Here is a 228,263-nt window from a genome sequence, read left to right as displayed (position 1 = left end):
ACGATCCGCCAGGGCCGGGCGCCCAGCGACGACGCCACTTCCAGCTGGGCCGTGTCGACCTGCGAGAACGCGGCGAGCAGGGGCCGCATCACGAACGGTGTGAAGTACGTGATCTCGGCGAGCAGGACGCCCCAGGGGGTGGCCAGGAACTGGAAGGGCCCGGTGGCGGCGCCGGTGACGTCCGTCCACAGCCCGTTGACCATGCCGACCTGCCCGTAGACGAAGAGCAGGGCGAGGGTGATGAGGAAGGACGGGAAGGAGAGGAAGACGTCGATGAACTTGGCGACGGCCTTCCCGCCGGGGAACGGCACGAACGCGATGATCAGCGCGAGGGTGAAGCCGAGCACGAGGCATCCGACGGTCGATCCGGCGGCGAGCCACACCGTCGTGCCGAGTGCCTCGCGGAACGCCTGGGAGGCGAACACGTCGCGGTACGGCTGGACGGACGTGCCGCCGCTGTCGGGCCGGAAGGACTGCTGGACGACGAGGAAGAGCGGGTAGAGGAAGACAAGCCCGAGTCCGGCGACGGGCGGCAGCGCCCACACCCAACCGCCCGTCCTGCGAGGCGACTTGGCCGGGCTCCGGACGGCTGTCGTGCCGATCGCGGCGCTAGCCATGGGCCACCGCCTCCGCCTCCGCTCCCACACCGGCGCCTATCAGCACGGCGTCCTCGGGTGCGAAGTGGACGGTGACGGTGTCGCCGGGCGCGGGCGGGGTGCGCAGTTCGCGCAGGTCGGCCTTGACCTGGTGGCCGTCGACGTCGACGAGGAGGCGGTGGGTGGAGCCGCGCCACTGGACCTCGGCGACCTCGCCGGTCAGGGCGTTGGGTCCGTCACCGAGTCCGACGAGGTGGGGCCGGACGCAGAGCGTGGCGGAGGTGCCAGCCGTGACGTCCGGGCCGGCGACCTTCAGTTCGGCGGCGCCGAAGGTGACGGCGGAGCCCGAACCGACCTGGACGGGAAGGAGGTTGGCGTTGCCGACGAAGGAGGCGGTGAACTCGGTGCGGGGCCGCCGGTAGAGGTCCTGGGGTGTGCCGACGTCCTGGAGCCGGGCGCGGTCCATGACGGCGATCCGGTCGGCGAGGGTGAGGGCCTCGACCTGATCGTGGGTGACGTAGAGGATCGACGCGTCGGGCAACTCGCGGTGCAGCCGGGCGAGTTCGGCAAGCATCCCGGAGCGGAGCTGGGCGTCGAGCGCGGAGAGCGGTTCGTCGAGGAGCAGCACGTCGGGGCGGATGGCGAGGGCGCGGGCGATGGCGACGCGCTGCTGCTGGCCGCCGGAGAGCTCGCGCGGGTGGCGTTCGGCGTAGGCGCCCATGCCGGTCATCTCGAGGGCCTCGGTGACCCGGCCGGGTATCTCGGCCTTGGGCACCTTCTGCGCGCGCATGCCGAAGGCGACGTTGTCCTTCACCTTCATGTGCGGGAACAGCGCGTACTGCTGCACGACCATGCCGATGCCGCGCCGGTGCGGCGGCAGGTCGGTGACGTCACGGCCGCCGATGAACACGCGTCCGGCGGCGGGCCGCACGAAGCCGGCGACGGCGCGCAGCGCGGTCGTCTTGCCGGAGCCGGAGGGCCCGAGGAGGGCCATGACCTCGCCCGGCTCGACGGTCAGGTCGAGGGAGTCGAGGACGGTGTTCCCGCCGTACGCGACGGACACCCGGTCGAACCGGATGCCACTGCGGGCGCCCGGAGGGTCGGTCAGCTTTTCCATCAGTCCCGCTCGTTCGCAGTCGGCTCGGTCGGCTCGATGACTCTCACGGCGGCTACGTTCGCGGGATCGGGTGTCCCGGACGGGTCCGGCCGGGAACGGGCCGGTGAACGACCCCCCAAGCTTGGACCAGACCCGTTATCTCCGCGTTACATGGGGAGTTGGGAGGGCGGGACCCGTCCGATCCCGTCGCTTACTGGCTTTCGGCGCCGAGCCGGGTCGTGAAGGAGAAGCGGTCGCCCCGGTAGAGGGTGCGGACGCGTTCGGTGGCGCGACCCGCGGGGTCGTAGGAGACGCGGTGGATGAGGAGCATCGGGAGGGCGGGCGGGGTGCCGATGAGGAGGGCCTCGCGGGGGGTGGCGAGGACGGTCTCGATGCGTTCGTCGGCCGAGCCGAAATCGATGCCGAGCCGTTCGTGGACGTAGGAGTAGAAGGACGAGTCGGGGTCGAACTCGGTGTCGAGGCGGGGCATGCGGGCCACGGCGACGTACGTGGACTCGAGGCCGACGCGTTCGTCGTCGGCGAGCAGGACGCGCTCCATGTGCCAGACGGGCTCGCCGCGTTCGAGGCCGGTCTCGTCGGCGAGCGCGGGCGGGCAGGGGAAGCGGTCGAGGCCGATGAGCGTACGGCCGGGGCGGCGGCCCTGGCGGCGGACGCCCTCGGTGTAGGAGGCGAGGGAGAGGGGCTGGGCCAGTTTGGGTCCGGCGGCGACGGTGCCGCGGCCCTGGCGGCGCAGGCGCCCCTCGAGGAGCAGTTCGCGCAGGGCCTGGCGCACGGTGTCGCGGGAGACGGCGTACCGGACGGCGAGATCGCGCTCGGTCGGCAGGGTCTCGCCCTCGGCCAAGTCGTTGACCAGCGCGGTCAGTTGGGCCTTGACCGCGTAGTACTTGGGGATGCGACCGTGCTCGGGCACGCCGCCGCGCACGGGGGCGCCGGGGTCCAGGTCGTTCGGGTAGTCCACGCGGGGATCGTCGCAGACGCGGGTGAACCGCTGGTGCGGGGTACCGGTCAGGGGCGTCGGGCGGCCGTGCGGCGCCGGAGCAGGAGGAGGGCGGCGGCGCCGCCGAGCAGGCAGAGGCCGGCCGTGGCGGCGAGGGTGGGGAGGGTGGTGCGGGGGCCGGTGCGGGCGAGTTCGCCGGCGAGGGCGGTTCCGCCGGGGCGGTCGGAGGTGGCGGTGTCCCCGCCCCCGTTCTCCGCGTCCGCCCGGGCCTCCCCCGCCGCTTCCTCTCCCTCTCCCTCGTCGTCGGTGACGATGTCGAAGGGGTAGTGGCCGGACTCCCCGACCCAGTCGCCGTCGTCGTCCCTGCGCTGGACGAGGGCGGCGTCGGCGACGACGTGGTCGGGGCGGGTGTCCTCGCTGAACGCGAGCCGTACCGGCACGGTGACCGTCTCGCCGGGCTCCACGGAGAAGCCGCCGGTGTCCGCGCCGATGACGCCCACGTTCTCGTCCTGGTCGGTGTGCTCGAAGGTGACGGGGTGCCAGCGGGCGCCGTCGCGGAACTCGAGCCGGATGCCGGTGGGGCGGAGCCGCCTGTTGTCGTCCACGAGGACGAGGACGGGGTGCAGGGCGGTGCAGCGGGTGGGGGTGTGGTTGGTGAGGGTGATCGACCAGGTGCGGGGGTCGGCGCCGGGGAGGTAGGTGTCGGGGCCGGCGTCGATGCGGGTGGTGATCGGGAAGCGGGCGGGGGCGCGGGCGGTTTCGCAGGCGCGGGGGGCGGCGGTCGCGGTGGGGTGCAGGGGGAGGGTGAGGGCGGCGGCGGTGAGGGCGAGGGCGGTCGGGCGGCGCAGTCGCATGCGGTTGCTTTGCCTTTGCTGGTCGCGGAGCCGGGTCGACCAGGCTGGCACCCTTGCGGTGCCTGTCCTCCCCGGCACGCCTGGGCTCCGCCCGGCTCCCCTCGATCGGACCAGTACGACTGTCGTTCCGGCGCGGGGGGCGGGGCGCCGCCGTAGGGGTGCCTGTTTGTTGCCGAGTGCCGCGCCGTCGTGGCTGGTCGCGCAGTTCCCCGCGCCCCTGGAAGGCACACTCCGTGCGCCCCAGGGGCATATGGGGCGCGCCCCGCGACGGAGTCGCCGATCGGGGGCAGGTGATCGCGCCCCGCGACGGATTCGCCAAGCGGGGACAGCCCCGCACCCCGGCGCCCGGAGGCGCAGGTCAGGCTCGGCGGGACGGTACCGCGCCTGTGCCTCGGCCGAAGAGGGGGGCCAGGATGAGTTGGGCGGCGCCCTCGACTACCAGGGTGGGGCCGCCCGGCGCCGAGCGCACCGGTATCGAACGGGCTCCGCCGCCGCGCCGGGCTCGCGTCTCGACGACGGCGCCCACTCCTCGTACGAAAATCTCCTCCGCCGCGCTCACCGTCCGGCCGCCCAGCAGCACCGCGTCGATGTCGAGCAGTCCGACCAGGTTCCCGGCGCCCTCGCCGAGGACCCGGGCCGCCTCCGGCACGTCTCCGGAGGCGACGGCAGCCAGGCAGATCGCCTCGATGCAGCCCCGGTTCCCGCACTCGCACTGCGGCCCGTCGAGTTGGATCACCTGGTGCCCGAACTCCCCGGCCCCGGTCCGCTCCCCCCGGTACAGCGCCCCGTCGAGCACGAGGCCCGCCCCGAGCCCCGTCCCCAGGTGCAGATACGCGAACGAACGCCCGCCCTCCCCCGCGGCCCCCACCAGCGCGAGCCCGAGCGCCGCCGCGTTCGTGTCCTTGTCGACGACGACCGGCAGCCCGAGCCGCTCGGCGAGCGCGTCGCGCAGCGGGAAGCCGTCCCACTGCGGAAACCCGGTCACCCGGTGCAGCACGCCCGCGGCGTGGTCGAGCGGCCCCGGCACGGCGACGCCGACGCCGAGCACCGAGTCGCCCCCGGCCGCCTCCCCCTCGGCGAGCAGCTGGTCGATCTCGCAGGCGGCGGTGGCGAGGACCGCGTCGGCTCCCGCCCCCAGGTCCAGCGGAGCGCGCCGCGCGGCGACGACGTCCCCGGCGAGGTCGGTCAGTACGGTCCGCAGCTCGTCCCGGTCCAGGTGCAGCCCGACGGCGTGTCCGGCCCCGGCGACGAGGCGCAGCACGGTGCGCGGCTTGCCGCCGGTCGAGGCGCGCCGGCCCGCCTCGACGACCAGGCCGTCGGCGCGCAGCCGGGCCGTGATCTTGCTGACGGCCTGCGGGGTCAGGCCGGTGCGCTCGGCGAGCTCCAGGCGGCTGATCCCGGGTCCGCCCGCGGTGCGGAGCAGGTCGAGGACGAGCGCGGCGTTGTGCCCGCGCAGGGCCGCGAGGTTCACCCCCGTGCTGGGGCCGACATGGGTGACGTGCGTGTTCACCTGGCCATTGTGCCTCCCGCTTGCACTTTGGCAACACCGTTGCTTAAGTGGAAGCATGACTGGCACGACTGACAGGACTGGCATGAATGGTGGAAGCGGGCCGCTCCGGGTGGGTCTCGTCGGCTACGGGCTGGCGGGTTCCGTCTTCCACGCCCCGCTGATCGCCGCGACCGAGGGCCTCGTCCTCGACACGGTCGTCACCTCGAACCCCGAGCGGCAGGAGCAGGCCCGCGCCGAGCACGGCGCCGGGCTGCGGTTCGCCGCGCGTCCCGAGGAGTTGTGGGCGCGGGCCGGCGAGCTCGACCTGATCGTCCTCGCGTCGCCGAACAAGACGCACGTACCGCTCGCCACGGCCGCCCTCGAGGCGGGCCTGCCGGTCGTCGTGGACAAGCCGATCGCGGGCACGGCCGCCGAGGCCCGGACGCTCGCCGCTCTCGCGGACGAGAAGGGCCTGTTCCTCTCCGTCTTCCAGAACCGCCGCTGGGACAACGACTTCCGCACGCTCCAGCGGCTCCTCGCCGACGGCACGCTCGGCGACGTGTGGCGTTTCGAGTCCCGTTTCGAGCGCTGGCGTCCGCGCCCCAAGGGCGGCTGGCGCGAGTCGGGGAACCCGGAGGAGATCGGCGGTCTCCTCTACGACCTCGGCAGCCACGTCGTCGACCAGGCCCTCGTACTGTTCGGCCCGGCCGTCTCCGTGTACGCGGAGTCGGACGTGCGCCGGGCGGGCGCGGAGGCGGACGACGACACGTTCCTCGCGATCACGCACGCGAACGGGGTCCGCTCGCACCTCTACGTCTCCGCGACCACCGCGCAGCTCGGCCCGCGCTTCCGCGTCCTCGGCTCGGAGGCGGGCTATGTGAAGTACGGCCTGGACCCGCAGGAGGCGGCGCTGCGCGAGGGTGAGCGGCCGCGGGCGGGGAAGCCGTGGGGTGTGGAGCCCGAGACGATGTGGGGCCGCGTCGGTTCCGGCGAGTCCCCGCTGACCGGCGGCGGCACCCCCGTCCCGACGGTCGACGGCGACTACCCGGCCTACTACGCCGCCGTCGCCGCGGCGCTGCGCGACGGCGCCCCGAACCCGGTGCCGGCCACGCAGGCCGCCGCCGCGCTCGACGTCCTGGAGGCGGCGCGGCGCTCCGCCCGCGACGGATCGGTGGTGACCCTGTGACCATGGACGTGAACGTGAAGGTGACGGTGGAGGAGCTGGAGGAGCAGGAACGCACCCTGATCCTCGACTCGTTCTCCTACGAGGACGCGTGGCGGCTCGGCACCCTGCTCGTGGAGCTGGCGCGCGGGCGGCAGGCGCCGGTCGCGATCGACATCACGCGGGGCGGCCAGCAGGTGTTCCACGCGGCGCTGCCCGGGTCGACGCCGGACAACGACGCGTGGATCGCCCGCAAGCGGCGCGTGGTCGAGCGCTATCACGCCTCGTCGCACCTGGTGGGGAGCCGGTTCCGCGCCAAGGGCACGACGTTCGAGGCGTCCTCCCGGCTCGACCCCGACGTGTACGCGGCCCACGGCGGCGCGTTCCCCCTCCGGGTACGTGACGCAGGCGTGATCGGCGTCCTCACGGTCTCAGGCCTCCCCCAACTGGAGGACCACGCCTTGGCGACGGAAGCGCTGGCCGCGTTCCTGGCGTGACCGGCGTGGCGGGACAGCGTGTCTACAGGTTCCGGTAGACGTCCCGACGGTTGGCAACGGCGAGCACCCACAGAACCAGTTCGCCGTCCTCGACGGTGTACACGGCGCGGTAGTCGCCAACACGCAGGCGCCAGCGGGCGTGGTGGCCTTGAAGGGCCTTGACATCGAAGGCCGAGGTGTCGCCGCCGTCCAACGCCTTCTGGAGTTCGGCGAGGCGGTGGAGAACGCGCAGGGCGTCGGGGCGAGGAATCTTCAGCAGGTCGCGCTGGGCATGCGGAGTGAACCGCGTGACGTGTCCCAAGGCGGTCAGGAGTGGTGGGTGCGGAGCAGGTCGGCCATCTCCTCCAGGGAGACCGCGCCCTCAGCACCCTCGACCTCGGCCTGATCGGCGAGCTGGTTGAGCCAGGCGTCCTCGCTCTGCTCGGCGAGGCGCTGCAGCCGCCGGTATTCGTCGATGTCCACTACGACGGCTTCTTCTTTGCCGCGACGGGTGATGACGGTGGGCGTGTCGTCGCGCCGGGCGCGGTCGATGACATCCGCGAGATGACTGCGCACTTCGGCCATGGATGCCACTACAGGCTCACTCATGCAATAAATGTAACAGATGTACATGAGGCTGGCCCTGGCCAGGATACGGCGCCCCGTGGCGAGGCTCCGGCAAAGGCGCCGGGCGCGCCCGGGGACGGCGCCCCCAGGCCCACCCGGCCCCCGGCGGAGGCTTACGCCGGCTTGAGTTCCTGGCGCTGGCGGCCGAGACCTTCGATCTCCAGCTCCACGACGTCCCCGGCGCGAAGGTACGGCTTGGGCTCGGGCTGTCCCATGGCCACGCCGGCCGGCGTCCCGGTGTTGATGACGTCCCCGGGGTACAGGGTCATGAACTGGCTGACGTACCGCACGACCTCGGCGACCGGGAAGATCTGGTCGGCCGTGCTGCCGTTCTGCTTGAGCTCGCCGTTCACCCAGAGCCGGAGGCCGAGCGCCTGCGGGTCGGCGACCTCGTCGGCGGTGACGAGCCACGGCCCGAGCGGGTTGAACGTCTCGCAGTTCTTGCCCTTGTCCCAGGTGCCGCCGCGCTCGATCTGGAACTCGCGCTCGGACACGTCGTGGGCGACCGCGTACCCCGCGACACAGGCGAGCGCGGCCTCGTGGGACTCGACGTAGCGGGCCGTACGTCCGATGACCACGGCCAGCTCCACCTCCCAGTCGGTCTTCTGCGAACCGCGCGGCACGAGCACCGTGTCGTGCGGCCCGACGACCGTGTCGGCCGCCTTGAAGAAGACGACGGGCTCGGCGGGCGGCTCGGCGCCGGTCTCGGCGGCGTGGTCGTGGTAGTTCAGGCCGATGCACACGACCTTGCCGATCCGGCCGACCGGCGCCCCGATCCGCAGTCCGGCGGCGTCCAGCGCGGGCAGCTCGCCGGAGGCCGCGGCGGCGCGGACCCGGTCGAGCGCGGCGTCGTCCGCGAGCAGCGCCCCGTCGATCTCGGGCACGATGCCCGAGAGGTCGCGCAGGGTGCCCCCGTCGTCGAGGAGCGCGGGACGCTCGGCTCCGGCGGGACCGACTCGCAGCAGCTTCATGGTGTAACTCCCTCTGTTCTAGGAGGAGCCCCCATGGCCAGGTGCGGGGTCAAGCCATCGGAGGTCTGGCCGATCCTCCAATCTCCCCGTCCAGTCCGCAAGACCCCGTTCACGGACTGGACCGAACCGGGCCGGAACCGCGCCTAGAGCGCGGGCGCGGCGACCCCCGCCCCGTACGGCATGTCCCGGTACAGGAAGGCCCGCTCGACGGCGCTCCACGTCGTGGACGTCACGATGTAGAGCGCGGCGGCCAGCGGCACGAACGCCACGGAGAAAAGGGTCATGAAGGACATCAGGGGCATGAGCCGGTTCATCGCCGCCATGCCCGGCACCTGCTGACCGCCCCCGTCACCGGTGGCCTCGGGCCGCGCCGAGAGCGCCATCTGCCGCTTGGTCCGCCGATAGTTGAACGTGGCCACGGTCGCGACGAGGGCGAACAGCGCCACGTACACGAGCCCCTGCTCCCCGAGGAGCCCGCCGTGCCCGAGCGCGTCCGCGAACCGGCCGCCGAGCGGGGCGCCGCCCAGGGTGTGTCCGAGGAGTTCGTTGGGGTCGCCGCCGATGCTGCGGCTGGAGAACAGGTGGTAGAGCAGGAAGAACGCCGGCATCTGGAACAGCATGGGCAGGCACCCGGACAGCGGCGAGACCTTCTCCTCCCGGTGCAGCTCCATGATCGCCTTCTGCAGCGCCTCGGGGTTCTTCTTGTGCTTCTTGCGCAGCTCGGCGATGCGCGGCTGCAGCTTCAGGCGTTCCCGCTGCCCGCGCGCCCCGGCCCGGGACAGCGGGTGGACGAGGAGGCGTACGAGCGCGGTGAACAGGACGATGGCCGCGGCCGTGGCGGCGCCGTGGAACAGCGGGTCGAGCAGGTCGGCGAGGCCCGCGACCAGGCTCGCGAAGACGGACATGAACGACGTCAGGATGGACGACATGAGTGGTGAGCCCTCCGGGGGTCTCGTCGTGCCGGGATCGAGAACGAACTGCGCGGCGTGACGGACTGCGAAGGGAAGGCCGGCCGGTCGGAGGAAGGGACCGGACCGGCCGGGTCAGCAGGCCGTCGGGACGAGACGTCCGGGTGCTCGGGGCCGGGTGCGGCCCCTGGCGTCGGGATCGCGCTGGGGCAGGAACGCGGTGCGCTGCTCCCGGTCGCGGATGGCCGTACGGACCCGGGTGCGCGGCACGGCGGGCGCGCTGCGCGCGGCGAGCACGGAGCAGACGGTGAGGGCGGAGCCCACGGCGGCGGTCGCGGCGAGGGCGACGGCCCCGGCGAGGCTGCCGGTGTCGACGACGACGGCCTCGACGAGCAGGAACAGCAGGAGCGCGAGGGGCCGCAGGGCGGCGCCCCAGGCGTTCTTCCTGTCCATGCGCTCCCCTCCGTTCCCTGTCGGCTACGAAATCCCTGCTGCGGATCCTGTCCCGCTCCGTCAGTTATACAGGCAGCCGGTCCTGCGGCGACGGGTCGATCGGGTCCCGGGCGAGGAGCTCGTGGTCCGGCCGCGGGTCGCGGTCCGCCGGAAGCACGTAGGTGATCAGGAGGGTGACGGCGAGGTTCGCGGCGAGGGCGACGATGCCGGCGTTCACCCCGAACACGGGATCGTGCTCGCTGAAGACGAGCCCGCACACGACGCCGACGCCGACCGCGAGCCCGCTCACCGCCGCGGCGAAGCTCAGCCGCCGCCACAGCAGCCCCACGAGCAGCATCGGCACGAGCTGCGCCATGCCCTCGTAGGAGATGAGGGAGAGCCGGACGAGGGTGTTGGGCGCGGCGTAGGTGAGGATCAGGGCGAGGCCGCCGGCGATGACGACCACGATCTGCGAGCCGGTCTTCTGAGCCCGTGACGAGTCCCGCCAGCGGGGCACGAGCGAGAGCACGCTGCTGCCCCACATCGTGCCGATGACCAGCATGAAGACGGCCATCGGCACGATCGAGGAGAGCGCGGCGGCGACCCCGATGATCCCGACGGTCCAGGCGGGCAGCGAGTCGACGACGAGCTTGAACAGGGCGAGGTTCGACTCGGCGCCGGTCAGTCCGGGCACGACGAACAGCGCGGCCATGCCGAGCAGCATCGGCACGAAGAGCAGGACGTTGTAGGCGGGCAGCCAGATCGCGTTGCGGCGCAGCGCGTCCGCGTTCCGCGCGCCGAGGTAGCCGGCGACGGTGGTCGGGAAGATGACGACGGTCAGCGCGTTGAGGACGGTCGTGGTCGCGAACCAGGCCTGCCCGTACGGGCTGCCCCCGGCCCCGGGCAGGGTCAGCCAGGCGCTCTTCTCGTCGACGAGCCGCCCGAGGAAGTCCCCGTAGCCGTCGAAGTAGTGCAGCGGCACGTACACGGCGAGGAAGGCGAGGGTGACGATGACGAGGAGGTCCTTCAGGACGGACACCCAGGCGCTGCCGCGCAGCCCGCTGACGACGACGAACGCGGTGGTGACGGCGAAGCCGACGAAGTAGGCCCAGTTCAGGCTGACGGCGCCGTAGGAGATCGTCGAGACGACGACGCCCATGCCCGTGATCTGCAGCTGGATGTACGGGAGCAGGAAGACGGTGACGAGGATCGCCACGGCGGCGCCGAGCCAGGGCCGGCCGTAGCGGTGGGCGATCATGTCGGTGATGCTGACCAGGCCGTGGGTGCGGGCGTACGACCACAGCATCGGTCCGACGACGTAGCCGACCGCGTAGCCGCAGGACATGTAGGCGACGACGTAGAGGACGGGCGCGCCGAAGTTGTAGCCCCAGCCGGCGGCGCCGAGGTAGCTGAAGCTGGTGTAGCCCTCGCCGGCCATGAGGACCCAGATGAAGACGGCCCCGAGGCTGCGGCCGCCGACGGACCACTCGGTGAGTCCTCCGCCGCGCCCCCTGCCGCGCACGGCGAGCAGTCCGAGGGCGACGGTGGCGACCATGAAGGCGCCGAACAGGGTCGTGGCCACGGCCGCGTCACTCATCGCCGGCCCCTTTCGGCATCCGCTTCCGCTTCCGTTTCCGTACGCAGCCGGTGGTCCCCGCGCCAGGTCAGCCATACGGCGACGGGCGTGAGCAGGGTCGCCGCGAACAGCCATACGAAGAGGAAGGGCACCCCGAGCAGGACCGGCTCGACCCGGTTCACGAACGGGAGCGCCCCGGCGTACAGCACGAAGGGCACGAGGAGCCAGAGCAGGTGGGGCCGTCGCTTGATCACGGACGACGACCTTACTCAGGCACGCGGCGGGTGAGTCAGCGCGGCCGCATGGACCGGAGCGTGCCCCACACCACGAGCCGGTACCGGGAGGTGAACTCGGGGGTGCAGGTGGTGAGCGTGATGTAGTACCCGGGCTGCGCGTATCCGGCGCCGCTCACGACGCTGCTGCGCGGCACGGGTTGGATGACGCCTCCGTCGCGGGCGGAGGTCTGCGGAAGGCCCTTGTCGACGACGTACGTGTAGGTGGCCTGCTTCGTCTCGACGGTGAGAGTGTCGCCGCGGCGCAGCCGGTTGATGTAGCGGAACGGTTCGCCGTGGGTGTTGCGGTGCCCGGCGAGCGCGAAGTTCCCGGCCTGGCCGGGCTGGGCGGTGCCCGGGTAGTGGCCGGCGTAGCCGTGGTTGAGCACGCTCGCCTTGCCGACGCCCTGGGCGACGGGCACGCGCAGGCCGAGGCGCGGGATGCCGAGGACGGCGTAGGCCTGGTCCCAGCGGGGGGCCTGGCGGGCGGTGCGGGTGCCGCTGCCGGTCCCGGTGCGGGTGCGCGGGGTGCTGTCGGCGGCGGGGTCGTCGTCCTGCGCGGGCTGCTCGGGTTGCCCGGCGGCGGCGTCCGGCGGCTGCCCGGCCTCACCGGCATCGGGCGTCGGGCCCCCGGGCCGCTCCCACTCCCGTTCCAGGGCCTGCACCTGCCGTTCGGCGCCCGCCTTCGCCTGCCGGTTGGTCCACCACAGCTGGTGCGCGACGAACAGCAGGAGCACGAGCCCGAGCGTCACGGCACCCTCGGCCCCGTTCCACAGGGCGCGGCGCATCCGGGACCGGCGGGGCGGTGCCCCCTGGGCCACGGTCCGGGGTCGGTCGTCCTCCGTACGCTGCAGCAGCACGCGCGCAGGGTAGACGGCGCGGCCTCAACTCACCAGAGCCGTGCGGGGCGCGGGGCGTCCTCACGTGTGTTGTGTCTGTCGTCGCAGGTGTCATAGGTGGACGATCGGCCCCTCCCCCGGCCCGCGGCAGTACCGTGTTCTGCATGCGCCCCGACACGCCTGCCACGCCCGCCGAGAACGACCACGCCGATCACGTCGCGGAAGCCGAGCGCCTGGAACGCACCGCGGCCCTGTACCCCGGGGACGCCGAGCCCCTGCTTCTGCAGGCCGCGGCCCACTACGAACTCGCCGAGTCCCGCGAGCGCGCCACCACCCTCTACGACGGCCTGCTGTCCTCCGAGGGCCTGCACAACAGCTCCCTGGTCCGAGCCCTGAAGGCCGCGAACCTGTGGGAGTACGGTCACGAGGCCGAGGCCCGCGCGATCATCACGGGCCTGCGGGCGACCGCTCCGCAGGACCCTGCGCCGTGGGTGATCATCGCGGAGTCCCTGGAGTCGCACGACGAGCTGGAGCAGGCGCACGAGACGTTCACGGAGGCCCTGACGCTGCTGGTGTCCGAGGCCGAGCGGGATGCCGGCGAGGTCCCGTACGCCCGGCATCCCCTGGTCCTGGGCCGGCACCGGGTCCGCCGGCTGCTCGGCGCGGACCACGACGTGTGGGACGCGCTCGCCGACCGCGTGAACCGCGCCTCCGTCTCCCTCGACGAACTCCACGACCCCAAACGCCTGTGGGCTCTCGGCTCGGACAACCCGGCCGACCTCCAGGCCGAGATCGCGCGCCTGCGCGCGGAGTTGGGCTCGTACCGCGAGGCCCTGTCCCGCCCGTTCCCCGTAGCGGTCCTGCACTGGCCCTCGACCGAGTACGCCGAACTCATCGCCGCGTACCCCGCGCTCTCCTCCGAATACCCGTCCTACGAGGCCCACTTGGCGTCGATAGAGGGTGCGCTGCGGGAGCTCGCCGCGTCCGGCACCCGGAACCTGGGCATCGTCACGGGCACGGTCCCCTCCTACGAGGCCTTCGCCGCGTCCGAGGCGTCCTCCCCCGCCGACGCGACCCTCCTCCCCCAGTACGCCACCACTCTCGCCGCCCGAGGCCGAGCCGTCCCGTGGCCCCCGGAGCCGGGTGCACCGTGCTGGTGCGGCTCGGGCTCGGCGTACGGGGTGTGTCACGGGGCGCCGGGGGCGGGGGCCTGAGGCCTCGACTCCTCGCCACGTCGCCGGCACCGCGGCGGTGCCGCCCAGCCCCATCGGCATCGCCGCGCCCTGCACGACCGACTCCTACCCATGAGGATTTACTCATGTACGGTGATTCCATGAGCGAGGAGACGATCTACCGCCACCTTCGCGAGTTCCGCGACACCTTTCGCGAAGGGTTCGGCAGCGACACCGAGGAAGTGCGCTGGCCCGAGATCAGCCAGGGCCAGATCCTCATGATGATGAGCCCCAAGGCTCGCCACCAACGCGTCGCTCATCGCCTGCGCACGCAACTGGAGCCTCAGCTCCCGGCCGACCTCGCCCTCTATGTCGAAACCGACCTGGAGGACCCGGCCCTGGGCATCCTGCGGGTCCCCGACCTGGTCGTGGTCAACGCGGACTTCGAGCCGACGGCCGCCGACGCGCTGCCCCCTCATGACTGCCACCTGATCATCGAGATCGTCTCCCGTTCCAACCCGGCGAACGACTACGAGGGCAAGCTCCGCGACTATCCGCTGATGGGCATCCCGGACTACCTGATCGTCGACCCGCGCGACGGCACGGCCGTCCACCACTGGGCCCCGACGAACCGAACGGGAACGGCCGCCTACGACAACACCCAGCACTTCGCGTTCGGGGACACGATCACCGTGCAGGGATGGAAGATCGCGACGGACAACCTCCCTCGCTACGACGAGAGCGAGGGGTCGTCCGCGTGACGGACACGGCGAGCCTCGTCCGCCGCTGGCGCCACGAACGCGGTCTCTCACAGGCCGAGTTGGCCCAGCTGATCGGGACGGGCCAGGCGGCGATATCCCGCATCGAGAACGGCCGGGACGTACCCACCCTTCCGCTCCTCACCAGGATCGCCGCGGCCCTGGAATGCAGGGTCTCCATCGCCTTCGAGTCCGTCGAGGGCGGCGCCCTTCACTCACGCAAGTAGCGATCAGCGAAATCCGCCCGCCACCGCCTGCGGGCCCTCCACGGTCACGACTCGGAGCCGGGAGGTCTCCAACTCCGCCGACGGGGATGGGCGTTGCATATCGTCGTGGTTCGAGGGTCTGACCGAGGCCATCGGCAGGGCCGATTTCACCTCGTTGTGCCGAGCAGCCGGCACTACGAGGACTCCTGGTTCCGCTCACTGCACCGGCACGCGGTGGTGGTGCCCACGATCGACCTGCCCCGCGAGGGGCTCGCGGCACACGGCGTCTATCTGTGCCCGCGCGACAGCAAGCACGTGGGGCTCGCCCGCCCCCGCCTCCTCGTGATGTACCGGCGAGGCCGCCCGGGCCTGGTCTTCGACGTCGACGCGGTGGACACCATCCATCAGAAAGTGCCGGGCACGCGCGACACACCCGCGGCGATCCTGGGGATCATCCGTGACGGATCGACGCTGGAGGAAACGCGCCGACCCTGGACCGTGTTCCATCTCAGCGAGATCGGCACGATCGGCAGCGTCGCATTGACGATCCAGCAGGGCCGATACCTGCCGGTCGACCACGCCTACAAGGCGCTGGAGTCCGGCCACCTCACCGTCCCCACGCTCGACCTTCAGGGCCACCTTCGACGATCCGGCGGCACTCCGGACGAGGGAAGTCAGTCCATTGACGGCTTCGGCGAGCGCCAGATTGCTACGCGCGAGGGCCAAGCTTGTCGCGCTCACGGCCTTCTCCTGGTCCTCCGGTGTCGCGCCCCTCTTCTCGGCCTCCTTGAACGCGTTCTCCGCTTTCGTCATGTAGTAACTCGGCTGCTGCACTACTCCCCCTGACTCGTCGACGCACGGCGTCCGCACAAGGTAGAACGCCTCGCCCGAACACCGGCAGATGACATCCCAGGGCACACGCGAGGCTCCATCCGGCGCAAGGGGGCGCGTGCGTCAGGCCGCCCTCATGGGCGCGGCAGACCTTGTGTTCCCCCTGCTCGGGGCGGCTCCACTCGCCAGTTCAGTGAGATAGGCGCTCAGCAGCTGCGGGCGCAGGGCAAGAGCCGATCGAGGGAGGCGACGAAGTGGCCGCCTGCCTGCTCAACCCACACGACCGTGCCCGGCAGGACACCGATGCCGCCCGCGAGCATGCCACTCCCTGCCCACGGTGCGGGGAGCGCAGCGCACGATGGTGGCGCGCTCGGCGGCTGTCCACCCCTCGGCGAATACAGAGGGCGTGGCCAACCGCGGAGTACCCGCGTGGGCACACCCTCGACGATCCGGTGCGAACCGGCGGGACGGACGGCTCGCGCGGGGCGTGCTCCAGCGGACGGCCGAGGGCCGGGATCGTACGCAGCTCGCCGGCGAGCGCGGACGTAAGGGTGCGCTCGCCGCCTCGTCGGTCCGGTCACGGAGCCGGGCCAGCCTCAAGTTCGGCAGACGCCAGTCACGAGGCTCTTCTGGACGGGCCGGTGAGGGTGCCGCCTATCCAGCCAAGCGGAGGTTGAGCACGGAACTTGCTCATCATTTCCTCAAATCGTTCCGATGCGACGCAAGCTTGCGTAACGATTCCCCCACCACTAGAACCGGGGGAATCATGAGCATCCTGAAAGGGCCTCTGTCGAGAATTGACTCTTCCACACCAGAGACCTGGGTCGCAATCGTCATAAAAGTCTCTTTCGTGTTTATTCTGTTCGCGACAGTCTGCGCCATCGCACAACTATTGACCCTGAAATTCTGGAGTTCAGTAAGCGTGCGCACAGAGAATCGCGCAGATGCATCCACCGCAGAAGCATGCGCTGCCAGGCTCGGATTCCAGCTCGATCGCCCCGGATGGCGGAAGGGTTTGCAAATATCATGGACCCGGCTGGAACGAAAAACCCCTGCACGAATCTTTTACTTCGCCATGGCCCGCCGTCTCGCCAGGCAGATCCCGGCGGACCAGTTCGGCGCCATGGCAAGAAGGAGGGGGCTCATAGAACGGTCTTCGCGCATACCCAAGAAATTTGTACGGCTCATTTCAAAGAAGTCCATGGCACTACTCTTCTCACTCGCCGTGGTCTACGACCAAGAGCGCCCTGGAAGAATTCTGGGAGACGTTCAGGTAATCACTGCCCAGATTCCGCCGATCGCAGAGCAACGCACTTGGATCCCAGTCCTAGTCTTGGCGGCAGGAGTTTTCACGTATGCGCGGAATGGAAACTTGATCGACAGAGTGCGGGCGAGAGACGAGGCAGCCAAAGACACGAACCGGTTACTGACCGAACTCATCGCCCCACTCTCCGAATTGGACGCGGCCCTGGCCAACGTGCATGGCCACATCAGCAGATACCGGTACGCCTATTTCGACGCCACGTGCGGCTCACTCACTCCAGGCCGGTCCTGGTCCCCGACCTCCGGCTTTCGCCCTGCCCCCAGACCAGCAATATTCGTTCACAGCAAGACGGAGCTGAAGGAACTACTGGAGGGTAGTGAGTTCCAGAGACTCGAGTCAGCTCTGAAAGTGGTCGCCAGCCATTTGAACACCATTCGCGACAAGGGATTATCGTCGGTCGCACTACGGATACTGACGCCAGTTTGGGAAGAATTGTACGAATGCGGAATTAGATACGACCTCTACCATTCCTCAGGCCATCTTTCTATCGGAATAGAAAATTCGACAATGAGCCTCGGATGGGTCCGCAGTCGCTCCGCAGGAGGGGAATCGGGATGCGTCCAACTCTCTGACGACGAAGCCGAACTGGACATTTACCTCACGAGAGAGGCATACCGATTCGACGACCTGATACTGGAAAGCAGGCTGGCCTATCATGGACTGCAGAGAATCAGAGCGTTCCTGATCAGGCGCCTGCACGGCACACCCCTGACCAAAGCAGCCAGTATGGTCGGCCAGAAATAATCCCCTGACTCGACCCATCAAATTCTATTGATCCGAAACTCGATCGGTTCTGTTCACCGCGTGGTCAGGTGTCGTGGGCTGACCACGCCCGTGCGTACCGGTGGACGACCGACGCCAGGTATTCCACTTGGGGTTTGCCGAGGGTGGCAAGCTCGGTCTCGGAGCGGACCAGTGCGATTTGATCCAGCACCGACATTCCCGTGTCCTCCGCGTGTGACCAGCCACAGGGCCCGGCCTCGGGCAGTGTGTCGAGACCTGCCAGCTGTCGCCGTCGACGGTGACACCCACCCCGCCGAGAGACGTCCGTCGTCCGTTGGCTGCGCGGACGGCGACGAACACGGAGGACGCCGAGGGGCCCCGGGGACGCGGCGCAGGGCGCGGTATCGGTGGGTTGCCCTCGCCCAAGAGAGGACCGCACTGCCTGGCGGCGCATCCCACTCCAGCCTGGTACGCGCAACCGCCGCGCCGCCTTCTGACTCCCGGAGGCGAGCGCGGCGTGCTGGTGCGGGCCGGCTTACGGGGCCGGCACGGGGGCCAGGCCTCCGGCGCGTTTCGACGCTCCGGGTCCTTCCCGGAAGCCGAGGCGACCATCGGCTTCGGCCCGCCGAGGGCGATGGTCGCCGGTGGAGAGGACGTGGCCCGTCAGTCGCGTCGGATCAGTTCCGGGTCGATGCGCCGGCCGACCAGGGGAAGCGTTCCGAGGGTCGCCGCCGCGAGGACGCCGAGCGCCGCCACCACGAGCAGGGGCAGGCCCGCGGTGTCCCAGAAGACCTCGCCGCCTCCCGTCACCAGGTACGCCGACTCGGCCAGCTTTCCGGTGATCAGAGCGAGGACCAGGCCGACGGCCAGGGGCAGGGTGACCTGGAGGCACTGGACGCGTCTGAGGAGGCGGGACCGGGCGCCGATGAGGGTGAGTGCCGTGACATGGGCGCGGCGTTCCACGGCCCGATCGGTGGCGGAGACCAGGAAGGCGGCGACGCCGATCACCAGCCCCATGATCATGCCGAGGGCCAGCAGGGTCTCGATCACGGTGATCTGTTGCAGCGCGTCAATGTTGATGCCGACGGGGTCGACGTCCGCCGTCGGTGCGATGGCTCCGATCCGGTCGAGGACGGTCCGTACGGTCCCGGGATCTGAGGCGCTCGCGAGGATCAGGCTGCCCGAGACCGGGACCGCGCCGGCGGGAATCCTGGACGGCGGATACAGCACCGGGGCGTCGACGGCCGTGACGTCGTAGCCCGAGAACACGACCTTGCGGTGCGGCACTTCGATCGTGACCGAGGTGTGCCGGTCCCCGTCCTTCACACGGGCGGTGGACGGCTTGACGGCCTCCTGCGGCATCGCGGGATCGACGAGGTGCAGCACGGTGCCGTCAACGCATCCCTCGGCGCGGCGCACCATCTTCTGCAGTTGCCCACAGGTGGCGACGAGCGCACGGGCAGGGATGGCCGGGCCCTCGTCCCCGGGATCGAACGGGGGGTCCATGGTCATCGCGTGCGCGCGCAGTTCCGGGATCTCGCGGAGCCGGTGCTGCTGCTGCGCGCTGAGTCCGGACAGCGACAGGGAGTACTCCTGGGACGGCGAGCTCGACCTGAGGATCTGGTCCTCCTCGACGAGGACGCCCTGCGCGAGGGAGGCCGAGAAGACGAGCAGGACGAGTCCGGTGACGACGCGCATGGCGCTGCCCGGCTCCACCTCGTTGCGGCGCATCGCCAGGTTGAGGGTGAGCGAGCCGGTGCGGGCGAGGCTCCGCGCGAGGGCGTACGACAGCAGGGGCATCGTGAGGACGAGGCCGAGTCCGGTGAGCAGGACGCCGAGCGGCACGAGCAGGGTGTTGACGCCGGTGTTCTGGGCGGGGGCGGCGGTGAGGCCGGTCGCGCAGTAGCCGGCGACGATGCCAAGCCCGGTGACGAGCAGCAGTCCGCCACGTCTGCGGGGGCGCCGGGGCACCGCGGTGCGGCGGGTGTTCAGGGGGTTCGCGGCGGCGGCGCGTGCGCCGGCCCGGCCGACGAACCAGGCGAGTGCGGGGCAGCCGAGCAGGCAGACGGCGAGGGTGACGGCGGAGAGTCCGCCGTCGTCCGCGTACCACTTCAGGCCGGGCAGACCGGTGTGCGCCATGGCCTGGTTGAGCAGCCAGAACTCGGCGAGGCCGAGCAGCGCGCCGCACACGGCGGCGACCACGGTCTCGGCGGCGTTCACCCGCTGGGTGCCCTTGGCGCTGAGTCCGAGCAGACGCAGGGCCGCGAGGCGCCGGTTGCGGCTGGCCGCGGAGAGTCTGGCGCAGACGGACAGGAAGACGGCGAGCGGCAGCAGCACCAGGGTGCCGAGCGTGAAGCGCAGGATGTCGAGCGTGGAGGGCTCGACAGTGGGGACGGCCGCGTATCCCTTGCCGAAGCCCTTGAGTGCCCGGGTGCCGCCGTACAGCGTGAGCTTGCCGGGTGTGACGCCGACGTACGCGTACAGCTCGTCCGGGTCGGTGAGTCCGGACGGGGAGATGATGCCCTTCTCGTGCCCGGGGAGCAGCCCCTTCAGGGCGGGCTCGCGGTCGAGCTGCGCCTTCAGGGCCGGCGAGACGAACACCTCGCCGGGGCCGGGAAGCCGGCCGAGTCCGGGCGGCGGCTCCAGGGTGCCCTTGCCGCCCCGGGCGATGAACACGCGGTGGAACGGGCGTGATCCGTGCGGGTCGGACCGTTCCAGGACCAGGGTGCGGCCCTGCTCGGGTTTGCCCGCGACGACCAGGGGCGCCCGGTCGGCGGACCGGCCGTCGCGGGCGTCGAGGATCGCCGGGATGGTGAGGACGAGGGCCAGGCAGCAGACCCCGAGCGACCCGCCGACCGTCATCAGGGCGAATCGGATCCGGGTGCCGCGCCCCGACCCGAGGAGCAGCCGGAGTCCGAGCAGGAACTCCTTCATACGGTGGCCCCCGTCGGCTGGAGGGTTCCGTCGGTCATGGAGTACGTACGGTCGGCCTGCGCGGCGACCGTCGCATCGTGAGTGACGAGAAGGACCGCAGTGCCCTGCGAACGCGCCAGATCGAGGAACTCCCGGAGAACGGCCGCCGCGTTGGCGCTGTCGAGCGAACCGGTGGGCTCGTCGGCGAAGACCACCGCGGGCCGGTGTACGAGGGCCCGTGCGACGGCGACGCGCTGGCTCTGCCCGCCGGACACCTGGGAGGGACGCCGGTCACCCAGGTCGGCGATGCCGAGCCGGTCCAGGACCTCCGCGGCGGCCTGGAGCGCGGGCTTCTTCTTCTGACCGGCCAGCCGCAGCGGCAGCGCGGTGTTCTCGGCGACGGTCAGCTCGGGGAGCAGCTCCCCGTACTGGAAGACGAACCCGAACCGCTCGCGGCGCAGCGTGCTGATCTCCTCGTCGTCGAGGTCCGCGTAGTCGCGCTCCTCGAACTCGATCCGCCCGCGCGTCACGGGCAGCACACCGGCCAGGCAGTACAGCAGCGAGGACTTCCCGGACCCGCTGGCCCCGGTGATAGCGGTGACCTCCCCCTTGGCGAGGCCGATGTGCGCGTCGCGCACGGCGTGTGTGGCGCCGTAGGAGAGGTCGACTCCCGCGGCAGCCAGGACGTGTGACGTACTCATTCCGTTGTTCCCCCATGGGCCCCCGCGGGCCCCGAGCACGGAACTCGGGGCCCGCGGGGAGGCTGTGGTCAGCGCTGGTAGTGCTTGGTCGGCGAGCAGTTGTCCGGGTGGAACGAGCCGCGGTCACGGCAGGCGCGTATCCGCGCGTCGTCCGTGTAGCGATCGGCCGGGGCCCACACGAGGTAGTCCTTCCAGACGGACTTCTTCTGCTTGCCGTTGAAGCGGTTCCAGTCGTGGCCCTCCGCCTTCACCTGGACGTAGACGTTGTGCCCGTCGCCCGAGCTGGTGTCCTTCAGCCAGCCCTTCCAGTGGAAGGCCCCGTGCTTGGCCCCGGGGGCCTCCCACTTGTACTGGCCCGAGTGGAACGAGACGCCACTGCTCTTGCGCGTGGAGATCTTGTGCCACGAGGCAGTCGCCTCGACGTCACCAGAACTTCCGGCTACCGCGGCCCCCACACCCGCGAAGAACAACCCGACTGTCAGCGCTCCGACTGCGAACGTGCGATTCACTTGCTTCCTCCCGTTTGGCCAAAACTCTCGGGACCTGGTCATGATCGCCGAGACGTCAGAAGTTAACAGCCGTTAAATTTGCGGGAGTTGAGGCGCGAACATCGGGGCTCGAAAACGTGCCGCATTGGCTGGATCCAACGGTCCGCCGCAGCAGGACCGGGCAGTCACCTAACTCCCCTCCGCATCAACCCACTTGGCGGCGCTGAGCACATCCCCGGCGATCTCGCCGACGGACCGCCCGTCGGTCGCCACCCGCACCGTGTCCGCGGGCACCCGCTCGTCCAGCATCCGCGCCTTGCGCGCGCTGCTCCTCAGCTCGTCCTCCAGCTCGGAGCCGATCTCCCGGCCCGCGAGGCGCGCCCGGGCCGTCTCGTCCGATGCGGTGAGCAGCACCCGTACGACCCTGACCTCGTCGCCCATCACACGCCGGAACATGGCCTCGCCCTCCGCGAGGACGCTCACGGTGTGCGTATAGACGAGGCGGCGGTACCCGAGCTCGGCGTAGTTCGCCCACAGGGCCGCGAGATTGCGCTCGGCGATCCGCCGGCGTCGCGGGTCCCCTTCGGGGGCGGGATGCACCTGCGCCATGAAGTCCCCCTCGATCACGCAGTGCGCCACGGAGGCCCCCCGCAGCAGTGCCGACACCTCCCACCCCACGGTCGTCTTCCCAACCCCGGCGCGACCGCCGATGAGCAACACCTCTGCCCGACCCATGTCCCACGTCCCTCCCTGTCGCCGCTCACCACCCGACCGCCATGGACCACCGCACGCCGGAGGCCCCCACGACCTTTACGGAAGCCTCGTCGTGCGTCTCGGCGACCTCGATCTGGTTGTACGCGCTCTGGACCCTGCCCTCCGTGCAGGCCAGCGGGAACTTCATCCCGATCGGCCGCACGGTCACTTTCAGCGCGCCCCTGCCCTGGCAGTTCACCATGATCGACAGAGGCCGCTTCCTCGACTTCCTTATCCCACCGTCCAGTTCGACGACCCGGCTCCCCCGCACCGAGGCGACCTGCGCGAGCACGTCCTGCCCCACCTCCAACTCCGGCGCCTCGGTCACCGTCCCCCCGGACCACCCTGCCCCGCACCAGCGTCAGCTTCGGCACCGTCCCGCTGGTGCGACGCCCGCCCCTCCGGCCGCCCCTCCTTCTCCACGCCCCCACCACCGGAACACCCCCCCCCACCAGCAGCCCGACGACAACAACCGCCACCCACACTCGCGCCTTCACATCGGCCCCCATCGCGATCGGTCACGCCCTGACCGATAGGAGGGGCAGGTAGCGCAGGTGGTTGCCGACCAGATCGCACTCTGTTCAACGAGCTGACTGACCGTCACCATGAAATCCGCGCGCCCAGCCTTGGCGCGCGGGCGCATCGCGAGGGGGACGGGATGAGCGAGTCAGGGAACGACACCGAGGGCACCGGCGTACTCATCGTGATCGGACTGACGATCGGGCTCTCCGTGGCCTGGGCGTACGTCGTGAAGGACCAGGGTGAGCTGATCACCTGGGGCGCCCTGGTGATCGCCGCGATCACCGGGGCGGCAGCGGGCAGCCAGAGCAAGGGCAGCCAGACGGTCGGCCTGACCTGCGCGATAGCCGTCCCGCTCGGCACGTACCTGGGCACGCTGCTCGGCATCAGCCTGATCGCCGTCACCCCGCTCGGCGGCGACTTCAGCGACGCCTGGACCCTCCTGACCGAGCACACCAGCGAGGCGGCGAAGGTCTTCAAACTGGAGGCGCAGGACCGGGACTGGGTCTTCCTGTTCCTGTCGGCCCCGGTCGGGTACGTGGCGACGACGGCGATGGACGACTGACGCGCCGCCCGACCTCTCGACGCCCACTCCCCAACCCTCAGCCCTCAGCCCTCAGCCCTCGGGACAGTCCATCCGCCCGCGCGCCGCCGGCACGCACTCCCGAATCTCCTGAGTGGTGAACTGGTACATCTGCGCGGGGTGCTCCGCGATGCCGTGCACGGAGAACGGCTTCCCGTTGTCGGTGATCTCCTGGGTGTGGGTCCCGTCGGCGTCCGCGTACGTGACCTCGAACGCCTTCCAGGTGCAGTCCTTCGTCCCGGACGTCACCTGCACGCGCAGCCCGCCGGGCGAGGCCCCGTTGCCGAGGTCGATCTTCTTGTGGGCGAAGTACGGCTTGCCGTAGTCGGGGCTCTCGCTGCCGGTGATCAGGGGAACGTCCGCCGAGCGCGTGAGGTCGAACAACATGCCCTCGTACCCCCCGTCGCCCTCACCTCGGGAGACGATGACAGTGTCGGCCTTGGCCGGCGTGCACTGCACGCCCTTCGCCCGCATGCCGTTGATGACGAGCGCGGCCTTGCGGTCGCTGATGATGTCCACCAACCACGCCTGGGAGTAGCCCCACCACGGCGAACGCATCAAGGGATGCCAGACGTCGGACAGGTACACCCCTCGGGCATGGTGCGCCTTGGCGAACGGCCTAAGGTCCTTGGGCGGCCCGACGACCTGCGCCTTCTCCGCATCCGTGAAAGGGGCATCGTAGAGCGACGCTTCGGTGTACTCCGTGTCCGCCTTGACGCTCGCGGTGAACGCGGGCCCGTCCCGGTCGACCTTGTCGTCGGCCTCACTGGCGACCTTGGCATCATGCTCCGAGAAGACCCAGTCGACCCCCTTGGTCACAAGGAACAGCACGACGGAACTGGCCACGAGCCAGCCCACCCGCAGGTATATCTTCCGGTTCCGCGTACTCCGATCGGCATCAGCGGCGTCGGGAGCGACGCTCTGCACGACCTCATCGACGAACGACCGCCGGCTCCTGCCGCCATCAGGTCGCTCCGACATAGTGCATCTCCATCAGCTCTAAGTAGCAATAACAGAACGACAGTTGATGCTACGTCACTGATCACGTTCGGACCTGGGCATATTTCCCCGCTCGCGGAGCAGGTCAGTTGTCCTGCCTCTCCTTCAGGCACAGGCGGGTGGACTTCGTCCCTTCGTCGTTCGTCTCGACCCTCATCTCGTAGGGGCAGAAGGTGGAACCCACGCCGACCACGTCGTACGCCTTGTCCCAGGGGATCGTGAATTCGCAGGGCTGCACGTAGGCGCTGCCGTTGCCGTCGTCCTCGATCCGGACGCAGTCACCGACCTTGGCGTCGACGATGTCCTGCGAGCAGTCCGTGAAGCAGATGACGAGCCCGCCGATGACGAGCGGGCCGAAACATGCGGCCGGATCGAGACGGAACGCGCACAGCTGCGCAGAGACCCTCATGGCAGGCGGGGTCAAGAGCCCGCACCGCCCTCAAGCCCCTCGCCCTCACCCCCAGCCCCGCCCCCGCCCTCCCGAAGCTCCGCCACCGTCACACCGAGCCGTTCCCTCAGCAGACGCGACAGATGCCCCGTGTCGCGGATACCCCAGCCCTTCGCGATGTCGACCGCCGATGTGGCTCGGTGGCCCGGGTCCCCGAGGTCCAGGCGGATCCGCTCGAGCCGCTCCGCCCGCAGCCACCCCGTGAACGTCTCCCCCTCCTCCTTGAAGACCTGCTGGAGCGAGCGCAGCGACATGTGGTGGGCCCGGGCCACAGCCGTGCCGCTCAGGCACTCGTCCCCGATATTGGCGACGGCGTACGCCTTGATGCGGTCGAGCATCGACAGCCCGGGCAGTTCGACCCGCTCGGGCGGCACCTCGGCGAGCGCGCTCACGAGCAGCCCCGTCAGGGAGTCGGTCATGGACAGGGCGGCGCGCGGCGCGGTGAGGGCCCCCATGTTGTCGCCCATCGCGGAGAGCACGGCCGCGCACAACGCCATCGCCCCCGCGTCCACGGCGATGGCGCACCCGCTGCGTATGGTCACCGCGCGGGCGTGCGGGCCGAAGAGACCGCGCGGCACGCTGAACACGACGACGTCGCACTGCTCGGGAAGCACCATGGTGTAGGCCCGGCTCGTGTCGAGGACCAGCAGTTCACCCGCGGCGACCGGCCGCTGCACACCGTCCTGCGTCACGAGCGCACCGCCCTGCCGGTGCAGCGTGACCTTGAACAGGTCCGGGTCGCTCGAGGACATGACCCGCTTCGCCCTGCACACGGTGTGCGGGGTCGACCGCACCAGGCCGGCGCGTACGAGACGCCCCTCGACCGCGTCGACCCGCGCCCGGAACGGCCGCCCCTCCTTGGCGGTCACCTGGAGGGGAAGCAGCAGTCTGGACGCCGCCGTCTGCAACTCCTCGACGCAGCCGATGACTCCGCGCCCCGACACCCCGCGCCGACGTTCCGGCGCATGCCCGAGCCCGTTCCCGTTTCCGTTCCCGTCGGCACCCTGGTGTCGTTCCACGCCTCGTCCCCCTGCCCAAGACTCACCCGATTCCAGTGAACCACCGTTCGCCCACGCCGGTCTGCGCGTACGGGCGACCTCCGTGCGCGTACAGGCGTGGGCGCGGCCCCCTCACGTCCCTACCGTCGGTGGAGCGGAAGCCCCTACGGGGGACACCACGGGGGACACCTCCGGCGCGCCCGCATCGGCAACGGCCGACACACGCACGGAGAGGGGGCTTCCGCGTCCGCTCGACGGTCGGCACATCACCGCACCACCCATGGCTCCGGCGCCCGCAGGCCGAGGAGTGCGACGAGAGGAATCAAGCGATGCAGCCTCGGGAGATCGCTTCGGCGGCGGTCCAGGTCATGTTCGGCGCGGTCACGGGGGCGCTCGCCGGGGACGGCGTGCTCGCCGGCACGGCTGCCGGTGTCTCGGAGCTCGTCAGAGACAGGCTCGGGCGCGCCGGCTCCACGGCCGAGAACCAGGCGTTGGCGCGATGCGAGAGCGAGCCGACCCCTGACCATCAGGCCGCGCTCCGCGTGGCGCTCACCGAGGCCGTCTCCGCCGACGAGGAATTCGCTCACCGCCTGGAAGAAAAGCTCCAGCCGATTCTCACCGTCTCGCATCAGGGCGACGAACGGACGGTGGGAGGCAAGCACTCGTTCACGAACGTCAAGGTCGGCGACATGCGCCGGAGTCACTTCTCCGTCGGCCCCATGACCATCAACAACACAAAGAAGGCCCGCTTCTCCCTAGGCGCCATCGCCCTGGCCGTACTTCTGCTTTCCGGGTACGGAGGCTACGCGCTGCTCGGGAAGGGTGAGCCGTCGGCGGCCGACGCGGATGACACCACCCCCGTACAGGGAGCGAAGGGAAGCAGCTCCACCGGGGCCCTCGCCATGCCGGTCGCCGCCACCGTCGACGACGCGGCGGCCCAGGTCAGAAGGCTGCTGGGATCGTGCGACCGCTTCATCCGCTTCGACGACCGGCCGATCGACAGCATCGACAAGTCGCAAGGGCTGAGAGGTACGGGTGTGTGCACAACGGACGTCGGACCCGTAGAAATCACCATGCTCGACGTCTCCCGGCACGAGGCGTTCAACAAGACGAACGACCTGGGCGGGGGCTCCCGATTCTACGGCCGTGGATACCTTCTCGAATTGAACGAAAGCGCCCCCGGAACGGACGAACGGAAGAAGTTCAACGACACCCTTCTGCGGGCCGGCTACCTCTACCTGAACTGCAACAAGGACTACAAGCCGTACGAGGGAGTCAAGGTCGTCAGGGCGAAGACGCAAGGGTGCCTGTACTCGGATTCCGTGTAGGGCGATCACACGCCAGGATCCACGTTCCACGCCTCCGGCAGCTCACCCCCGCAGAAGACGCAGACGAAGTCGTCCTCGCGCACGATGTTGTGCTCCTGGCAACCGGGACACCGACGGAACACCACCTCGTGGGTGAATCCTGCGGGCCCTACCAGCCCTACGTCGTCCAGGGCACGCGCGACGTCCGGCCAGGAGCCGACGTCGGGGCAGTACCCGGTCGACTGGTTGCTGACCTCGCCGACGACCCACCAGTCCGCCTCCCGTACGAATCCGATCTCACCGGCGCTCAACACCGCACCCCCACCGGCGCAGGCCACGTGCTCACTCCGGCGCGGCGCCAGCCGCAGCGCCCCGTCGACGCCGACTACGAAGGTGAACGGTTCGGCCAGCTCCTCCGCCGACCGACCGGCGATCCACGCACCGAACTCGACCGCGGAGCCGATCCGGCACCCGCCACCACCCGGCCGGACAGCAGCCTTCAGCTCGGCCGACCCGACGTACCGGTACCCTCTCCGCCCCCTCGCACTCACGTCGCCCAACCTACGGCAGGCGAACGAACCCATCAGTCCTCGGTCACCCGGATCCGCTGCCTCCTCGCGAACACCTGGACACAGGCCTCCAGTTGGGGAGCATCACCCAACGGCTGAGCCAGCGAGGGATCACCGCCGCGACGGCCTGAACCCGGGGCGGGCGCCGCACCAACGCCCCGCATCATGGCCGGAACCCCACACCCCCGCGCCCCGCCGGGAGCGTTTGGTACACCGTTAAAGCCCTTTGCAGTACCGTCGCACGTGCTGATCGAAGACCGTCGGGCCGCATTCCCCCCACGCAGGACCCGACCCTGTGTGCACGAGGAACTACATGGCGTACGAGACCGGGGCCGCCGGCGAGGCGTGGCAGTACGAGGTACCGACCACCGGATCCACCCACCTGCCGCCGGACGCCGGCTACGGCAAGGCGCTGACCAATCAGGGCTACGGGTTCGAGGTGGCCGTCGCCGACCTGATCGACAACTCGATCGACGCCGGGGCGGACAAGGTGGTCGTGCACTTCCTGCGCGACGCCGACCGCATCCTGACCCTGCTGATCATCGACAACGGCCGCGGCATGGACGACGCCGGGCTGGACGCCGCGATGACCGTCGGCCGCCGGCGGGACTACGGCGACGGCGCGCTCGGCATGTACGGCACCGGTCTGAAGGCAGCGTCCCTTTCCAACGCCTCGGCGCTGACCGTGATCAGCCGCACCAAGCGCAGCCGGGCCGCGGGGCGGAGGCTGACCGCCGAGGGCATCGAGGACTCGTTCCGCTGCGACACCGTCGACCAGCGGTACGCGCAGGACATGGTGGACCGCTACGACGGCGTCATCGAATGGCAGGGCACGGTCGTCCGCTGGGACGGGGTGCGCGCGTTCGAGACGGTCGCGCGCGGGCACAGCGAGGCGTTCCTGTCGAAGGCCATAGCGCGTCTGGAGACCCATCTCGGCCTGTATCTCCACCGGTTCCTGCAGCGCGGCCTGCAACTGGACATCGCCGTGTGGGACGTGACCGGCGCCGGCGCGGGATTCGGCGAGGAGGTCGACCACATCGCCGTCGAGCCGCTGAACCCGTTCGGCTACAAGGTGCCGGGCAGCAAGGGCTATCCGCGTACGTTCACGGCCCCCGTCCCCGGCGTCGGGGACCTCACGCTCACCGCGCACGTGTGGCCGGCCAAGTCGAAGCAGGCGGGATTCCGCCAGATCGGTTCGCTGGCCGAGCGGCAGGGCTTCTACTTCTACCGCAACGACCGGCTTGTCCAGGCGGGCGGCTGGAACAACCTGCGCAGCGCCGAGAGCCACCTCGTGCTGGCCCGCGTCGCCGTCGATCTGCCGCTGGTGACGAACAGCGTCTTCAGCCTCGACGTGAAGAAGGAGGGCGTCACCGTCACTCCCGCCTTCACCTCGGCCGTGGACAAGGCGGCGGACGGGCAGGGCGCCACCTTCCTGGAGTTCCTCACCGCCGCCGAGACCGCGTACCGCGACGGTTCGAAGCGCTCCGAGATCGTCCGCAAGGCGGTGACTCCGCCCGGCAAGGGCCTCGACCCGGCGATCAAGCGGGTCATCAAGGAGGAGCTGGCGGAGAAGCCGGGCGAGGACCCCATCGCGTTCACGTGGACGACGCTGGCCGACGACGTCTTCTTCGCCCTGGACCGGGAGTCCAACGCCGTTCTCCTCAACAAGACGTACCGCGAGGACTTCAACGACGGCCGCCGAGGCGGCTCGAACGACGCGCCGGTCACCAAGACCCTGCTCTACCTGCTCCTCGAGGACTGCTTCGGCCTCGGCCGCTGGGAGCGGGCCCGGCAGGACCGGATCGACTACTGGAACACCATCCTGCTGGCGTCGGTCCGAGCCCAGCGGGAACGGCGCATGCGACCGGACAGCTGACCGGCCGCCGCCGAGCGTGATCACCTTCCACCCCGCCGAGAGAGCCACAGCCACGATGACCACCGAAGACCCGCTCCTGCAGATCCACACGAACACGCTGGCCGGGATGGGGGACACGCCTCGTCACTTCGGCAAGTTCGCGGCGTTCGTCGCCGACGAGGAGCATCCTGACGAGGATCTCGGCGAGGACACCTTCCGGGCGCGTCTGGTCGGCGGGGACGACCAGCTCGCCGCCCTGTGGAGCCGCCACCTCAACGACTGGGACTTCGCCCAGGAAGCCGCGTGGGCGGACGGCCTCGCGCCCCGCACCCGGGCCCGCCGCGACGCGATGTACGACAGGCTCCACCTCGGCGCCGACCTGCGAAAGGTCCTGGACACGACGGCGCCGGTCTCCGAGGTGCCGGCGCCGACGGTGATCACCAAGGAGTTCGCCCCCTGGTACACCCCGGAGCGCGCCGCCGCACGCTCCTTCTACTGGCGCGCGTACGAGGAGAAGCTCCGCGCCAAGGGGTGGTCCGCGGAAGCGATCGCGAGCCTCGACGAGGCGAGCCGGGCCGTCGTGGAGCGGCTCTCGGACCCCGAGCAGGCCGCCGCACGCCAGGCGAAGGGCCTCGTCGTCGGCTACGTGCAGTCCGGCAAGACCGCCAACTTCACCGGTGTAACAGCGAAGGCGATCGACGCCGGCTACCGCCTGGTCATCGTCCTCGGCGGCACCCTCAACATGCTGCGCGCCCAGACCCAGCGCCGCATCGACATGGAACTGATCGGCCAGGAGAACATCCTGCGCGGCGCCGACCCTGACGACATGGATTCGCTCGTCGGCGTCGACTACGTGGGCGACGACGACCCGGACTGGCCGAAGTTCGTGTCGCACGGCGGCCGTCCCTCCCTGCGCGGCGCGTTCGACATCGAGCGCCTCACCACCCGAGACAACGACTACAAGTCCCTCGCTACGGGCATCCGGGCCCTGGAGTACGAGAAGAGCGACCCCGCCTTCCCGCTGAGCCATCCCGTGAACCTGCACCGTGCCGCGGCCCGCGTCATGGTCGTGAAGAAGAACAAGGCTGTGCTCAGCAAGCTGGTCAAGGACCTGAAGCAGATCAAGTCGCTGCTCGGCGAGATCCCGACGCTGATCATCGACGACGAGTCCGACCAGGCCTCGGTGAACACGTCGAACCCGAAGAAGTGGGAGGCCGGCAGCACGGAGCGCACTGCGATCAACTCCCAGATCTCACAGCTCCTCGCGCTGCTCCCGCGTGCCCAGTACGTCGGCTACACGGCGACGCCGTTCGCGAACGTCTTCGTGGACCCGGCCGACGGCGAGGACATCTTCCCCTCGGACTTCCTGATCTCACTCCCCCGCCCGGTCGGGTACATGGGCGTCCAGGACTTCCACGACCTGGACAACCCGGTCCCGCACGACGAGCGGGACGTCACCAACTCCAAGGAGAAGGCGCACGTACGGGGCATCTACGCGGAGTCCGACGGGGACGACCGCCTGCAGGAGGCGCTCGACGCGTTCCTCCTGACGGGCGCGCTGAAGCTGTACCGCGCCGACCACGGTGTCGCCTCCGGCCCGTTCCGCCACCACACGATGCTGGTGCACGAGTCGGTCAGGACGGACGACCACGCCGAGCTGGCGCTGCGCATCAACACGATGTGGCACGAGTCGGGCCACGCCTCCTCCGCCGGCCACGCACGTCTGGCAGCCCTGTACGAACGGGACTTCGCCCCCGTGTCGGCGGCACAGGCCCCCGGCCTGCCGACCCCGGGCACGTACGACGAGCTGCGCGAGTACCTGAGCGAGGCCCGCCGACGCATCGCCTCCGGAGGCCGCCCGGTGATCGTCGTCAACGGCGACTCCGACCGCTACTTCGACCAGCTCGACCTCGACTTCAACGGGCCTGCCCCGGTCTGGAAGATCCTCGTCGGCGGCACCAAGCTGTCCCGCGGGTTCACGGTCGAAGGGCTGACGGTCACGTACTACCGGCGCACGACCCGACAGGCCGACACCCTCATGCAGATGGGCCGCTGGTTCGGCTTCCGGCCCGGCTACCAGAACCTGGTCCGCCTGTACATCGGACGCGAGGAGACCTACGGGCGGGACCAGACGGCCGACCTGTACGAGGCGTTCGAGGCGATCTGCCGCGACGAGGAGCTCTTCCGTGAGCAGTTGTCCCGCTACGCCGAACTCGTCGATGGTAAGCCCCAGTTGACGCCGGCCCAGGTGCCGCCCCTGGTCTCGCAGCACCTGCCGTGGGTCCGACCGTCGGCGCCGAACAAGATGTTCAACGCGGAACTGGTGGAGGTTCGGACGCCGGGTGTCTGGGAGGAACCGACGGCGTACCCGGAGGAGCCCGTGGCCCTGCGCCACAACGCTCAGTGCTGGGCTCCGGTGCTCGGATCGCTCGCCGAGACCCCTGTGTCGCTGGGCCTGGACGGCGGCCCGCAGTACAGCGCACGGGTGGGCACCGTCTCACACGAACAGCTGCTGAACGTGCTGTGCGACCTGCGCTGGTCGGCGCCAGAACGATTCTCGCCCCATCTGGAGTTCCTGCTGGGCGCCACGCAGGGGGACGGCACGATCGACGACTGGTTCGTGGTCGCGCCGATGCAGACGTCCGCCCGACGGCGCGAGGCCCGGATCCTGGGCCACGGCCCCTTCTCCCTGGCCCGAAGGAACCGACGTCGCGGGGCCCTGTTCGGCGCTGTCCGCGAGCCGCGTCATGTGGCCGCCGCGATGCGGCTGGCGGGCGCCTCGCACCTGACAGGGAACGCGACGGTCGAGCAGAACGTCCGGCCGCGCCGGGGCGCGCTGGTGCTGTACCCGGTGGTGGAGTCGGAGCCTCGGATCGCGCCCGACGGCTCGATCGATCCGTCGGACCTCGTCATGGCGTTCGCCTTCGTCGCCCCGACCTCGACGGCGACCGGCGGGCGTCCTCTGGTGCGCTTCCGCGCCGTCGACTCGGGTCGGAGCGACGCGGCGATCATCGACCGCGACGACTCCCATGTGTGAGGCTCGACCGTCGTGACCGAGATGAAGCCCTCCTCACCCGACGTGTCAGCCCGTATGAAGAAGCAGGCCAGCAAGGACACCGAGGCCGAGCTGGCGGTGCGAAGGCTGCTGCACGCGACCGGACTGCGCTACCGGGTCGAGTACCCGGTGCCTGGGATGGCCCGGCGCCGGATGGACATCGCCTTCACCCGCGCCAAGGTCGCCGTGCTGATCGACGGATGTTTCTGGCACGGCTGCCCGCAGCATGCGACACAGCCCAAGGCCAACGCGGAATGGTGGCGGACGAAGCTGGACAGGAACATGGCGCGGGACCGGGAGACCACCGAGCACCTGACGGCAGCGGGGTGGACCGTGCTGCGGTTCTGGGAGCACGAGGACCCGGAGGACGTGGCGGCGCGGATCAGAGCCGTCGTGCAGCGGAGCGGCGATCGATGAGCAGGGGGACGGGGAACATGGGCGGGCTGACCTTCGTGGATGTCTGCGCGGGAGCGGGTGGTCTCGCGCTCGGCCTGGAGCAGGCCGGCTTCGAGCCCCGCCTTCTCCTCGACGACGACGAGCGCGCCGTAGAGACCCTCAGATCGAACCGTCCGCACTGGAACGTGCTGCTCAGTGATCTCCTGGACTTCGACCCGAGCGAGCACCCCGAGAGCTACGACGTGGATCTGCTCTCCGCGGGGCTCCCCCGCGTGAAGTCGAACGCGACGATCAGCCGCCCCGATTCCGTGGAGGAGGAACGGCTGCTGCGGGCCACCGTCCTTCTCACCCATGCGATCAAGCCCCGGGCGGTACTCATCGAGAATGTCCCCGGTCTTGCCCACGCGGACGACCACCAGCCGTTCCGGGACTTCGCTCGCGCCGAACTGGCGCACCTCGGTTACGAGTTCAGCTGGTTCGTCGTTGACGCCGTCGACTTCGGGGTCCCGCAGAACCGCAGGTCGGGAGTCCTGGTGGCGATCGAGCGCGGCTGCGCCGACGCGTTCCGCCCTCCGGCTCCCACGGTGGACGAACCGATGACGGTCGGCGCCGCGCTCGTGCATTCGATGAGCACTCGCGGATGGCCGGACGCCGCCCGCTGGGCCGCGCAGGCGGACCGGCCGGCGCCGACCCTCGTCGGCGGCTCCAAGAACCGCGGCGGAGCCGATCTGGGCCCGACCGGATCCAAGAACAAGTGGGCGACCATGGGTGTCAACGGTCACACCCTGGGCAACGAGGTGCCCGACGTGGACTTCGTCTGGGATCCCGAGCTCGGGCGGGACCACATGGTGAAGATCACGCCTGAGCAGGCGGCCATCCTCCAGGGCTTCCCCGAGTCGTGGACGATCAGCGGCCCCAAGACTCCGCGGTATCGCCAGATCGGGCACGCTCTGCCACCGCCCGTCGGGCGGGCCCTGGGCCGGGCCGTGGCGGATGCGCTCGAGGGGGATCCAGCATGCCTCCCGGCCGGCTAGAATTCGGCACCATGACCAGCACGGCGCCTCACAAGTCCATCCTTGACACGCCCTTCGTCTTGGACTTGTTCGCCGGCCCGGGCGGACTCGACGTCGCAGCGCACGCTCTCGACGTCCCGAGCCTCGGCATCGAATGGGACAAAAGCGCATGCTTGACCCGTTATGCCGCTGGTCTCGACACACTGCACGCCGATGTGAGCGCCGTGCGCAGGGAGCGATTCGAGTCGTTGCCGCCCGAGATCAACATCCTCGCCGGCGGTCCGCCGTGTCAGACGTACTCGGTGGCGGGCAGCGGTGCCGGTCGCGCAGCTCTGGACGAGGTGAAGGGCTATATCGACCGCCTGATGCACGGCGACTCGGACCAGGACATCGACAAGGCGCTGGGGAATCTCAGCGACCCCCGTACGGCCCTGGTCCTGGAGCCTCTCCGGTACGCCATCCAGGCCACCCGGAGCCCGAACCGTTCGCACCGGCCGTACGACGTCATCGTCCTGGAGCAGGTGCCGGCGGTCGTGGCCCTCTGGCAGCAGTACGCGAAGGTGCTGCAGGAGCAGGGCCTGCCTGACGGCACTCGTTACGAGGTCAGCGTCGGTGTCCTGGGCACTGAGCTCTACGGTGTGCCCCAGACACGCAAGCGCGCTGTGCTCATCGCCCGCCGCGTCGGGCTGGGCCGGCCTTCCCTGCCTGCTCCCACACACCGGGCGTACGAGCCCAAGAAGTGGAACCACGACTCGGCGCCGGAGGTCGAGGAAGCCGAGGTGGAGGTTCGGCAGGAGACGCTCGACGGCGACTCGGCTGCCCCCGCCAGGCTGCCGGCCTGGAGGTCGATGGGTGACGCGCTCGGCAAGTCTGCGGGGTCGCATCCCGGTCGCGCCACGCCGTTCCTCGTGCGCTCGAACTACGGAAGCTCCGGCCATCCGGGTCGCCGCGGCGTGCGCACCGACCGGCAGCCGGCGACCACCGTGACCGGCCGCATCTCTCGCTTCGTCGTCTTCCAGCACCTGGACGAGGACATCGTCTACGAGGGCGACCGCTTCAGCATGAACGAGACCGGCATGCTGCAGAGCTTCCCGCCCGACTATCCCTGGTCCGGCACCGCTCAGGCCCAGCAGGTGGGGAATGCCGTGCCGCCGCTGTTCGGTGCCCATCTGCTGAGCGCCGCCCTGGGACTGCCCACACCGAGCGCCGAGCTCATGGACAAGCCCTGGATCGCCGCCACGGAGGAACAGCGGGCCAAGCGGCGAAGCCACGGTTGCGGTGCGCCCGACGACTGCACCGAAAGGTGCCCTCGCTCCGACGACAAGGCGCCGTCCCGCTCGACCTGACCGAAGACCGGCAGGCCGAGCACGAGGGCGCCGGAGGCGGCACACGGAGTGGCGTTGCGGTACTGCCTTGTGAGCGTGCGGCAGCACGCTCAGCCGGCGTTCTGCCTGCCCCTGACCGGCGCGGTCTCGAACAGCTCCTCGAAGTACTTGGTGAGGACAGCCACGGACTCCTCGGGCGCGGGATCCTCGTCCGGTCCCTCCGGAAGCGTGTAGCGGCCGACCGGCGGCGCCGATTCGGCTTCGGCGATCCAACGGCGCAGACGCTCGGGATCGCGGGGCTCGTCCGGGGCGAAGGCGTCGTAGACGATCGTCGCCCCGGCCGCGTTGATCGCGACGCTCAGGCCGTCGATCTCCCGCCCCGTGGTGACGGTCCCGCTCTTCAGGAGCCGGACCAGCGCCTGGGCTGTCGGGCGATGGTCGATCAGCTCTTTCCGCAGAACGCTGTGGATGAGGTCCTGATTGCCGCAGGCCGTCTCGACGGGCGCGTAGTCGGGCCCGTTCCTGAAAAGTTCCGCCGCCCACCACAGGCGTGAGAAGCACTGCCGGTCCGGTGCGCCGAGGAAGCGCTCGGCCGCGACTCGCCGATCCCTCCTCTTCGCGGTCGCCCCCGGCAGATGCCGCCACACCACGTACTCGGGAGCCACTGCCACTGCCAGGTGGTTCCACAGACGCCTGTCGGCGGCTTCGCGGCGCGTCAGCCTCAGGGTGGCGTGGAGTCGCGGGGCGAGCCACGCGTCCGCACGGGCACGATCGGCGGCGAATTCGTGCATGGCATCTTCGAACAGACCGCGGACGGGCTCCACGGCCCACCTGGCATCGTCCTCGGCGAGTGCTTCCACCACCTTGGCGACGTCGATCCCGCCATGCACCTCCTCGCCCCTCAGCAGCCCCTCGGTGAGGAACGGGTCGGCGGCGGAGGTGTCGAGCAGCCCGAGACGATCGGGCACGTGGTTCGGCTTGTTGATCACGTCGCGCTCTCTCGGTTCATCTGTTCCAGCCGCCGGATGGCGTGGCTCAGTGCCTTCGTGGTGTCGGATCGGCGCACTGCTGCGTAGTGGATACGGGTCTGGAGTTCGGCCCAGCCCGAGTCGCCGGTGCGACGGCGGTGGACCTGACGCAGAGCGTCCTCGACGTGCAGGCCGGGGACCACGTCGGGAAGCATCTCCCGCAGCACCTCGCCCTTCCAGTCGGTGGGGAACACCGGGTCCCCCCCGTCGAGTTCAAGGTCTCCGAGGGCACTGTGGAAGACGGCGCTCCAGACATCGGTGGCCATCTGCGAGATCAGCAGGTCGCCTACCTTGCTCTCGACACCGGACCCGACGCTGTCCAGCAGACCCAGGAATCCGTCGACGTCCGTGTTCACGAAGACCGTGGGAAGGCGCGCCGAGGTGTCGACGATCCACGGCGCGTCGGCGTAGGCGCGCAGCCACTCCCGCGCACTCGTCCTGAACGGCGCTTTCTGCACGCTGAGTCGAAGCTCGCTGACCGGGTCGTCGGACAGCGTGTCGACGGTCCAGTTCTCGCTGGTCTCGGCGATCACACGGCCCGGCACAGCGTCGACGGTACCCACGGCGAAGGCCGACAGGGTTGCCCTCCCCGCGTGGTCGTCCCGGAGCAGGTCCACCGTGCCGGACCAGTCCCGACCGTCCTCCGTGTCACGCGTCAGCTCGGCACAGGTACGCACGTTGGTCTCGCCGTCGGTGAGCACGGCGAGGACGCGAAGGCCGGACCAGGGGGCGTCTTCCTCGTCGGCCCCCGGCGGCATTGTCGCGGAGACCCGGAGGCCGGCGCTCACCCAGCTGTCGTGACCGGCCGTACCGAGCGCGACCGCCCGTTGCGCGGTGGAGAAGGCGCTGGTCTCCAGCGGGTCCCGCGTACCGTCCGTGAGCTTGAGCGATACCGCCGTCACCCGCAGGGTGATCGGCCGGTTGAGTCGCTTGTACGGGTAGACCTTCACGCGCCCTCCCCCTTTCCGGTGCGGAGTTCGACGACCAGTCGGCTGAGCGCGGTCCGGACCGGGTGGCTGGTGACATCGGTGGCACCGCGGAACGTGGCTCGGCGGGCCCCGGGGGCGAAGCGCAGGGTGCCGTCGACCACCTCGCAGCCCTCGACCCCCTCCAGCTCGGCCCACCGCAGGTTGGGGCGGCCGCCGGACCGTACGTCGAGCTGAGCGATCGGGGCCATGGGCGTGATCTCGTCGCCGCGAGGAATGGTCACGTGGGCCGTGACCCTCCAGTCACCCCCGTCGCCGATCTCCGCCTCCAACGCTTCCAGTACGGGCACGACAGGTCCGCTCGGCGCCTTGGCCTTGGGCTTCGCCTTCACGGTCAGCGCCTTCCGCAGCGCCTCACCTCCCTCCGCGCTACCACGCTTGGGTCGTGCGACGAGATCTTTGACGGCCCGATTGACCTCGGCGGTGAGCGTGTTGATCCGTCTGTACGCAGCCGGTGACCACCTGAGGGTCAGCTCGTCGGTCTGTCCCCAGCCGTCGTGCTCGGGCGGCTCCGCGGCGCGCAGGAAGTCCTCGGCCTCGCGCGTGAAGCCGGCCTTCTCACCTGCGGCGTCTCCGAGCAGAAGCACTGCTTGGAAGGGGTTGACCCCGAGCGGCAGCCCCGGCACCCCGGACCGCTTGACGGTCATCCGGTTCCCGCGCAGGGAGTGGACCTGGTTCTTGCCGCCGTGGTCCTTCTCCTCCGCGTCGGTGAGCAGGAGGACGCCTTGGTGGGTGCCGAGCGATCCCCGGGCTCCGCCGGACAGCGGCAGCTTGAGCGGGATCTGCCGCATCGCGACCTGCCCCGCCTCGGTGAGCTTCTCCACGGTGGCGCCGTCGTAGTGCGCCTTCAACGCGCGGGTGCGTGCGGGCTGCTCGGCGGAGGGGTCGATCTGCTCCTCGGGCACGACGACCTCGCCGTTCCGCATGGTCCGTACGAAGACTTCGAGCAGGGGAAGCCTTCCCCCACCACCGGTCATCGCCGCCCAGAAGTCCCGGCCGAGAGCCTCCACCAGGCGGACGTGCATGCGCTCGATGTTGCGCGGGTCCGCACCCTCGTCGGCTTCGTCCACGTCGTCGTCGGTGCCGGAGGTCGACGCGTCGAGACTGGCGACGTCATGTGCGCCGACGACAAGGAACGACGTACCGGGCTCGTCGCTCTCACGCGTCAGGTGCAGACGCTCCACCTCGGCCTCGTCGGCCCACCAGGATCGAGCCACGGACGCGCCCGGGGTGTCCGGGTCGGGACGCCCCAGCCAGGCAGGTCCGGCATAAGGCGCGCCGTCGACCTCACGCCAGGGCAGCTCCAGGCGGCCGATCACCCGACGCTCGGTACGTCCCTCGTGAGCGACGGACAGGGTGGAGTTGATGAGCACGAGGCCGAGCGCGCTGGTGGCCCAGAGCGTCGCCTTGCCCAGACCGTACGAACCACCAGCCCCCGGGCCGGACTTGAGGCTCTCCAACTGTCGCCGCACCACGGCGGCGAACTTGCCGTCGCCGTAGTCGTCACCGGTGAGGCCGGATGCGTTGTAGTCGTCGATCCGCAGCAGGACCAGCCGCCCCTGCTCGTACATGTCCCGCACACCCGCGTCCACGACCCGGCCGACCTTCTGGTTCCCCGACGCGTCGGAGACGGCCGAGTAGTGCGGGAACAGGTCGTTCCAGAGGATGGCGTCACGGAAGTCGTCCAGCGCGTCACCGGTCAGTTCGTGCAGGGTGTAACGGACGCGAACCGGCCGACCGTTCTCACGCAGGCGCTCGTCGAGGCTGTTCTGACAGGTCTCGCGAGCGAGAACCTGCACGTCGGCATCGAAGGCGAACGCGGCCGCGTTGCCCAAGTCCCGGCCGCCGTCCGGGTATCCGGGCCGGTGGTACCAGGTGACGGGCAGGCCGGACTGCGTGTCGGTGGTGCGGGTGTGCACCGTACCGATGTCCGTGCCGAGCGCCCTGGCGATGTCCGTCATCACCGTCGGACGCGGGGTCGATCTGCCGGTGATCCAGGCGGAGACCGCAGCTCGTGTCAGCTTCAGCTCATCCGCCAGCTCCGCCTGCGACTTCCCCGCGATCCTGAGCTGACGAGCCAACCAGGGCCCGAACTCCTCGCCTGTCTCCACGCTCCGCCGCTCCTCGCTCGAGACCCCGGCCAGACCACAGTGACCGGATGATCCCGTAGCGTAATTTGACACAGCGACCAGCGTCAACCGTTGTTTGACCGGCCCTTTCTTGCAATCCCCCTTGAGAGGTCACCCTTCTTATCCAGATATGCCCCTTATCGCCAGATCCATCTGCTCGAAAGTCCGGAAGCATCGATTCCGCGCCACCCGCCTCAACTCACGGAACCTGCAAGCGAATTGACAGTTGCGTAGGTCCCCATCGCCCCGCTACCGTCGTTCACGATGCAGTGCATCTCGCTCGACCAAACCTCTGACAAGAGGCGACGGGCGGCATAGGGAGAGGTGTAACCACACACCGAAAGACCAGACGTCCGCAGAATCATTTCCCCGAATCGGCAGGCTCCACCGGCAGGCGACCGCCACCCCTGGTCGGCCTGGCGCCCGGTCGCCCCTCGGGCACAGTCACCGAGAAGTCCGTCCGTGGACGACTCATGCCTGAAATCACCTCACCGTCGCCCAGAAGAAAGAGGCGAAACGTTCCATGAACGATCCCAGTGACGACAATTTCATCTCCTCCTACCGGGAGCTCAGCTGCATCGAGCTGGACATCCTGACGGAGGGCACCAAGGCAGAGGTGAAGAAGGTCCTCGACCTCCACGAGCTTTCCGAGGCTTCCCTTCCGCACCACCACCCCGGCCTGGCACAGTCGATCCAGAGCCTCCCCGAGGACCTGCAGCCCCCTGACCGGGGGGACGAGGGCGGTTCGGAGGACTGGCCTGACGCGCCCTCCAGGGACATCTGACGCCGTTCCCCTGGAGGGCGCGTCAGTCGAGTCCTCCCCCGCTCCGGTGGGCCGGCCGCACACGTTTCGCCGGCCGGCCCACCTCCATCCCAGCCTTCAACGCATTTGACGCATCAGGAGCGCAGCAGCCGTGCAGCCTTCAGACCAGCGGGTCGTCCAGACCGTCCTCGAGCAGTCCTCACGCGTCCTTCAGACCTATTCCGTAGACCCCGGCCTCGTGGCCGAGCACGCGAACGGCGAGCGTCGAATCACTCAGGGTGGATACGGGGACAGGCAGCTCTTCGAACTCGTCCAGAACGCCGCTGATGAAATCTCCGCCGCACCTGGCGGAAAGATTCAGGTCGTTCTCACAGAAACACATCTTTACTGCGCCAATGAAGGGGAAGCCGTCACCCCCGAAGGCGCCGAGACAATTCTCCGAATGAGCATGTCCAGGAAACGAGGCGGCCAGATCGGCCGTTTCGGCGTGGGAGTGAAGTCCGTTCTGGTCGTGACCGACACGCCTGAATTCTTCAGCACCTCAGGAAGCTTCGGATTCGACCGGTCCTGGTCCTACGAGAAGATCAGCGCCGTGCCGGGCGTCACCGATCGGTACGGAGAGAATTTCGACGCCCCGGTGCTTCGCATGGCCCGCCCGCTCGACGTGCGGGCCCATCGAGAATCCGACCCCGTGCTGAACGAGCTGCTGACCTGGGCGACCACCGTGGTTCGCCTCCCGCTGCTCGCCGGCGCGGACGACCGGTTGGGCCGGGACATGCACGGGGGACGGGCCAAGAACCATGGCGAGATCCGTGATGAATTCCCCGTCGGCTTCCAGTTGTTCTCCCCGCACGTCGGTCGGGTGGTTCTGGAGGACCGAAGGCCGCGTCCGGTGTTGCGTCGGGTCCTGGCCTCGCACCGCGTGGGCAACCTGCACACCATCGATGAGGAGCGCACCGGAAAGGCCGTAGCCAAGACCTCCTGGCGTGTGTTCACCACTACGCACGAGCCCGGGTCGGCGGCGCGTGCGGACGCCGGTGAGCTCCACGATCGCGTCGCGCTGGACCTCTCCTGGGCCGTGCCGGCGCTCACCGAGGACCCGTCGACCGGCCTCTACACGGCCAACGCCCGTGGCCGCGGCCGGTTCTGGTCCTTCTTCCCGACCAAGTACGAGATGACGTTGAGCGGCGTTCTCAACGGTGCCTGGAAGACGAACGAGGACCGCCAGAACCTGTTGGACTCGTCTCCGTTCAACCAGGAGATGATCCGGGTGGCTGCACGACTCGTCGTCGACTCCCTGCCTTCGCTCGCACCGAAGGAGGACCCCGCCGCGTATCTGCCCCTGCTGCCCGGCCGCGTCAAGGAGTCGATCAGCTGGGCCGACGAGTTCCTCACGCGCGAGATCTGGCACCATGCCGCGAACAGTCCTTCCCTTCCGGACCAGGACGGGACTCTGCGCAGCCCTGTGGAACTGCAGGCCCCGCCCCGGTTCAAGGACGCGAAGGACAAGGCCGATTGGCTGCGTCTCTGGCACGAGTGCCCCGGTCGTCCGTCGCATTGGCTGCACCCGAGCGCCGACGCCGACGGGCTGCGCTCCGGAAAGGTCGAGCACATCCTCGGCGAGCGGCGCCAGGAACGCGCGGGCGTGCGCGAGTGGTTGGAGGCCCTGGTGCAGTGCGGCACCGCCGAGTCCTCTGCGGCGGCGATCAGAATCCTCGCCGCCCTGGTGGAGTCGAACCGCCCCGAAGCCCGCGAAGCGCGCACCGCACGCGTCATCCTCACCGAGGAGCACGGCTTCGTCGCACCCACGCACGGCAAGGTCTTCCGCCGCACCGAGCAGGGCGGACTGCGCGAGTCGCTCGTGTACGTGGTGGACGAGCTCGCCCGGGACCCGGAACTGGGCCACGCTCTCAATGTCCTGGGGGTCCGGGAGGCCGACGTCGAAGGTCGGTTCACCAGCGTCCTCGACCAGGGCTTCGACCATTACGGCGAAGCCGAATGGCAGCGCTTCTGGGAACTGTTCCGCCAGGCGGGCATCAGGCAGCAGACCTACAAGGTGCTGGAGCGGGTGCCCGAACCTCGCGACACGCTGCGGGTCCGGACCGGCGACGGCCGCTTCCGGCCGATCGCGGACTGCATGCTGCCCGGCCCCGTCGTCGACGTGAGCCGTGATCCCGAGATCGCGGTCGACGTCGTGTTCCACTCGGACGACCTTCCGTTCTTCGCCCAGGTCGGGCTGCGTCCGAACCCGTCGAGCGGCGTCCGCCCCGGCATGGACGAGAAGTGGTTCCAGGAGTACCGCGAAGCTGTCCACGCCTCGCATCTGCAGGGGCTGGACAGCCGCGCTCCTCGACCTGCGATCACCCGGCTCAAGCTGGAGGGCGCGCCGATCGGCGGACCTCTGCACCTCTTCCGCGCCATGTCCGAGGAGTCCCGGGCCAACTTCCTCAAGGCTCTCCCCGACGAGTCCGTGGTGGACAACTGGACCCGCCAGTTCGGTGCGCAGGCGAACACCCGGCAGACGGTTCCCTCTCCCATCCGGTGGATGCTGCGAAAGTACGGAATTGTCGCGACCACTCAGGGCCTCAGGCCGCTCAAGGAGGCCGTGGGACCGCAACTCGCTTCGTACCGCGACGTGTTGCCCGTTGCGGACATGTCGCCGGAGAAGGCGCGCAAGCTCCATATGCCCGTCACGGTCGACGAAGTGCCGCCCCAGCTCTGGCAATCACTGCTCGACGCGGTCGCCCGCAGCGAGGACGACGCCTTCGTGGGGGCCACGTACGTGATGCTCACCCGGTTCGAGGCCGACTTCCCCGAGGACTCCCTGACCCGGTGCCGCATCGGCGACACGTGGGGCACCCGCCCCGACGACGAGATCACGCTGGCCGTCGACACGGCCGAGTACCGCGCGCTGCGCGCCGAGCAGCTTCCCGCGCTCCTGGTCCCGTCCGCTGCCGACGCCGAGCTCATGGTCGAACGGTGGGGCATGCTCCGCTACGCCGATGTGATCAGCAGAGAGACGCGCGAGGTCCCCGACGGCGATCCGATGCTCCTCGTCGACCTCTACCCGGGGCTGCGCCAGCGTCTGAACAGTACGAACCGCTCCAGTTCCGTCCAGCGCTGCAGTGAGCTGGAGGAAGTGATCCGCACGCCGAACGGAACGCGCTCGGCCCCGCTCAAGGCCGTCCGTCAGGGCGACGTCGTAAAGGTACGGGTGCCGCTGGAGCGCGCACCCATGCTGGCCCTGATCGACACCGAGCTCGGACTCGGTCTCCGCGCCGAAGGCTGCCGTGCCGTGCTGGAGCTCGAAGAGCGCATGGCCCGGGACAGTGCGACGCAGGCCGCCGTGAAGGCTGTGCGCGAGGCACAGGACGTGGTCACCAAGATCGAGCTGCTGATCGGTGCGGACGCCCTGCGCACAGGCCTGCCCGAAGGGCTCGTCGAGGCTGAGATGCAGGAGGGGGACGGCGCCGAGCCGACCCCGCGCCGCATCGCGCAGATGGCGTTCAACGCGCACGGTGACGGCGTGCTCCAGCAGCACGCACGCGACGTCCAGGCGCGGTTCCCCAATGCCCCTGGCAGCTACACCGGGTCGTCCAACGCGATCGCGTTCGTCTCCGATCTCAGGCTGCCGGTGTCGTTCGCGGGATCGCGCACGCCTTCGCCTCCTCCCTTCGAGACGATCGACGGCCCCCGGGACTTCCCGAGCCTCCACGACTACCAGGAGGACCTGGTCCGCAACGTCACGACCATGCTCGACCGCCTCGCACCGCAGCGTGGCATGCTGTCGCTGCCCACGGGCGCGGGCAAGACGCGTGTGACGGCCGAGGCCGTGATCCGTTGGGTCAAGCGCGTCAGGGAGCTCACAGGTCCGCTGCTGTGGATCGCGCAGACCGAAGAGCTCTGCGAACAGGCCGTCCAGAGCTGGAAGTTCGTCTGGAGCAAGGTCGGGGCGGAGCGTCCTCTCGTCATCAGTCGACTGTGGGGCGGCAACGAGGTGGGCGACGTGGTCGACCACCCGCATCTCGTGGTCGCCACGGACGCCAAGCTGGAACGCTGCCTCGGCACGGACCAGTACGAGTGGCTGCGGCAGGCGGCCCTGGTGATCGTGGACGAGGCGCATACCGCCGTGTCCAAGCGCTACACGGAGATCCTCGGCCGGCTCGGGCTCACCCAGTACGAGACCGAGCGCCATCTCCTGGGTCTGACCGCGACGCCGTTCCGCAACAACAACGAGGAGGAGACGCGTCGCCTGGTCAACCGCTTCGGAAACCGCCGGCTCGACGAGGGCGTCTTCCCCTCCGGCGATCCGTATCGGGATCTCCAGAAATGGGAGATGCTCGCTCAGGTGGAACACCGCACTCTGGAGGGCGGCCGGATCGAGCTGACGCGCGACGAGAAGAGCCACGCCGACACCATGGCGATGCTCTCCCGGTCCGCCGAACAGAGGCTCGCGGACGACCACGCGCGCAGCCGGCGCATCGTCGACGCGGTGGCCGCGCTGCCCGGTGACTGGCCGACTCTGCTTTTCGCCACATCCGTCGACCACGCCAAGTACCTGGCTGCCATGCTGAACGACCGCGGTATCCGCTCCGCCGCTGTGGACTCGACCACCAGCACCCAGGACCGCCGCACCCGCATCGAGAACTTCCGGGACGGTCGCATCCGCGTGCTCACCAACTACGGCGTCCTCACCCAGGGCTTCGACGCCCCGGCCACCCGCGTCGTGGTCGTGGCCAGGCCCGTCTACAGCACGAACGTCTACCAGCAGATGATCGGGCGTGGCCTGCGCGGGCCCAAAAACGGCGGCAAGGACACCTGCCTGATCCTCAATGTGAGCGACAACATCACGAACTTCGACACCGACCTCGCCTTCACCGAGTTCGAACACCTCTGGAGCCGTCAGTGACCGACGCCTACCTCGACAGCCCGCCGCTCACGGCCGAGCAGCGGGCCGTGGTCGAGCAACCGTGGGACGCACGCGTCCTGGTCACCGCCGGAGCCGGGGCCGGCAAGACGCACACCCTCGTCCGACGGCTCGACGAACTGTGCGGCCACGAGGATCCGGAGCAGTCCCTGGAGGCGTCCGAGATCCTCGTGCTGACCTTCTCCCGGGCGGCCGCGCGTGAACTCCGCGAGCGGATCACCCGGCACGGTGAGCGGGCCCGGCGCGTGCGGGCGCAGACATTCGACGCCTGGGCGTACGGCATCGTCACGCAGGCGTACCCGGACCAGGACTGGAGCTCCGCGAGCTTCGACGAGCGGATCAGGGCGGCGGGGGACGCGATCGCCGCTGGAGCGCTGAAGGCGGGAGACGCCACGCCCCCCGCCCACGTCGTGGTCGACGAGGTGCAGGACCTCGTCGGCGAGCGCCGGGAGTTGGTGCAGACCCTGCTCGACGTCTACCAGGAGAGCTGCGGCTTCACCGTGGTCGGTGACGCGGCACAGTTCGTCTACGGCTTCCAGATCGAGGACCCGGCCGAGCGTGCGGGTGAGACCGGGCTCTTCCTCACGTGGTTGCGTGTCTCGTTCGCGGACGACCTCGTGGAACTGCGCCTGAGCGAGAATTTCCGGGCGATCACCCCGGAGGCCCGTGTCGCGCTCGCCCACGGCCCCCGGCTCCAGGAGATCGCGGACCACGACGAGGCCGTGGACCTGTACGAGGAGCTGCGCGAACTTCTCACCACACCGGTGAACAGAATGGCCGGCCTCACCGATCCGTTCTCCCTCGACAGCCTTCGTTCGTCCGCCGGTACCACCGCAGTGCTCACCCGTGACAACCGCCAGGCACTCGTCGTATCGGGCCTGCTGCACGCGAACGGCGTCGCGCACAGCCTGAGGCGCCCCCTGGAGGAGCGGCCCGTGCCGTACTGGGTGGCCGAGCTGCTGCGCAGGACCGAGGCGTCCGGTCTCCCGGAAGAGAGGTTCCGCTCGCTCCTCGCGTCGATCCCGCTGCCGTACGAGCCGAACCCGGACATCCTGTGGACCGTTCTGCGACGGGTCGCCCGCGGCCCTGGGCCCGGTGTGATCGACCTCGACCGGCTACGCCGTGCTGTCGCCGATCGGCGCTTCCCGGACGAGGCTGCCGAGCCGGAGACCGCGCGCCTCACCGTCTCCACGGCGCACCGTGCCAAGGGCCTGGAGTTCGACCGGGTGATCGTGCTGACCCCACCGACCGTCTCCGAGTTGCGCAAGCAGTTCGCGGACGGTCTGGACATGCCGGCCGAGGCCCGAGCGCTGTACGTGGCGATGACCCGCGCCCGCGAGGACCTGTACTTCATGGACAGCCCGAGACTGCCGATGGTGAAGCGCGCCGAGGGCCGGGGAACCGGCAGGCAGTATGTCCGCGGGTTCAAGGGGTGGCACCGGTTCGGCATCGTGGCCGGCGCCCGTGATGTCTGCCCGGACACGCCGGCCGGCGACGAGAGCACGGCCGCCGCGATCCAGGCCTACCTCCTCGAGAACGTCCGCCCCGGCGACGAGGTGGTTCTGCGTCGGCGTCACGATCTGCCGCTCGGCGAGTGGCAGAGCCCGCCCTACGCGCTGTTGCACGAGGGGCACGAGATCGGTGAGGCCTCGGAGAGGTTCCGCCAGGACCTCTTCAAGGTGCAGAAGGTGACCAGTCGTTGGGACCCGTGGTGGCCCGACGAGATCCGCGAACTACGGGTGGACACCCTGGAGACCGTGACCGGCAGCGCCGCCGCCGGTGCGAACGCCGGCCTCGGCGACCGCGGTGTGTGGGTCGCTCCCCGGATCACCGGCATCGGCAGGTACCACGGGTACGAGACGGACAAGCAGCAGGAGCAGCACGCATGACGCAGACGACAGGCCGGCACGCCGAGCACTACCGGGTCCGGGACGAGGAGATGCTCGTGGGCCTGCGCCGGGAGCTGCTCGGCCCCGACGGCACGTCCGCCGATCGGGACGAGGTGCTCACGCAGGAACCACCCATCGACCGGTATCTGTCCGGGGTTCTGTACCCGCAGTCGGCGAACGCTGCTGCCGAGGCGGCGATGGAGGACGACAGTGCGCAGGACGACGGGTCCGACGCGACTCCGCTGACCAGGCGGGCAGACGCTGAGGAGTCGTCCACCGCCCAGGAGCTCGGATCCGCGGGATCACGCAAACCGTCGTCGATGGGGCTGACCTTCGCGGTCTCCCCCGATGCCCTGGCCGAGGGCCTGATCGAGGTGCGGGCCCGTGCCGCCGTCTATGTACCGACGGACGCCCAGGGGCGACCGGTGCCCGCTCGTCGCGCCGAGGCCCGAACCGTGTCCGATCAGCAGGAGCAGTGGCACCGCAAGGAACTGACTCTGCGGCCCGTCCTGGTCGACGTCACCACGCCGAATCCGAACCTGCGGACCCAACTCGACACCGGGGTCACCCTGCGCGCGAACGTCCGGCGCCCGGACCCCGAGCACGGCACCGTGACGGTGACCGTCACCCTCGTCAACACGTATCGCATCGGTGAGCGGGAACTGCAGGACGCCTTCTCCCTGTTCCAATGCGGGCTGACGGTTCGCGCCGCGAACGCGGCGAGCGCCTTCGTCGAACGCAGGGCGCCGGCCAGAGCCCATGATCCCGAAGTCGCCACGAGCCGGCTGCTGCACCGGCATGCGCCGACGTTCGCGGTGGGACACGGATGCGCGGCCGAGTGGGACTGGACGCCTCAGCCCATCGGCATGAGCGACTCCGTGCCGCCCGCGGTCGAGGAGATCCGCAGTGAGTTCGTGCCATCGGTGGAGGTGCTGCTGACGGACTCCAACCCGGAGATCGACGCCTCAGCGCTCTCCATGGTCGGTCTTGCCGAGCGTCCTGGAGTGGAGGTTCTCGCCGCTCTGGGTGCCTTGGCCGACGGCTACGAGAGGTGGATCGAGAGCAAGGAGGTCGAGGCGGCCGCCCTGACCGACGAGACGCTCCTGCCGCCCGCCCAGGATCAGATCCGTGATTGCCGTGAGGCCCTGGACCGGATCCGTCAGGGGATCGAGCTCCTGGCGAGCAAGCCCGACCTGATGCGGGCGTTCCGGCTCGCCAACCGGGCCATGGCCGAGCAGCGGGCGCGCAGTGCCTGGGTGAAGGGCGGAAGGAAGGGGAGCCCGGATCCCGCGGCCGGGTACTGGCGCCCCTTCCAGATCGCGTTCGTTCTGCTGTGTCTGGCCGGCGTCGACGATCCCGAGCACCCCGACCGCGGCATCTCCGACCTGCTCTGGTTCCCCACCGGAGGCGGCAAGACCGAGGCGTACCTCGGGCTGATCGCCCTCACCGCGTTCCTGCGTCGTATTCGCCTCGGTGCCGACGGCGGCGGCGTCACGGTGCTCATGCGGTACACCCTGCGGCTGCTCACGCTGCAGCAGTTCGAGCGGGCAGCGATCCTGCTGTGCGCGATGGAGCACATGCGTCGCTCGGACCCGGCCACGCTGGGGTCCGAGGAGTTCTCCCTCGGTATGTGGGTCGGGCGGTCGGCCACGCCCAACACGCTCGACGAGGCCGGCAAGAAGCTGGCCGAGCTCCGGTCCGACCTGGACAAGCGGCTCGCGACGGAGAACCCGGTTCAGCTGCACGCCTGCCCGTGGTGCGGAACCCGCCTGGACGCCCGCGCCTACGAGGTGGACGAAGAGGCCAAGCGCATGTATGTCCGCTGCCCCGGACCGGGCTGCGCGTTCGCCGACGGTCTTCCGGTCCACATGGTCGACGAGGCGGTGTACGCGGCCCGGCCGACGCTGGTGATCGCGACCGTCGACAAGTTCGCCTCGATGCCCTGGCGCCCGGCCACCGCAGCCCTTTTCAACCGCGACAGGCCCGGTGACGCCACCCCACCGCCGGAGCTCATCGTTCAGGACGAACTCCATCTGATCTCAGGACCCTTGGGCACGCTGACCGGCCTGTACGAGACAGCCGTCGACGCCCTGTCCTCTCTCCCCGCCGACCCTGACAACCCCAGGGCCGGCCGACCCAAGGTGATCGCCTCCACGGCGACCATTCGACGCGCCGCCGAGCAGAGCAACAGCCTCTTCGACCGCGGGGTCCGCCAGTTCCCGCCCGCCGGCCTGGACTCGCGCGACTCGTGGTTCGCCGTCGAGACGCCGCGTGAGGAGAAGGCGAGCCGGCGCTACGTGGGCCTGCTGGCCCCCGGCACCAGTCAGGCCACCCTTCTGATCCGCACCTACGCCACGCTGCTGCACCGTGCGGCCCAGGCGAAGACGGACGACGAAGTACGCGACGCGTACTTCAGCCTCGTCGGGTACTTCAACAGCCTGCGTCTGTTGTCGGCCGCCGAACTCCAGGTGCACGACGACGTCGTGGCCTACCTGGGTGTGCTCGCCGACCGCGAGGGCGTCTCCCCCCGCACCGTGGCGAACTACTCGGAGCTGACGAGCCGCATCGATGCCAGCGAGATCCCGACCCGTCTGAAGGGCATCGAGAAGAAGCTCCCGGACGAGGACACCGTGGACGTCCTCCTGGCGACCAACATGATCGCGGTCGGTGTCGACGTGGACCGGCTCGGCCTGATGGCGGTGATGGGTCAGCCGCAGACGACGGCCGAGTACATCCAGGCCACCAGCCGGGTCGGCCGTGCACACCCGGGACTCGTGGCCGTGATGCTCAACGCGACACGCTCCAGGGACCGTTCGCACTACGAGAGTTTCCAGCACTTCCACTCCGCACTGTACCGCGAGGTCGAGTCCACCTCGGTCACCCCGTTCTCCGCACGCGCCCGCGAGCGCGGACTGCACGCCGTGGTCGTGGCCATGGCTCGAATCCTGATCCCGGCCGCACGGGACAACGACGCGGCGGGGAGCGTCGCAGCGTACGAGCATCGGGTCCGAGGAGAGATCAAGGACCTGATCCTCGCTCGTGTCGCCGCAGTGGCTCCGGAAGAGACCGAGACCGTGTCCGAGGACTTCGACGAGTTCGTCGACTGGTGGTGCGACGAAGCCGACACTCACGGAGGTCTGCTCTTCGAGCCGCGCAAGGGTACCCGCGCACCTTCCGTCCTGAAGGCTTACAACGACGAGATCGAGGACCGCGAGGCCTGGCCCACTCTGTGGAGCCTGCGCGACGTCGACGCCGAGTCCGTCCTGTTCATGGAGGCAACCCGATGACCCCGCCCCCCTCTCGTCGTCGCAGGACCGGCGTTGCCGCGCCCGCCCGCAACCTTCCGCGCCGCGGCAGTATCCGCAGGGCCCAGGCGATCACCACGTACGGCGTCGGATCTCTCGTCGCCGTCGACCACGAGTCGTTCATCGTCTCCGGCCTCGACGGCGCCGACGCCAACTGGAGCCTCGACGAGTCTCCCCACATCCACGAGCAACGCCTCGCGCGACTGCTCGACGTCGCCTATTTCCGACTCCCTCCCGCCTCGGACGACAGCAGCAGAGACGGCCTGCGCGTGCGGCGCTTCCCGCTGATGCACTCGTGCCCCGAATGCAAGGAACTGCGCCGGCACGCCGAGTTCAATCCGCCCCCGGGCCGGAGCGTGTGCGGCACCTGCGAGGTCGATCTGGTCCCCTCCCGTTTCGTCGTCGCCTGCGAGGCGGGGCACATCGACGAATTCCCGTACTGGCACTGGGTCCACCGCACCATGGAGCGAAGCTCCGGCGCTGCCACCGGCAGCTGCGGCGGCACGCTTCAGCTGCGCTCCACCGGACGGAGCTCGTCCCTGCGCTCCATCCTCGTCTCCTGCACCTGCGGGAAGGCGCCCGAGGTGTCGATGGAAGGTTCCTTCCGCCGGAACTCGCTCAAGGACCTGGGCCTGCGGTGCAGGGGCACCAAGCCCTGGCTCGGAACGTCCGTGCCCGCCGACCTCTGCACGCTGACCGCACGCACCATCCAGCGCGGTTCGTCAGCGGCCTGGCAAGGAGTCCTCAAGTCTGCGCTCTCCATCCCGCCGTGGAGCGACGGTCGGGCGGACCCGCTGGCCGAACACTGGTCGGCCCTACGTGAGCTGAACGGTCCCGCGGAGATCGCGATCTACCTCAAAGCGCTGCGCCTCGACGCCTCCATCACCGCGGACCAAGTGGTGGAACTCCTCGACGCCGAACGGGAGGAAGACCCAGAGGGCGACGAGACGCCTACGTTCGACCGCCGATACCAGGCCCTGCGCAACAAGGAGTACGAGCGGCTGAGGACGGGCAACCACGAGCGCGACAACTCTCGGAAGGAGCAGTTCATCTGCGAGCCCCCGCTGGGTGACACAAGGCTGCTGAACCCTCTCGGCATCACCGGACCCATGTTGGTGAAGAAGCTCCGAGAGGTGCGCGCTCTCAAGGCCTTCACCCGGCTCGCCGATCTCGACTCGACGAACGACACGCTCGAGGCCCCGCTGGCCTCCGTGCGCCCGAACTGGCTTCCCGCGATGGAGGTCCGCGGCGAAGGAGTCTTCCTGCGACTCGACGAGGAACGCCTTCGCGCCTGGGAGATCGACCCCGGCGTGGCCGCGCGGGCTCAGCAGATGCGCGACGCGCATCAGAGGGTGATGAAGGAGCGCGCCTCGGACCCGACGAGCGTCCCTCCGTCTCCGGCAACGCCGCGCATGGTCCTCCTCCACACCTTGGCCCACGTCCTCGTCAACGAGTGGAGCCTGGACGCCGGCTACCCCGCCGCGTCCCTGCGTGAACGCCTCTACTCGGGCACCGACATGGCCGGTCTGCTCATCTACACCGCCACGAGCGACTCCGAAGGAAGCCTCGGTGGCCTGGTCGCCCAGGGCGAGCCCGAGCGTCTCGTCGACTCGCTGAGCTCAGCGGTACGGCGCGCTGAATGGTGCTCGTCGGACCCGCTGTGTGTGGAGTCGGAGGCATCCGGCACCGGCGGCACCAACCTGGCCGCTTGCCACGCCTGCGTGATGCTCCCGGAGACCAGTTGCGAGCACAACAACATCCTGCTCGACCGTGCCCTCCTCGTAGGCACCCCGGAGAACCCGGAAATCGGCTTCTTCACCGACCTGCTTCAGGTCTGAGCCCGACATCTGGGGGGGAGCATGACTGGCCGTTTCTGAATCCGCTTGGTCAACCTTCGCCCGGCAGACCGTTTGATCACTTCGGCAGGAGCATCCGCATCACAGCTGCCACCAGCGCTTCTTGGGCGGGCGGCCCGAGAGCACCTGTTCCGTTGCGACCGTGGACGCCCCGCTCCGCTCAGGCACGCGATGATGCGTTTCACACTTGGAGAGCACCCACAGGCTGTCCTCCAGCTGTTCAAGGTCGAGGTAGGCAGCATCGAACCTTTCACAGGAGGCGCAGCGGACCCCCCAGTCGAACCTTTCCGAAAGGTGAAGAATGCCGTGACTCACCGCTTGAGTCTCGGCCGAGTGATAGGGCACCCAGCCGGTACGGAGTTCACCGCAGGTACACATCGCGCTGGCCTCCGGCCACCGAGGGGCGATGAACAGCTTCTCAGCCAGCCGCTCCACCGCCGGGCTGTCGCGTTGCACGTGCAGTTCATATCGGATACTCCCTGCGACACCAGGTCCACTCATGGTGTGCTCACCCCCTGCGGATCGTCGACCAGTTGAGCTCGCGTCAATCACGCCACCGTCATCGCCGTGACGGTTGACGCACCCTGAATTCTGCCGTGGGACACTGACCCCGCCATAGCGAACGAACACCAATGCGGTTGAGGCGGGTAGTCGATGAGCGTGCGTTTCGAGCAGGTTCCCCTTGTCGGAGCCGGCACCGGACCGGCGGAGGACGTGGATGCATGGTTGGCTTCGGCTGCCGTGCATGCGCTCGTCGAGGCATTTGCCGTCACGCCGGACGACCGGGCACTCCTGGATGCGCTGGCCACAGGCAAGGGGACGGCCGGTGAACGTCTTTCCGCACTGGACGGCTTCTCGGACCGCTGGGACACCCGCAAGGGCCTGGAGCGTAATCAGGCGCCCGAGTTGGAACTCAGCATCGAGCAGGAGGAGCTCGCCCTGGAAGCCGCCACCGCGCTCGGCCTGCGCGGTGGTGCCCGGCTGCGTTTCGACCACTACGACCACGTACTGGTCCTGGGCGGCCTGATCCGGGCCTGTCTGGTCCGGCCTGCGTACGCGGCACATCTGATCGGGACCGGGCGCATCGACGCGGGTTCGGTCACCGGACTGGGTGGCCACCGACCGTTCGTCGGTGACGAGTTCCAGCTCGCCGTCGAAGCCGGCGCACCTGAGCTCAAGGAAGAGTACGAGGCCATGGATTTCGGCATGCGCCGGGCGTTCGGCCTGTCCGAGCCGGAGTCGGTGGAAGGCGAGGTGTCCGAACTTCCGGGCGGCACTTGGGGTGTACGCCACTACCGCACCGGGGAGGGCGTCAAGGTCCACGTGGTCGCCGCACCCTCCTCCGAGCCCGGAACGCGCAGGGCCAACACGCCCGACTCGTACGACTTCTTCGCCCGACACGTAGCACAACTGTCGGCAGGTCAGCGGTTGTTGATGGTCACCACTCCGATCTACGTGCCGGCCCAGCACACGGCGGCGATCCGCATGCTGGCGCTCCCGTACGGGGTGGAGGTGGACACCGTGGGCAATGAACCGGGTGCCGTCCCCGGAGCTCCGGTCACCGACTTCAGCGCCACCAAGTACCTGCTCGAGGTGCGCTCCACGGTGCGCGCCCTGCGACAACTGACCGAGTCGTTCTAGTGACCTGAGTCAGAGATTCGTCGTTAGTCGGGTATGAATCGTCCGGGTCCGAAGATTCCGCCGTTGTCGGTCACTGATGCCCAGCGGGCGGTGTTGGAGGGTTGGTTGCGTCGCCGCACGACGGCTCAGGCTCTGGCTCAGCGGTCGCGGATCGTGCTGGAGTGTGCCGAGTGCCACTCGATCATGGAGGTGTCCCGCCGGCTGCGGATCACTCCGGACACGGTCCGCACCTGGCGGCGCCGCTTCATCGAGCGGGGCCTGGACGGCTTGTGCGACGATCCGCGGCCCGGTGTCCCACGGAAGATCACCGACGCCGACGTCGAACGGGTCATCGTCAAGACGCTCGAGGAGACGCCGAAGAACGCGACCCACTGGTCGACGAGGTCGATGGCCGCGGCCACGGGAATGTCGCAGTCGACGGTCTCGCGGATCTGGCGGGCCTTCGCGCTGGCGCCGCACCGGTCGCAGACGTTCAAGCTGTCCACCGACCCGCTGTTCATCGACAAGGTCCGCGACGTCGTTGGCCTCTACCTCGACCCGCCGGAGAAGGCGCTTGTGCTCTGCGTGGACGAGAAGTCGCAGATCCAGGCCCTGGACCGGTCCCAGCCGGTCCTGCCGATGGTGCCCGGTGTTCCCGAACTCCGCAGCCACGACTACGTCCGGGCCGGCACCACCACCCTCTTCGCTGCCCTCGAGGTCGCCAGTGGCAAGGTGATCGGATCCCTGCACCGTCGCCACCGGGCAGCGGAGTTCAAGAAGTTCCTCGCGAAGCTGGACAAGGAAGTCCCGGCCGATCTGCAGGTTCATCTGATCCTGGACAATTACGCGACCCACAAGACGCCCGACATCAAGCGTTGGCTGCTGGCGCATCCCCGGTTCCACCTGCACTTCACGCCGACCAGCGCGTCCTGGCTGAACCTGGTCGAGCGGTGGTTCGCCGAACTGACCCAGAAGAAGCTGAAGCGCGGCGTCCACCGCTCCGTCCAGGCCCTCGAACGTGACATCCGGGCCTGGCTCGCCGACTGGAACGAGCACCCCAGACCGTTCGTCTGGACGAAGACAGCCGACGAGATCCTCGACAAAGTCGCCGCCTACTGCCGACGAATCTCTGACTCAGATCACTAGCGTCTCCGTCCCTTCTCGCCGCACTCAGTCGGCGCTGTCACCGACGATCGCCGGTCCCGCGCGGCACGCCTCGAGTTCGCGTCGCGCGGAGGTCGTGCCCGGTCCGTTGCCTGTGGTGCTGTAGAAACTGAGGGCTTCATTCGCCTCGGTGACCGCTTCCTCGTATCGCCCCTGACCGCGCAGGGCTGCAGCCAGCAGGAGGTGGGCGCGTGCCTCGCCGAACCGTGCGCGCATGGGCCGATACAGCCGTACTGCTTCCTGGAGGGCCCGCTCGGCGGCGATGTGATCTCCTTGGCGGCTGCTGAGGTCCGCCGCCACAAGAAGGGCGTCCGGGTAGCCGTAGGGGCTGTACTTCTGAAAGCGCTCCAGGGCTTCATGGTGGAGGGCGACGGCGCGCTCCAGGTCTCCGTCCAGGGCCATGGCGGAGGCGAGGTTGTTCACGGCGTGGGCGATGCCCCGGTTGTCGTGGGCCGTACGGTAGAGATCGACCGCCCGCTTCAGGGTGCTGATCGCTCCGGTGTAGTCACCGTCGAGCCGCTGGATGACACCCATGAGGTTCAGGCAGCGGGCCTGACCGGCCGCGAAGTCGGCGTCCTCGTAAAGGGTGAGAGCGCGGCGCAGGTGAGCGAGGGCACGGGACCGCTCGCCGTCCATGCGGGCCGCCATGGCCAGGAGGTACTCCGCCTCGGCCGAACCGAAGCTGTCCCCCACCGATGCGTATTCCTCGATGGCCTGTACACAACTCGCGACGGACTGCTCCGGTCCTTCGACGGTGCGTTGCGGCGCGCTTGCCCGGGTCAGCATGTCGGCGGCGGAGACCGTGTCGCCCAGTTCGATGTAGAGAGCGCGGGCGGCGCGGAACTCGGCGAGGGACCGTTCCAGCTTCCCCTCGGTGCGGAGCGCGTCCCCGAACAGCCCGCGCAGATCTGCCACGGCACGGTGGTCCGATGCCGCTTCGGCGTCCTCGATCCCCTGCTCATAACAGGGAATGGCGTCCTTCGTGTGGGCCGAGAGTGACAGGTACATCCCCATGGCCCTGGGAATCCGCCAGACGTACGAGGTGTGTCGGTACCGAGCGGCGAGTCCGACGCATCCGAGCAGGTTCTGATGCTCGGCCTCGAACCACTGGAGCGACGCGGCCGGAGCGGAGACGTCAGGCAGCCGATGGTGCGCCGGCTCGGCCGCGTCATCCACCGGCCGGGCGGGCAGCTGCGCGGTACGGGCTGCCAGTGCCACCGCCAGGTAGTGGTCGACCAGCCGGCCGGCGGCCTGCCGCCGCTCCTCCCAAGGTTCCGTGGCCACAAGCTCGTCACGGGCTTGCTCTCTGAGCAGGTCGTGCAGACCGATGCGGGTCCTGCCGTGCTCGTTCACCAGGCTCTCCCGGATCAGAACACTGATCCCCTCCCGCGCTGCCGGCCCGCCACCCGCAAGCGCCTCGACAGCTCGGCGGTCCATTGTGTCCGGCGGGTGCAGCCCAAGGAGCCGAAAGAGCCTCTGATGCTCTTCCGCGAGTCGACGATAGGAGGTACGGAACGCCGTACGGACCGGTTGCGCCGTTCCTAATTTCAGCTGTTCGAGGCTCCCGTGCACCGAGGCGTCCTGCCGCGGGCCGGTCTCCGCTCGCTCCGCCTCCGCTCGTTCCGCCTCCGCTCGCTCGTTCTCCTCCGCCATCTCGTCCCGAATGTCGACGAGACTCCAGGTCGGCCGCCCCTTCGCGTAGGCGGCCTTCAAGCGGATTGCCAGCGGCAGGTGGCCACAGAGCCGGACCAGGTCCCGGACCGCGTCGGGTTCTGCCTCTGCTCGACGCCTTCCCACGATGCGGGTGAACAGTTCGACGGCAGCCTCCTCGTCGAACACGGCCAGTTGCTTCGGCACGCTTCCCTCCGCACCCAGTTCCTCCAGCCACCGGCGGCTGGTGACGAGTACGAGCACATGCCCGGCCCGCGGCAACAACTGCTCGATCTGGCCGAACGACTCGGCGTTGTCCAGCACGACCACCAACCGCCGGAGCCTCAAGGCGTCCTGCCACATCGAGGCCAGCTCGGTGAACGTACTGGCTTCCCTAGGTGGCCGCCCGAGGGCGGCGTGCAGAAGCGCGCGTAGAGCCTGTTCCTGGGTGAGCGGCTCGGCACCGGCGGTGTGTGCCTGCAGGTCGACGAAGTACTGGCCGTCCGGGTAACGGGTCGCGAATCGGTGAGCGAGACGGACGGCCAGCCTCGTCTTGCCCAGGCCCCCCATCCCGTAGACGGCCTGGACTACGGGGAGCCCGTCGGCGTACTCGATCTCCTCGCCCGCGTCGGCCAACTCGTCCTCGCGACCGGTGAAGTCTCGGATGTCGGCGGGAAGCGCACATGACGTACCCGGTACGACGGCAGACGTCTCGGGCACGTGCTGCCGGGGTTCGGGTACAGATTCAAGGGCTTCGGCGACCGCGCGGAGATGCCGGGCCAGAAGCCGGATCGGCAGCATCCAGGAAACTCGGGGGGCATCGGCGCCCGTACCGACGGTGGCGAGCGTGACGATGCCCGGGATCCGACCGTCGTCCTCCATGACCACGGCCGAGCCGCTGAAACCCGGCCGGATCTGCTCGCCGCGCATCCGACTGTCGTCCAGCTGGAACAAGCCCTGCGACAGGGTCTCGCCCATGATCTCCGCCCGCGCGTGCACCCCGTAGTTTCGATCCGAGGGGTATCCGAACGCTCTGACGACGGCACCTTCCGGGCATGCGCGGGTCAGCGGTGCAGCCGAAGCTTTCGGAGGGTGGGGCTCGTCGAGCCTGAGTACGGCCGCATCACCGCGCTGGGCGTCGTCGTACGGCCACCAGCCGTCCGGCTCGACACGTGCGGTGATCCACCCTGTCGACAGACCGGGGAAGTTGACGAGCACCGGCTCTCTGGGCCGGATGGTGACGTCGTCCGTCCCCACGGCGTCCCGGATCACATGGGCACACGTGAGGATGAGTCCTCCACCGAGATGCAGCCCACCGCCGCAGGCGACGCGGGCCTCACCCGCGATCCGTACCGACCACGACGCGAGATCAGTCATCCGAGGAGCCGGCTCCGGCCGTCCGGCCGCCAGGCCCCTGGAGCTCCGCCGCGGCGGCCCGGTCCCAGGTCATCTTCACCTTGAGGTGTCCCTCGGCCCCCGCCTCGGTGACCACTGCGCCGGTCTTCGCGTGGATGCGCACGCCGAACTCCACCTCCACAGCACTCGGGTTGACCGCCTGCAGGGTGCGCAGCGTGGTGGCAGCCGCGCGTGTGATGGGCTGCAGAGACTCGCGAAGCGTCCGGGCCGCCTCGACGACTCGATCGCCCACGTTCGACACCTGTTGAACACCGTTCGCATCGCGACTGAGCTCGACGACGAACGACCCCTCTTCGCCGTCCCCGATCGGCATGCGCAGCAGCTCAGTCATCCATCCCTCACCCGAGTCGTCCGGCAACATACGGTGAGTCATCATCCTGCTATGCCTCAACTTGCAGAAACAAGCGACAAGTTGGCCGTGCGACTGGACTGCTGGTCCAAGTGACGCAAAACCATTACCTCATTCCGGCCAAGCCACTGTCAGAGAACGGGGCCCCCTTCACTGCGGCCACACGATCCGCTGCCCGCCTGGGGATCCGGGCTCGGCCACTACCTCCAGGAAATGGACGCCACGCCTTCCGTCGTCCAGCCGGGGTTCCAGTGGGAAGTTCCACCCCGAAGTCCGTTCCCGGCCAGTCGAGTTCACGCAACGCTTCATAAAGAACACGCAGCGTGCGATACCGTCACGGAAAGCAAACGGCCCCCGCGACGGCTGCAACCGTCAGCGAGGGCCTGAACCACTAGTGGATGGACCTCCACCCGTGATCTACCGGCACAGTATCGCGCCCACGCGCGCCTTCACCCAGCTCTCCAACGAGCTCATCCGGCATCCCCGGCTCGATTCCGAGGCGTACCGGATCCTGACGTGGCAGCTCTCCCTGCCCGCCCACGCACCCGAGACCCTCTCCCGGACCGCCGAACGGACGAGGATCAAGGGCTGCGCCTTCACTCGCGCCAAGAAGCAGCTCCGGGACGAGGGCTATCTCCACGAGTGGCGCGTCCAGGGGGCCGGTGGACGTTGGACGACCCGGCAGTTCCTCTCCAGCGACCCGATGAGCCGGGAGCAGGCTCGCGCGATCATGAACGCCGGTCAGCCGCCCTCGGACGACGCCACCGCATCACCGCAGGTCGCACCGAGTCGTCAGCAACCGGCGGTCGGTCAGCCGGGTGGTCGGCCGACCGACGGTCATCCCTCCCATGGCGACAACACAGGGGAAACCACTTCCAACCATCCGGGGCCCGGCCTGCAGCAGCGTGCGCCTGAACCGATCTTGCACGTACGGATGTTGGCGGATTCGGGACAGCCCGAGTCGCAGGCGCCGGAGCCGGAGGAGCCCGAGTCGAAGGTGACGCCCGCGTCGATCGATGCCGCGCACGCTCTCGTCACCGGCTACCGCCTGCTCGACCCAGCCCTGCGCGGCATCCCCCGCGCCATGACCGCCGAGTTGACCGCGCTCACCGCCCGCTGGCTGGATGCCGGGCACACGGCCGCCGACCTCCGCACACACATCCTGCGCAGCCTGCCCTCCGACGGCACGCCCGTACGGCATCCAGGCGGGTTGCTGCGCTACCTGCTCGCCGACGTGCCACCCACACCTGAGCGGGGCCCTGTACGCGCCACCCGGCCACCTGTGGCCCCGGACCGCCCTCGCGTCTCCGCGCGGCTCAGCGCCTTACGGGAGTGCGAAGGTCCGCACCACACCCAGGCCCACCTGTTCCGGGCCGTAGCCGACGAGGATCTCTGTCCACGCTGCCGCGAAGCGGCCGACAGTCAGGCATGCGGTCCGGAGCTCTCGGCCGTCGACAGCTGGAGGGGATGACGACGGGCTAACGGCCGAGGAGTTCGAGTGCGGCCTTGACCGAGCCCAGGAGGGGTTCGCCGACGGTGCCGATGGTGGCGGCGATGGCCGCGAGGGCCATCAGGGAGCGGCGCCGTTCCGGCGGTGCCGTGGAGGCATCGGCGGCGGGGTCGCCCACGAGCGCGGGCAGCGCACCGTCGATGGAGGACCGGTCTTCGGCGGGTACGTCCCCGCGGAGCGCCTGCGCCAGTTGGACGACTTCCCTCAGCTGCTCCTCCAAGGTGCGCTGCGGCGCGTTGTGGTGGTGGACGATGCCCTGGTGGCCCTGGCCGCCGATGATGCTGACGCGGTCGCCGAACTGGAAGTCTCCGCTGGTCATTTGGCTACTCCCGTGTGGCCGGATCCGCCGTAGATGTTCACCGAGTCGCCGAACTGGTAGTTGCCGATGTTGCTGATCGACAGGGACTGGATCGTCGTCTGGAAGTTCGCGTCCGGCTTGTCGATCGTCTCGGCGATCTCGCCCACGAGAGCCTTGAGGCGGGTGGGCTCGCCGGAGACCAGGGCCGTGGACCGGCCGTTCGTCTCGATGGCGAGGACGTAGTGGCTGGAGGCGAAGACCACGGAGGCCATGTCGGCGATGAAGTAGAGCAGCAGTCCCACGGCCACCACCAGGAGGAGCTGCATCAGACCGCCGGGGCCCGAGTCGGAATCGGAATAGGAGGAGGACGAGCCTCCCGACGACAGGTCCGAGATCAGCGCCAGGACGAGGAGCGCGACCACGGTCACACCACCGCGCTTCAGGAACCGCAGAAACGCCTCGACGCGCCGCGGGGTCAGCAAGAAGGTGTAGACGCGGGTGATGTTCTCCAACGGATAGGCGGCGCCGTTCACCCAGAGCAGCCGCTTGCTGATGACCAGTTGGCCGCCCTGCGGGACCGAGGACGCCGAGGACGACGCCGAGGAAGCCGCCGCCAGAGCGCGCGACGGGTCCTGCCAGGGTCGGGGCGGCTGTCGGGGCGGCTGCTGTGACGATTGCTGAGGCGGTTGCTGAGGCGGTTGCTGGGGTGGTGGTGTCGAAGGCGTTCCCATGATGTCCCCCGTGGTGAAACGGCAGTGAAGGGCGCGCGATATGCGATATGGCATGTGCGCGTCATTCATTAGCCCTCTGGACACCCCGGCATACAAGGAGAGTTCAGGACCGTGGGGGCCCGGATCGCGCCACCGTCCCCGGCGGCGGGGCTAGCCGATCGCCTCCGCCGCCGCCCGCGCGAAGCCCGCCAGATTGTGCGGGCAGCGCCACACCGGCTCCGGGTCGGCGGCGGCGCCCGTCGCCTCGGTCAGGTCGTCCCACGTGTAGTCGTCGGACAGGCCGATCAGGAGCGTCAGGAGGGGTTCGAAGGCCTCCAGGTGGGTGTCCAGGTCGTCGTCGCACGGGTGGGCCCCGTGCGCGCACGGGGAGTCGGTGCGAGCGAGGGCCGAGAGCGCGGTCGTGACCTGGCGGGCCAGCTCGGGGTCCGGGTCACCGAACGCCGCGTAGCCGTACGTCCAGACGAGGCCGAAGGCGTAGAAGGCCGCGGCCGCCGGGTCGTACGGCTGGGCGGAGCGTGCTCGGGCGAGGCCGTTCAGGGTGTCGCGGAGGAGCTCGTCGGGGTCGCCCGGGAAGTAGCCCTGGTAGACCGACTCCCAGTCGCTGATCAGTTCGTCCGCGTTGTTGATGATCACGATGGGTAGGGACGTGTGGGCACCGGGGGTAGTTCCAGTTCCCTCAGACCTTGCCGCTGCGCTTGGGCTCCGAACGAAATGACGTGCTGTCGGGCTGAGTTGGCGGGTCAGCGCACGCCCGGTGCAGCGGGGAAGTCAGGGTTGACTGTTGTCTCGCCCAGGCTGAGGCTGATTCTCCGGAGTACTGCGCTGGGTCGGTTACGGGGCAATGGGGCCATGCTGTGAATCGTGACGCACGGGTCGAGCGGCCAGTTCTCGACATTGTCGGGATGGGTGCGCTCAACGTGGACTGGATCGCCGGGGCCACGCGCTTGTCCGACCGGATGGCCGACCAGGTGTCGGAGTCGACGGCACGCTTCGAGTGGAACACGGAAGGGGCGGTCGACGAGGAGACGATCGGCCATGTCATCGAGCGGCTGGGGCTTTCCTCCCTGGCCGCCTCGCTGGGCGGTTCCGCCTGGTTGACGATCTTCACGCTGGCACAGATGAATCTCGGTCTGCGGATGGGCTACGTCGGCGCACTGGGACGCGTCGAGGCGGCGGGGCTGTCCTTCGCCCGGCAGATGGACCAGTTGGGCATCGACCGCCGGTGGGTGGCGCGCTTCCCCCAACGGCGTTGCGGCGTATGCCTGTCGTACCTGGAGGACGCCGAGCGGGTCATGATGACGCACCCCGGTGCCAACCTCCTGATGGCCGACCACCTTCGCGAGAACGCGGAGGAGATCGCCCAGTACCTCGCCCGGGCGCGCCTGGTGCACGTCACCTCGTTCCTCGACGACACCACGCCGCCACTGATGCTGGAAGTACTGCGGCAGGCGCGCGGGATCAACCCCGACCTGTCGATCAGCTTCGACCCCGGGTACGACTGGGCCGCACACCGTACGGAAGCCATCGACGGCATTCTCGCCCTCAGCGATCTCGTGTTCCTGAACCATCGCGAGTTCAAGGCCCTCGGCGGATACGCGCCGGGCGAATCGGCTGACGTGCTTTCGCGCAGAGTGTTGGCCGGCTGCCCACGCGGAAGCACCCTGTTCGTCACCAAGCGTTACGACATGGTCGTAGCATTTCGGGAGACGGACAGCGGTGTGACCGGGCGGCGCTTCCAGTTGCGCCGGCCGCTGCGCGAAACGGACCTCGAAGACGCGACCGGGGCGGGTGACGTGTTCTCCGCATGCGTGCTGGCAGCCCAGGCCTCCAGGAAACTGCAGGTGGAACTGGGTTCCTTCCTGGGGCTGAGCCTGGCCCGCCAGCGGGCGGCACAGCGCCCCCACACCCGCAGAGCGGTCCAGGGAATGAATCCGGACGGCTTCCTGCAGTCGCCGGAGCTGTTGACCCGGGGGTCTCCACTCCACCAGGGACGATCCGTGTTGCTGACGTACGACGGCGGCACGCAGTGGGAGGATCTGCACCGCTTCCTGCAGCGTGACTGCGGTCTCTCGGTCCACGTGCTGCGCGCGGACGCGAGAGACGGCGGGGTGGACATGGTGGCACTGCGACGGCAGGTGGCCCGGTGCAACTTCGCCGTCTGCGTACTGTCGGCGGGCCGTCTCATGAAAGGCGGACGGCATCGCGTGAACGAGGACATGGTTCACCGAGTCGGCATGTTCCAGGGCTACTACGGGTTCGGGCGCGTGGCGATCCTCGCCGAGGAAGGTTACGAACCGTGGTCCAACAATGCCGGGCTCATTCGCATGGACTTCACACCGGGCCGGATGGACAGCACCTTCATGGAGCTGGAAAGGATGCTGGTCCGGGAAGGTTTCCTGGGCCTGGGGAGGCGAAAGTGAACGGTACGCCGGACAGTGGACCGACAACGCCGCGCAGCGGTTTCGCTCTGGACGTGGTCGGGATCGGTGCTCTGAACCTCGACTACCTCATCCACTCCGACCATGACTCCTCCGGTGCCCCGGGGGGTGACCGCGCCCCCCTGAGCGCCAGGATCGGCGCTCTGCTGGAGGACGGCCGCGTCCTGCCCGAGTGGGGCACCGAGGCCGCCGTGGACGAGGCGACCGTCTATGCCGCCCTCGAAGCGGTCAATCCGTCCGCGCTGCAGACCTCCCTCGGCGGTTCGGCCTACAACGCCGTCAGCGCGCTCGCGCAGATGCAGCTCGACCTGCGGCTGGGCTATGTGGGGGTCGCCGGCCGGGTGCCCGGGCCCGGTCTTTCCGCTGTGCAGCAGTTGGATCTGCTCGGCGTGGACCACCAGTTCGTCTTCCGTGACGACGACCACCTGTGCGGTGTGTGCTTCGCCTTCACCGAGGAAGGCGAGCGCACTCTGTTGACGCATGCGGGCGCCAATGCCGCCATGGCGGACCACATCGAGGCATCGTTCGAGGACCTCGTCGCCTACCTGGCATCGGCTCGCGTCATCCACGTGACCTCGTTCCTGGACGAACGCACGCCGGGCCGGCTCCTTTCCGTCCTCGAGGAAGTGAAGCGGGTCAACCCGAATTCGCTGATCAGCTTCGACCCCGGTCATGTGTGGAGCCACCGCCCCACGTCCGACATCACGGCGATGGTCGCCCTTTCGGATTTCCTGTTGCTCAATCACAGGGAATTCAGGGAGCTCGGCTCCCGGTCGGAGGACGAGTCCGACGACATCACGGCCGCCCGGCTGCTGAGCCGGCTGAACAACGACCGAGGTGCGGTCATCGTCAAGCGGCGATCGGGCATCAGCGCCTGGCGCCGGCACGACGAGAAGGTGGTCAACGACTTCTATCCCCAAGTCGTCCTGTCCGAGGACGAGATCGAGGACGCCACGGGGGCCGGAGACGTGTTCGCCGCGGGCCTGCTCTCCGTGCTGACCGCCGATCGTCTGCAGATCGAGCTCGGTTCCCTCCTCGGCATGACGCTGGCCCGGGAGAAGCTCCGGTATGTCGGGAGTTACGGGCACCACCAACTCGCGGGCATCGCGCAGAACTTCATCCGCACCATGGACGCCTCGCGGCACAACGGCCCCATGGGAGTGTTCGTCGCCCATGGCAGGAGCCCTCAATGGCTCGCCGTGAAGTCCTTCGTCGAGGAGCGCTTCGGCGTTCCGGTCTACTCCTTCGAGTCCGATTCGTGGGGCAGCCGCCCGGTCACCGAGGCCCTGACCGAGTACATGGACCGTTGCAGCTTCGCGGTCTGTGTACTGACCGCGGAGGACGCGACCGGTGACGGTCAGCTGGTCGCGCGGCAGAACGTGGTGCACGAGATCGGACTCTTCCAGGGATACCGCGGGGTCGATCGCGTACTCGTGCTCGTCGAAGAGGGCTGTGACTCCGCTCCCGCGGCCGCGGCGGATTTCACGGTCACGTTCCCGCGCCATGCGATCGGCCAAGCCCTGTGGCCCTTGCAGCAGGCGCTGCAGAACAACGGGTTCGAGCATGTCTAGACACGCGTACCGCGGCATCCGGCCGCCTCGGGAACAGGGCCTGCCATGGTGAAGCTCGCGACCACCGGCCACATGGACGTGTCCGCGAACGGCATTCCGCTCGTTCGCCGGGCGCTCGACGGGCTGCTCTCCCACTACGACGGCCAGGAGCTGCTGGGTTTCTCCTGCGTCGCGCCGGGGGCCGACTCCGTCTTCGCCGATGCCCTCCTCCGCGCGGGCGGCCGCCTCGTGGCGGTGATCCCGTCCCGCGACTACCGCAGCACACAGGTGGGCGCGGAGCACGCGGCCACCTACGACCGGCTGCTGGCCGCCGCGGACGAGGTGGTCGTCATGCCCTACGAGTCGGCCGGCCGGGCCGCGTACGAGGCCGCCAATGCCGAGCTTCTGCGCAGGGCCGAGCGCCTCGTCGCGATCTGGGACGGTTCACCGCCGACCGGCAAGGGAGGCGGGACGGCGGACGTCGTCGCGAGCGCCCGGGCCGCCAGGATGCCGGTGGACGTGATCTGGCCCACCGGCACCACACGAGCGTCCGCGCTCCGCTGACCCCTGCCACTCACCGCAGCATGGTCACGAATCCCACGACGTACGCGGCGGCGAAGCCGACGGGCACCCACTGCTCGACGTAGGAGAGCTGAAGGTACTTGCGCCAGTCGCTGCCGCCGCCCAGCAGACCCCATTCCGCGCGCGAGTACGCGTAGGCGGGCAGTCGGTCCTCCAGGGCGCCGATCACGGCCCACTTCGCCGAATTGAGCTGCCGGTACGAGCGGATCAGCGCGAACCACGACACGCACATGAGGAGCAGCACGATCAGCCCGACGATGAGCGCTCCCACCGGAATATCCGACTCCGCGCCCGGCAGGACGGCCGCGAGGAGCGTCACGAGCAGGCTGTTGACGGTGAGGAAGAAGGTGTTCGCCGTGTTGCGCCGCGCGCTGACCCGGTCGGCCATCTCGACACACAGCTTGTACTGCTCGATCAGGGCGCTCTGGTAGGGCTCGGACGAGTCCGCGTACTGTGCCGGTCCCACCCGGGTGTTCCACAGTCGCTCACTCACACTCGGATCCCGCACGGGTGGAGGGGTGCGGGGCGGGTCGGGCACACCGTCACCGATCCGGAGGGCACACACGCCTCGCCACCGCCTTCCGCTCGTGCCGCGTCACCGCTGGAGCGCCGGGAGCGCCGCGTTCTGCCACGCCGTGACCCGCCTGACGATGACGATCAGAAGCAGGCCGGCCGCCACGATGAGCAGGGTGAGGACGGTGTCGAGTTGAGCGGCGGACAGCACGTCCTGCTCGCTCTCGATCTCCGATGCCACGTTGCGCTGGATCGGGCTGAGCAGCAGCGCGACGAGGTAGCAGGCCCACCAGCTGCCGAGCAGTGCGGCGGGGGCCTGGCGCCGTGGCGAGCTGGCCCGCCAGATGTCCGTCGTGACCTGGTACGGGATCCACAGGTTCGCCACCGGGGTCCACCAGCTGCCCACCGTCCAGCCGCGGGTCCTGCGATGCGCGGCGGCGCCGCTCATGAGCTCGGAGTTGATCCGGGCCCGCCAGAGCCAGACGAGAAAGGCGATGCCCGACGCTGCTCCGACCAGGATCCACCCCGCGGTCGACCCCACCTTCGCGATGAAGTCGGAGTCCGCCGCGAGCAGCTCCTCCGCTGTCGCCTTTCCCGCCAGGAAGTCGTGGATGAGGAAATAGAGGCGCCAGTTTCCGAACGTGACCAGGAGCTGCCAGGCCAGGTGCAACGCGATCAGGACCGTCGCGACGGTGGCCGCACCGGTCACCTGCCTGGGCTGGTCTGTCGCCGGCGCGCTCGGGCCCGCCGGCCTGCCGTGTCCCACGTTGTCCATGTTCCTCCCCCGAAGATCACCGGCCCGCGTCGTGTCACCTCAGGGCCGGATGCTGCAGAACGCCGCTTCTGTGGTGTCCCCGTATTCGCGTGCGGGCATGCGCGACGCCGAACACCGAACTGCTTTTATATTCCGGTGAGTTGGGCTGCGCGCCCGGCGAGCCAGCCCAGCAGCAGCAGAACTGTCACCAAGGTGAATCCGGTCCACAGAGCCGTCTGCGCGGCGAAGGTCGCCCGCCACGGCATGGTCCGCCTGCGGGGCCCTTCCTCGGCCAGCGCGTCCCGGGTGGCGCGGGCCAGGTGATGCGCCGGCGTGTGCATGATCGAAGCGGTCCAGAAGGTCCTCACGGCATCCACCCCGCGGCGCACCAGTGCACGCCGCGGCGCCTTCGGGCGAGGTCGGGGGCCGACGGGCGTCACCTTGACCTGCCACCCCTCGGTGAAGGTGACGACGGTGCCCGTCCAAGGGTCCACCGCCATCGCTTCGGGCAGGGGCGGAAGCGACACGTGCAGGCGCTGTGCCATCTCCGGCAGGTCTCCCGACGCCAGCAGTACGAGTTTGGGCCCCGGCTGACTGCGGCGCGCCTCCTCGGCCTCCCACCACAGCCCGTCGCCCACGCCCAGTCGCAACACGATGAGCTGGGACAGCTCCATCAGCCGCTGAATCGTCGGCTGCCAGTCGTCGCGCGGCAGATAGAAGCGGGCGGCCCCCAGCCGCGGCAGCGACTCCCCCGGCACGCCCACCGCGATCACCGGGCCGATGGCGCCCAGCGCGGCGGTGAACTGCTCCTCCCTGGAGTGGAGCCTGGCAAAGAACGCCGAGTCGTCGACCCGGGCCGCGGTGGCGTCGTCGGCGAAGCTCCTCAGATAGAGGACCGGGCGACGGCCGTCCGCCAGCAGGGCCTCGCGGGCCCCCCGCGCCGAGCGAGGGCGCGTGTAGCGCAGAAGCAGCACTCCCGCGCCGACGGAGGCCAGGCCGCCGAACAGCAACAGCAGATAGTCCGTCGGCGGCATTTCACCCCCACGGCGCTGTGCCGTGCCCACGGCCAGGGCGCCTGCCGCGAGCAGGAGGTAGCCGACGGTGGTGGCCAGCAGGAACACCGGCCTTCGCCAGCGCGGCTGCCGTGCGGCGAACCGGTTCACGACCCCGACGACTTCCGCGGCACCGGCCCGGCGGCGGCGCCGCAGCCACAGCGCCGGGCCGATCAGGAGCGCGGCCGGCACGGCCCAGTACAGCGCTGTGGTGCGTGACGCATCGACGCGGCGGTCCAGTGCCACCTGGTCCCGGCGGACATCGGGCGCCAGCCCGGCGACCCGCTCACGGGCTCGGGGGACCTGGCCCCGCTCGACGCCGGCGGCGACGGCAGACGCTGTGGCACGGCTGGCTCCCGCCGGGGCGTTCTTCTTGAACCACGCCTCCACGGCGCGCACCTCCGCACGTGCGGACGCGTCGCCGCCGGCGTAACGGTCCACCGCGGCGGTGACCGCGGCGGCCTGCTCGGTGGCACCACGGAAGCGGTGCTCGTCCCGCAGGGCCAGGCCCGCGCTGATCGCCAGGTGCAGCGCCACATAGACGGTCACGATCGCAACCAGCCCGGTCAGCCGGGTCAATGTCCTTCCGAACGAAGACATGCGAACTCCCCCGAACCGCCGCCCTCACCAGACACACCCGACGACACGCACCCATTACGCGACCGAACCAGGCGCCACACAAGGCGAGTTCAGGTCCTTCCGCCGCCACCGCGCACACACCGACCTCGGTTCCCGGTGACCGATGCGAGCGTTTCCCCTCGCGCGAACTCGGGCACACCTTACGAGCCGTCAAGTCACTTGCTGTGTACGGAAGTTCGGAGTCCGAGCGGTGTGATTTGCGGGTCGCGGGCCGGGATCTCAGGGGGAACACATGGATGGTTCGACGTCCGGAATCATGGTGGTCGTCGTAGCGCTCTTCTACTTCATCCCGACGCTGGTGGCATTCGGACGGGGCGTCCGCAACGCAGGCTCCGTCCTCGTCATCAACCTCTTCCTCGGGTGGACACTCGTGGGCTGGGTCGTCGCGCTGGCGATGGCGGCCCGGTCCAACGACGGGGTGCCGCGCGGATAGCGGACACGGCGGATACGGCGGATACGGCGGATAGCGTCACGACGCCGGTTCGACCGGCAGCCACAGTTCGCAGGTCGCCGTCGTGAAGTCCGGGGAGCGGTCCAGGGTCGCCACGATCGACGGGCCAGGGCGCAGGCGCCACGGGTTCGAGGGGAACCAGTCCGTCGCCGTCGCCGCCCACATCGTCTGGAGGGACTCGGGGAAGGGGCCGCTGCTGCGGAAGACGGCCCAGGAGCCCGGCGGGAGTTCGATGGTGTCCAGGTCCTCGGGGACCGGGGTCCCGGCGGTGACGGCCACTCCGTGGAGGTAGGTCAGTTCCGTGCCCTCCGCGTCGTCCGGCTCCAGGCCGTCGGAGACGGAGAGCAGGCCCGCCGGTTCGGTGTCGCTCAAGGACTTCAGGCGGGGGTGGGTCTCCGGGGGCAGGGACGCGATGTGCTCCTGGATGTGCGGGTTGACGCCCTCGTGGATGAGCGGCACGCGGGCGGCGTGGCCGATCAGGCGGAAGGCGGGGCGGTCGGCGATACGGGTGTCCATGGGGGTGCTCCCTTCGACGGTCAGGCGGAACCTGAGCTGGGGTTGGGTGCGCAGGGGGCCTCCGTTGCGGCGTACGTCGCCGGGGCCGGCGCCGTGTACGGCGCGGAAGGCGCGGCCGAACGCCTCGGTGGAGCCGTATCCGTGGCGGACGGCGATGTCGAGCAGGTCGCCGCCGCCCCGGACGACGTCCGCCGCGGCCACGGTCATACGGCGGCGCCGCACGTACTCCGAGAGCGGCATCCCGGCCAGGGAGGAGAACATCCGGCGCAGGTGGTACTCGGTCGTGCCGTGGGACGACGCGAACGCGTCGATCTCCAGGTCGTCGCCCAAGTGCTGTTCCACCAGGTCGACCAGTTGGTTCAGTGCCGCGATCACGGGGCCTCCTTTGCGTGGTTCCCAGCCTGGCAGGAGGGCTGTGGGGCGCGCCTGATCGCCGTGGACCGGTTCGGTCGGACATCCCCGGGCGGCAAGGAGTGCCGCGCCGCTACCGTGCGGGGCATGGCGAACTTCGTACTGGTGGCAGGGGCGCGGCTCGGGGCGTGGGCGTGGGACGACGTCGTGCCGTATCTGCGGGCGGCGGACGGGGGCGGGCACGGGGTGTATCCGGTGACCCTGTCGGGGCTTGCCGAGCGGGCCGGCGGCGTGGTGTCCGTGGGGCGGCAGGGGCATGTGCGGGATGTCGTGGACTTCGTGGAGCGGGCCGGTCTACGGGATGTCGTGCTCGTGGGGCACAGCTATGCCGGGGTGCCGGTGGGACAGGCGGCCGGGCTGATCGGGGAGCGGCTGCGCCGGGTGGTGTTCGTGGACTCCAGCGTGCCGGTGGACGGGGAGCCGTTCGTCGCGGAGTGGCCGGACGGCGGGGCCGGGGTGCGGGCGTCGATCGCGGCGAACGGGGGCTGGTGGCCGTGCGCGCCCGCCGCGCACTTCGAGGGGCACGGGCTGAGCCCGGAGCAGATCGCGCGGATCGTCGCGGGGTCGACGCCGCATCCCGGTTCGACGCTGACCGAGCCGGCCGTCCTGACTCGACCGCTCGGTGAACTTCCGGCTACGTACATCCTGTGCGGGCTCGGCGGGGACGAACTCGAGAGCCCTGTCGCCGAGTTGGTGAAGGGCGAGCGGTGGCGGCTGGCGGAGCTCGACACCGGGCACTGGCCGATGTTCTCGCAGCCGCGGGAGCTGGCGGGCGTGCTCGTCGAGGCGGCGGGCGTCTCACCGGCCGGGCGGGAATGACCCAGGTGTGACGTGCGCGGTGGGCTGGTCCGGGTGGAGGCCGAGGCGGCGCAGAGCGGGCCCGCTGACGCGGAGGTCGTACCAGCCGCGCCAGTGCCCGCCGCCACCGTCGCCGATGGCGTCGGGGTCGGGTGCGCAGGCCAGGTCGACGCGGATCTCGGTCACCGGGTCGAACGGCATCCAGTCGATGCCACGGGCCCGCAGCCAGGCTCGGAGCGCGGCCATGGGGCCCGGGCTGCCCGGCAGGTTCTCGTACGCGATGATGGAGACCCAGTCGGCCGGGCCGCGCTTCATCGCCGATTCCGGACGCGCGGCACCGCCGGGCGCTGAATCAGCCAAGTGAGCCTCGCCTTCGGCTGGTTGACGTAGAGAACCCAGAGAATGGGTGGCTCAGAGGTCCAGTTCTCCGACCGCGTCGCCACCGCTCGTCTCCCCCGTGGGGCGGAACCCGAGACGGACGTAGAACTTCTCGGGGCCGGTCGGGCCCGGGTGCCAGGTGGTGGTGAGCCGGGTGCCACCGCGGCGCCGGATCTCGGCGGCGACCGCGTCGACCGCGAAACGGCCGTAGCCGCGCCCCTGTTCGGCGGCCGCGATGTTCAGGCGCCACAGGCCGGAGCGGATGTCGTCGCCGGAGCCGTCGGCCTTCCAGTCGATGTCGAAGAAGGCCATGAGGAAGCCGACGGGGCGGTCGTCGTCGACGATGAGGCGGGGCCAGGCGACGCCGGGGTGGACGTATGCCTCGGCGAGTGACTTCACGACGGGGGCCACGCGGTGTTCCTGGTCCGGGTGGACGCGGATGGCGAGGGCGGCGTCGAGGTTGGCGGGGGTGAGCTCTTCGAGGCGGGGCATGGGCGGAGCCTAGCCCCCCGAGTTTGGAGTGACGCAGGTCACATTCTTGGGCGGTCACACTCCTGGCGGGCGCTCCGTCATCCAGACGTAAGCAACCGGGAAAGCCCACTCGAGCAGCAGGAGATCGCCATGGAAGCTCGCCTCAACATCTTCGGCAACGCCATCGCCGCCAAGTTCGTCCGCCACATCAACTCGGCCGGCAAGGCCCTCGAGGCGGTGGAGCTGCCCAAGTTCACGGCCGACCTCATCCTGGTCCGCGTCAGCCAGATCAACGGGTGCGGATTCTGCCTCGACATGCACACCAAGGACGCCGCCGCCGCGGGCGAAAGCGCGCAGCGGCTGCACATGGTCGGCGCCTGGCGCGAGGCGAAGGTGTTCACCGACGCCGAGCGGGCCGCGCTCGAGCTGGCCGAGGCGGGGACGCGGATCGCCGACGCGGCGGGCGGGGTCTCCGACGAGGTGTGGGAGAACGCCGCCAAGCACTTCAACGAGGACCAGCTCGCGGCGCTCGTCTCGCTGATCGCCCTGATCAACACGTACAACCGGCTGAACGTCATCACGCAGCAGCCGGCGGGCGACTACCAGCCGGGCATGTTCGGCTGAACCACGCGAGCAGACCGGTCAGGGCGTTCCCGGCGGAGAGGTGAGCCGGGCGCCCAGGACCGGGGCGAGAGCGCGGGCGTAGGCGTCCGCGAGGTGGCCGTCGTCGCGGTAGACGAGGGTGTCGGCCACCAGGACCGGGCAGACGCGCGGCGCGCACACCCAGGGGCGCGGGTCGACGAGCGTGGCACCGGTGGCACGGGCGGCGGCGCGGACCGCGGCCGTCTTGCGCGGGTCCTTCGCCGCCCGCGCGGGGGTCGACGCGCAGCGGCCCAGGTCCAGCGGGTGGATGCTCGCGCAGTCCACCGCGTCCGACGCGGGCCAGGGCGTGTCCTGGAGGGCGACGACCCGGGCGCCGGTCGCCCGGAGCGCCCGGTAGGTGCGGGCGTAGCCGGCGGTCCACTGTGCGACGGGGCCCGCCGCGGCCGGGCGTACGGGGTCGCCCGACTCGGACGACGAGGCGATCACGAGGCGGGGGCGCAGGCGCGCGATGCGGTCCAGGGCGCGCGCCCGCCAGGTGTCGCAGGCGGTGTAGGGGCCGCCGCCGTTGACGATCGTGACGTCGGCGATCTTGCAGGAGGCCTTGGTGAGGGACACGAGCCGCCAGTGCCGTTCGTGCGCGAGCCGTTCGAGCGCCGGGAACCACTGGGCGGCGTGCGAGTCGCCGAAGAGGACGACGGTCGTGGCCGCGGCCGGGTCCCCGTACGCGCAGGGGCCGGGCACGGCGGTGACGCCGGGGTTCACGTGGCAGCCGTCGCGGTAGACGGCGGAGCGCCGGTCCTTGATGTGGGTGAGGGCGGGCGAGAGGTTCGCGGGGACGACCTCGTTCGGCGCGGCGAGGAGGTCGGCGAGGGCGGCCGCGGGGTCGGGGGCCGCGTCGAGGCGGGCGGCGAGCCGCGGGGCCGGGCGGCCGGAGTCGATCGCGGGCGGCACGAGGCCGGCGAGCAGCGCCACGGCGGCCGTGCCCGCGGTCAGGGCCGCGCCGAGTGTGAGCGCGCGGCGCGGCCGGTCGCGGAAGGCGGCGGCGAACCGGACCGGGTTCTCGACGAGCCGCAGCGTCAGCACGGCGAGCCCGAGCCCCAGCGCGCACACCGCGAGCCGCGCCGGCACCCCCGCGTCCGGACGGTCGAGCGCGACGGGCACGATGACGAGCAGCGGCCAGTGCCACAGGTACCAGCCGTACGAGACTCCGCCGATGCCCGTCAACAGCCTTCTGCGGAGCAGGAGTTCGGCCCCGAAGCGGGTCGGTACGGTGCCGCCGGCGAGGACCAGGACCGTGCCGGTGACCGGGACGAGGGCCGCGTACCCGGGGAACGGGGTCGCGTCGTCGAACACGAGCGCCGAGCCGACGATCGCGGCCAGGCCCGCCCAGGAGAGGAGCCCGGCGAGGGGTGCCGGCAGGCGGCGTACGGGGCGGGCGGAGAGGGCGAGGGCGAGCAGGGCGCCCGCGGCGAGCTCCCAGGCGCGGGTGTGCGTGCCGAAGTAGGCCCAGGAGGGCGCGGAACCGGTCGTGGCGATGCCGAGGGCGAGGGAGGCGGCGAGCACGACGGCGCCGGCGATCGCGGCGCCCGCGCGGACGGCACGGCCGGGGGCCCGCCCGGAGCGGGTGGCGGTCCGGACAGTGGCGTACACGGCCGCGAGCACCAGCGGCCACACCACGTAGAACTGCTCCTCCACCGCCAGTGACCAGAAGTGCTGGAACGGTGACGGCGGCGCCGTGGCCCGCAGATAGTCCGTGCCGGAGGCGGCGAGCCGCAGGTTCACGGCGTACAGGCCGCTCGCGACGGCGTCGCCCACGTACTCCGTGAAGCGCGCCTTGGAGAGGAAGAGGTACGCCCCGGCCAGCGTGGCGACCCCGACGAGCGTCGCGGCGGGCAGCAGGCGCAGGGCGCGGCGGGCGTAGAAACGGCGGATCGATATGCGGCCGTCGCGGTCGAGTTCGCGCACGAGCAGCGACGTGATCAGGAACCCGGAGATGACGAAGAAGACGTCGACGCCGACGTAGCCGCCGCCGAACTGCCGTACGCCGGCGTGCGCGAGGACGACGAGCCCGACGGCGACGGCGCGCAGCCCCTGGATGTCGGCGCGGCGACCGGGCGGTTCAGGGGCCGTCCCCGGCGGGGTGGACGGTCGGCGCGGTCCGGTGTGCGGCAGCGGGGGCGCTTGGGTCACGGCGGGTTCGTCTTCCTGAGGGGCCACGAGGTGCACGGGCCCCTGGGGAGACAGGGGCGCACTCAGGGGACGGCCCCCCGGTTCGAACAGTTGCGCCCACCGGGAGGAGTTCGCCAGGTCTCCGACCGCGGGGAAACCGGGGCTCACACGGAGTTGGCCCCGGGTTCACACGCGGCGGGCGAACCCGGGATCACACGAAGGCGGGCCCGGGTTCACACGCGGCGGGCGAACCCGGGATCACGCGAAGGCGGGCCCGGGTTCACACGCGGCGGCGATCAGGCTCCGGCGCGCCGGTCCACCAGGACGTACGACGCGGCGGCGACGGCCCCGGCCACACCGAACACCGCGGGCCAGGCGCCGACCTTCTTGGCCAGCGGGTGCGAACCGGCGAACGCGGCGACGTACGCGCCCGTCAGCGCGCCCGCGACCTTCCCGCCCCGCGCCTTCGTCCACTGCGTCGCGGCCGCGGCCCCGGCGACGGCCAGCACGGCGCCGCCCAGCGGACGCTTCTTCGTGAAGCGGGCGGTGGCGTAACCGCCGATCAGTCCGGCGGCGGCGATCGGAGCGGTGGGCAGGGAACGGGCCATGACTGGAGCCTCCTGGTCATACCGGGCAAGTCTGTTCGAAGAGGCTACGCCTCGACGGCCCGCACCACGTCACGGGCCGGGGATACGTGAGCACGCTCACGGCGCCGCGATCCGGGAACGGTCACGGGGCGCCCCTCCCCCGGAAGGTCGACCGGTACGCGGCCGGTGCCACCCCGAGCGCGAGCTGGAAGTGCCGGCGCAGCGAGGTCGCCGTGCCGAAGCCCGCCTCGGCCGCGACCCGGTCGACCGTGTGGTCGGTACGCTCCAGCAACTCCCGGGCCCGGTCGACCCGTTGACGGGTGAGCCAGGTCATCGGGGTCAGTCCCGTCTCCTCGCGGAAACGGCGGCTGTACGTACGGACCGACATCGCGTCCCGCGCCGCGAGCTGGGCGAGGGTGAGAGGTTCGGTCAGACGGCGCAGCGCCCAGGCGCGGGAGCCGGACGTCGAGGCGAGGCCCGGCTCCTCGACCGGGCGGCGGATGTACTGCGCCTGGCCGCCCTCCCGGTGCGGCGGCACCACCGAGCGGCGGGCCACGTCGGCGGCGACGCCCGCGCCGTGGTCGCGGCGGATCATGTGCAGGCACAGGTCGATACCGGCCGCCTCGCCCGCCGAGGTGAGAACCCGCCCCTCGTCGACGTAGAGGACATCGGCGTCCACGGTGACCTGCGGAAACGTACGGGCGAAACGGTCCGCCGAGAGCCAGTGCGTGGTCGCCCGGCGCCCGTCGAGCAGGCCGGAGGCGGCCAGCAGGAAGGAGCCGGTGCAGATGGAGGCGACCCGGCCCCGGGCGGCCGTCAGCGCCTCCCGCACCGACTCCTCGGGGCCCGCGTCCGGCGTCAGCGACTCGTCCGCCTCGTGCGAGGCAGGGACCAGCACCGTGTCGGCCGCCGCCACCGCCTCCAGGCCGTGTTCCGCGTGGATCGGGAAGTCGGCGTCGGTGCGGATCAGGCCGGGGCGGGGCGCACAGGTCGTGACCTCGTAGAGGCGCTCGCCGGTCGCCGGGTCGCGGGCGGCGCCGAACAGCTGGTGGACCAGGCCCAGTTCCATGGGCAGGACCCCGTCCCTGACCAGCACCGCCACCGAGGCGGGCCCGCGCGCTTCTCGTCCCGTCATGGCCGGATTCTTTCAGGTCGTGGCCATCTGGCCAGTCGTGCGGGAGTGCGGGCCGGGCGGAGGGTCGTACTCATGACGACGCACACGGGAACGGGAACGAGCAGCCCCGCGATCGCTCCGCGCCGCGACCGGAAGTGGGTGGTCGCCGCGGGCGCCGCGCTCGCGATCGTCGTCGCCGGGTCGTTCAGCACACTGGCCGGCCTGCTCGTCGGCCCGCTGCACGCGGAGCTCGGCTGGTCCCGCTCCGCGATCGGCCTGGGCACGCTGGTGAACATGGTCGTCTACGGGGCGACGGCGCCGTTCGCGGCCGCGCTGATGGACCGGATCGGGATGCGGCGCGTCGCGGTCGGCGCGCTGGTGCTGGTCGGCGCGGGCGCGCTGCTGACGACGGCCGCGCGGGCGCCCTGGCAGTTCGTCGCGGCGTGGGGCGTCCTGGTGGGGCTCGGCACGGGGGCGACGGCGACGACGTTCGCGGCGACCGTCACCGAGCGCTGGTTCGTGACGCGGCGCGGGCTCGTCGCCGGGCTGCTCACGGCAGCGAGCGTGGTGGGCCAGTTCGTGTTCCTGCCGCTGCTGTCGTGGGTGATCGACGGGTACGGGTGGCGGGCGGCCGCGTACGGGCTCGCCGGGGCGGCGACGGTCGCGGTGCCGCTGGTGGCCGCCGCCGTACGGGATCCGGCCTCGCCCCGGGCGGCCGGGGCTCGGTCCGTGCCGCTGCCGGCCGGCCTTCTGCGCAGCGGCCCGTTCTGGCTGCTCGCCGGGACGTTCGCGGTGTGCGGCGCCTCCACCAACGGCGTCATGTGGACCCACTTCGCGCCCGCCGCGCACGACCACGGCATGCCGACAACCGTCGCCGCCTCGCTCCTCTCCCTCGTCGGGATCTTCAACGTGGCCGGGACGGTCGCCTCCGGCTGGGCCACCGACCGGCTCGACCCGCGCCGGCTGCTCGCCGCGTACTACGCGCTGCGCGGCCTGACGCTGCTCGCGCTGCCGCTGCTGCTCGGGGCGGTGGTCGACGTACCGCTGTTCGCGTTCACCGTCGTCTTCGGGCTGCTCGACGTCGCGACGATCCCGCCAACCCTCGCGCTGTGCCGGGCGCACTTCGGGGAACGGGCACCGGTCGTGTTCGGCTGGGTCAGCGCCGCGCATCAGGTGGGCGCGGGTGCGGTGGCGTTCGCCGGGGGCGCGGTACGGGACGCCTTCGGCTCGTACGACCTCGTGTGGGTGGGGGTGGCGGGGCTGTGCGCGATGGCGGCGCTGGGGTCCGGGATAGCCTCGCGATCATGACGGACTGGATGCTGCGGGCGGCCACGGCCGACGACCTCGAACCCCTCGTGGAGCTGCGGGCCGTCGTGATGCGGGCGGATCTGGAACGGCTCGGGCGGTTCGACGCGCACCGGGTGCGGCAGCGGTTGCGGGACGCGTACGCGCCGGAGCACACCTGGGTCATCGAGGTGGGCGGGAAGCTCGCCGGTTGCGTGGCGCTGCGGCCCGCGCCGGACGCGCACTGGCTGGAACACTTCTTCCTCGCACCCGAGCTGCAAGGCGCCGGAATAGGCGGCGCCGTCGTCACCCACCTCCTCGATCACTGCGACGCAGCGCGCGTCCCGGTCCGCCTCAACGTCCTCCAGGGCAGCCCGGCCCGCCGCCTCTACGAACGCCTCGGCTTCATCACGGAGTCGGAGGACCCGGTGGACGTGTTCATGCTGCGCCCCCTCACCTGAACCGGCAGCGGGGGCGACTCCGTCGCGGGGCACGGGACGGCGTCCGATCAGCGACTCCGTCGCGGGGCTCGGCCAACAGGCCTCTGGGGCACGCGGCGCGTGTCTTCAGGAACGCGGGGCGGTGTCCATTCGGCGGCTCCGTCGCGGGGCGCGAGCAACGGCCCCCTGGGGCGCACGAAGCGTGCCTTCAGGGGCGCGGGGCCGTCCCCGATCAGCGGCTCCGTCGAGGGGCGCGAGCAACGGACCCTGGGGCACGCGGAGCGTGCCTTCCAGGGGCGCGGGGAACTGCGCGAGCAACCACGGCGGCGCAGCACCCGGCGACGACGTCCGACCCCTACGGCGGCAGCCCCGTAGCGGCCGCCCATCGAATCATGCACCCGGGACCGGGGCGCAGCCCGGGGCGGGGCGCCGGGCCGACGCCCCCGGAGGGGGCGGGTGGGTGGGAGAAGGGCTGAGGCCGGGGCCCGCCGGAGGCGCGGGGCCGCACCCCCGTCGCGGGGCGCGATCAGCCACGACAACAGGCCGCGCGGAGAACACCGCGAAACCCCCGGAGGGTCACGCTCCGAAAGCCTGGGAGAGCGTATAGATGAGCAGCCCCGCCAAAGAGCCGACCACCGTGCCGTTGATGCGGATGAACTGCAGGTCGCGGCCGATGTGGGCCTCGATCTTGCGGGAGGTGTGCTCGGCGTCCCAGCCGGCGACGGTGTCCGTGATCAGGGAGGTGATCTCGGCACGGTACGTCGTGACGACGTAGACGGCGGCGCCCTCGACCCACCCGTCGACCTTCGCCTGCACCTTCGGGTCGCTGGACATCCGCGCCCCCAGCGACAGCAGCGAGGCCCGCACGCGCAGCCGCAGCTCGCTGCGCTCGTCCTCGGCGGCGGCCACGATCATCTGGCGGACCGCGGACCAGGTGGAGGCGATCAGGTCCTGCACCTCGGAGCGGCCGATGACCTCGGACTTCAGGCGCTCGACGCGGGCCCGCGTGTCGGAGTCGGACTGGAGGTCGGCGGCGAAGTCGGTGAGGAAGCGGTCGACGGCGCCGCGCGCCGGATGCAGCGGCATGTCGCGCATCTCGGTGACGAAGCGGAGCAGCTCCTTGTAGACGCGCTCGCCGATCCGCTTGTCGACGAAGCGGGGCGTCCAGCCGGGCGCCCCGCCCTGCACCGCGTCCATCACCGAGTCCCCGTGCAGCACGAGCCAGTCGTGGGCCCGCGTGCACACCAGGTCGACGACCCGCTTGTGGCCGCCGTCCGCGACGACCTTCTCCAGCATCTTGCCGAGCCCGGGCGCGATCTCGGCGCTGTCGGCGCGGCGGGTGATGGCCTCGCCGACGACGGCCTGCACGTCCTGGTCGCGCAGCACGGTGAGCGCCCCGCGCAGCGCCGTGGCCAGTTCGGCGGTGACGCGGTCGGCGTGCTCGGGCTCGGCGAGCCAGGCGCCGAGCCGGGAGCCGATGCCGACGGCGCGCAGCCGGTCCCGTACGACGTCCGAGGACAGGAAGTTCTCCCCGACGAACTCGCCGAGCGAGACGCCCAGCTGGTCCTTCTTGCGGGGGATGATCGCGGTGTGCGGGATGGGGATGCCGAGCGGATGCTTGAACAGGGCGGTGACCGCGAACCAGTCGGCCAGCGCGCCGACCATGCCGGCCTCGGCGGCCGCCGCGACGTACCCGGCCCAGGAACCGGCACCGGAGTGCTCCGCCCAGGTGGCGAGCACGTAGATCACCGCGACGACGCCGAGCATCCCGGTGGCGAACGCCTTCATCCGGCGCACCCCGCGCCGCTTCTCCTCGTCGGCGGCGGTGAACTCGGCGCCGAAGCGGCGAGCGGGCCGGGACGCGGGCTCGGAAACCCCCGCCGCGGGGGACGCGGGCTCAGGAACCCCGGCCGCCGGGACGGATGACCGCAGCGCCGGCCGGGCATGCTGCCCCGTGTCACCGACGTCCGATCCGTCCGGTTTCTCCGACCCACTCATCGGTCACTCCAGCTCGCCGCGTCCGTCATATGTCATTCCGCTCACACATTGTCCCTACCTGACCTACTCCCGGAACGAACCACAAGTTCCCGGCGTCTCAAGGATCGGAGGGGGGCAGAGTCGGCCCCCTCGTCATCCGTCGCACCCCATGCCTCATCATGGGATGATCACATCGGAGCCTCGGGCTCCCCCTGCCCGAGGAGACACACACCGCATGACCAGGCGAAACGGTTATGCCCTGTTGGCGGCGCTGGTCGCGGTCGTCGTGCTGGTCTCGGGCGGCATCTACCTCGGGTTCTCCGGCCTGCTGCGCGGCAAGGACGACTCCCTGCGCGCGGGCGGCGCGCACCCGCGCAGTTCCGCCGCGCCCGCCTCCACCGGCACCTGGGCCGGCAGCTGGTCGGCGGCCCCGGCCGGCGCGGAACCGGGCACGGAGACGAACGGCTACTTCGGCCGCTCGATCCGCAACGTGATCCACACCAGCATCGGCGGCTCCAGCGCCCGCATCACGCTCTCCAACCTGTACGGGCAGCAGCCGCTCAGCGTCACCCACGCCTCCCTCGCCGTCGCCTCCGCGCCGAACAGCCCGACCGCGCTGGCCGGGACGCTGCGCCGGCTGACGTTCTCCGGGAACACGTCGGTGGTCATACCCGCCGGCCAGCAGGTGCTCAGCGACGCGGTGCGGCTGCGGGTGCCCTCCGACGCGGACCTGCTCGTCACGACGTACTCGCCGACGCCGTCCGGACCGGTCACGTACCACCCGCAGGCCCGGCAGATGTCCTACGTGGCGAACGGGGACCTCACCGAGGAGGAGAGCGGGGCGCGCTACACGGAGCAGAGCCCGTACTGGCGCTACCTCAGCGCGCTCGACGTGCTCAGCAACGAGGCGGAGGGCACCGTCGTCGTCCTCGGCGACTCGCTCACCGACGGCATCACGTCCACGGTGGGGGCGAACCGGCGCTGGACCGACATCCTCGCCGAGCGGCTGCGCAGCGAGCCGGGGGCGCCGCGCTACGGCGTCCTCAACCAGGGCATCAGCGGGAACCGGCTGCTGTCCGACGGCTACGGCCGGCCGGCCGGGAACCCGAGCGGGCTCGCGCGCTACGACCGGGACGTGCTCGGGCGGGCCGGGGTGCGGGCCGTCGTCGTCGACCTCGGGATCAACGACATCCTGCGCAACCCGCACCAGACGGACGCCACCCGCATCGCGGACGGGCTGCGGGAGCTGGTGCGCCAGGCGCACACGCGGGGGCTGCGGGTCGTCGGGGCGACCCTCATGCCGTTCCAGGGACACCGGGGCTACGAGCCGCGCCTCGAAGCCGTACGGGAAGAAGTCAACGCGGATATCCGCTCCGGGAAGATCTTCGACAGCTACGTCGACTTCGACCGGGCCCTGCGGGATCCGTACAACCCGCGCCGGCTGCTGGCGGAGTACGACTCGGGCGATCACCTGCACCCCAGCGACGCGGGTTACCGCAAGATGGCCGAGTCCTTCGATCCCGCCACCCTGACCCCCACCCGAGGCGCCGAACTCTGACCACCCCGGCGCGGGGTGCCCCCGCGCTCCGGGTCAGTCGTCGTGGTGGCGTCGGCGTCGGTCCACGTGCTGGTCGTGGATGCGCAGATGCCGGTCCTCCAGCTCCCGCCGCCGCTCGTCCCGCCGCTCCACCTTCTCGCGCCGCCGCTGGTCCTTGAGCCGCAACCGCTCCTCCCGGGGGAGCTTCCGCTCGACCCCGACGCCGCCCATCAGGGCGAAGCCGCGGACGACGACCCGGGGCGAACCCGGCGTGCCGGTGCCCGTGGCCCGGTCGTCGACGCCGCCCATGATGCCGAAGCCCTTCACCGTGACGTCGAGCTCCGGCGGCACCTTCACATGGATCCCGCCCATGATCGTGAAGCAGCGGATCTCGACGTCCCGCGCCGCGAAGTTCGCCTCGCGCAGATCGATCTCCCCGCCGCCCCACATGGCGAAGGCCGTGAACCGCTCCCCCACCGTCCAGCGCCCCTTGCGGCCGAACCCGCTCCAGAACGCGAACGCCCCGCTCGACGTCGCCTGCCCACCGGTCCGCGCCGCCCAGTCGACGGCCCCCTCCGCGACCGGCGCCTTCACCAGGTCCACCGGCGCGGTACTGCCCGCCGCCGGCAGATCCCGGGTCAGCGGCGCCAGCTCCCCGTACGTACGCGCCGCGTACGTCGCCTCGAGCCGCTCCTCGAACTCCCCCATGTCGAGCCGCCCCTCGGCGAGCGCGTCCCGCAGCCGCTCGGCGACCTTCTCGCGGTCGGCGTCGGAGGCCCGCAGTTCGGGGAGGTGCGATGCATCGTCGGTCATGACAGCCAGCCTACGGGCGGGAGGTGACGGCGGAGGGATCTCGCGCGTACATCCGTGCGATCACGCTCTCGATGTCCGGCTCCCGTACCGACAGGTCCGCCAGCGGATACCGTTCGGCGATCCGCGCGACCAGCGGCGCCGCCGACTGCCCGGCCGGGAACGCCAGCCACTGCCGCGCCCCCTCCACCTTCACCACCCGCGCCGACTCGACCTCCAGCGGCGGTAGTTCACGCTCGAGGTCGACCACCAGCGTGCGCTCCGCCGCCGCCCCGTCACCCACCGCGTGCAGCCCCTTCAGCTCCCCGTCGTACACGAGCCGCCCGTGGTCGATGACCATCACGCGCCGGCACAGCTGCTCGATGTCGGTCAGATCGTGCGTGGTCAGCAGCACCGTCGTGCCCCGCTCACGGTTCAAGTCCCGCAGAAATCCGCGGACTTTGACCTTGGAGACGACGTCCAGGCCGATCGTCGGCTCGTCCAGGTACAGCACCTCGGGGTCATGCAGGAGCGCCGCCGCGATGTCGCCGCGCATCCGCTGCCCGAGCGACAGCTGCCGCACCGGCGTCTCCAACAGGCCGCCCAGCTCGAGGAGTTCGACACAGCGGTCGAGGTTCTCCGCGTACCGGCGCTCCTCGATCCGGTACATGCGGCGCATCAGCCGGTACGAGTCGATGAGCGGCAGGTCCCACCACAGGGTGGTGCGCTGGCCGAAGACGACGCCGATGCGGTGGGCGAGCCGGGAGCGCTCGCGGGCGGGCTCGATGCCGGCGACCCGGATCCGTCCCGCGCTCGGCGTCAGGATGCCGGTCAGCATCTTGATCGTGGTCGACTTCCCGGCCCCGTTCGGCCCGATGTAGCCGACCATCTCGCCGCGCGGCACGGTGAAGCTCAGCGTGTCCACGGCCCGCACCCGGTGCCGCTCGCGCCGCAGCAGCCCGGCCCTGCGCCGTACGTCGAAGACCTTCTCGACCCCGTCCACCTCGATGAAACCCGGCTCGCCCGGTTCGCCTGGTTCGCCCATGGCCCGTCCTCAACTCCCCGTACTGCGATAGGCGCGCAGCGCGGCCCGCCACGCGAGTCCCGCCGCCGCGAGGCAGCAGGCGGCCACGAGCGGCGGCGCGAACGCTACGGCGCGCGGCAGGTCCAGCGGATAGGGCCGGCCCAGGATGTAGAGCGCGGGCAGCCAGTTCACGAAGGCCAGCGGCAGCACGAAGGTGACCCCGCGGAGCAGGCCGTCGCCGAAGACGGTCGGCGGATACTGGAGCATCGCGTTGCCGCCGAACGTCGCCGCGTTCTGCACCTCGGCCGCGTCCTGCGCCACGATCTGGAACGCGGCCCCCGCCATGAACACGGCCACGAAGATCCCGGCCCCGCTGACCAGCAGCACCGGCACCAGCAGCACCTTCACCGGCGTCCACGCCACGTCGAGCACCGTCACGGACCAGCCGAGCACGACCAGCCCCTGGACGAGCCGGCCGACCCGGCGCAGCGCGAACCGGTCGGCGGCGACCTGTGCAAGCACCGGCGCGGGCCGCACCAGGAACGCGTCGAGCGTCCCGTCCCGCACCCGCGTCCCGAGCCGGCCCAGGGAGCCCGCGAACAGGTCGGCGAGCCCGAAGGCGGTGCCGGCCGTGCCGTAGAGGAAGGCGATCTCGGCGAGGCCGTAGCCGCCGAGCCGGTCGACCTGCGAGAACATCAGCAGGATCCCGACGAAGTCCAGGGCCGTCAGCGCGCAGTTGCCGAACAGCGTCATCACGAACGAGGCCCGGTAGGCCAGCGTGGAGCGGATCCACATCGCGCTGACCATCCCGAAGGCCCGTACGCCTTCCGCGGCGGCCGTCCGCGTACGGTCAGCCACCCTGCACCACCACCCGCCGCGTCGCCACACCCTGCAACAGCCGCCCCGCGCCGAGGAGCACGACCGCCCACGCCGCCTGGAACAACCAGCCGCCGGCCACGGACCCCGTGCCCATCAGCACGTCCGCGGGCACCTGGAGCAGCGCCGAGAACGGCAGCACCCGCGCCACGTCGCCGAACGCGCCCGGGAACACGTTCAGCGGCAGCAGCATCCCGCAGAAGAACGTGGCGCTGATCCCGTACATCTGCGCAACGCCGTTCGCCTCCATGAGCCAGAACGCCGACAGCGCCACGAGATAGCGCAGCGCGAAGCTGACGAGCAGGCCGAGCAGCACCGAGATCAGGAACGCGAGCCAGCGCGCGGGACTCGTGGGCAGCGCGAGGTCGAAGACCAGCGCCCCGACGGCCATCGGCACCACCCCGCGCCCCAGCAGCTGGAAGACCGACCGCCCCAGGTCCTGCGCCAGCCACCAGCCCTGCAGATCCACCGGCCGGTACAGGTCGACGGCCACGTCCCCGCTGCGGATCCGGTCGGCGAGCTCGGCCTCGAAACCGCTCGGGATGCCGAGCATCATCACCGCGTACAGCGCCTGCCCGATCCAGACGAAGGTGAGCGCCTGCGCCTGGTCGTAGCCGCCCAGACGCGGCCGCTCGTCCCACAGCGCCACGTACGTGCACGCGATGATCAGGCCGAACACCGTGTTGGTGAAGATGCCCGCGACGGTTGCCCGCCGGTAGGTCGCGTAGCGCCGGAAGGCTCCGCCGGCCACCGCCCCGTACAGCCGCACTGCTCCCACCGCACCTCCCCCGATTCCGGCCGAAGCGCAGGAGCCTAACCGCCGTGCGCGACGCCTTCCACCCCTTTTTCGGCACGATGCCCGTATTTGCAGGGTGATGTAGGAGGCTTATGTGTCATACGAGGCGTACGTGACGTACGACGCGAACCAGGAGTTCCACAGGACATGAGCAGCGACGAGCGGCCCCAGACGCCCGAACAGGCCCAGCAGGGCACGCAGGGGAACAAGGGGGAGCAGGGCAGGAAGGGCAGGAAGCCCAAGAGGCCCCGGCGCACCGGCTGGCGGCGCCTCGTCCCGACCTGGCGCATGCTGCTCGGCACCCTCCTCGGCTTCCTCCTCCTGTGCGCCGGCCTGTTCGCCCTCGGCTACGCCCTCGTCGACATCCCCGCCGCCAACTCCGCGGCCACCGCCCAGTCCAACGTCTACCTGTACGCCGACGGCACGCCCATCGCCCGCGACGGCGAGGTCAACCGGGAGAACGTCCGGCTCGCCCAGATCCCCAAGACCGTCCAGCACACGGTGCTCGCCGCCGAGGACCGCGACTTCTACTCCGAGTCCGCCATCGACCCCAAGGCGATGCTGCGTGCCGCCTGGAACACCGTCACCGGCAAGGGCAAGCAGTCCGGTTCGACGATCACCCAGCAGTACGTCAAGAACTACTACCTCGGCCAGGAACAGACGATCTCGCGCAAGGTGAAGGAGTTCTTCATCTCCATCAAGCTGGACCGCGAGGCGAGCAAGGACGAGATCCTCGAGGGCTACCTCAACACCAGCTACTTCGGCCGCAACGCGTACGGCATCCAGGCCGCCGCCCAGGCCTACTACGGCGTCGACGTCCAGCAGCTGACCACCGCTCAGGGCGCCTATCTGGCCGCCCTGTTGAACGCGCCCAGCGCCTACGACGTCGTCGCCCACCCCGAGAACAAGGGCAGGGCCGTCGCCCGCTGGAACTACGTCCTCGACGGCATGGTCAAGGAGAAGTGGCTCGATCCCGCCACCCGCGCGAAGACGACCTTCCCCATGCCGGACGAGGCCCACAACAGTCAGGCCGGACTGTCCGGGCAGCGAGGCTACATCCGCGACGCCGTCCGCGACTACATCGTCGACCACAAGATCATCGACGAGGACACCCTCGCCACCGGCGGCTTCCGCATCACCACCACCCTGCAGCACAAGAAGCAGGACGCGTTCGTCGCCGCCGTCGAGAAGCAGCTCATGTCGAAGATCGACAAGAAGGGCCGCGCCGCCGACCGCAACGTCCGCGCGGGCGGCGCCTCCATCGACCCGCGCACCGGCAAGGTCCTCGCCATGTACGGCGGCATCGACTACACGCAGCAGTACGTCAACAACGCCACCCGCCGCGACTACCAGGTCGGCTCCACCTTCAAGCCGTTCGTCTTCACCAGCGCCGTCGAACACGGCTCGACGACCGACGACGGCCGCGTCATCACCCCGAACACGGTCTACGACGGCACCAACGCCCGCCCCGTCCAGGGCTGGGACGGCGGCTACTACGCCCCCGAGAACGAGGACGAGATCTCCTACGGGCCCCTCACCGTCCGCGAGGCCACCGACAAGTCCGTCAACGCGGTCTACGCGCAGATGGCCGTCGACGTCGGCTCCGACAAGGTGAAGCAGACCGCGATCGACCTCGGACTCCCCGCCACCACCCCCGACCTGACGGCCTCCCCCTCCATCGCACTCGGCCCCGCCACCGCCAGCGTCCTCGACATGACCGAGGCCTACGCGACCCTCGCCAACCACGGGCGGCACGGCACGTACACGCTGCTCGCCGGGCTCAGCAAGGACGGGCAGAAGATCGGCCTGCCCGCGCAGGAGACCAGCCGGGCCGTCAGCCGCGAGTCCGCCGACACGACCACCGCGATCCTGCAGTCCGTCGTCGAGGACGGCACCGGCATCGCCGCGCAGGCCGCGGGCCGCCCCGCCGCCGGCAAGACCGGCACCGCGGAAGAGGACACGGCGGCCTGGTTCGCGGGCTACACCCCGGACCTCGCCACCGTCGTCGCCGTGATGGGCCAGGACCCGGACACCGCCGCGCACACCCCGCTGTACGGGGCGGCGGGGCTGCCGCGCATCAACGGCGGCGGGTTCCCGGCGCAGATCTGGGCCCAGTACACCCGCAAGGCGCTGGCCGGCACCCCGGCCCGCGACTTCGACCTCGAACTGGAGGAGGGCGCCGAGGAACCGCCCCCGCCCCCCGCCCCGGAAACCCACGAGCCCTCCGGCACCGCTTCCCCCACCACCACCCGCAAGCCCAACCAGTCCGGCTCCCCGACCCCCACCGGCCCCGCGTCCCCCGCCCCCGACTCCGACTCCCCGACGACCACACCCCCAGGAGCCGACCGCCCGGGAGGCCGCCCCGGCGGCACGACTGGCGGCGAGGAGGACAACGTCCTCAACAACCTGACCCCCACATCCCCCCGCCGCTCCCCTCAAGCAGCCCACCACTGAGCCCCGGACCACACAGCCCTTGGGGCGCACGAAGTGTGCCTTCCAGGGGCGCGGGGCTGTACCCGATCAGCGACTCCGTCGCGGGGCGCGACCGGCATGCCCCTGGGGCGCACGAAGTGTGCCTTCCAGGGGCGCGGGGCTGTACCCGATCAGCGACTCCGTCGCGGGGCGCGACCAACCGGGCCCCAGGGGGCGCACGAAGTGTGCCTTCCAGGGGCGCGGGGAACTGCGCGAGCAACCACGACGGCGCAGCAGTCGGCGACAAGCGTCAGCCCCTACGGCGGCGCCCCGCACAGAGTCAGTGGCCCGACGTGGCCTTCAGGCCGATGATCGCCACCAGAAGCAGCACGATGAAGAAGACCCGAGAGACCGTCGCCGGTTCACCGAGCGCCAGCATGCCGACAATCGCCGCCCCCGCCGCCCCGATCCCGACCCACACCCCGTACGCCGTCCCGATGGGCAGCGACTTCGCCGCGTAGGAGAGCAGAAGCATGCTGGCGACAATGCCGGCGCCGGTGAAGACGCTCGGCCACAGCCGGGTGAAGCCCTCGGTGAATTTCATGCCGATCGACCAGGCGACCTCGAGAAGTCCGGCGATCACGATCAGGATCCAGGCCATGACTGGCACCTCCGTCAGTGGTTCTCAACAGGGGTGCGTCGTCTTTGCGGATCCCGGTACGGCGCGTCTCGTCGGGCTCCCTCCAAGATAGCAAAGGACACGCAAAAGGGGCTGGTGACAACGGTCACCAGCCCCTCAGCCAGAGCCTGGAGCGGAGCTACAGGTACAGGCCCGTGGAGTCCTCGGAGCCCTCGAAGCGGTCCGCGGCGACGGCGTGCAGGTCCCGCTCACGCATCAGCACGTAGGCCACCCCCCGCACCTCGACCTCGGCCCGGTCCTCGGGGTCGTAGAGCACCCGGTCACCGGGCTCGACGGTCCGCACGTTCTGCCCGACCGCGACGACATCGGCCCAGGCCAGCCGCTTGCCGACCGCCGCCGTGGCGGGGATGAGGATGCCGCCACCACTGCGCCGCTCGCCCTCGGAGGCGTCCTGCCGCACGAGCACCCGGTCGTGGAGCATCCGGATGGGCAGCTTGTCGTCGTGGGGTGTGCTGTGCTTGTCGTTGGCGCTCACGGCGACGAACTTACCTGCCCCCGCGCCCGGCGACTCCCCAGGGTCAGCCCTTGCGACGCCGCGAACGCACGGTGAGGAGCCCGACGACACCGACGGCGAGCAGCGCGACCGGCACGATCCGCTCCAGACGCGGCGCTCCCTCGTCGGTGACCAGCTGCCCCTTGACGTCCGAGACCAGCCGGTTCGCACTGACGTAGGCCCGGCCGAGGGTGTGGTCGACCTGGGCTGCGACCTTGGCCTTCGCGTCGCCGACGATCGTCTTGGGGTGCACCCGCACCCCGATCTCGTCGAGCGTCTCGGCCAGGGCGTCACGGCGGCGCTTGATGTCCGCCTCGATCTGCGCCGGCGTCCGCGTCTCCGGCGTATCCGACCTGCTGGACGTGTCCGACACCGCGCTGCCTCCGTGATCGCTGCGTTTATTGCACTCTGCTTGCTGCTTATGGACCGTACTGACGGACAGTCTGTCAGCTCACCGCCCCCCGCACCCCCCGGCACCCCCATTCCCCGCATTACGCTCGGGCTGAGTCACCCACCCGCGAGGAGATCGAGCGACATGAGCGAGCGACTGCAGCCCGGCGACACCGCCCCCGCCTTCACCCTTCCCGACGCCGACGGCAACGAGGTCTCCCTCGCCGACCACAAGGGCCGCAAGACGATCGTCTACTTCTACCCGGCCGCCCTCACCCCCGGCTGCACCAAGCAGGCCTGCGACTTCACCGACAACCTCGACGTGCTGGCCGGCGCCGGCTACGACGTCATCGGCGTCTCGCCCGACAAGCCGGAGAAGCTCGCCAAGTTCCGCGAGAAGGAGCACCTCAAGGTCACCCTGGTCGGCGACCCCGACAAGAAGGTCCTGGAGGCCTACGGCGCCTACGGCGAGAAGAAGCTCTACGGCAAGGTCGTCACCGGAGTGATCCGCTCCACGGTGATCGTCGACGAGGAGGGCAAGGTAGAGCGAGCCCTCTACAACGTGAAGGCCACCGGCCACGTCGCCAAGATCATCAAGGACCTGGGGATCTAGCCAGGGCAACCGGCGGATCTCCCGCCCGGGGCCGCCACCCCCGGCCGTACACTGACGGAGCGACATTCACCCGAGAGGCTGAATGTCCGTTTTATTGCGGTCGTGGTGGAATTGGCAGTCACGTCGGGTTTAGGTCCCGGTGGGAGAAATCCCGTGAGGGTTCGAGTCCCTCCGACCGCACGAGGCACCGCGAAGGGGCCGCCCGGACCACCGGGCGGCCCCTTCGCCGTACCTGACACGGGTTCAGCCGCGCCTCAGCCCAGCAGTTCCTTCACCACCGGCACCAGCGCGCGGAACGCCTTGCCTCGGTGGGAGATCGCGTTTTTCTCGGACGGGGTGAGTTCCGCGCAGGTGCGGGTCTCGCCGTCGGGCTGGAGGATGGGGTCGTAGCCGAAGCCGTTGGTGCCGGAGGGCTTGTGGCGCAGGGTTCCGCGGAGTTGGCCCTCGACGACGCGCTCCGTGCCGTCGGGCAGGGCGAGGGCGGCGGCGCAGGCGAAGTGGGCGGTGCGGTGGCGGTCCTCGTCGATGTCGCCGAGCTGGGCGAGGAGCAGGTCGAGGTTGGCCTTGTCGTCGCCGTGGCGGCCGGCCCAGCGCGCGGAGAAGATGCCGGGGGCGCCGCCGAGGACGTCGACACAGAGGCCGGAGTCGTCGGCGACGGCGGGCAGACCGGTGGCCCTGGCCAGGGCGTGCGCCTTGAGCAGGGCGTTCTCGGCGAAGGTGACGCCGGTTTCGCGCACGTCCGGGACGTCGGGGTACGCGTCCGCGCCGACGAGGTCGTGGGGCAGGCCTGCGTCGGCGAGGATCGAGCGGAGTTCGACGATCTTGCCGTTGTTGCGGGTGGCGAGGATGAGGCGGGTCATGCCCCCCAGTATCGCGGGACTCGCCCTCGCGGCCCGGCTACGGGGTGCAGACCTTGGTCAGTTCACTCGCGGCGTCGGTGACGGGCTCGACGTTCGGGGTCGCGTCGCCGTTCTTGATGGACGTACGGACGTTGTCCACGGCCGTGCCGAGGTCGTCGACGGCCTTCGACACGTCGGCGTTGTCGGTCTTGTCGCCGATCTCGTCGAGGTTCTTGTCGATGGAGTCGAGCGCCTCGCTCGCCTGCGTCGGGTCGTTCGCCGCGTTCTCCACGGCCTGCTGGAGGTCGACGACGCTGTCGGCTATGGCGTCGGCGGTCCGGACGCAGTCGAGGGCCTTGTCGACGGCGGAGCAGCCGGCGGCGGCCGGGACGGCGATCAGTGCCGCGGTGGCGGCGAGTACGGCGAGACGGTGGTGACGGGATCGTCGGCGCGCGGGCATGGAACGGTCCTCCCCTGATGTACGGACGGGCGGGCGACGGCCGTTGTGGTGCGCCGTCCACCTGTCCGTAGTGACGCAGTCGGTGGCTGGGTGGTTGCCACCCTACTTGGGAGGTTCTTTACCTGCGCGAGGCCTGCGCGAGGCCTGCGCGAGGTCTACGCGAGGTCCTTGCCGAGGGTGCTCTCAAGTGCCTTGCGCTGTGCGGCGGCCAGCTCGTCGCAGCCCAGAACGGCCAGGTCGAGAAGGGAGTTGAGCTCGTCGCGGGCGAAGGGCTCGGCCTCGGCGGTGCCCTGGACCTCGACGAAGCGGCCGTCGCCGGTGCACACGACGTTCATGTCGGTGTCGGCCCGGACGTCCTCCTCGTAGCGGAGGTCGAGCAGCGGGACGCCGCCGACGATGCCGACGGAGACGGCGGCGACGGTGTCGGTGAGCGGCTTGCGCCCGGCCTTGATGAGCTTCTTGCCCTGGCCCCAGGCGACGGCGTCGGCGAGTGCCACGTACGCGCCGGTGATGGCGGCGGTGCGGGTGCCGCCGTCGGCCTGGAGGACGTCGCAGTCGAGGACGATCGTGTTCTCGCCGAGGGCCTTGTAGTCGATGACGGCGCGCAGCGAGCGGCCGATGAGGCGGCTGATCTCGTGGGTGCGGCCGCCGATCTTGCCGCGGACGGACTCGCGGTCGCCGCGGGTGTTGGTGGCGCGGGGCAGCATCGAGTACTCGGCGGTGACCCAGCCCTCGCCGCTGCCCTTGCGCCAGCGCGGGACGCCTTCGGTGAAGGAGGCCGTGCAGAAGACCTTGGTGTCGCCGAAGGAGACGAGTACGGAGCCTTCGGCGTGCTTGCTCCAGCCGCGCTCGATGGTGATCGGGCGGAGCTGTTCGGGGGTGCGGCCGTCGATGCGAGACATAAGGGTGAGCGTATCCCGGTACGGCGAAGGCCCCGCTGCCTGGTTCGGGGGCGGCGGGGCCTTCGGGTGACGGCGGTCAGTCCGTCACATCATGTCTTCGATGTCGGCGGCGATCGGGTCGGCGTCGGTGCCGATGACGACCTGGATGGCGGTGCCCATCTTGACGACGCCGTGGGCGCCGGCGGCCTTCAGGGCGGCCTCGTCGACCTTGGAGGGGTCGATGACCTCGGTGCGCAGGCGGGTGATGCAGCCCTCGACCTCTTCGATGTTGTCGAGCCCGCCGAGCCCGGCGACGATCTTCTCAGCCTTCGTGGCCATTTCGTTCTCCCTGTTTCTTCGGGCCCGCCTTTGGGCCGCTTTGTCACGGTAACCCACGGTTGGCTCAACTTCGCGAGCGGTAGCGCCACCCGTGACGAAAGATGACGAGCACGTGGACCGACCCGTCCCGCAACTGGTCTACACCAGTTGACCACTCTATCCAACGCCCGCCAACCGTTGCTCTGTTCCGGGAGGACGCCCATGAGTTCCGAAGCAGCCGCAGCCCGCCCGAGCCCCTGGAGCAACTTCTTCCAAGGCCTGCAGAAGATGGGCCGCAGCCTTCAGCTGCCCATCGCCGTGCTCCCGGCCGCGGGCATCGTCAACCGGCTCGGTCAGCCGGACGTGTTCGGCGCGGACGGTCTCGGCTGGACCGATGTCGCCAAGGTGTTTGCAGGTGCGGGCGGTGCGCTGCTCGACTCCGACCTCGGTCTGCCGCTCCTCTTCTGCATCGGTGTCGCGATCGGCATGGCGAAGAAGGCGGACGGCTCGACGGCGCTCGCGGCGGTGGCCGGCTTCCTCGTGTACCGGGGCGTGCTGCACCAGTTCCCGGTGGACTGCCCCAAGGGCCAGGCCCTCGCGGGCGCGGTGTGCATCGACTACTCGAGCAAGGCGGCGGCCGCCGCCACGTACCAGAACCCGGGCGTGTTCGGCGGCATCGTCATCGGCCTGCTCGCGGCCTTCTTCTGGGTCCGCTTCCACCGCACCAAGCTGGTCTCGTGGCTGGGCTTCTTCAACGGCCGCCGGCTCGTCCCGATCATCATGGCGTTCGTCGGCATCGTCGTCGCCGTCCTGTGTCTGTGGGTCTGGCCGCCGATCGGTGACGGGCTGGAGAGCTTCTCCAACTGGCTGCAGGACCTGGGCGCGATCGGCTCCGGCATCTTCGGCGTCGCGAACCGGGCGCTGCTGGTCATCGGCCTGCACCAGTTCCTGAACGTCCCGCTGTGGTTCCAGTTCGGCTCGTACACCAAGCCCGACGGGACCACGGTGCACGGCGACATCAACATGTTCCTCAGCGGCGACCCGCACGCGGGCATCTACCAGACGGGCTTCTTCCCGATCATGATGTTCGCCCTGCCGGCGGCCTGCCTCGCGATGTACCACTGCGCGCGGCCGGAGCGGCGAAAGGCGGTCGGCGGCATGATGGTCTCGATCGCGGCGACCTCGTTCGTCACGGGCATCACCGAGCCGATCGAGTACTCCTTCGTCTTCATCGCGCCGGCCCTGTACGCGGTGCACGCGGTCCTCACCGGTGTCTCGATGGCGGTGACCTGGGGGCTCGGGGTCAAGGACGGCTTCAGTTTCTCCGCGGGACTGATCGACTACGTCATCAACTGGGGGCTGGCGACCAAGCCATGGCTGATCATTCCGATCGGCCTGTGCTTCGCAGTCGTGTACTACGCGGTCTTCCGGTTCGCGATCACGAAGTTCGACCTCAAGACCCCGGGCCGCGAACCCGAGGAGGAGGTCGAGGACGTCACCAAGGCGTGACCGGCTCCCCGCCGACCGACCCCCGACCGACCCCTCCGTGAAGGGCCCCCGGACCTCTGGTCCGGGGGCCCTTCGTCATGCCTGGACCTCACGAAGGCGTAACGGCCGCCACAGCGGGTTCCTTACGCGGAACTCACATGTTAAAACTGGTCTACACCAGTGAGTGGTGTAGACCAACGAGGGTTGTCCGAGGGGTGTCCGACGGACGTCCAGGGCGGCGCCTTGCCATCTTGGAGGAAGCAATGAGTACGGCCACCGCCACGGCGGCGCCCGCGAAGAAGCGGGGCTCCGGCCTGTTCCAGGGTCTGCAGAAGGTCGGCCGCAGCCTTCAGCTGCCGATCGCCGTCCTTCCGGCCGCGGGCATCCTGCTCCGTCTCGGGCAGTCTGACGTCCACGACAAGCTGAACCTGCCCGACAAGGTCACGGCGGTCTTCGCCACGGCCGGCGGCGCGATCTTCGACAACCTCCCGATGCTCTTCTGCATCGGTGTCGCGATCGGCTTCGCGAAGAAGTCCGACGGCTCGACGGCGCTCGCCGCGCTGGTCGGCTTCCTCGTCTACAGCAACGTGCTGAAGGCGTTCCCGGTCGCCGAGGCCGTCGTCAACACGACGAAGAACAAGGGCGTCGACGTCGCGGCGACGTACAACAACCCCGGTGTCCTCGGCGGCATCATCATGGGTCTGCTGGCCGCCGTGCTGTGGCAGAAGTTCCACCGCAAGAAGCTCGTCGACTGGCTCGGCTTCTTCAACGGCCGCCGTCTCGTCCCGATCATCATGGCCTTCGTCGGCGTCCTCGTGGGCGTCTTCTTCGGCCTGGTCTGGGAGCCCATCGGCGAGGGCATCTCGAACTTCGGCGAGTGGATGACCGGCCTCGGCGCCGGCGGTGCCGGCCTCTTCGGCCTCATCAACCGCGCGCTCATCCCGGTGGGCATGCACCAGTTCGTGAACACCGTCTCCTGGTTCCAGCTGGGCGACTTCACCGACGCCACGGGCGCCGTCGTGCACGGCGACCTCAACCGCTTCTTCGCCGGTGACCCGACCGCCGGCCAGTTCATGTCGGGCTTCTTCCCGATCATGATGTTCGGCCTGCCGGCCGCCGCGATCGCCATCGCGCACTCCGCCCGCCCCGAGCGCCGCAAGGCCGTGATGGGCATGATGGTCTCGCTGGCCCTGACCTCGTTCGTCACCGGTGTGACCGAGCCGATCGAGTTCTCGTTCATGTTCATCGCGCCGGTCCTGTACGCGATCCACGCGGTGCTCACGGCCGTCTCCATGGCAGTCACCTGGGCCCTCGGCGTCCACGCGGGCTTCACGTTCTCCGCGGGCTTCATCGACTACTTCCTGAACTGGAACCTGGCGACCAAGCCCTGGCTGATCATCCCGATCGGCCTGGTCTTCGCGGCGGTCTACTACACGCTCTTCCGCTTCGCGATCACCAAGTTCAACCTCACCACCCCGGGCCGCGAGCCCGAGGAGGAGATCGAGGACATCACCAAGTGATCCTCGGCTGAGCGCGCCTGAGCCATCGGGAAGGCCCCGGAACCGTACGGTTCCGGGGCCTTTCGCGTTGCCGCGAACGCGGGTCAGATCTCGTACGAGACCCCGGGCGCCGCCAGTTCGACGGGGCCGTCGTACACGTCCCGCGCGTCCGCCAGGTTCACCTGCGGGTCCGTCCACGGCGGGATGTGGGTCAGGACCAGCTTGCCGGCGCCCGCGCGGCGCGCCGCCTCCCCCGCCTCACGGCCGTTGAGGTGCAGCGCCGGGATGTTCTCCTTGCCGTGCGTGAAGGCGGCCTCGCACAGGAACAGGTCCGTGCCCTCCGCCAGTTCCTCCAGCGCCTCGCAGGGGCCGGTGTCCCCGGAGTACGTGAGCGAGCGGCCCTCGTGCTCGATGCGGATCGCGTAGGACTCGACGGGGTGGCAGACCTTCTCCATCCGCACCGAGAACGGCCCGATCCGGTACGAGCCCGACTTCACCGTCTGGAAGTCGAAGACCTCGCTGAACGCGGAGGCCGACGGGGCGTCCGCGTGCGCGGTGGTGAGCCGCTGCTCGGTGCCCTCGGGTCCGTAGACCGGGATGGCCTCGCAGCGGCCGCCGTCGTGGCGGTAGTAGCGCACGACGAAGTACGCGCACATGTCGATGCAGTGGTCCGCGTGCAGGTGGCTGAGGAAGATCGCGTCCAGGTCGTAGAGACCACAGTGACGCTGCAGCTCGCCCAGGGCGCCATTGCCCATGTCGAGGAGCAGCCGGAAGCCGTCGGCCTCGACGAGGTAGCTCGAACAGGCCGAATCCGCGGACGGGAACGACCCCGAGCAGCCGACGACGGTGAGCTTCATGAGAGCCGGAACCTCCGCGCTGGCGGTCGGAATGCGGGGTGGAGCCACATGGGGTGGAGCCCGATGAGGTCCGTCGAGCGTAAGGCGCAAAAGGGCGAGTGGCTCCTCCGTCACGGGCCGTTGTGGGGGAACTCACCTGCGCTGTCACCGGTTCGGGGGGCCTTGGGGCGTGTCTGCGCCGATGGCGCGCCCCCGGCGGCCCACCGGTACCGTCGGGGCTATGGACACGTCCTGGTGGCTCGCGCTCGCTGCCGTCGTGCTGCTCGCGCTCGTCGCGACGCTGGTCGACGGGTGGGGGCGGCGGGGGACGACGGAGCGCCGCCGGACCCGGGTGCCGCGCGGGCGGCGGGCCGGGGGGCCGCAGCCCGGGGAGATCTGGTGGGCGAAGGTGCCCTACGAGGACGGGCCCGGGGGCAAGGACCGGCCGTGCCTGGTGCTCGGGGTGCGCGGGAGCGTGGCGCTGGTCGCGAAGATCACCAGCAAGTACCACGACGAGCGGCCCGGGGTGATCGCGTTGCCGCCGGGGTCCGTGGGCGATGCGGGGGGTCGCGCCAGCTTCCTGGAGACGGACGAGCTGCGCGAGGTGGGGTTCTCGGCCTTCCGTCGCCGGGCGGGTCTGGTCGACCCGCTGGTGTGGGACCAGGTCCGGCATCTGGGGTGGTGAGTTTCCCGTTCGTCGCCGGGTGCGGGTCCGGTGGGGCTTCTCGCGCAGTTCCCCGCGCCCCTGAAGGCACACTCCGTGCGCCCCAGGGGCCCGCGGGCGAAGTCGAGAAGCTCAGGCCCAGAGTTGGCCGTGGAGGACCTCGATCGCTTCCTCCGTCGTGGCCGCCGTGTAGACGCCCGTCGAGAGGTACTTCCAGCCGCCGTCGGCGACGACGAACACGATGTTCGCGGACTCGCCGGCCTTGACGGCCTTGCGGCCGACCCCGATCGCGGCGTGCAGCGCGGCCCCGGTCGAGACCCCGGCGAAGATGCCCTCCTGCTGGAGGAGTTCCCGCGTCCGCGTCACCGCGTCGGCGGATCCGACGGAGAAGCGGGTCGTGAGGACGGAGGCGTCGTAGAGCTCGGGGACGAAGCCCTCGTCCAGGTTGCGCAGGCCGTAGACGAGGTCGTCGTAGCGCGGCTCGGCCGCGACGATCTTGACGTCCGGCTTGTGCTCGCGCAGGTAGCGCCCGACGCCCATCAGCGTGCCCGTGGTGCCGAGCCCGGCGACGAAGTGGGTGACGGAGGGGAGGTCCGCGAGGATCTCCGGGCCCGTCGTGGCGTAGTGCGCACCCGCGTTGTCCGGGTTGCCGTACTGGTAGAGCATCACCCAGTCGGGGTGCTGCCCCGCGAGCTCCTTGGCCATGCGCACGGCCGTGTTGGAGCCGCCCGCGGCGGGGGACGGGATAATCTCGGCGCCCCACATGGCGAGCAGGTCGCGCCGCTCCTGGGAGGTGTTCTCCGGCATGACGCAGACGATGCGGTAGCCCTTGAGGCGGGCGGCCATCGCCAGTGAGATGCCGGTGTTGCCCGACGTGGGCTCGAGGATGGTGCAGCCGGGGGTGAGCCGGCCGTCCTTCTCGGCCTGTTCGATCATGTGGAGCGCGGGGCGGTCCTTGACCGAGCCGGTCGGGTTGCGGTCCTCCAGCTTCGCCCAGATCCGTACGTCGTCGGAGGGCGACAGCCGCGGCAGGCGCACCAGGGGGGTGTTGCCGACCGCGGCGAGCGGGCTGTCGTAGCGCATAGGTCGAGTCGCCTCGCTCAGCGCATGCCGCCGGCGACGGCCGGCAGGATCGTGACGTTGTCGCCGTCGGCGAGCTTGGTGGTGATGCCGTCGAGGAAGCGGACGTCCTCGTCGTTCAGGTAGACGTTGACGAAGCGGCGCAGCTGGCCCCCGTCCACGATGCGGGCCTCGATCCCGGTGTGGCGGGTCTCCAGGTCGGCGAAGAGCTCGGCGAGGGTCTCGCCCTTGCCCTCCACGGCCTTGGCGCCGTCGGTGTAGGTGCGGAGGATGGTCGGGATGCGGACCTCGATGGCCATGCTGGGCTCCTGTCAGGAGTCGGAAGTCGTGTGGGTCGTGCCGAGTCGTGCGGTGAGCGCGCGGCGGCGCGGTCGGGCGGAGCAGGGTGAGGCGGGGCCGCGGCTCAGGGCCTGACGGCGGTGCGGCTCAGCGCGGACAGATGGCGCTGGCGAGGCGGCACAGGTCGACGTGCAGCCGCGCCACGAGCAGCATGCCCGGCGTCTTTTCGCTCACGTCGTGGAAAACCATGCGCTCATCGTATCGATTCCCGCCCCGCTCCCAGGAGTGTGATCTCACCATGCGGTCGAAAATCGTCTGTATGGCGAGATGAACCCGGGACTCAGGCCGTGACCTCGACCTCTTCCTCGGTGATCTCGCCGTCGACGATGCGGTACGAGCGGAACTGGAAGGGGCCCGCGTCGTCGGTGTCGGCGGTGGAGACGAGGACGTAGTGGGCGCCCGGCTCGTTGGCGTAGGTGAGGTCGGTGCGGGACGGGTAGGCCTCGGTCGCGGTGTGGGAGTGGTAGATGATCACCGGCTCCTCGTCGCGGTCGTCCATCTCGCGGTAGAGCTTGAGCAGGTCTCCGGAGTCGAACTCGTAGAACGTGGGCGAGCGGGCGGCGTTCAGCATCGGGATGAAGCGCTCGGGGCGGCCCTCGCCGACCGGGCCGGCCACGACGCCGCAGGCCTCGTCGGGGTGGTCCTTGCGGGCGTGCTCCACGATCTGGTCGTACAGCGCCTTGGAAATCGTCAGCATGCGGCCAGGATAAGCAGGAGGGCCGCCCCGTACCGGATCGCGGTACGGGACGGCCCGACTGGTGAGACGTTGCGGGTCAGCCGCGCTTGGCGAAGGCCGCGCCCTGGGGGTTGCGGGCCTTGAGGACCAGGTACGCGACGGCGAGGATCAGGCCCCACACCGGTGCGCCGTAGAGCGCGACGCGGTTGTCCTTGTCCATGCCCATCGTCACGACGACCAGGCCGATGAAGGCGAGGGCGAAGACGCTGAACCAGATGCCGCCGGGCGCCCGGAAGTCGGACTTGGGCAGCTCACCGCGGTCGGACTTGAGGCGGTAGCGGATCTGGCAGATCAGGATGACGATCCAGGCCCACATGCCGGAGATGGTGGCGAAGGAGACGACGTAGTTGAACGCCTCGCCGGGCCACTGGTAGTTGATCCAGACGCCGACCATCATCAGCGCGGCGGAGACCGTGGTGCCGACCAGCGGCGTGCCGGACCGGGTCAGCTTGGTGAAGGCCTTCGGGCCCTGGCCGTTGAGCGCGAGGTCGCGCAGCATGCGGCCGGTGGAGTACATGCCCGAGTTGCAGGAGGACAGGGCGGCCGTCAGGACGACGAAGTTGACGATGCCCGCGCCGGCGGCCATGCCCATCTTGTCGAAGGCCTCGACGAACGGGGAGACGCCGGGCTGGAACGTGGTCCACGGGACGACCGAGAGGATCATGATCAGGGCGCCGACGTAGAAGACGGCGATGCGCCACGGCACGGTGTTGATGGCCTTGGGCAGGACGGTCTTCGGGTCCTTCGACTCGCCCGCGGTCACACCGACCAGCTCGACGGCGAGGAACGCGAACATGACCATCTGGAGGGTCATCGTGGTGCTGCCGATGCCGTGCGGGAAGAAGCCGCCCTGGTCCCAGAGGTGGGCCACGGAGGCGGTGTCGCCGGCGTCGGAGAAGCCCATGGTGAGGATGCCGGCGCAGATCAGGATCATGCCGATGATGGCGGTGACCTTGACCATGGAGAACCAGAACTCCAGCTCACCGAAGAGCTTCACGGAGATCAGGTTGGCGCCGTACAGGATGCAGGTGAAGACGAGAGCGGAGAGCCACTGGGGGATGTTCCACCAGTACGTCATGTAGACGGCCGCCGCGGTGACCTCGGTGATGCCGGTGACGACCCAGAAGAGCCAGTACGTCCAGCCGGTGACGAAGCCCGCGAAGGGGCCGATGAACTCGCGCGCGTACTCCGAGAACGAGCCGGAGACCGGGCGGTACATGAGGAGCTCGCCGAGCGCCCGCATGATGAAGAAGATGACCAGGCCCGCGATGGCGTACGCGAGGATCAGGCTGGGGCCGGCCTTCGAGATGCCCTTGCCCGCGCCGAGGAAGAGGCCGGTGCCGATGGCGCCGCCGATGGCGATCATCTGGATCTGCCGGGCTCCGAGGCCCCGCTGGTAACCCTCGCCGGAATCGCTCACGGCCTCATTGCCGGCTGAGTCTTTGTCGTGCTGCTCGACCTGCACTGAGGTCATGGTGGTGCGCCTTTCTCCATGCCGATCCGTGCCGTACGCGGCTCGGATCGACTGTGACGATCCTTCGGGGCGAACCCCTGGATGGATGGAGCTGTGCCTACCGGCGGTCTGCCGGTCGGGGCGCCCCCGGCGGGCAGGGGGTGGCGCCTGCCGGGTGGTCGTGAAGATTTATCACGGCGTTCACAGTGATCGGGCGAGGCGCGTGTGGCGCACACCACGGGAACAAGGGGACAAATGCCGCACCGAACGGCATTACGGAGCGTGACAGTGACGCGATCGTTATGCGGATTTGAGCGTCCGCTGAGCGAACGCGCTTACCTCGATCTTGGGCACGCCGCCCCACCTTGTCCTGACAGGTCAGGGCATAAGGGTTTCGACCAGAGTCTCCTGGAGACCGCCGAGCCACAGGTACGCCATCACCATGGGTTTCCGCGCGTCCTCGTCGGGGAGCCGGTAGAGGAGGTCCGTGTCCTCCTCGTCGGTGATCTCCAGCCGGGTGCCGATGGCCAGGCGCAGGTCGTTGAGCGCGCGCATCCACCGCACCGACTCCTCGGGCGAGAGCTTGAGCACCGCTCCCCCGTCACCGGCCGGGCTCAGCGCGTCCAGCGAGCGGATCACCGCGAGGGCGTCCTCGCGCTTGCCGGCCCGCAGGTCGTTCTCGGTGAAACGGCGGAACTCCGAGGAGTACGCCCGCAGTTCGTCGGGGTCCTCCCGCTCGGAGACGCCCGGACCGCCGTACGCGTCCGGGAGCAGCCGGCGCAGCACCGCGTCGCTGGGCGGCTCGCTTGGCCCCTCGGCGAACAGCTCGGCGAGCGGATCGTCGGAGACCTCGCCACCGGGCCCGGGGCCGATCAGCTCCAGGAGCTGGACGGCGAGCGAGCGGATGATGGAGATCTCGACGTCGTCGAGGGCGACGGCGGCGCCGCCTCCGGGGATCGGTTCGAAGTGTCCGGGCATGAGTACGGCGTTACTTCCGATCCTGTTGCAGCGTGGCCCACAGGCCGTATCCGTGCATGGCCTGGACGTCCCGCTCCATCTCCTCGCGGGTGCCGGAGGAGACCACGGCCCGCCCCTTGTGGTGGACGTCCATCATCAGTTTGGTGGCCTTGTCCTTGGAGTACCCGAAGTACGTCTGGAAGACGTACGTCACGTAACTCATCAGGTTCACCGGGTCGTTGTGGACCAGGGTGATCCAGGGGACGTCCGGCTCGGGGACCGCGGAGAGGTCCTCCGTCGTCTCGGGGCTTTCGATCTCAAGGGGTGCGGGAGCCGTCACACGGCCCATGCTGCCACCAGGAGGCGTGAACCGCACAAACGAGCCGCTCGGGTGTGCGCCACGTGGCCTCGCCCACACGCGCCACAGAAATCGTCACACTGACGCTAATTCGGGGTAGCATCCTCAGCATGAACACAGCGGACCTTGGCCTGCCGGTGGACGTTCCGTCGACAGCGCTCTTCACCGACCACTACGAGCTGACGATGCTGCAGGCCGCCCTCCGAGCGGGCACCGCCGACCGGCACTCGGTCTTCGAGGTCTTCACCCGGCGCCTGCCCGAGGGTCGTCGCTACGGCGTCGTCGCGGGCACCGGGCGCGTCCTGGACGCCGTCGAGAACTTCCGGTTCGGCGCCGGCGAGCTGGGCTTCCTGCGCGAGGCGGGCATCGTCGACGAGCCGACCCTCCAGTGGCTCGCGGACTACCGGTTCTCCGGCGACATCTGGGGCTACCCCGAGGGCGAGGTCTACTTCCCCGGCTCCCCGATCCTGCGCGTCGAGGGCTCCTTCGCCGAGTGCGTGCTCCTGGAGACGGTGATCCTCTCGATCCTCAACCACGACTCGGCGATCGCCGCCGCCGCCTCCCGCATGGCCTCGGCCGCGGGCGAGCGGCCGCTGATCGAGATGGGCGCCCGGCGCACCCACGAGCTGGCCGCGGTCGCCGCGTCCCGCGCCGCGTACGTGGGCGGCTTCGCCACGACCTCGGACCTGGCGGCCGGATTCCGCTACGGGATCCCGACCGTCGGCACCTCGGCCCACGCGTTCACCCTGCTGCACGACTCCGAGCGCGACGCGTTCCGCGCCCAGGTCGACACGCTCGGCGAAGGAACGACTCTGCTCGTCGACACGTACGACGTGCAGGAGGCCGTCCGCACGGCCGTGGAGATCGCCGGGCCCAAGCTCGGGGCCGTCCGGATCGACTCCGGCGACCTGCTGCTCGTCGCGCACCGGGTGCGCCAGCAGCTCGACGACCTCGGCGCCAAGGACACCAAGATCGTGGTCACCTCCGACCTCGACGAGTACGCCATCGCCTCGCTCGCGGCCGCGCCCGTGGACGCGTACGGCGTCGGCACCCAGCTGGTCACCGGCTCGGGGCACCCGACCTGCTCCATGGTCTACAAGCTCGTCGCCCGCGCCGAGTCCGCCGACCCGAAGGCGCCGCTCGTGCCGGTCGCGAAGAAGTCGGTGGGCGGGAAGGCCTCCGTCGGCGGCCGCAAGTGGGCCGCGCGCCGGCTCGACCAGGACGGGGTCGCCGAGGCCGAGGTCGTGGGCCTGGGCCCGGTCCCCGACGAGCTCGCCGGCCGGCAGCTGCTCGTCGAGCTGGTCCGGGGCGGCGAGGTGCTGGCCCGCGAGCCGCTGGACGCGGTGCGCGAGCGGCACATCGCGGCGCGCGACGCGCTGCCCCTGTCGGCGACCCAGCTCTCGAAGGGCGAGGCCGTCATCCCCACCGAGTACGCCTGACCGTCCGCGGCCACCGGGAGGGGGCCCGTGCCCTCTCCCGCCCGCCCTCTCCCGTTCCGCGAGCCGAGCTTCTACGCTCGTAGTCTCCCAGCAGAAGGACACCGACCATGCGCCGCGCCCTGATCGTCGTAGACGTGCAGAACGACTTCTGCGAGGGCGGCAGCCTCGCCGTGGCGGGAGGTGCCGATGTCGCTGCCGCGATCACGGATCTGATCGGGCAGGCCGGCGGCGGTGGCTACCGGCACGTGGTGGCGACCCGCGACCACCACATCGCGCCGGGCGACCACTTCTCGGCGAACCCGGACTACGTCGCCACCTGGCCCGCGCACTGCGTCGCCGGCACGGAGGGCGTCGGATTCCACCCGAACTTCGCGCCCGCGGTCGCCTCCGGCGCCATCGACGCCGTCTTCTCGAAGGGCGCCTACTCGGCCGCATACAGCGGGTTCGAGGGGGCCGACGAGAACGGGGTGCCGCTGGCTCAGTGGCTGCGGGACCGGGAGATCTCCGAGGTCGACGTCGTCGGGATCGCCACGGACCACTGTGTTCGGGCCACCGCGCTGGACGCGGCCCGCGAGGGGTTCCGCACCCATGTGCTGCTCGACCTGACGGCCGGGGTCGCCGCCCCGACGACCGAGGCGGCGCTGGAGGAGATGAAGGCGGCCGGGGTCGAGCTCACCGGCAAGCCGGTCGTCGCCTGAGCCCTGAGCCTTGATCCCCGCCCTGAGCCCCGGCTAGTACCGCACCGCGGGACTGAGCAGGGCCCGTATCGGGTGCCACAGCTCCCCCGCCGCCGAGTGCGGGGCCGCTCGCCACAGGAGCCCGTCCGGGTGGTGGAGGACGGCGGTGATCTCGTCCGGGGTCGGCGGGTGGCTGTTGCCCCGCAGGTAGACCGCGCGCAGGCCCAGATTGCGCAGGCGGGTCAGGGCGCGGGCGCGGTTCGCGGCGTGCACCAGGACCCGTACCGCCCCCTCGGCGGCGTCCGGTGCCGGCAAGGTCAGTGCCACCACCACGCTGCCGCCCGGCAGCTTGCAGAACCCTCCTGCGGACATGACTGTCACACCCCCGTGAGACGTAGTGTCAATAAGAAACCCACAGGACGCACCTAAACACGATCGGCCGCGACCCGCTAGCCCCAGCTAGCTCAGTCGCGGCCGATACGCTTTTGACCTGCGGTTTTTCTCGTTACTTGACCGAGGGGCCGACCTTCACCGTGATCGAGGAGCCGTCGAGCGGCTGCTTGACGACCGCGATGCGGGTGTTGGTGTCAGTTGTCTGAACACTGCCCGTCGGGTTCTCGGCGTACCAGTAGACGCCCTTGTGGTCGTCGAAGACCGGGTTGCCGAGCTGCGCCGGGATCTTCTTCTCGACACCCAGGCGGTGCAGCGTCATGCCGGGGACCGGGTACTTGCCGAAGGCGGCGTCGTACGGCGTGATCTTGTTGGTGATCTTGGTCTTGCCGTCGGCCCAGTACATCGGCTTCGCGTGCGCGTCGATCGGCAGGATCTGACCCTTGCCCGGGTGCTGGCCGACGTTGTTGTTGCGCTGCGAGGTGTCCCACTGCCAGATCATCAGGCCGGGACGGTACTGGTAGTGCTCGACCCAGTCGTTCTTCGCGCCGCCGTCACGCCAACCGAAGTTGTACGGACCGACCTTGAGGGTCTTGTCGTACGAGACGTACTGGCGGTTCTCGGCGATGTAGAACTGCGGGAAGTCGCCGCTGATGGAGGCGCCGACGCGGGAGAAGCCGCGCGCGGTCCAGCCGTTGTCGTCACCCTCGGCGTCGTCCGAGAAGACGGCCGCGCCGTCCGCCTTGACCGTCAGGTTGTCGGCGGTGAAGCCCATGCCGCCCGCGCCGCCGTCCGTCTTGTAGCGGAAGCGGACGCCGATCTTCTTGCCGGCGAACTCGTCGAGCGGGAAGACCAGGTGCTGGAACTTGGCGGAGTCGCCGGTCAGGGCCGGCTTGTCGCCGCCGTCACGGGTGATGGCCTGACCGTCGGCGGTGCCGTCGATGGTCTGCCAGCTCGCGCCGCCGTCCGTGGACACCTGCGTGTACAGGTAGTCGTAGTCCTTCTCGATGTTCCACCAGCCGTCGAGCTCGAGCGCGGCCTTGGACCTGCCGGTCAGATCGACCGTGCGCTCCAGGGTGTTGTCGAGGTCGTCGCCGTAGTCGGACCACCACTGCTTGGCGCCCTGGGCCGGCTTGACGATGTCGGTGGTGACGTTCTTCTTCGGCAGCTCGACGACGAGCGCCTGCTTCAGCTTGGTGTTGTACTCCGACACGCCCAGCTTGTGCGTCGACTTCGTCGCCGCCTTCGCCTTGTCGTAGTTGAGCCAGCCCAGCTGCAGCTTGTCCCAGGCGGTCATGTCGCCCGGCATGTCGCCGATCGAGTCCTTGCCGGTGCCCAGCCAGGAACCGGCCGACATCAGCGACCAGAAGCCGACCGAGTTCTCACCCGCGTACGAGGTGTCGTACAGGTCGGGCAGGCCCAGGTCGTGGCCGTACTCGTGGGCGAAGACGCCGAGGCCGCCGTTCTCCGGCTGCATCGTGTAGTCGCCGACCCAGATGCCGGTGTCGCCGATCGGGGTGCCGCCGGCCTTGAAGCCCTGGGGGCCCGTGTTGCCGTCGTCGCGGCTGTAGGCGTAACCGCGGTGCGCCCACAGGGAGTCGCCGCCCTGCGCGCCGCCGCCGGCCGACCCGTCCTCGCCCGCGTGGACGATCTGGAAGTGGTCGATGTAGCCGTCGGGCTCGTTGAAGTTGCCGTCGTTGTCGTGGTCCGTACGGTCCCACTGGTCGTACTGGGCCATGTCGGCCTTGATGTCGGCGTCGGACTTGCCGGCCGCCTTCTGCGCCGCGACCCACGCGTTGACGCCGTCGCGGACCAGGTCCTCGACGTTCGGGCAGTTGTCGGCGCCGCAGTAGTTGGAGCCGTAACGCGCCTCGTTGTAGTCGACCTTGACCCAGTCGGAGACCTCGCCGTCGACCGAGTAACGGCCCGAGGAGGTCTTCTCGTAGTAGGTCTTGAGGGAGTCGACGCCCTTGCCCGTACCGAAGTACAGGTCCTTGAAGTGCTGGGAGTCGTAGTTCTTCTGCCAGGCCGTGCTGTTGTTCTTGGTGCGGTCCGGCTCGGCGATCTGGTTGTGCAGCGGACCGGGCGTGCCCCCGTACTTGGGCTTCAGCTCGTCGGTCTCGTCGTCCTGGCGGTCCACCAGGGTCGTGTTGTCGACCTTGTCGCCGAACTCGGTCAGGATCGTGAAGATCTTGTCCGTACGCTCGCGGCCCAGCTCGACGTACTTGCCCTTGGAGAGCTCGACGACCTTGGAGCCGTTCTTCTCCTGGACCTTGGACGTGCCCTGGAGCACGTTCTGCAGCGCGGTCTGACGCTGCTGCTCCATCTGCTGGCTGAACGGGCCGTCCATGACGTGGCCCTTGCCCCCGAAGGTCTTCCCGTCGGAGGCCTTGTTCGCGGCGGCCGGGGTGTCGGCCTGGGCGGTCGTCGCCGCTATGGACCCGGTGGCCGCGGTGGCGGCCAGGGTCACGAGCACGGCGGCGGCTCTCAACGCCCGTCTCTTGGTGGTCACTTGAGTGGTCCCCTCCTCCGTGGCGCGAGGCCACGTGTCACAAGTGACGCCATTTGACCGGAGGTAGAGGAGAAATAACAGACCTTGACGATGACGTTTGCGTTTCACTATGCAGGGGACGCACTCCGGAATCCGGACAAGACCGTCGATTCCCAGCCACGGCCCGGCCGCGGCCAACGGGCGCGCCCGACCGTCCACTTGGTGGACGCGGTGAATCCGTGCGCCCCCTGTGCTCCGGCACTGTGGGTTAGGTCATGCTTACCGGCCGTTCCGCTCGGGCACAGTGCGGAATAGGGTGAAGCCGACGGTGTACCCACGGGTACCGACCGGCCCGCGCCCCGCACCCCCGATGTCACGAGGACGGACAACGCCATGCCTCGCCCGACTGTCGCACAGCTGGCCTACGGTTCGGCCACCGTCATCTGCTCCACGATCGCGATGCTGCTGCTGTCACGCACCAGCGCGGGCCCCGGAGTCGGGGTCATCGCCGTGTCGGCACTCATCCTCGGTGTGTTCGTGGCGATGTCGGTGCCGAAGCCCAAGCCGGCGGCACCCGCCCCGGGCCCCGCTCCGGAGCGCCCCCTGGCCGCCACGCTGGCCTCCCCGGCCGCGTCCGGCGCCACCGAGTCCACGCGCGAGCCCGTACGCGAACCGGCGGGCCCGTGAGACACGGACCCGCCGGTTCCTCGTACGCGCACCACCGCGCCGCGCTCAGCCGGTGCTGACCACCACCGTCTTCGCCGCCTTGTCGTGCAGGCCCTGCTTGTAGGGCTTGTCGAAGAAGCTCCAGCCGCCGGAGATGATCAGCCACAGGCAGGCGCAGCAGAAGACGCTGGGCAGCCACAGGACGGCCGCGCGCGCGAGGTTGGTCTGCACGCCGGGCGTCGCCCCGTCGGAGAGGTTGGCCACGCGCAGCTTCATCAGCTTCTTGCCGAGGGTCTGCCCGGTGCGCGAGGTGAGGATCGTGTCGTACCCGATGTAGAGCACGGCGGCGAGCAGCGAGGAGCCGAACTGCTTGCCGTACTCGATCTTGTCGGGGTCCGTCTCGTACTCGGCGATCCCGAAGGCCCACGCGAGCAGTGCGGCGACGACCCCGACGAGGATCAGGTCGATGATGCGGGCCAGGACCCGCTTGCCGCTGTCGGCGAGCGGGGGCATCCCGGCGAGCGGGTCGCCGGTGCCGTAGCCGCCGCCGTACGGGTCCCCGCCGTAGGGCGGGGGCGTACCACCGCCGTAGGGAGGTGGGGTACCGCCGCCGTACGGGGGCTGGTCCCCGCCGCCGTACGGGTTCTGCGGTGAGTCGTACGGGTTCTGGCCTCCGCCGCCCTGCGGGGGCGGGGGGTTCTGCGAACTGCCGTACGGCGAACCGCCGCCCGGAGGGTTCGCCGGCGGCGGCTTGCGGAACGGGTCGTCGTCCGGCGGGCCGCCGGATCCGTCGGGGGGCGGTTCGGTGCTCATGGCCCGAGTGGACCGCGAAGCCCGGCGCCCCGCACCCGGCGGGCCGCCGGACGGATGACCCCCGACTCCGGAGCGACTAGCCGGCCACGAAGGTTCCGGCCGCCTTGTCGTGCAGGCACTGGCGCCAGGGGCGGTCGAAGGCGCCCCACAGGACACCGAGGACACCGATGGCGAGCAGGCCCGGGACGCTGTACACGAGCCAGCGGCGCAGGGCCGCGCCGAAGCTCGGGGAGTCGGTGCCCTCGATCTCGCGCACGCTCAGGCCCATCAGCTTCTTGCCGAGGGTCCAGCCCCACTTGGCGGTCGGCAGGGCCTCGTAGAGGACACCGACGACGAGGAGCACGGCGAGGACGATGCCGAGGTAGGTGCCGGTCGTGCCGTCGAGCAGCCAGACGGTGACCTGACGGCCGGAGGCCTTCGCCTCGTCGATCTTGCCGGTGACGTGGTCGAGGGCCTTGGTGCCGAGCGGGACGGCGGCCACGGCCGTGACCGCGCCGACGACGAGCGAGTCGATCAGCCGGGCCACGAACCGCTTGCCGAGACCGGCCGGGCGGGCTGCCGCGGCGGCCTGTGCGACGGCGAGGAACGGGTCCTCGGCGACCGGCTTGAACGGCGTGACGGGCGCGCCCTGCGCCTCCTGACCCGGCGTCGCCAGGTGGTGCACCTGCTGCGCCCAGGACGGCGAACCGCCGCCGGGGCCCTGGGTGACCGGACCCGGAGCGGCCGGCTGCGCGGGCTGTGCCTGCTGTGGGTAGCCGTAGCCGGACTGCGGCTGGTGCGGCTGCTGCTGGGGCTGAGGCTGGGGGTAGCCGTAGCCGGGGCCCTGCGGGGTGACGGGGGGCTGCGGGGCCGGAGCGGGCGCCGGGGCCGCGGGCGGGGCGGCCTGGGCGCCGACGCGGGGGTCGGCCGGGGCGGAGCGCGGGCCCTGAGGGTCCGTCGGCTCGGACGCGGGGGCCTGCTGCGGTACGGCGCGGATGGTCATGGTGCCGTCGGTGCGCGGGGTCCGCTGCTCGGGCCCGGGGCGCACGGCGCGGATCGCGACGGTGCCGTCGGCGGGCGCGGGCGTGGGCGGGGGCGTGGGCGTGGGGGCCTGCGGGGCCGCGGGCGGCTCCTCGGCCGGCTCCTTGGAACCCCAGGACACCCGGCGGTCCTGCTCGCCGCCGAAGCCCGCCTGGCGCGCGGCGTCGGCCTGCCAGGCGGACGCCGGTTCCTGCGCGGCGAATCCGGATGCGGAGACCTGCGGGGAGGCGGTCGTCTCGGGGCCGCGCTCCGTACGGACGGAGGGCTCCTCGTCGAGGAAGACGGGGCCGGTCTCCTCGGCGGGCGCGGGCTCCGGTGCGGCGGGCGCGGGGGCCTGCGCGGAGGCGGCTCCGGCGGGGGCCGGCAGGGGCTCGCCGTCGGACGGGGCGGGGCGGCTGGTGCCGGGGACCCAGGCGGCCCCGTTCCAGTACCGGACATATCCGGGAATGGACGGGTCGGGGTAGTAGCCTTCGCGGGGCCTGTCGTCGCCGGGGGCCGGGGTTGGGGCGCTCATGTCCGTCGTCCCGTATCTGCTCGGGGGTCTTGTTGTGGCCTCCACATCTATCAGACCGCCGCATGTGCCCGTGCCGCTCCGCCCGTACCGACCCCCGTACGGGAGCTCGCGGAGGGCCGGTCCGGGCCCCGGAAAAAACTTCTGAGAAAACTTCGAGAAGTCGCGTAATGCCGAGCCCACCTCGCGCTCTCACCTTGCACGGGCCCACCCGAGGGCCCTTCGCGAGGAAAGGAAGCGCACGCCATGTACACCACGGTGGAACGTGAACTCGAGCTCAGGCTGGTGCTCTCACCGGAGCGCAGCATCCCCGTCCCGGCCCGCCTCACCTACCGTTCGGACGACCCCTTCGCCGTCCACATCTCCTTCCACATCGGTTCGGAGCACCCGGTCAACTGGACGTTCGCGCGCGAGCTGCTCGTCGAGGGCGTCTTCCGGCCGTGCGGGCACGGCGACGTGCGGGTGTGGCCGACGAAGGTCGAGGGGCGCAGCGTCGTGCTGATGGCGCTGAGCTCCCCCGACGGCGACGCGCTCCTGGAGGCGCCCGCCGCGCAGGTGTCGGCCTGGCTGGAGCGGACGCTGCGGGTGGTTCCTCCGGGCTCTGAGGCCGAGCGGCTCGGCATCGAGGACGGCCTCGCCGAGCTGCTCGCGCCCCTTCTGGCCGACGACCTGTACCTGCGCGACCCGTGGCCGTCGGACGAGTCCTCGTCCGACGAGCGGTGAGCGGCGGGCAACGGGGGCACGTCCAGGAACCGATATCCGGACCCGGCGACGCCGGGTCCGGACCACAGGGTGTTCGCGGGAACGCTCAGAACAGCTTGCCGGGGTTGAGGAGACCCAGCGGGTCGAAGGCCGCCTTCACCGCCTGCTGGACCTCGACCCCGACCGGCCCGAGCTCGCGCGCCAGCCACTCCTTCTTCAGTACGCCGACGCCGTGCTCGCCGGTGATGGTGCCGCCGAGCTCCAGACCGAGGGCCATGATCTCGTCGAAGGACTCGCGGGCGCGGCGGCCCTCGTCGGCGTCCTGCGCGTCGAAGCAGACGGTGGGATGGGTGTTGCCGTCGCCCGCGTGCGCGCAGACACCGATGGTCAGCGCGTACTTCTCGGCGATCCGCTCGACGCCGGCGAGCATCTCGGCGAGCCGGGTACGGGGCACGCACACGTCGTCGATCATCGTCGTGCCCTTGACCGCTTCGAGGGCGGTCAGCGACAGGCGGCGGGCCTGGAGCAGCAGTTCGGACTCGGCGGTGTCCTCGGCGGGGACGACCTGGGTGGCGCCCGCGGCCTCGCACAGCGCGCCGACGGCGGCCAGGTCGGCGGCCGGGTCCAGGGTGTCGAAGGCGCACAGGAGCAGCGCCTCGGTGGTCTCGGGCAGCCCCATGTGGGCGAGGTCGTTGACCGCCTTGACCGTCGTACGGTCCATCAGTTCGAGCAGGGACGGGACGTGCCCGTCCGCCATGATCTTGCAGACGGCGTCGCAGGCGGCGTCCGTCGACCCGAACTCGGCGGCGAGGACCAGCTGCCGGGGCGGCTGCGGCTTGAGCGCGAGGGTCGCGCCGACCACGATGCCGAGGCTGCCCTCGGAGCCGACGAACAGCCGCGTCAGGTCGTAGCCGGCGACGCCCTTGGCCGTGCGCCGGCCGGTGGAGAGCAGGCGTCCGTCGGCGAGGACGACGTCGAGGCCGAGCACATACTCGGCCGTCACCCCGTACTTCACACAGCACAGGCCGCCCGAGGCCGTGCCGATGTTGCCGCCGATGGTGCACATCTCCCAGCTGGAGGGGTCCGGCGGGTAGTAGAGGCCGTGCTCGTTGACCGCGCGGGAGAGCGTGGCGTTGACGACGCCCGGTTCGACGACCGCGATCCGGTCGACGACGTCGATCTCCAGGATGCGGTCCATCTTGACCAGGGACAGCACGATGCAGCCGTCGGAGGCGTTGGCCCCGCCCGACAGGCCCGTGCGGGCGCCCTGCGGAACGACCGGGACACGCAGTGCCGTGGCGGTGCGCATGACGTGCTGGACCTCTTCGACCGTGCGCGGCAGGACGACGACGGCCGGGGCGCCCGCGTCGCAGAAGCTCGCCATGTCGTTCGCGTACGCGGTCGTGATGTCGGGGTCGGCGATGACCGACCCGGCCGGCAGTACTTCCTGAAGTCGTTCGACAAGTGTGCTGGTCATGTCCTCAGCGTGGCACTCGGGGCCACGCGTGTGAACCGAATGAGCGATGCCCTCCCGCCAGGCGGAATGTTGCCGTGATGCGCTCTTCGTATTGACCCAATGTGTGCCCTATGGAGACCCTCGAGAACTCCGGGAACGCCGCGGGTGCGGCGCACGACGAGACCGGCGGGACCGACGGGAGCGGCGGGCCCGGCGCCTGGAACCTTCCGTCGCGCGGCCGTTCGCGCACGGTGCGGCGGGCGCTGATCGGCGCCGGCGCCGCCGTCGCCGGGTGCGCGGTGCTCGGCGGGGTGCTCGTGCTGCTGCCCGGTGCGGAGCCGCCCCGGGCGGGCGCGCTGCCCGGTCCGGCCGGGCGGGCGGTGATCGCGGCCGCGGTCGGGGCGCCCGCCGCGCTGCCCGACCTCACGGCGCTGATCCGCGAACGCGAGGCCGGGGTCCGGGAGCACCCGCGCGACGACGCGGCGCTCGCCGAACTCGGGGCCGCGTACGTGGAGCGCGGCACGCGCACCGCGCGGGCGGCCGACTTCCCGCGCGCCGAACGGGCGTTGCGGGACTCGCTGCGGGCGCGGCCCCAGGGCAACGCGGCGGCGCTCGACGGGCTCGCCGCGCTGGCCGTCGCGCGCGGCGACTGGCCCGGGGCCCGCACCTTCGGCGAGCGGGCGCGGAAGCTGGCGCCGGGCCGCTGGTCCTCGTACGCGTATCTGGTCGACGCCTATCAGGGGCTCGGGAACGGCAAGGCGGCCGGGAAGAACCTGGAGAAGCTGACCGAGCTGGCGTCCGGGACGGCGGTGACGCTGCGCACCGTCGCCGTGTACCGGGACCGGGGCTGGCGGGAGGACGCGGAGGCGGTGCTGTCCGACGCCCAGGCCCGTGCCGGGACGCCCGCCGAGCAGGCCGCGCTGCTGGCGCAAGGGGGTGACCTGGCCTGGGAGCGGGGTGACGCGGAGGGGGCGCTGCGGCACTTCGACGCGGCGCTCGGCGCCGATCCGGGCAGTGCCGCCGCGCTGGCCGGGCGAGGCCGTGCGCTCGCCTCGCTGGGGCGGTCCTCGGAGGCGCTGCGGGCGTACCGGCGGGCGATCGAGCTGCGGCCCGCGCCCGCGTACGTGCTGGAGCTGGGCGAGTTGTACGAGTCGCTGGGCATGACGGACGCGGCCCGCACGGAGTACGACGCGCTGCGGCAGCGCGGGGCGGGCGCGGGGGACGTGGTGGTGCTCGGGCGGCTCGAGGCCGATCACGGGGACGCGGGGGCGGCCGTGTCTCGGCTCCGGGCGGAGTGGAGGCGGGCGCCGAGTGTGGGGGTCGCGGACGCGCTCGGGTGGGCGTTGCACCGGGCCGGGGACGATCGTGAGGCGCTGGGGTATCTGCGGCGGGCCACGGATCGACAGAAGGCCGGTACGGTGCGGGTCGCCTTGTTCATGTATCACCGGGGGGCGGTGGAACGGGAGTTGGAGCTCGCCGGGCCCGCCCGGCGGCATCTCGACGAGGCCCTCCGGATCAACCCGGCGTTCTCCCCCCTGGACGCGGATCGCTGCCGCGCGGAGCTGGAGTCCCTCGGGGAGCCGGACGAGGGTGGGCCGGAACAGATGTGGGCCCCGACGCGCCGTTAGCCTCCGGCGAGCGAGGGGGGTGCGGCTCCGGTGGGGGCTGGTCGCGCAGTTCCCCGCGCCCCTGAGATGCGCACTTCGTGCGGCATCTCATCGGGCGGTGCCCCGTCGGGGAAATGCGGCGCGAAGCGCCATGCATTTCAGGGGCGCGGGGAACTGCGCGAGCAACCACGACGGCGCAGCAGTCGGAGGACGGCCGCGCGAGGCACCCACCTGGGGCCTCGGTCAGACCGCGGCCGTGCCGATCAACCCGTTCCGCGTCACCAGCGACACCAGCTCCGCCTCCGACAGGCCCTCCGAGCCCGCGGGGCGGCGTGGGAGGACCATGTAGCGGGTCTCCGCGCTGGAGTCCCAGACGCGGACCGAGACGGCCTCTTCCAGCTCGACCCCGAACTCGGCGAGCACCGCCAGCGGCTCCCGCACCACGCGCGAGCGGTACGCCTCGCTCTTGTACCAGCCGGGCGAGGGCCCGAGCAGCCGCAGCGGGTAGCAGGAGCAGAGCGTGCAGACGATCACGTTGTGGACGGAGTCCGTGTTCTCGGCGACCCGGAGCCGCTGCTTCTGGACGCCGCCCGAGCTGAAGCCGAGTTCGCCGACCGCGGCGGTCCCGTCCTCCAGGAGCCGCGCCTTGAAGTCGGGGTCGGTCCAGGCGCGGGCCACGACCTTCGCCCCGTTCAGCGGCGAGGCCCCGGACAGGAAGCCGTCGATGACCTCGTCGACGGTGTCGCCGCCGACGATGCCCCGCTCCTCCAACAGCGTCTCCAGACGCCGTACCTGACGGGAGATCACCGCGTCGTCGTGGTCACCGGACATCGGCTGCCTCCAGGTAGCTCTGCGACAGGTCGAGGACGACTTCGTGGTCACCCTCGCCCCACAGCTCGCGCGCGCTGAACCGCACGGCGTAGATCATCTCGACGGGGGCGTCGTCGCGCCCCTGGGACCGGAGGTCGGCGAGCGGCGCGGGGCCCTCGGGCTCGACGACGACGCCGAGCTTGCCGCGGGCGTAGCGCGGCAGCCGGGTGTGATGCACCGGGTCATGGCCGTACGTACGGACCGTGTCGCCCGGTGAGAAGAGCGCGGCGGCCTCAGGCATGGTCGAGGGCTCCCGCCTCGATGACGCCCTTGCGCTCGAGGAGCGTGCGGATCGCGTGGAACCAGCGCTCGTAGTACGAGGCCGCGAGGTACTCCTGGGGCGGCATCGTCTCGATCGCGTCCCGGAACTCGTCGAGGTTGAACACCTTCTTCACGAGCAGCGCGCGCTGGAGCGCGAAGACGCGCGCCTCCCAGTCCGCGTGGAAGGGTTCGGCGTCGTCGCTGGTGTCGATGACGCCGAACCCTGTCATGCCGCCTACGTCGTTGATCCTGGCCATGCGGCCAGACTACGAGCGAGGATCACAGATTGCCGCGCTTTTCCTGCTCCCGCTCGATCGCCTCGAACAGGGCCTTGAAGTTGCCCTTGCCGAAGCCCATGGAGCCGTGGCGCTCGATCATCTCGAAGAAGACGGTCGGACGGTCCTGGACCGGCTTGGTGAAGATCTGCAGCAGGTAGCCGTCCTCGTCGCGGTCGACGAGGATCTTCTCCTGGCGCAGGGTCTCGACGGGGACGCGGGTCTCGCCGGCCCACTCGCCGAGGGTGTCGTAGTAGGAGTCCGGGGTGTCGAGGAACTGGACGCCGGCCGCGCGCATGGCCCGTACGGAGGCGACGATGTCGTTCGTGGCGAGGGCGATGTGCTGGACGCCGGCGCCGCCGTAGAACTCCAGGTACTCGTCGATCTGGGACTTCTTCTTGGCGACGGCCGGCTCGTTGATCGGGAACTTGACCTTGAGCGTGCCGTCGGCGACGACCTTGGACATCAGCGCGCTGTACTCGGTCGCGATGTCGTCGCCCACGAACTCCTTCATGTTCGTGAAGCCCATGACCTTGTTGTAGAACGCCACCCACTCGTTCATGCGGCCGAGTTCGACGTTGCCGACGCAGTGGTCGATGGCCTGGAAGGTGCGCTTGGCCGGGGGCTCGACGATGGGGGCGGCGGCCTCGAAGCCGGGCAGGTACGGGCCGTCGTAGCCGCTGCGCTCGACGAGGGTGTGGCGGGTCTTGCCGTACGTGGCGATGGCCGCGCGCACGACGGTGCCGTGCTCGTCCTTCGTCTCGTAGGGCTCCGTCAGGCCGCGGGCGCCGTGCTCGGTGGCGTACGCGTAGGCGGCGCGCACGTCGGGCACCTCGATGGCGAGGTCGACGACGCCGTCGCCGTGCTCCGCCACGTGCTCCGCGAGGAAGTGGCCCCAGTCGGTGGAGGCCTTGATGACGGAGGTGAACACGAAGCGGGCGGAGCCGTTCGTCAGGACGTAGGAGGCGGTCTCGCGGCTGCCGTTCTCCGGTCCGGAGTAGGCGACCAGCTTCATGCCGAAGGCCGTCGAGTAGTAGTGCGCGGCCTGCTTGGCGTTGCCCACGGCGAAGACGACCGCGTCCATCCCCTTGACCGGGAAGGGGTCGGCCTGCCGGGCGGTGTCGGGGGTGTGGTCTGTGGTCTGCGTCATACGGCGAGGCTCTCGCCGTTCCACAAGGTGCGCAATAGTTTGCGTATTCGCTGGGCAATCTGACCAGTGCCGGGTCCGTTTCTGCGGGCTGTGTGTACAGGATGACCACCTTGGAGGGGCGCATGGCGATCGATCATCTGGACGGCCGGATCATCCTGCTGCTGGCGCGGGAGCCGCGGATCGGGGTGCTCGAGATGTCGCGGCGGCTCGGGGTCGCGCGCGGCACCGTGCAGGCCCGGCTCGACCGCCTTCAGTCGAATGGAGTCATCCGCGGCTTCGGCCCCCAGGTGGACCCGGCGGCGCTCGGCTACCCGGTCACCGCGTTCGCCACGCTGCAGATCCGGCAGGGCCAAGGGGCCGACGTCAGGGCCCATTTGGCGACCGTCCCCGAGGTCCTGGAGCTGCACACGACGACGGGCAGCGGCGACATGCTGTGCCGGCTCGTGGCCCGCTCGAACGCGGATCTCCAACGGGTGATCGACCTCGTTGTCGGTTTTGATGGCATCGTCCGGGCTTCCACGGCGATCGTCATGGAAAATCCCGTTCCGCTGCGGATCATCCCGCTGGTGGAGCAGGCGTCGGGAGATTCCTGACGGTTACGAGCACGGCCCGGCGGTGAGGCGCGATGGACGTGCGGGTGTCGGGCTTCCGGGACCGCTTCCCGGACTGTTTCCGGGGCTGCTTCCGGGAGGGCCGATGAACTTCTGGGACTACCTGGTCAACCGGCACCAGCAGCTGCTCGCCGACGCGGCGCAGCACGCCAGCGCCGTCTTCCAGTGCATGGTCGTCGCCACCGTGATCGGCGTCCTCGTCGGCGTCCTCACGTACCGCAGCGAATGGGGCGGGAACCTGGCGACGACCGCCACCTCCACCATCCTGACGATCCCCTCGCTGGCCATGATCGGTCTGCTCATCCCGATCGTCGGCCTCGGCGTCGCCCCGACCGTCATCGCGCTGACCCTGTACGGGCTGCTGCCGATCGTGCGGAACTCGATCGTCGGGCTGCGCGGCGTCGACCCCTCGCTGATCGACGCGGCGAAGGGCATCGGGATGTCCCGCCTCGCCCGGCTCGTCAAGGTCGAGCTGCCGCTGGCCTGGCCGCCGATCCTCACCGGGATCCGGGTCTCCACCCAGATGCTCATGGGCATCGCGGCCATCGCCGCGTACGCCTCGGGCCCCGGCCTCGGCAACGAGATCTTCCGCGGCATCGCCTCGCTGGGCAGCAAGAACGCGCTCAACCAGGTGCTCGCCGGCACCCTCGGCATCATCATCCTCGCCCTGCTGTTCGACGCCGCGTACGTCCTCATCGGACGGCTGACCATCCCGAGGGGGATCCGTGTCTGAAGCCACTGCCGACGCGCCCGCGACGAACGCGACGGCCGCGTCCGGGGCCAGCATCGAGCTGGAGAACCTCAGCAAGCGCTACCCCGGCTCGGCCGACCCGGCCGTGGACAGCGTGAACATGGAGATCAAGGCGGGCGAGCTGATCATCTTCGTCGGCCCCTCGGGCTGCGGGAAGTCGACGACCCTGAAGATGATCAACCGGCTGATCGAGCCGACCGGCGGCCGCATCCGCATCGGCGGCGAGGACGTCACCGACATGGACCCGGTGAAGCTGCGCCGCAAGGTCGGCTACGCGATCCAGTCCTCGGGCCTGTTCCCGCACATGACCGTCGCCCAGAACATCGCGCTCGTCCCGAAGATGGTCGGCTGGTCCAAGTCGAGGATCAAGTCGCGGGTCGAGGAGATGCTGGACCTCGTCGGGCTCGACCCCGGCGAGTTCCACGGCCGCTACCCGCGCCAGCTCTCCGGCGGCCAGCAGCAGCGCGTCGGCGTGGCCCGGGCGCTCGCCGCCGACCCGCCCGTACTGCTGATGGACGAGCCGTTCGGCGCCGTCGACCCGATCACCCGCGACCACCTCCAGGACGAGCTGATCCGGCTCCAGCACGAGCTTCACAAGACGATCGTCTTCGTCACCCACGACTTCGACGAGGCGATCAAGCTCGGCGACCGAATCGCGGTGCTCCGCGAGAAGTCGCACATCGCCCAGTTCGACACCCCCGAGGCGATCCTCACCAACCCGGCCGACGACTTCGTCTCCGGCTTCGTCGGCGCGGGCGCCGCGCTCAAGCGCCTCAACCTCACCCGCGTCCGCGACGTCGAGGTGACCGACTACCCCACCGTCCAGGTCGACGACCCGCTCCAGGAGATCTTCAACAAGCTCCGCGCGGCGGGGACGAACGAGCTGCTGCTGCTCGACAAGCGCCGCCGCCCCTACAAGTGGCTGCGGCGCGGCGACCTGATGCGGGCCAAGGGCTCCCTGGCCCGCGCCGGCACCCTGGTCCACGACACGGTGACCTGGGACGCGACCCTGCGCGACGCGCTGGAGGCCGTCCTCACGGACAACGCGGGCCGGGTCGCGGTCACCGGCCGGCGCGGCGAGTACGAGGGCGTCGTCGACATGGAGACGCTCATGAACTCCGTGCACGAACTCCTGGAGGCCGACCGCCTCGAGGCCGTCGAGCACCAGCACGAGCTGGAGGAGCACCGCGCCCAGCAGACCCACGAGGAGCAGGAGGGCGCGACGGCCGCCGAGGGGGAGGCGAAGGCGTGAGCAGTCCCCGCAAGCAGGACCCCGCCCGTCCCCAGGGCGAGCACGAGGTCAAGGGCCTCGCGTTCCGCGACGACGGCGAGGCCGAGCAGGAGGCCCAGCCGCCCGCGCCCCGGCCGGCCCGCCGCATCACCTGGCAGAAGCTGACGTTCCTGCCCGCCGTACTGATCCTGGTGCTCCTCGGCACCTGGCTGTGGTTCGCGAACGCGGACCTCGACCCGATCTCCGAGAACGCGCTCTCCAACGGCCAGGTGTGGAAGGCGCTGCGCCAGCACATCAGCCTCACCGTGATCTCCACGTTCTTCGTGCTGATCATCGCGATCCCGCTGGGCATCCTGCTGACCCGCAAGATGTTCCGCAAGGCGACCCCGATCGCCCTGACCATCGCGAACATGGGGCAGGCCACCCCGGCGATCGGCCTGCTCGCCCTGCTCGTCATCTGGCTCGGCATCGGCGAGAAGTCGGCCCTCATCGGCATCATCATCTACGCGATCCTGCCGGTGCTCTCCAACACGATCGCGGGCCTCAAGGCGAACGACCCGACACTCCTCGAGGCGGCCCGCGGCATCGGCATGTCGCCGCTCGGCGTCCTCCGCAAGGTCGAACTGCCGCTGGCCGTACCGCTGATCCTGGCCGGTGTGCGCACGGCCCTCGTCCTCAACGTCGGCACCGCCACGCTCGCCACGTTCGGCGGCGGCGGCGGGCTCGGCGTCCTGATCACCACCGGCATCACCAATCAGCGCATGCCGGTCCTGATGCTCGGCTCGATCCTGACGATCGCGCTCGCGCTGCTCGTGGACTGGCTGGCGTCCCTGGCCGAGCTCCTGCTGCGGCCGCGCGGTCTGGAGGTGCGCTCATGAGGTACCGCGTACGCGTGGTCGCCGCCGCGCTGTCCGGTCTGACCCTGCTGGCCGGGCTCTCGGGCTGCGGGCTCACCAGCGGCAGCCCGCTGGTCGACGACGTGCACCCGGGCTCGGTCGGCCAGGGCGAGCCGCTGAAGGGCGCGGACATCACGGTCGCGTCCAAGGAGTTCACCGAGCAGCTGATCCTCGGCGCGATCATGGGCATCGCGTTCAAGGCGGCCGGCGCCGACGTCCTCGACCGGACCGGCATCCAGGGCTCCATCGGCGCCCGCGAGGCCATCAAGTCCGGTGACGCGGACGCCATGTACGACTACACGGGCACCGGCTGGATCACGTACCTCGGCAACTCCGCGCCCATCCCCGACCCGCAGAAGCAGTGGACGGCGGTCCGCGACGCCGACGCGAAGAACGGCGTCACCTGGCTGCCGAAGGCCGCGCTCAACAACACGTACGCGCTCGCCATGAACCAGGCCAAGTACAAGAAGTACGGCACCAAGACGCTCTCCGACGTCGCCGCGCTCTCGAAGAAGGACCCGGGCGCGGTCACGCTGTGCGTGGAGAGCGAGTTCGCCAACCGGGCCGACGGGCTGCCCGGCATGGAGAAGAAGTACGGGATGAAGCTGCCGGCCAAGAACATCACGCAGATGGACACCGGCATCATCTACACGCAGGCCGCCAAGGGCACCTGCACCTACGGCGAGGTCTTCACGACCGACGGCCGCATCAAGGCCATGCACCTCACGGTGATGGACGACGACAAGAAGTTCTTCCCGAACTACAACGCGTCCCCGGTGATCAACAGCAAGGCGCTGAAGAAGTACCCGAAGATGGCCGAGGTCATCGAGCCGATCACCAAGAAGCTGAACAACACCGTCGCCCAGGACCTGAACTCCAAGGTCGACGTCGACGGGCAGGACCCGCACGACGTGGCGAAGGACTGGCTGGTGCAGGAGGGCTTCGTCAAGGAGTGACCCGGCCCGCCCGGCACCGGGTCAGCACTTCGGCACGGACCCGGAGCCCTTCTTGAAGTCCGTCAGATCGGTGACCGCGCCCTTGAGCGTGGTCACCGGGATCAGCCGCATCGACTTCGGCGCCGACGCCTTCGCGTCCCGGCACTCCGCCTTCGGTACGAGGAAGACGGTCGCCCCGTCGCGGTGGGCGGCCTGCACCTTGAGCGAGACACCGCCGACCGCGCCGACCCGGCCGCCGTCGTCGATCGTGCCCGTGCCCGCGATCGACTTCCCGCCGGTCAGGTCGCCGCCCGCGCCGTCGCCGTCGAGCAGGTCGACGATGCCGAGCGAGAACAGCAGGCCCGCGCTGGGCCCGCCGACGTCGCCGAGCTGCAGCGACACCTTCACCTTGCCGGAGTCCTCGCCGAGGTAGTCCAGGGCGGCCTCGGTCGCGGCGTCCTGCGAACCCTTCATCTCCTGCTGGTTGTGCTGCTCGATCTCCTTGGTGGTGTCGCCCTGCGGATACACGGAGTCCTTGGGCATCACCGCGCGGTCGTCACGGAACCAGGCGTCGAGCAGGCCGCCCAGGTGCAGCGTCGCGTCCGGCCCCGTCGCGAGGATCGTCACCGCGCGCAGCTGACCGCCCGTGTCCCGGGTGGGGGCGCCGCTCACCTCGATGACGGGTTTGCCACCGGCTTCCCCCAGCACGTTCGTCGTCGGCCCGGGCTGCGCCACGGCGAAAGGCAGCGGGGCGAAGGCCGCCGTCGCGACCAGCCCCACGAAGGGGACGGCGCACAGGGCGAGGCGGGTGTGACGACTGAGGCGATTGAACACGCAGCCAATGTATCGGGCGGTCCTTCGTCTGCGGCTCCGGTGGGGGCTGGTCGCGCAGTTCCCCGCGCCCCTAGAGGCGAGCGGCTTCGCCGCTCAGCCTCTATCGGGGAAATGCGACCCGAAGGGTCTGCATTTCAGGGGCGCGGGGAACTGCGCGAGAAGCCCCACCGGAGCCGCAGACGAACCCTCAGCGCAAGGCGTCGGCAACCTCACGCGCCGCATCAAGAACCCGCGGCCCCACCCGTTCCGGAACGGCATCCGCCAGCATCACGACCCCGACCGACCCCTCGAGCCCGGTCACCCCGAGCAGCGGCGCGGCCGCACCACTCGCGCCCGCCTCCAGCTCCCCGTGCGTCAGCGTGTACCCGGGCTCCAGGGACCCGCCCCGCGCCGCGAGAATGGCCCGGCCCGCAGCCCCACGATCGAGCGGATGCCGGAACCCGGCCCGGTACGCCACGTGATAGTCCGTCCAGGTCGGCTCGACGACGGCCACGGCAAGGGCCTCCGTCCCGTCCACGAGGGTCAGATGCGCCGTCGCCCCGATGTCCTCGGCCAGCGAGCGCAGCGCCGGCAGCGCGGCCTCGCGCACCAGCGGATGCACCTGCCGGCCGAGCCGCAGCACCCCGAGCCCCACGCGGGCCCGGCCACCGAGGTCACGGCGGACCAGGGCGTGCTGTTCCAGCGTGGCGAGGAGGCGGTAGACGACGGTCCGGTTGACCCCGAGCTTGTTGGAGAGCTCGGTCACGGTCAGGCCGTGATCGGTGTCGGCGAGCAGTTTGAGGACTCGTAGTCCCCGGTCGAGCGTCTGGGAGGTCTCCGCGGTCACGACGCCCACTCCTTAGTGTGAGGTAGGCGGTCTCCTCCGCGGCGGTTGCGCCACCGGTCCCGTTCGGCGACGCGCGTCAGAGGCCGCCGGTCGGCAGCAGGCCCTGCGCCGCGTGCGTCTGGTGCGTACGGCAAGTCTTCGGGCGTACCGGCTGCGCTCCGCGGCGGCTCTGCCACGGGGCGTGTGCGTTGCCCGGGAATCTAGCGAGACGGTCCGCTCAGCGGAAGACTCCGTCCAGAATCCGGTCAGTAACTAGCCGGAGATCATCGGGAATGCCCCGGTCCGCACACCCCGCAGGAACTGCCCCCGGCGCCGCTCAGGACATGCGCGTGGCCCACTCCTGGACCTTCGCGATGCGCTGCCGCAGCTGCCCCGCGGTCGCCTCCGCGCTCGGCGGCCCGCCGCACACCCGGCGCAGCTCGGTGTGGATGACGCCGTGCGGTTTGCCGCTCTGGTGACGGTACGCGCCGACCAACGTGTTCAGCTGCTTGCGCAGCTCCATCATCTCCTTGTGGGAGACGACGGGCCGCCGCTCGGCCGGCATCTCAAGGAGATCGGCCTCACTGTCCGGCTTCTTCTTGCTGTGCGCGATCTGCCGGGCCTGCCGCTTCTGGAGCAGCAGCTGCACCTGGTCGGGTTCGAGGAGCCCGGGGATGCCGAGGTAGTCCTGCTCCTCCTCGCTGCCCGGGTGGGCCTGCATGCCGAACTCGGCGCCGTCGTAGAGGACCCGGTCGAAGACGGCCTCGGACTCCAGCGCCTCGAAGGAGAACTGCTCCTGCTCGCCGGTGTCCTCGTCCTGCTGCTTGTTCGCCTCGTCCATCTCCTGCTCGGACTCGGCGTAGGGGTCCTCCTCGCCTTCCTTCTTCGGCTTGTCGAGGACGTGGTCGCGCTCGACCTCCATCTCGTTGGCGAAGCCGAGCAGGTCGGGGACGGTGGGCAGGAAGACGGAGGCCGTCTCGCCGCGCCGCCGGGACCGTACGAAACGGCCGACGGCCTGCGCGAAGAACAGCGGCGTCGAGATCGTCGTCGCGTACACGCCGACCGCGAGGCGCGGCACGTCGACGCCTTCGGACACCATGCGGACGGCGACCATCCAGCGGTCCTCGCTCGCGGCGAAGTCGTCGATCCGCTTCGAGGCGCCGGTGTCGTCGGAGAGGACGAGCGTCGCCTTGCTCCCGGTGATCTCCCGGATGAGCTTCGCGTAGGCGCGCGCCGACTCCTGGTCGGAGGCGATGACGAGGGCGCCCGCGTCGGGGATGCCCTTCCTGACCTCGGTGAGGCGGGCGTCGGCGGCGCGCAGCACGCTCGGCATCCATTCGCCGCGCGGGTCGAGCGCGGTGCGCCAGGCCTGGCTGACGGCGTCCTTGGTCATGGGCTCGCCGAGCCGCGCCGCGATCTCGTCGCCGGCCTTGGTGCGCCAGCGCATGTTGCCGCTGTAGCTGAGGAAGATCACGGGGCGGACGACGCCGTCGCCGAGGGCGCTGCCGTAGCCGTACGTGTAGTCGGCGGAGGAGCGCCGGATGCCGTCCTTGCCCTCCTCGTACGTGACGAAGGGGATCGGGTTGGTGTCGGAGCGGAACGGGGTGCCGGTGAGGGCGAGGCGGCGGGTGGCCGGCTCGAACGCCTCCAGGCAGGCCTCGCCCCAGGACTTCGAGTCACCGGCGTGGTGGATCTCGTCGAGGATGACCAGCGTCTTGCGCTGCTCGGAGCGGTTGCGGTGCAGCATGGGCCGCACGCCGACGCCCGCGTACGTCACGGCGACGCCCTGGTACTCCTTGCTGAGCGGGCCCGCGCTGTACTCGGGGTCCAGCTTGATCCCTATGCGGGCCGCGGCTTCCGCCCACTGCTTCTTCAGGTGCTCGGTCGGCGCGACCACGGTCACCTGCTGCACGACGTGGTGGTGCAGCAGCCAGGAGGCGAGGGTGAGCGCGAAGGTCGTCTTGCCGGCGCCGGGGGTGGCGACCGCCAGGAAGTCCCGCGGCTGCTCCTGGATGTACCTCTCCATCGCGCCCTGCTGCCAGGCACGCAGCTTGTTGGCGGTGCCCCAGGGGGCGCGGCCGGGGAAGGCCGGGGAGAGGTGGTGGGACGAGGAGCTGGTGGCGGCGGTGGTAGTCACGGTCTCCGATTACTCAGGGCTGGACGGCACGGCTACGTAGGCGTCGTCGCTACGTGGGCTGCGTCCGCCGATCTCGGCATCACGGCTACGTATGACAACCGGGCCACCTTACCGGGGGCCGGGTTGACGAGCGCGGCGGACGAGGCCGGGCGGGGGTGGTTGGGACGCGGGTCACAGATCAACTGGCCGTCTTTCACAGGCAGTCGCGATCACGTCACCGCCCGGCCGGGCCTCTCCAACGCCCACGGGGCACCTTCACCGCCCGCCGGGCCTCTCCACCGCCCGCAGGCCCTCCCCACCGGTCCTCTCAGCGCGCGGCCCGCAGCCGCGTCCCGACCCAGGCCCCGGCGAGCGCGACCACCGCCATCGGCAGGAACACGGCGGCGAACGCCCCCGGGTGCGAGCCGCCCGCCCCCTGCGCGACCCCGTGCCCGACCGCTCCCCCGCCGAGCGCGGCGAACGCGGCGCCGCCCGCCGCGAGCAGCACGACGCTGGTGAGGCCGTCGGAGATCTGCAGCGCGGCGGAGTTCGCCCCGGCCTCCTGCGGCGCGGACAGCTGGAACAGCAGCACGCTGGTGGACGAGATCACGAGCCCCATGCCCAGGCAGCCGAAGGCCCAGGCCACCGCGACGATCCAGACGGGGACGGCCGCGATCAGGACGCTCGGCGCGGTCGCGATCGCGGCGGCGACCAGCACCATGCCGCCGGCGACCATCCGCTGCCGGTACGGCTCCAGGCGGGGCCGGGACTGCACCCACGAGCCCAGCGCCCAGGTCGCGCCGCCCGCGGCCAGCGAGAACCCGGCCAGCGTCGGCGACAGGCCCCGCTGCGTGACCAGCATCAGCGGGACGAAGGACTCGGCCGCGATGAAAGCCCCGGACGCGATCCCGCGCAGCAGCACCACCGACGGCAGCCCGCGCACCGCCCGGTACGTGCCGCGGGGCAGCACGCCGAGCACGGACGGCACGAGCAGCGCGGCGCCCGCGAGGCCGGGCAGCAGGGAGAGGAGGCGCAGGTCCTGGGCGGCGTACTGGAGCAGTCCCGCCCCGAGCGAGATCCCGAACGCGAGCCGGATCCGCCGCCGGTCGAGCCCGGCCCCCTTCTCACCGGCGGGGGTGCCGGTGGCGGGCGGACCGCCGGCCCGGCGCCGGATCTGCGGCACCGCGAGCCCGAGCGGCAGCAGCACCAGCACCGGGATCCCCAGGAACACCCAGCGCCATCCCAGGTGCTCGGTGACGGCCCCGGCGGCGAGCGGCCCGACGATGGACGGCACGACCCAGCTCGCCGCGAACGCCGCCATGATCGCGGGCCGCAGCCGCTCCGGGTAGGCCCGGCTGACGACGACGTACAGGGCGACGATGACGAGGCCGCCGCCGAGCCCCTGCACGGCCCGCCCGGCGACGAACAGCCACATGGTCCCGGCGGTTCCGGCGAGCACGAGCCCGGCCGCGAACGCCCCGATCCCGGCGCTCAGCGCCCCCAGCGGCCCGCTCCGGTCGGCCCACTGCCCGGCGAGCACCATGCCGAACAGGCTCGTCGTGAAGTACCCCGAGAACGCGAACGCGTACAGCGACACCCCGTCCAGCTCCCGCGCGGCGACCGGCATCGCGGTACCCACGGCGGTCGCCTCGAAGGCGATCAGCAGGACGACGGTGACGACCCCGATACTGAGCGCGCGATAGGCCCGCCCCAGGACACCGCCGTCCTCGGTGTCGGCGATGTCGCCGGTGGACTCGGATGCGGGTGCCGGGACGGATGCGGCGGTGACGTCGTCTTCGAGGGCGGCCATGAGCATCAGAGTAAGGGGCATGACACCCCCTGACCCCTGTCGGAGGACCCCCTTCTTCCTGGTCCCTTGGTCGTACGACCGCCCACCCTCCGCCCCCACCCGTGAACGGGGTGTGGCAGTCGTGTTGCGCCCCGCCCGGATCCCTTGAGCAGGTCGCGCCAGGCCTCGTACGGTCATTGCAGTTCGACCGGGAGCCCGCCGAAAGGCACCCCCGACCGAACCTGCTTGGCCGTGTGCCCGAGTGGTTGAGGGATTCGCCTGCGCCGCATCCATCGGCGGGCTCCGCCCGCGGAGAAGCACGCGCACAACTGAACAGCACGTCTCATGGCCGTGTGCCCGAGTGGTTGAGGGATTCGCCTGCAAAGCGAAGCACGCCGGTTCGATTCCGGTCACGGCCTCCGACGCAGCTCAACGGCGCTGAGCTGCGCCACCTGAAGGGGCGCCCCGTCTGCACGGGGCGCCCCTTCGGCATGCGGACCGAGCCCTCTGCCAGGCATCCCGGCCACGTCCATGACACGAACGTCGGGAATCGGCCGCCGTTACCCTCTGACAGGTCCATGCGGCGGTCGGTCGTGTGGTGCGGTCCAGGGCGAAGGGGCTTTCGTGCGGGCGGGGTTGGTCAAAGGGTGGCGAGCGGTGGCCGTCGGCGGGATCGCGTTGAGTCTGTACGCGGGGATGCTGACCGTCGACGACATCCGCGACCGGGCCTCCAGCGAGCGGAACATCGGCGCCGCGTGCGCGGGGCTCGTCTCCGGCTCGGAGGTGATGGAGCTGCGCGGCGGGACGGGACGAGCCTTCGCACGGGAGGGCGTCCTCGGGACCGACGGGAGCTCGTACGAGATCTGCGACGTCTACCGGGGAACGGCCGAGAAGAACGACGGGCTGTTCCGGCTCCAGGTGTTCCGCGATGACCTCGGTCCCGCCACACCGCCACCGGCCACGACGATCGGCCGTCATCCCGGCCCCGGCGTTCTGCTCGGCGGGGAACTCGACATGAACGACGACCCGTTCGATTCCTTCGATCGGATCTACGCCGATGACGTCACGGCACGGGCCGTCCGCCCCGAGCCGTACCCCCTCGGCGACGGCACGCTCGGCTGGTACGACGCCGATTCCGTGACCGTCCGCGCCGAGTGCGGCCCCGACCGGCTCTTCCACGTCACGGCACGGGCCGCGTACGAGCCGCTCCCCCACGCGGACCGACTGCGCCTGGCCGAACTCGCGCGGGACGCCGCCGGGCGGGTCGCCGATCGTTACCACTGCGACTCGAAGCTCCCCGAGGTGAAGGGCCCGCTCCCCGAGACCTCGGTGAAGCTTCGCCCTGCTCGTACGGCCACCGGATCCTGCGCGTTCTACCCGGCCCACCTGCGGCGCAACGACGACTACCGGCTGCCCGACCGGGCCCTGTCCGTCCCCGCCGCCGCGTCGGCCCACGCCGAGACCTGCGTCCTGGCTCCGAGCCCCGACAAGATCCGCACGATCGCCGAAGCCATGCCGGAGAAGGACCGCGACCAGACCGACCACGCGCTCGGCCACAGTCCCTGGTGGCTGCGCACCGCCACTTACGCCGGACCCGAGGCCCGTACGGTCGGGTACCGGATCCCGTTCCTCATGGACGGCGGCGCCGAGCACATCGAACTGGGCTCGGCAGGCGGTCACGACGGCATCTGGTGGGCCTCGTCCGTGTGCGCGGGCCGCCCTGCCCTGCACACGCTGTCCGTCCACCCCGACTACGACCGCGTCCTGAACTCCGGAACGACCGAATCCCTCTTCCGTGCCTACGTGAACGACATCACCGAGCGCCACGACTGCACCCGCGTCACCTTCCCGAAGGCGCCGGCCTTCCGCGACCGCGAGCAGTAAGTCCGGAGAAGGCCCGCTGACAGCCGGCCATGCAACCACGCGAGTTCGACCGCGACTTCCCACACAAGACCAGCCGAACGCGACTGGACAGAAGCCGTAATCGCACTCGGGCTGTCCATTCCTGTTTCGATCGCCGGCGTCGCCCTGTACGTCAGCGGCAGCGTCAGCCGGATCTTGTCGCGGAGGCATCGGGTGACGAAGGCTCGGGGTGCATGGACGGTCGGCGGCAGACCCGCCGTCAGGGCCTGCGTGAGGTTGTACGGGGCGGGGGTCCCGGACCAGGTCGCGGCGAGATCTTCGAGGGCCGCGCAGTCCGCGGCGGACAGGGGCAGGCGGGGGTCGTATAGGTCCAGTTGAGCAAAGGTTCGGTACGCGTCGCTGCGGGGAGCGGGCTCCGCCCGCGGAGAAGCACGCGCACAACTGAACAGCACGTCTCATGGCCGTGTGCCCGAGTGGTTGAGGGATTCGTTGCGCAAAGCGAAGCACGCCGGTTCGATTCCGGTCACGGCCTCGGTCGCAGCCCAACGGCGCTGGGCTGCGCGAAGACGAAAGGGCGCCCCCGCTCGCGGACGATCTCCGCGAAGGGGGCGCCCTTTCGGCGTCAGCCCACGTCAGCCCGCGTCGACCCGCCGGGCCAGCACCTGCCCGGGCCACTGACCGGACCGGAAGCTCTCCGTACGGACGAACCCGTTCCGCTCGTAGTACGCGACGAGTTGCCCTCCGCCGCCCGCCCAGCAGTCCACCCGCAGCAGCCCCACGTCGGCCCGCCGCGTCTCCTCCACGGCCCGCGCGAGCAGCGCCGCCCCGATCCCGAGCCCCGCCCGCCGCCGGTCGCTGATCAACAGCCGTACGTAGCGCTCGGGTTCACCAGCCGGAGCGATCGGCATCTGCGGGCTGGGCCCGGTGTCCAGCACGACGGCCCCGACGGGCACGCCGTCCAGCTCGGCGACGAAGGGCTGGTTGACGGTGGTGTACCGCTCGACGCGCTCGGTACCGCCCCGCGTCCGCGAGTACGGCACGGTCCCCCACTGCTCCGTGTTCCCCCGTGAGTTCATCCAGGCCACAGCACCGTCGAGCATCCCGAGAATGGCGGGCGCGTCGTCCCCGCTGCCGGGCCGGATCCGTATGTCGTACGCGATGTCATCGGTCACGGGGCGAGCCTAGGGGGTCCCGGATTCGCGGGCTGACGCCTGCGAGAACCCCGAGTATCCGTTCGCGAACCCGCTCATCACGACCAGCAAATTTCAGCCACTTCTCGTCAAGCCCGCGCCCTAAAGGGCAACAGCCTGCAAGATCGCTGTCTCGAATTGCTAGGTTGCTCGGATTCTGCACATCCGACAGTCGCACCAGCAACGGAAATTCTCGGCGCGGGGAGGCAAGTCGCCCATGGCATGGGACGAGTGGGAACGGCTCAAGAAGGAAGCGGCGGAACGCCACTCCACACAGATGCAGCTCAACAGCGTCCCTGTTGATCCTGGTGGCAGCGGACCCAGCACATACGGTGACCTCAAGGTTGACGACAAGGACCTCATCGCCGTGGGGAAAGCTGCGCACGACCTGCACAAGGACTTCGGCGACGTCAGTGACAAGGCCCGCCTCGCCTCCATGAGCGTGGTGGACAGTATGAAGAAGAGCGACGGCTTCGAACTCGGCGCGGCCATCGACCATGTCGCGACGCACTGGATCGACCAGGTGCAGTCACTGCTCGACGCGACCGCACACATCTCGAACCACCTTCACGTCACCCAGAGCACGCACGCCAAGGACGAGGTCTACATCGAAGGCGTGATCAGCAGCATCTCCACTCTGGACAAAGGCTTCGACGAGAGGACCTCGGGCAAGTAATGGACCTCGACGCGCTCCGTCACCTCAACCTCTCCAAGCTCGACGACGCGGTCAGCCGCTGGGAGACGATGACGAAAGACCTCAAGCGGCTCGCCGGCGATGCTCGCGACAACCTGAAGAAGAAGGCGGACGGGGCGGACTGGGCGGGCATCAACGCCACGGTCACCCGGGAGTTCGTCGACAAGACGGCCGGCGAGTTCGACGACGCGCACACACAGGCGCAGACCGTCTGGAACATCATCAAAGACACACGCGGCGAACTTGCCACGTACAAGCAGCGGTTGAACACAGCGATCGAGAACGCCCCGAACTACACCGTGGTGGACAAGGGCGACGGCTCGTTCGATGTCGTGCCCCACCCCACCACCGATCCTGAGGGCGCGGGAAGGGGCGCCACAGCCCTCCGCGACGACATCGAAGCCATCCTCAAGAAGGCCACCGAGAGTGACAGCACCGCAGCCAAGGTACTGCGGATGATCGTCGACCACGCGGAGTACGGATTCTCCGACGCGGGATACAAAGACCGGGACGAGGCCGCGGATGCGATCAAAGCGGCTGAGCAGGCGGCCAAGACCGTGCGGAAGAACCCGCACGACGTCTCCACCACCGAGCTTGCGGCACTCAACGCAGACCTGGCGAAGTACAAGAACGATCCCCTCTTCGCCGAGCAGTTCGCCACGGATGCCGGGCCCAAGAAGATGATGACCTTCTACGCCGGCATCGCAGACCCCTATGGCGTCTCGTACGACCCCAAGCGCGGGGGCGAGGCCAAGCAGCTACAGAAGAACCTGGGCATCACCCTGGGCACTGCAACGCTCTCGGACAGCGCGAAGATGCGCAGCTGGGAGAAGCAAGTGGTCGCCATGGGGCCCGGCGAACTGGGCACCGACGATGCCAACAACCCTCGCGGGTTTGCCGTCATGAGCAACCTCATGCGGTTCGGGAACTACGACGACCGGTTCCTCAACGACTACGGCGACAAGCTCATCACCTACGACAAGCAACACAACGTCAAGGACTTGAATCCCTGGGTCAACAACTGGAACCAGGGCGACCTCAACTACTGGGGCAAGGACGACCGGGGGCGGGACCCGATGACCGGGTTCCTGCAGGCGATGGGCCACAATCCGGATGCCTCGACCCAGTTCTTCGCCCAGCCCGACGGTGGAGGGTCCACCGTCAACAAGGACTCAGAGGTCAACGAACACCTCAAGTACCTGACACAGGACCGCATCTGGGCGGCTGACGCCACATATGAGGGAAACGACAAGTTCGTGGCCGGGCACGACGCGCTGGGGCACGCCTTGGAGGCAGCTACGACCGGATACGCGTACGACGCGGACCCCATGGCGCAGAAGGATCCGATGACCCCGGGAAGCGGGGATCTGCGCAACGCGGCGACCGCCGGCGTCATGGAACAGGTCGCCTACCTGTACGGCGGGGAGGACGGCCCCAAGATGCTGCACGAACAGCCCGAGTTGGCAGACAGCCTGGGCAAGATGGGCGGGGCGTACATCGATGACATCGACTATGCCCTCTCCGGCATCGGCGACCACGGAAAGGATTCCGGCGACTTTCCGGCGAAATATGCTGGACGCGCACAGTTCGGAAATCAGGGGGCCATCGACTTCCTGAGCGTGCTGGGCCAGGACGAGACCTCCCACAAGACCGTGACAGCTGCCCAGCACCTCTACACGCTGAGTCTGCTGGACGCCAACCCGGCGACCAGTGACGCCAATGTGGCCCACGCGCATGACGCCATGAGCGTGGGAGCGGAGGCCCGAGGAATCCTGGACAACTCTCGCGTCGCACAGGCCGAAACCACCTACTCGCAAGAGTCCGAAGAGGCCAACAAGTCGCTCGCGAGATCCTCCGACTGGAAGAAGCTTGTGGCAGGGGCCGTGGTCGCAGGTGGAGTCGCGTCCATTCCGCTCCCGGGCTCGACCGCCGCTGCTGTCGTCATCGCCCCACTGGCCGCGGACACCCTCACCGACGCAGCGAACACTCTGATCGGGCAGGAGATCGACAAGAGTGCCGACGCGGCGGAGTCCGATCCGGTCAACAAGTCCCAGATGACCAGCCGCGAGTTCTACGGAAAGGGCACCGACGACCTCGGGTCCACCTACGAAGCCTACTTCAAGGGACACCCCGAATACGCGGCGAAGGCCGACGACCAGCAATGGGTCGAGGGGATCAAGGCCGGCTACATGGGGACGGGGGCGCATGAGAACGACTATCGTGGGCGCCCGCCCTACAAGGACTGAGAAGGAATCGGACATGCGGCGGATGATGCGCCACGCCCCTCTCAGGAGAGCCGCCTTGACGGCCTTCCTGGCCATGGTCGCGGCAGGCTGCAGCGATGCACCGAAAAAGGACGAGCCGGCGAATCGTGACTCCGGGGTATCCGCTCGGCAGGTGTGCGAAGGGGCACTCGACACCGCGGCTGCCGAAGCGTTGACGCGCATCGCAGGCACCGACCGCTTCGACGAACTGACCGGAACGAACGATGCCGGCGAACCCAACACCTTCTCCCTCAGAAGGGCCGTCGAGCACCTGCACGACAAATCGACCGCAAGAAGTTCATGCTCGATATACAAAACAGGGGACGGCAGCGGAACTCCGCTCCTGGAAGTGGAGTTCCTGGCATCAGTCGGGCATCCCAAGCCCAGCGGCGACAACTCCGACCACGACAAAGTCGAATACCGTCTCGGGGTCTACGCGGCCACTGGTCCGAACGGCGCGAATCTGTATTTCAAGTGCCCGAGCAAGGCCGAGGGCAAGAGCTCCTTCATCGGCGACACTCAGTACGTGAAAGCCCAGATGTACTCTGCCGCAGGAAAGATCCACGGGGACGACTCGAGCAGGGACCGCATGACGATCCTCAACTCGATCGCCCGGAAGGTGGCGGATCGGGTGGGCTGCGCATCGACGGCGGCGCTGCCCGAAAAACTCCCATCCCCGCAGAGCAATCAGCCCTGACGTCGGCTCACGGCCCCCGTCACCGGTCGTACGGGGGTCAAGGAGTTGGCGTTGCGGCTGGCTCCGTGACGACCGCTGCCTGGGGCCGGATCGGGAGGCGGTTGACGGGGCGGCCTGTCGCCGCGCGGACGGCGGAGGCCACGGCTGCCGGGGAGGCCACGACCGGGGCCGCGCCGACGGACTTGGCGCCGAAGGGGGCCACCACGTCGCGTTCCTCGACGAGTTTGACGATGCGGATGTCGGGGGCGTCGAGGGAGGTCGGCAGGGCGTAGCCGGTGAGGTCGGGGCGGCGGACGATGCCCTGGGAGGTGCGGAGGTTCTCCGTGAGGGCCGCGCCGACGCCCTGGGTGACGCCCGCCTCGATCCGGGCCGCGAGCTGGCCGGGGTTGAGGACCCGGCCCACGTCCTGGGCCACGGCCAGTTCGACGACCCGGACGGAGCCGAGCTCGATGTCGACGTCCACGACCGCGCGGATCGCGCAGAAGGCGAGGCCGACGAAGGCGTCGCCCTGGCCGTCCGCGTCGAGGGGCTCGGTGGGGTGCGGGCGGCACTGGGCGGTGGCCCAGAGCTCCTTGCCGTCCATGGCCTCCTCGACCGTGGTCGACAGGACGCCGTCGTAGGAGGTGATCTTGCCGTCGGCGATCTGGAGCAGCTCGGTCGACATGCCGAACTTGTGGGCCAGCGGCTGGAGGAGCTGGGTGCGGACCATCTTGGCCGCCCGCTCGACGGCGCCGCCCGAGACCCAGGTGTGCCGGCCCCGGCAGCCGGGGCCCGCCGGGGGCTGGTCGGTGTCGACGGGCGCCACATGGACCTCGTCGATACCGAGCGTCTCCTGGACGATCTGGCGGGCCAGCGTCGTGAAGCCCTGGCCGGTCTCGACGGCCGCGCAGATGACGGTGGCGACACCGCCCTGGACCTTCACCGTGGCGGTGGAGACCTCGTCGGCGCCCTCCGCGCCGAGCATGTGCACCATGCCGATGCCGTAGCCGACCCCGCGCCGCACGGCCCCCGGCTCGCCCGCGCCCTCGGGGCCGCCGGGCAGCAGCCAGTCCTCCTCCGGGGTGTCCATGGGGAGCTCGGGGAGCGGGAAGTCCCGTACAGAGGTGAGGAGTTCGGCGACGGGGGCGGGGCAGGTGACGGCCTGACCGGTGGGCAGGACGTCGCCCGTGGCCATCACGTTGCGCAGGCGCAGCTCGGCCGGGTCCAGGTTCAGCTTCTTGGCGAGCTTGTCCATCTGGGCCTCGTAGGCGGCGCAGACCTGGAGCGCGCCCTCGCCGCGTACGTGACCGGAGGGCGGGTTGTTCGTACGGACCGCCCAGCCCTCGATCGAGGCGTTCGGCACGACGTACGGGCCGCACGCGAAGGAGACGGCGGCCGCGAGGGCGTCGGACGAGGTGTCGGCGTAGGCGCCCGCGTCGAGCAGGATCTGCGCCTCGACCTTCACCAACCGGCCCTCGGCGTCGGCGTGGTGGCGGTAGCGCAGCAGGCTCGGATGGCGGTGCGGGTGGCCGAGGAAGGACTCCTCGCGGGTCGCGGTGAGCTTGACCGGGTGGCCGGTGCGCAGCGCGAGCAGGCCGAGCGGCAGGTGGAAGCTCGGGTCCTCGCGGTCGGCGGTCGCGCCGGCGACGCCCGTGACGACGACCTTCACCCGCTCGGGCTCCAGGCCGTAGCGGGCGGCGGCCAGGTCGCGGTCGCCGTGCGGGTCGGTCGAGGCGATGTAGAGCTCGACGCCGCCGTCCGGGCGCGGGACGGCGAGGCCGGCCTCGGCGCCGATGGGAGCGGGGTCCTGGCGGCCGATGCGGTAGAGACCCTCGACGACGGTCTCGCCGGTCGCCTCCTGGTCGCCGTGGCGCAGCGGGATGTGCCGGATCAGGTTGCCGTCGGGGTGCAACGGCTCGGCGGCGAAGGCCTGTTCGGGATCGGTGACGGGTTCGAGGACCTCGTACTCGACGATGATCGCGGCGGCGGCGATCCGGGCCGTGTCCGGATGGTCGGCGGCGACGGCGGCGAGCGCCTCGCCGTGGTGGCGCACGAGGTCGGAGGCGAACACCGGGCGGTCGGCGGCCCGGTGGCCGGGCACGGGCCCGCCGGGGACGTCCTCGTGCGTGACGACGGCGCGCACGCCGGGCATCTCGCGCGCGTGGGTGGTGTCGATGGACAGCACGCGCGCGTGGGCGTGCGGGGAGCGCAGCACGGCGGCCCAGAGCAGGCCCTCGGCCCACAGGTCGGAGGCGTACGGGAACGTGCCCTCGGCCTTGGGGGCGGCCTCCACGGTCGGCAGCGTGACGCCGAGGCCGTGCGGGAGTTCCTCGGTCTCGGGCGGGCCGGGGGGCGTACCCGGGGCCGGAGCGGCCCCGGTGAGCAGGGTGGTGGCCTCGGTCGCGTCGTTCGTCATGCCCGCCCTCCGTTCCGGAAGTCACCGAATGCGCCGTCGCCCGCGCCGGTCTCGCCGAACGGGCCGGGTTCGCCGGAGGGCGGGGCCACGCCCTCGCCGTGCACGGGGCCGCCCTGGTGCGGGATGCGCGGTTCGCCGCCCTCGGGCACGCCCGGTCCGCCAGTCTCGGTGGCCTCGGTGGTCTCGGTGGACGCCCTGCGCTCGGCGGTCACCTGCCGCACCGCGTCGAGCACCCCGCGGTAGCCGGAGCAGCGGCACAGGTTGCCGCACAGGGCCTGGCGCGCTTCCAGGTCGCTCGGGTCGGGGTTGCCCTCGAGGAGGTCGTGGACGGTCATCGCCATGCCGGGTACGCAGAAGCCGCACTGGACGGCGCCGCAGGCGGTCAGGGCCCGCTGCACGTCCGAGGGCTGCCCGTCGGCGGCCAGACCCTCGACCGTACGGACCTCGCTGCCGGCGGTGGTGGCGGCCGGGACGAGGCAGGAGGCGACGAGGCGGCCGTCCACCTGGACGTTGCACGCGCCGCACTCGCCCTGCGAGCAGCCGTCCTTGGCGCCGGCCAGGCCGAGCCGCTCGCGCAGCACGTAGAGCAGGGACTCGCCGATCCAGGCGTCGGTGACGGGGCGGTCGCTGCCGTTGACCCGCAGGACGTAGCTGGCCAGGGGGTGGTCGTCGTGCAGGGGCGTGGCCTCCGGGGCGGGGGCGGCCGGCTCGACGGCGGCTTCGCCGTCGCCTTCGGCCTCGGCCCCACTGTCGCCGTCGCCGTCGCCGGATGCGCCGTCGGCGGCCGGCTCGACGACCTCGTCCACCACCGCTTCCGGCTCCGGCTCCGGCTCCGGTTCCGGTGCGGCGGCGGCGGCCTCCACCGGTTCCGGAACCTCGACCGGCACGGGCTCGGGCTCCGGATCGGGCTGCGCCCATGCCTCGTGGGCCCACGGCGCGGTCGCGCCGCCGGGCAGCGTCGCGGGCGGCGGGGTCCGGTCGCCCCACTGCTCGGCGATCGACGAGGTCGTGAACTCCCCGGAGTCGTCCGCGAGTTCAGCCTCCGACACGACGGGGATCGACCACTGCCCGGTCTGGTACTCGGCGTGCTCGACGTACTCGGCGTGCTCGGCGTGCTCGACGTACTCGGGATGCGCGGGCTGCGGTTCGGGCCGCTGCTGGGCCTGCGCGGGCTGCTCCGGTGCGGCCCCGGTCAGCTCGGGCGGGAGCACCCACACCCCGGTCGCCGAGGGATCGACCGCGGCGGCACCCGTGGCCGGGCTCACCGTTATCTGCGGCGGCACGTAGCTGTGCCCAGGTGCGGCCAGCGGCGCGGTCTCCGGGAAGCCCTCGGGCGGCAGCTGTACGAAGGCGGTCGCGTCGGAGTCGTACTCGCCCGGCGGCACCGGCTGCCATCCGTCGGCACCGGGGACATCGGAACCAGGGGCGTCGGAGCCCGGACCGCGGTACTCGTTCGTCACGACAGCGCCCTCCCAAGTGCACGCCGGGCCAGTACGGCGACGGTGCGCCGCAGATGCAGTACGGCGGGCGGCAGTTGCTGCTGCGTGCCGTCCGCGTCGGGCTCCGGATCGGGGATGCAGGCCGCGGCGACGTACTCGCCGAACGCCTGCACGGCCTCGGGCACGAGCGCCCCGCGCTCCCCGTCCCAGTCGATGAGCGAGGCCACCCACTGCTCGGCCTCCAGGGGCCGCAGAGGCATGGGCGCGATCGCGCCGACGGCGCAGCGCACACCGCGCCGGGCCGGATCCAGGACCAGGGCCACGGAGGCGGTCGCGCGCGCGGGCCCGGTGCGGCCGGTCGCCTTGAGGAAGACCTGCGGGGCGTGCAGCAGCGGCACCCGTACGAAGCCGATGAGTTCGCCGGGCCGGAGCATCTCCATACCGGCGAGCAGGTGCGAGACCGGCACCTCGCGCCGGGCGCCGCCGGGCCCCGCGATGACGAGGGTGGCCTCGAGGGCGGCGAGCACGGGCAGCGAGTCGTTGGTGGGCGCGGCGGAGGCGATGTTGCCGCCGAGGGTGCCGGCGTTGCGGATCTGGGGCGGTCCGGCGGCGCGGGCGGCGGCGGCGAGGGCGGGGATGAGCGCGGCGAAGTCGGGGCGGCCCATGCGGGCGTGGGTGAGTCCGGCGCCGAGGAGCGCGTGCCCGTCCTGGTACTGCCAGCCGCGGATCTCGCTGATCCGGCCGAGTCCGACGAGTGCGGCGGGACGGAGTTGACCCGCGTTGACCTGCGCCATGAGATCGGTGCCGCCGGCTACAGGCACGGCGGCGGGCAGGGCGGCGAGCGCCGCGACCGCCTCGTCGAGCGAACCCGGAAGTACCGCGGCCTGTGTCGCCTGCGGTGCGTGCGTGGTCAAAGCCGGCTGCCCCTTCCCGATGTCCGGCCGTGCGCATCGGCGGCGGCCTTGGCCCCGCGTGGTCCGCGCGCGACCGTCGTACCCGCCGTAACGCCTGTTCCGCCGTACGGTACGTGCTGACAGGCCGGACGTGGCAACTCTGGCACATCTTCCCCGGCGCCCGGAGAGGGGGTCCGGTAGGAGGCATTCGCCCCTTCCACCTGGGAGATGACCGATTTGACGGCACATCACCGCCTCGGGCGCTCTGCCCCTCTCCGGTGGCGTACGAGACGTTTCGGACGGCGCTCCGTAAGGCGGCCCGGGGATGCGAGGGAGTCGCGTCCGGCCGGCATGCGCGTCGCATATGTACGTCACATAAGAAGCGCGTAAGGGCCGGTCGTGCCGTCCCGGCGCGCATATCCGGACGGGCCCGCTCCCCCGCGCGCACCGGTGCGGTCCGGGGCGCCCGCCCGTGACAGGGACGCGGCGCACCACGGGCCCCGGCGCCGGACCTGCCGGGACACGCCGCCCCGACCCGCGACTCACACGATCGGGGGCGCCCCTTCGATCGGACGTCCGAGCACCCCGAAAACACGAAGCGCTCCCGACCCCACGCGAAAGAACCCCCGACCGCACGCGAAAGAACCCCCGAGCCCATGCGAAAGGCCCCCGGCGCACGGCATCACTGCCGCACACCAGGAGCCTCGGGGGGACACGGGGAACGAGGGACCGGGGGAAGGGGGTTACTTCTTCCCGCCGTCCTTGCCCTTGTCCTTGTCGCCGCCGGCGCCCATGGACTCGTAGATCTCCTTGCACATGGGACACACGGGGTACTTCTTCGGGTCACGGCCCGGCACCCAGACCTTGCCGCAGAGCGCGACGACCGGCGTGCCGTCGAGCGCGCTGGCCATGATCTTGTCCTTCTGGACATAGTGCGCGAAGCGCTCGTGATCGCCGTCCCCGTGCGACGTCTGCGGCGTCGGCTCTACGAGGGTCCCCGTACCTGTCCCGCGCTCGGGCTCGAGAGTGCTCATAAGGGCCAAGGGTACTGAAGGGCCCGCGAACGGCGAAGAGCCGTCGGCGCCGCCCTGCGGACAGGCCCTAGTTGAGCGACGGGTCGTCCGGGTAGGTGGCGACCATCGCGAGCTCGCTGCGCTGGCGGCGCAGCACCGCCCGCCACAGCCCCTCGGGGCGGGTCACCGACACGTCGCCGGGCTCCGACTCGACCACGTACCAGGCCCCGTCGGTCAGCTCCCCCTCCAGCTGGCCCGGGCCCCAGCCCGCGTAGCCGGCGAAGATCCGCAGCGAGCCGAGGGCCGCCGCGAGCAGTTCCGGCGGGGTCTCCAGATCGACGAGGCCGATCGCGCCGTGCACCCGGCGCCAGCCGAGCGGGGCGCGCTCCAGGGAGTCGCCGGGGATGACGGCCACGCCGAGCGCGGAGTCCAGCGAGACCGGACCGCCCTGGAAGACGACACCCGGATCACCGGCCAGGTCGCCCCAGCCCTCCAGGATGTCGCCGACGTCCACCGGCGTGGGCCGGTTGAGGACGACGCCGAGCGAGCCCTCCTCGTCGTGGTCGAGGAGCAGCACGACCGCCCGGTCGAAATTCGGGTCCGCGAGGGCGGGTGTGGCCACGAGCAGCCGCCCTGTGAGCGAGGACACCTCGGTCATGGCAGACATGATCCCGCATCTTGCCTCCGGAGGGGGAGCCAAGCGCGACAACCGAATGAACGCAGCTCAGGACGGGCGGAAACGGAACGCGCGCGGCGGGCCCGGCGGTCACCCCATGTGTCCGATTCGGAACGGTTCGTGTTGTAGCGAAGTCATGACCGTTCTGTATGTCATCGGGCTTACGGAACAAGGGGAGGCGGCCCTTACTCTTATGGCTTGGTCCCTGCCCATCCTCATCGGAACGCGAGATTCATGACCGTCACCGACGATGTACTGCTTGTCCACGGCGGAACCCCGCTGGAGGGCGAGATCCGTGTCCGCGGCGCGAAGAACCTCGTGCCCAAGGCCATGGTCGCCGCGCTGCTCGGCAGCGAACCGAGCCGGCTGCGCAACGTCCCGGACATCCGTGACGTCCGTGTGGTGCGCGGACTGCTGCAGCTGCACGGCGTGACGGTCCGCCCGGGCGAGGAGCCGGGCGAGCTGGTGATGGACCCCTCGCACGTCGAGTCGGCGAACGTCGCGGACATCGACGCGCACGCCGGGTCCTCCCGCATCCCGATCCTGCTGTGCGGCCCGCTGCTGCACCGCCTCGGCCACGCGTTCATCCCGGGCCTGGGCGGCTGCGACATCGGCGGTCGTCCCATCGACTTCCACTTCGAGGTGCTGCGCCAGTTCGGCGCGACGATCGAGAAGCGCGAGGGCGGCCAGTACCTGGAGGCCCCGCAGCGGCTGCGCGGCACGAAGATCCAGCTCCCCTACCCCTCCGTGGGCGCCACCGAGCAGGTCCTGCTCACGGCCGTCCTCGCCGAGGGCGTCACGGAGCTCTCGAACGCGGCCGTCGAGCCGGAGATCGAGGACCTGATCTGCGTCCTGCAGAAAATGGGCGCGATCATCGCGATGGACACCGACCGCACCATCCGCATCACCGGTGTCGACAAGCTCGGCGGCTACACGCACCGCGCGCTGTCGGACCGCCTGGAGGCGGCGTCCTGGGCCTCGGCCGCGCTCGCCACGCAGGGCAACATCTACGTGCGCGGCGCCCAGCAGCGCTCGATGATGACCTTCCTCAACACGTACCGGAAGGTCGGCGGCGCCTTCGAGATCGACGACGAGGGCATCCGCTTCTGGCACCCGGGCGGCCAGCTCAAGTCGATCGCGCTGGAGACGGACGTCCACCCCGGCTTCCAGACGGACTGGCAGCAGCCGCTGGTCGTGGCGCTCACGCAGGCGACCGGCCTGTCGATCGTCCACGAGACGGTCTACGAGTCCCGGCTCGGCTTCACGTCCGCGCTGAACCAGATGGGCGCGCACATCCAGCTGTACCGCGAGTGCCTGGGCGGCTCCGACTGCCGCTTCGGCCAGCGCAACTTCCTGCACTCCGCGGTCGTCTCGGGCCCGACCAAGCTGGAGGGCGCCGACCTGGTCATCCCCGACCTGCGCGGCGGCTTCTCGTACCTGATCGCGGCGCTGGCCGCGCAGGGCACCTCGCGGGTGCACGGCATCGACCTGATCAACCGCGGCTACGAGAACTTCATGGAGAAGCTCGTGGAACTCGGCGCGAAGGTTGAGCTTCCGGGCAAGGCCCTGGGCTAGCAGCACGTACGTTGAAGGGGGCCGTCCGGATCATCCGGGCGGCCCCCTTCGACGTACCGCGAAAGGACCGATGTGATCCAGCTGGACCGGCCCGCCGCCCTGCTCACCGACATGGACGGCACGCTCGTCGACACGGAGCACGCGTGGCTCGCGGTCGTGGAGCGGCTCCTCGACGGGCGGAGGCCCGCGGCGGGGCTCGACGCGTACGCCGGGGCCACGATCCAGGACGCCGCGCGGCGGCTGGTGGCGGAGGGGCTCGCGCCGTGGCCGTACGAGGAGACGGCGGCGTGGCTGGACCGGGAGTTCGGCGCGGCCGTGGCGGCCGGTGTGCGGGTGCAGCCAGGGGCTGTGCGACTTCTGGACGCGGCTCGGGCTCTCGGCGTCCCTGTGGCCCTCGTGACAGCCTCTGAGCGGCATGTGGCGGAGCTGGTGGTCTCGGTGCTCGGCGCCGAGCGCTTCTCCGTGCTGGTGACCAACGGCGACACGGAGCGCGGCAAGCCGCATCCCGAGCCGTATCTCGCCGCGGCGCGTGCCCTCCGGGCGGACCCGGCCGACTGTCTCGCCGTCGAGGACACGCCTACGGGGGTTGCGGCAGCGCTGGCCGCTGGGTGCCGGGTGCTTGCGGTGCCGTCCGTCCCGGGCATCCCGGCCGACCCCCGCCTGACGCTGACGGCCTCCCTGGAGACGGTCACGCTGACGCGTCCCCTGTAGGCCGGTGGGGGCTGGTCGCGCAGTTCCCCGCGCCCCTGGAGGCGAACGGCTTCGCCGCTCAGCCTCTATCGGGGAAATGCGACCCGAAGGGTCTGCATTTCAGGGGCGCGGGGAACTGCGCGACCAGCCACGACGGCGGGAAAGCCGCCCGCAACGAAGCACCCCTCGGACGAGAAGGCGGGGGGGGAACGCCGCGAGGGCGGTACCCGGAGAGTTCCGGGTACCGCCCTCGCTGCTTGCCGGAGGCCTTACTTGCCCTTGGCGGCTTCCTTGAGCTTCGAGCCCGCGGAGACCTTGACGCTGAAACCGGCCGGGATGTTGATCGGCTCGCCGGTCTGCGGGTTACGAGCGGTGCGAGCGGCACGGTGGGTGCGCTCGAAGGTCAGGAAGCCGGGGATGGTGACCTTCTCGTCGCCCTTGGCAACGATCTCGCCGACGGTCTCGGCGAACGCGGCCAGCACAGCGTCGGCGTCCTTGCGGGTCACCTCGGCGCGGTCGGCCAGCGCGGCCACCAGCTCACTGCGGTTCATTTTTGTACTCCCGTGTTCTTCTTGCCGTTGAGGCGTGCCACGCGGTCGGGCCGCGTGTGGGGCAACAGCGAAGTCGATGCTGCCAGGGTCTCGGTCAGGCCCAGGACCCGGGGTCCGTTCAAGTCCGGACCCTCGCGCCTGTGAGGGCGCCCCCTGGACGAAGTCCTTGGGGAAGCATCCTGCCCCCACCAGCGGCGGTAAAGCCAATCCGGCACCCGTGGGGGTCACACGGACAGTGTCCGGGGGCCTGCTCCCCGGACACCCTAGAGGCCCCAAGGGGCGCGTCTTCCACGACGCGCCGGGATTCAGGCCCCCGTGGCCCCCGTCACAGCGCTGCCGGCCGCCTTGGCGGCTGTGCGGACCGCCCCGGCGACCGCGCCCGCGACCTTGTCGTTGAAGACGCTGGGGATGATGTAGTTCGGGTTGAGCTCGTCCTCGCTGACGACGTCGGCCAGGGCCGCGGCGGCCGCGAGCATCATCTCCGTGTTGACCGTGCGCGACTGGGCGTCGAGCAGGCCGCGGAAGACGCCGGGGAAGACCAGCACGTTGTTGATCTGGTTCGGGAAGTCGGAGCGGCCCGTGGCCACGACCGCCGCCGTCTGACGGGCGACCGCGGGGTCGACCTCCGGGTCCGGGTTCGCGAGTGCGAACACGATGGCGCCCTCGGCCATGGCGGCGACGTCGTCGCCGTTCAGCACGTTGGGGGCGGAGACGCCGATGAAGACGTCGGCGCCGACCACGGCCTCCTTGAGGGTGCCCGTGAGGCCCTCGGGGTTGGTGTTGTCGGCGATCCAGCGCAGCGGCGTACCGGCGGCGGCGTCGACCAGGTCCTCGCGGTCCGCGTGCACGACACCGTGGATGTCGGCGACGACGGCGTTCTTGACGCCGGCCGCGATCAGGAGCTTGAGAATGGCCGTACCGGCCGCGCCGGCACCGGACATCACGACGCGGATGTCGCCGATGGCCTTGCCCGCGACCCGCAGGGCGTTCGTGAGCGCGGCGAGCACGACGATGGCGGTGCCGTGCTGGTCGTCGTGGAAGACGGGGATGTCGAGGGCCTCGCGCAGGCGGGCCTCGATCTCGAAGCAGCGCGGCGCGGAGATGTCCTCGAGGTTGATGCCCGCGAAGCCGGGGGCGATGGCCTTGACGATCTCGACGATGGCGTCGGTGTCCTGGGTGTCCAGGCAGATCGGCCAGGCATCGATGTCGGCGAAGCGCTTGAAGAGGGCCGCCTTGCCCTCCATGACCGGCATGGCGGCCATCGGGCCGATGTTGCCGAGGCCGAGGACGGCGGAGCCGTCCGTCACGACCGCAACCGTGTTCCGCTTGATGGTCAGGCGGCGGGCGTCCTCGGGGTTCTCCGCGATCGCCATGCAGACGCGGGCGACACCGGGCGTGTAGACCATGGAGAGGTCGTCACGGTTGCGGATGGGGTGTTTGGACTGCATCTCGATCTTGCCGCCGAGGTGCATGAGGAACGTACGGTCGGACACCTTGCCGAGCGTGACGCCCTCGATGCCGCGCAGTTCCTCGACGATCTCGTCCGCGTGGGCGGTCGAGGTCGCCGCGATCGTGACGTCGATCCGGAGCTTCTCGTGGCCGGAGGCGGTGACGTCGAGGCCGGTCACCGAGCCTCCGGAGGACTCCACGGCCGTGGTGAGCTGCGAGACGGCGGTTCCGCTCGCGGGCACCTCCAGTCGGACCGTCATCGAGTAGGAGACGCTGGGCGCCGTAGCCATGGCCGACTTCCTCTGCTTTCACCGTGTAGCTGTTGCCGTCCGATGGTCGCACCTACCGGCGAGTACGTGGTAGCCGCATCGGATTCTGAACCTTGTGTTCATCCCTCTTTTGGAAAACAGTTTCCACCATACGAGAAGTAGGCCAGGACCGGAAGAGGCCAGGGAAAAACAGGAAGAGGCCCACATCACTCGCGTGATGTGGGCCTCTTCGGACGTCTACGACACCGACCCGCCATGCTCGCCTCGCGGCAAGTGGTCCCTCTGAGGGACGAAGGTTGGGCCCGGGGGCTTGGATCGAGCCGGTGCCGTCATCAACGGTAACACCGGTTCTCGATGACACAAGGGTCAGTCGCGCAGCAGGTCGGGCACCCCGTTCGTGTCCGGTTCGTCACGCTCGCCGGAGACCACCGTGAGCTGCTGCGTGGCCCGGGTCAGCGCCACGTAGAGCACCCGCAGACCGGCCGGCGACTCGTCGGCGATCTCCGCCGGGGACACCACGACCGTCGCGTCGTACTCCAGGCCCTTGGCCTCCAGCGAGCCGAGCGCGACCACCCGCTCGCCGAGCCCCGACAGCCAGCGCGCCGCCTCCGCCCGCCGGTTCATCGCCACGACCACGCCGACCGTGCCGTCGACCCGCTCGAGGAGCCGCGCCGCCTCCTCGCGGACGGTCTCCCCCAGCCGGTCCCGTACGACCGCGAAGCGCGGCTCCACGCCCGTCGAGCGGACCGCCGACGGGGACGTGGAGCCCGGCATCGCGAGGGCCAGCACCCGGGCCGCCAGCTCCGCGATCTCGGACGGGTTGCGGTAGTTCACGGTGAGCGTGAAGCGGCGGCGCGGGCGGGTGCCGAGCGCCTCGTCGCGGGCCTCCGCGGCCTCGTCCGGGTCGGACCAGGACGACTGGGCCGGGTCGCCGACGACGGTCCAGGTGGCGTGCCGGCCGCGCCGGCCCACCATCCGCCACTGCATCGGCGTGAGGTCCTGCGCCTCGTCGACGATGACGTGGGCGTACTCGGTGCGCTCCTGGGCGAGGCGCTCGGCGCGCTCGCGCTGCGACTCCTCCCGCATCGGCATCAGCTCCTCCAGACCGGTGAGCTGGTCGAGCGGGTCGTACTCGCGCTTCTTCTTCGGGCGCGCCGGGGTGCCCAGGATCGCGGTCAGCTCGTCGAGGAGCGCCACGTCGTGGACGGACAGCGCAGGGCGGCGCAGCGAGCGGGCCAGCTTGCGGACCTCGCCCGGGTTCAGGATCCGCCGGGCCCAGCGGCCCAGGCGCCTCTCGTCGGACATGGCCGTGAGGACCCCGCGCGGGGTCAGCTCGGGCCACCACGCGTCGAGGAAGGCGATGAACGCGTCCTCGCTCGTGATGTCCTCGTCGAACGAGGAGCGCAGCTCGGCGGCGAGCTCCGGGTCGCTGTGCCGACCGCCCGCGCCGGACTGGTCCCAGAGGGCGTCCAGGAGCAGGCGCCGGGCGCGCGGGCGCAGGTGGTTGACCGGGGCGGTGCCGCTGAGGACGGTGTGGCGGATGCGGTTCAGCTGTCCCGCCTCCAGTTCGAGGCGGCGGCCGAACGCGACGACCCGGAGCCGGTCCGGGGTGCCCGTGACCGCCGGGGCCTCGTCGTCGTCCCCGAAGGCCAGCTGGCCGTCGGCCGCACCGCCCGGACGGCCGCCCGGAGCACCGGACCCGCCGGACCCGCCGGACCCGCCGGACTCCAGCGCGCCCCGGGCCGCCTTGCGGAGCACCTTCAGCATGCGCGAGGAGCCCTTGACACGGGCGACGGCCGGGCTGTCGTACTCCGTGGCCTCCGCGCCGTCGACGAGCGAGCCGACCGCGCGGATCGCGACCTGCCCCTCCTCGCCGAGCGAGGGCAGCACGCCCTCCGTGTAGGCGACGAGCAGCGGGGTCGGCGAGACGATCAGGATGCCGCCCGCGTAGCGCCGCCGGTCCTGGTAGAGCAGGTACGCGGCGCGGTGCAGGGCGACGGCCGTCTTGCCGGTGCCGGGCCCGCCCTCCACGTACGTCACGGACGCGGCGGGGGCGCGGATGACGAGGTCCTGCTCGGCCTGGATGGAGGCGACGATGTCGCGCATCGTGTGGCTGCGGGCCTGGCCGAGCGCGGCCATGAGCGCGCCGTCGCCGATCGCGGGCAGCTGCCGGCCGTCCAGGAACGCGGTCAGCTCGGGGCGCATCAGGTCGTCCTCGACGCCGAGGACCTTGCGGCCCTTGGAGCGGATGACGCGGCGGCGCACGACGCGGCCCGGGTCGACCGGCGTGGACCGGTAGAACGGGGCGGCGGCCGGGGCGCGCCAGTCGATGACGAGCGGCGAGTAGTCCGCGTCCAGGACGCCGATACGGCCGATGTGGAGCGTCTCGGCGATGTCGGCGGTGTTGTCCTCGCGCACGGCCCCTTCGGCGGGCTCGACGGCCGTGTAGGCGCCGTCCGGGCCCTTCTTGCCGTCCTTGCCGAGCAGCAGGTCGATGCGGCCGAAGAGGAAGTCCTCGAACTCGTTGTTGAGCCGGTTGAGATGGATGCCCGCGCGGAAGACCTGGGCGTCGCGCTCGGCGAGGGCGCCGGGCGTGCCGACCTGCCCGCGCTTGGCGGCGTCGTCCATCAGGAACTCCGCCTCGTGGATCTTCTCCTCGAGTCGTCGGTACACCGCGTCGAGGTGTTCCTGTTCGACGCCGATCTCGCGGTCACGGACCGAATCGGCACTCGTGTCGTGCGACGCGTGGGATGCGTCCACCGCTGAATCGTGTGGAGCCTGAGCGGCCACCGGGCCCCCCTTCTGACGTGCTGGGCAGCCGTCAAAGGTACGCGAAAGGGGACCCGTGCGGCTACGTGCGCGCCGCCTCGGACGTCAGCGGCTCAGGCGTCCACCTCCACGAGCCGCTTCCCGTCGAGCGTCTCGACCTCGAAGTGGTCGATCTGGTCGCGGTCGAACGCGGCGCCGCCGTGCACGTACAGCGGGTACTTGGCGCTGTCGTGGGCGCTGCCGGTGATGCCGTAACCCCACTTCGGCACGGCCCAGGTGGTGACGGTCTCGCGCTCGCCGTTCTTGCCGACGGCGACGAGCGAGCACTTCAGCGGGCCCTTGACGTTCTTGAGCTCCAGGACGGTGTGGGTGCCCCAGGCCTTCTTCTCCATGCCGATCGTGGCGGTGACGTCCGTGGTGGCGTCGGTGGCCTCGATCTTCTCGTCCATGTGGTGGAAGAAGGCGTCCTCGGCGGGGCTCGTCGGGTGCGGCTCCGCGACGGCGGGCGGGCGTCCGGAGTCGTCGCCGGTGACCGCCATGACGGTGAGCGGGCCGCCGATGACCAGGGCCGCGGCGGCCGCCACCAGGTACAGGCCCCGGCGGCGCCGGCCGGCACGACGCCGGGCCACCTCCGCCACCAGGGACTCCGCGAGCCGGGGACCCGGGCGCGCGGCGAGGGCCTCGCCGATGTCCGGGGTGCCGCCACCGGCGGGTAGGTCGGCGAGCGCGGCGAGCATCGGCTCCATGCCCGCGAACTCCTCCAGTTGCCGCGCGCACCGCTCGCAGCTCGCGAGGTGCGCCTCGAACGCAGTCGCCTCCGCGTCGTCGAGCACACCGAGTGCGTAGGCGCCGACCGTCTCGTGCACATCGCCGGCCGGGTCGTGGCCGTAGGGTCCGTACGCCGATGTCATGCCGTCACCCCCCGTTCCTGCAGCGCCAGCTTCATCGAGCGCAGCGCGTAGAAGACGCGGGAGCGCACCGTGCCGCTGGGTATGCCGAGCGTCTCGGCCGCCTCGTTGACCGTACGCCCCTTGAAGTACGTCTCGACGAGCACTTCGCGGTGGGCGGGAGTGAGGTCCTCCAGGGCGTCGGACAGCGTCATCAGCCACAGTGCCTTGTCGATCTCGTCCTCCGCGGGGATGACCTCCAGCGGCGACGCGTCGACCTCCTGCGGCCGGGCCTGCCGGCTGCGGTGGTTGTCGATGACGATGCGCCGGGCGACCGTCACCAGCCAGGGGCGGACCGAACCGGTGGCCCGGTTGAGCTGACCGGCGTTCTTCCAGGCCCGGATGAGCGTCTCCTGCACGACGTCCTCGGCACGCTGGCGGTCCCCCGCGACCAGCCGGAGCACGTACGCGAGCAGCGGGCGCGCGTGCTCGGCGTACAGCGCGCGCATCAGCTCCTCGTCGAGCGAGGGCGGCTGGGACGCACGATGTCGGGCCCGCGCAGGGCGTTCATCGGCCACGGCGGAATCCTTGCGCACGCCCACCTCCGGTGTCACCGCTTCGACGTCACCAGAGAGATACGCGGCCGAGGGCGCCGGTGTTCAACGCGCGCTCAGGCCCGTGACAGGGCGGCCGCTCTGCGCCGGTGCCGGGCGACCCGCTCGCGGTTGCCGCACACCTCGCTGGAGCACCAGCGGCGGCGCCGCCCGCGGGAGGTGTCGAGGTAGATGAGCGGGCAGTTGTCGCCCTCGCACTGGCGCAGGGCGCCGCGGGCGGCCGGATCCGTGAGCAGGTCGACGGTGTCCCGGGCGACGGCGGCGAGGAGCGCGGCGCAGCCCGGTTCGGCCTGGAGCGAGCGGACCAGGCTGCCGTCGCCGGAGCGGACCGCGCAGGGGGCGGGCGGGGCGGCGCGGGCCAGCACGTTGATCCGTTCCAGGGAGCCGGGCGCGGGCCGGCCGGCGAGCTCGCCGCGCACCAGGCGGCCGACGTGGCCGCGCAGTTCGCGGAACGCGGGGAGCCAGGCCGGGGCGCAGGCGGCCAGCTCGGCGCGCTCGGGGACCAGGCCCGCACCGGCCAGCCAGGCGCGCAGCCGGTCGGGCGTGGTCAGGCGTTCGTCGGGGTGCGCGGTGGCGACGAGATCCAGGCAGAGGCGTCCGGCGTCGAACCGCAGCTCGTGGTGAGGGACGGGGATGGACAGGCGGGACCCTGGGGGTACGGCTGCCATTCCTCTACAGTGCCCGCCCCGGGCCTACTTGGGAACGTGGGCGGGCGGATCGTCGTGCAGGATCCGCTGGAACAGCACGTGGTCGCGCCACTGACCCGCGATGTGCAGGTACTTCGGCGCGAGCCCGTAGCGGACGAACCCGCACTTGGCGAGGACCCGCTGCGAGGCCTCGTTGTCGGTGAGCGTGCCGGCCTCCAGGCGGTGCAGGCCCAGCTCGTCGCGGGCGGCCCGGGCGACCTCCTCGACGGCGGCGGGGGTCAGCCCGCGCCCCCGGTACTCCCCGTCCACCCAGTACCCGAGGCTGGCGCCGCACAGCGGCCCGAGCACGATCCCGGTCAGCATGACCCGGCCCACGATCCGCTCCCCGTCGACCAGCACCCAGGTCGCGCTGTGCGGCTGCGTGATCCGCTCCGCCTGGGCCGCGGCCGTGTAGTACCTGGCGTCCCGGTACGGCTCGGTCGCCGCGAGGTGCGCCTTGTTGCGGATCTGCGCGTCGGCGAGCGCCTGCGCGTCGGAGAGGACGGCGGGGCGCAGCGTGATCTCGGGGGTGATCGCTATGGGCGGCATGCGCGTACGGTACGCGGCCGCGTGGACGCTCGCGTATGCGCCCGCGCGGCTCGGCGATGTCCGCCGGGGCCCCGCCCGACTTCACTGGAGCCATGACACAGACAACGGGTTCCGTCAGGCGCGTGGGGCATCTCGACGCGTGGGTGCTGGGGGCGGCGACGGTCGCCATGGGGCTGATCGCCGGCGCGTTCTACGTGTTCGGCTGCGCGGTGATGCCGGCGCTGGCGCGCAGCGGTGACCGTACGTTCATCGAGGTCATGCAGAACATCAACGCGGTGATCCAGAACCCGGTGTTCTTCCTGAGCTTCCTCGGGGCGCTCGCCCTGACGGGCGTGGCGGGATGGCGCCTGCGGGCTGCCGCCGGGGTGCGGGGCTGGGTGTGGGCGGGGCTGATCCTCTACGGGTTGGCCTTCGTACTCACCTCGGCGCTGAACGTCCCCTTGAACGACGCCCTCGCCGCCGCGGGCCCGCCCTCCCGCATCCCCGACCCGTCCCAGGTCCGGTCCGACTTCGAGGGCCCCTGGGTGACCTGGAACGTGGTGCGGGCGCTTCTGTGCACGGGGGCGCTGGGCTGCCTGATCCGTGCCCTCAGGTGAGTGCCTCGCAAGGCGGTCGTCCGGCTGCTGCGCCGTCGTGGCTGGTCGCGCAGTTCCCCGCGCCCCTGAAGGCATGCGCTCCGCGCAGCCTTCATCGGGGAAATGCCGCCCGAAGGGCATGCATTTCAGGGGCGCGGGGAACTGCGCGAGAAGCCCCACCGGCCCGCACCCGGCCGCTCCACCGACGGAGTCACGGCGCGTCCACGGCCAGCCGATACCCCCGCTTGACCACGGTCTGGATCAATTTGGGCGTACCCAGGGCCGCCCGGAGACGAGCCATCGCCGTCTCGACGGCATGCTCGTCCCGCCCCGCCCCCGGAAGCGCGGAGAGCAGATCGGCCCGGGACACGACCCACCCGGGCTGCCGCGCCAGCGCCGCGAGCAACGCCATCCCGGCCGGCGGCACCGCCCGGAGCTCCCCGTCGACCAGCACCGCATGCCCCCGGATCTCCACCCGGTGCCCAGCGAGCCGCAACACCCGCGCCCGCCCGGGAAGTTCCCGGCACAGCACCTGGACGAGCGGCCCGAGCCGGAACCGCTCGGGCTGCACCGTCTCGACCCCGCGCGCCTGCAACGCCAGCGCCGTCACGGGCCCGACGCACGCCGGCAGGACATCGTGCCGCAGCGCCGACAGCAGCTCGGGCAGCAGACCCCGTACCTCCGCACGCTCCAGCAGGGACACCGCCGCCGGCGCGGACGTGAACGTCAGCGCGTCCACGCCGCGCGCGACGGTCGCGTCGAGCAGCCGGTCCACGGGCCCGATGTCCTCCGGCGGCAGCCACCGGTACACCGGTACGCCCACCACCTCCGCCCCAGCCTCCCGCAGCGCCTCGACGAACCCGGGCAGCGGCTCCCCGTGCAGCTGCACGGCCACCCGCCGCCCGTCGACGCCCTCGGCGAGCAGCCGTTCCAGCACCTCGGCCATCGACTCGGAGGACGGCGACCACTCCTCCGTGAGCCCGGCGGCGCGGATCGCCCCCTTCACCTTGGGCCCGCGGGCCAGCACCTCGACCTCGCGCAGCCGGGCGAGGAGTTCCTCGCCCAGGCCCCAGCCGTCGGCGGCCTCGACCCATCCGCGGAACCCGATCGCGGTCGTGGCGACGACGACGTCAGGCGCGTGGCCGAGCAGGTCCTTCGTCGCGGCGAGGAGTTCGCTGTCGTCGGCGAGCGGCACGATCCGCAGGGCGGGCGCGTGCAGCACGGCGGCCCCGCGACGCCGCAGCAGGGCGCCCAGCTCGTCGGCGCGGCGGGCCGCGGTGACCCCCACCGTGAACCCGGCGAGCGGCCCGTGCGCCTGCTCCGGCTGCGGCTCCGGCCCCGGACCGGCGGCCGTCTGCTGTTGATCGTCCATGTCGCTTCTCGTCCCGCTCGACGGTCGTCCCGTTCCCACCTGCCCGCCGAGCCTGTCAACGCTCCGTGTCAGGTCAGGATCGGCGTCATTGCGTCCGTGTTACCTCACACCTCCGCGTAGCTGAGCTGCGGCTTCGTACCGGTGGTCGGTGCCGCCACCGTACGGGCCGCCGAGCGCCGAAGGTATACGGCCCAGGTCACACCGAAGCAGACGGCGTAGAAGGCGAGGAAGGACACGAACGCCCCGGTGCCGGTGCCGGCGCTCAGGAAGGACTGGCGGAAGGCGAGGTTGATGCCGAGCCCGCCGAGCGCCCCGGCGGCCCCGATGAGCCCCATGGACGCCCCGGACAGCCGCCGCCCGTACGCGTCGGCCTCCTCGCCCTCGAGCCCCATGCCGAGCGCCTTCGCGCGGAAGATGCCCGGGATCATCTTGTACGTGGATCCGTTGCCGAGCCCGCTGAGCACGAACACCACGATGAACGCGGCGGTGAACAGGCCCAGCGACGCCCGCACCGACGCCACGATCACGACGCCGGTCGCCGCGGCCATCGCCACGAAGTTCCACAGTGTGATGCGGGCCCCGCCGAACCGGTCGGCGAGCCGCCCGCCGACGGGCCGGATCAGGGAGCCGAGCAGCGGCCCGATGAAGGTGACCCCGGCGGCCTGCAGCGGGGTCCGCCCGAACTGGGTCTGCAGGACGAGCCCGAAGGCGAACGAGTACCCGATGAACGAGCCGAACGTCCCGACGTACAGGAACGACATGATCCACGTGTGCACGTCCCTGGCCGCCTCCTTGGCGGCCCCGGTGTCGTTCTTCACGGTCGCCAGGTTGTCCATGTACAGGGCCGCGCAGACCGCCGAGACGACGATCAGCGGGATGTAGACACCGAGCAGCACGCGCGGGCCGCCGCCGGCGCCGATCACGGCGAGCGCGACGAGCTGGACGACGGGGACGCCGATGTTGCCGCCGCCCGCGTTCAGGCCCAGCGCCCAGCCCTTCTTCCGCATCGGGAAGAAGGAGTTGATGTTCGTCATGGAGGAGGCGAAGTTCCCGCCGCCGATCCCGGTGAGCGCCGCGCACACGAGGAACGTCCCGTACGAGGTCCCGGGCTCCATCACCGCGAACGCGGCGACGGACGGCACGAGCAGCAGGCTCGCCGCGATCACCGTCCAGTTCCGCCCGCCGAACAGGGCGACCGCGAAGGTGTACGGGACGCGGACGAACGCGCCGACGAGCGTCGCCGTCGACACGAGGAAGAACTTCCCCGCCGGGTCGATCCCGTACTCGGGCCCCATGAACAGCACCATCACCGACCACAGGGTCCACACGGAGAACCCGATGTGCTCGGAAAGGATCGAGAACGCCAGATTGCGCCGGGCGACCTTGGCGCCCGACGCCTCCCAGAACCCCGCGTCCTCCGGATCCCACCCTTCGATCCAACGCCTGCGCATGCTGTGCCTCCAGGTCACGTCCGGCTGATGTGCCCTGAAGCTAGGAACCCGGCGTTTCCGCGCGGTGCGCGATGAGGTGACCGCCCTGGAACGTTGCGCTCACCCACCGGGGGAACGGGTGGTGAGTCCGCGGCGCCGAGTGTTCCGGTCGTGAGTCTCCGCGGCCCGGTGGGGGCTGGTCGCGCAGTTCCCCGCGCCCCTGAAGGCATGCGCTCCGCGCAGCCTTCATCGGGGAAATGCCGCCCGCAGGGCGTGCATTTCAGGGGCGCGGGGAACTGCGCGACCAGCCACGACGAGACCCGCACCCGCCCGGCAAGGGCACCCCGCAGACGGGCAGGCGCTACCCCCGCCGAGCCCCGCGCGCACCCTTCCGCCTCGAACCGTCCGGCCACAGCCGAGGCGCCCGCTTCGCCGCGAGGTCCTCGATCCAGCCGACCCCGAGAACCGCCAGCGCGATCAACGGCCACACCAGGACGAACATCCAGAGCATGTACGTCGTGTCCAGCGCCCCGCTCCACCGCTCGTTCTCCATGAACGGCAGGTCGTACGCGAGGTCGATGATCGGCACCGTCGCCATGATCAGCATGTTGTGCCAGAGATAGATCGTGACGGCCCGGTTGTTGGACAGGGTGACGACCTTGTCCCACTTGGCCAGCCGGCCGGGCAGCTCCTGCCAGGACGGCGAGTACTGGAGCAGGATGACGACGAAGCCGAAGGACCAGGTGGCCTGGGCCAGCGGGATGTCGTTGAGGTCCCACCCGTCGGGCCCGAGGTGCCCCGAGGCCCACCACAGGCCGAAGGCCATGACGAGCGCGGAGCAGGACACGGCGAGGTAGCGCGGGATCTTGGCGAGCAGCCCCTCGTGGTGGGCGAAGCCGAGCACCCAGCAGCTGCCGTAGACGGCGAAGTCGGTGACCGCGTTGCCCGTCTCGCCGGGGATGGTGACGAGGCCGGTGCCGACGATCGCGGTGAGGCCGAGCGGGGCGAGCAGCGTCGCCCACGGCACCTTGCGGAACGCCCGGAGCAGCAGCGGCGAGGCGATCACGAACCACATGTAGGCGCGCAGGTACCAGAGCGGACCGGCGGCCTGGGCCGGCCAGGTGTCCTCGAGGAGACCCGCCTTGGCCCCGAGGTGCCAGGGGAAGCTGGGGGCGCCGATCGGCACCAGGTAGTTGAAGAGGCTGACCCAGCCCCAGGTGCCGCCGTTGTCCGGGTCCTTGCCCGGGTTCCAGCCGCCGGCGAAGAGCAGCGTGAGGACGACGACGCTGAACGCCCACATCGGCGGAAGCAGTCGCCGGATGCGGCCGCGGATCACGCCGAGGGCGGGCCGGCTCAGCGAGCGGGCCATCAGGGACCCGGCGAGCGCGAACATGACGCCCATGGACGGGAACAGCACCGTCAGCCAGGCCCAGCCGAACAGGTGGTAGACGACGACACGGACCAGCGCGGTGGTGCGCAGCAGGTCGAGGTACCGGTCACGCCCCGGCTTCTTGGGCGCGGGCTTCGCCTCGGGCGCCTCGACGACGGGAAGGGCCGCCGTCTGCGCGGGCTGCGCGGGCACATGGCCGTACTGGGGTTCCACGTACTGCGGTTCCCGGTACTGGGGGTCCTGATACTGCGGTTCCCTGTACTGCGGTTCCTGGGGATACGTCATGCCACGGGCCTCCTGTCGTCTCCTGCCACCGCCGCGTTCCGCTGATGCGGCAGCGCACCCGGCGCCGCCCCCACCGCTCCGGTGCGGCGCAGCTTCTGCCAGCGCAGCCGGCCGCCGGTGAGCGCGGTGATCCAGGACTGGAGCAGCACGACGTACATCAACTGCCGGTACAGGAGCTGCTGGAGCGGGAGGGATATGAGGTGCGTCATCCGTTCCTTGTCGAGGCGGAAGGCGTAGGCCGCGCAGACGGCCTGGAGGGCGAGGACGCCGAGCCAGGCGATGATCGTCTTCTGCGTGGGCCCGAACACGACGCCGTAGAGGAAGAAGACGTCGATGAGGGGCGCGAGCAGCGGGGCGAGGACCATGAACAGGGAGACGAGCGGCAGGCCGACGCGACCGAAGCGGCCGGAGGGGCCGGACTCGACGAGCGCGCGGCGGTGCTTCCAGATGGCCTGCATCGTGCCGTACGACCAGCGGTAGCGCTGGGACCAGAGCTGCTGGACGGACTCGGGGGCCTCGGTCCACGCGCGCGCGTTCTCCGCGTAGACGACCTGCCAGCCCGCGCGGTGCAGCGCCATGGTGACGTCGGTGTCCTCGGCGAGCGTGTCGTCGCTCATGCCGCCGAAGGTCTCCAGGGCGCTGCGCCGGAAGGCTCCGACGGCGCCGGGGATGGTCGGCATGCAGCGCAGGATGTCGTACATGCGGCGGTCGAGGTTGAAGCCCATCACGTACTCGATGTGCTGCCAGGCGCCGATGAGGGAGTCCCGGTTGCCCACCTTCGCGTTGCCGGCGACGGCGCCGACGCGCGGGTCGCCGAAGGGCTGGACGAGCTCGCGGACGGTGGACGGCTCGAAGACGGTGTCGCCGTCCATCATCACGACGAGGTCGAAGCGGGCGTTGGCCAGACCGCGGTTGAGGGCGGCGGGCTTGCCCGCGTTGAGCTGGCGGACCACCCGTACGTTGGGCAGCCGCATGTCCTCGACGATGCGGGCGGTGCCGTCGGTGGAGCCGTCGTCGATGACGATGACCTCGATGGGATGCTCGCTGAGCATGAGCGAACGGACCGTGTTCTCGATGCACTTCGCCTCGTTGTAGGCGGGCACGAGGACCGAGACGGGCTCGGTGATCGGCGGGCCCCACGCGAAGCCCGGGCGGCGCACGCGGCGGGCGTGGATCACGGACAGCAGCAGCATCAGGACGAAGCGGCCCATGACGAGGACGCCGATGACGGCGAGCCCGCCGACCAGCACGGTCGTGATGTTCTCCGAGGCCTGCACGGCGTAGATCCAGGCCTTGCCCTTGGCCAGTTCGAGGCCGGTGACGGGCGTGTGGGCGCTGGCGATGCCGAGGGCCTCGGTCAGGTTCTGGAACTTGTAGCCGTGGTGCTGGAGCTCGGGCAGGAAGCGGTCCAGGGCGGCGACGGTCTGCGAGCGGTCGCCGCCGGAGTCGTGCATCAGGACGATGGCGCCCTTGCCGTGGTGCGGCGTGGCACGGCGGATGATCTCGTCGACGCCGGGGCGCTGCCAGTCCTCACTGTCGGTGTTGTTGACGACCGTGATGTAGCCGCGCGAGCCGATGTACTTCGTGACGGGCCAGGACTTGTCGTCCATGGCGTCGGCGAAGGAGGAGTACGGCGGCCGGAACAGGGAGGTGCGCACGCCGGCAGCGCCCTCCAGGGCCAGCTGGTTCTGCGACAGCTCCCAGTCGATGCGCTTGTTCGACTGGTAGGAGAGGTCGGGGTGGTTGAAGGTGTGCAGGCCGACCTCGTGGCCCTCCTCGACCATGCGCTGGACGAGGTCGGGGTAGCGGGAGGCCATGGTGCCGGTGACGAAGAAGACGGCGTGCGCGTCGTGCTTCTTCAGCACGTCGAGGACCTTCGGGGTCCACTCCGGGTCGGGTCCGTCGTCGAAGGTGAGGACGAGCTGGTGGTCGTCGATGGACCGGCTGCTCTCCTGGCCGCCCCGGGTGTCGATGACGGGGCCGCCGTCGAGGATCTTCTCGGGGACGCGGTCGGTGGCCGCCTCGGGCCGGATGCGGTGGTCGGCCATGATCTCGCTGTGCACGTAGCCGCGGAGCATGAGCATCGCGAGCATCGCCACGAGGAGCAGGACGGGCAGCAGATAGCGCAGCGGGAGCCGGCGTCTGCGGGCAGCGCTGTGCCGCCGGGGACGTGAGCGGTGGGACATCTACAGGACGCTGCTTTCGGGGGACGCGACGGGCGGGGCCGAGGCATCGGCGCCGGGGCTCGGGGCGAGGGTCCGGGACGCGACGGTGTCCGTGCCGCCGCCGGCCGGCTCGGCGGGCGGGTCGTCGGTCGGCTCGACCGGGGGTGTCGTCGCGGGGTCGGTCGGACCGTCGGTCGGGCCCTGGGTCGGGGGCGGGGCGTCCGTCGGGTCCGGCGGGTCGACCGGGGGCGGGGTGGTCCTGCCGCCGCCGGTGGGCCGGTCGACGGGGGTGGTGCCGGCGCCGGTCGGGGTGTCGTCGGGGGTGCCGGTGGCCGGCGCGGTACTGGCGCCGGGCTCGGTGCTCGCACCCGGCGAGACGGAGCCGGAGACACCCGGGGACGGGGTGTCGCCGGGGGACGCGGTGGGCGTCGCGGAGTCGGCCGGAAGCAGCGGCTCGGTGTCGACCTGGCCCGCGGGCCCCTTGTGTTCGGCCTCCATCGGCAGCCAGGGCGCACTGGAGTTGCCCGAGAGCAGGGTGGCCACGACGACCACGGCGTACGCGGCGCAGGCCATGCCGACGGCCACGCCTATGCGGCGGAAGGTACGGCTGCGGCGCCCCGAGTCGTCGACGAAGACGGGGACTTCCTTGTCGTCCGGCGCGGGAGCGCCGGGGCCCGACGTGGTCGCGAGGAGCTCGCTCAACTGGCGGCCCGCGCCGTCGAGTTGGACCGTCACCTCGTTCGGGTCATGCGTCTGCCCTGTCAGGGCATCTTCACGCCAATTTTCCACCGTACGCTCTTCCCCCCAGGGGCATGTTCCATGGGGTGCGCACGCGACTGTCCGAGCATCGTCGACCGGACCGGGCCCCCACCCGATCCGGGCGCCCCCCTTATCACACTGCGCCCGGACCAAGAATGTAGCGCACCCGGGTGACGCTCGTGGTCACGCCTCAGGTCCGCCTCATCATGATGCGTGCATCCATGGTCGGAATCCAGCCATTCGCGGGATATTCGAGCCAGCCGTTCTCGGCCGCGAGCGCGGTCGCCGCGGCCCTCAGAGCCGCGATTCCGGGGTGCTGTCGCCCCATGCGCCACACCAGCGACACAGGTGACAGGGGTACCGGATCGACGAGGGGCCTGCGGACCGTCCCGGGCATGGCCGGAAAGTCCACTCCCGTGAGGACGGGATTCCGGTACTTGGTCATGATCCGCCGGAATTCCTCCTGCCCGACGGCCAGCGGGGCCGGCGGCGCGACCTCGATGCCCCGGCCCTCGAACAGCCGCCGCGCCAGGTCGGTCCACTCCGGGGTCCGCGGATTGCCCGCCCCCGCGTACACCGTCTCCCCGGCGAGCCGGTCCAGCGGCACCGCGTCGAGCACGGCCAGCGGATGGTCCTCGGGCAGCACGATCGCCATCGGCTCGTAGCGCACCGGCTGCTGGTCGAGGCGGGCCCGGACGGCCGGGTCGAGTCCGGCGAAGCGGCCGAAGGACACGTCGAGGCGCCCGGCGAGGATCTCGGCCGCCGCGCCGGTCAGGCCGCTCTCGTAGCGGGTCATCAGCTCCTGCTCGGGGGCGAGTTCGCGGGCCCGCGCCAGCACCCGCTCGTGCACGAGCCCCGGGCTGTTCACGTCCACGAGGAGCGGCCCGCGCTCCGGCGGGGGCCCGGCGAACGCGGCGAGCAGCGCGTCCTGCGCCTCGATCGCCCGCCGCGCGTGGGGCAGCAGCCGCGCCCCGTCGGCGGTGAGCGTGACCTGCCGGGTGGTCCGCGCGAACAGCTCGGCACCGAGCTCGCGCTCCAGCCGCCGGATGTCCCGGCTCAGCGCCTGCTGGGCGACGTAGAGCCGGGCGGCGGCCCGGGTGAAGTGCAGCTCCTCGGCGACGGCGAGGAAGGCGCGCAGCAGACGGGGTTCGACGTACGACGACGACATCGCCCGAACTTACAACGCAGCCGCGTGAATCGGCACCGAACAGGTGTTGGACCCCGCCCCCACCCCAAGGCGAGGCTCACCCCATGCCAGACCCCCTGACCCCACCCACCAACCACAACGACCTCCCCGGCACCACCACCCTCCACGACGCCCCCGCCACCGACGACCCCGCGCCGCAGGACACCACCCGACAGACCGGCTCACGCCCCCTCGCCACCCGCCGCCCCGGCTCCTACCGCCGCCTCTTCTCCGTCCCCGGCGCCCGTGCCTTCACGCTCGGCAATCTCCTCGCCCGGTTCCCGCAGGGCATGTTCAGCATCAGTGCCGTGATCATGATCTCGGGGGTGCGCGGCTCCTACGCGCTCGCCGGGGCGGTCACGGCGACGGGCCTGGTCGCCAACGCGGTCGTCGGGCCGTGGACGGCACGCCTGGTGGACCGGCTCGGGCAGGCCAGGGTGGCGGTCCCCGCGGTCGCGGTCTCGGCGTGCGGTTCGCTCGGGCTGCTGCTGTGCGTGCGGTTCGGGGCGCCCGACTGGACGCTGTTCGCCGCCTACCTCGCGACCGCGGCGACGCCCAACACGGGCGGCATGTCCCGGGCCCGCTGGGCGCACCTCCTCGCCGACGACCCGGACGCCCTGCACACCGCGAACTCCTTCGAGCAGGCGGCGGACGAGTTCTGCTACATGCTCGGCCCGGTCGTCGCCGCCTTCCTGTGCGGGTCGCTGTTCCCCGAGGCGGGCACGCTGGCCTCGGTGTTCCTGATGGTGAGCGGCATCCTGGTCTTCGCCGCGCAGCGCTCGACGGAACCCCCGGTCCACGCCCGCACGGAGACCTCACGCACCCCGCTGCGCGTCCGGGGCATGCCGCCGCTGCTCCTCTCCTTCCTCGCGACGGGCGGGATCTTCGGCTCGCTCGAGGTCGTCACGGTGGCGTTCGCCGACGCGCAGGGCCACAAGGTGTGGGCGGGCGCGATCCTGGCGCTGCAGGCCGCGGGCTCGGGCGCGGCGGGCCTGGTCAACGGCGCCCTCAAGCCCACCGGCCCCGCCGACCGCAGGCACCCGCTGTGCGTGGCGGCGATGACGGCCCTGATGACCCTGCCGCTGCTCGCTGCCGCGCTCACCGGCTCCCTGTTCGTGCTCGGCGGGGCGCTCCTGATCGCGGGGATGGCGACGGCGCCGACGATGGTGACGGGCATGACCCTGATCCAGCGACGCACGCCGGCCGCGCAACTGAACGAGGGCATGACCCTCGCCGTCACCGGCCTGCTCGGCGGCATCGCGTGCGGCTCCGCGGTGGGCGGCACGGCGGTGGAGCACTGGGGCCCGACGGCGGCGTACGCGATCCCGGCCACGGCGGCCGCCTGCGCCCTGCTCCTCTCCCTGTACGGCTACGCCCGCCGGCCCGGCCGGTGAGCCACCGCACCGCCCGAGCCGCGACACGAAAAAGGCCCGACCGTCTGGGACGGCCGGGCCTGAATCGCATGGGATGAGTGGAGATGGCGGGAATCGAACCCGCGTCCAACGGTGCAGCAGCAGGGCTTCTCCGTGTGCAGTTCGCTTCGATTTTCTCGGCCCCGGTGATCACGCGAACAAGTCGCCGACGGGCCCAGCCACTGTTTGATTTCCCATCGAACCCCGTGGCCGGGCTCGATGGTTTAGTCCCCTAGATTATGCCAGGATCCGGGTCGGGAACACTCCCGGGCTGACACCCTTTTAGGGTCCTTCAGTCGCTGTTATTAGGCAGCGAGGGCGAAGGACTGGGAATCGCTCTTAGAATTGGCGATTATTGGTTGCGACATATGGTTTACGAGATCATTGCCGCTTCCTCGACACGCTTCACCTGCTTCGACATCCGCTGTCGAAACCGATCATCCCCATGTGTTTTTTTCAAAAAGCGCCGCTTCAGCGAGCGACATCAACCATGGTACGCGACCCATGGCCCACGATGCCAGCCATTAACGCTCCCGCGCCCGCTGACGCCGCTTCGCCGCCGCGATGGCACGGTCCGAGTCCCGCCGGTCCTGCTGCTCGCGCAGAGTCTGGCGCTTGTCGTACTCCTTCTTGCCCTTGGCGAGCGCGATCTCGGCCTTGGCACGGCCGTCCTTGAAGTAGATCGCGAGGGTCACGATCGTGTGACCCGACTCCTGGGACTTCGCCTCCAGCTTGTCGATCTCGTCACGGTGCAGCAGCAGCTTGCGCTTGCGGCGCACCGCGTGGTTGGTCCAGGTGCCCTGGCTGTACTCCGGGATGTGGGCGTTGTGCAGCCACGCCTCGTTCCCGTCGATCTGGACGAAGGCGTCCGCCAGGGAGGTCCTCCCCTGGCGCAGCGACTTGACCTCCGTGCCGGACAGGACGATGCCGGCCTCGTAGGTGTCCATGATCAGGTAGTCGTGCCGCGCCTTCTTGTTCTGCGCGACGATCTTGCGCTTGCCGTCCTTCTTGGACGCGTCCCCCTTGCCCTGCTTGGGCTGGGACTCCTTCGGTACGTACATTCCCTTGGCCATAGTGCTGGCTATTTTCGCACTACGAGGGGGTCCCGAGGCCACTCAATACTGTCTCGGCCCGGTGCAGGGCCGCCGCGTCGACCTCCAGGTCCGGGGTGATGCCCCGGCCGTCGACGGTGCCGCCCGAAGGGGTGCGGTAGTGCCCGACGGTCAGCTCCACCACGGAGCCGTCGGGCAGCCGGCTCGGCATCTGGACCGAGCCCTTGCCGAAGGTGCGGGCGCCCACGACGACCGCGCGGCCGCGGTCCTGCAGGGCTCCGGTCAGCAGTTCGGCCGCGCTCATCGTCCCGCTGTCGACGAGCACGACCACGGGTCTGGTGGTGTCGCCGCCGCGCTCGGCGTGCAGCGCCCGCTGCGTGCCGCGCACGTCGTACGTGGCGACGAGCCCGCCGTCGAGGAACGCGGAGGCCGCCGTGACCGCCTCGGTGACCAGACCGCCCGAGTTCCCCCGCAGGTCGAGGACGAGCCCGCCGCTCGCGGGGGCGGCACGGACCGCGGAGCGCACCTGCGCGCCCGCGCCCTTGGTGAACGCGCTCACCTTTACGAGGGTGCCGTCGCCGCCGAGCCGGGTCACGGTGACGGGGTCGGTGGACAGGGCGGCGCGGCGCAGCGTCTCGGTCCACGCGCGCGTACCGCGCCGCAGGCCGACCTCGACGGCCGTGCCGGCGTGCTCGCCGCGCAGCAGGGCGAGGACCTCGGTGACGGGGCGTCCGGTGACGCGCGCACCGTCGACGGACGTGATCCGGTCCCCCTCGCGGACACCGGCCAGCCGGGCGGGCGAGCCGTCGCGCACCTTGGTGATCTGGAGCTCGCCGCCTGCGGTGCGCCGCGCCCACAGGCCGACGCCGGTGTACTCGCCGTCGAGGGACTGCTCGAACTCCTCGTACTCGCCCTGGGAGTAGACCGCGGCCCAGCGGTCGCCGCTGCGGCTGACGGCCTCCTCGGCGGCCTCGGCGGGTGACTTGCCGTCAGCCATCGCCTCGGCGGCGGCCTCGGTCGGATCGGTGAGCGGCTCGCGGTGCGCGGCGGCGACCTTGTCGTCCTGCCGGGCCCCGGTCCCGCCCGGCTCACCCGGCAGCCCGCCGGCGGCGGCGCCCGCGGCGAGGACGCTCGCGAAGACCAATGTCAGGGCCGCCCCGCGGCCGAAGCGACGGGGCCGGGAGAACAGCTCCGGGCCGGACATGCCGGTGAGTCTAGGACAACGCGAAGCGCCGTACGGAAAGTTGACCCGTACGGCGCTCTCGGTGGTGGGGGACTCTCGTCACACCTTCAGGTACTTGCGCAGCGCGACGAACGCCGCCAGTGCCGGCATCAGCACGCTCACTGCGAGGATCAGCGGCAGCTTGGTGAGCACCGCGTCCCAGCCGATGAAGTTGATGAGCTGCAGCTTCTCCGAAAGGGCCACGCCGTTGTCGATCACGAAGTACTGACCGGCCGCCAGGAAGACGCAGGCGATGCCGCCGCCGATGAGTCCGGCGACCGCGGCCTCCATGATGAACGGCGCCTGGATGTAGAAGCCGGACGCGCCGACGAGCCGCATGATGCCGGTCTCGCGGCGGCGGCTGAACGCGGACACCCGCACGGTGTTCACGATCAGCAGCAGGGCGACGACGAGCATGACGGCCATCACGGCGCCCGCGGCGACGTTCAGGTAGCCGAGCAGCCGGAAGAGGTTGTCGAGCACGCCCTTCTGGTCCTGCACGGACTGCACGCCGGGCCGCCCGTTGAACGCGGTCGCGATGACCTCGTACTTCTCGGGGTCCTTGAGCTTGATCCGGTACGACTCCTGCAGCTGGTCCGGGGTCAGCGAACTGGCCAGCGGGGAGTCGCCGAACTGCTCCTTGTAGTGCTTGTACGCGTCGTCCTGCGACTCGTGCGCCACCTTGTCGACGACGGGCATCTTCTCCAGATCGGCGACGATCTGCTTCTTCTGGTCCGCGGTGACGGGGCCCTTGGCACAGTTCGGGTCCGACTCGGCGTCTCCCTTGTTGCACAGGAAGATCGAGACGTTGACCTTGTCGTACCAGTAACCCTTCATCTGGTTGACCTGATCGCTCATCAGGAGCGAGCCGCCGAACAGGGCGAGCGAGAGGGCCACCGAGATGATGACGGCGAAGGTCATCGTGAGATTGCGGCGGAGACCGACGCCGATCTCCGACAGGACGAATTGGGCACGCATGCGCTAACTGAGCCTTTCGCAGCTTCTCTCGGTACTTCTCAGTGCTGGTAGCCGTAGACGCCGCGTGCCTGGTCGCGGACGAGGCGGCCCTTCTCCAGCTCGATGACGCGCTTGCGCATCTGGTCCACGATGTTCTGGTCGTGGGTGGCCATCACCACGGTGGTGCCCGTGCGGTTGATGCGGTCGAGCAGCTTCATGATGCCGACCGAGGTCTGCGGGTCGAGGTTGCCCGTGGGCTCGTCCGCGATCAGCAGCTTGGGGCGGTTCACGAAGGCGCGGGCGATGGCCACGCGCTGCTGCTCACCACCGGAGAGCTCACCGGGCATGCGCTCCTCCTTGCCGCCGAGGCCGACGAGGTCGAGCACCTGGGGCACGGACTTGCGGATCTCGCCGCGGGACTTGCCGATGACCTCCTGCGCGAAGGCCACGTTCTCGCCGACCGTCTTGTTGGGCAGCAGCCGGAAGTCCTGGAAGACCGTGCCGAGCTGGCGGCGGATCTGCGGGACCTTCCAGTTGGAGACGCGGCCCAGGTCCTTGCCCAGGACGTGCACCTGGCCGTGGCTGCACCGCTCCTCGCGCAGGATCAGCCGCAGGAACGTGGACTTGCCGGAGCCGGACGAACCGACCAGGAAGACGAACTCACCGCGCTCGACCTCCAGGGAGACATCCCTGAGAGCGGGCCGGGTCTGCTTGGGGTAGACCTTGGAGACGTTGTCGAATCGGATCACTGGTGCGCCTCGGAGCTTCGGGGGCGTCGGGGGCGGGGGTGTCCGAGACACCCCCTCGGTGTGCGTGACCATACGCGAATGGGGAGGCGGCGTGCAGGCGCCGTCCCCGGTTGCGCGTTTTGTCCTGGTGGACGGTCGGCAAGGCGCCGCTTTTGTCCGCCCTGTAGCTGGTCAGGGCCGCTCCGAGGACCGAGGCGCGCCGAAAATCCCGGAAACTGGCACAGTGGTAGAGGGAACGGTTGCGTTTCCCGAGGCGTTGAGCGGAGAGAACCAGTGGGTATGTGGACGGCCGGCTCCGCCGCGCGTGAGGAGGACGGCGCATGACCTATGACCGGTTGGTGTGCGCGAACTGCGCGGCGCCCGTGAGCGAGGGCCGCTGCCCCGTGTGCCGGGCGAACCGCCAGCGACTCCAGCAGGAGAACCCGCTGTCCGGACTCACCCCGATGGCGCTGATCGCGCTTCTCGCCGCGCTGATCGCGGCCGTGGCGCTGATCGCGACGCACCAGCCCGTGTAGCGCGAGGACGACGGAAAGGGCCCGGAGCCGTGTGGCTCCGGGCCCTTCGTCATGCCGTGTGCGCGCGGTGAGCGTCAGCTCACGCGGCGGCGCCGCGGTTGCCGGCGAGGCGCGGCAGCAGGCGGAAGCCCACACCGCCCGCGATCATCGTCGCGGCGCCGATCAGCAGGATCGTGGTGCCGGAGGAACCGGTCTCGGCGAGCTCACCGTTCGAGCCCTTGCCGGTGCCGGTGCCGTTGCCGGTCTGCTGCGCCGGGGCGGAGCCCGTGTCGTTCAGGCCGTCCTCGGACTGGCCGCCCTGCTCGACGGGGTTGTTGTTGCCGTCGGGGTTGGTGTTGTCACCGCCGGTGGACGAGCCACCGCCGTTGCCGTTGCCGCCACCGTTCTGGTTGCCGCCGTTGCCGCCGCCACCGTTCCCGTTGCCGCCAGCGTTGCCGTTGCCGCCACCGTTCTGGTTGCCGCCGTTGTCGTCGCCGCCGACCGCACCGGCCGAGTCGTCGCCGCCCACGGCACCGGCCGAGTCGTCGCCGCCCACCGCGCCCGCGGAGTCGTCGCCACCGACAGCACCGGCCGAGTCGTCGCCACCGACAGCACCCGCGGAGTCGTCGCCACCGACGGCACCCGCAGAGTCGTCGCCACCGACGGCGCCCTCAGTGGTTCCCTCGACGACACCGGCGATCGTGCCCTCGGTACCGCCCTCGGTCGTACCCTCGGTGTCGCCCTCGTCCGCACCGACATCCACACCGAGGCCGTCGTCGCCCGCGTGAACGTTCGCGTCGAGGCCGAGGATGCCGATGTTCACGTCAGCGGCAGAGGCGGCGCCCGCGGCGGTCAGCGACGCGCCAGCGGCGATCACCGCACCAGCGGCTATCCGCGCCACACGGATCCGCGTCTTCTTGGTCATCTGTCTGCTACCCCCAGTAGCCAATCGTCAATGGAGCAGCGCCAGGGCGCGCGCTCGGAGCAGGGGCAGCAGAGGCCTTCGTACGACCCGCCCCCGTTCACACGCGTCCCACTGAATACGCATGCCGCGCGCAACCCTTCCCAGTTTTGCGATCAGCGTCAAGGCGGTTTGCGTACGCGATGCCCCATATCGGATGGTTCGCCAGGGGAACCGATATGTGAAAGTGCCGTAAATGACAACTGCCGCCCTTGAGGCGGCAGTTGTCATGTCGATAAAGCGGCGGGAACCGGCGCTTACTTCTCCTGCTGCTTGCGCCAGCGAATTCCGGCCTCGAGGAAGCCGTCGATCTCGCCATCGAGCACGGACTGCGGGTTGCCGACCTCGAACTCGGTGCGCAGGTCCTTGACCATCTGGTACGGGTGCAGGACGTAGGACCGCATCTGGTTGCCCCACGAGCTGCCGCCGTCACCCTTGAGGGCGTCCATCTTGGCCCGCTCCTCCTGGCGCTGACGCTCGAGGAGCTTGGCCTGCAGCACGTTCATCGCGGTCGCCTTGTTCTGGATCTGCGAGCGCTCGTTCTGGCAGGAGACGACGATGCCGGTGGGGAGGTGGGTCAGACGGACCGCGGAGTCCGTCGTGTTCACCCCCTGGCCGCCGGGGCCCGAGGACCGGTAGACGTCCACGCGCAGCTCCGACTCGTCGATCTCGACGTGGTCGGTCTGCTCGACGACGGGGAGCACCTCGACGCCGGCGAAGGAGGTCTGGCGGCGGCCCTGGTTGTCGAACGGGGAGATGCGCACCAGGCGGTGCGTGCCCTGCTCGACGGAGAGCGTGCCGTAGGCGTACGGGACCTGGACGGCGAAGGTGGTCGACTTGATGCCGGCCTCTTCCGCGTACGAGGTCTCGTAGACCTCCGTCTTGTAGCCGTGGCGCTCGGCCCAGCGCAGGTACATGCGCTGGAGCTGCTCGGCGAAGTCCGCGGCGTCGACGCCGCCGGCCTCGGCGCGGATGTTGACCAGCGCCTCGCGGGAGTCGTACTCACCGCTCAGGAGCGTACGGACTTCCATCTCGTCCAGCGCCTTCTTGACGGAGGTCAGCTCGGACTCCGCCTCGGCGCGGGTGTCCGGGTCGTCCTCCTCCTCGGCCATCTCGAAGAGGACGGAGAGGTCGTCGATGCGACCGCGCAGCGCCTCGGCCTTGCGCACCTCCGCCTGGAGGTGGCTCAGCTTGCTGGTGATCTTCTGCGCCTCTTCCGGGTCGTCCCACAGGGACGGCGCGGCCGCCTGCTCCTCGAGCACGGCGATATCTGCCCTCAGCTTGTCGAGGTCCAGGACGGCCTCGATCGACTCCATGGTCGAGGAGAGGGACTTCAGCTCTTCGGAAACATCGACGACTGCCACAGGACCAGCCTAACGGCTGGTGCAAGTGATCCGTTCCCGGTGCCTCACGGGTGGGCCGGAGCCGAATTGCCGCCGTCCGCGGGCGGCCCCTCGTCCGAGCCGGAGGAACCGGCCGCCCATATGCCGCCGCCGACGGCCAGGACCAGGACGGCTCCGGCGACGCCGAGCGTGAGGCGGCGGCGCCGGGCCGAGGCGCGGTTGCGGGCCGAGCCGGGGCGGGGGGCGCCGGACGCGCGCGGGGCGCGGGCGGTGCCGCGGGCGCCGCCGGCCAGCTCGTCGGGGGCCGGGACCCGCATGGAGGTGTGGGTGTCGCGGTTGGAGTCCGCGGAGGCCGCGCCGGGGACCAGCGGGACGGCGCCGCGGCGCGGGGCGGATTCCTGCTCGGGCCGGTCGGCGGCGGCCTCCTGCTCCTCCGGAGCGGGGTCGGCGTCGGGCTCGTCGACGTCGAGCGGGGCCATGCCGACGAGCAGCGGCTGGAGCTCGCGCAGCCGTGCGGCCATCTCGGAGGCGCGCAGCCGGGAGGCCGGGGCCTTGGCGAGGCACTGGACGAGGAGCTGCCACAGCTCGTCGGGGATGCCGGGCAGCGGCACGACGGTCTCGGTGACGTGCCGGCGCAGGATCGCGCCGGGGTGGCCGCCGCCGAAGGGGGTGAAGCCGGCGAGCAGCTCGTAGAGGACGGTGGCGAGGGCGTAGATGTCGACGGCGGCGCGCGGCGGGAGGCCCTCGATGATCTCGGGGGCGAGGTAGTCGGGGGTGCCGACGACCTTGGAGGCGCGGGTGCGGCGCGGGGTGTCGATCAGCTTGGCGACGCCGAAGTCGGTGAGCAGGGCGGGGTGGGCGCCGCCGGGGCCGAGCGGGCCCTGCATGTCCAGGAGGATGTTCTCCGGCTTGACGTCGCGGTGGACGATGCCGGCGGCGTGGGCGGCGGCCAGGCCCTCGGCGACGTCGGCCACGATGGCGACGGCGGCCTCGGGGGCGAGGCGGCGCTCGCGGTCGAGGCGGGTGCGCAGGTCGGTGCCGCGGATCAGGTCCATGACCAGCGCGAGGTCGTTCCCGTCCACCACCAGGTCGTGGACGCCGACCACGCGCGCGTGGTCGAGGCTCAGCAGGGCGGTGCGCTCCTGGACGAAGCGGCCGACCAGCTCCTGGTCGGAGGCGAGGTCCTCGCGCAGCAGTTTGATGGCGACGGGCCCGTCGGGCCCCTCGCCGAGCCACACCGTGCCCGCGCTGCCGCGGCCCAGGATCTGGTGGGCGGTGTACCGGCTGCCGATCTTCCGTGCCAAGACTGCTCCTACAGACGCGTGTTGGCGCCCAAGCTACGCGGCTCGGGCGCCGACCAACGCATCAGCGGCGGAAATCACCCGCTGGATGTCGACAAATCTCCAACATCGCTGTCCCGGCGGGGTGTCGGCACGTGTCCGGGACGCTCAGGCGCCGCCCGTACCGCCTCCGGAACCGTCGCTGGAGCCGAGGTCGCCGATCCAGCCGGTGACCGTCGAGAACCAGTCGGACAACTGGGCCCAGTAGCCCTTGCCGGTGCCGATCCAGTCCTGGAGCGGGGTGAACTCCCACACCAGCCAGCTCACGACGAAGAGCATCACGACCATGAACAGGCAGCCCTTGAGGCAGCCGAGGCCGGGGATCTTCATCGGGTTGGCGCTGCGCTGACGCGGCTCGCGGGGCTCCCGCGGCGGACGGGCCTGCTGGGGCGGCGGCTGCGGCGGCGCGTACTGCTGCTGCGGGGCCTGGGGCGCGTACCGCTGCGGCTGCTGCTGGGGCTGCTGCGCGTACTGCTGCTGCGGCCTGCGCGGCTCCTGCTGCGGGCGGGCCACCTGGCGCTGGGGGCGACGGCGGCGCAGCGGGTCCTGGTCGGGGTCGACGTACTGCTGGACCTGCGTCTGCTCGTTGCGGTCGCGGGCCGCGCGCAGCTGGTTGCCCCACGCGTCCGGCATCTGCTGCTGCGAGGGCGGGTCCTGCGGGACCGGGGGCAGCAGGGCCGTCGGGTCGGCGCCGCCGGGCTGCTGCTGCATGACGCTCGTCGCCGCGTTCGGGTCGTAGCCGGCGGCGGGGTTGGTCGCCGCCGCGTTGCTCGGCAGGACCTGGGTGGGGTCGGCGGCGCCCGGGGCGTCCGGGACCTGGGCCGGCTGCGGGTCCGGGGCGAGGAGCGCGCCCACGCCCTCGGCGGCGGCGATCTGCGCGCTGTTCGCGTGCACGCCGATGCCCTCGGCGACCGCGCGCAGGCCGCGCGCCAGGTTCTCGGCGCTGGGCCGCTCGTCCGGGTTCTTGCGCAGGCAGCGCTCGATGACCGTCCACAGCGGGTCGGGGACCGTCGAGGGGCGGCGCGGCTCGGAGCTGAGGTGCTGGTGGAGCACTTCGAGGGCGCTGCCGCCGGCGAACGGGGGGCGGCCCGTGACGAGCTCGTAGAGGAGGATGCCGGCGCCGTAGACGTCGACGGCGCTGGTCTGCGGGCGGCCCTCGGCGGACTCCGGGGCGACGTACGCGGGCGTGCCGACGAACTCGTGGGTGCGGGTCAGGCCCGGGGAGTCGGCAAGGCGGGCAATGCCGAAGTCGGTCAGCATCGGGTGCATGCCCGCGTCGTCCTGCTTGAGCAGCACGTTCGCCGGCTTCAGGTCGCGGTGCACGACGCCGTCGGCGTGGCTCGCGGCGAGGGCGTCGGCGATCTGGGCGGTCAGCAGGGACGCGGCGACCGGGGAGAACGGGCCGTTCTCCCGCAGGTAGCGGTGCAGGTCCGGGCCGTCGACCAGGTCCATGACGAGGGCGAGCAGCTCGCCCTCGACGACCAGGTCGCGGGTGCGGACGATGTTCGGGTGCGTCAGGCGGAGCAGGACGGAGCGTTCGCGCAGGAAGCGCATCACCACGTCCGCGTCGTTCGCCAGCTCCTCCTTGAGGACCTTGATGGCGACGGTCTCACCGGGCTGGCCGGCGACGGCCGCCTCGGCACCCGCGGTCTCGCGCTGGCGGGCTCGCCAGACGGTGCCCGTGGCGCCGCGTCCGAGCGGCTCCTCGAGCAGGTACTTGCTGCCTACCGGCCGCACGTCATGCGCTCCCTGCATCGGTGTCTGCTTGGTCTGCCGGTACTTCTGCCCGGTCCCAGATGTTCCGACCCACTGTAGTGGCGCCGTCCGGAGTACCGACTGTCGATCTTCGGCCTCCCGGCTCCGTTCCGCCCCCGGCCTCGGCAAACCTCTGTTCGACAGAAAGACGCGTGCCCGGACCCGTCGGTTGCCACCAGGGAACTTTTACGGGCAGACGCGACCAATCAAGATCACTTACGGGTGGGTGGCGGGCGTGTTGTCGGTGGCAAGTGCGAGGATGCCTCACAGCACTGGCTGACGTGCCCGTAGCGGTGGGGGATCTGCGGTGGGGGACCGCGGGCTGTCCCGACGCGGGCGCCCGCGCAGAAGGGACCGCAGACGGCGATGCAGATCCGGCTTTCCGTCGTAGACCCCCTGGGCTCACGCCCGGACGCGGCCCCTGGCGGGGGCCGCGCGGCGACCGGTGCCGACGTCCTGGTGACGGCCCCCTCGGGCACCGCGCTCGCCGCCGTCGCCTCCGGCCTGGTCGCGGCCGTCGCGGGCGGCGACGCCCCCTCCTCCGTCCTGTACGCGGGCACCGAGCGGCTCGACCCGCAGCGCTGCCTGCTCGGCGAGCCCCCGCTGACCGACGGCGCGGTGCTCTCCCTGGGCGTCCCGGCCGACCCCGGCCCCGAGCCGGACGCGGCCGACGCCCAGCTGCACGTGATCGCGGGGCCCGACGCGGGCGGCGTCCACCTCCTGCACGGCGGCCAGATCCGCGTCGGCCGCTCCGCCGACGCCGACGTGCCGCTCGACGACCCCGACGTCTCCCGGCTGCACTGCGCCGTGACCCTCACGGAGGACGGCCGGGTCACGGTCGCCGACCTGGGCTCGACGAACGGGACGCGGGTCGACGGCCGCCCCGTCGGCGAGCGCCCCGTACGGCTCGCCCCCGGCGCCCTGCTGCGGCTCGGCGAGTCCGCGCTGCGGGTCGCCGTCGCCGGAGACGCGGCCCGGCCCGCGCCCCTGCGCACCGCACCCGACGGCGAGGGCCACATCCGGGTGACCCCGGCGGACGAGTCCGCCCGTGACCTCACCGCCCCCGCCCCCGACTCCTCGACCGGGCACGCCTACGGGGACGCCTCCCTCGGTACGCCGAGCGCCGCCGCCGAGCCGGGCGTGGACCGGCCGCCCGTCGTGCCCGGACAGGGCGGGGCGCCCGACGCCGAGCGCACTCCCGGAGGCACGCCGCCGCGCGGGACCCCGGTGCCGCGCGGCCCGCGCAAGCGCGGCGGTCTTGGCCGGCTGCTGCGGCGCGGCGCCGGGCGCGACGAGGAGGACCAGCACCACGAGATCCACGAGCCGCACGTGCTGCGCACCCCGCAGTTCCCCGGCTCCCCCGGCTCCCCCGGCACCCACGCCGCTCTCACCGGTGTGGTGCCCGCACCCCGCTCCGAGGCCCCCGGCCCGGCCGGTGCGGGCCGCACCTGGCCCGACGCCGCCGCGCTGCTCCTGACCGCGCTCGGCCCGGGCCCCCGGCTCTGGGAGCGCGGCCCGGGACACCCCGAGGCGCTGGCGGTACGCCTCGGCACCGTCGACCGCACGGGTCCGGACGGCGCGGCCGTGCTGCCCGCCGTGCCGGTCACCGTCGGGCTCGCCGAGGCCGGGGCGCTCGGCCTCGCCGGACCGCGTGCCCGCCTCGCCGGGCTCGCCCGCTGTGCGCTGGCCCAGCTCGCGGCGCTGCACGCGCCCGACCGCCTGGAGATCGTCCTCATCAGCACCGACCGGGCCCGACCGGTCGAGCAGCGGCTCGCCGAGTGGTCCTGGCTGGGCTGGCTGCCGCACGTCCGCCCGGCGCACGGGCAGGACTGCCGGCTCCTCCTCGCCTACGACCGTGAGCAGGCGGCCGCCCGCACGGGTGAGCTGCTGCGCCGCCTCGACGACCACGCGGCCGGGTTCCGTCCGGGCCACGCCGCCGACGGGGACGGGGCCGCGGTCTCCACCGTCGTCCTCGTCGACGGCGACCCCGGCGCGGCCGATCTGCGCGAGGCCACAGCGCGGCTCGCCGCCGAGGGGGCCGCCGCGGGAATCCACGTGCTGTGTCTCGCCGAGGCCCCGGCCGCCTCCCCGGCCTCCCCCGCCGAGGCCACGTACGAAGCGGCCTGCGCGCAGAGCCCGGCGTTCCGCGCGTGCGGGGCGGTGGCCCTGCTCAGTGGTGACGTGGCGACGGCGCTGCGGCTGCACCGGGCCGCGCACGGCGCCCTCGTCGGGCACGGCACGGTCGCCACGGTGGACGCGGTGTCGCTGCCCTGGGCCGAGCGGTTCGCCCGGGCGCTCGCCCCGCTGCGCACGGACGCGGCCCTCGCGCCCGGCGCCGGTCAGCCGCGGGTGTCCGCGCCGCTGCCGCGCACGGCCCGCCTCCTGGACGAACTGGGACTCGCCCGCGCGACGCCCGCCTCGCTCATGGCGCGCTGGGCCGCCGCCGCGGACGATCAGGACGCGCTCGGCGGGCGGGTGTGGGCGGTGCTCGGCGCCGGCCCGCGCGGTCCCCTCGGCGTCGACCTCGCCGCAGAAGGACCTCATCTGCTGATCGAGGGGCCCGTGGGCAGCGGCCGTACGGAGCTGCTGCGCTCGGTGGCCGCTTCGCTGGCCGCCGCCGAGCGGCCCGACCGGCTCGGCATCGTGCTCATCGACGGGCGCAGCGACGGGCAGGGCGGCGGCAACGGTGCGGAGCGCGCGGAAGGGCTGCGGGTCTGCACGGATCTGCCGCACGTGACGACGCACCTCGCGGTCAACGACCCGGTGCGCATGCGGGAGTTCGCCCAGTCCCTGTCCACGGAGCTGAAGCGGCGGGCCGAGCTGACGGGGCGTTCGCAGTTTGGTGAGTGGCACACCCAGCGGGCCGTTTCGGGGCGGATGGTCGCCCAGCGGTCGGCTCCGGCGGGGCCCTCCGGGGGCGGCGCGGGGGATCTGGAGGCGCCGCCGAGTTCGACGCTGCGGCTGCGGCCGGGCGCGGCCCGGGAGAAGAAGCCGGCGGGTGCGTCGCCGCTGCCCCGGCTCGTCGTGGTCGTCGACGACCTGGACGCGCTGCTCGCGCCGCCGCTCGGGTCGCCGGGGCGGCCGGCGGCGGGGTCGGTCGTACGGGCCCTGGAGGCGGTGGCGCGGGACGGGGAGCGGCTCGGGGTGCATCTCGTCGCGGCGTACGCCTCCGGCGGGGGGCCGGAGTGGGGCGCCGCCTCCCCTGTCGTGCGGCTCGATGTTCCGCTCGGCGGGGTGGAGGATCCGGCGCCGGGCCGGGGCGTGCTGCGGGCGCTCGACGGGCGGGAGACGGAGTTCCAGGCCGGGCGGGTCACCGGGCGGATTCCGCGGACGGCCACGCAGCGGCCCACGGTGGTCGCCCTCGACTGGGCGCGGATGGGGGATCCGCCGGACCGGCGTCCCGTACGGGAGTTGGGGAACGGGCCTACGGATCTGGCGTTGCTGGCCAGTGCGTTGGAGCGGGCCGCGCGTTCGGTGGCGGCGACCGAGGTGCCGTCCCTTCTGTAGGGGGCGGTTCCGGTGGGTCGTTCGGCTGCGGGCCGGTGGGGGCTGGTCGCGCAGTTCCCCGCGCCCCTGAAGGCATGCGCTCCGCGCAGCCTTCATCGGGGAAATGCCGCCCGCAGGGCGCGCATTTCAGGGGCGCGGGGAACTGCGCGACCAGCCACGACGGTGGGAAAGCGGACGACCGCATCGCGAGGCACTCACCTAGGGGCGCGGGATCACGGAGGGGTCACGATCCGCTCCGGGAGGAGAGTCGTGGGCTTGTCCGGGCCGGGCCACGGGCGTAGACCGGTGCGGGCGGGACATGAGTCAAAGCAGCGTTCAGCGTTCGGAGTTCACCCACCAGAACCATCCGGAACGGGGCAGTGATGCGCAGCACTCTACGGAAACGCAGGCTTCGTACGGCCGCCGTGGCCCTCGCCGCGGGGGCGCTCACCCTCTCCCTGGCCTCCTGCGGGGGCGACGGAAAGGGCGACAAGGACACCGGCGGCGAAGGTGGCGGCGGGGGCGGCAAGAAGGCGTCCGTGTCGCTGCCCAAGCTCGACGGGCAGACACTCGAGGTCGCGGCCGTGTGGACCGGGCCCGAGCAGAAGAACTTCACCAAGGTGCTCGACGAGTTCGAGAAGCGGACCGGCGCGACCGTGAACTTCGTGCCGACGGGCAACAACACCTCCACCTTCCTCGGTACCAAGATCGAGGGCGGCAAGCCGCCGGACGTCGCGTTCCTGCCGCAGGTCGGCGTCCTGCACCAGTTCGCCGACAAGGGCTGGCTGAAGCCGCTGGGCCCGGACGCGCAGGCGCAGTTGGACAAGAACTTCAGCCAGGGGTGGAAGGAACTCGGAGCCTGGAAGGGCAAGCAGTACGGCGCGTACGTGAAGGCGGCCAACAAGTCGCTGGTCTGGTACAACACGCAGGCCTTCACGGACGCCGGGATCACCGGTACGCCGAAGACCTGGGCGGATTTCGTCAAGACGGCGCGGACCCTGTCGGACGCCGGTACGCCCCCCGTCTCCGTGGGCGGCGGCGACGGCTGGGTGCTGACCGACTGGTTCGAGAACGTGTACCTGTCGCAGGCCGGTCCGGAGAAGTACGACCAGCTGGCGCAGCACAAGATCAAGTGGACCGACCCCTCGGTGAAGAAGGCCCTGGAGACGCTCGCCGAGCTGTGGGGCAACGACCAACTGGTCGCGGGCGGCGCGAAGAAGGCGCTGCAGACGGACTTCCCGAAGTCCGTGGTGCAGACGTTCTCCGGCGACACCCCGGCGGGCATGGTCTACGAGGGCGACTTCGCCGCGGCGAACATCAACGCGGACACGAAGTCGAAGGTCGGCACGGACGCGAAGGTGTTCCCGTTCCCGGCGGTCGGCGCCGACTCCCCCGTGGTCAGCGGTGGCGACGTCGCGGTGGCGCTGAAGGACGGCAAGGGCGCGCAGGCGCTGCTGACCTTCCTCGCCTCGACGGACGCGGCCGAGATCTGGGCGGCGCAGGGCGGTGTCATCTCCCCCAACAAGGAGATGGACCAGGGCAGTTACAAGGACGAGGTGACGCGGGGCATCGCCAAGGCGCTGCTCGCGGCCGGTGACGACTTCCGCTTCGACATGTCCGACCAGGCCCCGGCGGCGTTCGGCGGCACGCAGGGCGTCGGCGAGTGGAAGGACCTGCAGGACTTCCTGCGGAACCCGAAGGACGTGGCCGGCGCGCAGCGGAAGCTGGAGGCGGACGCGGCCAAGGCCTACGGCAAGGGCTGACGCCTCGTCATGGCGACGGCCCAGGGCGTCACCGCGACGGCCCCTGCCCGAAAGCAGGGGCCGCACGCGAACGGCAAGAGCGTGACGCGCACACGGTGGTGGGTGGCGGGGCTGTTCCTGCTGCCCGCCCTCGTGCTGCTCGGCGCGCTCGTGGTCTACCCGATCGGGTACTCGGTGTGGCGCAGCCTCTTCGACACGGGCGGCGACACCTTCGTAGGACTGGACAACTACGGCGACATCTTCCGCGACGACCGCACCCTGAAGGCGGTGCGGAACACGGCGATCTGGGTGGCGGTCGCGCCCGCCCTGGTCACGGCGCTCGGCCTGGTCTTCGCGGTGCTGACCGAACGGGTGCGCTGGGGCACGGCGTTCAAGCTGGTCGTCTTCATGCCGATGGCGATCTCGATGCTGGCGGCGGGCATCATCTTCCGCCTGGTCTACGAGCAGGACCCGGACCAGGGGGTGGCGAACGCGGTGGTGACGTCGGTGCACGACACCTTCGCGAACGCTTCCCAGTACCCGGGGGCGCATCCGGCGGCGGGTGCGGATCTGAAGAAGTCGCAGGGCGGTTCCTTCACGACGGACGCCACGGTGTCGGCGGGCTCCCCCGTGCTGCTGCCGCTGGTCGGCATCCCGCCGAACAAGGTGCCGGGCGACCCGGGCCCGGCGAAGGCCGCGTCCGCCGCGCCGGGGAAGGTCACCGGCACGGTGTGGCTGGACTTCAAGCTGGGCGGCGGCGGCACGAAGGGCGCCGTCGACGCGGGCGAGAAGGCGCTGACCGGGGTGAAGGTGGAGGCGGTCAAGGGCGGCGAGGTCGTCGCGTCGGCCACCTCGGGCGCGGACGGCACGTTCACGCTGCCGGCGTCCGCCGAGGGCGCGGCGCTCAGACTGCCGGGCTCGAACTTCACGGAGCCGTACAACGGGATCGACTGGCTGGGCCCGGCCCTGGTCACCCCGGCGATCATCGCCTCGTACATCTGGATGTGGGCGGGTTTCGCCATGGTGCTGATCGCGGCGGGGCTCGCGAGCGTGGACCGCAATCTGCTGGAGGCGGCGCGGGTCGACGGGGCGAACGAGTGGCAGGTGTTCCGGCGGGTGACGGTGCCGCTGCTCGCGCCGGTCCTGGTGGTCGTGCTGGTGACGCTGATGATCAACGTGATGAAGGTCTTCGACCTCGTCTACATCATCGCGCCGCAGGCCAGCCAGGACGACGCCAACGTCCTGGCGCTCCAGCTGTACCTGGCCTCGTTCGGCGGCGGCGGCGACTACGGCGTCGGCAGCGCGATCGGTGTGCTGCTCCTGCTGCTCGTCGTCCCGGTGATGATCGTCAATCTGCGCAGGCTGCGGAAGGAGCGACAGCGGTGAGCGCGATCGGTACACCCGGCGCCGCGAAGCGCCTCGCGGGCGCGGTCTCCGGCGGCGCCCTGCGGATCTTCCTCCTGGTCGTGGGCCTGTTCTGGCTGGTCCCGGCGTTCGGCCTGCTGGTCTCCTCGTTCCGGGAGCCGACCGACATCGCCACGTCGGGCTGGTGGAAGGTCTTCACGGCGCCGGCCCAGCTCACGACCAAGAGCTACGAACAGCTCCTGGAGAACGACGACATCACAAGTGCGTTGCTCAACACCGTCTGGATCACGGTGCCTTCGACGCTGCTGGTGATCGTGATCGGGGCGATGGCCGGGTACGCGTTCGCCTGCATGGACTTCAAGGGGCGCGACACCTGGTTCATGGTCGTGGTGGCGCTGCTCGTGGTGCCGGTGCAGATCGCGCTGATCCCGCTGTCCCGGCTCTTCCGCGACCTCGGCATCTTCGGGGACGTGATCGGCGTGGTGCTGTTCCACGTCGGGTTCGGGCTGCCGTTCGCGATCTTCCTGCTGCGGAACTTCTTCGCGGAGATCCCGCGCGAGCTGATCGAGGCGGCGCGGCTCGACGGGGCGGGCGAGGCGCGCCTCTTCCTGCGGGTGGTGATGCCGCTGGCGACGCCGGCGATCGCCTCGCTGGGCATCTTCCAGTTCCTGTGGGTGTGGAACGACATGCTGGTGGCGCTGATCTTCTCGGACTCGCAGTCGCAGCCGCTGACGGTGGCGCTCCAGCAGCAGGTGCGACAGTTCGGGTCGAACATCGAGATCCTGGCGCCGGGCGCGTTCCTGTCGATGGTGGTGCCGCTGGCGGTGTTCTTCGCGTTCCAGCGGCAGTTCGTCTCCGGGGTCATGGCGGGGGCCGTCAAGTAGCCGGACGGGCCCGGGCGTTCACGTGAGTGCCCGGGCCCGCACACGCCAACTCACTCTCCGAGGAACAGCTTCCGTACGACCCGCTCGGCCGCGTGCCCGTCGTCGTAGGGGCAGAACCGCTCACGGAACGCGGTGCGCAGACTGGTCGTCGCCTCGGTGTCCCAGCCGCCCTCGCGCAGCAGCGCGGTGAGTTCCTCCTCCGTGGTGGCGACGGCGCCCGGGGTGTCTCCGGGCCGCCCGGACAGGAGGTCGAAGTAGGTGCCGCGGGCCATGCGGTAGGCCTGCCAGTCGGGGGCGTACGTGATGACGGGGCGGTCGAGGCAGGCGTAGTCGAACATGAGGGACGAGTAGTCGGTGACGAGGGCGTCGGCGGCGAGGCAGAGGTCCTCGACGCGGTCGTGGGCGGTGACGTCGCGCAGCCGGGGGTGGCTGTCGGCGAGACCCGCGTCGGCGCCGTAGAAGTAGTGGGCGCGGACCAGGACGACGGTGTCGTCGCCGAGGGCGTCGGCGAGGCGGGCGAGGTCGAGGCGGGGCAGGAAGCCCTTCTGGTAGTCGCGGTGGGTGGGGGCGTAGAGGATGGCGCGCTGCCCGTCGGCGATGTCCAGCTCGCGGCGGATCCGCCGGACTTCGTCCTCGCCGGTGGTGAAGTAGACGTCATTGCGCGGGTATCCGGCCTCCAGCGGCGCGTAGGCGTCGGAGGGGTAGACGCGTTCCCAGATCTCGGTGGAGTGCGGGTTCGCGGAGAGGCTGTAGTCCCACTGGTCGGTGTGGTCGAGGACCTTGGAGAAGCTGATGCCGTGGGTGCCTGCCGGGTAGCGGCGCTGGTCGAGGCCCATCTTCTTGAGCGGGGTGCCGTGGTGGGTCTGGAGGTAGATCTGGCCGGGGCGCTTGGTGAAGCCGCCGGGGAACGAGGAGTTGTTGACGAGGTACTTCGCGGTGGCCATCACCTGCCAGTAGCGCCGTGAGCCCTCGATGACGTACGGCACGCCCTGGGGCACCTTGTCGACGTGTTTGCTGGAGACGACGAAGACGCCCTCGATGTGCGGGGCGAGCTCGCGGGCCCTGGCGTGGACGGCGGCGGGGTTGCAGCTGACGCCGCGGTTCCAGTAGGCGCCGTAGACGGCGAGCTCGGGGTCGAGGCGGGCGGTGCGCAGGTCGGCGTGGTAGGCGGCCTTCATGAGGTGGGAGCGCAGCTTCTTCTTCTGCTGCTTGAGGCGGGTGCGCAGGGCGTTGCGCCGCTCCTCGCCCTTCTCCGCCTTCTGGTACGCGGCCCAGGACCCGTCGGCGAGCGCCTGCTCGCGGGGCCCGTCCGGAGTGTGTCCCGCGGGCCGGTGCGCGCGGTGCAGCTCGGCGGCGAGCCGGAAGAGTCCGGGCCGGTCGGCGGGGGTGAGGCGGTCGCCGTCGTCGAGGACGGCCAGGACGCGGGAGACGGCGTACGGGAAGAGGCGGTCGCCGCCGGGTCCGGCGAGGAGTTCTCCGTAGCGCTCGACGACGGCGAAGTGCCGCTCGCCCGGGGTGTGGGCGAGGCCGCCCGCGCGGCGGCGGCGCCAGCGGACGCAGGCGCGGGGCAGCCGGGTGAGGGTGTCGGCCTCCAGGACGGCGCGGTGGGCGGGGACGACGTCCTCGTAGGGGCCCTGCGGGGTGAAGGCGAGGCCGCGGGCGGTCCAGAAGTCGCGGCGGACGGCCCGGTTCCAGGCGGCGGGGGTGAGCGCGAGGGGGTCCTCGGCGGCCAGGTCGTCGTCGCTGGCGCGGACGGTGTCCCACCAGTCGGTGCGGTCGTGGTCGTGGAGCAGCACGTCCGGGTCGCCGGCCGCGGTGAGGGCGGTGTCGATCGCGGCGAGGGCGCCGGGAAGGAGCAGGTCGTCGGCGTCGAGGAAGAGGAGGTAGGTGCCGTCGGCGGCCTCGACCCCGGCGTTGCGTGCGGCGCCGACGCCCCCGTGCTCGGGGAGGGTGAGGACCCGGACGCGCGCGTCCCGCCCGGCGTACTCCGCGGCGATCGCGCCGCAGGCGTCCGGCGAGGCGTCGTCGACGACGATCAGCTCCCAGTCGGTGAAGCGCTGCGCGAGCACGGAGTCCAGGCTCTCGCGGAGGTAACCCTGAACACGGAAAGCGGGAACAATAACGGAGAATCGGGACATAACACCAGACGTTAGGCCCTGCACGCCGAGGAGACCGCAACGGGTGATCCCGCCTCACCCGCACGGCCCAACTTAGGCAAAAAATGGCTCGATACCGGGCACATCGGTCCAATGCCCCACACGCCTCGCCTCCCCCGCCTCAGCGTCGTCGTCCCGGTCCACAACGTCGAGGACGATCTCGCCGACTGCCTGGCGTCGATCGCCGCACAGACCGTCCGCGATCTGGAGGTCGTCCTCGTCGACGACGGCTCCACCGACGGCAGCTCCGCCCTCGCCCGCGCCTTCGCGGCCAAGGACCCCCGCTTCCGCTACGTCCGGCAGGACAACGCCGGACTGAGCGCCGCCCGCAACACCGGTGTGCGCTACGCCGATCCGCACGTCCCGTACCTGACGTTCGTGGACAGCGACGACGTCGTGCCGCACGACGCGTACGAGCGCATGATCGCCAGCCTGGAGCGCACCGGCTCCGACTTCGCGACCGGCAACGTGTGGCGGCTCACCGAGCGCGGCCGCAGCCAGGCCTGGCAGTACAAGTGGCTCACCCGGCGCCGCGAGCGCACCCACATCACCCGCGACCCGCAGCTCCTGTCCGACCGCGTCGCCTGGAACAAGGTCTTCCGGCGCTCCTTCTGGGACCGCCACGCCTTCACCTTCCCCGAGGGCAAGCTGTACGAGGACACCCCGGTGATGATCCCCGCGCACTTCCTCGCCGAACAGGTCGACGTGCTCGCCGACCACGTCTACTACTGGCGGGTCCGCGAGGGCTCCATCACCCGGCGCCGCACCGACGTGAAGGGCGTACGGGACCGGATCTCGGCCTGCGACCACGTCAGCCGCTTCCTCGCCGACCGCTTCCCCGACCGGCCCGAGCTGAAGCGCACCTACGACGCGTCCTGCCTGCGCGACGACTTCGTGTACTTCCTCGACGGACTGCCGATGGGCGGGCCCGCGTACCGGCAGGCGTTCCTCGACGACACCGCAGCGTTCCTGCGCCGGGCCGCCCCCGACATCACCGACACGCTCCCCCTCCACCTGCGCGTGAAGTGGCACCTGGTGCGCGAGCGGCGCCTCGACGACCTGCTCCGCCTGCTCTCCTTCGAGCGGCGCAACGGCACCGCCTGCCACGTCCAGGGCACCCTGCGCCGCACCGCCTCCTACCCGGGACTGCCCCGGCTGCCCGAGGCGCTCACCCGCGTCGGCAAGGACGAACTGCCCGTCGTGGCCCGCGTCCACGAGACGGCCTGGAGCCCCGACGGCAAGCTCCGGATCAGCGGCTACGCGTACGTGAAGAACCTCCCCGCCGAGCGGCCCGCCCAGTCCGTCAAGACCGGGCTGCTGCGCGCCGAGGGCAGCCGCCGCCAGGTCCGCCGGGTCCCGACCCGCAGCGTCAGCGACCCGCTCGCCACCGTCAACTCCCGCCAGGAACTGCACAGTTACGACCAGTCCGGGTTCACCATGACGATCGACCCGGAGAAGCTGAAGATCCGCGGCCGGCACCGGCCCGGCACCTGGCAGCTCGGCGTCCTGCTCGCCGGACACGGCCTGGTGCGGCGGGCCGCGCTGCGCGCCCTGGACGGCGCGGCGCAGCAGCACCTGGTGCGCGACCTCGGCGACGGCACCCGGCTCCTCGTCGCGCACGCCAAGGGCCGGCTCGCCCTGAAGATCGTCGCGCACACCGCGCTGGCCGACGACCACCACGCCAAGGGCGGCGACCTCGTCCTCGCGGGCCGGCTCCACGGCGGCGCCGAGCCGCGCTCCCTGCGCCTGACCCACAAGCACTCGGGCACCGAGTTCAGCTACCCGGTGACCTGCGCGGGCGGCCGCTTCCTGGTCCGGGTGACGCTCGCGGACCTCGCGGGCGTGCCCGAGCCGGAGCACCGGGCGCCCAAGGAGGTCGAGCCGCCGCACGGCGACCGCTGGCAGGTCAACCTCGTCCTGCCCGACGGCTCGGCCCGCTCCGTCGCCGCCGCCCTCGACCTGCCGCCGGGCCGCTACGAGGCGGCCGGCCGCGAGGTCTGCGCCACCGCCAACGACCAGGGGCAGTTGGTGGTCGAACTGACCCGGCAGCCCATCGCCGACACCGCCGGCTGGGCCTCCGACGGCACCCTCGTCGTCACCGGCACCGCCTGCGAACGCTCCTGGCGCGCCCCCGAGCTGGTGCTGCGGCACAGCTCCACCACCGAGGAGATCACCGCCCCGGTGGCGCGCGGCGGCGACCGCTTCCGCGCGGTCCTCGCACCCGAGCGGCTGTGGGAGGGGCGCTGGTACGCGTTCCTGCGCGAGGCCGACGACCGGCGCGGGGACGGGATGCCCGTACGGGTGCTGGCCTCGGTCGGCGCGGCCCTGCCCGAGCACCGGCCGCGCTCCGCACGGGAGTTCGCCGTCGACCGGCGCTTCGGCGACCGTCTGCTGATCGAGGCGGGCCCCTCCCTCGCCCCGGCCGACCGCGGCGCCTACCGGCGGCACAAGCTGCGCAGCGAGTTCTACCCGGCCCAGCGCCGCCTTCCGCTGCGCGAGGCCGTCCTCTACGTCGACGGGGACTCGCCGCGCGCCGTGCACGCCGAGCTGGTGCGGCGCGGCACCGAGGTCGAGCACCTGTGGGTGACCCGCGACGGCCGCACCCGGGTCCCGGCGGCGGCGCGCGGCGTCGAGGAATTCTCCGCCGACTGGTACGCGGCGCTCGCCCGCTCCCGCCGCATCGTCACCGCCCACCAGCTGCCCGACTTCTTCGAGCGCCGGGCCGGCCAGACCGTCGTCCAGACCTGGGACGGCGCCCCGCTCAAGCGGATCGGCACCGACCTGACCGACTCCCTGTACGCCGACCACGACCAGCTGGCGCAGCTGCCGGCGCTGTCCCGCCAGTGGGACGTCCTGGTCGCGCCCTCACGCTGGTCGACGCCGCATCTGACCCGGGCCCTCGCCTACGACGGGGAGGTCCTGCCCGCCGGATCGCCGCGCAACGACCTGCTGTTCACCACCCCGGACGACCGGGCCAAGCGGGTCGAGCTGCTGCGCCGCGAGCTCGGCATCGACGCCGGCAAGAAGATCGTCCTGTACGCGCCGACGTACCGGGACCATCTCGCACACTCCCCCGGCCGCTTCCGGCACGACCCGGCCTTCGACTTCCCGGCCGCCGAACGGGCGCTGGCCGCCGACCACGTGCTGCTGGTGCGCAAGCACCCGAGCGCCACGGGCCGGCTGCGCGGGGCCCGCGCCCCCTTCGTCCGCGACGTCACGGACCTGCCCAGCGCGGGCGAACTCCTGCTCCTGGCCGACGTCCTGGTCACCGACTACTCGTCGCTCGCCTTCGACTTCGCGCACACCGGCCGCCCGATCCTGTTCCACACCTACGACCTGGAGCACTACCGGGACACGGTGCGCGGCTTCTACGTCGACCTGGAGAAGCACGCACCGGGCCCGCTGCTGCCGACCACGACGAGCGTGATCGCCGCCCTGCGCGACCTCGACCGGGTCGCGGCCCGGCACGCCAAGGCGTACGCCGCGTTCCGGGACGCGTACTGCGACCTGGACGACGGCGGGGCCGCCGCCCGTGTCGCCGATCGGCTCCTGCGATGACGGCACCGGTCTCCACCGCCACGCTCGCCCGCCGGGCGCTGCGCGGGGCCACGGCCCTGCGCGGCGGCCGCGCCTGGCGCCCCACTCCGTTCTTCGTCGTCGGCGGGCTGTTCTGGCTCGTCATGACGCTGGCGTTCTGGCGGGTCCCGATGTGCTGCGACTTCGGGCAGCACGCGGCCGTCGTCGAACGCCTCAAGGCGCACCTCCTCCAGCCGCGCCACCCGATGGCCGACCTGCCGGGCGCGGGCAGCCCCTACTACTCCCCGTACGCGGTGGCCCAGGGCGCCTTCGCGCGCGTCACGGGACTGGCGGGCTGGGAGGTCGTGAAGCTGGCGGGCCCGTTCAACCTGCTGGTCCTCCTGACCGGCCTGAACGCGTTCGTCCGCGCCCTGACCCCCCGTCAGTGGGCGCCCGTCCTGTCCCTGCTCTTCATGACCCTCCTGTGGGGCACCCGCACGGCCTGGTGGAGCGGCTACCTGGGCCTGCTCTCGATGACCGGCAACCTCGGCTACCCGTCGACGTTCGCGATCGGCCTGACGTTCTGGGCGTGGGCCTGGGCGCTGAGGCTGCGCGCGGGGGGCCGCCCGTGGTGGGAGTACGCGGCGTTCGGCGTCCTGCTGTCCACGATCCTGCTGACCCACCCGATCACGGCGGTGGCCGCGCTGATCGGCGTGGTCTCGGTGATCGGCGTACCGGCGGTCGAGCAGCTCACCGGCTGGGCGGCGGCGCTGGTCACCGGCGCCACCGTCACCCTGACCTGGCCCTACTACAGCGTGGCCGCCCTCGCGGGAAACACCACCCTGGACGCGATCCACGCCCAGCTCTACACGGAGATGCCCGCGCGCTTCTGGCTGGCCTTCCTCGGGCTCCCCGCCCTGTGCGCCAGATTCCGCCGAAGCCCGCGCGACCCCCTGGTCCTCATGTTCGCGCTGGACGCCCTGGTCATCGCGTACGGCTGGCTGACCGGCCACTACACGTACGGCCGCATCCTGGGCCTGTCCCTGGTGCCGCTCCAGTTCTCGCTGGCCATCGCGCTGGCGGCGCCCCGCCCCTGGGGGCGGTGGCGCAAGGGCCTGGGCCTGGCCGCGGCGGCCGGGGCGGGCCTGGGGTTCCTCAGCGTGCAGGCCGGCGCCGTCGTCCCCCGCTACTTCGCCCAGCCGCCGGACTGGCCCACGTACACCTGGGCGGCGCAGCACATCCCGCCCGGCGACGTGGTCCTCACCGACACCTACATGCCGACCCGCTCCCTGCCCGGCTACGGCCCGAACCTCGTGGCCCCGGCCTGGCCGGACCCCGCGCTCGACGAGCGGGAGCGGCAGCGCCGGCTCGCGGACGTCCGGGCGTACCTCGCCCCCGAGTCGACCCGCGCGGACCGTACGGCGATCGCCCGCCGCTACTCCGTGCACTGGCTGCTGCTCGGCAAGGACGAGAAGCTGCCGCCGGAGGCGGTCGTGGTGTCGTGGAGCCCTCGCACCGGCGAGGTGCTCGCCCGGGTCAACGGGGGCTCGCCCCGCGCCCGTTGAGGACCGGGTCGAGGACCGAGGTCACTCGATGACGAGGTCGACGTCGATGTTCCCGCGCGTGGCGTTCGAGTACGGGCACACCTGGTGCGCCTGCTCGACCAGCTTGCGGCCGGTCTCGGCGTCGACCGTGTCGGGCAGCTCGACGCGGAGCGTGACGGCGAGGCCGAAGCCCTCGCCCTGCTTGCCGATGGAGACCTCGGCGGTGACGGCGGCGTCCGTCACGTCCGCGTTCGCCTGGCGGCCGACGAGGCCGAGCGCGCTGCCGAAACAGGCCGCGTAACCGGCGGCGAACAGCTGCTCCGGGTTCGAACCCTGGCCGTTGCCGCCCATCGCGGACGGGATGCCGAGCTGGAGGTCGATCACGCCGTCGGAGGAGACGGCGCGGCCGTCCCGGCCGTGGGTGGCGGTGGCGACGGCGGTGTAGAGGGCGTCCATGGGATGCCTGCCTCTCGAATTCGGAAGTCTCAGAAGGTGCGGGACCCAGTAGAGCACGCAATTCAGTGATGCACAACTAGATTGTGTGCAACTAAATGACGCGATCGCCTACTCTGGAGGCATGACCACCACCGACCCCCTGGACCCGCTGAGGCTCGACCTGCAGATCTGCTTCGCCCTGAACGCGGCGTCCCGCGCCTTCGGCGGCGTCTACCGCACCCTGCTCAAGGACCTGGACCTCACCTACCCCCAGTACCTGGTCATGCTCGTGCTGTGGGAGGACGGCGAGATGCCGGTCAAGCGGCTCGGCGAGCGCCTGCGGCTCGACTCCGGCACGCTGTCCCCGCTGCTCAAGCGGCTGGAGGCGAACGGGCTCGTACGCCGGGAGCGGAGCACGGAGGACGAGCGTTCGGTGATCGTCGCGCTCACCGAGGAGGGCGGCGCGCTGCGGGAGCGGGCGGAGCGGGTGCCGCTGCGGATCGCGGAGGCGACCGGTTTCGAGCTGGCGGAGATCGAGGACCTGCGCCACCGCCTGCTGCGCCTCACGGACGCGCTGGACACGGCCGCGCTCTGACCGCGCGCGGCCCCCTTCGGCTCCGAAACCGCCTGAACCGGTGTCCGAGTTAGCACGTTTTTGACATAAACAGCCCTAAAGTTCCCGGTGTGGATCCGACCACCGCACCTCTGCCGGCCGAGCCCGGCGTCACGATCGTCGTGATCGGCTACGACGACGCCGCCCATGTCGCCGCCGCGACCCGCTCCGCACTCGACCAGGGCCCCGCCGTCACCGAGGTGATCGCGGTGGACGACGGCTCCACCGACGACAGCGGCCGGCTCCTCGGCGAGCTCGCCGCGCACGACCCCCGGCTGACCGTCGTGCGCCGCAGCACGAACAGCGGCGGCTGCGGCACCCCGCGCAACGACGGGCTGGCCCGCACCACGTCCCCGTACGTGATGTTCCTCGACAGCGACGACGTGCTGCCGCCCGGCGCGGCGGCCGCGCTGCTCGACGCCGCGCGCCGGCACGAGGCCGACCTCGTCTCCGGGCTCTGCGTGCGCCGCGAACTGCCCTCCGGGCAGGAGACGCCCTGGCTGCCCGAACTGTACGAGCGCGCCACCGTGCTCACCGACCCCGGGCAGCGCCCCGGCCTGGTCCGCGACACCCTCTGCGTCAACAAGCTCTACCGCACCGACTTCCTGCGCGAGCACGACATCCGGTTCCCCGACGGGCGCTGCCTCTACGAGGACTTCGTCTTCGCCGCCCGCGTCCTCGCCGCGCGCCCGCGCACCGCGCTGATCCCCGACACCGTCTACGTGTGGCAGGTGCGCCGCGCCGCCGACCGGCTCTCCCTCTCCCTCGACCGCACCGGGATCGACAACTGGCAGGCCCGGCTCGACGCCCACCGCGAGGCCGTCGACATCCTGCTCGCCGCCGGACTGCCGAAGCTCGCACGGGCCGCGCGGGCGCACTTCATCGACCACTCCCTGCGGATGTACGCGCGCGAACTGGAGCTGCGCGGAGCCGAGTACCGCGCCGAGTGGTGGCGGCGCACCCGCGCCCACCTCCAGACCTTCGACACCGCCGACCTGGAGGCCGCGCCCTCGCCCGGCCGCATGATCGGCCGCGTCATCCTCGCCTCGCCCGCGCCGCGCGACCTGCCCCGCCTCAAGGAGGTCGCCGCCCGCCCGGCCCGGCTGCGCCCGCCGTACGCGCGAGCCGCCGACGGCACCCCGGTCTGGTCCGCCGACCTGCCCGAGGTCCCGCTGACCCACCTCCTCGAACGCCCCGCGCACCTGCTGCCCCTCGCCGTCGACGGCGAGCTGCGCCCGGGGCGCCGCGGCACCCGCCTACGCCTCTTCCTGCACGACCTGTACGGGCGGATGTCCGCCGCGAAGCCCCTCGCGGTGGACGTCACCCTGCTCGACCGGCAGCGCGGCACCGCCGCCCAGCACCGCACCGCGGAGCTCGTCCCGAACGCGGCCGGGAACCTGTGGACCGCCGAGACCCGCCTCGACCTCTCCGCGCTCTCCCGCTCCGGCACCTGGGACATCCAGCTGCGCGTGCGCTTCGCCGACGGCACCCACCGCGACGCCACCGCCCACGCCTCCACGGGCCCCGGCCTCCTGCGCCGCACGGCCCTCCCCAGCCGCCGCCACGGCATCCTCCTCGCCCAGCCCTACGCCACCCACTCCGGCGCCCTCGCCCTCCGCACAGCCCCCGGCCTCCGCGGAGCCCTCACAGTCGCCCGCCGCCGCCTCCGCCGCCTCCTGCGCTGACCCCGCCCTCGCCGCCGGGCGCGGGGCTGTGTCCGATCAGCGACTCCGTCGCGGGGCGTGACCAGTCCTGCCTCTGGGGGCGCACGAAGTGTGCCCTTCAGGGGCGCGGGGAACTGCGCGAGCAACCACGACGGCGCAGCAGACGGACGACGGCCGCAAGCGGCACCCACCCAGGAGCGCGGGACGCGAACCGCCCGCTCAGCGCCGCCGGTTCAGGTAGGTGAGGACCGCCAGGACGCGGCGGTGGCCGCTGTCGCTCCGGGGGAGGTCGAGCTTCGCGAAGACGTTGCCGATGTGCTTGCTCACGGCGCGTTCCGTGACGACCATCCGGGCCGCGATGGTCGCGTTGTCCCGGCCCTCGGCCATCAGCGTGAGGACCTCCAGCTCGCGCGGGGTGAGGGTGCCGACCGGGTCGTCCCGGCGGCGGGCCAGGAGTTCGGTGACGACCTCGGGGTCGAGGGCCGTACCGCCGGAGGCGACCCGCTCCAGGGCGTCGAGGAACGCGTCGACGCGGCCGATCCGGTCCTTCAGGAGGTAGCCGACGCCGCTCGCCCCGCCGCCGATCAGCTCCGCGGCGTAGGACTCCTCCACGTACTGGGAGAGGACGAGGACGGGCAGGCCGGGCAGGGTGCGGCGGGCCTCCAGGGCGGCGCGCAGGCCCTCGTCGCGGAAGTCGGGCGGCATCCGGACGTCCACGACGGCGACGTCGGGGCGGTGTTCGAGGAGTGCGGGCAGCACCTCGGGGCCGGTCTCGGCGACGCCGACGACCTCGTGTCCCGCGGAGCCGAGCAGCAGCACGAGCCCTTCCCGCAACAGCGCGTTGTCCTCCGCGATCACCACACGCACGGCAGCTCCACCTCGATGACGGTCGGTCCTCCGACGGGACTCGAGACTCGCACGTTCCCGTCGAGCGCGGCGACCCGGCGCCGCATGCCGAGCAGTCCGCTGCCGCCCCGCTCGTCGGCGCCGCCGCGCCCGGTGTCCGCCACCCTGAGCCTCAACCCGGCTTTCCCGCGCGTCAGTCGGACGTCCGCGGACGTGCCGTCGCTGTGCTTGGCGGCGTTGGTCAGGGCCTCCGCGATCACGAAGTAGGCGGCCGCCTCGACCGCGGCCGGCGCCCTCCCGCCCGCCTCGACGCCGTCGTCGTGCACGGCGACGTCGAGACCGCTGCCCGCGGCCAACGCCCGTACGGCGCCCACAAGTCCGCGGTCGGTGAGGATCGGCGGATGGATGCCGCGCACGACGTGCCGCAGCTCGGCGAGCGCCGCCTCGGCCTGGTCCTGGGCGTCGTCGAGGAGGCGGCGCGCGGCCTCCGGGTCCGTGTCGTGGGCGCGCCGGGCGAGCCCGATCCGCATGGACAGCGCGACGAGCCGGGCCTGCGCCCCGTCGTGCAGGTCCCGTTCGATGCGGCGCAGTTCGGCGCCGTGCGCGGCGACGGCCCCGGCCCGCGACTCGGTCAGCTCGGTGACCCGGGCCGCGAGCCGCTCCGCGCCGGGCGCCGGGCCGAGCAGCGTCCGCGACCAGTGGGCGTCCAGGTCCGCCAGGCGGGACACGACCGGCAGCAGGACGGGCGGTCGGCGCAGTACCCCGGACCACAGCCCGTCCACGACGGCGCCCACGCACAGCACGAGGAGCGCGGCGTACAGCAGCAGCCACCCGTACACGAAGTGCGCGACGAGCCACCGCAGATCGCGCCAGGTCCCGGGATCGCCCAGCGCCGCCCGCACCCGCTCCCGCAGGGGCCCGTTCAGCGGCACGTACGCCTCGGGGATCTCCCGTCCGGTCCACTCGGCGACGCGCCGCCGCTTGAACGTGGCGACCCGGCGCAGCAGCAGCACCGTCTCGGGCAGCACTCCGGCGCCGACCACGAGCAGCGTCAGGACCGCGGTGAACAGGGCGAGCGCGATGAACAGGTACGAGGCGACGGCGACGGCGGCGCCGACCGCGAGGTACGCGAGCGCCCGCCCGGCCTGTCGCACCGCCCCCTTGATCCCCGGCATGCGGGTCAGCGTAGGCGCAGGACCGGGCCGGGCGCAGGGTGGAGCGGGCTACACCATGGTTCGGGGAGCGCGCTCCATGGAAGAGACGGGGTGCGGGCGGGCACTGTGGAGACACCGCCCCACCGAGGGGCCCGAACCGGAAGGAACCGCCATGAAGGCGCTGCTCTGGCTGACCCTGGCCCTCGCTGTCATCGCCAATGTCTTCACCAGCCTCGCCTTCGAGGGCGTCCAGCAGGTCCTGATCAGCGTGCCGACGGGGATCGTGGCCGTCACGGCCGCGGTCGCCCTGTTCGTGACCCGCCGCAGGACGGCCTGACCACCGCGGGGTTCAGAGCGCCCTGAGCCCCGCCGCGGTGGCCGCCGCCAGCTTCTCCAGATACCCCTTGGGCAGCTTCGGACTGCGGGCGACCACCGCGCGCCAGTACAGCGGCCCCGAGATCAGGTCGAGCGCCAGGTCCTCGTCGACGTCGGGGCTCAGTTCGCCCCGCGCGGCCGCCGCCCGGACGATGCCGCTGGCCACCCCGTACTGGCCCTCGCGCAGAGCCTTCTGGAGGGCGTCCGCGATGTCGGGGTTGCGGGCCGCCTCCGCCTGGAGGTCGGGGATGATCTGGCCCGCGACCGGGTGGCGCAGGGCGCGGGAGGTGACCTGGTAGAGGAGGAGCAGGTCGCCCTCCAGGGAGCCGGTGTCGGGGGCCGGCAGGCCCTGCACCGCTATGGCCGAGACCAGGTCCAGGACGAGGTGGAGCTTGGAGCGCCAGCGGCGGTAGACGGCGGTCTTGCCGACCCCGGCGCGGCGCGCGATGCCCTCGATGGACATCCGGGCGTAGCCCACGGACGCGAGCTCCTCGAAGACGGCGGCGCGGATGGCCTCCGTCACGTCCTCGCGCAGTACGGCGGCCCCGGCCGGGGCCCGGCGACGCGGCGTCGGCCTGGGCGGTTCGGCGTTGGTCGTCATGCGGCCAGCATAGTTGCGGCACGACGATACGGTTGCGTTCCGACGTCGCGGGGGCCTACTCTCACGTCACGACGATACGGGACCGTCCCGACGTGAACGCCAGGCGAACAGCAGGCGGCGACGGCGGGCACCGAAGAAAGCAGCGGATGTGAGCCAGGTCCTCGACACGCACCCCGCACCCGACACCCCGGACGCGACCGAGCCCGCCGCGCAGGACGCGGCGGCCCTGGCCGCCCGCTACGGGCTGACCGTGAGCGGCGCCCGCCCCTCCCTGCCCGACTACGTGCGGCAGCTGTGGCAGCGGCGGCACTTCATCACCGCCTTCTCCACGGCGAAGCTGACCGCGCAGTACAGCCAGGCCAAGCTGGGCCAGGTCTGGCAGGTCCTCACCCCGCTGCTGAACGCGGCGGTGTACTACCTGATCTTCGGCAAGCTGCTCGGCACCAGCAAGCACGTGCCGGACTACATCCCGTTCCTGGTCACGGGCGTGTTCGTGTGGACGTTCACGCAGTCGTCCGTGATGGCGGGCACGAAGGCGATCTCCGGGAGCCTCGGCCTCGTACGGGCCCTGCACTTCCCGCGCGCCTCGCTGCCGATCTCGTACTGCCTCCAGCAGCTCCAGCAGTTGCTGTTCTCGATGTGCGCGCTGGTGGTGATCCTGCTGTGCGCCGGGGTGCCGCCGCGCCCGTCGTGGGTGCTCGCCGTCCCGGCGCTGGCGCTCCAGTTCGTGTTCAACACCGGGCTCGCGATGGTCATGGCGCGGCTCGGGGCCCGTACGCCGGACATCGCGCAGCTGATGCCGTTCGTGCTGCGGACGTGGATGTACACCTCGGGCGTGATGTGGAGCCTGACGCACCTGACGGCGGGCCGCGATGTACCGCCGTTCGTGATGACGCTGCTCCAGATCAACCCGGCGGCCGTCTACATCGACCTGATGCGCTTCGCCCTGATCGACAGCTTCACCAAGAGCCAACTGGTTCCGCACATCTGGCCGTTGGCGATCGGCTGGGCGCTGGTCGCGGGGATCGGCGGGTTCATCTACTTCTGGAAGGCAGAGGAGACGTACGGCCGTGGCTGAGTCAACCCCCGGGGAGCTCGTCCCCACCGTCATCGTCGACGGCGTCGACATCGTCTACCGCGTCCACGGCACCGGCGGCGGCCGCGGCTCCGCGACCGCCGCGCTCAGCCGGATCGTCGGCGGCAAGAAGAAGGCCGAGCGGCGCGCGGGCGTGCGCAAGGTGCACGCCGTGCGGAACGTGTCGTTCACCGCGTACCGGGGCGAGGCCATCGGCCTCATCGGCACGAACGGCTCGGGCAAGTCGACCCTGCTCAAGGCCGTCGCGGGGCTCCTCCCGGTCGAGAACGGGCGGATCTTCACCGACGGCCAGCCCTCCCTGCTCGGCGTCAACGCCGCCCTGATGAACGACCTCACGGGCGAGCGGAACGTGAAGCTCGGCGGCCTCGCCATGGGCATGAGCCGCGAGCAGGTCCGCGACCGTTACGACGAGATCGTCGACTTCTCCGGCATCAACGAGAAGGGCGACTTCATCACCCTGCCGATGCGCACGTACTCCTCCGGCATGGCGGCCCGGCTCCGCTTCTCGATCGCCGCCGCCAAGGACCACGACGTGCTGCTGATCGACGAGGCGCTCGCGACCGGCGACCGTTCCTTCCAGAAGCGCTCCGAGCAGCGGATCCGCGAGCTGCGCAAGCACGCCGGCACGGTCTTCCTGGTCAGCCACAGCAACAAGTCGATCCGGGACACCTGCGACCGCGTGCTCTGGCTGGAGCGCGGCGAGCTGCGCATGGACGGCCCCACGGAGGACGTGCTCAAGGAGTACGAGGCCTTCACGGGCGGCACGGGCGCCAAGAGCCCCGCGAAGCCGCCGGCCAAGAAGCCCGCGAAGGCCGGCTAGCCGCCCCGACAGGCTGGGGAGACGGGCCGGGGCGACGGGCCTCACGCCGCCCCGAAAGATACTCTTTGTCTGACTTGATGCCGATATACGATCGGCCGCCCCGCGCGGCCGCCAGGGGGATCAGCAGATGACGGAGACCCGCCCCGCCCTCAGCGTCGTCGTGCACGGCCCCGACACGCAGGGCCTGCTCGGGCCCTGCCTGGACGGCATCGCCGGTCAGCTGCCCGAGGACGCCGAGCTGATCGTCGCGGCGGTCGGCGCCCCGGCGCGGGACACGGCCGAACACCACCTGACCGGCGTCCCGCGCACCACCCTCCTCACCCTGCCCGCCGGCACGGAGCCCGCCACCGCCCGCGCGGCCGGCGCCCACCGCGCCACCGGCACCTGGCTGTGGTGCCTGACCGCCACCGACCGGCCCGTCCCCGGCGCCCTGCCCGCCCTGCGCGCTCGTCTCGCCGAACTGCCCGCCGAGGTCGACGTCGTGCTCGGCGACCACGTCCGCTCGACCTGGCGCGGCCCCGGCACCTCCGGCGTCGACGCGGGCCGCCTCGCCCGCTTCGGCCGCCACGACCGCCCCCTCGACGAGCACGGCAACCTCCTGCGCGTCACCCCGCTGCTCGCCAACCGCGTCCTGCGCACGGCCTTCCACCACACCCACGAGAAGCACCTCACCGACACCGACCCGATGTACGCGGCCCGCGCCGCCCTCGTCCTCGCCCGCCGGATCGCCGGCACCGAGCACGTCCTGACCGACGTACGGCAACTGCGCCGCGAGAGCCTGCCGCCGGTTCCGGCCGAGCGGCGGTACGAGCTGATCGACGCGTACGAGCGCCTTCAGGAGCTGATGCGGGAGCACGGCACCGCGGCCGCGCCCCGCGCCGTCCTCTACGACCTGATGGCCACCGAGACGCTGCGCGTGGTGTCCCGCGAGGGGCTGCCGGAGGTGGTCGCCCGGGAGTTCTTCCGCCGCGCCTCGGCGGCGGCCGTGCGCTGGAAGCCCCCCGGCCACCGCGGTCCGCCGGGCCGCGAGGGCGTACGGCGCGGCCTCCTGGAACAGGACGCGTACGCGAAGTACCGCGCGTTCCAGGAGCTGAGCCACGGGCGGCGGGCCCTGCGCTCCGCCGTCCGCACCGGCCGCAGGAAGGCCGGCCGCACCCTCCTCGACCTGCACTACCGGCGCGCCCTGAAGACCCCGCTCGATCCGGAGCTCGCCGTCTTCTCCGCGTACTGGGACCGCGGCGTCGCCTGCAACCCGGCCGCGATCGCCGCGAAGCTCGCCGAACTCGCCCCGCACATCCGCCCGGTGTGGGTCGTGTCCCGCGCGACCGAGCCGCTGCTGCCGCCCGGCACCGAGCACGTCGTGCCCGGCACCCGCCGCTACGGGGAGGTCATGGCCCGCGCCGCGTACCTCGTCAACAACGTCAACTTCCCCGGCGCGGTGGTCAAGAGGCCCGGCGCGATCCACCTCCAGACCCATCACGGCACCCCGCTGAAGAAGATGGGCCTCGACCAGATCGATCACCCCACGGCCTCGCGCGGCCTCGACTTCGACGCGCTCCTGTCCCGCGTCGACAAGTGGGACTACAGCGTCAGCGCCAACTCCCACTCCACCCGCATGTGGGAGCACGCCTACCCGTCGCACTACGTCTCCCTGGACCACGGCTATCCGCGCAACGACGTCTACCACCGGGCGACGGCCGCCGACGTCCGCGCCGTCCGCGCCCGCCTCGGCATCGCCCCCGGCCGCCGCGCCCTCCTGTACGCGCCGACCCACCGCGACTACGAGGCCCGCTGGACCCCGCGCCTGGACTTCGCCGCGCTCGCCGAGCGCCTCGGCGAGGACACCGTCCTGCTCGTGCGCGGCCACTACTTCTACGGCGGCGCCGCGTCCCCGCTCGCCGGGCTGCGCCGCACCGGCCGGATCGTCGACGTCTGCGCGTACGACCCGGTGGAGGAGCTCGCGCTCGCCGCGGACGCCCTGATCACGGACTACTCGTCGATCATGTTCGACTACGCCAACCTGGACCGCCCGATCGTCAGTTACGCCGACGACTGGGAGACGTACGCGACGACCCGCGGCGTCTACTTCGACCTGACGGCCGAGCCGCCGGGCCATGTCGCCCGCACCCAGGACGAGTTGACGGAGATCCTCGTCACCGACGCCTGGCGCGACCGGGAGTCGGCGGCGGCCCGGGACCGCTTCCGGCGCCGCTTCTGCGAGTTCGACGACGGGCGGGCCGCCGAGCGCGTCGTGCGCCGGGTCTTCCTCGGCGAGCCCGAGGAGGCGCTGCCACCGGTGCTGCCCCTGGAGTCCCGCACCGTGGCCCCCACCCCCGAGGAGGCGGACGCCCATGGACACACCTGACGTCACGGTCACCGTCATCACCTACGACGACGCCGCGCGCCTCCCCCGCGCCGTCGCCTCCCTCCAGGCCCAGTCCCACCCGAACATCGAGATCGTCATCAGCGACGACCACTCGACGGACAACACCCCGGACATAGCCAGGGAGTTGGCGGCCGCCGACCCCCGCATCACCTATCTCCGGCTGCCGGAGAACAGCGGCGGCTGCGGCGTCCCGCGCAACCGCGCCCTCGACCTCGCCCGCGCCCCGTACCTGATGTTCCTCGACAGCGACGACGAACTGCCGCCCCGCGCCGTCGAGTTCCTGCTCGCCGCGCACCGCGAGCACCCCGGCCTCGACTTCGCGATGGGCGCGGTCGAGCGGGTCCGCGTCGACACCGGACGCACCTCGCGCTGGATGCCGCACCTCGTCGCCGAGCGCCGCACCGTCGAGGGCGTGGAGCACGAACCCGACCTGCTCTTCGAGCACCTGTCGACGAGCAAGATGTACGCCCGCGCCTTCCTCGACCGCCACGGCCTGCGCTTCCCCGAGGGCATCCACTACGAGGACCAGCTGTTCTCGGCGCAGGCCTACTGCCTCGCGAAGGCGTTCACGATCGTCCCCGAGACCGTCTACCGCTGGTACATCCACCCGTACGCGGCCGGGGGCACGGCCTCCATATCCAACCAGCGGCACCTGCTCGACAACGTCCGCGACCGCGTCCACGTGCAGGAGCTCATCGACGCCTTCCTCGCCGAGAGCGGCCGCGGCGACGCGCTGCGCGAGGCCAAGGACCACAAGTTCCTCAAGCACGACTTCCGGATGTACGCGGGCGACCTGCCGCACCGGGACGACGCCTGGCTCGCCGAGTTCGCGGCCGTCGTGAACCCGTACCTCGACCGGCTCTCCCCCGCCGCCTACGCCCGCCTGCCGCGCGACGAACGCGTCGTCCTCCAGCTCGTGCGCGACCTGCGCCTGCCCGAGGCCCGGCTCGCGGCGCGCGGCCTCGGCCACGCGGTCGCCCCGCGCACGACGGCCCTGGACGCGGCCGGGACCCCGTACTGGGGCGACCGGGTCCCGGACACCGCGTGGGCCCGCCGCGAACTCTCCCTCGCCGACCTGGAGCTGGACACCCGGCCGTTCCGGCGGGCCCAGTTCCGGCACGAGCTCCTGTCCGTCGAGCGGGGGCCCGGCCCGGCCGCGCTGGATCTGCGCGTGCGCACCTACGACCCCGGCCGCCGGCTGTCCGTGGGCCCGCAGCCGGCCGCGCTGCTGCTCACCCCGGGCCGCCGGCGCGCGACCCTGCGGTTCCGGCTCGACCCGGTGCGGCCGGGCGTCTTCGAGGGCCGGGTCCGGCTCGACCTCGCGGCGCTCGTCCTGCCCCGGCTCGGCTTCGCGGGGACCCGGCACCCCCTGCTCCAGCTGACCGCTCCGGACGGCGCGCGCAACACCGGGCTGCTGCTCGCCCCGCTCGACCTGCCCGTCCGCACCGCCCACGTGAACCGGCACCGGGTCACCGTCGAACCGGAGGGCAAGGGCGCAGGGCGGCTGCAACTGCGCTGGGAGCCGCTCGGGCCCCTCGCCACCCGCGTCGGCCCGCCCGTGCACCGCGCGGCCCGGACCCCGGCGGTGCGCCGGCTGCGGCGCCTGGCCCGGATGATCCGCTGAACGCGCCGGGTCCCTGAGGTCAGCGGCGCGAGCGCGCCCGCAGCCGCCAGGGCATCGCCACCGACTCCAGCTGCACCATCAGGTTCATCTTCGACTCGCCGACCGTACGGTCCTCGAAGTGGATCGGCACCTCGATGATCCCCTGGCCGCGGCGCAGCGCCCGGTACTTCATCTCGACCTGGAAGCTGTAGCCGGCGCTGTCCACGGAGGCCAGGTCGATGGCGCGCAGGGCGTCCTCGCGCCACAGGTTGAAGCCGCCCGTGATGTCCCGGACGCGGGTGCCGAGGATCGTGCCCGCGTACGCGTTCGCCCAGCGCGACAGCAGCTTGCGGTGCGCGCCCCAGGCCTCGGACAGGCTGCCGCCCTGCACGTAGCGGCTGCCGATGGTGACGCCCGCGCCGGTCGACAGGGCGACCCCGAGCAGCTGCGGGACCTTCGCGACGGGGTGGCTGCCGTCGGCGTCCATCTGCAGGACGTAGCGGGCGCCGTCCGCGACGGCCCGCGCCATGCCCGCCGCGTAGGCGCGGCCGAGCCCTTCCTTGCCGGCCCGGTGCAGCACGGCCATCCGGTCGGCGCCGAAGCGGCCCGCGTACTCCTCGGCGAGGTCGCCGGTGCCGTCCGGGCTGGAGTCGTCGACGACGAGGAGCCGCAGCCCCGGCAGCGGCAGCGCCATCAGCGCCTCGGCCATGCCGGGCAGGTTGCCCGCCTCGTTGTACGTCGGCATGACGACGGTGAGCGGGGTCGCGGCCCAGTCGTCGGGCAGTGCGACCGCTCGTGCGGCCGGCGTCGCGTCCGGCCGGATCTGCTTCGACGGCATCGGGCTCTCCCAGGTCGGCGTGCTCGGTCACCTCATCGGTACCACCGAAACACAGCCCGGGCCGTCGGGACACTCATTGAGAACACAAGAATCCGGTAGGAAGAACGACCGAGGGGCGCCCGAAGGCGCCCCTCGACCACTGCATTCCGGCGACTACATCCCGGCGACTACGAGTGCGAACGCAGCAGCGTGCGCATCGTCCGCATCGCGACCGACAGGTTCGCCAGGTCGAAGGCGTCCGAGCCCTGGATCTCCTCCAGGGTGGTGCGCGCGCGGCCCAGGATCGCCGCGTTCTTCTCCTCCCAGGCCTTGAACCGCTGCTCCGGCGTCGAGGACCCGTTCCCGACGGCCAGCACGTCGGCCGTCAGGGCGGCGTGCGCCGCGTACAGGTCCTCACGGATCGACGCGCGGGCCATCGACTGCCAGCGGTCGGCCCGCGGCAGCTCGATGATGCGGTCCATCAGCTGCGTGATGCTGAGGCGGTCGGCCAGGTCGTAGTAGACCTCGGCGACGGCGAGCGCGTCCTTGCCCATGCGGTCGCCGATCTGCACGATGTCCAGCGTCGGGAACGCGGAGGAGAACCCGGCGACCCGCTGGGCCAGCTCCTCCGGCACCCCGGCGCCGGTCAGCTCGTCGACGATCCCCTGGTACCACTCGGCGTCGGCGCCGCGCAGCATCTTCGGCATGGCCGCCCAGACCTCGGTGACCCGCTCCTTGAAGAAGTCGATCGTCTCGGCGAGCTGGAGCGGCTGCGGCCGGTTGTTGAGCAGCCAGCGCGTGCCGCGCTCGACGAGCCGGCGCGAGTGCAGTCGGATCCGGGTCTGGACGTCGGCGGCGACGACATTGTCGAGCGCCTCGACCGCGTCCCACACGTCGCTCAGGCCGAAGATCTCGCGGGCCGCGAGCTGCGCCCGGACGATCTCCTCCAGGGACGCGCCGGTCTCCTCGCGCAGCCGGTGCAGGAAGGTCGAGCCGCCCGTGTTCACCGTGTCGTTGACCAGCACCGTGGTGATGATCTCGCGGCGCAGCGCGTGGCCGTCGATCGCGTCCAGGTACTTGTCGCGCAGCGCCTGCGGGAAGTAGGCGTGCAGCAGACGGGCCAGGTACGGGTCGTCGGGCAGCGAGGTCTGGATGAGCTCGTCCGACGCCGTGATCTTCGTGTACGCGAGCAGGACGGCCAGCTCGGGCTGGGTCAGGCCGCGGCCGCCGTTGAGGAGCTCCTTGATCTGCCGGTCGTTCGGCAGGAACTCCAGCGAGCGGTCCAGGTGGCCCTGCTTGCCGAGCCGGCGCATGAAGCGCTGGTGGGCGTGGAGCAGGGACGGGGCCTGCGCCTCGGCGTTGCCGAGCGCCGTGTTCTGCGCGTAGTTGTTGCGCAGGACCAGGTCGCCGACCTCGTCGGTCATGGCCGCGAGCAGCTTGTTGCGCTGCTTGACGGTCATGTCGCCGTCGAGGACCAGACGGTTGAGCAGGATCTTGATGTTGACCTCGAGGTCCGAGGTGTTCACACCGGCGCTGTTGTCGATCGCGTCGGTGTTGACCCGGCCGCCCTTGCGGGCGAACTCGATGCGGCCCAGCTGGGTCGCGCCGAGGTTGCCGCCCTCGCCGATGACCTGGGCGCGCACGTCCTGGCCGTCGACGCGGATCGAGTCGTTGGCCTTGTCGCCCACGTCGCTGTTCGACTCGACGGACGACTTCACGTACGTGCCGATGCCGCCGTTCCACAGCAGGTCCACGGGGGCCTGGAGGATGGCCTTCATCAGCTCGGCCGGGGTCATCTTGGCCTGGCCGGACTCGATGCCGAGGGCCTCGCGGATGTGCGCATTGAGCTGGATCGCCTTGGCGGAGCGCGGGAAGACGCCACCGCCGGCGGAGATCAGCTCCTTGTCGTAGTCCTCCCAGCTGGAGCGCGGGAGGTCGAACATGCGGCGGCGCTCGGCGTACGAGGTGGCCGCGTCCGGGTTCGGGTCGATGAAGATGTGTCGGTGGTCGAACGCGGCGACGAGGCGGATGTGCTCGCTGAGCAGCATGCCGTTGCCGAACACGTCACCGGACATGTCGCCGACGCCGACGACCGTGAAGTCCTCGGACTGGGTGTCGACGCCCAGCTCCCGGAAGTGCCGCTTGACGGACTCCCAGGCGCCGCGGGCGGTGATGCCCATGCCCTTGTGGTCGTAGCCGGCCGAGCCGCCGGAGGCGAACGCGTCGCCCAGCCAGAAGCCGTAGTCCTCGGCGACCTCGTTGGCGATGTCGGAGAACTTCGCGGTGCCCTTGTCGGCCGCGACCACCAGGTAGGTGTCGTCACCGTCGTGGCGCACGACGCCGACGGGCGGCACGACCTCGCCGCCGACCAGGTTGTCGGTGATGTCGAGCAGCGCCGAGATGAACGTCTTGTACGAGGCGATGCCCTCGGCCATCCAGGCGTCGCGGTCCACCGACGGGTCGGGCAGCTGCTTGGCGACGAAGCCGCCCTTGGCGCCGACGGGCACGATGACGGTGTTCTTCACCATCTGCGCCTTGACCAGGCCGAGGATCTCCGTACGGAAGTCCTCACGCCGGTCGGACCAGCGCAGACCGCCGCGCGCGACCTTGCCGAAGCGCAGGTGGACGCCCTCGACGCGGGGCGAGTACACCCAGATCTCGTAGGCGGGGCGCGGCTCGGGCAGGTCGGGGATGGCCTGCGGGTCGAGCTTCATGGAGACGTAGGCGTGCGGGCGGTACGGCTCGCGCGCGTCGGTACCGGCGCTCTGGAAGAAGTTGGTCCGCAGGGTCGCCTTGATGACCGTGAGGAAGGACCGCAGGATGCGGTCCTCGTCGAGCGAGGCGACCTGGTCGAGCGCGCCGTCGAGCTCCTCGAGGATCCCGTCGATCAGCTCGGTGCCGGCGCTCTGCCGGTCCGGCGACATCCGCGCCTCGAAGAGGCTCACCAGCAGGCGCGTGGTGTGGACGTTGTTGCGGAGGGTGTCCTCCATGTAGTCCTGGCTGAACGTGGAGCCGGCCTGGCGCAGGTACTTGGCGTACGCGCGCAGCACCATGGCCTGGCGCCAGGTGAGCCCGGCGCCGAGCACGAGGGCGTTGAAGCCGTCGTTCTCCGCGGCGCCGGTCCAGGTGGCGGCGAACGCCTCCTGGAAGCGCTCACGGCCGTCGGCGCCGAGGTCGTCCCCGTTGCCGTTGCCCTGCTTGGGCAGGCGCAGGCCGAAGTCGTAGATCCACGCCGTCGTCCGGTCCGCGCAGCGCAGCTCGTACGGGCGCTCGTCGGTGACCTCGACGCCCAGGCGCTGGAGCACCGGGAGGACGGCCGACAGGGAGACGGGCGCGCCGGTGCGGTAGATCTTGAAGCGGCGCTCGCCGGGGGCGGCGCCCACGGGCTCGTACAGGGAGAGCGCGAAGTCCTTGCCGCTGCGGGCGAAGGCCTCCAGGTGGACCAGGTCGGCGACGGCGGCGCGCGGCGTGTGGTCGGCCTTGTAGCCCTCGGGGAAGGCGTGGCCGTACTGGCGCAGCAGCTCGGCGGCGCGCTCCTCGCCGCACTCGGCGTTCAGCGCCTCGCCGAAGCCGTCGGCCCAGGAGCGGGCGGCCTCCACGAGCCGGGCCTCGATGCGGTCCTTGTCGGCGTCGGACAGCTGCGGCAGCTCGGTGCCGGGCGCGACGCGGACGACGAAGTGCAGCCGGGACAGGATCGACTCGGTGTTCCAGGCGGTGAAGTCGACGCTGGTGCCGCCGAGCTCCTCCTTGAGGATGTCGATGATCCGCAGCCGGACGCCCGTGGTGTAGCGGTCGCGCGGCAGGTAGACGAGCGCCGAGTAGTAGCGCCCGTACTCGTCCTGGCGCAGGTACAGGCGCAGCCGGCGCCGCTCCTGCAGGTACAGGACGGAGGTGACGATGGAGCGCAGCTCGTCCGGCGGGGTCTGGAACAGCTCGTCGCGCGGGTACGTCTCCAGGATCTGGAGCAGGTCGCGGCCGTCGTGGCTGTTGGGCGTGAAGCCGGCGCCCTTGAGGACCTCGGCGACCTTGCGGCGCACGACGGGGACGCGGCGCACGCTCTCGGTGTACGCGGCCGAGGAGAACAGACCGAGGAAGCGGCGCTCGCCGATCACGTTGCCCTCGGCGTCGAACTTCTTCACGCCGACGTAGTCGAGGTAGCTCGGGCGGTGCACGGTGGCGCGGCTGTTGGCCTTGGTGAGGACGAGCAGCTTGTGCTCGCGGGCCTTGGCGCGGGCGTCGGCGGGCAGCCGGCTGAACGACGGCGAGACCGGGTGGTGGTCGTCGGTGCCGTGCGGCGGGTCGGAGCGCAGGATGCCGAGGCCGGTGCCGGGCACGGCGGCCAGGGAGTCGTCCTCGGTCAGGACGTACTCGCGGAAGCCGAGGAAGGTGAAGTGGTCGGCGGACAGCCAGCGCAGCAGCTCGCGGGCCTCCTCGACCTCCGACTCGTCCAGGTCGCCCGCGGTGGGCTCGGAGGGCAGCTCGTCGGCGATGCGCAGCGCGGCGTCGCGCATCTTCTCCCAGTCCTCGACGCACTCGCGCACGTCGGACAGGACGCGCAGCAGATCGGCGGTGATCTGCTTGAGGTCGGCACGGTCCGTCTCGCGGTCCATCTCGACGTGGATCCACGACTCGGTGAGCACGTCGTGGCCGTCGGCGGTGGCGCCGTCCGGCAGCACCTCCAGGAGCTTGCCCGTCACGTCACGCCGCACGACGACCTGCGGGTGGATGACGACGTGGATCCCGCGTCCCTGCCGCGACAGCTCGTTGGTGACCGAGTCCACGAGGAAGGGCATGTCGTCGGTGACGACCTCGACGACGGAGTGGCTGCTCGTCCAGCCGTTCTCCTCGACGGTCGGGGTGTGGACCCTGACGTTGGCGGTGCCCTGCGGACGGTTCTCGGCGAGCCGGTAGTGCGAGTAGGCGGCACCGAACACGTCGACCGGGTCACGGTCGGTGAGGTCCTCGGGCGCGGTGTGCAGGTAGTAGCGCTGGAGGAACGTGAGCACGGTGTCGCTGTCCGGCGTGCCCTCGCCCGTCTGCCCAGCCGGGAGATGCCCCCCTGCCGGGCTGTTCTCAGCTACCCGGGCGGCCCGTTCGAGCAGCTCGGCCTTGGCTTCGTCCAGCTTGGTCTGCATTGTCCTCTGGCTCCTGTCGCGCGCCGTTGCGTGACGTAGACGTGTTCGAGAAAAAACGATCGGCACAACGAGACGACGCGGGGTGTCCGCTGTACGTCGACGTTATGCCGGAATGGGAGAAGAGCGAACGGATATGAGCCATTTTCGGCGCACCGACCGGCCGCGGGAAACGATCAGCGGCTGAGCGCCGGGCACGGTCGGCATGACGAACCGTGGTCTCCCGGCGCGGGCAGGGGGCGACGATGCCCCCGCGAGATATCGCGCTGATCACGGGTCAAGGCTATCTCCCCGCCCCCGGGGCCCGTCATGAGCCGTATGTGTACAAAACCGGGGGGCGAACTTTGACACTCTGCACAGATCGCTGAGCGGCGGAGTGTGCTGGGGGCGTCCGAAGGGGTGACCCGCGGGGTCCGGGCGGGTCACCTGCAGGGGGGGTGGGTGGTGGCTGCCCCGCCGACGAGGGCAGCCACCGCGATGCCACGCTCCGGGCACCACGGCGGGGCTGTCGCCACGACAGCGTGGGGGAGTTGACCGTTACTGCCCGACCCCCCGCCGCGACCTCCTCCGGAGACCGACACCCCCTGATCCTCCTGGGTACCGCCCCACCCGCACATCGGTACCTGGGAACACCCGTATACCCAGTTCCCCGAGGGGAGGCTCCCTCCGTATACCTATCCCGCTGCTCAGCGGCTCCACCGCGGGACGCGACAGGCCCCTGGGGGCGCGCGAAGCGTGCTCCTCAGGGGCGCGGGGAACTGCGCGACCAGCCCCCACCGGGGCCGCACCCGGCAACGAACGATCAACCCGCCACGGTAGAAGCCGCCGCCAGCGAAACCTCCGTCCGCGACCCCACCCCGAGCTTCGCCAAAATATGCTCCACATGCGCGTCAGCGGTCCGCTTCGAGATCACCAGCCGCTCCGCGATCTCCCGGTTCGACAACCCCTCCACCACCAGCGCGGCAACCTCCCGCTCCCTGCGGGTCAGCGCCTCGACCCCACTCCGCCGAGCCCCGGGCACGGCCGGCGCCGGCGCCGGAACCTCCATGTCCGCCCGCACCGCCTCCAGCACCCGGTCCCCGGAAAGCCGCGCCCCCACCTCGTGCCACCGCCGGAACCCGTCCTCCCCCAGCGCCTCCCGCACAGCCCCCCGCACCGCCTCCTGCTCCTCGAAGAGCGAGGGCAGCATGCCGATGGGGTCCCCCGACAACCGCCGCGCGTTCTCCGCGTACCCGAGCAGCCACGCCGCCCGCACGAACCGCTTCTCCCGCGCCGCCGCCCACCCGAGCGCGAGGCAGCAGATCGCCGCGACGAGCACCTCCTCGACCTCGGCGGCGGCCTCCAGCGCCCGGCGCAGCACCTCGACGGCGTCGTCCCGCTCCCCGGCGAGCCACAGGATCACCCCCTGCACCATGAGCGTGGACCCGTACAGCTGCCGCTCCCCGGTGCCCTCCAGGAACGCGAGCCCGGTCCGGCACAGCTCGAGCGCGCCGTCCGTGTCCCCGAGCACCCCGAGCAGCAGCGCGCCCTCGTAGTGCACGACACCCGTGCCGAGCCCGTCGCCCCGCGCCACGATCCGCTGCCGCGCGTCCTCCAGCGCCGCGAGCCCGTCCGGCTCCCCGCACAGCGCCCCGAGCCCGCCCAGGTACGCCTCGCAGAACAGCTCGACCCGGCCCTCCCGCGCCTGCCGCGCCACCGCGATCGCCCGGTGGAACAGCTCCAGGGCGCCGGGCAGGTCCCCGGTCCACACCGAGAACAGGGCGACCATGAACCGGCCCCACGCCTGCTCCCCGCCCACCTCGCCGAGCAGCCCGAGCCCCTTGTCGATCCAGTACCGGCCCTCGGCGAGCACCCCGGCCGCCCGCCAGAACGGCCCGAGCTGCGCCGCCAGCCACAGGCCCTGCGCGACGGTCTCCGGATCCCCGCTCCCGTACGCGTGCTCGAGCGCGGCCCGCAGATCGGCGCTCTCGGCCCGCAGCACCCGGTGGTGCCCCGGCTGCGCGGCGGTGAGGAACTCGTCCCAGAAGCGCCGGCCGAGCTCCCGGTAGTACGCGAAGTGCCGCCCGCGCGCGGCGGCCGCCTGCCCGGACTCCTCCAGCCACTCGGCGCCGTACTCGCGGATCGTGTCGAGCAGCCGGTACCGGCCGCCGTCCTCCCCGATGCGCTGCACGACCGACTTGTCGACGAGCCCGATGAGGTGTTCCAGGACCGCGCCGGGCGGCAGCTCGCCGCCCGCGCACACGGTCTCCGCGGCCGACAGCTCGAAGGACCCGGCGAACACCGACAGGCGCGCCCACAGCAGCCGCTCCTGGGGCGTGCACAGCTCGTGGGACCAGCCGATGGCGGTGCGCAGCGTCTGGTGCCGGGTCAGCGCGGTGCGGCGCCCTCCGGTCAGCACCTCGAAGCGGTGCCCGAGCCGCTCCACGAGCTGCTCCAGGGGCACGGCCCGCAGCCGCACCGCCGCGAGCTCCAGCGCGAGCGGGATCCCGTCGAGGCGGCCGGCGAGCGCGGTGAGCTGCTCCCGGTTGGCGTCGGTCACCGTGAAGCCGGGCACGACGGCGGCGGCCCGCTGCACGAACAGCTCGAGCGCGTCCTCGGCGCTCAGCGGCGCGACCGGGCAGCAGTGCTCGCCCGGCACGTCGAGCGGCTGCCGGCTGGTCGCGAGGACGCTCACGCCGGCCGCCTCGCGCAGCAGCACGTCGGTGAGCATGGCGCAGGCGTCGACGAGGTGCTCGCAGGTGTCGAGGACGATCAGCAGCCGCCGCCCCTGGAGGTGCGCGACGACCGCGTCGAGCGGCTCCATGCCTGCCTGGTCCGGGAGTTCGAGCACGGCGGCGAGCGTCGCCGGGATCAGCTCGGGGTCGCGCAGCGCGCTCAGCTCGACGAGCCACACCCCGTCGGGGAACCGCTTGGCGAGCCCCGCCGCGGCCCGCAGCGCGGTACGGCTCTTGCCGACCCCGCCGGGCCCGACCAGCGTGACGAGCCGGGCCCGGTCGAACGCGCCCCGCACCTGAGCCAGTTCGTCGGCACGCCCCACGAACGTCGTGACCTCGGCGGGAAGTTGTCCGCCCCGCCGCTGCCCGAAGCCGAAACCCATGGTTCGCGTCCCCCCGTCGTGGCTGCCGTACGGCCGTACCACCCCAGCGTACGCAGCCGGGCGCGGAGCGTGAACGGACTCGGCCCAAAACACCGGGCCCGGCGGAAGGAGAGATTCAGGCGGCTTCGGCGATCCGCTCCGCCTCGCGCACGGCCTCGGCGAGCGAGTCCACGACGGGTACGCCCGCGCCCTCCAGGCTGGCCCTGCTGTGCGAGCCGCCCGTGTAGAGCACGGCCTGCGCGCCCGCGTGCAGCGCGGCGACCGCGTCGTCGGCCGCGTCCCCGATGACGACGGTGCGCTCCGGCGCGACCCCGTCGAGGGTGCCCAGGTGCCGCACCATGTACTCGGCCTTGCTGCCGCCCGAGGGGCCGGTGCGGCCGTCGACGCGCAGGAACCGGTCGGTGATCCCGAAGCCCCGCACCAGCGGCACCAGCCGGTCGTGGTCGTACATGCTCAGGATGGACTGGCTGCGGCCCGCGCCCTGCCAGCCGGCGAGCAGGTCCTCGGCGCCGTCGGTGAGCCGGCAGTCGCCCGCGTGGTGCGTGTAGTGCCGGTGGAAGGTCGAGTCCATGAGGAGCCACTCGTCCTCGGTGGGCAGCCGGCCCAGCAGCCGCTCGTAGAACTTGGGGACGGGTACGCAGTACAGCGCCCGGTACTTCTCCAGCGTGATCGGTTCGAGCCCGATCTCCTCGAAGGCGGCGTTCGTGGCCCCTATGACGGCTTCGGTGTCGTGGAACAGCGTGCCGTTCCAGTCCCAGACGATGTGCGCGGCGGTGTGCTTCCCCATCCCCCGAACGTACCTTCCGCTCAGTCGCCGAGGCCGATCAGGTTCGGAATCTCCTGCGTCGCGAACCAGAGCAGCTCGTGGTCCTCGGCCCCGTCCACCACGAACTGCGCGTCGTCGTCCCCGTGGTCGGCGGCGCCCAGCGCGGCCGCCGCGGCGGTGACGTCCTTCTCCGCGTCGTCGGCGTCCACGTGCACGGCCGCCGCCTTGGCCAGCCGCACGACGTCCCGTACGGACACCTCGCCGAGCGAGGCCGGGTCGAGGCCCCGGTCGGGGTCGGCCACGGCCGCGCCGTCCGCCACGTCGACGGCGACCACGACACGGCGCCGGGCGGCGTCCGGCTCACCGGCGAGCATCCGCAGCGAGGCGAGCGCGGCCCGGTTCAGCGCGGCGTACTCCAGCTCCTCGATGTCGTCGGAGAGGTACCACTCGCGCAGCGCGGGCGTCACGGCGAAGGCGGTCAGCGGCGCGGGGCCCAGCTCGCCCGCCTTGTACGCCGCCGCGAGTCGAGGCAGGGACAGGGGTACGTACACGCGCATGACGGGCCGCTTTCGTCGTCGGGGCCTCCGCGATCCGGAGTCCTTCAGGATACGGGGACCCGTCCTCCTCGCACCGGGGCGCGTCCCCTTTCGGGCCGCCGCCCGCCTCCTCGGCCCGCGTCAGCCAGGCACGACCGCTTCACTCCGTGCGGGCCCGCGCCGCGGGGTCCGCCGCCGCCCCGAGCCACCCGGATGAGCGAATCGGCCCGCCCTCCCCGGCACCGCCCGGCGGCCCTTGCGGGGCCGCACCTCCGCCTCGTACAAGATCACCACCACTAAGTTACTGATTGGTATCCGGAGGTCGCTGTGCAGAAGGTGATGACCAGGCGAGGTCCCCGACGGACCACGCGGCCGCCCGCCCGGCGCGACAGCAGGCGCCCCGGCCCCGGCCGCATCGCGCCGCAGGCTCCGCCGCACCCGACGGAACTGTTCACCGAGCGCCTCGTGCTCGTGCTCAGCGGCCAGAAGCCGCTGCACTGGGTCGCCCGCCACACCGTCCACCAGGCCTACGAGGACCTCCTCTGGCTCGCCGACCGCCGCTCCCTGGGCCCGGCCCGCCCCCGCATCCACCGCATCGGCCACTTCGAACCGTCCCCCGGCTCCTACGAGGTCTTCGCCCGCATCACCTCCGGCCCCCGCCTCCACGCCCTGGCCTTCCGCCTGGTCCGCGACGAGTCGCTGCGCTGGCGCTGCACAGCCGTAGAACTAGACGGCCGCCCACCCCGCCCCCACGACGACTAGCCCCCACCCCGTCCAGGGGCCGTCGGCCCGACGCTGGGCCGGCTGGACCGTGCCGGGCGGTTTGCGCCCCGTCAGGGGCGCGGGGAACTGCGCGCTCAGCCACGACGGCGCCACACCCGGCGACGATCACCAGCCCCTACGGCGGCCACACCCCGGCGCCGGACGCGCACCCAGCCACCCAGCCTCACCCTCCCCTTGCCCGAGCCCCTCTCCCACCCACCCGCCCCCTCCAGGGGCCGTCAGCCCGGCGCCGAGCCTCAGGCAACACCCCGGCGCCGGGTACACCTCCCAGTCGCCCTGGCCCTGGGCCGCAAGCACAGCCCCGGGTGCGCATTCCGGCCGCCTGGGGCGGCCCGGGTCCCGGAGCCGGGCCGACCGGACCGGGCGCCGGGCCGGATGCGCCCCGTCAGGGGCGCGGGGAACTGCGCGATCAGCCACGACGGCGGCGCACCCGGCGACGATCACCGGCCCCTACGGCGGGCGGCACCCCGACGCCGGACGCGCGCTTCATAAAGGCCCGCTGCGGCGCCGCCGAAACAGGCCCCGCCCCACCAGACCCGCCCCAGAAATCCGCTGTCGCCCCGCCCACCCAAGACGCAGACTCGTGTCATGACGACAGATGCGGCGAAGACGGCGGACCCGGCGGACGCGGCGAAGGATCTGGAGGGGCGGGGCGCGGCGGCGGAAATGGCCGCGTTCCGAGAGGCGGTCATCGCATGGGCGGCCGGCGGCCCCGGCGACCGGGCCCGCACCCTCGCCGCACAACTCTCCGTCCGCACCGCCGTCCTCCTGGAGGGCCCCAGCGACGCCGCAGCCGTAGACGCCCTCGCCGAACGCCACTGCCGGGACCTCGCCGCCGAGGGCGTCTGCGTCCTCCCCATGGGCGGAGCCATGAGCATCGCCCGGTTCGCCGCCCTGCTCGGCCCCGACGGCCTCGGCCTGCGCCTGACCGGCCTGTGCGACGAGGCCGAGCGCGGCTTCTACGAGCGCGGCCTGGAGCGGGCCGGCGTCACCGGGCAGGAGCAGGAGTTCTACGTGTGCGCGGCAGACCTGGAGGAGGAACTGATCCGCGCCCTCGGCGTCCCGCGCGTCGAGGAGCTCGTCCGCGACGAGGGCGAGCTGCGCTCCCTGCAGACCTTCCAGCGCCAGCCCGCCCAGCAGGACCGCACCGCCGCCCAGCAACTGCGCCGCTTCCTCGGCACCACCAGCGGCCGCAAGATCCGCTACGGCCGCGTCCTGACCGAGGCCCTGCCCTCCGCCCGCGTACCGGCCCCGCTGGAGTCCCTGCTCGCCACTCTGTGACGCTGACACCCGCCGGGGGCATGCGGAAGGGGCCGGACACCAGGTGTCCGGCCCCTTCCCGTACCGCTGCGTACCGCTACTTCTTGCGGCGGCTGCGGCCCTTCTGCTGCTTGCGGCGCTCCGCGCGGGTCAGACCGTCGGCCTCGGAGCGGGTCGGGCCGCCCTCGGTCACGAAGTCGCCCTCGTCGACGCCACCCTCCGCGTTCGGCGCCTGGAAGTGCAGGCGGTCCGGGCGCTGCGGCGCGTCGAGGCCCTTGGCGCGGATCTCCGGACGGGACGCCCCGGCCTGCGCCGGAACCGTGTCCTCCGGGGACTTCTCCAGGGAGGTGGGCGCCGCGTCCTCGACCGGCACCTCCTCGACCTGCTGCTCGACCTGGACCTCCAGGTTGAACAGGTAGCCGACGGACTCCTCCTTGATGCCCTCCATCATGGCGGTGAACATGTCGAAGCCCTCGCGCTGGTACTCGACCAGCGGGTCCTTCTGCGCCATGGCCCGCAGGCCGATGCCCTCCTGGAGGTAGTCCATCTCGTAGAGGTGCTCACGCCACTTGCGGTCGAGCACGCTCAGCACGACCCGGCGCTCCAGCTCACGCATGATCTCGGAGCCGAGCTGCTCCTCGCGGGCCTCGTACTGGGCGTGGATGTCGTCCTTGACGGCCTCGCCGATGAACTCGGCGGTGAGGCCGGCACGGTCCCCCGCCTCGTCCTCCAGCTCCTCGACCGACACCTCGAGCGGGTAGAGCTGCTTGAAGGCGCCCCACAGCCGGTCGAGGTCCCACTCCTCGGCGAAGCCCTCCGCCGTCTCGGCGCCGATGTAGGCGTCGATCGTGTCGTCCATGAAGTGCTGCACCTGCTCGTGCAGGTCCTCGCCCTCCAGGACGCGGCGGCGCTCGCCGTAGATGACCTCGCGCTGGCGGTTGAGGACCTCGTCGTACTTCAGGACGTTCTTACGCGTCTCGAAGTTCTGGGTCTCGACCTGCGACTGGGCGGAGGCGATGGCGCGGGTGACCATCTTGTTCTCGATCGGGACGTCGTCCGGCACGTTGGCCATCGACATCACGCGCTCGACCATCTGGGCCTTGAACAGGCGCATCAGGTCGTCACCGAGCGACAGGTAGAAGCGGGACTCGCCGGGGTCGCCCTGACGGCCGCTTCGACCGCGCAGCTGGTTGTCGATACGGCGCGACTCGTGGCGCTCGGTACCGAGGACGTAGAGCCCACCGAGGCTCTTGACCTCCTCGAACTCCGCCTTGACGGCGTGCTCGGCGCGCTCGAGGGCGGCGGGCAGCGCGGCCGCCCACTCCTCGACGTGCTCGACCGGGTCCAGACCCGCCTGGCGCAGCTCGGCCTCGGCGAGGTCGTCCGGGTTGCCGCCGAGCTTGATATCGGTGCCGCGGCCCGCCATGTTCGTCGCGACGGTGACGGCGCCCTTGCGGCCCGCCTGCGCGACGATCACGGCCTCGCGGTCGTGCTGCTTCGCGTTGAGCACCTCGTGCTGGATGCCGCGCTTGCTGAGCTGCTGCGAGAGGTACTCGGACTTCTCGACCGACGTCGTACCGACGAGGATCGGCTGGCCCTTCTCGTGCTTCTCCGCGATGTCGTCGACGACCGCGTCGAACTTGGCGACCTCGGTGCGGTAGATCAGGTCGGCCTGGTCCTTGCGCTGCATCGGCTTGTTCGTCGGGATCGGTACGACGCCGAGCTTGTAGATCTGGTGGAACTCGGCGGCCTCGGTCATCGCCGTACCGGTCATGCCGGACAGCCCGGGGACTTCCTTGCCCTCGTGGTCGTGCCGCTTGTAGAGGCGGAAGAAGTTCTGGAGGGTGATCGTGGCGAGCGTCTGGTTCTCGTCCTTGATGTCCACCCCTTCCTTCGCCTCGATCGCCTGGTGCATGCCCTCGTTGTAGCGGCGGCCGGCGAGGATACGGCCGGTGTGCTCGTCGACGATCATGACTTCGCCGTCCATGACGACGTAGTCCTTGTCCTTCTTGAAGAGCTCCTTGGCCTTGATGGCGTTGTTCAGGTAGCCCACCAGCGGCGTGTTCACCGACTCGTACAGGTTGTCGATGCCCAGCCAGTCCTCGACCTTGCTCACGCCGGACTCGTGGATGGCGACGGTGCGCTTCTTCTCGTCGACCTCGTAGTCGCCGGTCTCCTCGATACCCTTCAGCGGGTTGCCCGCCTCGCCCTTCTTCAGGCGCGTGACGAGCTTCGAGAAGTCGCCGTACCACTTGGTGGCCTGGTCGGCGGGGCCGGAGATGATCAGCGGCGTACGGGCCTCGTCGACGAGGATCGAGTCGACCTCGTCGACGATCGCGAAGTTGTGGCCGCGCTGGACGAGCTCTTCCTGGGACCACGCCATGTTGTCGCGCAGGTAGTCGAAGCCGAACTCGTTGTTCGTGCCGTACGTGATGTCGCAGGCGTACTGCTCGCGGCGCTGGGCCGGCGTCATGTTCGCCAGGATGCAGCCGACGCTCAGGCCCAGGAACTTGTGGACGCGGCCCATCATCTCGGAGTCGCGCTCGGCCAGGTAGTCGTTCACCGTGATCAGGTGGACGCCCTCGCCGGACAGCGCGTTCAGGTACGCGGGCAGCGTGCCGACCAGGGTCTTGCCCTCACCGGTCTTCATCTCCGCGACGTAACCGAGGTGGAGGGCGGCGCCGCCCATCATCTGGACGTCGTAGTGACGCTGGCCGAGCACGCGCTTGGCGGCCTCACGGACGGTGGCGAACGCCTCGGGCAGCAGGTCGTCGAGGCTCTCGCCGTCGGCGTACCGCTGCTTGTACTCGTCGGTGAGGCCCCTCAGCTCGGCGTCGGTGAGGCCCACGAAGTCCTCTTCGATGGAGTTCACCTGGTCCGCGATGCGGTGCAGCTTGCGCAGGATCTTGCCTTCGCCTGCACGCATGATCTTCGAGAGGACGGACACGGGGGTTGGTCTCCTTGCCGGTCGGGCCTGGCACGGTCGGTTACCCAGGCGACAGCCTGAGCAACGGCCATCGTATGCGAGGACCCCACCGCGCCGGGAGGTCTGCCATCAGGTCCAACGGACGGGCGGCTCGGAAGGTGCCGGTACGCGGCAGGAAAACTGGTGACATCGGCCGTCCGCCCCGAGCAGAATCGGGCGATGGACCCCGTGACGCTGACCACCGACCGCCTGCAGCTGCGCACGTTCGTGCCCGCCGACACCGACGAGGTGTTCGTCGCGGCCCAGGACCCCGACATCCAGCGCTGGACCACGGTGCCGTCCCCGTACGCGCGCGTCGACGCGGAGTACTTCGTCCAGCAGATGGTCCCCGACGGCTGGCGGGCCGACACCGAGTACACCTTCGCGGTACGGCGGGACCCGAGCGGGCCGATCGTCGCCGCGGTCTCCCTGCACCATCCGCGCGCGGGCGCGTGGGAGGTCGGTTTCTGGACGCACAAGGAGCACCGGGGCCGCGGCTACATGACGGAGGCCGTCCTGGGCGTCGCCCGCTGGGCCTTCACGGAGCTGGCCTGTGTGCGGCTGGAATGGCGCGCCGAGGCGGGGAACGTGGCGTCCCGCACGGTCGCCGAGAAGGCGGGCTTCCAGGTGGAGGGCGTCCTCCGCGCGGGTCTCCTGAACAAGGGCGTCCTGCGCGACTGCTGGATCGGCGCCCTGCTCCCCTCCGACCTCCCGATCCCCGGCGCCCTCCCCTACCTCCCGTCCCCGACCCCCTGATGTGCCGCCCTGGGCGCTCTCCCGCCCGGGGCGGCACGGGTGGGCAGGGCGGCACCCCGACAGACCTCCAGGGCCCCGCCCAGGCCCCGGAAAACCCGCCCCCCACTGTCAGTGCCGCCCCCTAAAGTTCGGGCCATGACGACCCCGCCGCGCCCCACCGTCACCGTCACCCTGACCGCCGACGAAGCCCGCCGCATCGCTCTACGGGCCCAGGGCTTCCTGGGCGCCCCGGACCGCAGGGCAGGCGTACGCGGCGTCCTGCGTCACCTGGGCGCGGTCCAGCTCGACACGATCTCCGTCCTGGCCCGCTCGCACGAGCTGATCCCGTACGCCCGCCTCGGCGCGGTGGGCCGCAGAACGGTCGAGGACGCGTACTGGTCGGCGACGGCGCCCGCGCGCCCCCACGCCTTCGAGTACTGGTCCCACGCGGCCTGCATCCTCCCCATCGAGGAATGGCCCCACTTCGCCTTCCGCCGCCGCGCCTACCGCACCCGGCCCCACTGGAACCACGAGCTCTCCCCCAACGCCTACGACCAGGTGATCAAGCAGCTCCGCACCGAGGGCCCCCTGACCGCCACCGAACTGGGCGGCGCGAAGAACAAGGGCGAGTGGTGGGACTGGTCGGAGTCCAAGGTCGCCGTCGAGCGGGCGCTCATGCACGGCGAGGTGGTCTGCGTGGAGCGCCGCGGCTGGAAGCGCGTCTACGACCTGGCCGAGCGCGCCGTCCCCGACGAGCTGCTGCACGACGACCTGGACGACAAGGAGTGCGTACGCCGCCTGGTGCGCCAGGCCGGCGAGGCCCTCGGCGTCGGCACCCGCTCCGACCTCGCGGACTACCACCGCCTCAAGTCCGAGCAGTTCGACGCGGTGGTCGAGGAGGCGGGCCTGGTCCCGGTCACGGTGGAGGGCTGGGGCGGCAAGCCGGCCTGGGCGGACCCGGCGGCCCTGGAGTCGGCCCCGCGCGGCCGGCACCGTACGACACTGCTGTCCCCGTTCGACTCCCTGATCTGGGAGCGGGCCCGCACGGAGCGCGTCTTCGGCTTCACCCACCGCCTGGAGGCTTACGTGCCGAAGCCGAAGCGGGTGCACGGCTACTTCGCGATGCCGGTGCTGGCCGGCGGCCGCCTGGTGGGCCGGGTCGACCCGGCGCGCGAGGGCTCGACGCTCGTCGCCAAGCAGGTCTCCCTGGACGGCCCGAAGTCGGTACCCGCGGTGGCGGAGGCGCTCCGGGAGGCGGCGAGCTGGGTGGGCTGCGACACCGTTCGGGTGGAGCGCATGTCCGACCCGGCCCTGAAGAAGGCACTGGTGGCGGCCCTGTCCTGATGCCCGTCCTGACGCCTGCCCGACGCCCCCGGGGCGTGACGCCTACCTGATCTCGAGAATCTTCTCCCGCATCGCGTACACCACGGCCTCCATCCTGGAGTGCAGCTGCAGCTTCTCCAGGATGTTCCGCACGTGGTTCTTCACGGTGTTCTCGGAGATGAAGAGTTCCTTCGCGATGTCCCGGTTGTTCATCCCCGTGGCGACGAGCTTGAGCACTTCCAGTTCCCGGTCGGTCAGCCGGGGCGCCGGGACGAGCCTGCGCTCGTCGGTGCGCTGGATCATCGATTTGAACTCGGTGAGCAGTTTCGACGCCATGGAGGGGCTGATCTGCGACTGCCCGTCGGCGACGGCGCGAATGGCGGTCGCCACCTCGTCGGTCGAGATCTCCTTGAGGAGATATCCGGTCGCGCCGGCTTTGATCGCCTCGTAGAGATCGGCTTCCTCGTCGCTGATCGTCAACATGATGATCTTCGCGCTGGGGGCCACCTCCTTGATGGAGGTGCAGGCCTCGATGCCGCCTCTTCTGGGCATCCGTACGTCCATGAGGACGATGTCGGGCAGCAGGTCGGCCGCCTTGTCCACCGCCTCCGCACCGTCGCCCGCCTCGCCGACGACCTGGATGTCCTCCTCGGCCTTGAGGACGATCTCGAGCCCGCGCCGGAACAGAGCGTGGTCGTCCACCACGAGAACCCGGATGGGCTCCTTGCGTGGGGAGCCGGCATCCGGTCCCATGCCGGCGCCGTCGCCGGCCGCGCCGGCGTCCTCGCCTCGCATCGGTCCGAAGCTGTCCGCCATCGTTCCTCCCCCTGAAGGCCGTGGCCTGTCTTCCAGTACCGGGCCAACCCGAGGCGCCGGCACACCGGTTGACCCGGCTCGGCCATGATTTCATGCCTCGGCGTCCGCGCGGCGACGGTGCGGTGCACGAGGGGGTCGCACGAGGGTGCCCCCGGGGGCGCACACGCCCTCCAGGGACACCCGATGAGTGGGTTTTCGGACAGCTGCCCGTTCGGCCGGGCTCAGCCGCCGATGGCGTCTCCCGCGTCGGCGGCACGCGCCTGGGTGACCATCGGGTCGGTGCTGACGTGGATGACGCCGTAGTCGTAGGCGTGGCGCCGGTAGACGACGCTGGGTTCCTTGGTCTCGGAGTCGACGAACAGATAGAAGTCGTGCCCGACCAGCTCCATCTCGTAGAGCGCCTGGTCGAGCGACATGGGCGCCGCCACGTGGGTCTTCTCCCTGACGACGAGCGGGCCTTCGCCCTGCACCTCGAGGGATCCGATCCTGGTGGTCGGTACCCCGTTCACCTCGGACTCGTCCTTGGCGATGGTTCCGTCCCCGTTGAGCGTCGCGGCGTCCGGGACGCGCTCGGCGACCTCCGCCGCCGAGATCCTCCGGGCACCACGCCGTGTGGACCGCTTGCTGTGCTGCTTACGCAGTCGGGCATCCAGCTTCTCCGTGGCCAGGTCGAGCGCCGCGTACGGGTCGTTCGCCGCGGCTTCCGCCCGGATCACGGGGCCACGGGTGCGCAGCGTGATCTCCACGCGGTCGCACCGGTCGGCCTGCCGGGGGTTGGGCTCCTTGGACACCTCCACGTCGAGGCTGATCACCTTGCCGTCGAGCTTCTGGATCTTCTCCAGCTTCAGCTTCTCGGCCACGTGCTTGCGGAACCGCTCAGGTACCTCGGTCTTGCGGCCCTTGACGACGATGTCCACGCAGAACTCCGTTCCCGGATAGCTCCGCTCCTCGGCGGAGCATCTCCCTCTTGCACCAGACTCCGGCCACTTCCGGAGTCGCGGACTCGGTGACTTCCACCTCCTCCTCCCCCGCGGACAAGATCTCCACCCCACCACTCCGGGTGATTGCGAAAATCTTTGTACAGACCCACGGGACGGGCATTCCGAGTATGCGAGGTCCGGCGCCGGTCTTTCCTGCCGAGTTCCTCACAACCGAACATATCTCGCCCGGACGGATGTCGTCACCCTCTACCGACGCGTACCTCCATTCAGGTGAACGAACCCTCTCACTACCTGCAACGACGCAGATTCAGCATCAGTTCCGGTTTACTTCGAAGGAATCCGGAGAAGCGGCGATCACGGCACCGTGAAGCGCGATCCGAGCTGCCTTTTCTCCAGCGGAAGAAGTGCCTCCGGTAAGTGTTATGGAACGCGTTCCGCAGGGAAACGCCGCCCGGACCGCGCGTGCGGCCTCGGCCAACGAGGCGCCGGTCGTCATGAGGTCGTCCACCAGCACGATCCGGCCAACTTCGGCGAGCAGCCCCGCACCACCCTCGACGACCTCCAGCACACCCGCCACATTGGCGAGCCGCTGCCGCGCGTCGAGTCCCGCCTGGTCCGCCGGCGTACGCCGCTGCCGCAGCACGGCCAGCACCCGCGCCGGCACCCCCGACCTCCGCAGCGCCCCCGCCGCCGCCCGAGTGATCCGCAGCGTCGGATCGTGCCCCCGCGCCCGCACCGCCCGCCGCGCGGAAGGCATGGGCACCAGCGCCACCGCTCCCCTCTCCCCGCCGGCTCTCACCGCGGCGGCGAGCGCGGCACCCAGGGGCCGTACGAGCCCCAGCGCTCCCCGCTCCTTGTGGTCCAGCAGCACGCCGCGCACCGACCCCTCATACGCCGCGGCCGCGTGCACCACCGGCAGCCCGACCGGCTCGGGCCTCGGCCGCACCCGCCCGACCCCCCGCCCGTCGAGCACTCCCGCGCACCGCCCGCACAACGCCATCCGTCCCTCCCCGCACCCCGAACAGGAAACCGGCAAAACAAGCCCCCACACCTCACCCCAAACCCCCCGCATCCCCCCAAGATGCCAACCCGAGCCAAGCCCAACAACCCCTGTGGAAAACCCAAAACACCCCTCGGCCACGCGAAGCGCGCCTGAGGGATACGCGAAACTGCACCCTGATCAGCGCCTCCGCCGCAGGGGCACGACCAACAAGCCCCTGGGGCACACGAAGTGTGCCGTCCAGGGGCGCGGGGCTGTACCTGTCAGCGACCACGTGCCCCTGGGGGCGCACGAAGTGTGCCCTTCAGGGGCGCGGGGAACTGCGCGACCAGCCACGACGGCGCGGCACCCGGCGACAAGCCCCGAACCCGAACGGCGCCACCCCGCGAACCCCGCCCGCCGACAGGCAAACCGCACCCGCCCTACCCGGGATAGACAGGCGCGGTCCCATCCTTGAGCACGGACTGCCAAGCCGCCCCGGAGGGCAACCGCACCACCCCGTCATCGGAGTGCGCCAACAACGGCAACCCGTCGTCCTCGGACGCCGCGATCTCACTCACCCGGGTGAGCCCCGGCAACGCCTGCCCCGTAGGCGCGGAGCCGTCGCACTGCACGTACCGGATCTGCTGCAGCCCGCCGGACTCCCGGCCGACGACCACGAGCCGGCTGCTACCGGCCCACGAAACGGCCGTGACCTCTTCCATCTGCGGTGCGGCGGCCCGCAGTTCGGTCACCGAGACGTCCGTGCCGCCCTCCCCGTCGGACCGCCGCTCGACCCGCCCGATCCGCAACGACGTCGCCCCGTCCTCCGTGACGAGCAGCGCGATCCGCGCCCCGTCCGCGGACATCTTCACGGCCTCGATCCGCGCCCCGTCCCCGAGCCGGTCGACCGGAACCACCTGCTCCTGGTCGGCCATGCCCTGCCCGTACATGAGCAGCCGCGCGTCCTTCGGATCCCGGTCGGCGACCCACAGGTCACCGCGCCCGTCCCAACTCGGCGTCGAGAACCCGTCGTTCTCCTTCTTCGCCCGGCTGTGCGCGACGGCGTCCCCGAGCGAGGCCCCGGACACCATCGACGCCACATACAGGTCGTGCCCCGTGTTCGACACCGCGGAGGCCCGGTCCTGATCCCGCGACACGGCGACGGAACGCAGCACCTGCTCACCCTCGCCGAGCGGCCCCGGCACCCGCTCGGGCGCCCGGTCCGAGCTGCTCTTGCCCGGCATCCGCACGAGCCGCCCCTTGGCGTCCAGGAAGTACTGGTCGTCGAGGCGCCCGGACGTGCGCGGCGCGAGCGCCTGCGCCCCGCCCTCGGACAGCGCGCACAGCAACCGCCCGTCGGAGCGCTCCAGTTCGACCTCCTCCACGCTCGACGACGACAAGTCGCGCAGCGAGAAGAGAAGTTGCGCCGCCATCTCCTTGCAGCGGCTCGGACTGGCCGCGTCCGCGCTCCTGTTGAGCGGCACGGTCAGCTTGTTCGCATCGTCCGGCGTCAGCGTCTTCACGCCGCCCTTGAGCGCCGTGTGCGACGGGAACGCCGACCGCACGACCGGCCCCAGCCAGCTCGTCGGACCCTTGATCACCTCACGGACCGTCTCGGTCAGGGGATCCGTCCACTGCCGCACGAAGACGGGGTCGGCGACGAGCCGCTTCGGGGCGTCCTCGGCGGAGGCCTGCGGATCGTCCGCGTAGTAGTACTTGTTGACGGACTGGTAGATGCGCTGGAAGTCGGACGCACCGAGCACGACCCCCTCGGGCAGCGAGTCGATGCGCCACTGCTTGCCCTTGGCGGTGTCGACCTGCGTGAGGTGCAGATTCCCCCGGTACGTGCGGTCCTGCGGCCGGTAGGCCTGCCGCTTGTCCACGAGGGCGACCTGACGGCCGGTCATCTCGTAGAGGTGGCCCTCGTCCCCCGCGTCGGGCCGGCTCGTCGGCCGCGGGTTCGGCCCGTCGGCGAGCACCACGGTCTGCTGCCCGGGCTGCCACGCCTTCGCCTGCTTGGGCGTCAGATACTTCCGCGCGATCGCGTACGAAGGATCGTCGCTGGTCAGCGCGTCGAGGAAGCCCTCGACGATGCTCCCGGGGCCCACGTTGTCCCGCGGCGGCAGGGCGAAGACACGGACCTGGGAGTCCGGCCGCTGCGACGCCTCGACGGACTGCATGCCACCGCTGTCCGGCATCGACGCACACCCGGACAGCACGATCACCCCGCACCCGGCCAGGGCACCGGCCCTGACGAGACCCCTGCCGAACGTCACGGGACCGATGGCCACAGCAGGCCGCCCCGCGCGCTCCCCCACGGCCTCAGAGGCCCCGGAGGCGTCCCCGTCCGGCGTGCCGAAGGCTGATCCACGAAGACCGACAAGACGCCCCCTGATCCGCCGTGCCACCCGCTGGTCACCCACGCCCGCCGTCACTCCCCTCGCCGCTCACCGGCACCGGTGCGCGACTCCTCCTGCTCGCCTCCGGACACCCCGGGACGCTCACGATCCGCCCGGTCCGTCCCCGGGTCCGCCTCGTCACCGGACCGCTCCACCCGCTCGGCCGGCTGCCGCGGCACACTCACCGCGCCGCCACCGTTTCCGTTGGCCCGGGGAACGACCCGGGCACCACTGCCCGGCAGCGCCGTCGGATCGGCGGGCACCGGCGCCTGCGCCCCGCGCGGGGCGAGCGGCTGCTGCGCGGCGCTCCCCGACGGCGGCTGAACCGGCACCGTGGCGCGCTTGTGCCCGTCGTCGGCCGGCAGCCCGGCCTCGCCGAGCCCGCGGTTGCGCCGCGAGTCCTCCGGCTCCAGCGGTATCGGCGACCCGCGCAGCGGCTCGTCCGCCGTCCGCGGCACCGTCAGCCGGAACTGCGAACCGCCGCCCGGCTCACCCCACGCCTGCAGCCAGCCACCGTGCAGCCGCGCGTCCTCCAGGGCGATCGACAGGCCGAGACCCGTACCACCGGTGGTACGCGCGCGTGCCGGATCGGCCCGCCAGAAGCGGCTGAACACCCGCGTCGCCTCGCCGGGCTTCAGCCCGACGCCGTAGTCGCGCACGGCCACGGCGACCGCGCCGCCCGCCGCGGCGAGCCGCACGACGACGTCCTTGCCGTCACCGTGCTCCACCGCGTTCACCACCAGGTTGCGCAGCACGCGCTCCACGCGCCGCGCGTCCGCCTCGGCGACCACCGGCTGCTCGTCCCCGACGATCCGCACCCGGCTGCCCTTGCGCTCCGCGAGCGGCTCCGCGCCGCCCACGACCCGCCGCACGACCTCCCGCAGATCGATCGGCTCCGCCTCCAGGGCCGCGGCCCCCGCGTCGAAGCGGCTGATCTCCAGCAGATCCGCGAGCAGCGACTCGAACCGGTCCAGCTGATCGGCCAGCAGCTCCGCCGACCGCGCGGTCACGGGATCGAAGTCGACCCGCGCCTCGTGGATGACATCGGCGGCCATCCGTACGGTCGTCAGAGGCGTCCGCAGCTCATGGCTCACGTCCGACACGAAGCGGCGCTGCATCCGCGACAGATCCTCCAGCTGCTGGATCTTCAGATGCAGGTTCTGCGCCATCTTGTTGAAGGCCTCGCCGAGCCGCGCGATGTCGTCCTCGCCGGTGACCTTCATACGTTCCTGGAGGCGGCCCGCGGAGAGCCGCTCGGCCACTCCCGCCGCCATCCGCACCGGGGTGACGACCTGCCGCACCACGAGCCAGGCGATCGCCCCGAGCAGCACGACCACGAACAGGCCGGCCGTCGCGAGCGTCCCCCTGACCAGGCTCAGCGACTTCTCCTCCTGGGTGAGCGGGAAGAGGTAGTACAGCTGGTAGGCGTGCCCCTGGGGGTCGACGAGCCGCTTGCCGATGACCAGGCCGGGCTGCGACTCCTGGCCGCCGTCGTAGTAGATCCGCGTGTACTTCTGGGACGCGCCGGTCATCCGGTCGACCCGGTCGCGCAGATCGTCGGGCACGCTGCGGTCCGGCTCCACGAGCCCGGAACCACGCGGCGCCCGCCCGTTGCCCCCGTCGGCGTCGCTGGCGCCGAGGGTCACCACGTTGAACGCGCCCTTGCCGCCACTGGCCAGCTGCGTGACCAGGTCACTCAGCCAGATATTCGGATTCAGCTGGGTGCGGCTGTCGCCGGACGCGCCGTCGCGCACCCCGGCCGCCGCCGTGTCCGCCCGGTCCTTGGCCGCGCGGAAACCGCCCTCGGCCTGGCTCTGCGAGGCCTTCACCTTCGCGTCCAGCAGGCCGTTGCGCACCGAGCCGATGACGACGATGCCGAGCAGCAGCACGACACCGAGCGACATGAGCAGCGTCGTGACGACGACCTTCAACTGGATGTTGCGCCGCCACAGCCGTATCGCGGGCAGCAGCGGACGCCGCACCCAGCGCGTGAACAGCCGCAGCAGCGGGCTGCCGTTCATCCCGCCCTGGGGCAGCAGCCCACCGTCGAGCAGCCGGCGCAGGCGGGAGCCCCGCCCGACAGCCGGTCCCACAGGCCGCTCCGGACGAGACCCCGACGTCGCGGGCGCCGAAGCGGCACTGTCCCGGGACACGTCAGCTCGGTCCGGCCTTGTAACCGACACCACGGACGGTCACCACGATCTCCGGACGCTCCGGGTCCTTCTCGACCTTGGAGCGCAGCCGCTGCACATGCACGTTGACCAGGCGGGTGTCCGCCGCGTGGCGGTAACCCCACACCTGCTCGAGGAGCACCTCACGCGTGAACACCTGCCACGGCTTGCGGGCGAGCGCGACCAGCAGGTCGAACTCCAGCGGGGTCAGCGCGATCGACTGCCCCTCCCGCTTCACCGAGTGCCCGGCCACGTCGATGACCAGGTCACCTATGGCCAACTGCTCCGGCGCCGGCTCCTCCGAACGGCGCAGGCGCGCCCGGATACGGGCCACCAGCTCCTTCGGCTTGAACGGCTTCACGATGTAGTCGTCCGCGCCCGACTCCAGGCCCACGACCACATCGACGGTGTCGCTCTTGGCCGTGAGCATCACGATCGGAACCCCGGACTCCGCCCTGATCAGGCGGCACACCTCGATACCGTCCCGGCCGGGAAGCATCAGGTCCAGGAGCACCAGATCGGGCTTGGTCTCACGGAAAGCGGCCAGCGCCTTGTCACCGTCAGCAACGAACGACGGCTCAAAACCTTCACCACGCAGCACAATGCCGAGCATCTCGGCCAGTGCGGTGTCGTCGTCGACGACAAGGACTCGTCCCTTCATGGACCACATCATCCCATTAGCTCATCGTTGACTGGCGTGACCTGTCACACAGCTCACGCAAGCCCTCAGCAGTCACAGGCGCCACAACGCCCCACTCGGTGACGATCGCCGTCACCAGATCCGGCGGCGTCACGTCGAACGCGGGGTTGTACGCCTGCGTTCCCAGCGGTGCCACCGCGATTCCGCCACCTGCCTCCACTCCCGCCGACAGCGCCTGCGGCGCCGTGAGCTCCGTCACCTCATGACCCGAACGCTGCTCCACCTCGATGGACGCACCGTCGGGGGTCCCCGGATCCACCGTCGTCACCGGCGCCACCACGATGAACGGCACATGGTGATATCGCGCCAGGACAGCGAGCGGATAGCTCCCCACCTTGTTCGCCACCGAACCGTCGGCGGCGATCCGGTCAGCCCCGATCAGCACCGCGTCCACCTCACCGGCGGCGAACAGCGAACCCGCCGCGTTGTCCGTGAGCAACGTGTACGGCATCCCGCTGCGCGCCGCCTCGTACGCGGTCAGGCGCGCGCCCTGGAGCAGCGGCCGCGTCTCGTCCACCCACAGCCTGCGCAACCGTCCCTCACGATGCGCCGAGAGCGCCACCGCGAACGCCGTGCCCTCACCGCCCGAGACCAGCGCCCCGGTGTTGCAGTGCGTCAGGATCCGGTGCTGCCCACCCGGCAACAACTCGTCCAGAAGCCTCAGCCCGTGCTCCGCCATCCGGGCACTCGCCTCGGCGTCCTCCCGGTGCAGCGCCCGCGCGGCGGCGAGCGCGGCGCCGGCCGCCGCCTCCTCGTCCCGCGCCACGAGCGCGGCCTGATGAGCCTCCCGCGCCCTGCGCACCCCGTAGGCCAGATTGACCGCCGTCGGCCGGGCCCCGGCCAGCGCCTCCGCCGCCTCGGCCACGTCGAAACCGCGCGCGGCGGCCAGCGCCACCCCGTACGCCCCGGCGATCCCGAGCAGCGGCGCCCCGCGCACGGCCAGCGACCGGATCGCCTGCACCAGACCCTGCGGATCCGTGCAGACCAGCTCAACCTCCTCGACCGGCAGCCGGGTCTGATCGAGCAGCACGAGCACCGGCCCCTCCGCGGACTCGTCCCAGCGGATCGCCGGGATGCCGAGGGAGCCGACAGAGCCGAGGACGCCGTGAGTGTCGGCCGTCCCGGGCTGTATGTCCCCGGTGAGCCGTATGTCCTCGCCGGATTGCGCGTGCTGATCAGCCATCCGCCCAGTCTGCCCCTTGAGGCCCCGACAATTGAAGGCGTCCAGCTCTTACGGGCCCAGGTCACCCGGCGCCCACCCCATGGCACGATGGCAGCCGAACTGCCGCCGCGACCGCGGACGGGCACCGTGAAGGAGCGACGATGAACGACACTCCGGGCTGGGCAACGCCCGGATCTGCCCCGTCCGACGGCCCCGAGGACCGACGCCAGGACGACCCGCGTCCGGGCGACGACCAGCAGGGCGACGCCCCGCAGGACTCCTCCGGCCCCAAGTGGTCCGCGCAGCAGCCGCCCCCGGCCCAGTGGTCCGCCCCCTCCGGCGGCACGGACACCGGCGCCGGCTCCGGATCCGGCCAGGCCCCACCGCCCCCGCAGGCGCCGGGCCAGGGCTGGGGCACCCCGCCCCCGGGCGGCCCCGGCGGCGGCCAGGGCTGGGGCGGTCAAGGCTGGGGCGGCGGCTACGGGGGCTACGGCGGCTGGCAGGGCAAGCCCACTGCCGCCAAGCCCGGCGTCATCCCGCTGCGCCCCCTCGGCGTCGGCGAGATCCTCGACGGCGCCGTCTCGACGATGCGCACACACTGGCGCACCGTCCTCGGCATCTCGCTCGCCGTCGCCGTGCTCACCGAGATCCTCGTCGTCCTCCTGCAGGGCATCGTCCTCAAGGACGCCGCGAACTCCGACGCCCTCCAGAACCCCGACGCCACACCGGGCGAGGTCCTCGACGCCATGGGCGGCCTCATCGTCGGCACCGGCGCGGTCCAGATCGTCACCCTGCTCGGCACGATCATCGCCACCGCCCTGCTCACCACGGTCACCAGCCGGGCCGTGCTCGGAAAGTCCGTCACCCTCGGCGAGGCCTGGCGCGACGCCCGCCCGCAGATCCTGCGCCTGCTCGGCCTGACCCTGCTGCTGCCGCTGATCGCCGCCGCGATCGTCTTCGTGTGCGCGGTCCCCGGCATCCTCCTCGCCGTCTTCGGCTCGACCGACGCCGGCGCCGCCCTCGGCATCCTCGGCGGCATCGTCGGCTTCGTCATCGCGATCTGGCTGATGATCCGCTTCTCCCTCGCCTCCCCGGCGCTGATGCTGGAGAAGCAGACCGTCGGCAAGGCGATGGGCCGCTCCGTCAAGCTCGTCCGCGGCTCCTGGTGGCGCGTCTTCGGCATCCAGATCCTCGCCTCGCTCATCGCGGGCGTCGTCGCGTCGATCATCCTCGTGCCCTTCACCGTGATCGCGGGCGCGGTCAGCGGCGACGGCATGAGCACCTTCCTCGACTCCGGCGGCGACGCCGGCTGGGCCTTCCTGATCATCAGCGGCATCGGCGCCGTGGTCGGCTCCACGATCACCTTCCCGATCACCGCCGGCGTGACCGTGCTGCTCTACATCGACCAGCGCATCCGCCGCGAGGCCCTCGACCTGGAGCTGGCCCGCGCCGCCGGCCTCCAGGGCTACGGAGACACCCCCGGCACCACCCCGGGGAGCTGATGGAGTGAGCGCACCGGGGGGAGTGCTCACGGCGACAGCCCTGCTGACGCGCGCCGGCGGCGACGAGCCGCCGGTCACCATCTCGCGGGAAGCCGCCCGCGAGGCGGCCCGCGACGAGCTGTCCAAGCCCGCGTACCACGAGAACGACCCGAGCTGGTACATGCGCGCCCTCGACGCGTTCTGGGACTGGGTCGGCGACCTCTTCTCCGCCGCCTCCGGCGCCGCCCCCGGCGGCACGGTCGGCCTCGTCGTCATCGTCCTGGCCGTCCTCGCCACCGGCGCCGCCCTCTGGTGGCGCCTGGGCACCCCCCGCCGCGTCCCCCGCACCGAGGCACCGCTCTTCGACGACCGCCCCCGCAGCGCCGCCGAACACCGCGCCGCCGCCGAGGCCCACGCCGCCCAGGCCCACTGGAACCAGGCCGTCCAGGAACGCATGCGCGCCCTCGTCCGCTCCCTGGAAGAACGCGCCCTCCTCGACCCCCGCCCCGGCCGCACCGCCGACGAGGCCGCCACCGAGGCCGCCCGCCCGCTGCCCCAGCACGCCGAGGCCCTGAGCGCGGCGGCCCGCACCTTCGACGACATCGCGTACGGCGGCCGCACGGCCACCGCCGACATGTACGCCGCCCTGACCACCCTGGACACCAAGGTCACCCACACCACCCCCACCCTCCCCACGGGAGCCCTCCGGTGACCCCCCAGACCCCCGACACCCCGCGCCACCCGGACACCCCGAACTCCCCCGGCGGCACCCCGGCGCCGGAAACCGACTCGCCGCGCCCCGAAATCGGCCCGAGCTCCGACCCCCCGCACCCCACCGAGCAGCACCCGGCCACACCCTCGTACACCTCGCACCACACGCCTCACCCCGCACCTCACCCGCCTCACGCCACTCCCCCACCGACGCCTGCTCCCAGCCCCACGCCCCCGGCGACGACCCTCACCGCACCCCCGCCGGTGCCCCCGACCCCCGACGGCGGCACCGGCGTCGACACCTCCACCACCCCCACCGTCCGCCAGGTATGGACCCGCACGCGCGGCATCGCCCTCGCCCTCGTCCTCCTCCTGATCGCCGGCATCGCCATCGCCGCCGTCCGCTCCGGAGAACGGCACGGCACGCTCGACCCCCGCTCCGCCGACCGCTACGGCAGCCGCGCCCTCGCCGAACTCCTCGCCGACCGCGGCGTCGACACCCGCGTCGTCACCACCACCGCCGAGGCCCGCGCGGCGGCCGGCCCCGACACGACCCTCCTGGTCGCCGTCCCCGACCTGCTGACGGCCCACCAGCAGCGCCGCCTCGCCGCGACGACGCAGAGCACGGGCGCCACGGGCCGCACCGTCCTCGTCGCCCCCGGAACCTCCGCCGTCGAACGGCTGGCCCCCGGGGTCACCGCGGACCCCGACCCCGTACCGGACACCACACTCGAACCCGAGTGCACCCTCCCCGAGGCCCACCGCGCCGGCCCCGCGGACACCGGCGGACTCCGCTACGACACGACACTCCCCGACGCCGACACCTGCTACCCGAGCAACGGCTCCCCCACCCTCCTGCGCCTGCCCACACCCCCCTCGGACACCCGCACCACCGACGTCACCGGCGACACCGTGATCCTCGGCGCCCCCGACATCCTCCTCAACGACACCCTCGACGAGCAGGGCAACGCCTCGCTCGCCCTCCAACTCCTCGGTACCCGCCCCCACCTGGTCTGGTACCTCCCCTCCCTCTCCGACACCTCGGCCGCCACCGACGCGCAGAACCAGCGCGGCTTCTTCGACCTGATCCCCAAGGGCTGGCTCTGGGGCACACTCCAGCTCTTCATCGCGGCAGCCCTCGCCGCCCTCTGGCGCGCCCGCCGCCTGGGCCCCCTGGTCCCCGAGCGCCTCCCCGTCACGATCCGCGCCTCCGAGACCACCGAGGGCCGCGCCCGCCTCTACCGCAAGGCGAACGCCCGCGACCGCGCCGCGACCGCCCTGCGTCTCTCCACCCGCACCCGACTCGCCCCCCTCATCGGCGTCCCCCCGTCCCAGGCCCACACGCCCGAGACCTTCCTCCCGGCCCTGGCCCGCCAACTCCCCACCCCGGCCCAGGACCTGCACACCCTCCTCTTCGGCCCGCCCCCCGCGACCGACGCAGCGCTCATCGCACTCGCCGACCACCTCGACGCCCTCGAAAGAGAGGTACGCCATTCATGATGGACCCGACCACTGACAACGCCGGGCCCACGACCGATCCCCGCAGCTCACGGGCTTCCCTGGAAGCTCTGCGCGCCGAGATCGCCAAGGCCGTGGTCGGCCAGGACCCCACCGTCACGGGCCTGGTCGTGGCCCTCCTGTGCCGCGGCCACGTCCTCCTCGAAGGCGTCCCCGGAGTGGCCAAGACCCTCCTCGTGCGCGCCCTCGCCGCATCCCTCGAACTCGACACCAAGCGCGTCCAGTTCACCCCCGACCTGATGCCCAGCGACATCACCGGCTCTCTCGTCTACGACACCCGCACCTCGGAGTTCTCCTTCCAGCCGGGCCCCGCCTTCACCAACCTCCTCCTCGCGGACGAGATCAACCGCACCCCGCCCAAGACCCAGTCCTCCCTTCTGGAAGCCATGGAGGAGCGCCAGATCACGGTCGACGGCACCCCACGCCCGCTCCCCGACCCGTTCATGGTCGTCGCGACCCAGAACCCGGTGGAGTACGAGGGCACCTACCCCCTCCCCGAAGCCCAGCTGGACCGCTTCCTCCTCAAGCTCAACGTCCCGCTGCCCACCCGCCAGGACGAGATCGACGTCCTCACGAGGCACGCCGGCGGCTTCAACCCCCGCGACCTGCGCGCCGCCGGCATCCGCCCGGTCGCCACCGCCGCCGACCTGGAGACGGCCCGCGCCGCCGTCGCCAAGACCACGATCTCCCCCGAGATCACGGGCTACGTCGTCGACATCTGCCGCGCGACCCGCGAATCGCCCTCCCTCACCCTCGGCGTCTCCCCGCGCGGCGCCACCGCCCTCCTCGCCACGGCCCGCGCCTGGGCCTGGCTGACCGGCCGCGACTACGTCACCCCCGACGACGTCAAAGCCCTGGCCCTGCCCACCCTCCGCCACCGCATCCAGCTCCGCCCGGAGGCCGAGATGGAGGGCGTCACCCCGGACTCCGTGATCAACGCGATCCTCACCCACGTCCCCGTCCCCCGCTGACGAGGCCGGAGCCGAGAGAACCGACATGGCCCTCACCGGACGCACGGCCCTGCTCGCCGCACTGGGCTCCCTCCCCGTAGGGATCTGGGAGCCCAGCTGGACGGGCATCCTCGCCGTGAACACCCCGCTGGCCCTGGCCTGCGCCTGCGACTTCGCCCTGGCCGCCCCCGTACGCCGCCTGCGCCTCACCCGCTCCGGCGACACCTCCGTACGCCTCGGCGACCCGGCAGACGTCACGCTCACCGTCACCAACCCCTCGCGCCGCCCCCTGCGCGCCCAGCTCCGCGACGCCTGGCCGCCGAGCACCTGGCGCCCCGGCACGGAGTACGCCTCGTCCCGCCACCGCGTGACGATCCCGGCGGGCGAACGCCGCCGCGTGACGACCCGCCTCCTCCCCACCCGCCGAGGCGACCGCAAAGCAGACCGCGTCACCATCCGCTCCTACGGGCCCCTCGGCCTCTTCACCCGCCAAGGCACCCACGACATCCCCTGGACGGTGCGGGTCCTCCCGCCCTTCCACAGCCGCAAGCACCTGCCCTCGAAACTGGCCCGCCTCCGCGAACTCGACGGCCGCACCAGCGTCCTGACCAGAGGCGAAGGCACCGAGTTCGACAGCCTCCGCGAATACGTTCCGGGCGACGACACCCGCTCCATCGACTGGCGCGCCACAGCCCGCCAGTCCGCCGTGGCCGTCCGCACCTGGCGCCCGGAACGCGACCGCCACATCCTGCTCGTCCTCGACACGGGCCGCACCTCGGCCGGACGCGTCGGCGACGCCCCACGCCTCGACGCCTCCATGGACGCCGCCCTCCTCCTGGGAGCGCTGGCCTCCCGCGCCGGCGACCGCGTGGACCTTCTCGCCTACGACCGCCGCATCCGCGCCCTGGTCCAGGGCCGCACCGGAGGCGACGTCCTCCCGGCCCTGGTCAACGCGATGACCCTGCTGGAACCGGAGCTGGTCGAGACGGACGCCCGCGGCCTCACCGCGACGGCCCTGCACACCGCTCCCCGTCGCTCCCTCATGGTTCTTCTTACGTCTTTGGACGCGGCCCCCGTCGAAGAGGGCCTCCTCCCGGTCCTCTCCCGCCTGACTAAACGCCACACGGTGATCGTGGCTTCGGTGGCGGACCCCGCGATCGAAACCATGGCAGCGGCCCGAGGCACCACGGAAGCCGTCTACAACGCGGCTTCGGCAGCCCAAACGAAGGCGGAGCGCCTCCGCACCGCCGACCAACTGACCCGCCACGGCGTCACCGTCGTAGACGCGACCCCCACAGAATTGGCCCCGGCCTTGGCCGATGCCTATCTGGCCCTCAAATCCGCCGGCCGCCTCTAGCGGCCGCCTCATTTCCCCTGGGGAGCGGCTGCAACAGCCGCCAACAGACCCCTATAAACGCAGAAAACCCCGGACCGTATCCCGGTCCGGGGTTTCCCTTTTATCCAAAATTTGTTCGGCGGCGTCCTACTCTCCCACAGGGTCCCCCCTGCAGTACCATCGGCGCTGTGAGGCTTAGCTTCCGGGTTCGGAATGTAACCGGGCGTTTCCCTCACGCTATGACCACCGAAACACTATGAAACTGTCAACCGGAGTCGTGGCCTATGACTACGACGGTTGTTCGTGGTTTCAGAACCAACACAGTGGACGCGAGCAACTGAGGACAAGCCCTCGGCCTATTAGTACCAGTCACCTCCACACCTTGCGGTGCTTCCAGATCTGGCCTATCAAC

At 71.2% G+C, this 228,263-nt stretch carries 195 protein-coding genes, 3 tRNA genes, 1 rRNA gene, 1 other RNA gene and 1 riboswitch (1 of these 201 running past the window's edge); of the genes, 80 read left to right on the top strand and 120 right to left on the bottom strand.

Annotated features, from left to right (window positions below):
- The 5 genes from ACIBTU_RS10345 to ACIBTU_RS10325 form a co-directional block, all read right to left on the bottom strand.
- A protein-coding gene (locus ACIBTU_RS10345; RefSeq protein WP_399125573.1) for a 2-aminoethylphosphonate ABC transporter permease subunit crosses the window boundary here: on the bottom strand, positions 1-617 show its 5' portion. The gene continues 259 nt to the left of window position 1, outside the view; only the first 617 of its 876 coding nucleotides appear in the window; its start codon is at positions 615-617; the stop codon falls past the left edge of the window.
- On the bottom strand, positions 610-1,713 hold the full coding sequence (locus ACIBTU_RS10340; protein WP_399125572.1) for an ABC transporter ATP-binding protein: 1,104 nt from the start codon (positions 1,711-1,713) through the stop codon (positions 610-612). The genes ACIBTU_RS10345 and ACIBTU_RS10340 overlap by 8 nt, the downstream gene beginning before the upstream one ends.
- A 190-nt stretch (positions 1,714-1,903) precedes the next feature.
- Positions 1,904-2,671, bottom strand: coding sequence for a GntR family transcriptional regulator (locus ACIBTU_RS10335; protein ID WP_399125571.1), 768 nt, complete (start codon positions 2,669-2,671; stop codon positions 1,904-1,906).
- Between the two features lie 47 nt (positions 2,672-2,718).
- Complete coding sequence (locus ACIBTU_RS10330; protein WP_399125570.1) at positions 2,719-3,504, bottom strand: hypothetical protein; 786 nt, start codon at positions 3,502-3,504, stop codon at positions 2,719-2,721.
- Positions 3,505-3,862: 358 nt separating this feature from the next.
- Positions 3,863-5,014: an ROK family protein gene (locus tag ACIBTU_RS10325; RefSeq protein WP_399125569.1), complete on the bottom strand. Its 1,152-nt coding sequence runs from the start codon at positions 5,012-5,014 to the stop codon at positions 3,863-3,865.
- A 55-nt stretch (positions 5,015-5,069) separates the two neighbouring features.
- Between ACIBTU_RS10325 and ACIBTU_RS10320 the strand changes: the two genes are divergently transcribed.
- Entirely contained in the window at positions 5,070-6,179 is a 1,110-nt protein-coding gene (locus ACIBTU_RS10320) for a Gfo/Idh/MocA family oxidoreductase (protein ID WP_399125568.1), read from the top strand.
- A 2-nt stretch (positions 6,180-6,181) separates the two neighbouring features.
- The gene (locus tag ACIBTU_RS10315; RefSeq protein WP_399125567.1) at positions 6,182-6,652 is read left to right on the top strand and encodes a heme-degrading domain-containing protein; all 471 of its coding nucleotides are present in this window, start codon (positions 6,182-6,184) and stop codon (positions 6,650-6,652) included.
- 22 nt (positions 6,653-6,674) lie between these two features.
- On the opposite strand, the gene ACIBTU_RS10310 is transcribed toward ACIBTU_RS10315, so the two are convergent.
- From ACIBTU_RS10310 to ACIBTU_RS10275, 8 genes are all read right to left on the bottom strand, one after another.
- Positions 6,675-6,953, bottom strand: a complete 279-nt coding sequence (locus ACIBTU_RS10310) for a type II toxin-antitoxin system RelE/ParE family toxin (RefSeq protein WP_399125566.1) — start codon at positions 6,951-6,953, stop codon at positions 6,675-6,677.
- 5 nt (positions 6,954-6,958) lie between these two features.
- Positions 6,959-7,240, bottom strand: coding sequence for a type II toxin-antitoxin system Phd/YefM family antitoxin (locus ACIBTU_RS10305; protein ID WP_399125565.1), 282 nt, complete (start codon positions 7,238-7,240; stop codon positions 6,959-6,961).
- A 131-nt stretch (positions 7,241-7,371) separates the two neighbouring features.
- The gene (locus ACIBTU_RS10300; protein ID WP_399125564.1) at positions 7,372-8,229 is read right to left on the bottom strand and encodes a fumarylacetoacetate hydrolase family protein; all 858 of its coding nucleotides are present in this window, start codon (positions 8,227-8,229) and stop codon (positions 7,372-7,374) included.
- A gap of 143 nt (positions 8,230-8,372) precedes the next feature.
- Positions 8,373-9,146: a YidC/Oxa1 family membrane protein insertase gene (locus tag ACIBTU_RS10295; protein ID WP_399125795.1), complete on the bottom strand. Its 774-nt coding sequence runs from the start codon at positions 9,144-9,146 to the stop codon at positions 8,373-8,375.
- 126 nt (positions 9,147-9,272) lie between these two features.
- Entirely contained in the window at positions 9,273-9,590 is a 318-nt protein-coding gene (locus tag ACIBTU_RS10290; RefSeq protein ID WP_399125563.1) for a DUF6412 domain-containing protein, read from the bottom strand.
- A 64-nt stretch (positions 9,591-9,654) separates the two neighbouring features.
- Positions 9,655-11,166: a sodium:solute symporter gene (locus tag ACIBTU_RS10285; protein WP_399125562.1), complete on the bottom strand. Its 1,512-nt coding sequence runs from the start codon at positions 11,164-11,166 to the stop codon at positions 9,655-9,657.
- Positions 11,163-11,399: a DUF3311 domain-containing protein gene (locus ACIBTU_RS10280; RefSeq protein ID WP_399125560.1), complete on the bottom strand. Its 237-nt coding sequence runs from the start codon at positions 11,397-11,399 to the stop codon at positions 11,163-11,165. Before ACIBTU_RS10280 ends, ACIBTU_RS10285 begins: the two co-directional genes overlap by 4 nt.
- A 35-nt stretch (positions 11,400-11,434) precedes the next feature.
- Positions 11,435-12,205 (bottom strand): class E sortase, encoded by a 771-nt coding sequence (locus ACIBTU_RS10275; protein ID WP_399125794.1) that lies wholly within the window; start codon positions 12,203-12,205, stop codon positions 11,435-11,437.
- Positions 12,206-12,420: 215 nt separating this feature from the next.
- On the opposite strand from ACIBTU_RS10275, the gene ACIBTU_RS10270 reads away from it, so the two are divergent.
- The 5 genes from ACIBTU_RS10270 to ACIBTU_RS10250 all read left to right on the top strand — a co-directional run bounded on the left by ACIBTU_RS10270 (position 12,421) and on the right by ACIBTU_RS10250 (position 17,291).
- Positions 12,421-13,470, top strand: a complete 1,050-nt coding sequence (locus ACIBTU_RS10270) for an SEC-C domain-containing protein (RefSeq protein ID WP_399125558.1) — start codon at positions 12,421-12,423, stop codon at positions 13,468-13,470.
- A gap of 119 nt (positions 13,471-13,589) precedes the next feature.
- The gene (locus ACIBTU_RS10265; protein WP_399125557.1) at positions 13,590-14,189 is read left to right on the top strand and encodes a Uma2 family endonuclease; all 600 of its coding nucleotides are present in this window, start codon (positions 13,590-13,592) and stop codon (positions 14,187-14,189) included.
- The gene (locus ACIBTU_RS10260; RefSeq protein ID WP_399125556.1) at positions 14,186-14,413 is read left to right on the top strand and encodes a helix-turn-helix transcriptional regulator; all 228 of its coding nucleotides are present in this window, start codon (positions 14,186-14,188) and stop codon (positions 14,411-14,413) included. The genes ACIBTU_RS10265 and ACIBTU_RS10260 overlap by 4 nt, the downstream gene beginning before the upstream one ends.
- Positions 14,414-14,632: 219 nt before the next feature.
- Positions 14,633-15,238: a hypothetical protein gene (locus ACIBTU_RS10255; protein ID WP_399125555.1), complete on the top strand. Its 606-nt coding sequence runs from the start codon at positions 14,633-14,635 to the stop codon at positions 15,236-15,238.
- A 751-nt stretch (positions 15,239-15,989) separates the two neighbouring features.
- Positions 15,990-17,291: a hypothetical protein gene (locus ACIBTU_RS10250; protein ID WP_399125553.1), complete on the top strand. Its 1,302-nt coding sequence runs from the start codon at positions 15,990-15,992 to the stop codon at positions 17,289-17,291.
- 642 nt (positions 17,292-17,933) lie between these two features.
- On the opposite strand, the gene ACIBTU_RS10245 is transcribed toward ACIBTU_RS10250, so the two are convergent.
- The 5 genes from ACIBTU_RS10245 to ACIBTU_RS10225 all read right to left on the bottom strand — a co-directional run bounded on the left by ACIBTU_RS10245 (position 17,934) and on the right by ACIBTU_RS10225 (position 22,453).
- Positions 17,934-20,204, bottom strand: coding sequence for an ABC transporter permease (locus tag ACIBTU_RS10245; RefSeq protein ID WP_399125552.1), 2,271 nt, complete (start codon positions 20,202-20,204; stop codon positions 17,934-17,936).
- Complete coding sequence (locus ACIBTU_RS10240) at positions 20,201-20,884, bottom strand: ABC transporter ATP-binding protein (protein ID WP_399125551.1); 684 nt, start codon at positions 20,882-20,884, stop codon at positions 20,201-20,203. The genes ACIBTU_RS10245 and ACIBTU_RS10240 overlap by 4 nt, the downstream gene beginning before the upstream one ends.
- 68 nt (positions 20,885-20,952) lie before the next feature.
- Entirely contained in the window at positions 20,953-21,393 is a 441-nt protein-coding gene (locus ACIBTU_RS10235) for a hypothetical protein (protein ID WP_399125550.1), read from the bottom strand.
- Positions 21,394-21,561: 168 nt separating this feature from the next.
- Positions 21,562-22,107, bottom strand: a complete 546-nt coding sequence (locus ACIBTU_RS10230; RefSeq protein WP_399125549.1) for an AAA family ATPase — start codon at positions 22,105-22,107, stop codon at positions 21,562-21,564.
- Positions 22,108-22,132: 25 nt separating this feature from the next.
- On the bottom strand, positions 22,133-22,453 hold the full coding sequence (locus ACIBTU_RS10225) for a hypothetical protein (RefSeq protein ID WP_399125548.1): 321 nt from the start codon (positions 22,451-22,453) through the stop codon (positions 22,133-22,135).
- 330 nt (positions 22,454-22,783) lie between these two features.
- Here ACIBTU_RS10225 and ACIBTU_RS10220 point away from each other — a divergent pair, with 330 nt between their 5' ends.
- Positions 22,784-23,209 carry a hypothetical protein gene (locus tag ACIBTU_RS10220; protein ID WP_399125547.1) on the top strand — a complete coding sequence of 142 codons (426 nt, stop codon included), beginning with the start codon at positions 22,784-22,786 and terminating at the stop codon, positions 23,207-23,209.
- A 51-nt stretch (positions 23,210-23,260) separates the two neighbouring features.
- Here ACIBTU_RS10220 and ACIBTU_RS10215 read toward each other — a convergent pair whose 3' ends face one another.
- The 3 genes from ACIBTU_RS10215 to ACIBTU_RS10205 all read right to left on the bottom strand — a co-directional run bounded on the left by ACIBTU_RS10215 (position 23,261) and on the right by ACIBTU_RS10205 (position 25,693).
- The gene (locus ACIBTU_RS10215) at positions 23,261-24,073 is read right to left on the bottom strand and encodes a hypothetical protein (RefSeq protein WP_399125546.1); all 813 of its coding nucleotides are present in this window, start codon (positions 24,071-24,073) and stop codon (positions 23,261-23,263) included.
- A 238-nt stretch (positions 24,074-24,311) separates the two neighbouring features.
- Complete coding sequence (locus ACIBTU_RS10210; RefSeq protein ID WP_399125545.1) at positions 24,312-24,635, bottom strand: hypothetical protein; 324 nt, start codon at positions 24,633-24,635, stop codon at positions 24,312-24,314.
- Between the two features lie 11 nt (positions 24,636-24,646).
- Complete coding sequence (locus ACIBTU_RS10205; RefSeq protein ID WP_399125544.1) at positions 24,647-25,693, bottom strand: helix-turn-helix domain-containing protein; 1,047 nt, start codon at positions 25,691-25,693, stop codon at positions 24,647-24,649.
- Between the two features lie 347 nt (positions 25,694-26,040).
- Here ACIBTU_RS10205 and ACIBTU_RS10200 point away from each other — a divergent pair, with 347 nt between their 5' ends.
- Complete coding sequence (locus ACIBTU_RS10200) at positions 26,041-27,000, top strand: hypothetical protein (protein WP_399125543.1); 960 nt, start codon at positions 26,041-26,043, stop codon at positions 26,998-27,000.
- Between the two features lie 5 nt (positions 27,001-27,005).
- On the opposite strand, the gene ACIBTU_RS10195 is transcribed toward ACIBTU_RS10200, so the two are convergent.
- Positions 27,006-27,563: a hypothetical protein gene (locus ACIBTU_RS10195; RefSeq protein WP_399125541.1), complete on the bottom strand. Its 558-nt coding sequence runs from the start codon at positions 27,561-27,563 to the stop codon at positions 27,006-27,008.
- 298 nt (positions 27,564-27,861) lie between these two features.
- Here ACIBTU_RS10195 and ACIBTU_RS10190 point away from each other — a divergent pair, with 298 nt between their 5' ends.
- Genes ACIBTU_RS10190 through ACIBTU_RS10170 form a run of 5 tightly spaced genes read left to right on the top strand, consistent with a single transcriptional unit; the run spans position 27,862 to position 35,213 of the window.
- Positions 27,862-29,424 carry an ATP-binding protein gene (locus tag ACIBTU_RS10190; RefSeq protein WP_399125539.1) on the top strand — a complete coding sequence of 521 codons (1,563 nt, stop codon included), beginning with the start codon at positions 27,862-27,864 and terminating at the stop codon, positions 29,422-29,424.
- A 55-nt stretch (positions 29,425-29,479) separates the two neighbouring features.
- A complete protein-coding gene (locus ACIBTU_RS10185) occupies positions 29,480-32,440 on the top strand; it encodes a Z1 domain-containing protein (protein WP_399125538.1) in 2,961 nt (986 codons plus the stop codon).
- A gap of 21 nt (positions 32,441-32,461) precedes the next feature.
- On the top strand, positions 32,462-32,875 hold the full coding sequence (locus ACIBTU_RS10180) for a very short patch repair endonuclease (RefSeq protein ID WP_399125793.1): 414 nt from the start codon (positions 32,462-32,464) through the stop codon (positions 32,873-32,875).
- 17 nt (positions 32,876-32,892) lie between these two features.
- Positions 32,893-33,888 carry a DNA cytosine methyltransferase gene (locus ACIBTU_RS10175; RefSeq protein WP_399125792.1) on the top strand — a complete coding sequence of 332 codons (996 nt, stop codon included), beginning with the start codon at positions 32,893-32,895 and terminating at the stop codon, positions 33,886-33,888.
- Between the two features lie 11 nt (positions 33,889-33,899).
- Positions 33,900-35,213 (top strand): DNA cytosine methyltransferase, encoded by a 1,314-nt coding sequence (locus ACIBTU_RS10170; protein ID WP_399125537.1) that lies wholly within the window; start codon positions 33,900-33,902, stop codon positions 35,211-35,213.
- An 89-nt stretch (positions 35,214-35,302) separates the two neighbouring features.
- Here ACIBTU_RS10170 and ACIBTU_RS10165 read toward each other — a convergent pair whose 3' ends face one another.
- Genes ACIBTU_RS10165 through ACIBTU_RS10155 form a run of 3 tightly spaced genes read right to left on the bottom strand, consistent with a single transcriptional unit; the run spans position 35,303 to position 39,317 of the window.
- Positions 35,303-36,181, bottom strand: coding sequence for a DUF6339 family protein (locus ACIBTU_RS10165; RefSeq protein WP_399125536.1), 879 nt, complete (start codon positions 36,179-36,181; stop codon positions 35,303-35,305).
- Complete coding sequence (locus tag ACIBTU_RS10160) at positions 36,178-37,170, bottom strand: hypothetical protein (RefSeq protein ID WP_399125534.1); 993 nt, start codon at positions 37,168-37,170, stop codon at positions 36,178-36,180. The genes ACIBTU_RS10165 and ACIBTU_RS10160 overlap by 4 nt, the downstream gene beginning before the upstream one ends.
- Positions 37,167-39,317, bottom strand: a complete 2,151-nt coding sequence (locus tag ACIBTU_RS10155) for a helix-turn-helix transcriptional regulator (protein ID WP_399125532.1) — start codon at positions 39,315-39,317, stop codon at positions 37,167-37,169. The genes ACIBTU_RS10160 and ACIBTU_RS10155 overlap by 4 nt, the downstream gene beginning before the upstream one ends.
- A 541-nt stretch (positions 39,318-39,858) precedes the next feature.
- On the opposite strand from ACIBTU_RS10155, the gene ACIBTU_RS10150 reads away from it, so the two are divergent.
- The 5 genes from ACIBTU_RS10150 (at position 39,859) to drmB (ending at position 52,057) form a co-directional block, all read left to right on the top strand.
- The gene (locus ACIBTU_RS10150; protein WP_399125531.1) at positions 39,859-40,119 is read left to right on the top strand and encodes a hypothetical protein; all 261 of its coding nucleotides are present in this window, start codon (positions 39,859-39,861) and stop codon (positions 40,117-40,119) included.
- A 130-nt stretch (positions 40,120-40,249) separates the two neighbouring features.
- Positions 40,250-45,007 carry a DEAD/DEAH box helicase gene (locus ACIBTU_RS10145; RefSeq protein WP_399125530.1) on the top strand — a complete coding sequence of 1,586 codons (4,758 nt, stop codon included), beginning with the start codon at positions 40,250-40,252 and terminating at the stop codon, positions 45,005-45,007.
- The gene (locus ACIBTU_RS10140) at positions 45,004-46,914 is read left to right on the top strand and encodes a UvrD-helicase domain-containing protein (protein ID WP_399125528.1); all 1,911 of its coding nucleotides are present in this window, start codon (positions 45,004-45,006) and stop codon (positions 46,912-46,914) included. Before ACIBTU_RS10145 ends, ACIBTU_RS10140 begins: the two co-directional genes overlap by 4 nt.
- A complete protein-coding gene (locus tag ACIBTU_RS10135) occupies positions 46,911-50,201 on the top strand; it encodes a helicase-related protein (protein ID WP_399125527.1) in 3,291 nt (1,096 codons plus the stop codon). The genes ACIBTU_RS10140 and ACIBTU_RS10135 overlap by 4 nt, the downstream gene beginning before the upstream one ends.
- Positions 50,198-52,057: a DrmB family protein gene (gene drmB / locus ACIBTU_RS10130; RefSeq protein WP_399125526.1), complete on the top strand. Its 1,860-nt coding sequence runs from the start codon at positions 50,198-50,200 to the stop codon at positions 52,055-52,057. Before ACIBTU_RS10135 ends, drmB begins: the two co-directional genes overlap by 4 nt.
- A gap of 99 nt (positions 52,058-52,156) precedes the next feature.
- On the opposite strand, the gene ACIBTU_RS10125 is transcribed toward drmB, so the two are convergent.
- Entirely contained in the window at positions 52,157-52,531 is a 375-nt protein-coding gene (locus tag ACIBTU_RS10125; RefSeq protein ID WP_399125525.1) for a hypothetical protein, read from the bottom strand.
- 198 nt (positions 52,532-52,729) lie between these two features.
- Between ACIBTU_RS10125 and ACIBTU_RS10120 the strand changes: the two genes are divergently transcribed.
- Positions 52,730-53,716, top strand: coding sequence for a hypothetical protein (locus ACIBTU_RS10120; RefSeq protein WP_399125524.1), 987 nt, complete (start codon positions 52,730-52,732; stop codon positions 53,714-53,716).
- A gap of 33 nt (positions 53,717-53,749) precedes the next feature.
- Complete coding sequence (locus tag ACIBTU_RS10115) at positions 53,750-54,841, top strand: IS630 family transposase (RefSeq protein WP_399125523.1); 1,092 nt, start codon at positions 53,750-53,752, stop codon at positions 54,839-54,841.
- Positions 54,842-54,865: 24 nt separating this feature from the next.
- Here ACIBTU_RS10115 and ACIBTU_RS10110 read toward each other — a convergent pair whose 3' ends face one another.
- Entirely contained in the window at positions 54,866-57,886 is a 3,021-nt protein-coding gene (locus ACIBTU_RS10110) for a tetratricopeptide repeat protein (protein ID WP_399125522.1), read from the bottom strand.
- Positions 57,879-58,256, bottom strand: coding sequence for a CU044_2847 family protein (locus ACIBTU_RS10105; RefSeq protein ID WP_399125521.1), 378 nt, complete (start codon positions 58,254-58,256; stop codon positions 57,879-57,881). The genes ACIBTU_RS10110 and ACIBTU_RS10105 overlap by 8 nt, the downstream gene beginning before the upstream one ends.
- Before the next feature lie 430 nt (positions 58,257-58,686).
- Here ACIBTU_RS10105 and ACIBTU_RS10100 point away from each other — a divergent pair, with 430 nt between their 5' ends.
- Positions 58,687-59,745 (top strand): hypothetical protein, encoded by a 1,059-nt coding sequence (locus ACIBTU_RS10100; protein WP_399125520.1) that lies wholly within the window; start codon positions 58,687-58,689, stop codon positions 59,743-59,745.
- Positions 59,746-59,752: 7 nt separating this feature from the next.
- On the opposite strand, the gene ACIBTU_RS10095 is transcribed toward ACIBTU_RS10100, so the two are convergent.
- From ACIBTU_RS10095 to ACIBTU_RS10085, 3 genes are all read right to left on the bottom strand, one after another.
- A complete protein-coding gene (locus ACIBTU_RS10095; protein ID WP_399125519.1) occupies positions 59,753-60,103 on the bottom strand; it encodes a hypothetical protein in 351 nt (116 codons plus the stop codon).
- Positions 60,100-60,813: a DUF6232 family protein gene (locus tag ACIBTU_RS10090; RefSeq protein ID WP_399125518.1), complete on the bottom strand. Its 714-nt coding sequence runs from the start codon at positions 60,811-60,813 to the stop codon at positions 60,100-60,102. The genes ACIBTU_RS10095 and ACIBTU_RS10090 overlap by 4 nt, the downstream gene beginning before the upstream one ends.
- A gap of 150 nt (positions 60,814-60,963) precedes the next feature.
- Entirely contained in the window at positions 60,964-61,446 is a 483-nt protein-coding gene (locus tag ACIBTU_RS10085) for a hypothetical protein (RefSeq protein WP_399125517.1), read from the bottom strand.
- A gap of 269 nt (positions 61,447-61,715) precedes the next feature.
- Here ACIBTU_RS10085 and ACIBTU_RS10080 point away from each other — a divergent pair, with 269 nt between their 5' ends.
- Genes ACIBTU_RS10080 through ACIBTU_RS10070 form a run of 3 tightly spaced genes read left to right on the top strand, consistent with a single transcriptional unit; the run spans position 61,716 to position 65,365 of the window.
- On the top strand, positions 61,716-63,233 hold the full coding sequence (locus tag ACIBTU_RS10080; RefSeq protein WP_399125516.1) for a carbohydrate kinase family protein: 1,518 nt from the start codon (positions 61,716-61,718) through the stop codon (positions 63,231-63,233).
- A complete protein-coding gene (locus ACIBTU_RS10075; RefSeq protein WP_399125515.1) occupies positions 63,230-64,822 on the top strand; it encodes a PfkB family carbohydrate kinase in 1,593 nt (530 codons plus the stop codon). Before ACIBTU_RS10080 ends, ACIBTU_RS10075 begins: the two co-directional genes overlap by 4 nt.
- Before the next feature lie 45 nt (positions 64,823-64,867).
- Positions 64,868-65,365 carry a hypothetical protein gene (locus ACIBTU_RS10070; RefSeq protein WP_399125514.1) on the top strand — a complete coding sequence of 166 codons (498 nt, stop codon included), beginning with the start codon at positions 64,868-64,870 and terminating at the stop codon, positions 65,363-65,365.
- Positions 65,366-65,375: 10 nt separating this feature from the next.
- Here the strand turns inward: ACIBTU_RS10070 and ACIBTU_RS10065 are convergent, their stop codons facing one another.
- The 3 genes from ACIBTU_RS10065 to ACIBTU_RS10055 all read right to left on the bottom strand — a co-directional run bounded on the left by ACIBTU_RS10065 (position 65,376) and on the right by ACIBTU_RS10055 (position 68,302).
- Positions 65,376-65,876: a hypothetical protein gene (locus tag ACIBTU_RS10065; RefSeq protein ID WP_399125513.1), complete on the bottom strand. Its 501-nt coding sequence runs from the start codon at positions 65,874-65,876 to the stop codon at positions 65,376-65,378.
- Positions 65,877-65,978: 102 nt separating this feature from the next.
- Entirely contained in the window at positions 65,979-66,671 is a 693-nt protein-coding gene (locus ACIBTU_RS10060; RefSeq protein WP_399125512.1) for a DUF4328 domain-containing protein, read from the bottom strand.
- Positions 66,672-66,796: 125 nt separating this feature from the next.
- A complete protein-coding gene (locus ACIBTU_RS10055; protein WP_399125511.1) occupies positions 66,797-68,302 on the bottom strand; it encodes a transferase in 1,506 nt (501 codons plus the stop codon).
- Positions 68,303-68,573: 271 nt separating this feature from the next.
- Here ACIBTU_RS10055 and ACIBTU_RS10050 point away from each other — a divergent pair, with 271 nt between their 5' ends.
- Positions 68,574-68,774 (top strand): superinfection immunity protein, encoded by a 201-nt coding sequence (locus ACIBTU_RS10050; RefSeq protein WP_399125510.1) that lies wholly within the window; start codon positions 68,574-68,576, stop codon positions 68,772-68,774.
- Positions 68,775-68,810: 36 nt separating this feature from the next.
- On the opposite strand, the gene ACIBTU_RS10045 is transcribed toward ACIBTU_RS10050, so the two are convergent.
- On the bottom strand, positions 68,811-69,683 hold the full coding sequence (locus ACIBTU_RS10045; RefSeq protein ID WP_399125509.1) for a GyrI-like domain-containing protein: 873 nt from the start codon (positions 69,681-69,683) through the stop codon (positions 68,811-68,813).
- Positions 69,684-69,806: 123 nt separating this feature from the next.
- Here ACIBTU_RS10045 and ACIBTU_RS10040 point away from each other — a divergent pair, with 123 nt between their 5' ends.
- Entirely contained in the window at positions 69,807-70,538 is a 732-nt protein-coding gene (locus ACIBTU_RS10040) for an alpha/beta fold hydrolase (protein WP_399125508.1), read from the top strand.
- Here ACIBTU_RS10040 and ACIBTU_RS10035 read toward each other — a convergent pair.
- Positions 70,518-70,877, bottom strand: coding sequence for a hypothetical protein (locus tag ACIBTU_RS10035; protein ID WP_399125507.1), 360 nt, complete (start codon positions 70,875-70,877; stop codon positions 70,518-70,520). The genes ACIBTU_RS10040 and ACIBTU_RS10035 overlap by 21 nt on opposite strands.
- Before the next feature lie 51 nt (positions 70,878-70,928).
- On the bottom strand, positions 70,929-71,387 hold the full coding sequence (locus ACIBTU_RS10030; RefSeq protein WP_399125506.1) for a GNAT family N-acetyltransferase: 459 nt from the start codon (positions 71,385-71,387) through the stop codon (positions 70,929-70,931).
- Between the two features lie 129 nt (positions 71,388-71,516).
- Between ACIBTU_RS10030 and ACIBTU_RS10025 the strand changes: the two genes are divergently transcribed.
- The gene (locus ACIBTU_RS10025) at positions 71,517-71,990 is read left to right on the top strand and encodes a carboxymuconolactone decarboxylase family protein (RefSeq protein ID WP_399125505.1); all 474 of its coding nucleotides are present in this window, start codon (positions 71,517-71,519) and stop codon (positions 71,988-71,990) included.
- An 18-nt stretch (positions 71,991-72,008) separates the two neighbouring features.
- Here the strand turns inward: ACIBTU_RS10025 and ACIBTU_RS10020 are convergent, their stop codons facing one another.
- From ACIBTU_RS10020 to ACIBTU_RS10010, 3 genes are all read right to left on the bottom strand, one after another.
- On the bottom strand, positions 72,009-74,159 hold the full coding sequence (locus ACIBTU_RS10020; RefSeq protein WP_399125504.1) for an acyltransferase family protein: 2,151 nt from the start codon (positions 74,157-74,159) through the stop codon (positions 72,009-72,011).
- A gap of 275 nt (positions 74,160-74,434) precedes the next feature.
- On the bottom strand, positions 74,435-74,746 hold the full coding sequence (locus ACIBTU_RS10015; protein ID WP_188338670.1) for a hypothetical protein: 312 nt from the start codon (positions 74,744-74,746) through the stop codon (positions 74,435-74,437).
- Positions 74,747-74,867: 121 nt separating this feature from the next.
- Positions 74,868-75,860 carry a GlxA family transcriptional regulator gene (locus ACIBTU_RS10010; RefSeq protein WP_399125503.1) on the bottom strand — a complete coding sequence of 331 codons (993 nt, stop codon included), beginning with the start codon at positions 75,858-75,860 and terminating at the stop codon, positions 74,868-74,870.
- Between the two features lie 72 nt (positions 75,861-75,932).
- Between ACIBTU_RS10010 and ACIBTU_RS10005 the strand changes: the two genes are divergently transcribed.
- On the top strand, positions 75,933-77,147 hold the full coding sequence (locus ACIBTU_RS10005) for an MFS transporter (protein ID WP_399125502.1): 1,215 nt from the start codon (positions 75,933-75,935) through the stop codon (positions 77,145-77,147).
- Positions 77,144-77,584 carry a GNAT family N-acetyltransferase gene (locus tag ACIBTU_RS10000; protein WP_399125501.1) on the top strand — a complete coding sequence of 147 codons (441 nt, stop codon included), beginning with the start codon at positions 77,144-77,146 and terminating at the stop codon, positions 77,582-77,584. The genes ACIBTU_RS10005 and ACIBTU_RS10000 overlap by 4 nt, the downstream gene beginning before the upstream one ends.
- 555 nt (positions 77,585-78,139) lie before the next feature.
- Here the strand turns inward: ACIBTU_RS10000 and ACIBTU_RS09995 are convergent.
- Complete coding sequence (locus ACIBTU_RS09995; protein ID WP_399125791.1) at positions 78,140-79,351, bottom strand: DUF445 domain-containing protein; 1,212 nt, start codon at positions 79,349-79,351, stop codon at positions 78,140-78,142.
- 424 nt (positions 79,352-79,775) lie between these two features.
- Here ACIBTU_RS09995 and ACIBTU_RS09990 point away from each other — a divergent pair, with 424 nt between their 5' ends.
- Positions 79,776-81,098: an SGNH/GDSL hydrolase family protein gene (locus ACIBTU_RS09990; protein WP_399125500.1), complete on the top strand. Its 1,323-nt coding sequence runs from the start codon at positions 79,776-79,778 to the stop codon at positions 81,096-81,098.
- 33 nt (positions 81,099-81,131) lie between these two features.
- Here the strand turns inward: ACIBTU_RS09990 and ACIBTU_RS09985 are convergent, their stop codons facing one another.
- From ACIBTU_RS09985 to ACIBTU_RS09970, 4 genes are read right to left on the bottom strand one after another with little or no spacing between them, the layout of a single operon-like run.
- Entirely contained in the window at positions 81,132-81,890 is a 759-nt protein-coding gene (locus ACIBTU_RS09985) for a DUF1707 domain-containing protein (RefSeq protein WP_399125499.1), read from the bottom strand.
- A 10-nt stretch (positions 81,891-81,900) separates the two neighbouring features.
- Positions 81,901-82,911 carry an ATP-binding cassette domain-containing protein gene (locus tag ACIBTU_RS09980; RefSeq protein ID WP_399125498.1) on the bottom strand — a complete coding sequence of 337 codons (1,011 nt, stop codon included), beginning with the start codon at positions 82,909-82,911 and terminating at the stop codon, positions 81,901-81,903.
- A 9-nt stretch (positions 82,912-82,920) separates the two neighbouring features.
- On the bottom strand, positions 82,921-83,697 hold the full coding sequence (locus tag ACIBTU_RS09975; RefSeq protein ID WP_399125790.1) for an ABC transporter permease: 777 nt from the start codon (positions 83,695-83,697) through the stop codon (positions 82,921-82,923).
- A gap of 43 nt (positions 83,698-83,740) precedes the next feature.
- Positions 83,741-84,535, bottom strand: coding sequence for an ABC transporter permease (locus ACIBTU_RS09970; RefSeq protein WP_399125789.1), 795 nt, complete (start codon positions 84,533-84,535; stop codon positions 83,741-83,743).
- A gap of 174 nt (positions 84,536-84,709) precedes the next feature.
- On the opposite strand from ACIBTU_RS09970, the gene ACIBTU_RS09965 reads away from it, so the two are divergent.
- Entirely contained in the window at positions 84,710-87,016 is a 2,307-nt protein-coding gene (locus ACIBTU_RS09965; RefSeq protein ID WP_399125497.1) for a transglycosylase domain-containing protein, read from the top strand.
- A 298-nt stretch (positions 87,017-87,314) separates the two neighbouring features.
- On the opposite strand, the gene ACIBTU_RS09960 is transcribed toward ACIBTU_RS09965, so the two are convergent.
- The 3 genes from ACIBTU_RS09960 to ACIBTU_RS09950 form a co-directional block, all read right to left on the bottom strand.
- Positions 87,315-87,635, bottom strand: a complete 321-nt coding sequence (locus tag ACIBTU_RS09960; RefSeq protein ID WP_399125496.1) for a DMT family transporter — start codon at positions 87,633-87,635, stop codon at positions 87,315-87,317.
- 32 nt (positions 87,636-87,667) lie between these two features.
- Positions 87,668-87,738, bottom strand: a riboswitch (guanidine-III (ykkC-III) riboswitch).
- A gap of 54 nt (positions 87,739-87,792) precedes the next feature.
- Positions 87,793-88,095, bottom strand: coding sequence for a GroES family chaperonin (locus ACIBTU_RS09955; protein ID WP_399125788.1), 303 nt, complete (start codon positions 88,093-88,095; stop codon positions 87,793-87,795).
- A 97-nt stretch (positions 88,096-88,192) separates the two neighbouring features.
- The gene (locus tag ACIBTU_RS09950; RefSeq protein WP_399125495.1) at positions 88,193-88,540 is read right to left on the bottom strand and encodes a DUF3618 domain-containing protein; all 348 of its coding nucleotides are present in this window, start codon (positions 88,538-88,540) and stop codon (positions 88,193-88,195) included.
- 162 nt (positions 88,541-88,702) lie between these two features.
- Here ACIBTU_RS09950 and bcp point away from each other — a divergent pair, with 162 nt between their 5' ends.
- Positions 88,703-89,170, top strand: a complete 468-nt coding sequence (bcp, locus tag ACIBTU_RS09945) for a thioredoxin-dependent thiol peroxidase (protein ID WP_399125493.1) — start codon at positions 88,703-88,705, stop codon at positions 89,168-89,170.
- Positions 89,171-89,266: 96 nt separating this feature from the next.
- A tRNA-Leu gene (locus ACIBTU_RS09940) sits at positions 89,267-89,350 on the top strand.
- Between the two features lie 74 nt (positions 89,351-89,424).
- Here ACIBTU_RS09940 and rdgB read toward each other — a convergent pair.
- The 4 genes from rdgB to ACIBTU_RS09920 form a co-directional block, all read right to left on the bottom strand.
- Complete coding sequence (gene rdgB / locus ACIBTU_RS09935; protein WP_399125492.1) at positions 89,425-90,030, bottom strand: RdgB/HAM1 family non-canonical purine NTP pyrophosphatase; 606 nt, start codon at positions 90,028-90,030, stop codon at positions 89,425-89,427.
- A 37-nt stretch (positions 90,031-90,067) separates the two neighbouring features.
- Positions 90,068-90,469: a hypothetical protein gene (locus ACIBTU_RS09930; RefSeq protein ID WP_399125490.1), complete on the bottom strand. Its 402-nt coding sequence runs from the start codon at positions 90,467-90,469 to the stop codon at positions 90,068-90,070.
- Between the two features lie 155 nt (positions 90,470-90,624).
- A complete protein-coding gene (gene rph / locus ACIBTU_RS09925; protein WP_399125489.1) occupies positions 90,625-91,371 on the bottom strand; it encodes a ribonuclease PH in 747 nt (248 codons plus the stop codon).
- Between the two features lie 84 nt (positions 91,372-91,455).
- Entirely contained in the window at positions 91,456-91,746 is a 291-nt protein-coding gene (locus tag ACIBTU_RS09920; protein ID WP_161303827.1) for a glucose PTS transporter subunit EIIB, read from the bottom strand.
- Between the two features lie 144 nt (positions 91,747-91,890).
- Here ACIBTU_RS09920 and ACIBTU_RS09915 point away from each other — a divergent pair, with 144 nt between their 5' ends.
- Both ACIBTU_RS09915 and ACIBTU_RS09910 read left to right on the top strand, forming a co-directional pair.
- Positions 91,891-93,177, top strand: a complete 1,287-nt coding sequence (locus ACIBTU_RS09915; protein ID WP_399125488.1) for a PTS transporter subunit EIIC — start codon at positions 91,891-91,893, stop codon at positions 93,175-93,177.
- Positions 93,178-93,419: 242 nt separating this feature from the next.
- Positions 93,420-94,676: a PTS transporter subunit EIIC gene (locus ACIBTU_RS09910; RefSeq protein WP_399125487.1), complete on the top strand. Its 1,257-nt coding sequence runs from the start codon at positions 93,420-93,422 to the stop codon at positions 94,674-94,676.
- Between the two features lie 83 nt (positions 94,677-94,759).
- Here the strand turns inward: ACIBTU_RS09910 and ACIBTU_RS09905 are convergent, their stop codons facing one another.
- A complete protein-coding gene (locus ACIBTU_RS09905) occupies positions 94,760-95,512 on the bottom strand; it encodes an MBL fold metallo-hydrolase (RefSeq protein WP_399125486.1) in 753 nt (250 codons plus the stop codon).
- A gap of 220 nt (positions 95,513-95,732) precedes the next feature.
- Here ACIBTU_RS09905 and ACIBTU_RS09900 point away from each other — a divergent pair, with 220 nt between their 5' ends.
- Positions 95,733-96,176 carry a type II toxin-antitoxin system PemK/MazF family toxin gene (locus tag ACIBTU_RS09900; protein WP_399125485.1) on the top strand — a complete coding sequence of 148 codons (444 nt, stop codon included), beginning with the start codon at positions 95,733-95,735 and terminating at the stop codon, positions 96,174-96,176.
- 111 nt (positions 96,177-96,287) lie between these two features.
- Here ACIBTU_RS09900 and ACIBTU_RS09895 read toward each other — a convergent pair whose 3' ends face one another.
- From ACIBTU_RS09895 to clpS, 7 genes are all read right to left on the bottom strand, one after another.
- Positions 96,288-97,238, bottom strand: a complete 951-nt coding sequence (locus ACIBTU_RS09895; protein ID WP_399125484.1) for a PLP-dependent cysteine synthase family protein — start codon at positions 97,236-97,238, stop codon at positions 96,288-96,290.
- Between the two features lie 17 nt (positions 97,239-97,255).
- A complete protein-coding gene (locus ACIBTU_RS09890; protein ID WP_399125483.1) occupies positions 97,256-97,534 on the bottom strand; it encodes a MoaD/ThiS family protein in 279 nt (92 codons plus the stop codon).
- A gap of 127 nt (positions 97,535-97,661) precedes the next feature.
- Entirely contained in the window at positions 97,662-97,763 is a 102-nt protein-coding gene (locus ACIBTU_RS09885; protein ID WP_317453331.1) for a putative leader peptide, read from the bottom strand.
- Positions 97,764-97,854: 91 nt separating this feature from the next.
- Positions 97,855-98,271 (bottom strand): Mov34/MPN/PAD-1 family protein, encoded by a 417-nt coding sequence (locus tag ACIBTU_RS09880; RefSeq protein ID WP_399125482.1) that lies wholly within the window; start codon positions 98,269-98,271, stop codon positions 97,855-97,857.
- Between the two features lie 76 nt (positions 98,272-98,347).
- Positions 98,348-99,784 (bottom strand): amino acid permease, encoded by a 1,437-nt coding sequence (locus tag ACIBTU_RS09875; RefSeq protein WP_399125481.1) that lies wholly within the window; start codon positions 99,782-99,784, stop codon positions 98,348-98,350.
- A 357-nt stretch (positions 99,785-100,141) separates the two neighbouring features.
- Positions 100,142-100,741 carry a DUF2017 domain-containing protein gene (locus ACIBTU_RS09870; RefSeq protein WP_399125480.1) on the bottom strand — a complete coding sequence of 200 codons (600 nt, stop codon included), beginning with the start codon at positions 100,739-100,741 and terminating at the stop codon, positions 100,142-100,144.
- Positions 100,742-100,751: 10 nt separating this feature from the next.
- Positions 100,752-101,069 (bottom strand): ATP-dependent Clp protease adapter ClpS, encoded by a 318-nt coding sequence (gene clpS / locus ACIBTU_RS09865; RefSeq protein ID WP_188338645.1) that lies wholly within the window; start codon positions 101,067-101,069, stop codon positions 100,752-100,754.
- 119 nt (positions 101,070-101,188) lie between these two features.
- Between clpS and ACIBTU_RS09860 the strand changes: the two genes are divergently transcribed.
- Together ACIBTU_RS09860 and ACIBTU_RS09855 are read left to right on the top strand one after the other, a co-directional pair.
- Complete coding sequence (locus ACIBTU_RS09860) at positions 101,189-102,517, top strand: nicotinate phosphoribosyltransferase (RefSeq protein WP_399125479.1); 1,329 nt, start codon at positions 101,189-101,191, stop codon at positions 102,515-102,517.
- Positions 102,518-102,624: 107 nt separating this feature from the next.
- Entirely contained in the window at positions 102,625-103,215 is a 591-nt protein-coding gene (locus ACIBTU_RS09855; protein ID WP_399125478.1) for an isochorismatase family protein, read from the top strand.
- A 33-nt stretch (positions 103,216-103,248) separates the two neighbouring features.
- Here the strand turns inward: ACIBTU_RS09855 and ACIBTU_RS09850 are convergent, their stop codons facing one another.
- Positions 103,249-103,566, bottom strand: a complete 318-nt coding sequence (locus ACIBTU_RS09850; protein ID WP_399125477.1) for a hypothetical protein — start codon at positions 103,564-103,566, stop codon at positions 103,249-103,251.
- A gap of 133 nt (positions 103,567-103,699) precedes the next feature.
- Positions 103,700-106,048: an immune inhibitor A domain-containing protein gene (locus tag ACIBTU_RS09845; protein ID WP_399125787.1), complete on the bottom strand. Its 2,349-nt coding sequence runs from the start codon at positions 106,046-106,048 to the stop codon at positions 103,700-103,702.
- A 420-nt stretch (positions 106,049-106,468) separates the two neighbouring features.
- On the opposite strand from ACIBTU_RS09845, the gene ACIBTU_RS09840 reads away from it, so the two are divergent.
- Positions 106,469-106,762, top strand: coding sequence for a hypothetical protein (locus ACIBTU_RS09840; RefSeq protein ID WP_399125475.1), 294 nt, complete (start codon positions 106,469-106,471; stop codon positions 106,760-106,762).
- Positions 106,763-106,807: 45 nt separating this feature from the next.
- Here ACIBTU_RS09840 and ACIBTU_RS09835 read toward each other — a convergent pair whose 3' ends face one another.
- A complete protein-coding gene (locus ACIBTU_RS09835) occupies positions 106,808-107,554 on the bottom strand; it encodes an RDD family protein (RefSeq protein ID WP_399125474.1) in 747 nt (248 codons plus the stop codon).
- A gap of 76 nt (positions 107,555-107,630) precedes the next feature.
- On the bottom strand, positions 107,631-109,088 hold the full coding sequence (locus ACIBTU_RS09830) for an RDD family protein (RefSeq protein ID WP_399125473.1): 1,458 nt from the start codon (positions 109,086-109,088) through the stop codon (positions 107,631-107,633).
- A gap of 243 nt (positions 109,089-109,331) precedes the next feature.
- Here ACIBTU_RS09830 and ACIBTU_RS09825 point away from each other — a divergent pair, with 243 nt between their 5' ends.
- On the top strand, positions 109,332-109,808 hold the full coding sequence (locus tag ACIBTU_RS09825; RefSeq protein WP_399125472.1) for an SsgA family sporulation/cell division regulator: 477 nt from the start codon (positions 109,332-109,334) through the stop codon (positions 109,806-109,808).
- A gap of 85 nt (positions 109,809-109,893) precedes the next feature.
- Here the strand turns inward: ACIBTU_RS09825 and ACIBTU_RS09820 are convergent, their stop codons facing one another.
- Entirely contained in the window at positions 109,894-111,264 is a 1,371-nt protein-coding gene (locus tag ACIBTU_RS09820) for an FAD-binding oxidoreductase (RefSeq protein ID WP_399125470.1), read from the bottom strand.
- A gap of 110 nt (positions 111,265-111,374) precedes the next feature.
- Between ACIBTU_RS09820 and ACIBTU_RS09815 the strand changes: the two genes are divergently transcribed.
- Positions 111,375-112,871 carry a tetratricopeptide repeat protein gene (locus ACIBTU_RS09815; RefSeq protein WP_399125468.1) on the top strand — a complete coding sequence of 499 codons (1,497 nt, stop codon included), beginning with the start codon at positions 111,375-111,377 and terminating at the stop codon, positions 112,869-112,871.
- Positions 112,872-113,093: 222 nt separating this feature from the next.
- On the opposite strand, the gene nthA is transcribed toward ACIBTU_RS09815, so the two are convergent.
- The 4 genes from nthA to hppD are packed head-to-tail and all read right to left on the bottom strand — an operon-like array spanning position 113,094 to position 115,406.
- Positions 113,094-113,681, bottom strand: a complete 588-nt coding sequence (gene nthA, locus ACIBTU_RS09810) for a nitrile hydratase subunit alpha (RefSeq protein ID WP_399125467.1) — start codon at positions 113,679-113,681, stop codon at positions 113,094-113,096.
- Positions 113,671-113,961 carry an SH3-like domain-containing protein gene (locus ACIBTU_RS09805; protein ID WP_399125466.1) on the bottom strand — a complete coding sequence of 97 codons (291 nt, stop codon included), beginning with the start codon at positions 113,959-113,961 and terminating at the stop codon, positions 113,671-113,673. Before ACIBTU_RS09805 ends, nthA begins: the two co-directional genes overlap by 11 nt.
- Positions 113,954-114,238: a hypothetical protein gene (locus ACIBTU_RS09800; RefSeq protein WP_399125465.1), complete on the bottom strand. Its 285-nt coding sequence runs from the start codon at positions 114,236-114,238 to the stop codon at positions 113,954-113,956. Before ACIBTU_RS09800 ends, ACIBTU_RS09805 begins: the two co-directional genes overlap by 8 nt.
- A 22-nt stretch (positions 114,239-114,260) precedes the next feature.
- Entirely contained in the window at positions 114,261-115,406 is a 1,146-nt protein-coding gene (hppD, locus tag ACIBTU_RS09795; RefSeq protein WP_399125464.1) for a 4-hydroxyphenylpyruvate dioxygenase, read from the bottom strand.
- 122 nt (positions 115,407-115,528) lie between these two features.
- Between hppD and ACIBTU_RS09790 the strand changes: the two genes are divergently transcribed.
- From ACIBTU_RS09790 to ACIBTU_RS09770, 5 genes are all read left to right on the top strand, one after another.
- Entirely contained in the window at positions 115,529-115,999 is a 471-nt protein-coding gene (locus ACIBTU_RS09790; RefSeq protein ID WP_188338630.1) for an Lrp/AsnC family transcriptional regulator, read from the top strand.
- 103 nt (positions 116,000-116,102) lie between these two features.
- Positions 116,103-116,750, top strand: a complete 648-nt coding sequence (locus ACIBTU_RS09785) for an ABC transporter permease (RefSeq protein ID WP_399125463.1) — start codon at positions 116,103-116,105, stop codon at positions 116,748-116,750.
- Positions 116,743-118,020 (top strand): betaine/proline/choline family ABC transporter ATP-binding protein, encoded by a 1,278-nt coding sequence (locus ACIBTU_RS09780; RefSeq protein WP_399125462.1) that lies wholly within the window; start codon positions 116,743-116,745, stop codon positions 118,018-118,020. Before ACIBTU_RS09785 ends, ACIBTU_RS09780 begins: the two co-directional genes overlap by 8 nt.
- A complete protein-coding gene (locus ACIBTU_RS09775; RefSeq protein ID WP_399125460.1) occupies positions 118,017-118,877 on the top strand; it encodes an ABC transporter permease in 861 nt (286 codons plus the stop codon). The genes ACIBTU_RS09780 and ACIBTU_RS09775 overlap by 4 nt, the downstream gene beginning before the upstream one ends.
- The gene (locus tag ACIBTU_RS09770; protein ID WP_399125459.1) at positions 118,874-119,851 is read left to right on the top strand and encodes a glycine betaine ABC transporter substrate-binding protein; all 978 of its coding nucleotides are present in this window, start codon (positions 118,874-118,876) and stop codon (positions 119,849-119,851) included. The genes ACIBTU_RS09775 and ACIBTU_RS09770 overlap by 4 nt, the downstream gene beginning before the upstream one ends.
- Before the next feature lie 21 nt (positions 119,852-119,872).
- Here ACIBTU_RS09770 and ACIBTU_RS09765 read toward each other — a convergent pair whose 3' ends face one another.
- From ACIBTU_RS09765 to ACIBTU_RS09750, 4 genes are all read right to left on the bottom strand, one after another.
- Positions 119,873-120,664, bottom strand: a complete 792-nt coding sequence (locus tag ACIBTU_RS09765; protein WP_399125458.1) for a S16 family serine protease — start codon at positions 120,662-120,664, stop codon at positions 119,873-119,875.
- 187 nt (positions 120,665-120,851) lie between these two features.
- Entirely contained in the window at positions 120,852-121,490 is a 639-nt protein-coding gene (locus tag ACIBTU_RS09760; RefSeq protein WP_188338624.1) for an IclR family transcriptional regulator, read from the bottom strand.
- A 316-nt stretch (positions 121,491-121,806) separates the two neighbouring features.
- Positions 121,807-123,606 carry a DEAD/DEAH box helicase gene (locus tag ACIBTU_RS09755; protein WP_399125457.1) on the bottom strand — a complete coding sequence of 600 codons (1,800 nt, stop codon included), beginning with the start codon at positions 123,604-123,606 and terminating at the stop codon, positions 121,807-121,809.
- Positions 123,607-123,913: 307 nt separating this feature from the next.
- Positions 123,914-125,395: an MFS transporter gene (locus ACIBTU_RS09750; RefSeq protein WP_399125456.1), complete on the bottom strand. Its 1,482-nt coding sequence runs from the start codon at positions 125,393-125,395 to the stop codon at positions 123,914-123,916.
- Between the two features lie 326 nt (positions 125,396-125,721).
- Between ACIBTU_RS09750 and ACIBTU_RS09745 the strand changes: the two genes are divergently transcribed.
- The 3 genes from ACIBTU_RS09745 to ACIBTU_RS09735 all read left to right on the top strand — a co-directional run bounded on the left by ACIBTU_RS09745 (position 125,722) and on the right by ACIBTU_RS09735 (position 127,769).
- Positions 125,722-125,793, top strand: a tRNA-Cys gene (locus tag ACIBTU_RS09745).
- A 238-nt stretch (positions 125,794-126,031) separates the two neighbouring features.
- Positions 126,032-127,258 carry a hypothetical protein gene (locus tag ACIBTU_RS09740; protein ID WP_399125455.1) on the top strand — a complete coding sequence of 409 codons (1,227 nt, stop codon included), beginning with the start codon at positions 126,032-126,034 and terminating at the stop codon, positions 127,256-127,258.
- Between the two features lie 438 nt (positions 127,259-127,696).
- Positions 127,697-127,769, top strand: a tRNA-Ala gene (locus ACIBTU_RS09735).
- 100 nt (positions 127,770-127,869) lie between these two features.
- Here ACIBTU_RS09735 and ACIBTU_RS09730 read toward each other — a convergent pair.
- On the bottom strand, positions 127,870-128,337 hold the full coding sequence (locus tag ACIBTU_RS09730) for a GNAT family N-acetyltransferase (RefSeq protein WP_399125786.1): 468 nt from the start codon (positions 128,335-128,337) through the stop codon (positions 127,870-127,872).
- Between the two features lie 307 nt (positions 128,338-128,644).
- Between ACIBTU_RS09730 and ACIBTU_RS09725 the strand changes: the two genes are divergently transcribed.
- The 3 genes from ACIBTU_RS09725 to ACIBTU_RS09715 are packed head-to-tail and all read left to right on the top strand — an operon-like array spanning position 128,645 to position 132,082.
- On the top strand, positions 128,645-129,103 hold the full coding sequence (locus ACIBTU_RS09725; RefSeq protein WP_399125454.1) for a hypothetical protein: 459 nt from the start codon (positions 128,645-128,647) through the stop codon (positions 129,101-129,103).
- Entirely contained in the window at positions 129,103-131,367 is a 2,265-nt protein-coding gene (locus tag ACIBTU_RS09720) for a hypothetical protein (protein WP_399125453.1), read from the top strand. The genes ACIBTU_RS09725 and ACIBTU_RS09720 overlap by 1 nt, the downstream gene beginning before the upstream one ends.
- Before the next feature lie 55 nt (positions 131,368-131,422).
- On the top strand, positions 131,423-132,082 hold the full coding sequence (locus tag ACIBTU_RS09715) for a hypothetical protein (protein ID WP_399125452.1): 660 nt from the start codon (positions 131,423-131,425) through the stop codon (positions 132,080-132,082).
- Between the two features lie 37 nt (positions 132,083-132,119).
- On the opposite strand, the gene ACIBTU_RS09710 is transcribed toward ACIBTU_RS09715, so the two are convergent.
- The 5 genes from ACIBTU_RS09710 to ACIBTU_RS09690 all read right to left on the bottom strand — a co-directional run bounded on the left by ACIBTU_RS09710 (position 132,120) and on the right by ACIBTU_RS09690 (position 138,480).
- Positions 132,120-134,477, bottom strand: a complete 2,358-nt coding sequence (locus tag ACIBTU_RS09710; protein WP_399125451.1) for a xanthine dehydrogenase family protein molybdopterin-binding subunit — start codon at positions 134,475-134,477, stop codon at positions 132,120-132,122.
- Positions 134,474-135,937 carry a 2Fe-2S iron-sulfur cluster-binding protein gene (locus ACIBTU_RS09705; protein ID WP_399125450.1) on the bottom strand — a complete coding sequence of 488 codons (1,464 nt, stop codon included), beginning with the start codon at positions 135,935-135,937 and terminating at the stop codon, positions 134,474-134,476. Before ACIBTU_RS09705 ends, ACIBTU_RS09710 begins: the two co-directional genes overlap by 4 nt.
- On the bottom strand, positions 135,934-136,830 hold the full coding sequence (locus ACIBTU_RS09700; RefSeq protein WP_399125449.1) for an FAD binding domain-containing protein: 897 nt from the start codon (positions 136,828-136,830) through the stop codon (positions 135,934-135,936). The genes ACIBTU_RS09705 and ACIBTU_RS09700 overlap by 4 nt, the downstream gene beginning before the upstream one ends.
- Positions 136,831-137,552: 722 nt before the next feature.
- Positions 137,553-137,843: a DUF3039 domain-containing protein gene (locus ACIBTU_RS09695; RefSeq protein WP_161301273.1), complete on the bottom strand. Its 291-nt coding sequence runs from the start codon at positions 137,841-137,843 to the stop codon at positions 137,553-137,555.
- Positions 137,844-137,910: 67 nt separating this feature from the next.
- Positions 137,911-138,480 carry a YqgE/AlgH family protein gene (locus ACIBTU_RS09690; protein ID WP_399125785.1) on the bottom strand — a complete coding sequence of 190 codons (570 nt, stop codon included), beginning with the start codon at positions 138,478-138,480 and terminating at the stop codon, positions 137,911-137,913.
- Positions 138,481-138,732: 252 nt separating this feature from the next.
- On the opposite strand from ACIBTU_RS09690, the gene murA reads away from it, so the two are divergent.
- Both murA and ACIBTU_RS09680 read left to right on the top strand, forming a co-directional pair.
- Positions 138,733-140,073, top strand: coding sequence for a UDP-N-acetylglucosamine 1-carboxyvinyltransferase (gene murA, locus ACIBTU_RS09685; RefSeq protein WP_399125447.1), 1,341 nt, complete (start codon positions 138,733-138,735; stop codon positions 140,071-140,073).
- Positions 140,074-140,145: 72 nt separating this feature from the next.
- Entirely contained in the window at positions 140,146-140,784 is a 639-nt protein-coding gene (locus tag ACIBTU_RS09680; RefSeq protein ID WP_399125446.1) for an HAD family hydrolase, read from the top strand.
- Between the two features lie 248 nt (positions 140,785-141,032).
- Here ACIBTU_RS09680 and ACIBTU_RS09675 read toward each other — a convergent pair whose 3' ends face one another.
- From ACIBTU_RS09675 to ACIBTU_RS09645, 7 genes are all read right to left on the bottom strand, one after another.
- Positions 141,033-141,314, bottom strand: coding sequence for an HU family DNA-binding protein (locus ACIBTU_RS09675; protein WP_030680681.1), 282 nt, complete (start codon positions 141,312-141,314; stop codon positions 141,033-141,035).
- Positions 141,315-141,619: 305 nt separating this feature from the next.
- Complete coding sequence (locus ACIBTU_RS09670; protein ID WP_399125445.1) at positions 141,620-143,053, bottom strand: NAD-dependent malic enzyme; 1,434 nt, start codon at positions 143,051-143,053, stop codon at positions 141,620-141,622.
- A 345-nt stretch (positions 143,054-143,398) separates the two neighbouring features.
- Complete coding sequence (locus ACIBTU_RS09665) at positions 143,399-145,822, bottom strand: HelD family protein (RefSeq protein ID WP_399125444.1); 2,424 nt, start codon at positions 145,820-145,822, stop codon at positions 143,399-143,401.
- A 92-nt stretch (positions 145,823-145,914) separates the two neighbouring features.
- Positions 145,915-146,712: a zf-HC2 domain-containing protein gene (locus ACIBTU_RS09660; RefSeq protein ID WP_399125443.1), complete on the bottom strand. Its 798-nt coding sequence runs from the start codon at positions 146,710-146,712 to the stop codon at positions 145,915-145,917.
- Entirely contained in the window at positions 146,709-147,290 is a 582-nt protein-coding gene (locus tag ACIBTU_RS09655) for a sigma-70 family RNA polymerase sigma factor (protein ID WP_188341530.1), read from the bottom strand. Before ACIBTU_RS09655 ends, ACIBTU_RS09660 begins: the two co-directional genes overlap by 4 nt.
- Before the next feature lie 68 nt (positions 147,291-147,358).
- Positions 147,359-147,970 carry a CGNR zinc finger domain-containing protein gene (locus ACIBTU_RS09650; protein ID WP_399125442.1) on the bottom strand — a complete coding sequence of 204 codons (612 nt, stop codon included), beginning with the start codon at positions 147,968-147,970 and terminating at the stop codon, positions 147,359-147,361.
- Positions 147,971-147,994: 24 nt separating this feature from the next.
- Complete coding sequence (locus tag ACIBTU_RS09645; protein WP_399125441.1) at positions 147,995-148,537, bottom strand: GNAT family N-acetyltransferase; 543 nt, start codon at positions 148,535-148,537, stop codon at positions 147,995-147,997.
- 92 nt (positions 148,538-148,629) lie between these two features.
- Here ACIBTU_RS09645 and ACIBTU_RS09640 point away from each other — a divergent pair, with 92 nt between their 5' ends.
- Positions 148,630-149,133: a DUF1772 domain-containing protein gene (locus tag ACIBTU_RS09640; protein ID WP_399125440.1), complete on the top strand. Its 504-nt coding sequence runs from the start codon at positions 148,630-148,632 to the stop codon at positions 149,131-149,133.
- 190 nt (positions 149,134-149,323) lie between these two features.
- Here ACIBTU_RS09640 and ACIBTU_RS09635 read toward each other — a convergent pair whose 3' ends face one another.
- The 6 genes from ACIBTU_RS09635 to ACIBTU_RS09610 all read right to left on the bottom strand — a co-directional run bounded on the left by ACIBTU_RS09635 (position 149,324) and on the right by ACIBTU_RS09610 (position 157,681).
- Positions 149,324-150,484: a uroporphyrinogen-III synthase gene (locus tag ACIBTU_RS09635; protein WP_399125439.1), complete on the bottom strand. Its 1,161-nt coding sequence runs from the start codon at positions 150,482-150,484 to the stop codon at positions 149,324-149,326.
- 104 nt (positions 150,485-150,588) lie between these two features.
- Positions 150,589-151,935: a nitrate/nitrite transporter gene (locus ACIBTU_RS09630; RefSeq protein ID WP_399125438.1), complete on the bottom strand. Its 1,347-nt coding sequence runs from the start codon at positions 151,933-151,935 to the stop codon at positions 150,589-150,591.
- Between the two features lie 340 nt (positions 151,936-152,275).
- On the bottom strand, positions 152,276-153,589 hold the full coding sequence (locus tag ACIBTU_RS09625) for an acyltransferase (protein ID WP_399125437.1): 1,314 nt from the start codon (positions 153,587-153,589) through the stop codon (positions 152,276-152,278).
- Positions 153,586-155,775, bottom strand: a complete 2,190-nt coding sequence (locus ACIBTU_RS09620) for a glycosyltransferase (RefSeq protein ID WP_399125436.1) — start codon at positions 155,773-155,775, stop codon at positions 153,586-153,588. The genes ACIBTU_RS09625 and ACIBTU_RS09620 overlap by 4 nt, the downstream gene beginning before the upstream one ends.
- Positions 155,776-156,489, bottom strand: a complete 714-nt coding sequence (locus tag ACIBTU_RS09615; RefSeq protein WP_399125435.1) for a hypothetical protein — start codon at positions 156,487-156,489, stop codon at positions 155,776-155,778. It lies immediately after the preceding gene.
- A 214-nt stretch (positions 156,490-156,703) separates the two neighbouring features.
- Entirely contained in the window at positions 156,704-157,681 is a 978-nt protein-coding gene (locus tag ACIBTU_RS09610) for a LysR family transcriptional regulator (protein ID WP_399125434.1), read from the bottom strand.
- Between the two features lie 83 nt (positions 157,682-157,764).
- Between ACIBTU_RS09610 and ACIBTU_RS09605 the strand changes: the two genes are divergently transcribed.
- Positions 157,765-159,093 carry an MFS transporter gene (locus ACIBTU_RS09605; RefSeq protein WP_399125433.1) on the top strand — a complete coding sequence of 443 codons (1,329 nt, stop codon included), beginning with the start codon at positions 157,765-157,767 and terminating at the stop codon, positions 159,091-159,093.
- A gap of 75 nt (positions 159,094-159,168) precedes the next feature.
- Here ACIBTU_RS09605 and ssrA read toward each other — a convergent pair.
- The 5 genes from ssrA to ftsE all read right to left on the bottom strand — a co-directional run bounded on the left by ssrA (position 159,169) and on the right by ftsE (position 163,091).
- Positions 159,169-159,556: a transfer-messenger RNA gene (gene ssrA, locus ACIBTU_RS09600) on the bottom strand.
- 79 nt (positions 159,557-159,635) lie between these two features.
- Entirely contained in the window at positions 159,636-160,184 is a 549-nt protein-coding gene (smpB, locus tag ACIBTU_RS09595; protein ID WP_399125432.1) for an SsrA-binding protein SmpB, read from the bottom strand.
- Positions 160,185-160,203: 19 nt separating this feature from the next.
- On the bottom strand, positions 160,204-161,367 hold the full coding sequence (locus tag ACIBTU_RS09590) for a S41 family peptidase (protein WP_399125431.1): 1,164 nt from the start codon (positions 161,365-161,367) through the stop codon (positions 160,204-160,206).
- Between the two features lie 78 nt (positions 161,368-161,445).
- A complete protein-coding gene (gene ftsX, locus ACIBTU_RS09585) occupies positions 161,446-162,363 on the bottom strand; it encodes a permease-like cell division protein FtsX (RefSeq protein ID WP_399125430.1) in 918 nt (305 codons plus the stop codon).
- Positions 162,364-162,401: 38 nt separating this feature from the next.
- Positions 162,402-163,091 (bottom strand): cell division ATP-binding protein FtsE, encoded by a 690-nt coding sequence (ftsE, locus tag ACIBTU_RS09580; RefSeq protein ID WP_026245701.1) that lies wholly within the window; start codon positions 163,089-163,091, stop codon positions 162,402-162,404.
- 320 nt (positions 163,092-163,411) lie between these two features.
- Here ftsE and ACIBTU_RS09575 point away from each other — a divergent pair, with 320 nt between their 5' ends.
- Complete coding sequence (locus ACIBTU_RS09575) at positions 163,412-163,606, top strand: hypothetical protein (RefSeq protein ID WP_399125429.1); 195 nt, start codon at positions 163,412-163,414, stop codon at positions 163,604-163,606.
- A gap of 79 nt (positions 163,607-163,685) precedes the next feature.
- Here ACIBTU_RS09575 and ACIBTU_RS09570 read toward each other — a convergent pair whose 3' ends face one another.
- The 4 genes from ACIBTU_RS09570 to ACIBTU_RS09555 all read right to left on the bottom strand — a co-directional run bounded on the left by ACIBTU_RS09570 (position 163,686) and on the right by ACIBTU_RS09555 (position 168,966).
- The gene (locus ACIBTU_RS09570) at positions 163,686-164,510 is read right to left on the bottom strand and encodes a hypothetical protein (protein ID WP_399125428.1); all 825 of its coding nucleotides are present in this window, start codon (positions 164,508-164,510) and stop codon (positions 163,686-163,688) included.
- Positions 164,511-164,803: 293 nt separating this feature from the next.
- Positions 164,804-165,910: a peptide chain release factor 2 gene (gene prfB / locus ACIBTU_RS09565; protein ID WP_399125427.1), complete on the bottom strand. Its 1,107-nt coding sequence runs from the start codon at positions 165,908-165,910 to the stop codon at positions 164,804-164,806.
- Between the two features lie 44 nt (positions 165,911-165,954).
- Positions 165,955-167,193, bottom strand: a complete 1,239-nt coding sequence (locus ACIBTU_RS09560; RefSeq protein ID WP_399125426.1) for a serine/threonine-protein kinase — start codon at positions 167,191-167,193, stop codon at positions 165,955-165,957.
- Between the two features lie 144 nt (positions 167,194-167,337).
- Entirely contained in the window at positions 167,338-168,966 is a 1,629-nt protein-coding gene (locus ACIBTU_RS09555; RefSeq protein WP_399125425.1) for a protein kinase, read from the bottom strand.
- A gap of 384 nt (positions 168,967-169,350) precedes the next feature.
- On the opposite strand from ACIBTU_RS09555, the gene ACIBTU_RS09550 reads away from it, so the two are divergent.
- The 4 genes from ACIBTU_RS09550 to ACIBTU_RS09535 all read left to right on the top strand — a co-directional run bounded on the left by ACIBTU_RS09550 (position 169,351) and on the right by ACIBTU_RS09535 (position 176,461).
- Entirely contained in the window at positions 169,351-172,491 is a 3,141-nt protein-coding gene (locus ACIBTU_RS09550) for an FHA domain-containing protein (protein WP_399125424.1), read from the top strand.
- 362 nt (positions 172,492-172,853) lie between these two features.
- Positions 172,854-174,233, top strand: coding sequence for an ABC transporter substrate-binding protein (locus tag ACIBTU_RS09545; RefSeq protein WP_399125423.1), 1,380 nt, complete (start codon positions 172,854-172,856; stop codon positions 174,231-174,233).
- A 9-nt stretch (positions 174,234-174,242) separates the two neighbouring features.
- Positions 174,243-175,598 carry a carbohydrate ABC transporter permease gene (locus tag ACIBTU_RS09540; protein ID WP_399125422.1) on the top strand — a complete coding sequence of 452 codons (1,356 nt, stop codon included), beginning with the start codon at positions 174,243-174,245 and terminating at the stop codon, positions 175,596-175,598.
- Complete coding sequence (locus ACIBTU_RS09535) at positions 175,595-176,461, top strand: carbohydrate ABC transporter permease (protein WP_399125421.1); 867 nt, start codon at positions 175,595-175,597, stop codon at positions 176,459-176,461. The genes ACIBTU_RS09540 and ACIBTU_RS09535 overlap by 4 nt, the downstream gene beginning before the upstream one ends.
- A gap of 50 nt (positions 176,462-176,511) precedes the next feature.
- On the opposite strand, the gene ACIBTU_RS09530 is transcribed toward ACIBTU_RS09535, so the two are convergent.
- Entirely contained in the window at positions 176,512-178,599 is a 2,088-nt protein-coding gene (locus ACIBTU_RS09530) for a CDP-glycerol:glycerophosphate glycerophosphotransferase (RefSeq protein ID WP_399125420.1), read from the bottom strand.
- A gap of 111 nt (positions 178,600-178,710) precedes the next feature.
- On the opposite strand from ACIBTU_RS09530, the gene ACIBTU_RS09525 reads away from it, so the two are divergent.
- Both ACIBTU_RS09525 and ACIBTU_RS09520 read left to right on the top strand, forming a co-directional pair.
- Positions 178,711-182,175 carry a CDP-glycerol glycerophosphotransferase family protein gene (locus tag ACIBTU_RS09525; protein WP_399125419.1) on the top strand — a complete coding sequence of 1,155 codons (3,465 nt, stop codon included), beginning with the start codon at positions 178,711-178,713 and terminating at the stop codon, positions 182,173-182,175.
- Positions 182,172-183,698 (top strand): hypothetical protein, encoded by a 1,527-nt coding sequence (locus ACIBTU_RS09520; RefSeq protein ID WP_399125418.1) that lies wholly within the window; start codon positions 182,172-182,174, stop codon positions 183,696-183,698. The genes ACIBTU_RS09525 and ACIBTU_RS09520 overlap by 4 nt, the downstream gene beginning before the upstream one ends.
- 21 nt (positions 183,699-183,719) lie before the next feature.
- Here ACIBTU_RS09520 and ACIBTU_RS09515 read toward each other — a convergent pair whose 3' ends face one another.
- Positions 183,720-184,133, bottom strand: coding sequence for an organic hydroperoxide resistance protein (locus ACIBTU_RS09515; RefSeq protein WP_399125417.1), 414 nt, complete (start codon positions 184,131-184,133; stop codon positions 183,720-183,722).
- A 121-nt stretch (positions 184,134-184,254) separates the two neighbouring features.
- Between ACIBTU_RS09515 and ACIBTU_RS09510 the strand changes: the two genes are divergently transcribed.
- The gene (locus tag ACIBTU_RS09510; RefSeq protein ID WP_399125416.1) at positions 184,255-184,707 is read left to right on the top strand and encodes a MarR family winged helix-turn-helix transcriptional regulator; all 453 of its coding nucleotides are present in this window, start codon (positions 184,255-184,257) and stop codon (positions 184,705-184,707) included.
- An 89-nt stretch (positions 184,708-184,796) separates the two neighbouring features.
- Entirely contained in the window at positions 184,797-186,410 is a 1,614-nt protein-coding gene (locus ACIBTU_RS09505) for a glycosyltransferase family 2 protein (protein WP_399125415.1), read from the top strand.
- Positions 186,411-186,608: 198 nt separating this feature from the next.
- Here the strand turns inward: ACIBTU_RS09505 and ACIBTU_RS09500 are convergent, their stop codons facing one another.
- Together ACIBTU_RS09500 and ACIBTU_RS09495 are read right to left on the bottom strand one after the other, a co-directional pair.
- Positions 186,609-187,256, bottom strand: a complete 648-nt coding sequence (locus ACIBTU_RS09500; RefSeq protein WP_399125414.1) for a response regulator — start codon at positions 187,254-187,256, stop codon at positions 186,609-186,611.
- Complete coding sequence (locus ACIBTU_RS09495; protein WP_399125784.1) at positions 187,244-188,401, bottom strand: sensor histidine kinase; 1,158 nt, start codon at positions 188,399-188,401, stop codon at positions 187,244-187,246. Before ACIBTU_RS09495 ends, ACIBTU_RS09500 begins: the two co-directional genes overlap by 13 nt.
- Before the next feature lie 160 nt (positions 188,402-188,561).
- On the opposite strand from ACIBTU_RS09495, the gene ACIBTU_RS09490 reads away from it, so the two are divergent.
- Positions 188,562-188,726: a hypothetical protein gene (locus tag ACIBTU_RS09490; protein WP_399125413.1), complete on the top strand. Its 165-nt coding sequence runs from the start codon at positions 188,562-188,564 to the stop codon at positions 188,724-188,726.
- Between the two features lie 12 nt (positions 188,727-188,738).
- Here the strand turns inward: ACIBTU_RS09490 and ACIBTU_RS09485 are convergent, their stop codons facing one another.
- Positions 188,739-189,365: a TetR/AcrR family transcriptional regulator gene (locus ACIBTU_RS09485; RefSeq protein ID WP_399125412.1), complete on the bottom strand. Its 627-nt coding sequence runs from the start codon at positions 189,363-189,365 to the stop codon at positions 188,739-188,741.
- A gap of 148 nt (positions 189,366-189,513) precedes the next feature.
- Here ACIBTU_RS09485 and ACIBTU_RS09480 point away from each other — a divergent pair, with 148 nt between their 5' ends.
- The 4 genes from ACIBTU_RS09480 (at position 189,514) to ACIBTU_RS09465 (ending at position 195,291) form a co-directional block, all read left to right on the top strand.
- Positions 189,514-190,443: an ABC transporter permease gene (locus ACIBTU_RS09480; RefSeq protein ID WP_399125411.1), complete on the top strand. Its 930-nt coding sequence runs from the start codon at positions 189,514-189,516 to the stop codon at positions 190,441-190,443.
- Positions 190,436-191,281: an ABC transporter ATP-binding protein gene (locus ACIBTU_RS09475; protein ID WP_399125410.1), complete on the top strand. Its 846-nt coding sequence runs from the start codon at positions 190,436-190,438 to the stop codon at positions 191,279-191,281. Before ACIBTU_RS09480 ends, ACIBTU_RS09475 begins: the two co-directional genes overlap by 8 nt.
- 127 nt (positions 191,282-191,408) lie before the next feature.
- Positions 191,409-193,646: a CDP-glycerol glycerophosphotransferase family protein gene (locus ACIBTU_RS09470; protein WP_399125409.1), complete on the top strand. Its 2,238-nt coding sequence runs from the start codon at positions 191,409-191,411 to the stop codon at positions 193,644-193,646.
- Positions 193,633-195,291, top strand: a complete 1,659-nt coding sequence (locus ACIBTU_RS09465) for a glycosyltransferase family 2 protein (protein ID WP_399125408.1) — start codon at positions 193,633-193,635, stop codon at positions 195,289-195,291. The genes ACIBTU_RS09470 and ACIBTU_RS09465 overlap by 14 nt, the downstream gene beginning before the upstream one ends.
- Positions 195,292-195,310: 19 nt before the next feature.
- Here ACIBTU_RS09465 and ACIBTU_RS09460 read toward each other — a convergent pair whose 3' ends face one another.
- From ACIBTU_RS09460 to ACIBTU_RS09440, 5 genes are all read right to left on the bottom strand, one after another.
- A complete protein-coding gene (locus ACIBTU_RS09460; protein WP_399125407.1) occupies positions 195,311-196,108 on the bottom strand; it encodes a polyprenol monophosphomannose synthase in 798 nt (265 codons plus the stop codon).
- A 167-nt stretch (positions 196,109-196,275) separates the two neighbouring features.
- A complete protein-coding gene (locus tag ACIBTU_RS09455; RefSeq protein ID WP_399125406.1) occupies positions 196,276-201,222 on the bottom strand; it encodes an NAD-glutamate dehydrogenase in 4,947 nt (1,648 codons plus the stop codon).
- Between the two features lie 799 nt (positions 201,223-202,021).
- Positions 202,022-204,316 carry an ATP-binding protein gene (locus tag ACIBTU_RS09450; RefSeq protein ID WP_399125405.1) on the bottom strand — a complete coding sequence of 765 codons (2,295 nt, stop codon included), beginning with the start codon at positions 204,314-204,316 and terminating at the stop codon, positions 202,022-202,024.
- Positions 204,317-204,431: 115 nt separating this feature from the next.
- On the bottom strand, positions 204,432-205,103 hold the full coding sequence (locus ACIBTU_RS09445) for an HAD family hydrolase (RefSeq protein ID WP_399125404.1): 672 nt from the start codon (positions 205,101-205,103) through the stop codon (positions 204,432-204,434).
- 20 nt (positions 205,104-205,123) lie between these two features.
- Complete coding sequence (locus ACIBTU_RS09440; RefSeq protein WP_399125403.1) at positions 205,124-205,639, bottom strand: DUF6912 family protein; 516 nt, start codon at positions 205,637-205,639, stop codon at positions 205,124-205,126.
- Between the two features lie 318 nt (positions 205,640-205,957).
- Between ACIBTU_RS09440 and ACIBTU_RS09435 the strand changes: the two genes are divergently transcribed.
- Together ACIBTU_RS09435 and ACIBTU_RS09430 are read left to right on the top strand one after the other, a co-directional pair.
- Positions 205,958-206,380: an Rv3235 family protein gene (locus ACIBTU_RS09435; RefSeq protein WP_399125402.1), complete on the top strand. Its 423-nt coding sequence runs from the start codon at positions 205,958-205,960 to the stop codon at positions 206,378-206,380.
- Positions 206,381-207,067: 687 nt separating this feature from the next.
- On the top strand, positions 207,068-207,682 hold the full coding sequence (locus ACIBTU_RS09430) for an ATP-dependent endonuclease (RefSeq protein WP_399125783.1): 615 nt from the start codon (positions 207,068-207,070) through the stop codon (positions 207,680-207,682).
- Between the two features lie 76 nt (positions 207,683-207,758).
- Here the strand turns inward: ACIBTU_RS09430 and secA are convergent, their stop codons facing one another.
- A complete protein-coding gene (gene secA / locus ACIBTU_RS09425) occupies positions 207,759-210,608 on the bottom strand; it encodes a preprotein translocase subunit SecA (RefSeq protein ID WP_399125401.1) in 2,850 nt (949 codons plus the stop codon).
- A 198-nt stretch (positions 210,609-210,806) separates the two neighbouring features.
- Here secA and ACIBTU_RS09420 point away from each other — a divergent pair, with 198 nt between their 5' ends.
- Both ACIBTU_RS09420 and ACIBTU_RS09415 read left to right on the top strand, forming a co-directional pair.
- On the top strand, positions 210,807-211,382 hold the full coding sequence (locus ACIBTU_RS09420; protein WP_399125400.1) for a GNAT family N-acetyltransferase: 576 nt from the start codon (positions 210,807-210,809) through the stop codon (positions 211,380-211,382).
- 135 nt (positions 211,383-211,517) lie between these two features.
- A complete protein-coding gene (locus tag ACIBTU_RS09415; RefSeq protein ID WP_399125398.1) occupies positions 211,518-212,705 on the top strand; it encodes a winged helix-turn-helix domain-containing protein in 1,188 nt (395 codons plus the stop codon).
- Between the two features lie 42 nt (positions 212,706-212,747).
- Here ACIBTU_RS09415 and ACIBTU_RS09410 read toward each other — a convergent pair whose 3' ends face one another.
- The 7 genes from ACIBTU_RS09410 to mtnA form a co-directional block, all read right to left on the bottom strand.
- A complete protein-coding gene (locus tag ACIBTU_RS09410) occupies positions 212,748-213,500 on the bottom strand; it encodes a response regulator (protein ID WP_384627022.1) in 753 nt (250 codons plus the stop codon).
- A gap of 221 nt (positions 213,501-213,721) precedes the next feature.
- Positions 213,722-214,417, bottom strand: a complete 696-nt coding sequence (gene hpf, locus ACIBTU_RS09405) for a ribosome hibernation-promoting factor, HPF/YfiA family (protein WP_399125397.1) — start codon at positions 214,415-214,417, stop codon at positions 213,722-213,724.
- A gap of 337 nt (positions 214,418-214,754) precedes the next feature.
- On the bottom strand, positions 214,755-215,513 hold the full coding sequence (locus ACIBTU_RS09400; RefSeq protein WP_399125395.1) for a ComF family protein: 759 nt from the start codon (positions 215,511-215,513) through the stop codon (positions 214,755-214,757).
- 350 nt (positions 215,514-215,863) lie between these two features.
- Complete coding sequence (locus tag ACIBTU_RS09395; RefSeq protein ID WP_399125782.1) at positions 215,864-217,621, bottom strand: LpqB family beta-propeller domain-containing protein; 1,758 nt, start codon at positions 217,619-217,621, stop codon at positions 215,864-215,866.
- A 233-nt stretch (positions 217,622-217,854) separates the two neighbouring features.
- Positions 217,855-219,975 (bottom strand): MtrAB system histidine kinase MtrB, encoded by a 2,121-nt coding sequence (gene mtrB, locus ACIBTU_RS09390; RefSeq protein ID WP_399125394.1) that lies wholly within the window; start codon positions 219,973-219,975, stop codon positions 217,855-217,857.
- Between the two features lies 1 nt (position 219,976).
- On the bottom strand, positions 219,977-220,666 hold the full coding sequence (gene mtrA, locus ACIBTU_RS09385) for a two-component system response regulator MtrA (protein ID WP_018529990.1): 690 nt from the start codon (positions 220,664-220,666) through the stop codon (positions 219,977-219,979).
- 4 nt (positions 220,667-220,670) lie between these two features.
- Complete coding sequence (gene mtnA / locus ACIBTU_RS09380) at positions 220,671-221,876, bottom strand: S-methyl-5-thioribose-1-phosphate isomerase (RefSeq protein ID WP_399125393.1); 1,206 nt, start codon at positions 221,874-221,876, stop codon at positions 220,671-220,673.
- Between the two features lie 140 nt (positions 221,877-222,016).
- On the opposite strand from mtnA, the gene ACIBTU_RS09375 reads away from it, so the two are divergent.
- From ACIBTU_RS09375 to ACIBTU_RS09355, 5 genes are all read left to right on the top strand, one after another.
- On the top strand, positions 222,017-223,357 hold the full coding sequence (locus tag ACIBTU_RS09375; protein ID WP_399125392.1) for a glycerophosphoryl diester phosphodiesterase membrane domain-containing protein: 1,341 nt from the start codon (positions 222,017-222,019) through the stop codon (positions 223,355-223,357).
- Positions 223,358-223,361: 4 nt separating this feature from the next.
- Positions 223,362-224,048 carry a DUF4129 domain-containing protein gene (locus ACIBTU_RS09370; RefSeq protein WP_399125391.1) on the top strand — a complete coding sequence of 229 codons (687 nt, stop codon included), beginning with the start codon at positions 223,362-223,364 and terminating at the stop codon, positions 224,046-224,048.
- 263 nt (positions 224,049-224,311) lie between these two features.
- Complete coding sequence (locus ACIBTU_RS09365) at positions 224,312-225,547, top strand: DUF4350 domain-containing protein (RefSeq protein WP_399125781.1); 1,236 nt, start codon at positions 224,312-224,314, stop codon at positions 225,545-225,547.
- A complete protein-coding gene (locus ACIBTU_RS09360) occupies positions 225,547-226,536 on the top strand; it encodes an AAA family ATPase (RefSeq protein WP_399125390.1) in 990 nt (329 codons plus the stop codon). Before ACIBTU_RS09365 ends, ACIBTU_RS09360 begins: the two co-directional genes overlap by 1 nt.
- 25 nt (positions 226,537-226,561) lie before the next feature.
- Positions 226,562-227,872, top strand: coding sequence for a DUF58 domain-containing protein (locus tag ACIBTU_RS09355; RefSeq protein ID WP_399125389.1), 1,311 nt, complete (start codon positions 226,562-226,564; stop codon positions 227,870-227,872).
- A gap of 113 nt (positions 227,873-227,985) precedes the next feature.
- On the opposite strand, the gene rrf is transcribed toward ACIBTU_RS09355, so the two are convergent.
- Positions 227,986-228,102: ribosomal RNA gene (rrf, locus tag ACIBTU_RS09350) — 5S ribosomal RNA — on the bottom strand.
- Positions 228,103-228,263: the final 161 nt, after the last annotated feature.

The organism is Streptomyces sp. NPDC050145 (assembly GCF_044460245.1).
Taxonomy (GTDB): Bacteria; Actinomycetota; Actinomycetes; order Streptomycetales; family Streptomycetaceae; genus Streptomyces.
Note: the sequence above shows the minus strand (reverse complement) of the source record. Positions and strands in the feature narration are given on the sequence as shown.

What these genes read in the sequence shown, in the direction of transcription:
- ACIBTU_RS10340 (WP_399125572.1), bottom strand. Translation starts at nt 1,713, where the DNA reads ATGGAAAAGCTGACCGACCCTCCGGGCGCCCGCAGTGGCATCCGGTTC.
- ACIBTU_RS10330 (WP_399125570.1), bottom strand. Translation starts at nt 3,504, where the DNA reads ATGCGACTGCGCCGCCCGACCGCCCTCGCCCTCACCGCCGCCGCCCTC.
- ACIBTU_RS10320 (WP_399125568.1), top strand. Translation starts at nt 5,070, where the DNA reads ATGACTGGCACGACTGACAGGACTGGCATGAATGGTGGAAGCGGGCCG.
- ACIBTU_RS10315 (WP_399125567.1), top strand. Translation starts at nt 6,182, where the DNA reads ATGGACGTGAACGTGAAGGTGACGGTGGAGGAGCTGGAGGAGCAGGAA.
- ACIBTU_RS10305 (WP_399125565.1), bottom strand. Translation starts at nt 7,240, where the DNA reads ATGAGTGAGCCTGTAGTGGCATCCATGGCCGAAGTGCGCAGTCATCTC.
- ACIBTU_RS10300 (WP_399125564.1), bottom strand. Translation starts at nt 8,229, where the DNA reads ATGAAGCTGCTGCGAGTCGGTCCCGCCGGAGCCGAGCGTCCCGCGCTC.
- ACIBTU_RS10290 (WP_399125563.1), bottom strand. Translation starts at nt 9,590, where the DNA reads ATGGACAGGAAGAACGCCTGGGGCGCCGCCCTGCGGCCCCTCGCGCTC.
- ACIBTU_RS10285 (WP_399125562.1), bottom strand. Translation starts at nt 11,166, where the DNA reads ATGAGTGACGCGGCCGTGGCCACGACCCTGTTCGGCGCCTTCATGGTC.
- ACIBTU_RS10275 (WP_399125794.1), bottom strand. Translation starts at nt 12,205, where the DNA reads ATGCGCCGCGCCCTGTGGAACGGGGCCGAGGGTGCCGTGACGCTCGGG.
- ACIBTU_RS10270 (WP_399125558.1), top strand. Translation starts at nt 12,421, where the DNA reads ATGCGCCCCGACACGCCTGCCACGCCCGCCGAGAACGACCACGCCGAT.
- ACIBTU_RS10265 (WP_399125557.1), top strand. Translation starts at nt 13,590, where the DNA reads ATGAGCGAGGAGACGATCTACCGCCACCTTCGCGAGTTCCGCGACACC.
- ACIBTU_RS10250 (WP_399125553.1), top strand. Translation starts at nt 15,990, where the DNA reads ATGAGCATCCTGAAAGGGCCTCTGTCGAGAATTGACTCTTCCACACCA.
- ACIBTU_RS10245 (WP_399125552.1), bottom strand. Translation starts at nt 20,204, where the DNA reads ATGAAGGAGTTCCTGCTCGGACTCCGGCTGCTCCTCGGGTCGGGGCGC.
- ACIBTU_RS10240 (WP_399125551.1), bottom strand. Translation starts at nt 20,884, where the DNA reads ATGAGTACGTCACACGTCCTGGCTGCCGCGGGAGTCGACCTCTCCTAC.
- ACIBTU_RS10230 (WP_399125549.1), bottom strand. Translation starts at nt 22,107, where the DNA reads ATGGGTCGGGCAGAGGTGTTGCTCATCGGCGGTCGCGCCGGGGTTGGG.
- ACIBTU_RS10220 (WP_399125547.1), top strand. Translation starts at nt 22,784, where the DNA reads ATGAGCGAGTCAGGGAACGACACCGAGGGCACCGGCGTACTCATCGTG.
- ACIBTU_RS10210 (WP_399125545.1), bottom strand. Translation starts at nt 24,635, where the DNA reads ATGAGGGTCTCTGCGCAGCTGTGCGCGTTCCGTCTCGATCCGGCCGCA.
- ACIBTU_RS10200 (WP_399125543.1), top strand. Translation starts at nt 26,041, where the DNA reads ATGTTCGGCGCGGTCACGGGGGCGCTCGCCGGGGACGGCGTGCTCGCC.
- ACIBTU_RS10195 (WP_399125541.1), bottom strand. Translation starts at nt 27,563, where the DNA reads ATGGGTTCGTTCGCCTGCCGTAGGTTGGGCGACGTGAGTGCGAGGGGG.
- ACIBTU_RS10190 (WP_399125539.1), top strand. Translation starts at nt 27,862, where the DNA reads ATGGCGTACGAGACCGGGGCCGCCGGCGAGGCGTGGCAGTACGAGGTA.
- ACIBTU_RS10185 (WP_399125538.1), top strand. Translation starts at nt 29,480, where the DNA reads ATGACCACCGAAGACCCGCTCCTGCAGATCCACACGAACACGCTGGCC.
- ACIBTU_RS10180 (WP_399125793.1), top strand. Translation starts at nt 32,462, where the DNA reads ATGAAGCCCTCCTCACCCGACGTGTCAGCCCGTATGAAGAAGCAGGCC.
- ACIBTU_RS10175 (WP_399125792.1), top strand. Translation starts at nt 32,893, where the DNA reads ATGGGCGGGCTGACCTTCGTGGATGTCTGCGCGGGAGCGGGTGGTCTC.
- ACIBTU_RS10170 (WP_399125537.1), top strand. Translation starts at nt 33,900, where the DNA reads ATGACCAGCACGGCGCCTCACAAGTCCATCCTTGACACGCCCTTCGTC.
- ACIBTU_RS10150 (WP_399125531.1), top strand. Translation starts at nt 39,859, where the DNA reads ATGAACGATCCCAGTGACGACAATTTCATCTCCTCCTACCGGGAGCTC.
- ACIBTU_RS10135 (WP_399125527.1), top strand. Translation starts at nt 46,911, where the DNA reads ATGACGCAGACGACAGGCCGGCACGCCGAGCACTACCGGGTCCGGGAC.
- drmB (WP_399125526.1), top strand. Translation starts at nt 50,198, where the DNA reads ATGACCCCGCCCCCCTCTCGTCGTCGCAGGACCGGCGTTGCCGCGCCC.
- ACIBTU_RS10120 (WP_399125524.1), top strand. Translation starts at nt 52,730, where the DNA reads ATGAGCGTGCGTTTCGAGCAGGTTCCCCTTGTCGGAGCCGGCACCGGA.
- ACIBTU_RS10115 (WP_399125523.1), top strand. Translation starts at nt 53,750, where the DNA reads ATGAATCGTCCGGGTCCGAAGATTCCGCCGTTGTCGGTCACTGATGCC.
- ACIBTU_RS10110 (WP_399125522.1), bottom strand. Translation starts at nt 57,886, where the DNA reads ATGACTGATCTCGCGTCGTGGTCGGTACGGATCGCGGGTGAGGCCCGC.
- ACIBTU_RS10105 (WP_399125521.1), bottom strand. Translation starts at nt 58,256, where the DNA reads ATGACTGAGCTGCTGCGCATGCCGATCGGGGACGGCGAAGAGGGGTCG.
- ACIBTU_RS10095 (WP_399125519.1), bottom strand. Translation starts at nt 60,103, where the DNA reads ATGACCAGCGGAGACTTCCAGTTCGGCGACCGCGTCAGCATCATCGGC.
- ACIBTU_RS10090 (WP_399125518.1), bottom strand. Translation starts at nt 60,813, where the DNA reads ATGGGAACGCCTTCGACACCACCACCCCAGCAACCGCCTCAGCAACCG.
- ACIBTU_RS10080 (WP_399125516.1), top strand. Translation starts at nt 61,716, where the DNA reads ATGGGTGCGCTCAACGTGGACTGGATCGCCGGGGCCACGCGCTTGTCC.
- ACIBTU_RS10070 (WP_399125514.1), top strand. Translation starts at nt 64,868, where the DNA reads ATGGTGAAGCTCGCGACCACCGGCCACATGGACGTGTCCGCGAACGGC.
- ACIBTU_RS10060 (WP_399125512.1), bottom strand. Translation starts at nt 66,671, where the DNA reads ATGGACAACGTGGGACACGGCAGGCCGGCGGGCCCGAGCGCGCCGGCG.
- ACIBTU_RS10055 (WP_399125511.1), bottom strand. Translation starts at nt 68,302, where the DNA reads ATGTCTTCGTTCGGAAGGACATTGACCCGGCTGACCGGGCTGGTTGCG.
- ACIBTU_RS10050 (WP_399125510.1), top strand. Translation starts at nt 68,574, where the DNA reads ATGGATGGTTCGACGTCCGGAATCATGGTGGTCGTCGTAGCGCTCTTC.
- ACIBTU_RS10040 (WP_399125508.1), top strand. Translation starts at nt 69,807, where the DNA reads ATGGCGAACTTCGTACTGGTGGCAGGGGCGCGGCTCGGGGCGTGGGCG.
- ACIBTU_RS10030 (WP_399125506.1), bottom strand. Translation starts at nt 71,387, where the DNA reads ATGCCCCGCCTCGAAGAGCTCACCCCCGCCAACCTCGACGCCGCCCTC.
- ACIBTU_RS10025 (WP_399125505.1), top strand. Translation starts at nt 71,517, where the DNA reads ATGGAAGCTCGCCTCAACATCTTCGGCAACGCCATCGCCGCCAAGTTC.
- ACIBTU_RS10015 (WP_188338670.1), bottom strand. Translation starts at nt 74,746, where the DNA reads ATGGCCCGTTCCCTGCCCACCGCTCCGATCGCCGCCGCCGGACTGATC.
- ACIBTU_RS10010 (WP_399125503.1), bottom strand. Translation starts at nt 75,860, where the DNA reads ATGACGGGACGAGAAGCGCGCGGGCCCGCCTCGGTGGCGGTGCTGGTC.
- ACIBTU_RS10005 (WP_399125502.1), top strand. Translation starts at nt 75,933, where the DNA reads ATGACGACGCACACGGGAACGGGAACGAGCAGCCCCGCGATCGCTCCG.
- ACIBTU_RS10000 (WP_399125501.1), top strand. Translation starts at nt 77,144, where the DNA reads ATGACGGACTGGATGCTGCGGGCGGCCACGGCCGACGACCTCGAACCC.
- ACIBTU_RS09995 (WP_399125791.1), bottom strand. Translation starts at nt 79,351, where the DNA reads ATGAAGGCGTTCGCCACCGGGATGCTCGGCGTCGTCGCGGTGATCTAC.
- ACIBTU_RS09990 (WP_399125500.1), top strand. Translation starts at nt 79,776, where the DNA reads ATGACCAGGCGAAACGGTTATGCCCTGTTGGCGGCGCTGGTCGCGGTC.
- ACIBTU_RS09985 (WP_399125499.1), bottom strand. Translation starts at nt 81,890, where the DNA reads ATGACCGACGATGCATCGCACCTCCCCGAACTGCGGGCCTCCGACGCC.
- ACIBTU_RS09980 (WP_399125498.1), bottom strand. Translation starts at nt 82,911, where the DNA reads ATGGGCGAACCAGGCGAACCGGGCGAGCCGGGTTTCATCGAGGTGGAC.
- ACIBTU_RS09975 (WP_399125790.1), bottom strand. Translation starts at nt 83,697, where the DNA reads ATGGTCAGCGCGATGTGGATCCGCTCCACGCTGGCCTACCGGGCCTCG.
- ACIBTU_RS09965 (WP_399125497.1), top strand. Translation starts at nt 84,710, where the DNA reads ATGAGCAGCGACGAGCGGCCCCAGACGCCCGAACAGGCCCAGCAGGGC.
- ACIBTU_RS09960 (WP_399125496.1), bottom strand. Translation starts at nt 87,635, where the DNA reads ATGGCCTGGATCCTGATCGTGATCGCCGGACTTCTCGAGGTCGCCTGG.
- ACIBTU_RS09955 (WP_399125788.1), bottom strand. Translation starts at nt 88,095, where the DNA reads ATGCTCCACGACCGGGTGCTCGTGCGGCAGGACGCCTCCGAGGGCGAG.
- bcp (WP_399125493.1), top strand. Translation starts at nt 88,703, where the DNA reads ATGAGCGAGCGACTGCAGCCCGGCGACACCGCCCCCGCCTTCACCCTT.
- rdgB (WP_399125492.1), bottom strand. Translation starts at nt 90,030, where the DNA reads ATGACCCGCCTCATCCTCGCCACCCGCAACAACGGCAAGATCGTCGAA.
- ACIBTU_RS09930 (WP_399125490.1), bottom strand. Translation starts at nt 90,469, where the DNA reads ATGCCCGCGCGCCGACGATCCCGTCACCACCGTCTCGCCGTACTCGCC.
- rph (WP_399125489.1), bottom strand. Translation starts at nt 91,371, where the DNA reads ATGTCTCGCATCGACGGCCGCACCCCCGAACAGCTCCGCCCGATCACC.
- ACIBTU_RS09915 (WP_399125488.1), top strand. Translation starts at nt 91,891, where the DNA reads ATGAGTTCCGAAGCAGCCGCAGCCCGCCCGAGCCCCTGGAGCAACTTC.
- ACIBTU_RS09910 (WP_399125487.1), top strand. Translation starts at nt 93,420, where the DNA reads ATGAGTACGGCCACCGCCACGGCGGCGCCCGCGAAGAAGCGGGGCTCC.
- ACIBTU_RS09905 (WP_399125486.1), bottom strand. Translation starts at nt 95,512, where the DNA reads ATGAAGCTCACCGTCGTCGGCTGCTCGGGGTCGTTCCCGTCCGCGGAT.
- ACIBTU_RS09900 (WP_399125485.1), top strand. Translation starts at nt 95,733, where the DNA reads ATGGACACGTCCTGGTGGCTCGCGCTCGCTGCCGTCGTGCTGCTCGCG.
- ACIBTU_RS09895 (WP_399125484.1), bottom strand. Translation starts at nt 97,238, where the DNA reads ATGCGCTACGACAGCCCGCTCGCCGCGGTCGGCAACACCCCCCTGGTG.
- ACIBTU_RS09890 (WP_399125483.1), bottom strand. Translation starts at nt 97,534, where the DNA reads ATGGCCATCGAGGTCCGCATCCCGACCATCCTCCGCACCTACACCGAC.
- ACIBTU_RS09885 (WP_317453331.1), bottom strand. Translation starts at nt 97,763, where the DNA reads ATGGTTTTCCACGACGTGAGCGAAAAGACGCCGGGCATGCTGCTCGTG.
- ACIBTU_RS09880 (WP_399125482.1), bottom strand. Translation starts at nt 98,271, where the DNA reads ATGCTGACGATTTCCAAGGCGCTGTACGACCAGATCGTGGAGCACGCC.
- ACIBTU_RS09875 (WP_399125481.1), bottom strand. Translation starts at nt 99,784, where the DNA reads ATGACCTCAGTGCAGGTCGAGCAGCACGACAAAGACTCAGCCGGCAAT.
- ACIBTU_RS09870 (WP_399125480.1), bottom strand. Translation starts at nt 100,741, where the DNA reads ATGCCCGGACACTTCGAACCGATCCCCGGAGGCGGCGCCGCCGTCGCC.
- clpS (WP_188338645.1), bottom strand. Translation starts at nt 101,069, where the DNA reads ATGGGCCGTGTGACGGCTCCCGCACCCCTTGAGATCGAAAGCCCCGAG.
- ACIBTU_RS09860 (WP_399125479.1), top strand. Translation starts at nt 101,189, where the DNA reads ATGAACACAGCGGACCTTGGCCTGCCGGTGGACGTTCCGTCGACAGCG.
- ACIBTU_RS09855 (WP_399125478.1), top strand. Translation starts at nt 102,625, where the DNA reads ATGCGCCGCGCCCTGATCGTCGTAGACGTGCAGAACGACTTCTGCGAG.
- ACIBTU_RS09850 (WP_399125477.1), bottom strand. Translation starts at nt 103,566, where the DNA reads ATGTCCGCAGGAGGGTTCTGCAAGCTGCCGGGCGGCAGCGTGGTGGTG.
- ACIBTU_RS09840 (WP_399125475.1), top strand. Translation starts at nt 106,469, where the DNA reads ATGCCTCGCCCGACTGTCGCACAGCTGGCCTACGGTTCGGCCACCGTC.
- ACIBTU_RS09835 (WP_399125474.1), bottom strand. Translation starts at nt 107,554, where the DNA reads ATGAGCACCGAACCGCCCCCCGACGGATCCGGCGGCCCGCCGGACGAC.
- ACIBTU_RS09830 (WP_399125473.1), bottom strand. Translation starts at nt 109,088, where the DNA reads ATGAGCGCCCCAACCCCGGCCCCCGGCGACGACAGGCCCCGCGAAGGC.
- ACIBTU_RS09825 (WP_399125472.1), top strand. Translation starts at nt 109,332, where the DNA reads ATGTACACCACGGTGGAACGTGAACTCGAGCTCAGGCTGGTGCTCTCA.
- ACIBTU_RS09820 (WP_399125470.1), bottom strand. Translation starts at nt 111,264, where the DNA reads ATGACCAGCACACTTGTCGAACGACTTCAGGAAGTACTGCCGGCCGGG.
- ACIBTU_RS09815 (WP_399125468.1), top strand. Translation starts at nt 111,375, where the DNA reads ATGGAGACCCTCGAGAACTCCGGGAACGCCGCGGGTGCGGCGCACGAC.
- nthA (WP_399125467.1), bottom strand. Translation starts at nt 113,681, where the DNA reads ATGTCCGGTGACCACGACGACGCGGTGATCTCCCGTCAGGTACGGCGT.
- ACIBTU_RS09805 (WP_399125466.1), bottom strand. Translation starts at nt 113,961, where the DNA reads ATGCCTGAGGCCGCCGCGCTCTTCTCACCGGGCGACACGGTCCGTACG.
- ACIBTU_RS09800 (WP_399125465.1), bottom strand. Translation starts at nt 114,238, where the DNA reads ATGGCCAGGATCAACGACGTAGGCGGCATGACAGGGTTCGGCGTCATC.
- hppD (WP_399125464.1), bottom strand. Translation starts at nt 115,406, where the DNA reads ATGACGCAGACCACAGACCACACCCCCGACACCGCCCGGCAGGCCGAC.
- ACIBTU_RS09790 (WP_188338630.1), top strand. Translation starts at nt 115,529, where the DNA reads ATGGCGATCGATCATCTGGACGGCCGGATCATCCTGCTGCTGGCGCGG.
- ACIBTU_RS09785 (WP_399125463.1), top strand. Translation starts at nt 116,103, where the DNA reads ATGAACTTCTGGGACTACCTGGTCAACCGGCACCAGCAGCTGCTCGCC.
- ACIBTU_RS09770 (WP_399125459.1), top strand. Translation starts at nt 118,874, where the DNA reads ATGAGGTACCGCGTACGCGTGGTCGCCGCCGCGCTGTCCGGTCTGACC.
- ACIBTU_RS09750 (WP_399125456.1), bottom strand. Translation starts at nt 125,395, where the DNA reads ATGGCCGCCCTCGAAGACGACGTCACCGCCGCATCCGTCCCGGCACCC.
- ACIBTU_RS09730 (WP_399125786.1), bottom strand. Translation starts at nt 128,337, where the DNA reads ATGCTCGACGGTGCTGTGGCCTGGATGAACTCACGGGGGAACACGGAG.
- ACIBTU_RS09725 (WP_399125454.1), top strand. Translation starts at nt 128,645, where the DNA reads ATGGCATGGGACGAGTGGGAACGGCTCAAGAAGGAAGCGGCGGAACGC.
- ACIBTU_RS09720 (WP_399125453.1), top strand. Translation starts at nt 129,103, where the DNA reads ATGGACCTCGACGCGCTCCGTCACCTCAACCTCTCCAAGCTCGACGAC.
- ACIBTU_RS09710 (WP_399125451.1), bottom strand. Translation starts at nt 134,477, where the DNA reads ATGACGAACGACGCGACCGAGGCCACCACCCTGCTCACCGGGGCCGCT.
- ACIBTU_RS09695 (WP_161301273.1), bottom strand. Translation starts at nt 137,843, where the DNA reads ATGAGCACTCTCGAGCCCGAGCGCGGGACAGGTACGGGGACCCTCGTA.
- ACIBTU_RS09690 (WP_399125785.1), bottom strand. Translation starts at nt 138,480, where the DNA reads ATGACCGAGGTGTCCTCGCTCACAGGGCGGCTGCTCGTGGCCACACCC.
- murA (WP_399125447.1), top strand. Translation starts at nt 138,733, where the DNA reads ATGACCGTCACCGACGATGTACTGCTTGTCCACGGCGGAACCCCGCTG.
- ACIBTU_RS09675 (WP_030680681.1), bottom strand. Translation starts at nt 141,314, where the DNA reads ATGAACCGCAGTGAGCTGGTGGCCGCGCTGGCCGACCGCGCCGAGGTG.
- ACIBTU_RS09670 (WP_399125445.1), bottom strand. Translation starts at nt 143,053, where the DNA reads ATGGCTACGGCGCCCAGCGTCTCCTACTCGATGACGGTCCGACTGGAG.
- ACIBTU_RS09660 (WP_399125443.1), bottom strand. Translation starts at nt 146,712, where the DNA reads ATGACATCGGCGTACGGACCCTACGGCCACGACCCGGCCGGCGATGTG.
- ACIBTU_RS09650 (WP_399125442.1), bottom strand. Translation starts at nt 147,970, where the DNA reads ATGGCAGCCGTACCCCCAGGGTCCCGCCTGTCCATCCCCGTCCCTCAC.
- ACIBTU_RS09645 (WP_399125441.1), bottom strand. Translation starts at nt 148,537, where the DNA reads ATGCCGCCCATAGCGATCACCCCCGAGATCACGCTGCGCCCCGCCGTC.
- ACIBTU_RS09640 (WP_399125440.1), top strand. Translation starts at nt 148,630, where the DNA reads ATGACACAGACAACGGGTTCCGTCAGGCGCGTGGGGCATCTCGACGCG.
- ACIBTU_RS09635 (WP_399125439.1), bottom strand. Translation starts at nt 150,484, where the DNA reads ATGGACGATCAACAGCAGACGGCCGCCGGTCCGGGGCCGGAGCCGCAG.
- ACIBTU_RS09630 (WP_399125438.1), bottom strand. Translation starts at nt 151,935, where the DNA reads ATGCGCAGGCGTTGGATCGAAGGGTGGGATCCGGAGGACGCGGGGTTC.
- ACIBTU_RS09625 (WP_399125437.1), bottom strand. Translation starts at nt 153,589, where the DNA reads ATGACGTATCCCCAGGAACCGCAGTACAGGGAACCGCAGTATCAGGAC.
- ACIBTU_RS09620 (WP_399125436.1), bottom strand. Translation starts at nt 155,775, where the DNA reads ATGTCCCACCGCTCACGTCCCCGGCGGCACAGCGCTGCCCGCAGACGC.
- ACIBTU_RS09610 (WP_399125434.1), bottom strand. Translation starts at nt 157,681, where the DNA reads ATGTCGTCGTCGTACGTCGAACCCCGTCTGCTGCGCGCCTTCCTCGCC.
- ACIBTU_RS09605 (WP_399125433.1), top strand. Translation starts at nt 157,765, where the DNA reads ATGCCAGACCCCCTGACCCCACCCACCAACCACAACGACCTCCCCGGC.
- smpB (WP_399125432.1), bottom strand. Translation starts at nt 160,184, where the DNA reads ATGGCCAAGGGAATGTACGTACCGAAGGAGTCCCAGCCCAAGCAGGGC.
- ACIBTU_RS09590 (WP_399125431.1), bottom strand. Translation starts at nt 161,367, where the DNA reads ATGTCCGGCCCGGAGCTGTTCTCCCGGCCCCGTCGCTTCGGCCGCGGG.
- ftsX (WP_399125430.1), bottom strand. Translation starts at nt 162,363, where the DNA reads ATGCGTGCCCAATTCGTCCTGTCGGAGATCGGCGTCGGTCTCCGCCGC.
- ACIBTU_RS09575 (WP_399125429.1), top strand. Translation starts at nt 163,412, where the DNA reads ATGACCTATGACCGGTTGGTGTGCGCGAACTGCGCGGCGCCCGTGAGC.
- ACIBTU_RS09570 (WP_399125428.1), bottom strand. Translation starts at nt 164,510, where the DNA reads ATGACCAAGAAGACGCGGATCCGTGTGGCGCGGATAGCCGCTGGTGCG.
- ACIBTU_RS09550 (WP_399125424.1), top strand. Translation starts at nt 169,351, where the DNA reads ATGCAGATCCGGCTTTCCGTCGTAGACCCCCTGGGCTCACGCCCGGAC.
- ACIBTU_RS09545 (WP_399125423.1), top strand. Translation starts at nt 172,854, where the DNA reads ATGCGCAGCACTCTACGGAAACGCAGGCTTCGTACGGCCGCCGTGGCC.
- ACIBTU_RS09540 (WP_399125422.1), top strand. Translation starts at nt 174,243, where the DNA reads ATGGCGACGGCCCAGGGCGTCACCGCGACGGCCCCTGCCCGAAAGCAG.
- ACIBTU_RS09530 (WP_399125420.1), bottom strand. Translation starts at nt 178,599, where the DNA reads ATGTCCCGATTCTCCGTTATTGTTCCCGCTTTCCGTGTTCAGGGTTAC.
- ACIBTU_RS09525 (WP_399125419.1), top strand. Translation starts at nt 178,711, where the DNA reads ATGCCCCACACGCCTCGCCTCCCCCGCCTCAGCGTCGTCGTCCCGGTC.
- ACIBTU_RS09520 (WP_399125418.1), top strand. Translation starts at nt 182,172, where the DNA reads ATGACGGCACCGGTCTCCACCGCCACGCTCGCCCGCCGGGCGCTGCGC.
- ACIBTU_RS09515 (WP_399125417.1), bottom strand. Translation starts at nt 184,133, where the DNA reads ATGGACGCCCTCTACACCGCCGTCGCCACCGCCACCCACGGCCGGGAC.
- ACIBTU_RS09510 (WP_399125416.1), top strand. Translation starts at nt 184,255, where the DNA reads ATGACCACCACCGACCCCCTGGACCCGCTGAGGCTCGACCTGCAGATC.
- ACIBTU_RS09490 (WP_399125413.1), top strand. Translation starts at nt 188,562, where the DNA reads ATGAAGGCGCTGCTCTGGCTGACCCTGGCCCTCGCTGTCATCGCCAAT.
- ACIBTU_RS09485 (WP_399125412.1), bottom strand. Translation starts at nt 189,365, where the DNA reads ATGACGACCAACGCCGAACCGCCCAGGCCGACGCCGCGTCGCCGGGCC.
- ACIBTU_RS09470 (WP_399125409.1), top strand. Translation starts at nt 191,409, where the DNA reads ATGACGGAGACCCGCCCCGCCCTCAGCGTCGTCGTGCACGGCCCCGAC.
- ACIBTU_RS09465 (WP_399125408.1), top strand. Translation starts at nt 193,633, where the DNA reads ATGGACACACCTGACGTCACGGTCACCGTCATCACCTACGACGACGCC.
- ACIBTU_RS09460 (WP_399125407.1), bottom strand. Translation starts at nt 196,108, where the DNA reads ATGCCGTCGAAGCAGATCCGGCCGGACGCGACGCCGGCCGCACGAGCG.
- ACIBTU_RS09455 (WP_399125406.1), bottom strand. Translation starts at nt 201,222, where the DNA reads ATGCAGACCAAGCTGGACGAAGCCAAGGCCGAGCTGCTCGAACGGGCC.
- ACIBTU_RS09450 (WP_399125405.1), bottom strand. Translation starts at nt 204,316, where the DNA reads ATGGGTTTCGGCTTCGGGCAGCGGCGGGGCGGACAACTTCCCGCCGAG.
- ACIBTU_RS09445 (WP_399125404.1), bottom strand. Translation starts at nt 205,103, where the DNA reads ATGGGGAAGCACACCGCCGCGCACATCGTCTGGGACTGGAACGGCACG.
- ACIBTU_RS09440 (WP_399125403.1), bottom strand. Translation starts at nt 205,639, where the DNA reads ATGCGCGTGTACGTACCCCTGTCCCTGCCTCGACTCGCGGCGGCGTAC.
- ACIBTU_RS09435 (WP_399125402.1), top strand. Translation starts at nt 205,958, where the DNA reads ATGACCAGGCGAGGTCCCCGACGGACCACGCGGCCGCCCGCCCGGCGC.
- ACIBTU_RS09430 (WP_399125783.1), top strand. Translation starts at nt 207,068, where the DNA reads ATGGCCGCGTTCCGAGAGGCGGTCATCGCATGGGCGGCCGGCGGCCCC.
- ACIBTU_RS09420 (WP_399125400.1), top strand. Translation starts at nt 210,807, where the DNA reads ATGGACCCCGTGACGCTGACCACCGACCGCCTGCAGCTGCGCACGTTC.
- ACIBTU_RS09415 (WP_399125398.1), top strand. Translation starts at nt 211,518, where the DNA reads ATGACGACCCCGCCGCGCCCCACCGTCACCGTCACCCTGACCGCCGAC.
- ACIBTU_RS09410 (WP_384627022.1), bottom strand. Translation starts at nt 213,500, where the DNA reads ATGGCGGACAGCTTCGGACCGATGCGAGGCGAGGACGCCGGCGCGGCC.
- ACIBTU_RS09400 (WP_399125395.1), bottom strand. Translation starts at nt 215,513, where the DNA reads ATGCGGGGGGTTTGGGGTGAGGTGTGGGGGCTTGTTTTGCCGGTTTCC.
- ACIBTU_RS09395 (WP_399125782.1), bottom strand. Translation starts at nt 217,621, where the DNA reads ATGCCGGACAGCGGTGGCATGCAGTCCGTCGAGGCGTCGCAGCGGCCG.
- mtrA (WP_018529990.1), bottom strand. Translation starts at nt 220,666, where the DNA reads ATGATGTGGTCCATGAAGGGACGAGTCCTTGTCGTCGACGACGACACC.
- mtnA (WP_399125393.1), bottom strand. Translation starts at nt 221,876, where the DNA reads ATGGCTGATCAGCACGCGCAATCCGGCGAGGACATACGGCTCACCGGG.
- ACIBTU_RS09375 (WP_399125392.1), top strand. Translation starts at nt 222,017, where the DNA reads ATGAACGACACTCCGGGCTGGGCAACGCCCGGATCTGCCCCGTCCGAC.
- ACIBTU_RS09360 (WP_399125390.1), top strand. Translation starts at nt 225,547, where the DNA reads ATGGACCCGACCACTGACAACGCCGGGCCCACGACCGATCCCCGCAGC.
- ACIBTU_RS09355 (WP_399125389.1), top strand. Translation starts at nt 226,562, where the DNA reads ATGGCCCTCACCGGACGCACGGCCCTGCTCGCCGCACTGGGCTCCCTC.